203 protein-coding genes and 3 pseudogenes (1 of these 206 cut by a window edge) are annotated in these 228812 nt (G+C 65.6%); 95 read left to right on the top strand and 111 right to left on the bottom strand.

Translation table 11 applies throughout. From position 1 onward, the window contains the following. Positions 1-437: the 3' end of an aminopeptidase N gene (gene pepN / locus ACFVVC_RS09915; protein ID WP_387452065.1), read on the top strand. Its footprint begins 2200 nt before the window's first position; 437 of the gene's 2637 nt are visible here — the last part of the coding sequence; its start codon lies off the left edge, out of view; the stop codon is at positions 435-437. An 11-nt stretch (positions 438-448) separates the two neighbouring features. Here pepN and ACFVVC_RS09920 read toward each other — a convergent pair whose 3' ends face one another. The 5 genes from ACFVVC_RS09920 to ACFVVC_RS09940 all read right to left on the bottom strand — a co-directional run bounded on the left by ACFVVC_RS09920 (position 449) and on the right by ACFVVC_RS09940 (position 4471). Then, the gene (locus tag ACFVVC_RS09920) at positions 449-1543 is read right to left on the bottom strand and encodes a biotin/lipoate A/B protein ligase family protein (RefSeq protein WP_387452068.1); all 1095 of its coding nucleotides are present in this window, start codon (positions 1541-1543) and stop codon (positions 449-451) included. A 97-nt stretch (positions 1544-1640) separates the two neighbouring features. Further along, positions 1641-1898 (bottom strand): type B 50S ribosomal protein L31, encoded by a 258-nt coding sequence (locus ACFVVC_RS09925; protein ID WP_018761303.1) that lies wholly within the window; start codon positions 1896-1898, stop codon positions 1641-1643. A gap of 164 nt (positions 1899-2062) precedes the next feature. After that, positions 2063-2872, bottom strand: coding sequence for a TrmH family RNA methyltransferase (locus ACFVVC_RS09930; protein WP_387452071.1), 810 nt, complete (start codon positions 2870-2872; stop codon positions 2063-2065). Positions 2873-2879: 7 nt separating this feature from the next. Beyond that, positions 2880-3665 (bottom strand): sulfite exporter TauE/SafE family protein, encoded by a 786-nt coding sequence (locus ACFVVC_RS09935; protein WP_387452074.1) that lies wholly within the window; start codon positions 3663-3665, stop codon positions 2880-2882. 20 nt (positions 3666-3685) lie between these two features. Then, positions 3686-4471: an ABC transporter ATP-binding protein gene (locus tag ACFVVC_RS09940; RefSeq protein WP_387452077.1), complete on the bottom strand. Its 786-nt coding sequence runs from the start codon at positions 4469-4471 to the stop codon at positions 3686-3688. Positions 4472-4595: 124 nt separating this feature from the next. Here ACFVVC_RS09940 and serB point away from each other — a divergent pair, with 124 nt between their 5' ends. Then, positions 4596-5489 (top strand): phosphoserine phosphatase SerB, encoded by an 894-nt coding sequence (gene serB / locus ACFVVC_RS09945; RefSeq protein ID WP_387452080.1) that lies wholly within the window; start codon positions 4596-4598, stop codon positions 5487-5489. 73 nt (positions 5490-5562) lie between these two features. On the opposite strand, the gene ACFVVC_RS09950 is transcribed toward serB, so the two are convergent. Both ACFVVC_RS09950 and ACFVVC_RS09955 read right to left on the bottom strand, forming a co-directional pair. Beyond that, the gene (locus tag ACFVVC_RS09950) at positions 5563-6315 is read right to left on the bottom strand and encodes an SDR family oxidoreductase (protein ID WP_387452083.1); all 753 of its coding nucleotides are present in this window, start codon (positions 6313-6315) and stop codon (positions 5563-5565) included. Between the two features lie 138 nt (positions 6316-6453). After that, positions 6454-7179 (bottom strand): beta-ketoacyl-ACP reductase, encoded by a 726-nt coding sequence (locus ACFVVC_RS09955; protein WP_109044611.1) that lies wholly within the window; start codon positions 7177-7179, stop codon positions 6454-6456. Between the two features lie 152 nt (positions 7180-7331). On the opposite strand from ACFVVC_RS09955, the gene ACFVVC_RS09960 reads away from it, so the two are divergent. From ACFVVC_RS09960 to ACFVVC_RS09975, 4 genes are read left to right on the top strand one after another with little or no spacing between them, the layout of a single operon-like run. Then, a complete protein-coding gene (locus ACFVVC_RS09960; RefSeq protein WP_387452087.1) occupies positions 7332-7760 on the top strand; it encodes a DUF3099 domain-containing protein in 429 nt (142 codons plus the stop codon). Then, positions 7757-8017 (top strand): hypothetical protein, encoded by a 261-nt coding sequence (locus ACFVVC_RS09965; RefSeq protein ID WP_387452090.1) that lies wholly within the window; start codon positions 7757-7759, stop codon positions 8015-8017. Before ACFVVC_RS09960 ends, ACFVVC_RS09965 begins: the two co-directional genes overlap by 4 nt. Continuing rightward, positions 8018-8893 (top strand): SURF1 family protein, encoded by an 876-nt coding sequence (locus ACFVVC_RS09970; RefSeq protein WP_387452093.1) that lies wholly within the window; start codon positions 8018-8020, stop codon positions 8891-8893. A 2-nt stretch (positions 8894-8895) separates the two neighbouring features. Then, positions 8896-9372 carry a YbaK/EbsC family protein gene (locus ACFVVC_RS09975; protein ID WP_387452094.1) on the top strand — a complete coding sequence of 159 codons (477 nt, stop codon included), beginning with the start codon at positions 8896-8898 and terminating at the stop codon, positions 9370-9372. Here the strand turns inward: ACFVVC_RS09975 and ACFVVC_RS09980 are convergent. Then, positions 9369-10967, bottom strand: a complete 1599-nt coding sequence (locus tag ACFVVC_RS09980) for an ABC-F family ATP-binding cassette domain-containing protein (protein ID WP_387452096.1) — start codon at positions 10965-10967, stop codon at positions 9369-9371. The two genes, ACFVVC_RS09975 and ACFVVC_RS09980, sit on opposite strands and share 4 nt — an antisense overlap. A 206-nt stretch (positions 10968-11173) precedes the next feature. Between ACFVVC_RS09980 and ACFVVC_RS09985 the strand changes: the two genes are divergently transcribed. Beyond that, a complete protein-coding gene (locus ACFVVC_RS09985) occupies positions 11174-12238 on the top strand; it encodes a spore photoproduct lyase family protein (protein WP_387452099.1) in 1065 nt (354 codons plus the stop codon). Between the two features lie 27 nt (positions 12239-12265). On the opposite strand, the gene ACFVVC_RS09990 is transcribed toward ACFVVC_RS09985, so the two are convergent. Beyond that, positions 12266-13285, bottom strand: coding sequence for a DUF808 domain-containing protein (locus ACFVVC_RS09990; RefSeq protein ID WP_387452102.1), 1020 nt, complete (start codon positions 13283-13285; stop codon positions 12266-12268). A 97-nt stretch (positions 13286-13382) separates the two neighbouring features. Next, a complete protein-coding gene (locus ACFVVC_RS09995) occupies positions 13383-13820 on the bottom strand; it encodes a VOC family protein (RefSeq protein WP_387452105.1) in 438 nt (145 codons plus the stop codon). Positions 13821-13961: 141 nt separating this feature from the next. On the opposite strand from ACFVVC_RS09995, the gene ACFVVC_RS10000 reads away from it, so the two are divergent. From ACFVVC_RS10000 to ACFVVC_RS10030, 7 genes are all read left to right on the top strand, one after another. Beyond that, positions 13962-14885 carry a phosphotransferase family protein gene (locus ACFVVC_RS10000; protein WP_387452107.1) on the top strand — a complete coding sequence of 308 codons (924 nt, stop codon included), beginning with the start codon at positions 13962-13964 and terminating at the stop codon, positions 14883-14885. A gap of 255 nt (positions 14886-15140) precedes the next feature. After that, positions 15141-15608: a DUF1348 family protein gene (locus tag ACFVVC_RS10005; RefSeq protein ID WP_387452109.1), complete on the top strand. Its 468-nt coding sequence runs from the start codon at positions 15141-15143 to the stop codon at positions 15606-15608. Further along, positions 15608-16174 carry a TetR/AcrR family transcriptional regulator gene (locus ACFVVC_RS10010; protein ID WP_387452111.1) on the top strand — a complete coding sequence of 189 codons (567 nt, stop codon included), beginning with the start codon at positions 15608-15610 and terminating at the stop codon, positions 16172-16174. The genes ACFVVC_RS10005 and ACFVVC_RS10010 overlap by 1 nt, the downstream gene beginning before the upstream one ends. 519 nt (positions 16175-16693) lie before the next feature. After that, entirely contained in the window at positions 16694-17950 is a 1257-nt protein-coding gene (locus ACFVVC_RS10015) for a phosphatidylserine decarboxylase family protein (protein ID WP_387452113.1), read from the top strand. A 186-nt stretch (positions 17951-18136) separates the two neighbouring features. Continuing rightward, on the top strand, positions 18137-18781 hold the full coding sequence (locus tag ACFVVC_RS10020) for a biotin transporter BioY (protein WP_387452116.1): 645 nt from the start codon (positions 18137-18139) through the stop codon (positions 18779-18781). Between the two features lie 10 nt (positions 18782-18791). Next, the gene (locus ACFVVC_RS10025) at positions 18792-19529 is read left to right on the top strand and encodes an energy-coupling factor ABC transporter ATP-binding protein (protein ID WP_387452118.1); all 738 of its coding nucleotides are present in this window, start codon (positions 18792-18794) and stop codon (positions 19527-19529) included. Next, positions 19526-20149, top strand: coding sequence for an energy-coupling factor transporter transmembrane component T family protein (locus ACFVVC_RS10030; RefSeq protein ID WP_387452120.1), 624 nt, complete (start codon positions 19526-19528; stop codon positions 20147-20149). Before ACFVVC_RS10025 ends, ACFVVC_RS10030 begins: the two co-directional genes overlap by 4 nt. A gap of 21 nt (positions 20150-20170) precedes the next feature. On the opposite strand, the gene ACFVVC_RS10035 is transcribed toward ACFVVC_RS10030, so the two are convergent. Both ACFVVC_RS10035 and ACFVVC_RS10040 read right to left on the bottom strand, forming a co-directional pair. Beyond that, entirely contained in the window at positions 20171-21355 is a 1185-nt protein-coding gene (locus ACFVVC_RS10035) for a thiolase family protein (RefSeq protein ID WP_387452122.1), read from the bottom strand. After that, the gene (locus ACFVVC_RS10040) at positions 21345-22751 is read right to left on the bottom strand and encodes a class I adenylate-forming enzyme family protein (protein ID WP_387452124.1); all 1407 of its coding nucleotides are present in this window, start codon (positions 22749-22751) and stop codon (positions 21345-21347) included. The genes ACFVVC_RS10035 and ACFVVC_RS10040 overlap by 11 nt, the downstream gene beginning before the upstream one ends. Before the next feature lie 58 nt (positions 22752-22809). Here ACFVVC_RS10040 and ACFVVC_RS10045 point away from each other — a divergent pair, with 58 nt between their 5' ends. Continuing rightward, entirely contained in the window at positions 22810-23691 is an 882-nt protein-coding gene (locus ACFVVC_RS10045; protein ID WP_387452127.1) for a neutral zinc metallopeptidase, read from the top strand. A 134-nt stretch (positions 23692-23825) separates the two neighbouring features. Here ACFVVC_RS10045 and ACFVVC_RS10050 read toward each other — a convergent pair whose 3' ends face one another. Genes ACFVVC_RS10050 through ACFVVC_RS10075 form a run of 6 tightly spaced genes read right to left on the bottom strand, consistent with a single transcriptional unit; the run spans position 23826 to position 28881 of the window. Further along, on the bottom strand, positions 23826-24158 hold the full coding sequence (locus ACFVVC_RS10050; RefSeq protein WP_018761278.1) for a metal-sulfur cluster assembly factor: 333 nt from the start codon (positions 24156-24158) through the stop codon (positions 23826-23828). A gap of 12 nt (positions 24159-24170) precedes the next feature. Then, positions 24171-24965, bottom strand: coding sequence for a Fe-S cluster assembly ATPase SufC (gene sufC / locus ACFVVC_RS10055; RefSeq protein ID WP_387452130.1), 795 nt, complete (start codon positions 24963-24965; stop codon positions 24171-24173). Positions 24966-25009: 44 nt separating this feature from the next. Beyond that, positions 25010-25366: a non-heme iron oxygenase ferredoxin subunit gene (locus ACFVVC_RS10060; protein WP_018761276.1), complete on the bottom strand. Its 357-nt coding sequence runs from the start codon at positions 25364-25366 to the stop codon at positions 25010-25012. Between the two features lie 19 nt (positions 25367-25385). After that, a complete protein-coding gene (sufD, locus tag ACFVVC_RS10065; protein ID WP_387452134.1) occupies positions 25386-26627 on the bottom strand; it encodes a Fe-S cluster assembly protein SufD in 1242 nt (413 codons plus the stop codon). After that, on the bottom strand, positions 26627-28090 hold the full coding sequence (gene sufB, locus ACFVVC_RS10070; protein WP_387452137.1) for a Fe-S cluster assembly protein SufB: 1464 nt from the start codon (positions 28088-28090) through the stop codon (positions 26627-26629). The genes sufD and sufB overlap by 1 nt, the downstream gene beginning before the upstream one ends. Beyond that, positions 28090-28881: a metalloregulator ArsR/SmtB family transcription factor gene (locus ACFVVC_RS10075; protein ID WP_109044703.1), complete on the bottom strand. Its 792-nt coding sequence runs from the start codon at positions 28879-28881 to the stop codon at positions 28090-28092. Before ACFVVC_RS10075 ends, sufB begins: the two co-directional genes overlap by 1 nt. Before the next feature lie 180 nt (positions 28882-29061). On the opposite strand from ACFVVC_RS10075, the gene ACFVVC_RS10080 reads away from it, so the two are divergent. Genes ACFVVC_RS10080 through ACFVVC_RS10090 form a run of 3 tightly spaced genes read left to right on the top strand, consistent with a single transcriptional unit; the run spans position 29062 to position 31746 of the window. Further along, entirely contained in the window at positions 29062-30030 is a 969-nt protein-coding gene (locus tag ACFVVC_RS10080) for an ABC transporter ATP-binding protein (protein ID WP_387452140.1), read from the top strand. Beyond that, positions 30027-30794 carry an ABC transporter permease gene (locus ACFVVC_RS10085; protein ID WP_387452143.1) on the top strand — a complete coding sequence of 256 codons (768 nt, stop codon included), beginning with the start codon at positions 30027-30029 and terminating at the stop codon, positions 30792-30794. Before ACFVVC_RS10080 ends, ACFVVC_RS10085 begins: the two co-directional genes overlap by 4 nt. Positions 30795-30801: 7 nt before the next feature. Beyond that, positions 30802-31746, top strand: coding sequence for a heme A synthase (locus ACFVVC_RS10090; protein WP_387452146.1), 945 nt, complete (start codon positions 30802-30804; stop codon positions 31744-31746). A gap of 90 nt (positions 31747-31836) precedes the next feature. Here ACFVVC_RS10090 and ACFVVC_RS10095 read toward each other — a convergent pair whose 3' ends face one another. Both ACFVVC_RS10095 and ACFVVC_RS10100 read right to left on the bottom strand, forming a co-directional pair. Further along, positions 31837-34104, bottom strand: coding sequence for a SulP family inorganic anion transporter (locus tag ACFVVC_RS10095; protein WP_387452149.1), 2268 nt, complete (start codon positions 34102-34104; stop codon positions 31837-31839). A 225-nt stretch (positions 34105-34329) separates the two neighbouring features. Beyond that, entirely contained in the window at positions 34330-35289 is a 960-nt protein-coding gene (locus tag ACFVVC_RS10100) for a heme o synthase (RefSeq protein ID WP_387452151.1), read from the bottom strand. 513 nt (positions 35290-35802) lie between these two features. On the opposite strand from ACFVVC_RS10100, the gene tkt reads away from it, so the two are divergent. Genes tkt through pgl form a run of 6 tightly spaced genes read left to right on the top strand, consistent with a single transcriptional unit; the run spans position 35803 to position 44020 of the window. Then, positions 35803-37920, top strand: coding sequence for a transketolase (gene tkt / locus ACFVVC_RS10105; RefSeq protein WP_387452669.1), 2118 nt, complete (start codon positions 35803-35805; stop codon positions 37918-37920). A gap of 25 nt (positions 37921-37945) precedes the next feature. Then, positions 37946-39061 (top strand): transaldolase, encoded by a 1116-nt coding sequence (gene tal / locus ACFVVC_RS10110; protein ID WP_387452156.1) that lies wholly within the window; start codon positions 37946-37948, stop codon positions 39059-39061. Between the two features lie 6 nt (positions 39062-39067). Then, complete coding sequence (locus tag ACFVVC_RS10115) at positions 39068-40699, top strand: glucose-6-phosphate isomerase (protein ID WP_387452159.1); 1632 nt, start codon at positions 39068-39070, stop codon at positions 40697-40699. Between the two features lie 15 nt (positions 40700-40714). Then, positions 40715-42274, top strand: coding sequence for a glucose-6-phosphate dehydrogenase (gene zwf / locus ACFVVC_RS10120; RefSeq protein WP_387452162.1), 1560 nt, complete (start codon positions 40715-40717; stop codon positions 42272-42274). Next, complete coding sequence (locus ACFVVC_RS10125; RefSeq protein ID WP_387452165.1) at positions 42271-43212, top strand: glucose-6-phosphate dehydrogenase assembly protein OpcA; 942 nt, start codon at positions 42271-42273, stop codon at positions 43210-43212. Before zwf ends, ACFVVC_RS10125 begins: the two co-directional genes overlap by 4 nt. Then, positions 43202-44020: a 6-phosphogluconolactonase gene (gene pgl / locus ACFVVC_RS10130; protein WP_387452168.1), complete on the top strand. Its 819-nt coding sequence runs from the start codon at positions 43202-43204 to the stop codon at positions 44018-44020. The genes ACFVVC_RS10125 and pgl overlap by 11 nt, the downstream gene beginning before the upstream one ends. Here the strand turns inward: pgl and ACFVVC_RS10135 are convergent. From ACFVVC_RS10135 to ACFVVC_RS10215, 17 genes are all read right to left on the bottom strand, one after another. Then, positions 43973-44368: an RNA polymerase-binding protein RbpA gene (locus ACFVVC_RS10135; protein WP_387452171.1), complete on the bottom strand. Its 396-nt coding sequence runs from the start codon at positions 44366-44368 to the stop codon at positions 43973-43975. The genes pgl and ACFVVC_RS10135 overlap by 48 nt on opposite strands. 138 nt (positions 44369-44506) lie before the next feature. Further along, positions 44507-44764: a preprotein translocase subunit SecG gene (secG, locus tag ACFVVC_RS10140; protein ID WP_387452174.1), complete on the bottom strand. Its 258-nt coding sequence runs from the start codon at positions 44762-44764 to the stop codon at positions 44507-44509. 48 nt (positions 44765-44812) lie between these two features. Continuing rightward, positions 44813-45628 carry a triose-phosphate isomerase gene (gene tpiA / locus ACFVVC_RS10145; RefSeq protein WP_387452177.1) on the bottom strand — a complete coding sequence of 272 codons (816 nt, stop codon included), beginning with the start codon at positions 45626-45628 and terminating at the stop codon, positions 44813-44815. Between the two features lie 102 nt (positions 45629-45730). Then, the gene (locus tag ACFVVC_RS10150) at positions 45731-46957 is read right to left on the bottom strand and encodes a phosphoglycerate kinase (RefSeq protein WP_387452180.1); all 1227 of its coding nucleotides are present in this window, start codon (positions 46955-46957) and stop codon (positions 45731-45733) included. A gap of 10 nt (positions 46958-46967) precedes the next feature. Next, positions 46968-47978, bottom strand: coding sequence for a type I glyceraldehyde-3-phosphate dehydrogenase (gap, locus tag ACFVVC_RS10155; RefSeq protein WP_285243102.1), 1011 nt, complete (start codon positions 47976-47978; stop codon positions 46968-46970). A 259-nt stretch (positions 47979-48237) separates the two neighbouring features. Beyond that, positions 48238-48864, bottom strand: a complete 627-nt coding sequence (locus ACFVVC_RS10160; RefSeq protein ID WP_387452184.1) for a superoxide dismutase — start codon at positions 48862-48864, stop codon at positions 48238-48240. A 99-nt stretch (positions 48865-48963) separates the two neighbouring features. Then, entirely contained in the window at positions 48964-49944 is a 981-nt protein-coding gene (gene whiA / locus ACFVVC_RS10165; protein ID WP_015937022.1) for a DNA-binding protein WhiA, read from the bottom strand. A gap of 9 nt (positions 49945-49953) precedes the next feature. Beyond that, the gene (gene yvcK / locus ACFVVC_RS10170) at positions 49954-50970 is read right to left on the bottom strand and encodes a uridine diphosphate-N-acetylglucosamine-binding protein YvcK (protein ID WP_387452188.1); all 1017 of its coding nucleotides are present in this window, start codon (positions 50968-50970) and stop codon (positions 49954-49956) included. Next, positions 50970-51893 carry an RNase adapter RapZ gene (gene rapZ, locus ACFVVC_RS10175; RefSeq protein WP_387452191.1) on the bottom strand — a complete coding sequence of 308 codons (924 nt, stop codon included), beginning with the start codon at positions 51891-51893 and terminating at the stop codon, positions 50970-50972. Before rapZ ends, yvcK begins: the two co-directional genes overlap by 1 nt. A gap of 68 nt (positions 51894-51961) precedes the next feature. Next, positions 51962-53953, bottom strand: coding sequence for an excinuclease ABC subunit UvrC (gene uvrC, locus ACFVVC_RS10180; RefSeq protein WP_387452194.1), 1992 nt, complete (start codon positions 53951-53953; stop codon positions 51962-51964). Between the two features lie 44 nt (positions 53954-53997). Beyond that, positions 53998-54666 carry a lysophospholipid acyltransferase family protein gene (locus ACFVVC_RS10185; RefSeq protein WP_387452197.1) on the bottom strand — a complete coding sequence of 223 codons (669 nt, stop codon included), beginning with the start codon at positions 54664-54666 and terminating at the stop codon, positions 53998-54000. After that, positions 54653-55369 (bottom strand): HAD hydrolase-like protein, encoded by a 717-nt coding sequence (locus ACFVVC_RS10190; RefSeq protein WP_387452200.1) that lies wholly within the window; start codon positions 55367-55369, stop codon positions 54653-54655. The genes ACFVVC_RS10185 and ACFVVC_RS10190 overlap by 14 nt, the downstream gene beginning before the upstream one ends. A gap of 82 nt (positions 55370-55451) precedes the next feature. Further along, on the bottom strand, positions 55452-58376 hold the full coding sequence (gene uvrA, locus ACFVVC_RS10195) for an excinuclease ABC subunit UvrA (RefSeq protein ID WP_387452203.1): 2925 nt from the start codon (positions 58374-58376) through the stop codon (positions 55452-55454). A gap of 47 nt (positions 58377-58423) precedes the next feature. Continuing rightward, the gene (locus tag ACFVVC_RS10200) at positions 58424-58804 is read right to left on the bottom strand and encodes a GntR family transcriptional regulator (protein ID WP_387452205.1); all 381 of its coding nucleotides are present in this window, start codon (positions 58802-58804) and stop codon (positions 58424-58426) included. Further along, positions 58801-60612, bottom strand: coding sequence for an ABC transporter ATP-binding protein (locus ACFVVC_RS10205; protein WP_387452208.1), 1812 nt, complete (start codon positions 60610-60612; stop codon positions 58801-58803). The genes ACFVVC_RS10200 and ACFVVC_RS10205 overlap by 4 nt, the downstream gene beginning before the upstream one ends. Then, a complete protein-coding gene (locus tag ACFVVC_RS10210) occupies positions 60609-62396 on the bottom strand; it encodes an ABC transporter ATP-binding protein (RefSeq protein ID WP_387452211.1) in 1788 nt (595 codons plus the stop codon). The genes ACFVVC_RS10205 and ACFVVC_RS10210 overlap by 4 nt, the downstream gene beginning before the upstream one ends. Before the next feature lie 133 nt (positions 62397-62529). Then, positions 62530-63318: a trans-aconitate 2-methyltransferase gene (locus ACFVVC_RS10215; RefSeq protein WP_387452214.1), complete on the bottom strand. Its 789-nt coding sequence runs from the start codon at positions 63316-63318 to the stop codon at positions 62530-62532. A gap of 96 nt (positions 63319-63414) precedes the next feature. Here ACFVVC_RS10215 and ACFVVC_RS10220 point away from each other — a divergent pair, with 96 nt between their 5' ends. The 3 genes from ACFVVC_RS10220 to ACFVVC_RS10230 all read left to right on the top strand — a co-directional run bounded on the left by ACFVVC_RS10220 (position 63415) and on the right by ACFVVC_RS10230 (position 67845). After that, entirely contained in the window at positions 63415-65958 is a 2544-nt protein-coding gene (locus ACFVVC_RS10220; RefSeq protein WP_387452217.1) for a DEAD/DEAH box helicase, read from the top strand. Positions 65959-65984: 26 nt separating this feature from the next. Next, entirely contained in the window at positions 65985-66500 is a 516-nt protein-coding gene (locus ACFVVC_RS10225) for a GNAT family N-acetyltransferase (RefSeq protein WP_387452220.1), read from the top strand. Positions 66501-66561: 61 nt separating this feature from the next. After that, complete coding sequence (locus ACFVVC_RS10230) at positions 66562-67845, top strand: alpha/beta fold hydrolase (protein WP_387452672.1); 1284 nt, start codon at positions 66562-66564, stop codon at positions 67843-67845. Here ACFVVC_RS10230 and ACFVVC_RS10235 read toward each other — a convergent pair. Both ACFVVC_RS10235 and ACFVVC_RS10240 read right to left on the bottom strand, forming a co-directional pair. Continuing rightward, positions 67831-69174 (bottom strand): MFS transporter, encoded by a 1344-nt coding sequence (locus tag ACFVVC_RS10235; RefSeq protein ID WP_387452223.1) that lies wholly within the window; start codon positions 69172-69174, stop codon positions 67831-67833. The genes ACFVVC_RS10230 and ACFVVC_RS10235 overlap by 15 nt on opposite strands. Positions 69175-69274: 100 nt before the next feature. Then, positions 69275-70303: a TerC family protein gene (locus ACFVVC_RS10240; RefSeq protein ID WP_387452226.1), complete on the bottom strand. Its 1029-nt coding sequence runs from the start codon at positions 70301-70303 to the stop codon at positions 69275-69277. Positions 70304-70594: 291 nt separating this feature from the next. Here ACFVVC_RS10240 and ACFVVC_RS10245 point away from each other — a divergent pair, with 291 nt between their 5' ends. After that, positions 70595-71914, top strand: coding sequence for an ABC transporter substrate-binding protein (locus ACFVVC_RS10245; RefSeq protein ID WP_387452228.1), 1320 nt, complete (start codon positions 70595-70597; stop codon positions 71912-71914). A gap of 110 nt (positions 71915-72024) precedes the next feature. On the opposite strand, the gene uvrB is transcribed toward ACFVVC_RS10245, so the two are convergent. Next, positions 72025-74124 carry an excinuclease ABC subunit UvrB gene (uvrB, locus tag ACFVVC_RS10250; RefSeq protein ID WP_387452235.1) on the bottom strand — a complete coding sequence of 700 codons (2100 nt, stop codon included), beginning with the start codon at positions 74122-74124 and terminating at the stop codon, positions 72025-72027. 80 nt (positions 74125-74204) lie between these two features. After that, positions 74205-75419 (bottom strand): dephospho-CoA kinase, encoded by a 1215-nt coding sequence (gene coaE / locus ACFVVC_RS10255; RefSeq protein ID WP_387452238.1) that lies wholly within the window; start codon positions 75417-75419, stop codon positions 74205-74207. A 104-nt stretch (positions 75420-75523) separates the two neighbouring features. On the opposite strand from coaE, the gene ACFVVC_RS10260 reads away from it, so the two are divergent. After that, complete coding sequence (locus ACFVVC_RS10260) at positions 75524-76213, top strand: IMPACT family protein (protein ID WP_387452240.1); 690 nt, start codon at positions 75524-75526, stop codon at positions 76211-76213. After that, positions 76197-76697, top strand: coding sequence for a GNAT family N-acetyltransferase (locus tag ACFVVC_RS10265; protein WP_387452243.1), 501 nt, complete (start codon positions 76197-76199; stop codon positions 76695-76697). Before ACFVVC_RS10260 ends, ACFVVC_RS10265 begins: the two co-directional genes overlap by 17 nt. A 120-nt stretch (positions 76698-76817) precedes the next feature. Here ACFVVC_RS10265 and rpsA read toward each other — a convergent pair whose 3' ends face one another. From rpsA to polA, 3 genes are all read right to left on the bottom strand, one after another. Then, positions 76818-78293, bottom strand: coding sequence for a 30S ribosomal protein S1 (rpsA, locus tag ACFVVC_RS10270; RefSeq protein ID WP_018761235.1), 1476 nt, complete (start codon positions 78291-78293; stop codon positions 76818-76820). A gap of 232 nt (positions 78294-78525) precedes the next feature. Next, on the bottom strand, positions 78526-79824 hold the full coding sequence (locus ACFVVC_RS10275) for a GNAT family N-acetyltransferase (RefSeq protein WP_387452247.1): 1299 nt from the start codon (positions 79822-79824) through the stop codon (positions 78526-78528). Between the two features lie 75 nt (positions 79825-79899). Next, a complete protein-coding gene (gene polA, locus ACFVVC_RS10280) occupies positions 79900-82542 on the bottom strand; it encodes a DNA polymerase I (protein ID WP_387452675.1) in 2643 nt (880 codons plus the stop codon). 205 nt (positions 82543-82747) lie between these two features. Here polA and ACFVVC_RS10285 point away from each other — a divergent pair, with 205 nt between their 5' ends. Further along, positions 82748-83212 carry a hotdog fold thioesterase gene (locus tag ACFVVC_RS10285; RefSeq protein ID WP_387452249.1) on the top strand — a complete coding sequence of 155 codons (465 nt, stop codon included), beginning with the start codon at positions 82748-82750 and terminating at the stop codon, positions 83210-83212. Between the two features lies 1 nt (position 83213). Here the strand turns inward: ACFVVC_RS10285 and ACFVVC_RS10290 are convergent, their stop codons facing one another. The 5 genes from ACFVVC_RS10290 to ACFVVC_RS10310 all read right to left on the bottom strand — a co-directional run bounded on the left by ACFVVC_RS10290 (position 83214) and on the right by ACFVVC_RS10310 (position 86795). Further along, entirely contained in the window at positions 83214-83780 is a 567-nt protein-coding gene (locus tag ACFVVC_RS10290; RefSeq protein WP_387452251.1) for a dihydrofolate reductase family protein, read from the bottom strand. 61 nt (positions 83781-83841) lie between these two features. Continuing rightward, complete coding sequence (locus ACFVVC_RS10295) at positions 83842-84063, bottom strand: hypothetical protein (protein ID WP_387452253.1); 222 nt, start codon at positions 84061-84063, stop codon at positions 83842-83844. Next, positions 84060-85307, bottom strand: a complete 1248-nt coding sequence (locus tag ACFVVC_RS10300; RefSeq protein ID WP_387452256.1) for an anion permease — start codon at positions 85305-85307, stop codon at positions 84060-84062. Before ACFVVC_RS10300 ends, ACFVVC_RS10295 begins: the two co-directional genes overlap by 4 nt. 247 nt (positions 85308-85554) lie before the next feature. Beyond that, the gene (locus ACFVVC_RS10305) at positions 85555-86229 is read right to left on the bottom strand and encodes a hypothetical protein (RefSeq protein ID WP_387452678.1); all 675 of its coding nucleotides are present in this window, start codon (positions 86227-86229) and stop codon (positions 85555-85557) included. Between the two features lie 134 nt (positions 86230-86363). Continuing rightward, on the bottom strand, positions 86364-86795 hold the full coding sequence (locus ACFVVC_RS10310) for a VOC family protein (RefSeq protein ID WP_387452259.1): 432 nt from the start codon (positions 86793-86795) through the stop codon (positions 86364-86366). Between the two features lie 174 nt (positions 86796-86969). On the opposite strand from ACFVVC_RS10310, the gene ACFVVC_RS10315 reads away from it, so the two are divergent. Next, complete coding sequence (locus ACFVVC_RS10315) at positions 86970-87590, top strand: L-threonylcarbamoyladenylate synthase (RefSeq protein ID WP_387452261.1); 621 nt, start codon at positions 86970-86972, stop codon at positions 87588-87590. 108 nt (positions 87591-87698) lie between these two features. Here ACFVVC_RS10315 and ligD read toward each other — a convergent pair whose 3' ends face one another. Then, entirely contained in the window at positions 87699-88736 is a 1038-nt protein-coding gene (gene ligD, locus ACFVVC_RS10320) for a non-homologous end-joining DNA ligase (RefSeq protein ID WP_387452264.1), read from the bottom strand. A 68-nt stretch (positions 88737-88804) separates the two neighbouring features. On the opposite strand from ligD, the gene ACFVVC_RS10325 reads away from it, so the two are divergent. Next, a complete protein-coding gene (locus tag ACFVVC_RS10325) occupies positions 88805-89482 on the top strand; it encodes an alpha/beta family hydrolase (protein WP_387452267.1) in 678 nt (225 codons plus the stop codon). On the opposite strand, the gene ACFVVC_RS10330 is transcribed toward ACFVVC_RS10325, so the two are convergent. After that, positions 89463-92378, bottom strand: coding sequence for an AAA family ATPase (locus ACFVVC_RS10330; RefSeq protein WP_387452269.1), 2916 nt, complete (start codon positions 92376-92378; stop codon positions 89463-89465). The two genes, ACFVVC_RS10325 and ACFVVC_RS10330, sit on opposite strands and share 20 nt — an antisense overlap. Positions 92379-92535: 157 nt before the next feature. Here ACFVVC_RS10330 and ACFVVC_RS10335 point away from each other — a divergent pair, with 157 nt between their 5' ends. Next, positions 92536-92760, top strand: coding sequence for a hypothetical protein (locus tag ACFVVC_RS10335; RefSeq protein WP_387452272.1), 225 nt, complete (start codon positions 92536-92538; stop codon positions 92758-92760). A gap of 12 nt (positions 92761-92772) precedes the next feature. Here the strand turns inward: ACFVVC_RS10335 and ACFVVC_RS10340 are convergent, their stop codons facing one another. From ACFVVC_RS10340 to ACFVVC_RS10360, 5 genes are all read right to left on the bottom strand, one after another. Further along, a complete protein-coding gene (locus ACFVVC_RS10340) occupies positions 92773-92934 on the bottom strand; it encodes a hypothetical protein (protein ID WP_387452275.1) in 162 nt (53 codons plus the stop codon). Positions 92935-93087: 153 nt separating this feature from the next. Then, a complete protein-coding gene (gene hrpB, locus ACFVVC_RS10345) occupies positions 93088-95688 on the bottom strand; it encodes an ATP-dependent helicase HrpB (RefSeq protein ID WP_387452277.1) in 2601 nt (866 codons plus the stop codon). A gap of 41 nt (positions 95689-95729) precedes the next feature. Continuing rightward, positions 95730-96317, bottom strand: coding sequence for a hypothetical protein (locus ACFVVC_RS10350; RefSeq protein WP_387452279.1), 588 nt, complete (start codon positions 96315-96317; stop codon positions 95730-95732). After that, positions 96307-96609 carry a hypothetical protein gene (locus ACFVVC_RS10355; RefSeq protein ID WP_387452282.1) on the bottom strand — a complete coding sequence of 101 codons (303 nt, stop codon included), beginning with the start codon at positions 96607-96609 and terminating at the stop codon, positions 96307-96309. Before ACFVVC_RS10355 ends, ACFVVC_RS10350 begins: the two co-directional genes overlap by 11 nt. A gap of 133 nt (positions 96610-96742) precedes the next feature. Beyond that, positions 96743-97258, bottom strand: coding sequence for a flavin reductase family protein (locus ACFVVC_RS10360; RefSeq protein ID WP_387452284.1), 516 nt, complete (start codon positions 97256-97258; stop codon positions 96743-96745). Positions 97259-97604: 346 nt separating this feature from the next. Here ACFVVC_RS10360 and ACFVVC_RS10365 point away from each other — a divergent pair, with 346 nt between their 5' ends. From ACFVVC_RS10365 to ACFVVC_RS10390, 6 genes are read left to right on the top strand one after another with little or no spacing between them, the layout of a single operon-like run. Next, complete coding sequence (locus ACFVVC_RS10365; protein ID WP_387452287.1) at positions 97605-99038, top strand: FAD-binding oxidoreductase; 1434 nt, start codon at positions 97605-97607, stop codon at positions 99036-99038. Positions 99039-99068: 30 nt separating this feature from the next. Continuing rightward, entirely contained in the window at positions 99069-100712 is a 1644-nt protein-coding gene (locus tag ACFVVC_RS10370) for an ABC transporter substrate-binding protein (RefSeq protein WP_387452290.1), read from the top strand. Beyond that, positions 100709-101662: an ABC transporter permease gene (locus tag ACFVVC_RS10375; protein WP_387452293.1), complete on the top strand. Its 954-nt coding sequence runs from the start codon at positions 100709-100711 to the stop codon at positions 101660-101662. Before ACFVVC_RS10370 ends, ACFVVC_RS10375 begins: the two co-directional genes overlap by 4 nt. After that, entirely contained in the window at positions 101659-102510 is an 852-nt protein-coding gene (locus tag ACFVVC_RS10380) for an ABC transporter permease (protein WP_387452296.1), read from the top strand. The genes ACFVVC_RS10375 and ACFVVC_RS10380 overlap by 4 nt, the downstream gene beginning before the upstream one ends. Further along, on the top strand, positions 102507-104225 hold the full coding sequence (locus ACFVVC_RS10385; protein WP_387452299.1) for a dipeptide ABC transporter ATP-binding protein: 1719 nt from the start codon (positions 102507-102509) through the stop codon (positions 104223-104225). Before ACFVVC_RS10380 ends, ACFVVC_RS10385 begins: the two co-directional genes overlap by 4 nt. Further along, positions 104222-105418, top strand: a complete 1197-nt coding sequence (locus ACFVVC_RS10390; RefSeq protein ID WP_387452302.1) for a PLP-dependent aminotransferase family protein — start codon at positions 104222-104224, stop codon at positions 105416-105418. Before ACFVVC_RS10385 ends, ACFVVC_RS10390 begins: the two co-directional genes overlap by 4 nt. Before the next feature lie 67 nt (positions 105419-105485). On the opposite strand, the gene ACFVVC_RS10395 is transcribed toward ACFVVC_RS10390, so the two are convergent. After that, positions 105486-106424 (bottom strand): 5'-3' exonuclease H3TH domain-containing protein, encoded by a 939-nt coding sequence (locus ACFVVC_RS10395; RefSeq protein ID WP_387452305.1) that lies wholly within the window; start codon positions 106422-106424, stop codon positions 105486-105488. Between the two features lie 60 nt (positions 106425-106484). Further along, entirely contained in the window at positions 106485-108341 is a 1857-nt protein-coding gene (gene ribA, locus ACFVVC_RS10400; RefSeq protein ID WP_387452308.1) for a GTP cyclohydrolase II RibA, read from the bottom strand. Between the two features lie 265 nt (positions 108342-108606). Between ribA and ACFVVC_RS10405 the strand changes: the two genes are divergently transcribed. After that, the gene (locus ACFVVC_RS10405) at positions 108607-109899 is read left to right on the top strand and encodes a BNR-4 repeat-containing protein (protein WP_387452311.1); all 1293 of its coding nucleotides are present in this window, start codon (positions 108607-108609) and stop codon (positions 109897-109899) included. A 127-nt stretch (positions 109900-110026) separates the two neighbouring features. After that, entirely contained in the window at positions 110027-110956 is a 930-nt protein-coding gene (locus ACFVVC_RS10410; protein ID WP_387452313.1) for a sugar phosphate isomerase/epimerase family protein, read from the top strand. Positions 110957-111012: 56 nt separating this feature from the next. Here the strand turns inward: ACFVVC_RS10410 and ACFVVC_RS10415 are convergent, their stop codons facing one another. Then, on the bottom strand, positions 111013-111246 hold the full coding sequence (locus ACFVVC_RS10415; RefSeq protein ID WP_387452315.1) for a hypothetical protein: 234 nt from the start codon (positions 111244-111246) through the stop codon (positions 111013-111015). A 196-nt stretch (positions 111247-111442) separates the two neighbouring features. Between ACFVVC_RS10415 and ACFVVC_RS10420 the strand changes: the two genes are divergently transcribed. From ACFVVC_RS10420 to nrfD, 6 genes are all read left to right on the top strand, one after another. Continuing rightward, the gene (locus tag ACFVVC_RS10420) at positions 111443-111610 is read left to right on the top strand and encodes a hypothetical protein (protein ID WP_387452317.1); all 168 of its coding nucleotides are present in this window, start codon (positions 111443-111445) and stop codon (positions 111608-111610) included. After that, the gene (locus tag ACFVVC_RS10425; RefSeq protein ID WP_387452319.1) at positions 111607-112371 is read left to right on the top strand and encodes a cytochrome b N-terminal domain-containing protein; all 765 of its coding nucleotides are present in this window, start codon (positions 111607-111609) and stop codon (positions 112369-112371) included. Before ACFVVC_RS10420 ends, ACFVVC_RS10425 begins: the two co-directional genes overlap by 4 nt. Next, positions 112368-113321 (top strand): hypothetical protein, encoded by a 954-nt coding sequence (locus ACFVVC_RS10430; RefSeq protein ID WP_387452322.1) that lies wholly within the window; start codon positions 112368-112370, stop codon positions 113319-113321. Before ACFVVC_RS10425 ends, ACFVVC_RS10430 begins: the two co-directional genes overlap by 4 nt. Before the next feature lie 130 nt (positions 113322-113451). Next, complete coding sequence (gene fdh / locus ACFVVC_RS10435; protein ID WP_387452325.1) at positions 113452-116694, top strand: formate dehydrogenase; 3243 nt, start codon at positions 113452-113454, stop codon at positions 116692-116694. Further along, entirely contained in the window at positions 116691-117518 is an 828-nt protein-coding gene (locus tag ACFVVC_RS10440; protein ID WP_387452328.1) for a 4Fe-4S dicluster domain-containing protein, read from the top strand. The genes fdh and ACFVVC_RS10440 overlap by 4 nt, the downstream gene beginning before the upstream one ends. After that, positions 117515-118459 (top strand): NrfD/PsrC family molybdoenzyme membrane anchor subunit, encoded by a 945-nt coding sequence (gene nrfD, locus ACFVVC_RS10445; RefSeq protein WP_387452331.1) that lies wholly within the window; start codon positions 117515-117517, stop codon positions 118457-118459. Before ACFVVC_RS10440 ends, nrfD begins: the two co-directional genes overlap by 4 nt. A gap of 60 nt (positions 118460-118519) precedes the next feature. On the opposite strand, the gene ACFVVC_RS10450 is transcribed toward nrfD, so the two are convergent. From ACFVVC_RS10450 to ACFVVC_RS10470, 5 genes are all read right to left on the bottom strand, one after another. Continuing rightward, entirely contained in the window at positions 118520-120520 is a 2001-nt protein-coding gene (locus ACFVVC_RS10450) for a VWA domain-containing protein (protein WP_387452334.1), read from the bottom strand. A 14-nt stretch (positions 120521-120534) separates the two neighbouring features. Further along, complete coding sequence (locus tag ACFVVC_RS10455) at positions 120535-121923, bottom strand: sigma 54-interacting transcriptional regulator (protein ID WP_387452337.1); 1389 nt, start codon at positions 121921-121923, stop codon at positions 120535-120537. 90 nt (positions 121924-122013) lie between these two features. After that, positions 122014-122745: an SGNH/GDSL hydrolase family protein gene (locus ACFVVC_RS10460; RefSeq protein WP_387452340.1), complete on the bottom strand. Its 732-nt coding sequence runs from the start codon at positions 122743-122745 to the stop codon at positions 122014-122016. Between the two features lie 237 nt (positions 122746-122982). Beyond that, positions 122983-124029 (bottom strand): NAD(P)-dependent alcohol dehydrogenase, encoded by a 1047-nt coding sequence (locus ACFVVC_RS10465; protein WP_387452681.1) that lies wholly within the window; start codon positions 124027-124029, stop codon positions 122983-122985. Between the two features lie 44 nt (positions 124030-124073). Next, the gene (locus tag ACFVVC_RS10470; RefSeq protein ID WP_387452343.1) at positions 124074-124814 is read right to left on the bottom strand and encodes an SDR family NAD(P)-dependent oxidoreductase; all 741 of its coding nucleotides are present in this window, start codon (positions 124812-124814) and stop codon (positions 124074-124076) included. A 140-nt stretch (positions 124815-124954) separates the two neighbouring features. Here ACFVVC_RS10470 and ACFVVC_RS10475 point away from each other — a divergent pair, with 140 nt between their 5' ends. Continuing rightward, a complete protein-coding gene (locus ACFVVC_RS10475) occupies positions 124955-125572 on the top strand; it encodes a TetR family transcriptional regulator (RefSeq protein ID WP_387452346.1) in 618 nt (205 codons plus the stop codon). Between the two features lie 12 nt (positions 125573-125584). Here the strand turns inward: ACFVVC_RS10475 and ACFVVC_RS10480 are convergent, their stop codons facing one another. After that, positions 125585-126409, bottom strand: a complete 825-nt coding sequence (locus ACFVVC_RS10480) for a DUF1206 domain-containing protein (protein WP_387452349.1) — start codon at positions 126407-126409, stop codon at positions 125585-125587. A gap of 154 nt (positions 126410-126563) precedes the next feature. Beyond that, positions 126564-127736 carry a serine hydrolase domain-containing protein gene (locus tag ACFVVC_RS10485; protein ID WP_387452352.1) on the bottom strand — a complete coding sequence of 391 codons (1173 nt, stop codon included), beginning with the start codon at positions 127734-127736 and terminating at the stop codon, positions 126564-126566. Between the two features lie 90 nt (positions 127737-127826). Between ACFVVC_RS10485 and ACFVVC_RS10490 the strand changes: the two genes are divergently transcribed. Together ACFVVC_RS10490 and ACFVVC_RS10495 are read left to right on the top strand one after the other, a co-directional pair. Next, positions 127827-129359 (top strand): S8 family serine peptidase, encoded by a 1533-nt coding sequence (locus ACFVVC_RS10490; RefSeq protein WP_387452355.1) that lies wholly within the window; start codon positions 127827-127829, stop codon positions 129357-129359. 23 nt (positions 129360-129382) lie between these two features. Continuing rightward, positions 129383-130666 carry a serine/threonine protein kinase gene (locus ACFVVC_RS10495; RefSeq protein ID WP_387452357.1) on the top strand — a complete coding sequence of 428 codons (1284 nt, stop codon included), beginning with the start codon at positions 129383-129385 and terminating at the stop codon, positions 130664-130666. Positions 130667-130777: 111 nt separating this feature from the next. Here the strand turns inward: ACFVVC_RS10495 and ACFVVC_RS10500 are convergent. Both ACFVVC_RS10500 and ACFVVC_RS10505 read right to left on the bottom strand, forming a co-directional pair. Beyond that, positions 130778-131785 (bottom strand): annotated as a pseudogene (locus tag ACFVVC_RS10500) (DUF1648 domain-containing protein); the annotation flags it as partial. Next, complete coding sequence (locus tag ACFVVC_RS10505) at positions 131782-132177, bottom strand: GntR family transcriptional regulator (protein WP_387452360.1); 396 nt, start codon at positions 132175-132177, stop codon at positions 131782-131784. The pseudogene ACFVVC_RS10500 and the gene ACFVVC_RS10505, both read right to left, overlap by 4 nt. Positions 132178-132487: 310 nt before the next feature. On the opposite strand from ACFVVC_RS10505, the gene ACFVVC_RS10510 reads away from it, so the two are divergent. Continuing rightward, positions 132488-133921: a flotillin family protein gene (locus tag ACFVVC_RS10510; RefSeq protein ID WP_387452363.1), complete on the top strand. Its 1434-nt coding sequence runs from the start codon at positions 132488-132490 to the stop codon at positions 133919-133921. Positions 133922-133929: 8 nt separating this feature from the next. Further along, on the top strand, positions 133930-134172 hold the full coding sequence (locus tag ACFVVC_RS10515) for a hypothetical protein (protein ID WP_387452366.1): 243 nt from the start codon (positions 133930-133932) through the stop codon (positions 134170-134172). 25 nt (positions 134173-134197) lie between these two features. Here ACFVVC_RS10515 and ACFVVC_RS10520 read toward each other — a convergent pair whose 3' ends face one another. The 3 genes from ACFVVC_RS10520 to ACFVVC_RS10530 all read right to left on the bottom strand — a co-directional run bounded on the left by ACFVVC_RS10520 (position 134198) and on the right by ACFVVC_RS10530 (position 137029). Continuing rightward, positions 134198-135229: an aldo/keto reductase gene (locus tag ACFVVC_RS10520; RefSeq protein WP_387452368.1), complete on the bottom strand. Its 1032-nt coding sequence runs from the start codon at positions 135227-135229 to the stop codon at positions 134198-134200. 14 nt (positions 135230-135243) lie between these two features. After that, entirely contained in the window at positions 135244-136137 is an 894-nt protein-coding gene (locus tag ACFVVC_RS10525) for an SMP-30/gluconolactonase/LRE family protein (RefSeq protein WP_387452370.1), read from the bottom strand. 112 nt (positions 136138-136249) lie between these two features. Then, positions 136250-137029: an SDR family oxidoreductase gene (locus ACFVVC_RS10530; protein ID WP_387452373.1), complete on the bottom strand. Its 780-nt coding sequence runs from the start codon at positions 137027-137029 to the stop codon at positions 136250-136252. Positions 137030-137262: 233 nt separating this feature from the next. On the opposite strand from ACFVVC_RS10530, the gene ACFVVC_RS10535 reads away from it, so the two are divergent. Next, positions 137263-138729 carry an FAD-binding oxidoreductase gene (locus ACFVVC_RS10535; protein ID WP_387452375.1) on the top strand — a complete coding sequence of 489 codons (1467 nt, stop codon included), beginning with the start codon at positions 137263-137265 and terminating at the stop codon, positions 138727-138729. Positions 138730-138761: 32 nt separating this feature from the next. Here ACFVVC_RS10535 and ACFVVC_RS10540 read toward each other — a convergent pair whose 3' ends face one another. From ACFVVC_RS10540 to ACFVVC_RS10550, 3 genes are read right to left on the bottom strand one after another with little or no spacing between them, the layout of a single operon-like run. Then, on the bottom strand, positions 138762-140675 hold the full coding sequence (locus tag ACFVVC_RS10540; protein WP_387452378.1) for a DUF2264 domain-containing protein: 1914 nt from the start codon (positions 140673-140675) through the stop codon (positions 138762-138764). A gap of 53 nt (positions 140676-140728) precedes the next feature. Next, positions 140729-141874: a LacI family DNA-binding transcriptional regulator gene (locus ACFVVC_RS10545; protein WP_387452381.1), complete on the bottom strand. Its 1146-nt coding sequence runs from the start codon at positions 141872-141874 to the stop codon at positions 140729-140731. Continuing rightward, positions 141871-143880 carry a heparinase gene (locus ACFVVC_RS10550; RefSeq protein ID WP_387452384.1) on the bottom strand — a complete coding sequence of 670 codons (2010 nt, stop codon included), beginning with the start codon at positions 143878-143880 and terminating at the stop codon, positions 141871-141873. Before ACFVVC_RS10550 ends, ACFVVC_RS10545 begins: the two co-directional genes overlap by 4 nt. Positions 143881-144041: 161 nt before the next feature. Here ACFVVC_RS10550 and ACFVVC_RS10555 point away from each other — a divergent pair, with 161 nt between their 5' ends. The 6 genes and pseudogenes from ACFVVC_RS10555 to ACFVVC_RS10580 all read left to right on the top strand — a co-directional run. Beyond that, the gene (locus ACFVVC_RS10555; RefSeq protein WP_387452387.1) at positions 144042-145055 is read left to right on the top strand and encodes a hydroxyacid dehydrogenase; all 1014 of its coding nucleotides are present in this window, start codon (positions 144042-144044) and stop codon (positions 145053-145055) included. A gap of 54 nt (positions 145056-145109) precedes the next feature. Continuing rightward, complete coding sequence (locus tag ACFVVC_RS10560; RefSeq protein ID WP_387452390.1) at positions 145110-146390, top strand: ABC transporter substrate-binding protein; 1281 nt, start codon at positions 145110-145112, stop codon at positions 146388-146390. Positions 146391-146399: 9 nt separating this feature from the next. Continuing rightward, positions 146400-147338, top strand: a complete 939-nt coding sequence (locus tag ACFVVC_RS10565; RefSeq protein WP_387452393.1) for a carbohydrate ABC transporter permease — start codon at positions 146400-146402, stop codon at positions 147336-147338. Beyond that, positions 147338-148273 (top strand): carbohydrate ABC transporter permease, encoded by a 936-nt coding sequence (locus ACFVVC_RS10570; RefSeq protein ID WP_387452397.1) that lies wholly within the window; start codon positions 147338-147340, stop codon positions 148271-148273. Before ACFVVC_RS10565 ends, ACFVVC_RS10570 begins: the two co-directional genes overlap by 1 nt. Then, complete coding sequence (locus ACFVVC_RS10575) at positions 148270-149004, top strand: DUF624 domain-containing protein (RefSeq protein WP_387452400.1); 735 nt, start codon at positions 148270-148272, stop codon at positions 149002-149004. Before ACFVVC_RS10570 ends, ACFVVC_RS10575 begins: the two co-directional genes overlap by 4 nt. After that, positions 148886-149149 (top strand): annotated as a pseudogene (locus tag ACFVVC_RS10580) (beta-galactosidase); the annotation flags it as partial. The gene ACFVVC_RS10575 and the pseudogene ACFVVC_RS10580, both read left to right, overlap by 119 nt. 49 nt (positions 149150-149198) lie before the next feature. On the opposite strand, the gene ACFVVC_RS10585 reads toward ACFVVC_RS10580, so the two are convergent. Together ACFVVC_RS10585 and ACFVVC_RS10590 are read right to left on the bottom strand one after the other, a co-directional pair. Continuing rightward, on the bottom strand, positions 149199-149735 hold the full coding sequence (locus ACFVVC_RS10585; RefSeq protein ID WP_387452403.1) for a GNAT family N-acetyltransferase: 537 nt from the start codon (positions 149733-149735) through the stop codon (positions 149199-149201). Between the two features lie 74 nt (positions 149736-149809). After that, on the bottom strand, positions 149810-150562 hold the full coding sequence (locus tag ACFVVC_RS10590) for a lytic transglycosylase domain-containing protein (RefSeq protein WP_387452406.1): 753 nt from the start codon (positions 150560-150562) through the stop codon (positions 149810-149812). A 76-nt stretch (positions 150563-150638) separates the two neighbouring features. Between ACFVVC_RS10590 and ACFVVC_RS10595 the strand changes: the two genes are divergently transcribed. Further along, positions 150639-151133 carry a nucleoside kinase gene (locus ACFVVC_RS10595; RefSeq protein WP_387452409.1) on the top strand — a complete coding sequence of 165 codons (495 nt, stop codon included), beginning with the start codon at positions 150639-150641 and terminating at the stop codon, positions 151131-151133. A 129-nt stretch (positions 151134-151262) separates the two neighbouring features. Here ACFVVC_RS10595 and ACFVVC_RS10600 read toward each other — a convergent pair whose 3' ends face one another. Then, a complete protein-coding gene (locus ACFVVC_RS10600; RefSeq protein ID WP_387452412.1) occupies positions 151263-151877 on the bottom strand; it encodes a gluconokinase in 615 nt (204 codons plus the stop codon). Then, positions 151874-153280, bottom strand: coding sequence for a gluconate:H+ symporter (locus ACFVVC_RS10605; RefSeq protein WP_387452415.1), 1407 nt, complete (start codon positions 153278-153280; stop codon positions 151874-151876). Before ACFVVC_RS10605 ends, ACFVVC_RS10600 begins: the two co-directional genes overlap by 4 nt. A 154-nt stretch (positions 153281-153434) precedes the next feature. Between ACFVVC_RS10605 and ACFVVC_RS10610 the strand changes: the two genes are divergently transcribed. Beyond that, the gene (locus ACFVVC_RS10610; protein WP_387452418.1) at positions 153435-154151 is read left to right on the top strand and encodes a FadR/GntR family transcriptional regulator; all 717 of its coding nucleotides are present in this window, start codon (positions 153435-153437) and stop codon (positions 154149-154151) included. A gap of 88 nt (positions 154152-154239) precedes the next feature. On the opposite strand, the gene ACFVVC_RS10615 is transcribed toward ACFVVC_RS10610, so the two are convergent. The 6 genes from ACFVVC_RS10615 to ACFVVC_RS10640 form a co-directional block, all read right to left on the bottom strand. Next, positions 154240-155049 carry a hypothetical protein gene (locus ACFVVC_RS10615; protein ID WP_387452421.1) on the bottom strand — a complete coding sequence of 270 codons (810 nt, stop codon included), beginning with the start codon at positions 155047-155049 and terminating at the stop codon, positions 154240-154242. Positions 155050-155207: 158 nt separating this feature from the next. Further along, positions 155208-157445 (bottom strand): alpha-galactosidase, encoded by a 2238-nt coding sequence (locus ACFVVC_RS10620; RefSeq protein WP_387452424.1) that lies wholly within the window; start codon positions 157443-157445, stop codon positions 155208-155210. 8 nt (positions 157446-157453) lie between these two features. Next, positions 157454-158422 carry a family 43 glycosylhydrolase gene (locus ACFVVC_RS10625; RefSeq protein ID WP_387452427.1) on the bottom strand — a complete coding sequence of 323 codons (969 nt, stop codon included), beginning with the start codon at positions 158420-158422 and terminating at the stop codon, positions 157454-157456. A 54-nt stretch (positions 158423-158476) separates the two neighbouring features. After that, on the bottom strand, positions 158477-159361 hold the full coding sequence (locus tag ACFVVC_RS10630; RefSeq protein WP_387452430.1) for a carbohydrate ABC transporter permease: 885 nt from the start codon (positions 159359-159361) through the stop codon (positions 158477-158479). Beyond that, complete coding sequence (locus ACFVVC_RS10635; RefSeq protein WP_387452432.1) at positions 159361-160329, bottom strand: carbohydrate ABC transporter permease; 969 nt, start codon at positions 160327-160329, stop codon at positions 159361-159363. Before ACFVVC_RS10635 ends, ACFVVC_RS10630 begins: the two co-directional genes overlap by 1 nt. Before the next feature lie 76 nt (positions 160330-160405). Then, positions 160406-161761, bottom strand: coding sequence for an extracellular solute-binding protein (locus ACFVVC_RS10640; protein ID WP_387452435.1), 1356 nt, complete (start codon positions 161759-161761; stop codon positions 160406-160408). 228 nt (positions 161762-161989) lie between these two features. Here ACFVVC_RS10640 and ACFVVC_RS10645 point away from each other — a divergent pair, with 228 nt between their 5' ends. The 10 genes from ACFVVC_RS10645 to ACFVVC_RS10690 all read left to right on the top strand — a co-directional run bounded on the left by ACFVVC_RS10645 (position 161990) and on the right by ACFVVC_RS10690 (position 173013). After that, positions 161990-163000, top strand: a complete 1011-nt coding sequence (locus ACFVVC_RS10645) for a LacI family DNA-binding transcriptional regulator (protein ID WP_387452437.1) — start codon at positions 161990-161992, stop codon at positions 162998-163000. A 214-nt stretch (positions 163001-163214) separates the two neighbouring features. Further along, entirely contained in the window at positions 163215-163928 is a 714-nt protein-coding gene (locus ACFVVC_RS10650) for an SDR family oxidoreductase (protein WP_387452684.1), read from the top strand. A 127-nt stretch (positions 163929-164055) separates the two neighbouring features. Beyond that, on the top strand, positions 164056-165054 hold the full coding sequence (locus tag ACFVVC_RS10655) for an NADP-dependent oxidoreductase (RefSeq protein ID WP_387452440.1): 999 nt from the start codon (positions 164056-164058) through the stop codon (positions 165052-165054). A 47-nt stretch (positions 165055-165101) separates the two neighbouring features. Next, positions 165102-165968, top strand: coding sequence for an alpha/beta fold hydrolase (locus ACFVVC_RS10660; RefSeq protein WP_387452443.1), 867 nt, complete (start codon positions 165102-165104; stop codon positions 165966-165968). A gap of 189 nt (positions 165969-166157) precedes the next feature. After that, positions 166158-166760, top strand: a complete 603-nt coding sequence (locus ACFVVC_RS10665; protein WP_387452445.1) for a TetR/AcrR family transcriptional regulator — start codon at positions 166158-166160, stop codon at positions 166758-166760. Between the two features lie 156 nt (positions 166761-166916). After that, positions 166917-167960 carry a LacI family DNA-binding transcriptional regulator gene (locus ACFVVC_RS10670; RefSeq protein ID WP_387452448.1) on the top strand — a complete coding sequence of 348 codons (1044 nt, stop codon included), beginning with the start codon at positions 166917-166919 and terminating at the stop codon, positions 167958-167960. A gap of 292 nt (positions 167961-168252) precedes the next feature. Beyond that, the gene (locus tag ACFVVC_RS10675; protein ID WP_387452451.1) at positions 168253-169626 is read left to right on the top strand and encodes an extracellular solute-binding protein; all 1374 of its coding nucleotides are present in this window, start codon (positions 168253-168255) and stop codon (positions 169624-169626) included. Continuing rightward, positions 169623-170552 (top strand): carbohydrate ABC transporter permease, encoded by a 930-nt coding sequence (locus ACFVVC_RS10680; protein WP_387452453.1) that lies wholly within the window; start codon positions 169623-169625, stop codon positions 170550-170552. The genes ACFVVC_RS10675 and ACFVVC_RS10680 overlap by 4 nt, the downstream gene beginning before the upstream one ends. Positions 170553-170560: 8 nt before the next feature. Further along, positions 170561-171472, top strand: a complete 912-nt coding sequence (locus ACFVVC_RS10685) for a carbohydrate ABC transporter permease (RefSeq protein ID WP_387452456.1) — start codon at positions 170561-170563, stop codon at positions 171470-171472. 23 nt (positions 171473-171495) lie between these two features. After that, positions 171496-173013 (top strand): glycoside hydrolase family 32 protein, encoded by a 1518-nt coding sequence (locus tag ACFVVC_RS10690; RefSeq protein WP_387452459.1) that lies wholly within the window; start codon positions 171496-171498, stop codon positions 173011-173013. An 80-nt stretch (positions 173014-173093) separates the two neighbouring features. Here ACFVVC_RS10690 and ACFVVC_RS10695 read toward each other — a convergent pair whose 3' ends face one another. Together ACFVVC_RS10695 and ACFVVC_RS10700 are read right to left on the bottom strand one after the other, a co-directional pair. Next, on the bottom strand, positions 173094-174089 hold the full coding sequence (locus ACFVVC_RS10695) for an aldo/keto reductase family protein (RefSeq protein ID WP_387452462.1): 996 nt from the start codon (positions 174087-174089) through the stop codon (positions 173094-173096). 64 nt (positions 174090-174153) lie between these two features. Further along, positions 174154-175167 carry a LacI family DNA-binding transcriptional regulator gene (locus ACFVVC_RS10700; RefSeq protein WP_387452465.1) on the bottom strand — a complete coding sequence of 338 codons (1014 nt, stop codon included), beginning with the start codon at positions 175165-175167 and terminating at the stop codon, positions 174154-174156. 193 nt (positions 175168-175360) lie between these two features. On the opposite strand from ACFVVC_RS10700, the gene ACFVVC_RS10705 reads away from it, so the two are divergent. From ACFVVC_RS10705 to ACFVVC_RS10740, 8 genes are all read left to right on the top strand, one after another. Next, complete coding sequence (locus ACFVVC_RS10705; RefSeq protein WP_387452468.1) at positions 175361-176431, top strand: LacI family DNA-binding transcriptional regulator; 1071 nt, start codon at positions 175361-175363, stop codon at positions 176429-176431. A gap of 79 nt (positions 176432-176510) precedes the next feature. Then, entirely contained in the window at positions 176511-178178 is a 1668-nt protein-coding gene (locus ACFVVC_RS10710; protein WP_387452471.1) for an ABC transporter substrate-binding protein, read from the top strand. A gap of 135 nt (positions 178179-178313) precedes the next feature. Next, complete coding sequence (locus ACFVVC_RS10715; RefSeq protein WP_387452474.1) at positions 178314-179291, top strand: ABC transporter permease; 978 nt, start codon at positions 178314-178316, stop codon at positions 179289-179291. 9 nt (positions 179292-179300) lie between these two features. Then, the gene (locus ACFVVC_RS10720; protein WP_387452477.1) at positions 179301-180239 is read left to right on the top strand and encodes an ABC transporter permease; all 939 of its coding nucleotides are present in this window, start codon (positions 179301-179303) and stop codon (positions 180237-180239) included. Further along, positions 180236-181198 carry an ABC transporter ATP-binding protein gene (locus ACFVVC_RS10725; RefSeq protein WP_387452480.1) on the top strand — a complete coding sequence of 321 codons (963 nt, stop codon included), beginning with the start codon at positions 180236-180238 and terminating at the stop codon, positions 181196-181198. Before ACFVVC_RS10720 ends, ACFVVC_RS10725 begins: the two co-directional genes overlap by 4 nt. Further along, complete coding sequence (locus tag ACFVVC_RS10730) at positions 181195-182289, top strand: ATP-binding cassette domain-containing protein (protein ID WP_387452483.1); 1095 nt, start codon at positions 181195-181197, stop codon at positions 182287-182289. The genes ACFVVC_RS10725 and ACFVVC_RS10730 overlap by 4 nt, the downstream gene beginning before the upstream one ends. Next, positions 182286-183842 (top strand): glycoside hydrolase family 32 protein, encoded by a 1557-nt coding sequence (locus ACFVVC_RS10735; protein ID WP_387452486.1) that lies wholly within the window; start codon positions 182286-182288, stop codon positions 183840-183842. The genes ACFVVC_RS10730 and ACFVVC_RS10735 overlap by 4 nt, the downstream gene beginning before the upstream one ends. Positions 183843-184063: 221 nt before the next feature. Beyond that, positions 184064-185488 (top strand): glycoside hydrolase family 32 protein, encoded by a 1425-nt coding sequence (locus ACFVVC_RS10740; protein ID WP_387452488.1) that lies wholly within the window; start codon positions 184064-184066, stop codon positions 185486-185488. A 240-nt stretch (positions 185489-185728) separates the two neighbouring features. Here ACFVVC_RS10740 and ACFVVC_RS10745 read toward each other — a convergent pair whose 3' ends face one another. The 9 genes from ACFVVC_RS10745 to ACFVVC_RS10785 all read right to left on the bottom strand — a co-directional run bounded on the left by ACFVVC_RS10745 (position 185729) and on the right by ACFVVC_RS10785 (position 195548). Further along, the gene (locus ACFVVC_RS10745; RefSeq protein WP_387452491.1) at positions 185729-186133 is read right to left on the bottom strand and encodes a hypothetical protein; all 405 of its coding nucleotides are present in this window, start codon (positions 186131-186133) and stop codon (positions 185729-185731) included. 364 nt (positions 186134-186497) lie between these two features. Then, positions 186498-186701: a hypothetical protein gene (locus ACFVVC_RS10750; RefSeq protein WP_387452494.1), complete on the bottom strand. Its 204-nt coding sequence runs from the start codon at positions 186699-186701 to the stop codon at positions 186498-186500. A gap of 473 nt (positions 186702-187174) precedes the next feature. Beyond that, positions 187175-188554 (bottom strand): right-handed parallel beta-helix repeat-containing protein, encoded by a 1380-nt coding sequence (locus ACFVVC_RS10755; RefSeq protein WP_387452497.1) that lies wholly within the window; start codon positions 188552-188554, stop codon positions 187175-187177. A gap of 20 nt (positions 188555-188574) precedes the next feature. Further along, positions 188575-189525 carry a carbohydrate kinase gene (locus ACFVVC_RS10760; protein WP_387452500.1) on the bottom strand — a complete coding sequence of 317 codons (951 nt, stop codon included), beginning with the start codon at positions 189523-189525 and terminating at the stop codon, positions 188575-188577. A 13-nt stretch (positions 189526-189538) separates the two neighbouring features. After that, positions 189539-191119 carry a glycoside hydrolase family 32 protein gene (locus ACFVVC_RS10765; RefSeq protein ID WP_387452503.1) on the bottom strand — a complete coding sequence of 527 codons (1581 nt, stop codon included), beginning with the start codon at positions 191117-191119 and terminating at the stop codon, positions 189539-189541. Positions 191120-191158: 39 nt separating this feature from the next. After that, positions 191159-192202 (bottom strand): LacI family DNA-binding transcriptional regulator, encoded by a 1044-nt coding sequence (locus ACFVVC_RS10770; protein ID WP_387452506.1) that lies wholly within the window; start codon positions 192200-192202, stop codon positions 191159-191161. Between the two features lie 69 nt (positions 192203-192271). Beyond that, complete coding sequence (locus ACFVVC_RS10775) at positions 192272-193162, bottom strand: carbohydrate ABC transporter permease (protein WP_387452687.1); 891 nt, start codon at positions 193160-193162, stop codon at positions 192272-192274. A 137-nt stretch (positions 193163-193299) separates the two neighbouring features. After that, positions 193300-194187, bottom strand: coding sequence for a carbohydrate ABC transporter permease (locus tag ACFVVC_RS10780; RefSeq protein ID WP_387452509.1), 888 nt, complete (start codon positions 194185-194187; stop codon positions 193300-193302). An 83-nt stretch (positions 194188-194270) separates the two neighbouring features. Then, positions 194271-195548, bottom strand: a complete 1278-nt coding sequence (locus tag ACFVVC_RS10785; RefSeq protein WP_387452512.1) for an extracellular solute-binding protein — start codon at positions 195546-195548, stop codon at positions 194271-194273. 343 nt (positions 195549-195891) lie between these two features. On the opposite strand from ACFVVC_RS10785, the gene ACFVVC_RS10790 reads away from it, so the two are divergent. Both ACFVVC_RS10790 and ACFVVC_RS10795 read left to right on the top strand, forming a co-directional pair. Beyond that, positions 195892-197196: a NosD domain-containing protein gene (locus ACFVVC_RS10790; protein ID WP_387452690.1), complete on the top strand. Its 1305-nt coding sequence runs from the start codon at positions 195892-195894 to the stop codon at positions 197194-197196. A gap of 308 nt (positions 197197-197504) precedes the next feature. Further along, on the top strand, positions 197505-199172 hold the full coding sequence (locus ACFVVC_RS10795; protein ID WP_387452515.1) for a phosphodiester glycosidase family protein: 1668 nt from the start codon (positions 197505-197507) through the stop codon (positions 199170-199172). A gap of 119 nt (positions 199173-199291) precedes the next feature. Here the strand turns inward: ACFVVC_RS10795 and ACFVVC_RS10800 are convergent, their stop codons facing one another. From ACFVVC_RS10800 to ACFVVC_RS10810, 3 genes are all read right to left on the bottom strand, one after another. After that, positions 199292-200155: an NAD-dependent epimerase/dehydratase family protein gene (locus ACFVVC_RS10800; RefSeq protein ID WP_387452518.1), complete on the bottom strand. Its 864-nt coding sequence runs from the start codon at positions 200153-200155 to the stop codon at positions 199292-199294. Between the two features lie 996 nt (positions 200156-201151). Then, on the bottom strand, positions 201152-202513 hold the full coding sequence (locus tag ACFVVC_RS10805; protein WP_387452521.1) for a phenylacetate--CoA ligase family protein: 1362 nt from the start codon (positions 202511-202513) through the stop codon (positions 201152-201154). An 11-nt stretch (positions 202514-202524) separates the two neighbouring features. Then, on the bottom strand, positions 202525-204978 hold the full coding sequence (locus ACFVVC_RS10810; protein ID WP_387452524.1) for a heavy metal translocating P-type ATPase: 2454 nt from the start codon (positions 204976-204978) through the stop codon (positions 202525-202527). Positions 204979-205627: 649 nt separating this feature from the next. Here ACFVVC_RS10810 and ACFVVC_RS10815 point away from each other — a divergent pair. From ACFVVC_RS10815 to ACFVVC_RS10825, 3 genes are all read left to right on the top strand, one after another. Next, positions 205628-205966, top strand: a complete 339-nt coding sequence (locus ACFVVC_RS10815; RefSeq protein ID WP_387452527.1) for a heavy-metal-associated domain-containing protein — start codon at positions 205628-205630, stop codon at positions 205964-205966. A gap of 332 nt (positions 205967-206298) precedes the next feature. Further along, a complete protein-coding gene (locus ACFVVC_RS10820; protein WP_387452530.1) occupies positions 206299-206769 on the top strand; it encodes a DUF6153 family protein in 471 nt (156 codons plus the stop codon). Between the two features lie 140 nt (positions 206770-206909). After that, complete coding sequence (locus tag ACFVVC_RS10825; protein ID WP_387452533.1) at positions 206910-207548, top strand: DUF305 domain-containing protein; 639 nt, start codon at positions 206910-206912, stop codon at positions 207546-207548. 780 nt (positions 207549-208328) lie between these two features. Here the strand turns inward: ACFVVC_RS10825 and ACFVVC_RS10830 are convergent. The 4 genes from ACFVVC_RS10830 to ACFVVC_RS10845 all read right to left on the bottom strand — a co-directional run bounded on the left by ACFVVC_RS10830 (position 208329) and on the right by ACFVVC_RS10845 (position 210267). Continuing rightward, the gene (locus ACFVVC_RS10830) at positions 208329-208898 is read right to left on the bottom strand and encodes a sulfocyanin-like copper-binding protein (RefSeq protein WP_387452535.1); all 570 of its coding nucleotides are present in this window, start codon (positions 208896-208898) and stop codon (positions 208329-208331) included. Continuing rightward, positions 208895-209146, bottom strand: coding sequence for an SHOCT domain-containing protein (locus ACFVVC_RS10835; protein ID WP_387452538.1), 252 nt, complete (start codon positions 209144-209146; stop codon positions 208895-208897). The genes ACFVVC_RS10830 and ACFVVC_RS10835 overlap by 4 nt, the downstream gene beginning before the upstream one ends. Positions 209147-209695: 549 nt before the next feature. After that, positions 209696-210064, bottom strand: coding sequence for a type II toxin-antitoxin system death-on-curing family toxin (locus ACFVVC_RS10840; protein ID WP_387452541.1), 369 nt, complete (start codon positions 210062-210064; stop codon positions 209696-209698). After that, on the bottom strand, positions 210061-210267 hold the full coding sequence (locus tag ACFVVC_RS10845) for a ribbon-helix-helix protein, CopG family (RefSeq protein ID WP_246857429.1): 207 nt from the start codon (positions 210265-210267) through the stop codon (positions 210061-210063). Before ACFVVC_RS10845 ends, ACFVVC_RS10840 begins: the two co-directional genes overlap by 4 nt. A 365-nt stretch (positions 210268-210632) precedes the next feature. On the opposite strand from ACFVVC_RS10845, the gene ACFVVC_RS10850 reads away from it, so the two are divergent. Beyond that, positions 210633-210944, top strand: coding sequence for a 4a-hydroxytetrahydrobiopterin dehydratase (locus tag ACFVVC_RS10850; protein ID WP_387452544.1), 312 nt, complete (start codon positions 210633-210635; stop codon positions 210942-210944). 228 nt (positions 210945-211172) lie between these two features. Here the strand turns inward: ACFVVC_RS10850 and ACFVVC_RS10855 are convergent. The 6 genes and pseudogenes from ACFVVC_RS10855 to ACFVVC_RS10880 all read right to left on the bottom strand — a co-directional run bounded on the left by ACFVVC_RS10855 (position 211173) and on the right by ACFVVC_RS10880 (position 216727). After that, positions 211173-212119 (bottom strand): annotated as a pseudogene (locus ACFVVC_RS10855) (aldo/keto reductase). A gap of 27 nt (positions 212120-212146) precedes the next feature. Beyond that, positions 212147-212839, bottom strand: a complete 693-nt coding sequence (locus ACFVVC_RS10860) for an aldo/keto reductase (protein WP_387452693.1) — start codon at positions 212837-212839, stop codon at positions 212147-212149. Beyond that, complete coding sequence (locus ACFVVC_RS10865; RefSeq protein WP_387452547.1) at positions 212802-214142, bottom strand: MFS transporter; 1341 nt, start codon at positions 214140-214142, stop codon at positions 212802-212804. The genes ACFVVC_RS10860 and ACFVVC_RS10865 overlap by 38 nt, the downstream gene beginning before the upstream one ends. Continuing rightward, a complete protein-coding gene (locus ACFVVC_RS10870; RefSeq protein ID WP_387452550.1) occupies positions 214142-215266 on the bottom strand; it encodes an SDR family oxidoreductase in 1125 nt (374 codons plus the stop codon). Before ACFVVC_RS10870 ends, ACFVVC_RS10865 begins: the two co-directional genes overlap by 1 nt. Then, positions 215259-215972: an SDR family oxidoreductase gene (locus ACFVVC_RS10875; RefSeq protein ID WP_387452553.1), complete on the bottom strand. Its 714-nt coding sequence runs from the start codon at positions 215970-215972 to the stop codon at positions 215259-215261. Before ACFVVC_RS10875 ends, ACFVVC_RS10870 begins: the two co-directional genes overlap by 8 nt. 44 nt (positions 215973-216016) lie before the next feature. Next, on the bottom strand, positions 216017-216727 hold the full coding sequence (locus ACFVVC_RS10880) for a GntR family transcriptional regulator (protein WP_387452556.1): 711 nt from the start codon (positions 216725-216727) through the stop codon (positions 216017-216019). An 86-nt stretch (positions 216728-216813) separates the two neighbouring features. On the opposite strand from ACFVVC_RS10880, the gene ACFVVC_RS10885 reads away from it, so the two are divergent. The 9 genes from ACFVVC_RS10885 to ACFVVC_RS10925 all read left to right on the top strand — a co-directional run bounded on the left by ACFVVC_RS10885 (position 216814) and on the right by ACFVVC_RS10925 (position 224218). Further along, positions 216814-217218, top strand: coding sequence for a cupin domain-containing protein (locus ACFVVC_RS10885; RefSeq protein ID WP_387452696.1), 405 nt, complete (start codon positions 216814-216816; stop codon positions 217216-217218). 80 nt (positions 217219-217298) lie between these two features. After that, positions 217299-218717 (top strand): DHA2 family efflux MFS transporter permease subunit, encoded by a 1419-nt coding sequence (locus tag ACFVVC_RS10890; protein WP_387452559.1) that lies wholly within the window; start codon positions 217299-217301, stop codon positions 218715-218717. 12 nt (positions 218718-218729) lie between these two features. After that, positions 218730-219371 carry a GntR family transcriptional regulator gene (locus ACFVVC_RS10895; RefSeq protein WP_387452562.1) on the top strand — a complete coding sequence of 214 codons (642 nt, stop codon included), beginning with the start codon at positions 218730-218732 and terminating at the stop codon, positions 219369-219371. 132 nt (positions 219372-219503) lie between these two features. Beyond that, positions 219504-220376, top strand: coding sequence for a fumarylacetoacetate hydrolase family protein (locus ACFVVC_RS10900; protein WP_387452565.1), 873 nt, complete (start codon positions 219504-219506; stop codon positions 220374-220376). Continuing rightward, positions 220373-221281, top strand: coding sequence for an alpha/beta fold hydrolase (locus ACFVVC_RS10905; protein WP_387452568.1), 909 nt, complete (start codon positions 220373-220375; stop codon positions 221279-221281). Before ACFVVC_RS10900 ends, ACFVVC_RS10905 begins: the two co-directional genes overlap by 4 nt. A gap of 43 nt (positions 221282-221324) precedes the next feature. Continuing rightward, a complete protein-coding gene (locus ACFVVC_RS10910; protein ID WP_387452571.1) occupies positions 221325-222602 on the top strand; it encodes an amidohydrolase family protein in 1278 nt (425 codons plus the stop codon). Between the two features lie 185 nt (positions 222603-222787). Next, the gene (locus ACFVVC_RS10915; protein WP_387452574.1) at positions 222788-223276 is read left to right on the top strand and encodes a DUF1097 domain-containing protein; all 489 of its coding nucleotides are present in this window, start codon (positions 222788-222790) and stop codon (positions 223274-223276) included. A gap of 111 nt (positions 223277-223387) precedes the next feature. Then, the gene (locus ACFVVC_RS10920) at positions 223388-223693 is read left to right on the top strand and encodes a hypothetical protein (RefSeq protein WP_387452577.1); all 306 of its coding nucleotides are present in this window, start codon (positions 223388-223390) and stop codon (positions 223691-223693) included. A gap of 15 nt (positions 223694-223708) precedes the next feature. Next, entirely contained in the window at positions 223709-224218 is a 510-nt protein-coding gene (locus tag ACFVVC_RS10925; RefSeq protein WP_387452580.1) for a flavin reductase family protein, read from the top strand. A 312-nt stretch (positions 224219-224530) separates the two neighbouring features. Here the strand turns inward: ACFVVC_RS10925 and ACFVVC_RS10930 are convergent, their stop codons facing one another. From ACFVVC_RS10930 to ACFVVC_RS10940, 3 genes are all read right to left on the bottom strand, one after another. After that, on the bottom strand, positions 224531-224692 hold the full coding sequence (locus ACFVVC_RS10930; RefSeq protein WP_387452699.1) for a hypothetical protein: 162 nt from the start codon (positions 224690-224692) through the stop codon (positions 224531-224533). A gap of 536 nt (positions 224693-225228) precedes the next feature. Then, positions 225229-227796 carry a hypothetical protein gene (locus ACFVVC_RS10935; RefSeq protein ID WP_387452583.1) on the bottom strand — a complete coding sequence of 856 codons (2568 nt, stop codon included), beginning with the start codon at positions 227794-227796 and terminating at the stop codon, positions 225229-225231. A gap of 270 nt (positions 227797-228066) precedes the next feature. Beyond that, positions 228067-228753: an HNH endonuclease family protein gene (locus ACFVVC_RS10940; RefSeq protein WP_387452586.1), complete on the bottom strand. Its 687-nt coding sequence runs from the start codon at positions 228751-228753 to the stop codon at positions 228067-228069. Positions 228754-228812 lie beyond the last annotated feature (59 nt).

Genomic DNA, 228812 nt, shown 5'->3' on the forward strand with positions numbered 1-228812 from the left:
GCCGTACCGGCCACGCCACCGCCATGGCATCCCGCCCCGAAGCCGGCGTGAAAGCGGCGGCCTGGGACGCCGCCGTGAAGGAAAACGAGCTATCCAACCAGCTGCTGACAGCCACCATCAATGGGTTCAGCACGGCACCGGCACAGTTGCTGGATCCGTACATCGGCCCGTACTTCGATTGCCTGCGGACCGTTTGGGCTGAGCGGAGCATCGAAATCGCCAGCCGGATCGTGCGCGGGCTCTACCCGTCATCGCAGGACCTGGCCGGGGGCACGGCTCCGGAAAAGCATGCAGTGGTGCGGCGGACGGATGACTGGCTGGCGGCCAACGAGGATGCACCGCGCGCCCTGCGCCGGATCATCATCGAACAGCGAAGCCACCTGCTGCGGGCGCTCACGGCGCAGGCAGCGGGCGTTCCTTCATCGGTCGGCGGGTAACCGCCGTCAGGCTACGGGACCCGGTAGAGCCACTCCTCGGTGCCGAATTTAGCGGCCACGCGTTCCTCGGCGGCTGCCAGCTCGTGCCCGGCCAGCTGTGACGGGGCGGCCCCGTAGCGCTCACTGAACACTTCGATCATCGATTCGATGATCGCCATCCGGGCAAGGCCCGTCTGCCGGCGCAGCGGATCGACGCGTTTCTTTGCGCTGCGTGTGCCCTTGTCAGAGAGTTTTTCCTTGCCGATCCGGAGGACCTCGACCATCTTGTCGGCGTCGATGTCATAGCTCATGGTCACGTGGTGCAGCATTCCCCCGTTGGCCAGGCGTTTCTGCGCGGCGCCGCCGATCTTTCCCTGATCCGTGGCGATGTCGTTGAGGGGGACGTAGAACGCGTTGATACCGAGCTTCTCCAGCGCCGCCATGACCCAGGCGTCCAGGAACGGGTAGGAGTCGGCGAAGCTCAGCCCGTCCACCAGCGTCTGTGGCAGGTAGAGCGAGTACGTGATGCAGTTGCCGGCCTCCATGAACATCGCGCCGCCGCCGCTGATCCGCCGGACCACGTTGATGCCGTGCTTGGCCACGCCGCCGGGATCCACCTCGTTCTGGACGGACTGGAAGCTGCCGATCACCACGGAGGGTTCCTGCCAGTCCCAGAACCGGAGGGTGGGAGTCCGCTCCCCGGTGCCGACGGCCTCGGCGAGAACCTCGTCCAGGGCAACGTTGATTTCCGTCGGGAGCACCGTGGGCGCGATGACGTTCCATTGGTGATCCGTCCAGGAGGTTGCCTTGGCAAGCGCGCGGCGGACGGTCACGGCCACGGCGTCCGCGGAAAAGCCGAACAGCACGGCCCCGGCCGGCAGAGCCGCCGTGACGGCAGCGGCGAGGTCCGCGGCCGTCGTCGCCTCGGGCAGTCCGGTCAGTGCCCGGTTGATATCCTCCAGGGCTTCGTCGGGTTCGAGGAAGAAGTCGCCGCTGACGGAGACCTCCGCCAGGGCGCCGTCCTCGACGGCAAGGTCAACCACAACGAGCTTGCCGCCGGGGACCTTGTATTCGCCGTGCAGTCGCCGGGCACCGGCAGGATCAGTGGCAGTAAGGGGCTGGCTCATGCTTCCCATCCTGCCCCAGAAAACGGGCGCGCGGTTAACGCAAAACGCCCGCACCGTTTCCGGTGCGGGCGTCCTGCAAAAAGCTTGGGCGAAGGAATTACTTCTTGCCGCCGAAGCCCTTGAAGCGAGCGTTGAAGCGCTCGACGCGGCCTGCAGAGTCCATGATGCGCTGCTTGCCCGTGTAGAACGGGTGGGACTCGGAAGAGATTTCGACGTCGATGACCGGGTAGGTGTTGCCGTCTTCCCACTCGATGGTCTTGGAGGAAGACACGGTGGAGCGGGTCAGGAACTTGGTGCCGGAGGCCAAGTCGTTGAAGACAACAGCTTCGTACTTCGGGTGGGTATCAGACTTCATAATGGGACCTTTGTTCGCGCAACTGGATTTTGCCAGTTGCCAGGTATGAATGGGATGGCTGGAATCTGTCGGATCAGCCGAAGCTGAAAAAGCAGGACAACCAGCTATCCATCATAGACCAAGCGGAGGGGGCTGACGAACCGGCGCCCCCGCGAAGACGCAGGTCACCCGCGTGCGCGCAACTCCCAGAACGCCACGGCGGACGCCGCGGCCACATTGAGGGAATCCACGCCGTTGCGCATCGGGATTTTGACGGCGAGGTCGACGGCGGCCAGGGTGCCGGCGCTCATGCCTGCGCCTTCGGTGCCGAGCACCAGGGCGAGCTTGTCCGGATTGCGGGCTGCCACGGCGTCGACGTCCTCGGCGTCCGGCGTCAGCTCCAGCGCGGCGACCGTGAATCCGTGGTCCTTAAGTACTTGCAGGTCCCCGGGCCAGTCGTGCAGGCGCGCCCAGGGCACCTGGAATACGGTGCCCATGCTGACCCGCACGCTCCGGCGGTAGAGCGGATCGCCGCACCGCGGCGAGACGAGCACGGCGTCAATATCCAAGGCTGCGGCTGAGCGGAAAATCGCACCCACATTGGTGTGGTCCACAATGTCCTCCAGCACGGCCACGCGGCGTGCCCCGGCGAGGAGCTCCGGAAGGGCCACCGGGGCCGGGCGCTGCATCGCCGCCATCGCCCCCCGGTGCAGGTGGAAGCCGGTGATTTCCTCCAGCAGGGCGGCCGAGCCAATATACGCGGGAACGTCAGGGTAGGCCTGGAAGACGTCGTCAAGGTCCGCCATCCACTTCTCGGCCAGGAAGAATGAGCGCGGCGCATGGCCTGCCGCCAGGGCGCGGCGGAGGACCCGCGACGATTCGGCGATATACATCCCCTCGGCAGGCTCGCGGAGCTTGCGCAGGTGGACGTCGGTCAGCGTGGTGTAGTCGCTCACGCGCGGGTCATCGGCGGATTCGAGGTAGTGGAAGGTCACCGGGTGATTATTTCAGCAGGTTGGCGATCATGACGCCCAGTGCCACGATGCCCAGGCTGAAGATGACCGCCCGGAGGACGCGCGGCGAGAGCTTCCGGCCCACCTTCGATCCCATCAGTCCGCCGATGGTTGAACTGACGGCGATCAGCAGCACCACCAGCCAGTTGATCCGGTCAAAGGCGAAGACCAGGTAGGAGATGGCGGCCACCATGTTCACGCCGAGGACCAGGATGTTCTTCATGGCGTTGGCGTTCTGGATGGTCCCGGTGAGGAACACCCCGAGGATGCCTACCAGCAGGATTCCTTGTGCCGCGACGAAGTAGCCGCCGTACACGCCGGCCAGGTATACGAGCACCACCAGGAGGATTCCGTGGCGTTTGTCCCGTACGGCGTGCTCCGGATTGGTCTCGCGGTTGCGGACCCAGTCCTGGAGCCTGGGCTGGAAGACCACCATCAGCAGCGCCAGTACCAGGAGCACGGGTGCGACGTAGTGGAAGACCTGTTCGGGCAGGTGCAGCAGCAGCCAGGCCCCGGTGATGCCGCCAAGGACCGACGCCGGCAGGAGGCGGAGGACCTGGCGGCCCCGTCCTGCGAGCTCCCGGCGGTAGCCGAACGCACCGGCCGCAGTACCGGCCACGAGTCCCATGGCGTTGCTCATGGAGGCTACGACCGGGGCCACCCCCAGGGCGATGAGTACGGGGAAGGTGACCAGTGTCCCGGAGCCAACTACTGCGTTGATGGTGCCGGCCCACAGGCCGGCGATGAACACAATGGTGCTGCTGAAGAATTCCACAACCGTTCGGCAGGCGTGGCTTAGCGGCGGGCTGTTGCTGTGTAACGGCCTGCGTTTTCGGACACGTCCAGGCGAAGGCCGAAAGTGGTGCTCAGGTGTTCTTCGGTGAGGACCTCGGTGATGGGCCCGGCGGCCACCACGCCGCCGTCCCTGAGCAGCATGGCGTGAGTGAAGCCGGGAGGCACTTCTTCGAGGTGGTGGGTGACCAGGACCATGGCCGGAGCTGCCTCGTCGCGGGCAAGCTCGCCAAGCTTGTGGACCAGTTCTTCACGCCCGCCAAGGTCCAGGCCGGCACCCGGCTCATCCAGCAGCAGCAGCTCGGGATCGGTCATCAGGGCGCGGGCGATCTGGACGCGCTTCCGCTCCCCCTCGGACAGGGTGGCGAAGGTCCGGTTGAGCAGCGGTCCCATGCCCCAGTCGTTCAACAGCCGGAAGGCGCGCCGTTCGTCGTCGCGTTCGTACCCTTCCCGCCAGCGGCCGGTGACGCCGTACGCCGCGGTGACCACCACGTTGAGGACGTTCTCATGCTCGGGGATCTGGGTGGCCAGGGCTGCCGAGGACAGGCCGATGCGTGGCCGGAGCTCGAAGACGTCCACCCGGCCAAGGACTTCGTCAAGGATGCCTGCGGTGCCGCTGCTGGGGTGGAGCCGGGCTGCCGCAATCTGGAGGAGGGTGGTTTTGCCGGCGCCGTTGGGGCCAAGGATGACCCACCGTTCGCCCTCGTTGACCTGCCAGTCGACCTTGTCCAGCAGGGTCTTTTTACCTCGGACAACGCTGACGGAGTCCAATTCCAGAACATCACTCATAGGAATAGACACTAGGACAAAAAAGATGATGACTGATAACCGGTGTGAAGGTCCCAGGGAGCCCCGGCAGGAGGGCACGCAATGAATTCAGGGGACCCCCTTGGCGCTCGATAAGATTGCAGGCATGACTTCGAACGTGACTGCGGTCAGCTATGGCCAAAATTTGACCCCCAACGGGCTGGAGCAGCTGCGTTCCGTCCTTGCTTCACAGGGCGCCGTGGTGCTGTCGGAGACAGGACTGGGTGACGAGCGCTACCAGGTGTCCGTGGCCGAGCTCGCGCTTCCGGACGCCACGGCGGCCGGGCTCGCGGGCCTGCGGCGGGCGGTGGCGGAGGCCGCGATCGAGGGTTTTGACACCGCCCTGGTGCCGGCCGGGCTGCGTGCCGCCGAACGGAAGCTGCTGATCATGGACGTCGATTCCACCTTGATCCAGCAGGAGGTTATCGAGCTCCTGGCGGCGTACGCCGGCAAGCGGGAGGAAGTGGCCGCCGTGACCGAGGCCGCCATGCGCGGGGAACTGGATTTCGCGCAGTCCCTCCACGCCCGGGTGGCGGTCCTCGCAGGGCTGCCGGCCGACGTCGTCAATTCCGTCCGCCACGAGGTGAAACTCAGCGAAGGTGCCGCCGAACTGGTTGCCGCATTCAAGGCCGCAGGCCAGGTGGTGGCTGTGGTCTCCGGTGGCTTCAACCAGATCCTCGCGCCGATCGCAGCGGACCTTGGCCTGGACTACTGGCAGGCCAACGAACTGGAAATCGTGGACGGTGCGCTCACCGGCAAGGTGCTCGGTGCGGTGGTGGACCGGGCTGCGAAGGAGAAGTACCTGCGCGAGTGGGCCGCGGCGGAGGGCATCGCCCTCGAGCACACCGTTGCCGTAGGTGACGGCGCCAACGACCTGGACATGCTCGGCGCCGCCGGCATCGGGGTGGCGTTCAACGCCAAGCCGGCCGTCAGGGCGGTAGCGGATGCCGCAGTGAACATGCCGTACCTGGACGCCGTCCGCTACGTCGCTGGGGTCTGAGTCCCTGTTAAACCCCTGATGGGCTCCGCTTGGCGGAGCCCATCAGGGGTTTAAGGGGTGGAACAGCGGGCGGTTACTGGACGCCCTTGCCGAAGTAGTCTGCGCCGCCGGCATACTCGGTGTGGCCGGACTCGACGTCGGCCGTTGCCATACTGGCCACAACCTGGGCGAATTCCTCCACGGAGTACAGCTTCCCGGCTTCGGCGCGGCGTGCCTCGATGGCACCTGGCGTGGAGCGGTCCAGGAGCGTGGCGGTGACGGTCCCTTCGATCATGTCCCCGGAGACCACCACCAGGGAGATGCCCTTCTCCGCGAGGTTGGGGATCAGCTCCCGGAGGGCGTCCTCACCGGCGCGCTTGCTGCGGGCAACGGGCTCGTAGGCTTCCATGGTGGGAACGGTGTTGATGAAGTGGGCCTGGTGGCTGGTGACGAACACCACGCGGGAGCCTTCCCGCATGAGGGGCACGGCGGCGTTGAGCATGTTGACCTGCGCGTCGCGGTTCAGTTTGAGCGCGTAGTCCTCCCCCATCCCCGTTTCCATGCCGCCGGAGGCATTCAGGACCAGGATGTCCAGGGACCCGAAGTTTTCCATGGCCGCGCTGGCCAGCGCCTGCACGCCTTCCTGCGTGGTGAGGTCGGCACCGATGGCTACCGCCCGGCCGCCGTCAGCCTCGATTCCCTGTACCACTTTGTTGGCGCGGGGCGCCTTCTGGCGGTAATTGACGACGACGGCGGCCCCTTCCGAGGCGAGGATCTTGGCTACGTCGGCGCCGATGCCCCGCGATGATCCGGTGACGATGGCCGTCTTGTTGTCCAGCAGTCCCATACGAGCTTCCTTTGTTCGAAACATCCAAATCGTTGTGGCCTGCAGTCCATCATGCCAGCGGCTGTTCCCAATGCCTTTGTCCGACCTCGACAAATAAGCGCCACCGGCCTAGTGCACTGCAGGGCCAGGCAGGACCGGTCAGTGCCCCATGCCCAGGCCGCCGTCCACCGGGATGACGGCCCCGGAGATGTAGGCGGCTTCGTCGCTGGCGATCCAGCGGACCACGTTGGCAACCTCGGACGCTTCGGCGAAGCGGCCGGCCGGGATGCTGGCCAGGTAGTCCTTCTGGGTTGCCTCGGGGAGTTCGGCGGTCATGTCGGTGTTGATGAAACCGGGGGCCACCACGTTGGCGGTGATGCCGCGTGAACCAAGTTCGCGCGTGAGGGACCGGGCGATGCCCACCAGTCCGGCTTTGGACGCGGAGTAGTTGATCTGGCCGGGAGCGCCATACAGGCCGGACACCGAGGAGATCAGGACCACGCGGCCCTTGCGGAGCCGGATCATCCCTTTGGACGCGCGCTTGATGACGCGGAACGCGCCGGTGAGGTTGGTATCGATGACAGAGGTGAAGTCGTCCTCGCTCATGCGCAGCAGCAGGGTGTCCTTGGTGATGCCGGCGTTGGCCACCAGGACTTCCACGGGGCCGTGGGCGGCTTCCACTTCCTTGAAGGCTGCGTCCACGGAAGCCTCGTCGGTCACGTCGGCCTTGACGCCGAGGATTCCCTCCGGCAGCTGCGATTCACTGCGGTAGGTCACGGCCACTTTGTCGCCGTTGGCCAGGAATGCCTGTGCGATGGCCAGGCCGATACCGCGGTTTCCGCCGGTGATCAGGACGCTGCGGGCTGCGGAAACTGCTTCAGTCATAGAGGGCTCCGGTTTTCTGCGGCAGGCTGGGCCGCGGTTGCAGTGAGTGGTTTGGGCTGCCTCCGATCTTAGCGGCAGGCCCGGTACGGGTTTGGGCAGCACTGCCGATGGTGCGAGAATTGAGGGAAGCCTTTGGAGCGTGATTATTCACCGTGACCCTTGAAAACCATGCGGGACATTCCGCGCCCGGAGAACCGGGCCGGTTCTCCGGCGATACCGAGGTACACAGCATTACCGAAGCAGCTGGAGCGCACTCGGAGGATATGCGCCAGCGGATGATCAAGTACGCCCTGGCAATGGGCATCCGCATGGTTTGCCTGGTCATGATTTTCGTGGTGGACGGCTGGTTCAAGATCATTGCGGTGGCCGGCGCGGTGTTCCTGCCCTGGGTGGCGGTGGTCATAGCCAACGGCAATGACAAAGCAGAAGGGCACAGTGACCTGCTGATCGATTCCGCGCCACTGGCCGAGCTCGAAAGCCCGGCTCCCCCGGCCGAAGACGAAGAAGCAGGGAACGCCGTGCTTCAGGGCGAGCTGGTAACAGACGACGAGGAACAGGGAGAGGAGCGGCAGGCGCCATGAGCCTTTTCGATTTCGCAGCAGGATCGGACATGGCATCGGAGGCGGCGGCGCTCTGCTCACGGAAGGCCTGCAGGTCCGAAGCGTCCTGGCAACTCCTCTGGAACAACCCCAAGATCCACGCTCCCGAGCGGCGGAAGACCTGGCTGGCCTGCGCCGAGCACCGCGAATGGCTGGAGGACTACCTCCAGACGCGGGGACTGTGGAAGGAAACCCTTCCCTTGCAGACGGACGCGGGCCCCCTGGAGCGGGATATCTGAATGTATCGTTTCCTCTTCTCCAGCAAGTGGCTGGGCTATCTCCTGCTGGCCGCCATCTTTGCCACGGCGTGCGTCTTCCTGGGCCGCTGGCAAATGGACCGCCGCGCCGAGACCCTTGCCGAAATCAACCGGGTGGTCAACAACTACTCGGCAACGCCCATCCCTTTCTCCCAGGCGAAGGGCCAGTTCGCGCAGCTGGACCCGGCCAAGGAATGGACCCAGGTTGAGCTCAAGGGGACCTACGACGCCGCCGGTCAGCGCGTGGTGAGGAACCGGCCCCTCAACGGCCAACCGGGTTATGAGGTTGTTGTCCCGTTCCGGCTGGACAGCGGCGAAACCGTGGTGATCGACCGGGGTTGGCTGCCCATCGGAAACAAGAATCCCGGCAGTCCGGATTCGGTGCCGGCGCCCCCGGCCGGTGAGGTGACCGCCGTCGTGCGCTTGAAGCACGGCGAGCCGGAACTGCAGCGGGGGGCACCCACGGGACAGTTGGCGTCCATCGACCTGCAAACCTATGCGGCGCAACTGGGTTATCCGGTGTTCACCGGGGCGTACGGCCAGCTGGCCTCGGAAACGCCGGCTGTTGCCGATATGCCCGTTGCGTTCCCAAAACCGTCCACGGATGAGGGGACGCACCTGTCCTACTCCCTGCAGTGGTTCGCGTTCGGTGTGCTCATGTTCGTCGGCTTCGGCTATGCGGCGCGGCAGCAGGCGCGCAACGCCGCGATCGACGCCGAGGATGAGGAGGCGCCCGCCGACGGGGCCGTCCATTCCGCCGTCCCCGCCGCCCGCCGTCGGCCGGCACCAGCGCGGAAGCGCACTAAGGTGACGGCCGAGGAAGAAGAAGACGCCCTCCTGGACGCGCAGGGGTTCTGAGAATGAGCGGGTACGACGCCGGCCCGGTCGCCTTGGTGCGCTCGGCGCTGGTCGAAGCTGGGGTACCGGATACGGTGCGGACTTTTGCTGCCGGCGTCCCCACCGCCCTGGCGGCGGCGGAAGCACTGGGGTGCGACGTTGCGGCCATCACCAACAGCCTGGTTTTTGAGCTGGACGGCCTGCCCCTGCTGATCCTCGCCAGCGGGGCGGCGCGGGTGGACACGAAGCTGGTGTCCGGGCAGCTGGGTCACGGCAGGATCCGCCGGGCCTCCCCCGACTTCGTCCTGGAGCACACGGGCCAGCAGGTGGGCGGCGTGGCACCGGTGGGCCACCCTGCGCGCATCAGGACTGTCCTGGATTCAAGCCTCCAGGAACACAAAGTCCTCTGGGCCGGAGCAGGCGACCATAACTCCATGTTCAGCATCACCTATCAGCAGCTGCTCCGCATGACCGCGGCCCGGGAACTGACCGTCCGCTAGGCCAGGGTGATCAGGTCCAGGTAGTCCTCGTTCCAGAGGTCCTCCACGCCGTCCGGCAGCATGACCACGCGTTCGGGGTTGAGGGCCTCCACCGCGCCTTCGTCGTGGCTGACCAGGACGACGGCGCCCGTGTAGTTGCGCAGGGCACCCAGGATTTCGGCGCGGCTGGCGGGGTCCAGGTTGTTGGTGGGCTCATCGAGGAGGAGGACGTTGGCGCTGGAAGCCACGATGGTGGCCAGGGCCAGGCGGGTCTTCTCACCGCCGGAGAGGACGCCGGCGGGCTTGTCGACGTCGTCTCCCGAGAACAGGAACGAGCCCAGGATGCCGCGGACCTCCGCGTCTTTCATGTCCGGCGCGGAGGAACGCATGTTCTCGAGCACGGTGCGGTCGTGGTCCAGGGTTTCGTGTTCCTGGGCGTAGTAGCCCACCTTGAGCCCGTGGCCGGGGATGACCTCGCCGGTGTCCGGTGCGTCCACGCCGGCGAGCATGCGCAACAGGGTGGTCTTGCCGGCGCCGTTAAGCCCCAGGATGACCACCTTGGAGCCGCGGTCGATCGCCAGGTCCACATCGGTGAAGATTTCCAGCGAACCGTAGGATTTGCTGAGTCCGTCCGCGGTGAGCGGGGTCTTGCCGCAGGGCGACGGATCAGGGAAACGAAGCGCTGCCACCCGGTCCTGCTCGCGGACCGCTTCCAGGCCGCTGAGCAGCCGTTCGGCACGCTTGGCCATGTTCTGCGCGGCGACGGCCTTGGTGGCCTTGGCCCGCATCTTGTTGGCCTGGTCCATGAGGACCTGGGCCTTCTTTTCGGCGTTGGCGCGTTCACGCTTGCGGGCGCGCTCATCCGTTTCGCGCTGCTGGAGGTAGCGCTTCCAGTCCATGTTGTAGAAGTCGATCTGGGCGCGGTTGGCGTCCAGCAGGAACACCTTGTTGACTGTGGCTTCCAGCAGGTCCGTGTCGTGGCTGATGACGATCAGGCCGCCCTGGTGGTTCTTCAGGAAGTCACGCAGCCAGGCGATGGAGTCGGCGTCGAGGTGGTTGGTGGGCTCGTCCAGGAGCATCGTCTCGGCATCGGAGTACAGGATGCGGGCCAGCTCCACACGGCGGCGCTGTCCGCCGGAGAGCGTCTTCAGCGGCTGGTTCAGCAGGCGGTCAGGGAGGGCGAGGTTGGAACAGATCGACGCCGCTTCGGCCTCGGCCGCGTAGCCGCCGGCGGCCAGGAATTCCGATTCCAGCCGGTCGTAGCGGTTCATGGCCTTCCGCTGGACATCGGCGTCCTCGCTGGCCATCTCATCGTGCGCCTTGCGGAGTTTGCCGACGACGATATCAAGGCCACGCGCGGAAAGGATCCGGTCCCGGGCAAGCTGTTCCATATCCGGGGTCCGCGGGTCTTGGGGCAGGTAGCCGATTTCGCCGCTGCGGGTGACCTTGCCGGCCGCCGGCAGCCCCTCGCCTGCAAGGACGCGGGTCAGCGTGGTCTTGCCGGCCCCGTTCCGGCCCACCAGGCCGATCTTGTCCCCTTTGTCGATGCGGAAGTTCACCTGGTCCATGAGGAGCCGGGCGCCGGCACGCAGTTCAAGATCCTGGACAGTAATCACAGCAGGTAAGGCCTTTCACAAACAGGGATAAGCCGCGGCCCGGAGCGTCTGTGGTTGGGCGGGGCGGTAAACGGCCGGAGAACGGCACAGTCCAGTCTACCGTCCAGCGGGCCACCGCAATTTCAACGTCCGGGCCAGTGCACTATCGGCGGCACCGGCGGTGGCGTGCGGATGTCGGCTTCCCGCTCCAATGGACAGTGGGGTGCATGGAATTTGACCGTCTCCTCCAGGTCCGGCGCATCTATGCCCAGCCTGAAGCTTTGGAGCTGCCGCGTGGACAGGAGATCGTGGCACGGTGGCCGGATGCCGACGTCGTCCTGGTGGAGAACCACTGGAACATTCCGGACGTGCACGGTGACGAAACGAACGTCCCGCGCTGGTCACGGATCAAGACGGAGGCGCTGGTCCTCGGCGTGAAGAAGTCGCTGGCCGTCAAGCCCAACGGGCGTTCGGCGGACTTCATCGCACCGTCTACCGCCAACGGGTGCGCCATGGCGTGCGCCTACTGCTATGTTCCCCGCCACAAGGGCTACAGTAACCCGGTCACCGTGTTCGCGAACATCGGGCAGATCGCCGGAGCAATCGAACGGCATGCCACCCGCCAGGGGATCAAACTGGAGCCCAACCAGTGCGACCCGGAGCTCTGGGTCTATGACATCGGAGAAAACAGCGACTGCTCGGTGGACGCCCTGATCAGCGACAACGTGGAAGAACTGGTCGCGTTGTTCCGCGAACTGCCCAACGCCAAACTGTCCTTCGCCACGAAGTTCGTCAATCCCGGGATGCTCGCCTGGGACCATGGCGGCCATACCAGGATCCGCTTTTCATTGATGCCCGCGGACCTGGCGAGGTCCATCGACGTCCGCACATCAACTGTGGCTGACAGGATGGCCGCCATCAACGACTTTGTTGCAGCCGGCTACGAAGTGCACGTGAATTTCTCCCCGGTCATCATCACGGAGACCTGGCTTGCTGACTGGGAACAACTGCTGCGCCAACTCGACGCAACCCTGACCCCCGAAGCCAAAGCCCAGCTGGCGGCGGAGGTCATCTTCCTCACCCACAATGAGCAGCTGCACAACGTCAACCTTGGCTGGCACCCGCAGGCAGAGGAGGTGCTGTGGCGTCCCGGCCTGCAGGAAGCCAAGGTCTCATCGAACGGCTTTAGCAACGTCAGGTACCGCGCGCGGGCGAAGGCCGGTTACGTGCGGCAGCTCTCAACGCTCGTCGCCGACATAGCGCCGTACTGCCGGATCCGCTACGCGTTCTAGCGGAGGCTGTTGTTTGCCGCGGGGGCGTCAGCCTTGGTGATTCTCCGACTGCCGGCTGTCTGCCGCATCTTGGGCGGCCGCGTCATGACCGTCCGTGGCTTCCTTCGCCTTGCCAAACGGCAGCACTTTCATCACCGGGCCCACGACTGCCAGGACCACCAGTCCCCAGGCAAGTCCCAGCACCGCCGAGCACAAGGTGTTGACGAGCCACGCGAGGAGGCCGCCGACGGCGGGAACGGATTCCACCGGGTGCTCCAGGGCGTGGACGAGGTCGTAGGGGGCGTGCCAGCCGAGATCGTGGGCCCCCTGCAGCATGATGTGCCCGCCAACCCACAGCATGGCAATCGTGCCGACGAAGGTGATGGCCGCCAGGACCCCCGGCATTCCCCTGACGAGCAGTTCACCGATGCGCTTGGAACGTGCCGAGTCCTTGGCCATCAGGTGCAGCCCGATATCGTCCATTTTGACGATGAGGGCCACCGCGCCGTAAACCAGCACTGTGATGGCAAACGCCACCAGCACCAGGATGAACGCCCGGACCCAAATGGATTCCGTTGCGACCTCGTTCATGGAGATGACCATGATTTCGCAGGACAGGATGAAGTCGGTGGAGATGGCACCCTTGACAACCTTCGCCTCGGCATCGTGTCCGCGATCCACGGCCGGAGCTTCCCCGGCGTCGTGATGGCCGCCACGGAACTTGTGCCAGACCTTCTCCGCCCCTTCATAGCAGAGGTAGGTACCGCCAAGCATGAGGATGAAGGGGATGATCCCGGGAACGAACGCACTGATAAGCAGGAGGGCCGGGAGGATGATCAGGAGCTTGTTGCGAATCGAGCCCCAGAAAATCTTCTTGATCATTGGCAGTTCCCGTGCGGGGTCCGCACCTGAGACGTACTGCGGGGTGACGGCGGCGTCATCGATGACCACGCCCGCGGCCTTGGCTCCTGCCTTTGCGGCGCCGGCCGCGACATCGTCCACCGAGGCCGCCGCGATCCGGGCCAGCGCTGCCACGTCATCGAGCAGGGCGACGAGGCCGCCGCTCAAAGCCGGCCTCCGCGCAGCGTGTTATCGGAGCGGTGGGGATTTGGGGCGGGGTGCGTGATGGGCATGTTCGGAGTATATTGCAGGCCGCCCCGCGTTCTCAGCCCTTCTGGAGTGCCTCGGCGAACATCACAATGATGCCGCTGGGGCCACGCACATAGGAGAGTTTGTAGACGTCGCCATACGTTGCGACGCCGCGCAGCGGGTGGCAGCCGTGCCTGGCCGCTATGGCCAGGGCATCATCAATGCTGTCAACGGAGAAGGCCACACGATGCATGCCGATCTCGTTCGGCAGGGTGGGCCCGGTGGGGATTGCATCGGGATGGATGTGTTCGAAGAGTTCGAGGCGGCCGTTGCCGTCCGGCGTTTGGAGGAGGGCAATTTTGGCGTGGTTGCCGTCCAGGCCCACAGCCGTGTCTGCCCAGTCGCCGCTGACCGTGTCCCGGCCCAGGACGGTGAGGCCGAGGTCGGTGAAGAACGCGATTGTTGCTTCCAGATCGCTGACGGCGATGCCGACGTTTTCAAGTTTGATGGGCATACGGCACAGGGTACCAAGCAGGCGGTTCCGGCTAAGGTCTGATTTTGCCGGTGGCCTGCTGCGGGTTCCACTGGTGGCCGGCCGGCTGCTGTTCGCGGGGCCACAGGACCGGGCGGAACTGCCAGCTCCTAGAATGAGTGGGTGGACCTTTCGCATCTCGGCGCCCCGACCGGGCCGATGATCCGCGTGCACGGCGGCTATGCCAACCGGATGTACCGACTCGACACCGACCGTGGCTCGTTCGCGGTGAAGGAATTGAACCTCGCTGACCGCCGCCAGCCCTATCGGGTCGAGGATGTGTTCAGGTTTGAGCTGGCAGCCTTCGCTGCCGGCATTCCCATGCCAGAGCCGATCTCGGGCGGCCACTCCACGCTCGTCCACCGATGGGTCGACGGCGAGAAGGTGCCGGAAGCGCCGGTGTCGGCGGCGTTCGCGTTTGAGGTCGGTGGGATCCTGGCGCGCATCCACGTACTCGATGTCGCCTTTTCACAGGTGCCGGTCGAGGACCCGGCATCGAGGGACTGGTCCGAGCTCGCAGCACGGGCGTCGGCCACCGGACAACCGTGGGCTGACGAGCTCGCTTCTCGCGTCGGGACGTTCCTCGCGATCGCGCGTTTCGTCGACACCTGCGAACGGCCGGGCCCCGTCGTACTGACCCACCGGGACATCCAACCATGGAACCTCCTCGCCCGGGAGGGCCGGCCGGTGGTGCTCGATTGGGAGCTCTCGGGGATGCTCGACCTGTCCGGTGAGCTCGGCTCGACCGCGCTGGGCCTCGCGAAGGGACCCGGCTTCGACGACATCAAGCCCGCCATTTTCCGCTCGGTTCTCGACGGCTATGTTGCCGGCGGCGGCGCGCTGCCGGCGCCAGGTCCGAGCTGGTTTGTTTACATGATCGGCGGTTGGCTGGGGCACACGAGATGGAACATCCTCCGGTGCCTCGCCGGCGCCGAGGCTGGCACCGGTCCTGACCTCGCGCTGTCGCACGACGCGGTGCGCAACGGGCTGCGAGGCCTCCCCGACCTGTTCGGCCGGCTTCCGGAGCTCGAGGCGCTGCTGTTGTGACAGCGGCCTGCGTCGATCCTTGCTTCGCAGCGTAAGGCGCCCTCCCGGTGCCGCTCGCTGCCACAGACGATGCCCTGCATCCGGTACGGAACCCCTGACCGGATGCCGGCTCCAGCGTCGCAAAAGCAGCGCCATGCGGAAAAGGATGCGCCCCACAATTCGCCTCACCGAAGGTTGACGGCGATTGCCCACATTTTGTACCGTTTAGTACAAGTTGTACTAAACGGTACAACTAAAGTCATGAAGGAGCCCATCATGTCTCGTCCCCCCTTCCCTCCATACACAGAAGAGTCCGCCGTGCAGAAGGTCCGTGCCGCCGAGGATGGCTGGAACACCCGGGACCCCGAGCGCATTTCCCTCGCGTACAGCAAGGACAGCTGGTGGCGCAATCGCTCGACGTTCGTTCAGGGTCGCGCCGCAATCATCGAGTTCCTCTCCGACAAATGGGAGCGCGAGCTCGACTACCGGCTCATCAAAGAGCTGTGGGCCTACACCGACGACGTCATCGCAGTCCGCTTCGCGTACGAGTACCATGACTCCACGGGCCAGTGGTTCCGCGCTTACGGCAACGAGAACTGGCACTTCGACAAGGAAGGACTTATGACGCACCGTCACGCGAGCATAAACGACCTCGCCATTGACGCGTCAGAGCGTAAGTTCTTCTGGGACACGGCAGGCCCCCGGCCGGCAGATCACCCTGGCCTTAGCGAACTCGGACTCTAATGCCACGCACCCTTCTTGAACGCCCGGACGCCGTTCGCGCCCTCGCCGGTGTTTTCCGCCGGCGGGGGTTTGAGGGCAGCTCCCTGTCTGTCATCCAGCAGGAGGCCGGGATCGGTCGCGGCAGCTTGTACCATTTCTTCCCTGATGGCAAGACGGACATGGCCAGGGCGGTACTTGACCAGGTGAGGGACTGGTTCGAGGATGAGGTTTTCGCGCCCCTTCGTTCCGCGGCTGACGCCGCTGAAGCGGTTTCCGCGATGACGAAGGTGGTCGCTAACTACTTCATCTCCCGCGAGAATGTCTGCCTGTTCGCCGCCATGACGCTCGGTGAGGAGAAGGCGACGTTCGCCGGCGAGGTCAAGACATACTTCGCGGACTGGGTGGACGCATTGGCCGCGCTCCTTCAGAGCGGCGGGCTCACTCCCGGGGACGCTCGTGAGAACGCGCTCGATGCCGTTGCTGTGATCCAGGGCGGACTCATCCTTACCCGCGCCTACGGCGACGAGACTACGTTCCTTGGGGTCATGGAACGCGTCGAGCGTCGCTTACTCGCCCAGCTCAGCTGACCCCTGGACTCGCGGCCTGCCCTCGATTATCGGGGAGCCACGGTGTCCGGTAAACGATCTTACGGACACCTGCTGCCGGCCATTCGGCTCTTTCCTTTCGACCGCGAAACTGACCATTCGGACCCGGGCGCTCCGTAGCCTGGCCGTCGTAGCGGCCGGGTTCTCGCCGTACGCTCTCTTTTGGCGTTCCATCCGCTACCGCGTTTTTCAATACCCTGTGCTCAGGAATCAAGGAACATCGCCAAACGAAAGCGGTTCGGCGTCAGAAAGCCAGGGCGGCGGCTGTTTGAGTTTCCCGCGTCCAACCAGAACGGCGCTGAGGTTCTCAGAACATCATTTGGTCTGGAGGTTTAAAACGTCCACCAACGACCGTCATCGCCCACAATCCCCAGGCCATGGAACAAATTGAGCCCCCGCTGCTCCGCATAAACATTCGTGATCCGTTGTCGTTCCACAGGCCTGCAGCTCGAAGGGACAGGGCTCGCAACTTTCACAACCTACGGGAGTAGGCTCTGCGATATGACCCCTGAAACTGCATCTGAAGGTATCCGGCGTCCTGGGGGCTGGCTGCCCGGACAGGACGAACTTGAGGACTGGATTGCCGGCCACCGGGAACGAGTAGAAGCGCGCGGGGAAGACGTGCCCCTCCACCCGGTGATCGTCGAATTCCAGGAACTGATCGCCAGCGACCCGGTGGTCCGCCTCTACATGACCGAGATGATTGAACAGGTTCCGAAATCCAAGCCGTACCGGAAACGGCACCTCACAAGCGTCGACCAGATGCTGAGGCTAATCAACGAGGTCCTGACAATGGCCCCGGAGTTCAGCGAGGGCGGCATGGTCACCACCCCCCTGACAGCAATCCTGGATTGGACCATGGGAACCGAGGCCGGCTTCGCCGCGCACCGCGACCCCAGGATCGTCGCCATGTTCCGGAAGGTCCTTGGTGCTTGGTGTGTATTCCTCACCAGTCCGGACTCGCTGTACGTGCTGAACGACTCGCCCTCCGGGTGGATGTCAGAGAAGGCCCAGCGCGCCGTTGGCATACAGGACTATGAACACGATCCCCTCGCAGACCACTGGGGATTCACATCGTGGAACGACTTCTTTTCCCGCCGCCTCACCTCGACGTCCAGACCCGTTGCGGCCCCGGAAGACAGCAAGGTCATCGTCAGCGCCTGCGAATCCACCCCCTACAAGATCAGTTCCGACGTTCAACGCCAAGGGCGGTTTTGGGTGAAGAACCAGCCATACTCCCTCGATGACCTGCTCGCCCGGGACGAAGCGGTAGATCAGTTCGTCGGCGGAACGGTCTATCAGGCGTTCCTGAGCGCCCTGAACTACCACCGTTGGCATGCACCGGTCGCCGGGACAATCGTACGGGCCTACCTGAAGGACGGCACCTACTTCTCCGAAGCGGAGTCGGAAGGCGCAGACGCTATCGATTCAAGATTCTCGCAGTCCTACCTTGCCCACGTGGCGGCCCGGGCCATCATCCTCATCGAGGCCGACGACCCAGCCATCGGCCTTCTGGCCTTCGTCCCCGTGGGCATGATCGAAGTGTCCTCCTGCGTCATCGGCCAGGAAATCGTGCCGGGTCACCATGTGGATAAGGGCGATGAACTGGGGTACTTCCAGTTCGGCGGCTCAACCGAATGCCTCATCTTCCGGCCCGGCGTGATTGACCAGTTCGCGCTGGAGGCCATTCCTCAACCGCAGGATCCCAACGCACCCCTCGTCCGGGTACGGTCGAAAATAGCCACCGCAAAACCATGAAGGCCCAGGTGGACCGGACGTGGCGTGACCAGCAAGGCGGAGATCGCTTCTTAAGAGGACCCATTGTGCGCAGCCCAACGCAGCCGGCACCCGGCTTAGTAGACCCCCTACAAAATGGGCACCGTTCCACCCCGGTAACGTCGGCGGTACATTAGATTCCGCTTGTACAACCCCGACAGGACTGCCATGAGCAACACCCGCACCACCACACCGAACAGCCAACGGACAGGGCGCCGCCGCTGGAACGGAACCGACCTGGGGCTGATTGCCGTCTTCGCCGCCCTCGTCGCCGGCGCAGCACTCGTGCCGGGGCTTGCCGTGAACGGGTTCGGCGTCCCCATCACCTTCCAAACCCTGGCCGTGATGCTTACCGGCCTGGTCCTGGGACCTGCCCGCGGGCTTGCCGCCGTCGGGCTCTACACCCTCCTGGGGCTCGCCGGCATGCCCATCTTCAGCCAGGGCCGCAGCGGCCTGGGCATCCTTGCCGGCCCCTCAGCCGGCTACATCATCGCTTTCCCCATCGCGGCCGGGGTGGTGGGCTGGCTGGCCACCATCATCATCAAACGCACCACCAAGGCCCGCGCCCTCTGGTTCTTCCTCGCCGCCACGGCCACCAGCGTTGTGGTGGTCCACACCCTGGGCGTCCTGGGCATCGCCCTGAACTCCAAGGCAACCCTGGAACAGGCCTTCCTGGGCGACCTTGTCTTCTACCCCGGGGACATCATCAAGAACATCCTTGCAGCAGCCATCGCCGTCGCGCTGCACCGCGCCTTCCCGGACGTCCTGGTCCGCCGGGTGCGGCGGCAGGCCCCCACCCCTGCAAAGGCCTAGGACCCGCACCGTGCCCACCGTGACTTTCGACCAGGTAACCGTTGCGGTCGAACAAGAGGACTCCCCGCAGCCCAAGGTCCTCCTTGATGAAGTCAACCTCCGGCTGGACCAACCACGCGTGGGCGTCATTGGCGCCAACGGCTCCGGCAAGTCCACGCTGCTGCGGCTGGTCAACGGGCTGGTCCAGCCCACCACGGGCACGGTGGCGGTCGACGGCGACGATACAGCACGTGCCGTGCGGAAAGTCAGGCGGAACGTCGGCTTTGTCTTCACCGACCCGCTCTCCCAGCTGGTCATGCCCACCGGGCGGGAAGACGTGGAGCTGTCGCTGCGCCGCTCTGTGAAGAACGGAGCCGAGCGGCGCAGCCGGGCCGAGGCTGCCCTGGCGCGGCTCGGACTCCTGACGCTGGCAGACCAAAGCATCTACGAACTCTCCGGCGGCGAACGGCAGCTGATGGCCCTCGCTGCCGTCCTGGCCATCGACCCCAAGGTCCTGGTCCTGGACGAACCGTCAACCCTGTTGGACCTGCGCAACCGGGAACTTCTCCGGCGGACGCTTGCGGGCCTGGACCAGCAGATCATCATGTCCACCCACGACCTGGACCTGGCCCTGGAAATGGACCGGGTGCTGGTCATCGAACAGGGCCGCGTGGCCTTCGATGGCGCCCCGGCCGACGCCGTGGCCGCCTACCGTTCCTGGTGCATGGACGGGCTTAACAGGATCAACACCGCGACGGACACGCCATGAGGGGCCACGGATTCCTCCTGGCCAATTATGTGCCGGGGACCTCGTTCCTTCACCGGTCACCGCTGGCGCTGAAGTTTTTCCTCGTGGTTGGCTGCGGCCTGGCATCCTTCGTCATCGTGGACTGGGGCGTCTCCGCTGCGGTCCTGGCAGTTCTTTGTGGACTGTTCCTGGCGGCAGGCGCCGGGGCGAAGAGGCTCTGGGCTGCTGTCCGGCCGCTGATCCCGGTGCTCCTGGTGGTCGGGCTCTTCCAGGGGTGGCAGCTGGGTGCACCCACCGGCGCAAGGATCGTCTTGAACATCCTGGTCTGCGTCGTTGCTGCGTCCCTGCTCACCGCCACCACTCCAGTGCAGCAACTGCTCGATGGCGTCGTCCGGCTGGCACGCCCCTTCGAAAGGTTCGGCGCCGACCCTGAGCGTTTCGCCCTGACCATCGGCATCATGCTCCGCAGCATTCCGTACATCGCGGGAACATTCGCTGACGTACGCGACTCCGCTCGGGCCAGGGGCCTGGAACGCAATCCGCGGGCCCTGGTCCTGCCGGTGTTCATCACGTCCGTGGCCTATGCCCGGCAAACGGGGGACGCGCTCGCCGCCCGCGGCCTGGGCGAGGCCGAGGACTGACGGAGCACGCCGAAACCCGGCTCAGGAGCCCAGGCGCCGGTACTCCAGGAGCGCGGCCGTGCCCATCCCGCCCGCCATGCTGATCATCGCCATCGCCAGGGTGCCGTCGACGTCCGCCTTCCGTGCCTGCGCGAACAGCCGGGTCACCATGACCGCCCCGGATGCCCCGTAGGCGTGCCCCAGGGCCAACGCCCCGCCGTCCAGGTTCACTCCCGCGGGATCGATCCCCAGCTCGTCGAGGCATGCAAGCGTTTGCGAGGCGAACGCTTCGTTGAATTCCACGAGGTCCAGGTCCCCGGCCGCGACACCTGCCCCGGCCAGCACATGCCGGGCTGCACTCACGGCACCGATCCCCAGCACCCCCGGGACAACCCCGGCGGTGTGGGTACCGCGCACCAGCAGCGCGTCACGGGCGCCTAGTTCGCGTGCACGCTGCAGCGAGGTCATCACGACGGCGGACGCTGCGTCCGCGTCGAAGCACGAGTTCCCGGCGGTGACGGTGCCCCCGGCGACGAAGGCGGCAGGGAACCGCGCCATGATTGCCGGGGTGAGGCCGGCCCGCGGTCCGTCATCGGTGGCGACGGTGCCTCCCGGGGTGGGCACGGCTACGATTTCGCCCTCAAAGGTCCCGTCCCGCCTTGCTGCCAGGGCTTTCCGGTGGCTGGCCAGCGCAAACGCATCCTGCCGGTCCCGGCCGACACCATATTCCTGCGCCACCGTCTCGGCGGCCACCCCCATGTCCGGATCGCCGAAGCTGTGCGGCACAAACTGGGCGCGATGGTAGAACTCCGGACCGCCGTCGTCGTTCCGGTGCGCCCGCAACGGCGCCGTGCTGGTGCTTTCCACTCCGCCGGCAACGTATACCGGGTTGCCGCCGCCGGCCACCAGCCGAGCGGCGAGGACGATGGCGTCCAGGCCCGAACCGCACTGCCGGTCCACGGTGAGCCCCGGAACGGTGACCGGCAGCCCCGCTTCCAGCAGGGCAAGTCGGGCCACGTTTCCGCCGCCCCCCACGGCGTTGCCGATCACCACGTCGTCAACGGAGGACGGCTCCAGGGCGGCCTGGACGATCAGCTCCCGCAAGACCGGTGCCAGGAGTTCATGGGAGCGCAGGGCCCGCAAAGGCCCGTTGATCCGGCAGACCGGTGTCCGGAGGGCAGCGATGATGACCGGTTGCCGTTCCGCCGGGAGATCCTCAGCCACCAAGGTTGCGCACCCGCGGGTCCCTGGCCTTGATCCATTCCAGCAGCAGGCTGCGGCTGACCTTACCCCGGTCCGTGGTGGGGAGTTCGGGCAGGAGGTAGTACTGCAGCGGCCGTTTGTCCCTGGCCAGGATCTCCTCCAGCCCCGTCCTCAGCTGGGTAGCGGTGATTCCGCCCTGGGACGGGACCACGCCGGCCACCACACGCTGGCCGCGCAGGTCGTCCGGCATGCCGGCAGCCACCGCAGCGGCCACCCCTGGCACAGCGGCCAACGCCAGTTCAACCTCATGCGGGTAGACGTTCCGCCCGGCGGTGAGGATCATGTCCGCGCGCCGGCCCAGGATGTGCAGCTCCCCGTCCGCCAGATAGCCCTGGTCCCCCACCGTGAACCAGCTCCCGAACGAGCGCAGGGCCTCGCCGTCGTCTCCCCACAAGTAGCCATTGCTGACCATGCCGCTGCGCACGCAGATATTGCCGTAACTGCCCTCCGGCACCCCGGCGCCGGCGTCATCCCGGATGCTGACCTCGACGCCGGGAAAGGGCCGGCCAATGCCGGTCCCACCCGGCGTGCCGGCCTGCCCGGCTGCGAGTCCGAGGCCGGAGACGAAACTCAGCTCGGACGCGCCGTAGTACTCGTAAATCGTCGCGTTGGGCGCCCAGCGCCGGGCTGCTTCAAGGGTCCTGGCATCGAGTTTGGAACCGGCACAGATGATGGTCCGGATCCCCGATGCATCAACGCACCCTGTCATGCCGCGTTCACTGAGCATCCGCAGCATGGTGGGCACCAGCACCAGCCTCGTAACCCTGTCGTGCGTGATGGCCGCATGGACGTCGCCGACGTCGAACGACTCCAAGGTTTGGAACTCGGAGCCGGCATAAAGGCATTCGGCCAGGGCATACAGGTTGAGGCTGGCCGCCAGCGGGCCGGGAGCGAGGGTCACGTCGTCCTGGCGCAGGCCGAAGAACTCGATGGACGCGTCAAAGGACTGCTGCCAGGACTGCCGGGAGCGGGTGAAGGCCTTGGGCACCGAGGTGGTTCCCGAGGTGAGGCCAATGAGGAAATCGGTGTCCGGCGGCCCGTCGGCCAGGGCATCGTCCGGGGCTACCTGCGATGGAACAGCGGAGGCCTCCACCCGGCGGACAATGTCATCCTGCAGCGCGGCGGGCCAGGAAGGGTCGAGGACCGCGCATTGCCGGCTGCCGGCAACCGCCGCCGCGAACCTCACCGCGAAGTGCACGGAGTTGGCCTCGCAGAGAGTGGTCACCGACTTTGTCTCCGCCACCAGCGCTGCGGCAGCGTCCCGCAGCTCCGCCCAGTCCAGCCGGCGCCCGGCGACCACGACGGCGGTGTGGTGCGGCCGCTGCTCCGCCCAGCGCTGGATCTTGTTCAGGAAAGGCACGGACCAACTTTACCGGCCGGCACGGATTGAGCCGCCGGGCCGCGGGTATTGTGACGTTATGAGTTTCAACGACAACGCGCAGCTGGATCCGTCCCAGGTCCAGGACCGGCGGGGCATGGGCACCGGGGTCAAGGTTGGGGGCGGGATTGGCGGCGGAATAGTGCTTCTCATTGCGCTCCTGCTGGGCATCAACCCCAACCTCCTTGGCGGGTTGACCGACGGCGGGACCGCCGGACAATCCCAGGGCACCGCGCCCGCCTGTACCACCGGCGCGGACGCGGACGCCCGCCTCGACTGCCGGATCACCGGTACGGTCAACAGCCTCAACGCCTTCTGGCCCGGCTACCTGAAGAAGTACAACGTGCAGTACCCTCGTCCCGAAGCGGTAATCTTCAGCGGCGGCACCAACACCGCCTGCGGCGCCGCCACCTCGGAGGTGGGTCCGTTCTACTGCCCCACCGACACCACTGCATACTTCGACCCCGGCTTCTTCCAGGAACTCGTGGACCGGTTTGGCTCCTCCGGCGGCCCTCTGGCGCAGGAATACGTGGTGGCCCACGAGTTTGGCCACCACATCCAGAACCTGCTCGGCGACCTGGGGCGTGCCCAGCAGGATCCCCAGGGACCGGAATCCGGCTCCGTCCGGACCGAGCTGCAGGCTGACTGCTACGCGGGATTGTGGGCCAAGTACGCCTCCAGCACTCCGGACCCGGCCACCGGCCAGCCATACCTGGAGCCGCTCACCCAGCAGGATGTCAATGATGCCCTCTCGGCGGCCGCGTCCGTGGGTGACGACCGGATCCAGAAGGCCGCCACGGGACGGGTCTCCCCCGAGGGCTGGACGCACGGGTCCAGTGAGGAACGCCAGCGCTGGTTTGCCCGCGGCTACCAGTCCGGGGACATCAAGCAGTGCGACACGTTCAGCGCCGCCACCCTATAACTGGGCCCACGCCTGGGCCCCTCGGTAGCGGGGAGGGTTCCCTGGCCGAGCGAAGCGAGGTTAGGGGCCGGTGGGGACGACGACGGCGGGTCACCTTCCCCCCAGGGAAAGTGACCCGCCGTCGTCGTACTTATTTAGATGTTGAAGCCGAGGGCCCGCATCTGGTCCTTGCCGTCGTCGGTGATCCGCTCGGGACCCCATGGCGGCATCCATACCCAATTCAGGCGCCAGTCGTCCACAACGCCGTCCAGGGCCTGTCCCACCTGCTCCTCGAGTACATCGGTGAGCGGGCAGGCAGCGGTGGTCAGCGTCATGTCGATCAGCAGGGCGCCGTCGTCGTCGGAGTACTTGAGGCCGTACAGCAGACCAAGGTCCACCACGTTGACGCCAAGCTCAGGGTCGATGACGTCCTTGAGCGCCTCTTCGACGTCCTCCAGGGCCGTTCGGCCCGGCTTGATTTCGGTCATGACAAGTCCTTACTAGGCCTGTGCTGCGGCAGCAGCCGCGATGGTGGCTGCACCGGCGCCCGTGGCGTAACGGTCGTAGCCCTCTTCCTCGAGGCGGTCGGCCAGTTCGGGGCCGCCTTCCTCGACGACCTGGCCGTCCACGAACACGTGGACGAAGTCAGGCTTGATGTAGCGCAGGATGCGCGTGTAGTGGGTGATCAGCAAGGTGCCCATGTTGCCCTCGGCGTGGGCGCGGTTGACACCCTCCGAGACGATCTTGAGGGCATCGACGTCCAGGCCCGAGTCAGTCTCGTCGAGGATGGCGAACTTGGGCTTGAAGAGCTCCAGCTGCAGGATCTCCACGCGCTTCTTCTCGCCGCCGGAGAAGCCCTCGTTGACGTTGCGCTGGGCGAAGTCGGCGTCGATCCGCAGCTTCTCCATCGCGGCCTTGACGTCCTTGGTCCAGGTGCGCAGTGCCGGTGCCTGGCCGTCAATGGCGGTCTTGGCGGTGCGGAGGAAGTTGGTCATGGTGACACCGGGCACCTCCACCGGGTACTGCATGGCCAGGAACATGCCGGCGCGTGCGCGCTCGTCGACGCTCATGGAAAGGACGTCTTCGCCGTCCAGGGTGATGGTGCCGCTGGTCACGGTGTAGCGGGGGTGGCCGGCGATGGTGGATGCCAAGGTGGACTTGCCGGAGCCGTTGGGCCCCATGATGGCGTGCGTTTCACCGGTCCGGATGGTCAGGCTGACGCCCTTCAGGATCTCCTTGGTGCCCTGCTCCGTGTCAATGCTGACGTGCAGGTCCTTGATCTCAAGAGTTGACATGCTCTTCTTTCTTCTTCGTTCGTAAGTCTGGTGCTGCGGGGCGCTCAGTAGTTGTTTACTGCCGCGCCGTTCAAAACGTTGGTGACGTCCACGTAGACGTCGTCGCCATCGAGTTCGACGGCGAAGACGGGCACGGGATCGTAAGCAGGGAGCTGGAGGGGCTGGCCGCTGCGCAGGTCGAACTGGGAGCCGTGCCCCCAGCACTCGATGGCGCAGCCTTCCACGTCGCCCTCGGACAGGGAAATGTCCGCGTGCGAGCAGGTGTCGCCGATGGCGTGGATGTCGCCCATCGAGTCCCGGACGACGGCCACAGGATAGCCGTCCACCAGGATGCGCAGCGCCTGCTTGACCTTGATGTCATTGGCGCTGCACACCAGCTCGCCCTTGGGAGTCCCGTTCATGCGTTCGTGCCCGTCCGTCCTAGTAGTCGATTGCCGTGAGTTCGCGTTCCACAGCCTCGGTCAGGCGCTCTTCGAGGGCCGGAACCTTGATCTGTTGGATGATCTCGTTCAGGAATCCGCGCACCACCAGCCGGCGGGCAACATCCTCGGGGATGCCGCGCGCCATGAGGTAGAACAGGTGCTCGTCGTCGAAGCGGCCGGTGGCACTTGCGTGGCCGGCGCCTTCGATCAGGCCGGTTTCGATCTCGAGGTTCGGAACGGAGTCAGCGCGGCAGCCCTCGGTCAGGACCAGGTTCTGGTTCTTCTCGTAGGAGTCGGTGCCTTCGGCCTGCTTCTGGATGAGGACATCGCCAACCCAGACCGTGTGCGCACCCTTGCCCTGCAGCGCGCCCTTGTAAAGCACGTTGGACTTGCAGTTGGCCACGTTGTGGTCCACGAAGGAGCGGTGCTCAAGGTGCTGGCCCGCGTCGGCGAAGTAGAGGCCCAGGAGTTCGGCCTCGGCGCCTTCACCGGCGAAGCGGACGTTGGAGTTCATCCGCACGATCTTGCCGCCGAGGGAAACGGCGATGTGCTTGTAGACGGCGTCCTTGGCGACCTCGGCGTCGTGCTGGGCCAGGTGCTTGGCGTCGTCACCCCACAGCTGCAGCGATACGACGGTGAGGTGGGCGCCTTCGCGGACCAGGATCTCCACGTTGCCGTTGTGGTCGGCGGAGCCGTCGTGTTCGATGATCACCACCGCGCGGCTGTTCACCCCGGCTTCGATCACATGGTGGGAGTTGGTGCGCCGTCCCGCCCCGTTGCCGGTCAGGACGAGCCGGACGGGGGCGTCCAGTTCGGTGTTGGCCGGGATCGAGATGAGCTGGGCCTCCTCCGAGTTGGCGGAGCCGACGACGGCGGCCCGGTCGGCCGGGACCAGGGTGGCACCGCGGGGGGCCTCACCGGCGCGCAGGGTTCCCTGGCGGACAGCCTCGGGTGCCTCAACGGAGACGCCCAGGGCGCCGGCTTCTGCGACCGTGTCGGAAAGCAGGTTCGCCAGTTCGCGTACCGGGGTGAAACGCCATTCCTCTTCGCGGCCGTTCGGCAGCGCGAAATCGGCCACCTTGTGGCTGGTGAGGCGTTCGGCGCGGGAGGCCATGACCTGTACGCCATGGCTGTGGTGGCGGTCCACCTTGGAGGCAACGAGGTGTTCGCCCTCCTCAGTGAAGCCGGCGATCGACGGTGCGCCGATGCGCGCCTTTTCAGTAGTAGCTTCGGCAGTCATTAACCGACGGATCCTTCCATCTGGAGTTCGATGAGGCGGTTCAGCTCAAGGGCGTATTCCATGGGCAGTTCACGGGCGATCGGCTCAATGAAGCCGCGCACGATCATTGCCATGGCCTCGTCCTCGCGCATCCCGCGGGACATGAGGTAGAACAGCTGCTCCTCGCTGACGCGGGAGACAGTGGCCTCGTGTCCCAGCTGGACATCGTCCTCGCGGATGTCGATGTACGGGTAGGTGTCAGACCGGGAGATGGTGTCCACCAGGAGGGCATCGCAGCGCACAGTGTTGGCCGAGTGCTTGGCACCTTCCCGGACTTGGACGAGGCCGCGGTAGGCGGCGCGGCCGCCACCTCGGGCAACGGATTTGGAGATGATGGAGCTCTTGGTGTTCGGCGCGATGTGGACCATCTTCGAGCCGGTGTCCTGGTGCTGGCCTTCGCCTGCAAACGCGATGGACAGGGTTTCGCCCTTGGCGTGCTCCCCCACCAGGTAGACGGCCGGGTACTTCATGGTGACCTTGGAGCCGATGTTGCCATCGATCCATTCCATGGTGGCGCCCGCTTCGCAGATGGCGCGCTTGGTCACCAGGTTGTAGACGTTGTTGGACCAGTTCTGGATGGTGGTGTAGCGGACGCGGGCGCCCTTCTTGACGATGATCTCCACGACGGCGGAGTGCAGCGAGTCCGAGGTATAGATCGGCGCGGTGCAGCCTTCGATGTAGTGGACGTAGGAGTCTTCGTCGGCGATGATCAGCGTGCGCTCGAACTGGCCCATGTTTTCCGTATTGATGCGGAAGTAGGCCTGCAGCGGGATCTCGACGTGGACGCCCTTGGGCACGTACACGAAGGAGCCGCCGGACCAGACCGAGGTGTTCAGCGAGGCGAACTTGTTGTCACCCACCGGGATGACCGTGCCGAAGTACTCCTGGAAGATTTCCGGGTGCTCCTTCAGGGCGGTGTCGGTGTCCAGGAAGATGACACCCTGCCGTTCAAGGTCCTCGCGCAGCTGGTGGTAGACAACCTCGGACTCGTACTGGGCGGCGACGCCGGAAACGAGGCGCTGCTTTTCAGCCTCGGGGATGCCCAGCTTGTCGTACGTGTTCTTGATGTCCTCGGGCAGGTCATCCCAGGTGGCAGCCTGCTTCTCGGTGGACCGCACGAAGTACTTGATGTTGTCGAAGTCGATGCCGGACAGGTCCGCGCCCCAAGTGGGCATGGGCTTGCGGTCGAAGTACTTCAGGCCCTTGAGGCGCAGGTCGAGCATCCATTCCGGCTCGCTCTTCTTCGCCGAAATGTCCCGGACAACCTCTTCGTTGAGCCCACGGCGCGCATTGGCGCCGACGTCGTTCTTGTCAGCCCAGCCGTACTCGTAGTTGCCGATGCCGTGGAGCTCGGGATTCTTCTCCAGAATCTCCGAGATCACAGTGTTTTCGGCTACTGCTTTCTCTGATAGTTGGTCCGTCATCACGGCCTTTCTTGCTGATGGTTGATTACTTCGTCCAGGCCGGCGGGGGCTGCGGCCGGCACGGTGGCCGGTTTGGCAGGCAGCCTGCCTGTAGGAATGTGGGTGGTGCAGACGTGGCCGCCGCGGGCCAGGGTGGAGAGGCGGCGGACGTCCACTCCCACCAGTCTTGAGAAAACTTCGGTTTCGACGTCGCAGAAAACGGGGAAGCGGGCGGCGAGCTGCTGGATAGGGCAGTGCCCCTGGCAGAGCTGCACGCTGGACAGCGCGGCCGGCAGCGGCGCCTTCGCTTCGATGGCGGCGGCGGAGGCCACGAAGTTGTCACGGCTCAGCGCGGCCGAAAGTGCCGTGGCGCGGTCCCGGATGTCCGGTCCTGCTTCTTCGATCTCGGGTGCGTAGCGCCGCTCCATGTCCGCGAAGCGCTCTTCCGCAAAGGCCCGCACCGCGTCCGGACCGGCAACCTTCTGCAGCTGCTGGAGGGCCAGTGCGGCAATGTCCAGGTAGTCGTTGCCCAGGCTCGATTGGCCCTGTGAACTCAGGACGTAGCGGCGGGCGGGGCGGCCGGCACCCGCGCCGGGCTTCGCGACCCTTTTGACCTCGATGACGCCTGCACGCGAGAGGTGGTCCAGGTGCCGGCGGACAGCGGCCGGGGTGAATCCCAGCATGTCTCCGAGTTCGGCCGCGCTGACGGGTCCGTGTTCCAGGACGGCAGCGAGCACCCGGTCACGGGTACGCTCGTCGGCATCAGCCACGGGAGCAGGCCCGGCCAAGGGCACAGCAGCAGCATTGGTCATGGAATACACAACACAATCATGTCGTAATTTAGTCCACGACTCCAGTAAGGGGAGGCTGACCTTGGGTCCCGCCGGAATGTGACCGCGCGCTTCCCGTACCCGGCAGTGCCGCCCGGTGCCTTCGCCGCGGGGAGCCGCCGGCAGGACGGCACTGAATACTACATCCCGTAGAATACTGTGGTGCGATCCCCCAAGTCCCCTGTCCTGTCCATTAACGGACTCATCAAGGACGTAGGCCCCCTGTCCAGCCTGGACGGAAAGATGCTCCGGGTGGTGAGCGGCGTTTCACTCATTGCCGAGCGGGGGGAAGTGACCGCGTTGCTGGGCGCCAACGGTGCCGGCAAGACAACCACCCTCGAATGCGCCCAAGGCCTGCAGAAGCGCAGCGGCGGGAGCATCTCGCTGCTGGGCCAGGACCCGGCAGCGGCCGGGGCAGGCCTCCGCGCCCGCGTTGGCGTCATGCTCCAGGATGGCGGGCTCCCGCCGTCGGCAAGGCCCCTGCCGCTGCTGCGGCACATCGCCGGCCTTTACGCCAACCCCTGGCCGCTGGAAGACCTGGTGGGCAGGCTGGGCATCGATACCTTCAGCCGGACCGGCGTCCGCAGGCTGTCCGGCGGCCAGAAGCAGCGCCTTGCCCTGGCCGCCGCCCTGATCGGCCGCCCCGAAGTACTGTTCCTGGACGAGCCAAGCGCCGGCCTGGACCCCCAGTCCCGCCAACTGGTGTTCGACCTGATTGCCGAACTTCGCGACGGCGGCATGGGCATCATCCTCACGACACACCTGATGGACGACGCCCAGCGCCTTGCCGATTACGTCTACATCATCGACGGCGGCCGCAACGTTGCGGAGGGAACGGTCCAGGAACTGCTGCAGCGCAGCCCGGTGGCGGACCCGGGCGCCGAGCACGTCCGGACGCTGGTCTTCGAGGCGCCAGCCGGCTTGGACGTGGCCGCCGTGCTGCCTGCCGGCGTCGACGTCTCCGAAGCCCGCGCCGGGAGTTACACGGTGACCGGCACCCTGACACCGCGCCACCTGGCCGCCCTGGCGCAGTGGTGGGAAGCGAAGGGCATCATGCCGGCATCGATGAGCCTTGAGGCGCGTAGCCTTGAAGACGTCTTTTTGGACATTTCGGGAAAGGACATCCGATGAGCCCCGCAGCATTGCAGGAGCACCAGCAACCTGCTCCCCTGCTTCGCCGCGTAATGCTGCAGGGCAAGTACGAAGCACTGACGATGCTCCGGAACGGCGAGCAGTTGATCCTTGCAGTGGTGCTTCCGCTGCTGGCCCTGGTTGGCCTGACCGTGACCCCATTCCTGGACGGCATGGGCTCCAGCCGCGTGAACGTGGCGGTCCCCGGCATCCTCGCCCTCTGCGCGATGTCCACCGCCTTCACCGGCCAGGGCATCGCCACCGGGTTCGACCGCCGGTACGGTGTCCTGCGGTTCCTGTCCACCACGCCGCTGGGCCGCGGCGGCCTGATCGCCGGTAAAGTCCTCTCCGTCCTGGCCGTCCTCTGCCTGCAGGTGGTTGTGGTGGGCCTGGTGGCGCTGGCACTGGGCTGGCAGCCGACGCCGGCCGGCTGGCTTCCCGGGCTGGGGCTGCTGGCGCTTGGCGCCGCCGCCTTCACGTCACTGGGGCTGCTGGTGGCCGGAACGGTGCGGCCGGAAGCGACCCTGGCCATCACCAACCTGCTGTGGATCCTCCTGGGGGCCATGGGCGGCATCGTCATCCCGGCCGAACGGCTGCCTGCCGCAGCCCAGGCCGTCATCCACTTCCTGCCCTCCGGCGCGCTCGGCGAGTCCATGCGCGCCGCCTTCCTGGGCGGGGCCGTCAATGGCGGCGCCGCCCTCATCCTGCTGCTCTGGACGGTCATCGCCGGGGCCGCAGCCATCCGTTGGTTCAAGTGGAATTGAGATAATCGTGACCACGGCTTCCCGCCTCCCCCAGTTCGCCAGCCGCCTGGCGTCCCGGCTGCCCCGCACCGTGGACGTCCGCGTCCGCCGCCTCGCCGTCGCCTCGCTGATTGGCCAGACACTCCTGGTGGTCACCGGCGGCGCGGTCCGGCTGACGGCGTCCGGACTTGGCTGCCCCACGTGGCCGCGCTGCACCTCCGATTCGCTGGTGAACACCCCGGAAATGGGCATTCACGGTTTCATTGAATTCGGGAACAGGCTCCTGACGTTTGTCCTGGCCGCCGTTGCCGTGCTGCTGCTGGTTTACCTGTGGAACCTGCGGAAGGAACGCAAGGACCTCTTCCTGCTGGCCCTGGGCCTGCTGGCCAGCATCCCGGCGCAGGCCGTGATCGGCGGCATCACCGTGCTGACCAACCTCAACCCGTGGGTGGTGGGCCTGCACTTCCTGGTTTCCATGGCCCTGGTGGTCTTCTCCACCTTGCTGGTGAACCGCGCCTTCGGCCGCACGGGCCGTTTCCTGGCGGCCCGCCCGGCCGTCCTGCCCGCGGTCCTGCGCCCGGTGACGGCCGCCGTCGCGCTCTTCTCTGCCGTGGCCGTCATGCTCGGCGTGGTGGTGACCGGAGCCGGTCCGCACGCCGGCGACGCGGATGCGCCACGCAACAACCTCGACTGGGACCTCGTCTCGCACATCCATGCTGTGCCCGCCTACCTGGTGACCGCCGGCACGGTGGTGGCCCTCGTTTTGGTGGTGCGCCGGCGGATCTCCGGCCCGTTCCGGACCGCAGTTCTGGCCCTCCTCGGAGTGACGGTCCTGCAGGCTGTCATCGGGTTCACGCAGTACTACAACGGCATTCCCGCGTTGCTGGTGGCGGCCCACATGCTCGGTGCCGCGCTGCTTATGGCTGCATCGACGAACGCCTGGGACATCGCCCGCTCCAGCACGGCCAAGTAGGTTCGAGCACCGCCACGCAGGAGGCGCCCCGGTCCGTCTGGACCGGGGCGCCTCCCCTTCTTTTGCCGGGCCCAGGGTCAGGCGCCCGGACTAGTTGGACGCCAGGGCGCCGTCCTGCAACCTGGGCCCGAGAGCAGGGTCGAGGTCGGCAATGCCGTCCGGCGTCACTTCCAGGACCCGCGCGGTAGCGATGTCGTAGAACAGGCCAGTTGCCTGGACCTGGCCGCCGGCCAAGGCCGGTCCCGCATGCGGATGGTCGCGGAGTTTGCCCAGCTGGACGGCCACATTGACCATCGCCAACTGGTCTACTGCGCTGTACCCCGCTGCCGCAGCCTGCCTGCCCACCGGGTGGGCCGCCAGCAATTCGGCATGGCTTTGCCGGGCATGCCCCAGCCAGCGCCCGAAGGCCGGGCCCAGGGAAGCGTGGTCCGCGCCGTCCGCCTCGGCAATCAGCGCCTTCATGGCGCCGCAGTTCGAATGCCCGCAGATCACCAGCGACTTCACGCCCAGGCCGTTGACAGCGAAGGACAGAGCCGAATCGATCGAGGCATCCTGGCCCTCGTTGCACACGACGTTGCCGATATTCCGCAGGGTGAGCAGATCGCCCGGTCCACTGCTGGTGATCAGGTTGGGGTTGACGCGGGAGTCGACGCACGCCACGAACAGGCTGTCCGGATTCTGCTCCTCGGCGAGGTCGTGAACCAGCGGACGCACCTGGTCCGCGAAGCGGCGGTGATACTTGTTGATGCCCTGGAGCAGGGATTCCTTCCGGGGCGGCAGCGGCAGCTCGCTGGCCTCCCCGCGCCGGGGTGAACGGTGTGCCGCGTCCTGGAACAGGGTGTTCCCGTGCTCTTCGAGGTTCACGGCGCCGCCCGTGGCCTGGTGCTGGACCTGCCAGGCCAGCAGGGCTTCGCGGAACGAATGGTCCACGTAGTCCGCATTCAGCTCAACTACGACGTCCACGGCGGCGGGGATCGACTGAAGCGTCCCGTTCAACCGCGGCAGCGCGAAGAAGCTGCACGATCCTGCAACGGTCACCCGCCAGGCCGACGTCGGAGCGGCAGGCGGGTGCGCCTGGATCGGGGCGCGCAGGACCCGCCACAGCACGCACGCGGCGGCAAGGGCGAGCCCGATCATGACGCCCTCCAGCAGGTTCAGGAAGACGACGCACCCCAGGGTCACGGCATAGATCAGGAGGTCACCTGTCCGCAGGCTGGTACGGATATCCGCCACCTTGATCAAGCGCGCGCCAATGACCACCAGCAGGCCGGCGAGGACCGCCAGCGGGATCAGCTGGATAAGCCCGGCGAACAGCGCCGAGAAGGCCAGGACCCAGACGCCATGCAATATTGCTGACGCCCGGGTGGCCGCACCGGCTTCCACGTTGGTGGCGCTGCGGACGATTACCCCGGTAACGGGAAGGCCGCCCAGTGATCCGGAGACGATGTTTGCGGCGCCCTGGCCGACGAGTTCCTTGTTGAGGTTGGTGCGCGGGCCGGTGTGCATTTTGTCCACGGCAACGGCGGAAAGGAGGGATTCGATGCTGGCGATCAGGGCCATGGTCAGGACCGCGAAAGCGAAGGCCCGCCAGTTTCCGTCGGGAAGATGCGGCAACGCGATCGCATCGACGATCGACCCCTCGAGGGAGATCCGCTCCACCCCCGGGGCAAAGGCGACCGCCAACGCGGTACCGGCGGCTACTGCCGCCAGCGGCCCTGGCACCCGGCGGACAATGGGGGGAAGGAACCGCCAGCACAGCAGGATCACGATGACCGCCAGGCCCAGCAGGGCGGCATGCAGTTCAAGGTTGGTGATGGCGGCAGGCAGTCCTGCGAGGTTCTCAAGCGCAGAGCCCGCAGGCTCCGATCCCAGAAGCACGTGCAGCTGCTGCAGGATGATCGTGACGCCGATGCCGGCGAGCATGGCCTTGACCACCACAGGGGAAACGGCCAGGGCTGCCCGGCCGACGCGGCTGATGCCCAGCAGCAATTGCACGACGCCGGCGGCCACGGTGATGGCGCACGTCACCTGCCAGCCGAACTCCTGCACCAGGCCGGCCACGACGACGGTCAGCCCGGCGGCGGGACCACTCACCTGGAGCGGCGAGCCGCCCAGGCTGCCGGCCACAACGCCCCCGATCGCGGCGGCTATCAATCCCGCCATGATCGGGGCGCCGGAGGCCGCCGCGATGCCAAGCGAGAGCGGGAGCGCCACGAGGAACACCACCAAGGAAGCGGGGATGTCGGCGCCGAGATGGGAGGCAAATCCGGGGAGGCCGGGTTTTTTCCGGACCGGGTTCCCGTTTCCGCCCGGTGGACTATGGCCGGGCGCGGGGACGGTTGAGGGACGGGCTTCCATGGGCTGTTTCCTTTGCTTGCGGGAAGGGTCCGGTCCACCGTAAGCAGGTCGTCATGTTCAATGACAGTTAACGTGACAGATATGACAAACATGTCATATAGTTCGCCGAGGCAACGAAGCCGATGATTTACGGCCCACGCTTGCCGCGCCAACAAAGGGCGCCAACAAAGAAGGCGGCCCCCACCTTGAGATAGGGGCCGCCTGCGGCTTGGTACGGCGGTTCGGCTAGCCGCCGACCACCGCCCGGCCGATGAAGGGATCCACGGCCAGGGCGATGAAGAGCAGGGTCAGGTAGCTGATGGAACCATGGAACACCTTCATGGCGCGCTTGTCGGGGATGTCCTCCCGCTGCGCACGCGCATACAGGGCATGGGACTCATAAAGGAACCAGGCGCCCGCCAGAACGGCGGTGGCCGTGTAGACCCAGCCGGCCCCGCCTGCCGGAATCATCAGCAGCGAGCAGGCGACCATGGCCCAGGCGTAGAGGACAACCTGGACGGAAACCACCTTGGCGCCGGCGATGGCGCCAAGCATGGGGACATTGGCGTTCCGGTAGTCCTCGCCGTAGCGCATTGACAGCGGCCAGTAGTGCGGCGGGGTCCACAGGAAAATCACCATGAAGAGAATGATCGCGGGCCACTCTACCGAATTGGTCACCGCGGCCCAGGCAATCAGGACCGGGAAGCAGCCTGCGGCGCCGCCCCACACAATGTTCTGCGCGGTGCGGCGTTTCAGGATCATGGTGTAGACCACCACGTAGAAGAAGATGGCGCCGAGGCCCAGCCATGCTGACAGCGGGTTGGCGCCGAACCAGAGGATCACGATCGCTGCCGCACCCAGCAGCCACGAGAACACCAGTGCTTCGCGGGGCGTGACCTCGCCGGTCACCAGCGGCCGGTTTTCGGTGCGGTGCATCAATTTGTCGATGTCCCGGTCGATGTAGCAGTTGAATGCCCCGGCACTGCCGGCGGCGAAGGCGCCTCCCACCAGGGTGGCAAGGATCAGGCCGAGGGAGGGGAAGCCCCGCTCGGCGTAGATCATGGTGGGCAGGGTACTCACCAGGAGCAGTTCGATCACGCGGGGCTTGGTGAGGGCGAGATACGCCTTTGCCTTGCGGGCAAACCCGGCGCCGGAGGCCCGGGATGCGTTTAGCGGCGTATCTGTTGTGCTCACGGTGGCAGTCACCCGTTCTGTGTGGCAGTTGAGGCTGGCTGTGCAGCTCCGGTCGTGCGGCCCGGTCCCGGGCATGGCACGGCGAAAGGAAATTGCCATGTGCCTGCATCTGCCGGGAAACTCCGGCGGCGTTGGTGCCCACCGGTGTTGGCCTCCAAATATCATACCGCGCCGGCACCCCCGCCCAGGGCCCGCCATATGCGCAGTTGATCGCTCGCAGGCCCATTCGAGCAGATTAACTCAGGGTTCCGCCGGAGCCTTTCACAAAAGGGGAAATTGCGTCCAAAACGTGAGATTCGGGCCGCCCGGACTATGGATAAGAGCTAAGCTGTCACCAGATCAGCACGCAGCAAGAAAGCGGTGGAAAACGCATTCCCGTTTGCTGTTCGTGACTGAAAGCAAGGATCAACGTTTCGATGGTGAACGGCTGGTACACACCAAAGCGGCGCCACAGAGCGCGCCCTTAGCCGGATCCGGTGTACCACTGCCACCAGCACAGAGAGGGGCCCGGTTTTCGTGCCACATTTGGAAGAGCAAGAACTGTCATGGACCAGCCTGGACCAGCGCGCCGTGGATACCATCCGCGTGCTGGCAGCGGATGCCGTAGAGAAGGTGGGCAACGGCCACCCCGGTACGGCGATGAGCCTGGCCCCGGCCGCATACCTTCTTTTCCAGAAGCTGATGCGCCACGATCCGCGTGATCCGCACTGGCTCGGCCGCGACCGCTTCATCCTGTCCCCCGGCCACACCTCCCTTACGCTTTACATCCAGTTGTTCCTTTCCGGCTACGGGCTGGAACTGAAGGACCTGGAGGCGCTGCGCACCTGGGGTTCACTCACCCCCGGACACCCTGAGTACAAGCACACGGCCGGCGTGGAAATCACTACCGGGCCGCTGGGCCAGGGCCTTGCATCCTCCGTGGGCTTTGCCTACTCGCAGCGCCGCCAGCGCGGCCTCTTTGACGCCGATGCTCCCGCGGGCGAATCGCCGTTCGACCACACCATCTGGGTTATTGCCTCCGACGGCGACCTCCAGGAAGGCGTCACCTCCGAGGCATCCTCGCTGGCCGGCCACCAGGAGCTTGGGAACCTCGTGGTGATCTACGACGAGAACCACATTTCCATCGAGGACGACACCGACATCGCGTTCACCGAGGATGTCCTGAAGCGCTATGAGGCCTACGGCTGGCACACCCAGCGCGTGGACTGGACCCGCACGGGCGAATACAAGGAAGACGTCCAGGAGCTCTATTCGGCCCTGCTCGCCGCGAAGGCCGAAACCTCCAAGCCTTCCATCATCTCGCTGCGCACCATCATCGGCTACCCGGCACCCAAGAAGCAGAACACCGGCAAGATCCACGGCTCGGCCCTGGGCGCCGAGGAAGTCGCCGCGCTGAAGGAAGTACTGGGCTTCGACCCCGCCAAGTCCTTCGACGTGGACCAGGAAGTGCTCGAACACGCCCGCTCCGTGGTTGAGCGCGGCGCTGCCGAACACAAAGAGTGGGAAGAGTCTTTCAACGCCTGGCAGGCAGCCAACCCGGAAGGCGCAGCACTCCTGCAGCGCATCGAAGCCCGCGAACTTCCCGAGGGCATCGACGACGCCCTGCCGGTGTTCCCCGCAGGCAAAGACGTTTCCACCCGCGCCGCTTCCGGCAAGGTCCTCAATGCGCTGGGCCCGGTCCTGCCCGAACTCTGGGGCGGCTCCGCTGACCTCGCCGAGTCCAACAACACCACGATCGAGGGCTCGCCGTCCTTCGTGCCGGCCTCCAAGCAGACCGATGCGTGGTCCGGCAACCCGTACGGCCGGGTGCTGCACTTCGGCATCCGCGAGCACGCTGCCGCGTCGATCGTCAACGGCATCAGCCTGGCAGGAAACACCCGGGCGTTCTCGGGCACCTTCCTGATCTTCAGCGACTACCAGCGGCCAGCCATCCGCCTCGGCGCCCTGATGGGTGTGCCGTCCCTGTACGTCTGGACGCACGACTCCATCGGCCTGGGCGAGGACGGCCCCACCCACCAGCCCGTGGAACAGCTGGCCTCACTGCGCGCCATCGTGGGACTGGACGTGGTCCGCCCCGGCGACGCCAACGAGGTTGCTGCTGCCTGGAAGACCATGCTGGAGAACCACGCCAACCCGGCAGGCATCGTCCTGACCCGCCAGAACATCCCCACGTGGGAACGCGGTGCGGGCGACGCCGAGGGCGACACTTTCGGTTCCACGGCCGGTGTTGCGAAGGGCGGCTACGTCCTGGCCGAGGCTTCGAAAGAAGGCGCCACGGTACCGGCCGACGTGATCCTCATTGCCACCGGTTCCGAGGTCCAGCTGGCCGTCCAGGCCCGCGAAGCACTTCAGGCCGACGGCATCGCCGCCCGCGTCGTCTCCATGCCGTGCGTTGAGTGGTTCAAGAAGCAGGACGCCGCCTACCGCGAATCCGTCCTGCCCGCTGCCGTCAAGGCACGCGTCTCGGTGGAAGCCGGCCTGGCCTTGAGCTGGCGGGAATTCGTCGGCGACGCCGGCCGTTCCATCAGCCTCGAGCACTACGGCGCTTCCGCCGACTACAAGCGCCTTTTCCAGGAGTTCGGCATCACGGCTGAAGCAGTAGCTGCCGCCGCCAAGGACTCCCTCTCCAGCCTCCAGGGCTAAACCACATCTTTTAGGAGATACAGAAATGACTACTCCCACGCAGCAACTCTCCGACGCCGGAGTCTCCATCTGGCTTGACGACCTCTCCCGCGGACGCTTGGAAACGGGCACCCTCCGCAAGCTCATTGAAGAGAAGAACGTGGTTGGCGTGACCACCAACCCGTCCATCTTCCACGCAGCCATCACCTCCGGTACTGACTACGACGCCACCATCGCAGCCCAGGCCGCCGCCGGCGCCAGCGTCGAAGAAACGATCTTCGAGATCACCACCACCGACGTCGCCGACGCCTGCGACCTCTTCGCCCCGGTGGCGGCAGCCACCAAGGGCGTCGACGGCCGCGTCTCCATCGAAGTCGACCCCCGCCTGGCCTGGGACACCGCAGGCACCATCGCCGAGGCCAAGCACCTCTATCAGCGGGTCAACAAGGACAACGTCCACATCAAGATCCCGGCAACCCTGGAGGGCCTCGAAGCCATCACCGCCACCCTGGCCGAGGGCATCAGCGTCAACGTGACGCTGATCTTCTCGCTGGAGCGTTACCGCGCCGTCATCAACGCCTTCCAGTCCGGCCTGGAGCAGGCCAAGGAGAATGGCCACGACCTTGCGAAGATCCACTCCGTGGCATCGTTCTTCGTCTCCCGCGTGGACACCGAAATCGACAAGCGCCTGGACAAGATCGGCACCGAGGAAGCCAAGGCACTGAAGGGCAAGGCCGGCGTCGCCAACGCCCGCCTGGCCTACCAGGTCTACGAGGAACTCTTCTCCACCGAACGCTGGGCACTGCTTGCCGGGGCCGGAGCGCTCCCCCAGCGTCCGTTGTGGGCCTCCACCGGTGTGAAGGACCCGGCCTACCCCGACACCCTCTACGTCACCGAACTCGTCGCTCCCGGCGTCGTCAACACCATGCCGGAGAAGACCCTGGACGCCACCTTCGACCACGGCGTGGTCACCGGTGATACCGTCACCGGCACCTACGCCGAAGCAAACGCCACGCTCGACGCCCTGGAAAAGCTCGGCATCTCCTACAACGACGTCGTCGCCCTGCTTGAAACCGAAGGCCTGGACAAGTTCGTGTCCAGCTGGAAGGAACTGCTGGCCGACGTCGAAGGTGCCCTCGCCTCTGCACGGAAGGCTTCCTAACACACAATGAGCACACTCAGCTTCGACGCCACCGGCGCCGCACAGCAGGCCCTGGAACAGCACCTTCCCGCCCTGGTGGAGGACCGGATCGCCACCCGGATCTTCGCAAAAGACCACACCCTGTGGGGTACTGACGCCGAATCCGAGTCGGCTATCCGCCTCGGCTGGGTGGAGGCGGCCACCGTTTCACAGCCCTTGGTCAAGGACATCCTGGAACTCCGAGACGCCCTGCGCGCCGAGGGCGTCACCCGGATCGTGCTTTGCGGCATGGGCGGATCCTCGCTGGCCCCGGAGGTCATCGCAGGCACGGCCGGCGTCGAGCTGACGGTGCTGGACAGCACGGACCCCGACCAGGTCCGTACGGCCCTCGAGGACCGGCTGGCCGAGACCGCCATCGTGGTCTCGTCCAAGTCCGGCTCCACCCTGGAAACCGACTCCCAGCGCCGCATCTTCGAGCAGGCCTTCACCGAGGCCGGCCTGGACGCCAAGAGCCGGATCATCATCGTGACCGATCCCGGCTCCCCGCTGGACAAGTCGTCCCGCGAAACCGGGTATCGCGCAGTCTTCAATGCCGACCCCAACGTCGGCGGACGCTACTCGGCCCTGACGGCGTTCGGCCTGGTGCCTTCAGGCCTGGCCGGGGTGGATATCCAGGCTTTCCTGGATGAGGCCGAGGAAGCCGCCGAGGTCCTCAATGACGACGCCCCCGAAAACATCGGGCTTGCCCTGGGTGCGGCCCTGGGTGGCACCAGCCCGCTTCGCAACAAGATCGTCATTGCCGAAGACGGCTCCGGGATCGTTGGCTTCGCCGACTGGGCCGAGCAGCTCATCGCTGAATCGACGGGCAAGCTGGGTACGGGCATCCTGCCGGTCGTGGCAGGCCCCAACGCGCCCGAGGTGACTGCCGGCGCTGCCGATGTCCTGGTGGTACGGCTGGTAGCCGCGGATGCCGACGTCGAACTCGCCGACAACCAGGTTGCCATCGCAGGCGGCCTTGCCACCCAGATGATGGTGTGGGAGTTCGCCACCGCCGTTGCGGGCCGCCTGCTGGGCATCAACCCCTTCGACCAGCCCGACGTGGAAGCCGCCAAGGTGGCAGCCCGGGGACTGCTGGACGCCCAGCCGGAGCCAACGCCCGCCGCTTTCGTTGACGGCGCAATCGAGGTCCGGGGCGGCGACTGGCTCGGTGGCGCCACCACCGCCGCCGAGGCCGTCAAAGCTCTCCTTGGGACGCTCGCTGCCGACAGCTACCTGAGTGTCCAGGCGTACTTCGACCGCCTGGCCTTTGCCGGCCTCGAAGGAATCCGTGACGAACTCGCTGCGGCTTCCGGCCGGCCGGTGACGTTCGGCTGGGGCCCGCGGTTCCTGCATTCCACCGGGCAGTTCCACAAGGGTGGCCCCGCGATCGGCGTGTTCCTGCAGATCACCGCTGCTGCAGCTGAGGACCTCGCGATTCCGGACCGGCCGTTCAGCTTCGGCGAGCTCATTGCCGCCCAGGCTGCAGGCGACGCCCAGGTCCTGGGCCAACACGGCCGGCCCGTGCTGCGCCTCCACCTCACCGACCGTGCCGCCGGCGTGGCGCAGCTGCAGGACCTTGTCGCTGCGCTGTCCACCCGCGCATCCGCAACCGAGAGCTAAGGCGCAGAAGCAACCATGCCAGAAACTGAATACGGCAGGAAGGGCGCGGGCCGCGGGCGTAATCCGTTGCGCGATCCGCGTGACCGCCGTTTGAACCGGATCGCCGGTCCGTCGTCGCTTGTCCTCTTCGGGGTGACGGGCGACCTTGCCCGGAAAAAGCTCATGCCGGCGGTGTATGACCTCGCCAACCGCGGGTTGTTGCCTCCCAGCTTCGCGCTGGTGGGATTTGCCCGGCGTGAGTGGGACAAAGAGGATTTCGCCGCCGAGGTGAAGGCCTCCGTACAGGAGCACGCCCGCACCCCGTTCGATGAAGCGGTCTGGAACCAGCTGTCCGAGGGCATCCGGTTTGTCCAGGGAGAGTTCGACGACGACGCCGCGTTTGAGCGCCTCGGCGAGACGATCAAGGAGCTCGACGACGTCCGCGGGACCCGCGGGAACCACGCGTTCTACTTGTCGATCCCGCCCAAGGCGTTCGAACAGGTGTGCCGGCAGTTGTCCAAACATGGCCTGGCACAGGCTGACGGGGACAAGTGGCGGCGCGTGGTGATCGAGAAGCCGTTCGGTCATGACCTGGAATCGGCGCGGCAGCTTAACGACATTGTCGAGTCCGTCTTCCCGCCGGACGCCGTGTTCCGGATCGATCACTACCTGGGCAAGGAGACGGTACAGAACATCCTTGCGCTGCGTTTCGCGAACCAGTTGTTCGAACCGTTGTGGAACGCCAACTACGTGGACCACGTCCAGATCACCATGGCCGAGGACATCGGCACCGGTGGCCGGGCCGGGTATTACGACGGCGTGGGTGCGGCCCGCGACGTCATCCAGAACCACCTGCTCCAGTTGCTGGCGCTGACGGCAATGGAGGAACCGATCTCCTTCAACGCCGATGACCTGCGGGCGGAGAAGGAAAAAGTCCTCGCCGCGGTCAAGCTCCCGGAAGATCTCTCCACGCACTCTGCGCGCGGCCAGTTCAGCGGCGGCTGGCAGGGCGGCGAGCAGGTCCAGGGCTACCTGGAAGAGGAAGGCATCCCCGCGGACTCCACCACGGAGACCTACGCGGCGGTTCGGGTGGACATCCACACCCGCCGCTGGTCCGGGGTTCCGTTCTACCTGCGTGCGGGCAAACGCCTGGGCCGTCGCGTCACCGAGATCGCCGTCGTCTTCAAACGCGCCCCGAACCTCCTCTTCCGCGACCATGGCGAGGACGACTTCGGCCAGAACGCCGTGGTGATCCGGGTCCAGCCCGACGAGGGCGTGACCATCCGGTTCGGGTCCAAGGTCCCCGGCACCCAGATGGAAGTCCGCGACGTCACCATGGACTTCGGCTACGGGCACTCGTTCACCGAGTCCTCCCCGGAAGCCTACGAGCGGCTGATCCTGGACGTTCTGCTTGGTGAGCCGCCGCTGTTCCCGCGCCATCAGGAAGTGGAGCTGTCCTGGAAGATCCTTGACCCGTTCGAGGAATACTGGGCCACCCTGGCCGAACAGCCCGAACCCTACGCCCCCGGCTCCTGGGGCCCGGCCAGCGCCGATGAGCTGCTGGCCCGCGACGGACGAACCTGGAGAAGGCCATGATCGTAAACCTGCCCGATACCACCACCTCGAAGGTATCCAAGAAACTCATGTCCCTGCGCGAGCAGGGCGGGGTGATCGCCCTGGGCCGGGTCCTGACCCTCGTGGTGGTGACCAAGTCCGGGCTTGAGGAAGAGGCCATCGAGGCCGCGAACGACGCCAGCCGGGAACACCCCTGCCGGATCATCGTCCTGGCCGACGCCGGGAAAGACGCCGAAGACCGGCTCGACGCCCAGATCAGGGTGGGCGGCGACGCCGGCGCGTCCGAGGTCATCGTGCTGCGCGGCTACGGGCAGCTCGCGCACGAGTCCGAATCCCTGGTGGCCGCCCTGCTGCTCCCGGACGCCCCGATCGTGGCCTGGTGGCCGCACGGGGCTCCCGTGAACGCGTGCGAGACCTCCATCGGCGCGATCGCGCACCGCAGGATCACCGACTCGGCCAACGAACCGGATCCGCAGGCCGCCCTGGAACGGATTCACCACACCTACAAAGCCGGTGACACCGACCTCGCCTGGACCCGGCTGACCAACTGGCGGATCCAGCTCGCCGCGGCCTTGGACGAAGTCGATTCCTCCCCGGTCACGGCGGTCGCGGTCGAAGGCGCCTCGGACTCACCCTCCACCATCCTGCTCGCCGCCTGGCTCACCCTGACCCTGGACGCCCCCGTGACCATCGTCGCGGACCCCGCCGGGACAGGGATCCGCCGCGTCCGCCTCACCCGCCCCGGCGGCGACGTGCAGCTCTTCCGCCCCGGACTCTCGGTCGCCGAACTCACCCAACCAGGCCAACCCGCCCAGCGGATCACCCTCCCGCGCCGCAGCCTCAGGGACTGCCTCGCCGAGGAACTCCGCCGGCTGGACCCGGACGAAGTGTTTGGCGAAGTGATTACTATTGGACTGCCACGTACCAATCTAAGGAGCGTCCGACCCAGTGAGCGTTGACCCCAGAGTAAGCATCCATCCTGATTCGTCCGTCCTCATGGCCGCCATTGCGGCCCGCCTGATCACCAAGCTCGTTGATGTCCAGGACAAGTATGGCGAAGCCACTGTGGTGCTCACCGGGGGGACCGTGGGGATCGGCACGCTGAAGGCTGTTGCCGATTCCCCGGCGGCACCCGCCGTCGACTGGTCCAAGGTCAACTTCTGGTGGGGTGACGAACGCTTCGTGGGTACCGCGGACCCGGACCGGAACACCAAACAGGCCTTCGATGCCCTGCTCTCGCACATTCCGGTGGACCCGGAACGGATCCACTCCCCCGGTTCCGCGGACGACTTCGGTTCGGTCGAGGAGGCGGCCGAAGACTATGCGCGGCAACTCCGGGACGCGGCAGCAGCCGAACATGCGGCCGACACGTCCGATGACCGCCCGGATGAGCCGTCGCCGTTGCCCCGCCTCGACGTGGTGCTCCTCGGCGTCGGCCCTGACGCCCACATCGCGTCCCTGTTTCCTGAGCAGGGCGGCATCAGGGAAAAGACGCTCACGGTGGTGGGCGTCCGCAACTCGCCGAAGCCGCCGCCGCTGCGCATTTCCCTGACGCTCCCTGCCATTAACACGGCGTCAGAGGTCTGGATGGTAGTGGCCGGAGAAGACAAGGCCGGGGCGGTTGGACTTGCCCTTGCCGGCGCCAACCCGGTCCAGGTACCCGCCGCCGGGCCGCGCGGTACGTCCCGTACCCTGTGGCTGATCGACGAGAACGCGGCCTCACGTGTCCCGCAGCAACTCGTCCGGAAGGACGCCGCGGGCGCGTAGCTTTTCCAGCGCTCCGGCCAGGACGTCTTCCGCGTCCTGGTCGGAGCGCCGCTCTTTAACGTATTCCAGGTGGCTCTTGTATCCCTCGTCGAACGGATCAGCCAGGGCGGCCGCCTGCCCGTCACGGGAGGCGGGAGCACCACAGCGCCGGCAGTCCCAGGTCAAGGGAATCTGCTCCTCCGGCAGCTTAAGGAAAACGGGCTGGGTCTTGTGTCCCTTCGCACACCAGTAGGACACCCGGATGCGCGGGAGGGGCTGGGCGGAAGAATCGGTGGACTGCAGGCTCGATCCGGACCCTGCCGTCACCCCGGCGCGGGTCCCCCGAAAGCCCGATGCTGGATGGACCATGACATCTCCTGCCTCAAAGCGGACGGCCGGTTTCCGGCAGCTTAAACGCAACTGTGGCTGCCGGATAAACCGACAGCCACAGTTTAGATGCCCGATCCGGGCAGCGGGAGGGCCTCAGGACCCTAGTCAGCGGGATCCTTAGGAGTCGCCGACGCCGCTGAACCGCATGATCAGGCCAAGGGCGATAATCACCACGCCCCAGGTAACGCCCAACACGATCGTGAAGCGGTTGAGGTTTCGTTCGGCTACCCCGGAGGAGCTCAGGCCCGAGCTCATGCCGCCGCCGAACATGTCGGAAAGCCCGCCGCCGCGACCCTTGTGCAAGAGGATCAGCAGCGTCAGCAGGAGGCTGGTGATGCCCAGGAGGATCTGCAGGATGACATGAAGAACGTCCACGACGGCCTTTCGGAAGTTGGGATTGCGGGAGTTTGTACTGGTTCTGGACTAGTCCGTGACCAGGTGGCTCTCGAACCTGACAATATTAGCAAACTCGGCGGGATCGAGGCTGGCACCGCCCACCAGGAGACCGTCCACGTCGCGCTCCTGCAGGATCGCGGCGGCGTTGTTGGCCTTGACCGAGCCGCCGTACAGCAGGCGGGTCTTGGCGGCAACGTCGGCACCGAAGAGGTTGCCGAGCTCCGCCCGGATCGCGTCGCACATCTCCTGTGCATCCTCCGGGCCTGCGACCTCGCCGGTCCCAATCGCCCAAACGGGCTCGTAGGCGACCACCAGTTCGGCGGCCTGGTCGTTGGTGAGGCCTGCAACGCCGGCGCGCAGCTGCTGGAGGGTGTGCTCAACATGGGTTCCGGCCTGGCGGATCTCCAGGCCTTCCCCGACGCACAGGACAGGGGTGACCCCGTGCTTGAAGGCTGCCTTGACCTTGGCGTTGAGGACGTCGTCGGACTCGTTGTGGATGGTGCGGCGTTCGCTGTGGCCAACCAGTACGTAGGTGCAGCCAAGCTTGGCGAGGAACTGGCCGGAAATGTCGCCGGTGTAGGCTCCGGAGTCGAACTGGGAAAGGTCCTGGCCGCCGTAGGCGACCTGCAGATCGTCGCCCTGGACCAGAGTCTGGACGCCGCGGAGGTCCGTGAACGGCGGGAACACGGCTACCTCGACGCGGCCGTAGTCGTGCTTGGCATCGGAGAGGGTCCAAGCCAGCTTCTGCAGGAGGGTGATGCCCTGCACATGGTCCATGTTCATTTTCCAGTTGCCCGCAATGAAGGGCTTGCGGTCGAAGGCGCCGTTCGTTGACGTAGTCACGTGATCTCCATAAAAGTCTTGGTATGTGTGCGGCCGGCAGGCTGCCGCGGGCAACCTGCCGGCCGAAGGACTGTTCAGTCCGATACTTCTGTGGCAGTTCTGCTACCGGTCCAGGACACTGAGACCGGGAAGCTCCTTGCCTTCGAGGTATTCCAGGCTTGCACCGCCACCAGTGGATATGTGGCCGAACTGGTCATCTGCGAATCCCAGCGTACGCACCGCTGCGGCGGAATCGCCGCCGCCAACGACGGTGAAACCCCCGGTTTCCGTCAGCGCCTGCGCGATGGCGCGGGTACCGGCGGAGAAGGCCTCGAATTCGAAGACGCCCATGGGGCCGTTCCAGAAAACCGTGCGGGCTCCCTTGATGCGCTCGGCGAACGCGGCCGCGGTGTCCGGGCCGATATCCAGGCCAATGCCCTGGGCACCGAAGCTGCTGCTTTCGATGGCCTCGGCCGGCACCGTTGCGTACGCGGCGTCCGCGGCGAACTTCCCGGCCACCACGACGTCCGTGGGAACCACGAATTCGGTGCCCGCGTCCGCGGCCCGCTTGAGGTAGTCCTGAACCACGGGGATCTGGTCTTCCTCGAGGAGGCTGGAGCCCACCTTGTGGCCGGCCGCTGCCAGGAAGGTGAACAGCATGCCGCCGCCCACCAGGATGGTGTCGGCCTTGCCAAGGAGGTTGTCGATGACCGCGAGCTTGTCGGAGACCTTGGAGCCGCCGAGCACCACCACATACGGGCGCTGGGTGTCAGTGGTCAGCTTCCGAAGGACTTCCACCTCCGTATGGACCAGGTCGCCCTGGTACGACGGCAACCGGGTGGCGACGTCGTAGACGCTGGCGTGCTTGCGGTGGACGGCGCCAAAGGCGTCGTCCACGTAGGCGCCGTTGTCGCCGGTCAGCGCCACGAGTTCGTCGGCGAAGGCGCCGCGCTCGGCGTCGTCCTTGCTGGTCTCCCGGGAATCGAAGCGGACGTTCTCCAGGACCAGCGCTTCGCCGTCCTGCAGTGCTGCCGCAGCGCCCTTGGCGGCGTCACCAACGGTGTCAGCTGCCAGGGTGACGTTGAAGTCCGCCAGTTCGGCGAGTCGGTCCACAGCGGGACGCAGGGAATACTTGTCCTCCGGGGCGCCCTTGGGGCGTCCGAGGTGGGCTGTTACCAGCACGCGGGCACCGGCGTCCGTGAGCTTTGACAGCACTGGAAGTGAGGCCTTGATGCGGCCGTCGTCAGTGACTGTAGAGCCGTCGAGCGGCACATTCAGGTCACTTCGAACCAGAATGTACCGCCCGCGGACACCTTCAGCGATCAGTTCGTTGAGGGTGTGAGATGTCATGTGTCTAACCCTAGCCCAGCTTGGATGCCACGAGCTCCGTGAGGTCGACGAGGCGGTTTGAGTAGCCCCACTCGTTGTCATACCAGGAAACAACCTTGACCTGGTTGCCGATGACCTTGGTCAGGCCGGCGTCGAAGATGGACGACGCCGGGTCGCCAACGATGTCGGAGGAGACGATGGGCTCGTCCGTGTACGTCAGGAAGCCCTGCAGTTCCTCGGACTCCGAGGCGCGCTTGAGGGCGGCGTTGACTTCTTCCACGGTGGTCTCGCGGGAGACGGTGACGGTGAGGTCGGTGGCGGAGCCGGTGGGCACGGGGACGCGGATGGCGTAACCGTCCAGCTTGCCCTTGAGTTCAGGCAGGACAAGGCCGATTGCCTTGGCGGCGCCGGTGGAGGTGGGAACCATGTTGATGGCCGCAGCACGTGCGCGGCGCAGGTCCTTGTGCGGGCCGTCCTGCAGGTTCTGGTCCGCGGTGTAGGCGTGCACGGTGGTCATGAGTCCACGCTCGATGCCGAATTCGTCGTTGACCACCTTGGCCAGCGGGCCGAGGCAGTTGGTGGTGCAGGAGGCGTTGGAAATGATGTTGTGCGTGGCGTTGTCGTAGAGGTTGTCGTTGACGCCCATCACGATGGTGATGTCCTCGTCCGAGGCCGGAGCGGAGATCAGTACCTTCTTGGCGCCCGCATCGATGTGCTTCTGCGCGTCTGCTGCCTTGGTGAAGAACCCGGTGGATTCGATCACGATGTCCACGCCCAGTTCGCCCCAGGGAAGCTTGGCGGGATCGCGTTCCGCCAGGACCTTGACGACGTTGCCGTTGACGACGATGTTGCCGTCCTTGACCTCGATGGTCTCCTTCAGGCGCCCGCCGACAGAGTCGTACTTGAACAGGTGGGCCAGGGCTTCGGGGCTGGTGAGGTCGTTGACTGCAACGATCTCCAGGTCCGCGCCTTGTGCAAGTGCTGCGCGGAAGTAGTTGCGGCCAATGCGGCCGAAGCCGTTGATACCAATACGGGTCGTCACTTTTACAGTCTCCTTGGTGCTTTGAGAAGCACTACTAGTTGAGCGGGCGTTCAAGCCAACTAACAGATCCCGCACGCCATTGGGCAGAGATGATTTACACGGAGGGCGACCAGCCTCATTGCTGAAGGCTAACCGCCTTCCGTGACCTATCTTACGTTTAACTGGGTCCGCCCCCGCAAGTGCGGGGGCGGACCGTCCACATCCCGGCCGGTTTAAGTCAGAATGTGAAGTTTGTTACATCGATGTATAACGCAGCTCACTACGGGAGGGTGATGAGTCCCGTGGCGTTGGAGCGCGCAGCTTCGAAGCGCTGGGCGACGTCGGCCCAGTTGACGATGTTCCAGAATGCCTTGACGTAGTCGGCCTTGACGTTGACGTAGTCCAGGTAGAAAGCGTGCTCCCACATGTCCAGCATCAGCAGCGGCGTGGTGCCCAGGGCAACGTTCCCCTGCTGGTCGTACAGCTGTTCGATGACCAGGTTTCCACCGATGGGTTCGTAGGCCAGGAAGCCCCACCCCGAGCCCTGCAGGCCCAGTGCTGCGGCGCTGAACTGGGCGCGGAACGCGTCGAAGGAGCCGAAAGCGTCGTCGATGGCAGCTGCGAGCTCGCCCTCGGGCTTGTCGCCGCCGTCCGGGGACAGGTTGTTCCAGAAGACCGAGTGGTTGATGTGGCCGCCGGTGTGGAACGCGAGGTCCTTGGAGAGACGGTTGATGTTGGCGAAGTCGCCCTTTTCCCGTGCTTCGGCAAGCTGTGCCAGTGCGTTGTTGGCGCCGGTGACATAGGCTGCGTGGTGCTTGCTGTGGTGCAGCTCCATGATCCGCGCAGAGATGTGCGGCTCAAGGGCGGCGTAGTCGTACTTGAGTTCGGGCAATACGTACTCAGTCACAAAATCCTCCAATATCGTGGACACGCGGTCCGGTTGGTGACTCTCGGATTGTGCATCCGGGCGTCTGGCGCCCGGAATCTTTTTGATTCTATGGGGCGCTTACTCGTCCAGCATTTCCGGCGTCACATTGGCGTCCGTTCCGGGAATGCCCAGGTCAAGGGCGCGTTTGTCCGCCATGGCCAGGAGCCTGCGGATCCGGCCGGCAATCGCGTCCTTGGTCATTACGGGGTCGGCAAGCCGGCCCAGTTCGTCCAGGCTGGCCTGTTTGTGCGCCACCCGCAGTTCCCCGGCGTATTTCAGGTGGTCCGGAACGTCGTCGCCCAGGATCTCCAGGGCCCGGTCCACCCGGGCGCCTGCCGCTACTGCGGCCTGCGCGGAACGTCGCAGGTTGGCGTCGTCGAAGTTGGCGAGCCGGTTGGCCGTGGCACGGACTTCCTTGCGCATGCGGCGTTCTTCCCAGACCATCAGGGCGTCGTGGGCGCCCATGCGGGTCAGCAGCGCGGCGATGGTGTCGCCGTCGCGGATGACCACGCGGTCCACTCCCCTGACCTCGCGCGCCTTGGCCTGGATGTCCAGGCGCCGGGCCGCCCCGACCAGGGCGAGGGCGGATTCGGGCCCGGGGCAGGTGACCTCCAGCGAGGAGGACCGTCCGGGTTCCGTCAGTGAGCCGTGGGCCAGGAACGCCCCGCGCCATACGGCTTCGGCGTCGGCCGCCGAGCCGTTGACGACGGCGGACGGCAGCCCCCGCACGGGGCGACCCCGGCCGTCCAGGAGGCCGGTCTGCCTGGCCAGTGCTTCGCCGTCGCGGACTACACGGACCACGTAGCGGCTGGCGCGACGCAGTCCGCCGGCCGAGACCACGATGATTTCGCTCTGGTGTCCGTAGACCTCGGCGATGGCGGCGCGGAGCCGGCGCGCCGTGGACGCCAGGTCCACTTCCGCTTCGATGACAATCCGGCCGGAAATGATGTGCAGTCCCCCGGCGAACCGGAGCATGGCGGAGACTTCCGCCTTGCGCACTGATGACTTCTTGATGTCCAGACGGGACAGTTCTTCTTTGACTGATGCTGTCAGTGCCATGGCACCTTCCTAACTGTTCCCAAAAATGTCCTGGTACGCCGTCGCCAGCCGCAGTGGCTCGTGGACCGGGCGGCGTCCCGACGCCCCTACTTTACCCAAGACCACCTCCGCTCCGATCATGGCGGCGGCCTTCTCGAACTCCTGCCGGTCAGGGACTGAGGCGGGATCGGCGAGGACGACGTCAACGCTGAACTCCGGGGCGTAGCGCCGGAGGACGTGGAGATGGTCGGCGGCACTCATGCCCGACGTTTCCTTGGTATCGGTGGCAAGGTTCATGGTCAGGCAGCGCTTGGCCGGCGTGCTGCACAGCGCCTGGCGCATCTCGGGCAGCAGCAGATGCGGCAGGACGGAGGTGTACCAGGAGCCTGGACCCAGGACCACCCAGTCCGCCAGTTCGATCGCCGTCAGGGCCTCCGTGCAGGCAGGCGCCGATTTCGGCAGCAGCCGAACTTCTTCGAGCGACCCGGCAACGGCGCAGCGCGCCTGGCCGTGGATGGTCTGCAGCCCCGTTCCGCCGCCGGGGGTGGTGACGCGGACGTCGCCTTCGATCGTGAGGGGGACTGTGGACATGGGCAGCACCTGGCCACGGGCGCCCAGCAGCGCACCGGCCCACTTAAGTCCGGCGACGGCGTCGCCCAGGAGTTCCCAGAGGGTGACGATCAGGAGGTTGCCCATGGCGTGTTCGTCGAGGGAGCCGCCCGGGCCTTTTCCGGCGCGGAAGCGGTGCTGCATGACGTCGCGCCAGGTACGGCCCCAGTCGGTGTCGTCGCAGAGTGCGGACAGGGCCATGCGGAGGTCGCCGGGCGGGAGCACGCCGTACTCCTCGCGCAGGCGCCCGGAAGAGCCGCCGTCGTCCGCCACGGTGACGATCGCGGTGAGCTCGGAGGTGAGCAGGCGCAGGGCCGACAGGGAGGCTGCGAGGCCGTGTCCGCCGCCCAGTGCCACAACATTGGGCCCCTTGTCCTGGCCGGGCGAGGTTCCGCCGGCCGGTGGCACCAGGGGCAAGGCGCCGGTGAAAAGGGCCATTATTCGCGGCCCAGATCCCGGTGCGCGGTGGTCACAGTGACACGCGGGTACTGGGCGAGTTTCTTGGAGAGCTCGACGGCGACCGCGACGGAGCGGTGCTTGCCGCCGGTGCAGCCGACGGCGATGGTGGCGTAGTGCTTGTTTTCCCGCCGGTATCCCTCCAGCACGGGCTCCAGCGCAAGGACGTAGCGATCCACGAAGTTCTTGACCCCTTCCGCTTCAAGCACGTAGTCGCTGACGTCCTTGTCCAGCCCGGTCAGGGGGCGCAGCTGGGGCACCCAGTGCGGGTTGGGGATGAACCGCACGTCGGCCACGTAGTTTGCGTCCACCGGCAGGCCGTACTTGAAGCCGAAGCTCATGACATTCAGCCGCAGGGCCACGGGACCGGTTTCGCTGAACAGTTCGGTAATGGCCGTGGCGAGTCCGTGGACGTTGTAATTGGAGGTATCCAGCACGACGTCGGAGCTGTCGCGCAGTTCCTGCAGCAGCTCGCGTTCCGCGGCGATGCCGTCGAGGATGCGTCCGCCGGCCTGGAGCGGATGGGGGCGGCGGCCCTGTTCGAAGCGGCGGACCAGTACGTTGTCGCTGGCGTCGAGGAACAGGACCCGGAAGGTCACCCCGCTGGCGGCAAGGGCACCCAGCGCCGCGCGGATATCGGCGAAGAGTCCCTTGCTGCGGACGTCGATGACCACCGCGAGCCGGGGAATGGACTGGGGAGCGTGCGAGACGAGTTCGGCCAGGGTGCCAAGCATCTGCGGCGGCAGGTTCTCCACGACATACCAGCCGTGGTCCTCCAACGCGTCGGCGGCGGTGCTCCGCCCGGCGCCGGACATTCCGGTGACCACCAGCAGCTCCGCTTCGAGCGGCTTGACTGTCTCCAGCCCGTCCTGCCCGTCTTCGGATCCCGCCGTCGTGTCTGCCATGAAGTCCGCCCCGTTTCGTTGTTGAACCAAGGGCGGCCGCAGTGGCGCCGCCCCGTCACTTACCCTAGCTAAGTTTCAATGATTTCGCCGGTGGCCATGTTGATCGCCGGGACGGACACGGCCTCGGCAGTGAAGTGGTTCACGATGGCGCCGGCCAGGGCAGGTCCGATCCCCTTGGCCTCGGAGAGCTCTTCCACGGTAGCGGCCTTGACCCCCTTGACCGAGCCGAAGTGAGCCAGGAGGGCCTTCCGCTTGGACGTGCCCAGGCCCGGGACGGCGTCGAGTGCAGAGACGGTCATGGCTTTGCCGCGCTTTTGCCGGTGAAAGGTGATGGCGAAGCGGTGGGCCTCGTCACGGATCCTCTGCAGCAGGTACAGGCCCTGGGAAGTTCGGGGCAGGATCACCGGAAAATCGCTGTCCGGCAGCCATACTTCTTCCAGCCGTTTGGCCAGGCCCACCACGTAGACGTCATCGATGCCCAGGTCTGCCAGTGCGCGCGCTGCCGCGTTCACCTGCGGCTGGCCGCCGTCCACCACCACCAGGTTCGGCGGATAGGCGAACTTGGCCTTGGGCGCCGGCGTGGTGGTGTCCAGTACTGCGTCCCCGGCGACAAGGTCCTTGCCATCCCCGGCAAGGAGGGACTCATCCACCTGTGCGGACTTGTCCTGCAGGTAATGGCGGAAACGCCGGGTGAGGACGTCATGCATGGCCGCGGTGTCGTCGGAGGCGGCAGGTCCGGTGATGGAGAACTTGCGGTAATCGGACTTCTTGGGCAGGCCGTCTTCCACCACCACCATGGAGGCCACCACGTTGGTTCCCTGGACGTGGGAAACGTCGAAGCATTCGATCCGGAGCAGTGGCACGGGCAGGTCAAGGGCTTCCTGCAGTTCCTGGAGCGCCTGGGACCTGACGGTGATGTCACCGGCACGCCGGGTTTTGTGGAGCTTGAGCGCGTGCTCGGCATTTTCGCGCACGGTGGACATCAGCGCTGCCTTGTCTCCGCGCTGCGGGACGCGGATGTCCACTTTGGCCCCGCGGATGCCGCCAAGCCAGGTGGCGACGTCCTCCGCATTGCTGGGCGCGACAGGTACCAGGACCTCGCGCGGCAGCCTGCCGTGGGTCTCGCCGTCTTCGCCGTAGACCTGCTGGAGCAGGTGCTCCACGAGGTCCGGGGTGGTGAAGTCCTCCACCTTTTCCACCACCCAGCCGCGCTGCCCGCGGATCCGGCCGCCCCGGACATGGAACACCTGGACGGCGGCTTCGAGCTCGTCCTCGTGCAGGGCGAAGACGTCGGCGTCGGTGTCTTCGGACAGCACCACGGCGTTGCGTTCAAAGACTTTCCGGAGGGCTGCGATGTCGTCACGAAGACGCGCGGCGTGCTCGTAGTCCAGTTTCGCCACGGCGTCGGCCATCTGCTTTTCCAGCTTGTTGATGAACCGTTTGGCCTCGCCCCCCATGAAGGCGCAGAAGTCGTCGGCCAGCGCCCTGTGGTCGTCCGGCGAGATCCGGCCCACGCACGGTGCGGAGCATTTGTCGATGTAGCCCAACAGGCACGGCCGGCCGCTGGCTTCGGCCCGTTTGAACACGCCGGCACTGCAGCTGCGCACAGGGAAGACGCGCAGCAGGGTGTCCATGGTCTCGCGGATGGCGCCCGCGGTGTAGGGGCCGAAGTAGCGGGTCCCCTTCCGCTTGTCCCCGCGCATGACCTGCACCCTGGGATACTTTTCACCCATGGTGACGGCGAGGTAAGGGTAGGTCTTGTCGTCCCGGAACACGACGTTGAACCGGGGCTTGAATTCCTTGATCCAGGTGTACTCGAGCTGCAGCGATTCCAGTTCGCTGCCCACCACGGTCCACTCGACGCTGCTGGCGGCGTGGACCATGGCGTAGGTCTTCGGCAACAGGCCCGCAGGGTTGGCAAAGTACGAGTTCAGGCGGGACCGGAGGCTCTTCGCCTTTCCAACGTAAATGACCCGGCCGTGCGGGTCACGGAACCGGTAGACGCCCGGGTTGGTGGGGATTTCACCGGTTTTGGGCCGGTAACTTGCTGGATTTGCCACCTATCAAGTCTACTAAGGCGCGCCGGGCATCTGTGCCAGCCCGGCTACTCGGCGGACTTGCTCTGGTTGTAGCTGGTGGAACGCTCCTGGCCGCTCAGGGCAGCGATCGCGTCCATGATCCGGTCCGTGACCTCCCTGCGTGCGGGCAGGGAGTGGTCCGGGCCGGTCTTGTCGAAGTACAGCGGCTCCCCCACCTTCATGGTGAAATGCTGCGGCCTGACACCCTTCTCGCCTGCCCGCTGGAGCTTTTCGGTCCCGATGAGGCCCACCGGAATGACCGGAGCCCCGGTGGTCAGCGCGAGCCAGCCGACGCCGGTGCGTCCGCGGTACAGGATGCCGTCACGGGAGCGGGTGCCCTCGGGGTAGATTCCGATGCCGCGGCCGGACTCAAGGATGTCCAGGAGTGTCTTGAGCGCCTGGACGCTGGCCGCCTGTTCGCCCCGCTCCACCGGGATGGAGCCCACAGATTCGAAGAAGGCCTTCATGACCCTGCCCTTGACGCCTCCGGTGGTGAAGTACTCGGCTTTGGCGAAGAACGCGACCGGGCGGGGCATCAGCGCCTGCACAATCACACTGTCAAAAAATGACAGGTGGTTGGGGGCCACGATGAAGGGACCGTCGGAGGGAACATTTTCCAGGCCGACGACGGTGGGCCGGCAGGTGCCGGAGATCAGGTTCCGCGTGGTCCAGCGGACGGCATCAAACATTTCCATCGTTGCTCACCCCGCTCATGGCCGCCGTGTGGATGGCTTGGAGCCGGTCGATGACCGTGACCAGTTCCGCACCCGTGCTGACGACGGCGACAGACCCCGCCTCTTCAAGTTCGCCGTCAGGGGCGAATCCCCAGACCACGCCGATGCAGTCCAGGCCGTTGGCGATCGCCCCGGAAACGTCCTGGGCCCGGTCCCCCACCATGATGGCATGTTGGGTCTCCAGGTTCCGCAGGGCGGCGGCAATAATCTGGGTCTTGCCAAGCGGAACGCCGTCCACCGCAGCTTCGTCGTCGGCGGAGCCGTGGATGCCGTGGAAGAAGCCGTCGATGCCGTGGTGCGCCAGTACCGTGCGGGCCAGGCGCTGCGGCTTCTGGGTGGCAACGGCAACGGGCCGTCCCGCCGCTGCGAAGGATTCGAGGATTTCGCGGATTCCCGGATACAGCCGGCTCTGCGCGATTCCGGTGGACACGTAGTGTTCGCGGTACCGGCGGACCACCTCTTCGAGGCGGTCCGCCGGTACCTTGGCCACGTTGAGCAGTGAGTCGCTCAGTTTGGGGCCGATCATCGCATCCAGCAGGTCCTGGGCGGGAACAGGGAGCCCCAGACCGCGGAGGGCCGATGCAATGCCCTCTGTTATTCCACCGGCCGGGTCGACAAGAGTGCCGTCCAGGTCAAAGATCACGGGCACTGTTGTTGAAGTCACCGGGTTAGTTTCTCACGACAGCGCGAGTGCCTGAAACTCGCATTCCCGTGCGGGAATATTTCCGAAGGGATTCCGCTGCTGGTCAGCCCAGTATTTCGGCCAGGAACTTTCCCGTGTGGCTGGTGCTGGACTTGGCTACCTGCTCGGGAGTTCCCGCTGCGACGATCTGGCCGCCGCCCGAACCGCCGTCGGGCCCGAGGTCCACCAGCCAGTCCGCGCTCTTGATGACGTCGAGGTTGTGCTCGATGGTGATCACCGTGTTGCCCTTGTCCACGAGCCCCTGAAGGACCATCAGAAGCTTGCGGATGTCCTCGAAGTGCAGCCCCGTGGTGGGCTCGTCCAGGACGTAGATGCTGCGCCCGTTGGATCGCTTCTGCAGTTCAGCCGCGAGCTTGACGCGCTGCGCCTCACCGCCGGACAACGTGGTGGCGGGCTGGCCCAGCCGCACGTAGCCCAGCCCGACGTCTACCAGGGTGTTCAGGTGACGTGCGATGGGCGAGAACGCCGCGAAGAACTCGGCACCTTCCTCGATGGGCATGTTGAGGACGTCAGCGATGGTCTTGCCCTTGTAGTGGACTTCCAGCGTCTCCCGGTTGTAGCGGGCACCGTGGCACACCTCGCAGGGGACGTACACGTCCGGCAGGAAGTTCATCTCGATCTTCAGCGTGCCGTCACCCGAGCAGGCCTCGCAGCGGCCGCCCTTGACGTTGAAGGAGAACCGGCCCGGGAGGTAGCCGCGAACCTTGGCTTCGGTGGTCTCCGCGAAGAGCTTGCGGATGTTGTCGAAAACTCCCGTGTACGTCGCCGGGTTGGAACGCGGGGTGCGGCCGATGGGGCTCTGGTCCACGTGGACCACCTTGTCCAGGTGTTCGAGGCCCTGAACAGCCTTGTGCCGGCCTGCCACCTGCTTGGCACCGTTGAGCTTGTTGGCGAGCACCTTGTAGAGGATTTCGTTGACGAGCGTTGACTTTCCGGAACCGCTCACGCCGGTCACCGCGGTAAAGAGGCCCAGCGGGAACGCGGCGTCGACGTTCACGAGATTGTTCTCCCGGGCGCCCACCACTTTGATTTCGCGCTTCTTGTCGTATTTCCGGCGCTTCTTGGGCACCGCAATGGCCTTCCGGCCGGACAGGTAGTCGCCGGTCAGCGATTCCTTGTTTTCCAGCAGCTCCTTGTAGGTTCCGGAGTGGACCACCTGGCCGCCGTGTTCACCTGCGCCGGGTCCGATGTCCACGATCCAGTCAGCCACATGGATGGTGTCCTCATCATGTTCGACGACGATGAGGGTGTTTCCCATGTCGCGGAGCCGGGTGAGGGTCTCGATGAGCCGGCGGTTGTCGCGCTGGTGCAGGCCGATGGAGGGCTCGTCCAGGACATAGAGGACACCCACCAGGCCGGAGCCGATCTGGGTGGCGAGCCTGATGCGTTGCGCTTCGCCGCCGGAGAGGGTGGCTGACGGGCGCTCAAGGTTGAGGTATTCGAGGCCCACGTCCAACAGGAAGGTGAGGCGCGCCTGGATCTCCTTGAGGACCTGGTGCGCGATCTGCGCTTCACGCCCGGTCAGGACCAGGTTGTTCAGGAACTCCGCACAGTCCCGCATGGGCAGGGCCGCGACTTCGGCGATGGACTTGCCGTTGATGAGGACCGAGAGGGAGGCCGGGTTGAGGCGGGCGCCGTTGCAGGAAGGGCACGGGACCTGGCGCATGTACTCTTCGTAGCGGTCGCGGGCCCAGTCGGAATCGGTCTCGCCATGTTTGCGGTGGACGTACTGGATGGCACCCTCGAAGCCGGTGCTGTACTTGCGTTCGCGGCCGAACCGGTTACGGTACTGCACCACCACCTTGTGGTCCTTGCCGTGCAGGATGGTCTGGCGGACGTCCTTGCCCAGCTTCTCCCACGGGGTGGCCATGGAGAAGCCCACTTCCTTGGCGAGGCCTTCGAGGAGGCGGTTCCAGTATTCCGTAGTGGCGGTTCCCAGGGACCATGGTGCGATGGCGCCTTCGGACAGCGAGAGTTCCGGGTTGGGAACGATGAGTTCCTCGTCCACCTCGAGCCGGGTACCGATTCCGCTGCAGGCCGCGCAAGCACCGAAGGGGTTGTTGAAGGAGAACGAGCGGGGCTCGATCTCGTCGATGGCCAGCGGGTGTTCGTTGGGGCAGGCAAGGTTTTCGGAGAAGGCCCGGATCCGTCCGGGATCGTCGGCGTCAAGATCCACGAACTCGGCCAGGACACGGCCTTCCGCCAGGCCCAGGGCTGTCTCGATGGAGTCTGTGAGCCGCTGGCTGATGCCTTCCTTGACCACCAGGCGGTCCACCACCACCTCGATGGTGTGCTTGAACTGCTTGCCCAGCTTGGGCGGATCACTCAGCTGGACCAGGTTGCCGTCCACCCGGGCCCGGGAGTAGCCCTTGGCGCTGAGCTCCTTGAAGAGGTCAACGAACTCGCCCTTGCGGCCGCGCACCACGGGCGCCAGGACCTGGAAGCGGGTGCCGTCCGCGAGTTCAAGGAGCTGGTCGACAATCTGCTGCGGGGTCTGCTTGGATACCGGCTCACCGCACACGGGGCAGTGCGGCCTGCCGACACGTGCCCACAGCAGGCGCATGTAGTCGTAGATTTCGGTGATGGTGCCCACGGTGGACCGCGGGTTCTTGCTGGTGGACTTCTGGTCGATGGAGACCGCCGGAGACAGCCCTTCGATGAAGTCGACGTCGGGTTTGTCCACCTGGCCCAGGAACTGGCGCGCGTAGGCGGACAGCGATTCGACGTAGCGACGCTGGCCTTCGGCAAAGATGGTGTCGAACGCCAGGGACGATTTCCCGGATCCGGAGAGGCCGGTGAAGACGATCATGGCGTCACGGGGAAGGTCGAGGTCCACGTTGCGCAGGTTGTGCTCCCGCGCGCCCTTCACGATGAGCCTGGAGAGGTCCGGCCGCTGCGGGACGGCAGCGGGGGCGGCGGCGAAGGAGGTGGCGGGGGCAGAGGTTTCTTCAGCTACGGCTTTAGGCACCCCATAATGCTAATCGAAAACTTCTTCGAACATGAGCGGTTCCGCCCTCAGGGAACATCGTAGGCGGCCGCCAGCAGCTTGACGGCTTCCGCGAAGCTGGCCCCCTGCGCTTTGGCCACGTCCGCGTATGCTGCCGCCGCCGTGGCCAGGCCGCCAAGCCTCTCATCCCGCGCCGAAACCACGGTGCCGTTCCGTCCGCGGGTGGCCACAATCCCGGCGGCTTCGAGTTCCTTGTACGCCCTGGCCACGGTGTGCGGGGCGACGTCGAGCTTTTCCGCGAGGGCCCGCACGGCCGGGAGCCGGGTGCCGGGGGCCAAGGCCCCGTTGTCCGCCAGGTGGATGACCTGCAGCCGCAGTTGCTCGAACAGTGCCACGGTGCTGGCGGGGTTCGGCCGCCAGGCGCCGGGAAAGTCTGCCGGCGCGCTCACAGGCCTCCCTCCAGTACGCCGGCGCGGCCGTCACGGGCTGCGAACTGTGCGCTGTAGAGCGTGGCGTAATAGCTGTTGGCGGCCAGGAGGCTCTCGTGCGTTCCCTGTTCAACGATGCGTCCGTGGTCCATGACCAGAATTAGATCAGCGTTCCGGACCGTGGACAAACGGTGGGCGATGATGAAGCTGGTCCGGCCGTTCCGGAGCCGCTGCATCGCCTGGCGGATCAGGAGCTCGGTCCGGGAGTCCACCGAGCTGGTGGCCTCGTCCAGCACCAGCACCGAGCGTCCGGCCAGCTGTGCCCTGGCAATGGTGATGAGTTGCCGCTGTCCTTGGCTGAGCGGTTCGCCGCCGTTTTCCAGCATGGTGCCGTAGCCGTGGGGCAGGGAACGGATGAACCGGTCGGCATGGGTTGCCTCCGCTGCGGCGACGACGGCTGGATCCGAAGCGTCCGGAAGGCCATAGGCAATGTTCTCGCGGATGGTCCCGGCAAACAGCCACGCATCCTGCGGCACCACCCCGAACTGGGAGCGCAGCAGGTCCCGGGGAACGGAGGAGATGTCCTGCCCGCCAATGGAGATCCGGCCCGAGGAAGGCTCGAGGAATCGCATCAGCAGGTTCACCACGGTGCTCTTGCCGGCGCCTGTGTGGCCCACGATGGCCACTGCCTGTCCCGGTTCAACCGTGAAGGTCAGGTCGCGGACCGCGGGCACCGAACCCGGGTAGCGGTACGTGACACCCTCGAAGACGATGGGGCCCGCAACCGGCCCGGCCTGGGCCGGTACGGCCGGTTCCCGGGGGTCCTCGCCGGCATCCAGGAGCGCGAAGACCCTGGCCGCGGACGCCGCGCAGGACTGCATGACGCTGAGCAGGCCGCCAATCTGCCCCACAGGTTGGGTGAACAGCCGGCTGAACTGGATGAACGCCTGGACTCCGCCAATGGTCATGGACCCGGAAATGATCTGCAGGGCTCCCACGACTGCCACTGCGATGTAGTTGAGGTTGGACATGAGGACCATCAGCGGCTGGACCACGCCGGCGGAAAACTGGGCTTTGCGGGCCGCACGGGCCAGCTGTGCATTGCTCTGGCCGAAGACTTGCGCAGCCTGTTCCTGCCAGCCAAAAGCCTTGACCACCTCGTGGCCGCTGATGAATTCCTCCACGTGCGCGTTGAGGTCGCCGGTCTCCTTCCATTGCCTGGCGAAATGCTCCTGCGAGCGGCGCGCCACCAGCACGGTGATCCACGTTGAGACTGGAACGGTGGCAACAGCTATGGCTGCGAGCAGCGGCGAGATCCACAGCATCATGGCAAGCGAGCCGAACAGCATGAGGACGGAGACGATCAGCTGCGTCAGGACCTGGTTCAGGGCCTGGGCAATGTTGTCGATGTCGTTGGTGGCACGGCTGAGGACGTCGCCCCGGGACCGCTCCCGGAAGTAGGTGGAGGGCAGGCGGTGCAGCTTGTCCTCCACCGAGGCGCGCAGCCTGAACATGAGGCCCTGGACGGCGCGGGCCGTGAGTGCCCCTTGAATCCAGTTGAACAGTGAGGCGAGGACGTACATCCCGGCCACGACCGCCAGAAGGGTTCCGAGGCTCTGGTCCAGGCTGCCTTGGACGACGCCGTCCACCACCAGGTCCGTGGCGTCACCAAGATATTTGGGGGCGGCAACGTTGAGGCCGGCAAAGGCGCACGTGGCTCCAACGGCGCCCAGGACATGCAGCCGGAAAGGGCGCAGGAGGCCAAGGAGCCTCGCCGCGGTGGGCCCGAAGGAGTGGGCGGCCGCCACGGGTTCGCCGGACGCCGTCACAAGGGGCCGTCCAGCGCGAGCTGGGATTCGGCAATTTCCCGGTATGTCGCCGAGTCCTGCAACAACTCCGTATGCGTTCCCTGGGCGGTGAGCCGGCCGTCGTCGAGCACCAGGATGAGGTCCGCGTCCTCCACGGCGGACAGGCGTTCAGCAACGACGACCACAGTGGCAGCCGCCAGAACCTGCTCCAGCGCCAGCCTCAGCCTGGTGTCGGTGCGGTAGTCAAGGGCGGAGAAGCTGTCGTCGAAGAGATAGAGGGGCGCCTGCCGCAACAGGGCACGGGCAATACACAGCCTCTGGCGCTGCCCGCCTGACAGGCTTGCTCCGCCCTGCCCCACGGGCGTGGCAAGGCCCAGCGGGAGGTCGCGCATGAACCGCATGGTCTGAGCCGTCTCCAGGGCGGCCCACAGTTCCTCATCGGTGGCCTCGGACGCACCCATCCGCAGGTTCTCCGCAATGGTTCCGGTGAAGAGGTGGGAGTGCTGCGGCACGATCCCCATGCCTCCGCGCAAAAGGTCCAGGGGCATCTCCCGGACGTCGCGGCCGCCCACGGTGATGTGCCCTTCCGTGGGGTCGAGGAATCGGGGAATCAAGTTCAGCAGCGTCGACTTTCCGCTTCCCGTGGAGCCGACGACCGCAAGGGTGGTACCCGGCGCCGCGGTAAAGCTGATGTCCGCCAGCACCGGCGCTTCAGCTCCCGGGTAGCAGAAGCCAACCCCGTGGAACTGCAGGAGGGCAGGCCCGCCTGCCGGTTTAACCGCGTCCGTCCTTTGGCCGCCCGGCCTCGCTGGCCCATTGCCGGCGCCGGGCACATGGGCCGCAGCGTCTCGCACCGACGGTTTGGTGTCCAGGACAGCCTGGATGCGTTCGGCGCAGGCCGCGGCACGCGGCGCCGTCATGAGGACGTACATGGCCATCATGATCGCCAGCAGGATCTGCATGATGTAGGCGATGAACGCGGTCAGGGCACCGAGGTTCATCTGGCCGTCCTGGATGCGGTGGCCGCCGAACCACACCACGGCCACCGAGCTGATGTTGACCACCAGCATGATCATCGGCAGCATCCCCGCCACCAGCAGCGCAGACTGCAGGTTGTTCGCGGTCAGGCCGGCGTTGGCCCGGGCAAACCGCCGCGCCTCGTAATCCTGGCGGACGAAGGCGCGGATGACGTCCACGCCGATGATCTGTTCGCGCAGGATTCCGCCCGAACGGTCGAGCAGGTCCTGGCCCTCCCGGTAGAGCGGAATCAGGCGGCGCACGATCAGGTACATAACCAGCAGGAGCAGCGGCACGATGACGATCACCACCACAGACAGCGCCACGTCCTGCTGCACGGCCAGGACGATTCCCCCGACCCCCATGGCGGGGCCGGCAAAGAGCATGGTGAAGACAAGGACGGCGAATGCCTGGATCTGCTGGGCGTCGTTGGTTGCACGCGTGGTCAGGCTTTGGGTTCCGAACAGTGCCACATCCTGTGAGGACAACGACTGAATGCGGGCAAAGATTTCCGCCCGCAGCCGGCGCCCGATCCGCATGGCCACCACGGCCCCCAGATACCCTGCCCCGATGGCGGAAGCCGCCTGCACGACGGCAATGACTGCCATCACCACGCCCAGCCTGGAAATCACGGCCGTATCACCGGCAACGATGCCGTCGTCAATGATCGCCGCGTTCACTGTTGGCAGGAGCAGGTTGGCCGCTGCCTGGACCAACTGGAGCAGCACGATGGCCCACACCTGGGCGTGCTGTCCCTTGAGTTGCCGCCTGATGACACCGACCAGCAAAATACCCCCCGTAAATGCACTCGGTCGAAGAAGCGGGCCGGCGACTTGACCCCTAAACCACAGACCACATTGTAAGCCAGATCACTTTCCGCCGCTGTCACGCGCTGTGACTACATGGAACAAACACGAGTCATCACCCGTTTCCGCCATCCTTGCGACCGACGGCGAAGATCCGGCGGAACGGAAAAACGGTGCCGTGGGGGCCCTGCGGATAGGCGTCCCGCAGTACTGAGGCGTACTCGGTTTCGAACCGTTTGGCGTCATCCGGCGTCAGCGCGGCCAGGACGGGACGCAGGCCCGTGCCCCGAACCCATTCCAAGACCGGGTCCGGCCCCGGCAGGACCTGCTGGTAGCTGGTTTCCCACGCATCCGCGAGGTACCCGGCGTCGAGCATGATCCCAAGGTAGTCACCCGGCTCCCCCACCGACTCCCGGCCCCTCAACACCCCGCCGAGCTTGGCGGCCCACGGGGCCGATGACGCCAGCTCGCGCATCAGCGCGTGCGAGGGGGCGTCGAAATTTCCGGGGACCTGCAGGGCGAACCACGCACCCGGTCGAAGCGCCGCAAGCCATCCCCGCAGCAGGTCCTGATGGCCGGGGACCCACTGCAGTGCGGCGTTGCTGACTACGACGTCGGTGTCCGGCGAGGGCGCCCAGTCAGCGATGTCGGTTTGTTCGAACCGCAACGATGGGCGCACCTGCGCGAGGCGTGCAGCCTTGGCCAGCATTTCCGCGGAGGAGTCCACGCCTACCACTTCGGCCCCGGGCCAGCGGTCGCTGAGCGTCGCCGTCAGGTTCCCCGGACCGCAGCCCAGGTCAACCACCTTGGCAGGGTGTCCGGCAAGAATCCGGGCGGTGAGGTCGAAGAAGGGCCGGTTCCGGTAATCGCCGAATTGGACGTACTTGACGGGGTCCCATTTCATGAGGTTCTCCAGGTTCTGCTGCGCACACGGCCAGGGCGAGCCTAACCCGGCCTCGGGCGGGAGCCTCGACACGACGTGGCACTAAGGTGGAAGTCAATGAAACTCGTCGACCAGCTGAACGATCTGTCCGCCCCCAACCAGGCCTCCGCCGTCGACCCCGACGCCCTGTACACCCGGTTCGTGGAATGGACGGAGAACCGGGGGCTCTCGCTCTATCCGGCGCAGGATGAAGCGATCATGGAACTGGCCACGGGGGCGAACGTCATCCTGGCCACGCCCACCGGATCCGGTAAATCCCTGGTGGCCATCGCAGCGCACTTCCAGGCCATGGCCCAGGGCAGGCGCAGCTACTATACGGCACCTATTAAGGCCTTGGTGTCGGAGAAGTTCTTTGCGCTCTGCGACATCTTCGGCGCGGAGAACGTGGGGATGATTACCGGCGACTCCGGCGTGAACCAGGACGCGCCCATCATTTGCTGCACGGCCGAAATCCTCGCCAACATCGCCCTGCGTGAAGGCTCCGCAGCCGAACTGGGCGCGGTGATCATGGACGAGTTCCACTTTTACTCGGACCCGCAGCGCGGCTGGGCCTGGCAGGTGCCGCTGCTGGAGCTTCCGCAGGCACAGTTCCTGCTGATGTCCGCAACGCTGGGGGACGTGACCCGCTTCGAAGAAGGCCTGACGTCCTTGACGGGCCGGCCCACCACCACGGTGAGCTCGGCGGAGCGGCCCATCCCGCTGCACTACTACTACCACCAGAGCCCGGTCCACGAAACGCTGGAGGAGTTGCTGTCCACCAGGCAGGTGCCGGTCTATGTGGTGCACTTCAGCCAGCTCGAAGCGATCGACCGCGCCCAGAACCTGATGAGCATCAACGTGTGCACCCGGGAGGAAAAGGACAAGATTGCCGAGCTGATTGCCAACTTCCGGTTCGCCGCCGGATTCGGGAAGACGCTGAACAGGCTCGTGCGCCACGGGATCGGCGTGCACCACGCGGGCATGCTGCCCAAATACCGCCGGCTGGTCGAGCAGCTGGCACAGGCCGGGCTGCTGAAGGTTATCTGCGGCACGGACACGCTGGGCGTAGGCATCAACGTCCCCATCAGGACAGTGCTCCTTACCGCCCTCAGCAAATACGACGGCGTCCGCACCCGGCTGCTCAACTCACGCGAGTTCCACCAGATTGCCGGCCGTGCCGGACGGGCAGGGTACGACACCGCCGGGACCGTGGTGGTACAGGCACCCGAGCACGTCATCGAGAACGTCAAGGCGATGGCCAAGGCCACCGCCAAGTTCGGCGATGACCAGAAGAAGCTGCGCCAGGTGGTGAAGAAGAAGCCGCCCGAAGGCTTCGTCTCGTGGGGTGAGCCGACGTTCAAACGGCTGGTGGAATCCGTACCGGACCCATTGACGTCGAGTTTCACCGTCACGCACGCCATGCTGATGAACCTGATGGAGCGGCCCGGGGACCCGTTTGCCGCGGCCAGGCGGCTGCTGACCGAAAACCACGAGCCCCGGTCCTCGCAGCTGCGGTTGATGAAGAAGGCGCTGGGGATCTACCGGGAGCTGCTGGCCGCCGAGGTGGTGGAACGCATTCCGCCTGAAGAGCAGGGACCAGACGGCCGCACCGTGAGGCTGACCGTCCATCTGCAGCCGAACTTCGCCCTGAACCAGCCGCTCTCCCCCTTCGCACTTGCCGCGCTGGACCTCCTCGACCCGGAGTCGCCGTCGTACGCCTTGGACGCGGTGTCCGTGATCGAGGCGACGTTGGAGAAACCACGGCAGATCCTCTCCGCGCAGCAGAAGAAGGCCCGCGGCGAAGCGGTGGCCGCCATGAAAGCGGACGGCATCGACTACGACCAGCGGATGGCCATGCTGGACGAGGTCTCCTACCCGCAACCGCTCGCGGAGATCCTGGGCGAGGCCTTCGAGGTGTACCGGAAGGCCGCACCGTGGGTGGGCGACTTTGAGCTCGCGCCGAAGTCGGTGGTCCGCGACATGTATGAGCGCGCCATGAATTTCGGTGAATTCGTCCAGTTCTATGGCCTGGCCCGCTCCGAAGGGATCGTGCTGCGCTACCTGGCCGATGCCTTCAAGGCACTTCGCCAGACCGTGCCGCAGGACATGCTGCGGGAAGACCTTGAGGACCTGACTGCCTGGCTCGGCGAGCTGGTACGGCAGGTGGATTCCAGCCTCCTGGACGAGTGGGAGGAATTGGCCTCCGGTGCGGCGCCCACGCCGCACGACGCCCCACCGCCTCCCCCGCCGTCGTTGACCTCCAACATCCGCGCGTTCCGGGTGATGGTGCGCAACGAGATGTTCCGCCGCGTCGAACTGTTCGCCGACGAGGACGCCGCCGCGCTGGGAGGGCTCGACGCCGGATCCGGGTGGGGTGCCGAGCGCTGGGAAGACGCACTTGACGACTACTTCGACGAACACGACGACATCGGCACTGGCCCGGACGCACGGGGGCCGGGCCTGCTGATCATCACCGAGGACCGCGGCACGTGGAAAGTCCGCCAGATCTTCGACGACCCGGCAGGCAACCACGACTGGGGGATCTCGGCGGAGGTGGACCTGGCCGAGTCGGATGACACAGGGACCGCCGTGGTCAGGGTGACGGACGTGAACCGGCTCTGACGCAGGACCGGCGGTAAGCTCGAACAATGAGTGTTATCCGCCCCGCCACCCCGCACGATGTTCCCGCCATTCTCCGTATGATCCACGAATTGGCCGATTACGAGAAGGAACCCGACGCCGTCCGGAACACTCCCGAACTGCTGGAGCGGGCCTTGTTCGGCGGCAACCCCAGCGTGTTCGCGGCCATGGCCGAGAACGCCACCGGCGAAGTGCAGGGCTTCGCCTTATGGTTCCTCAACTACTCCACTTGGGAGGGCGTACACGGGATCTACCTGGAGGACCTCTACGTCCGCCCCGGAGCGCGGGGCGAGGGACACGGCAAGGCACTGCTGCAGCACTTGGCGGGGATTGCTGTCGAGAACGGCTACGCCCGGGTGGAGTGGAGCGTGCTGGACTGGAACGAGCCGTCCATCAACTTCTACCGCCGCGTCGGCGCCGTCCCCATGGACGGATGGTCAACCTTCCGGCTCACCGGCCAGGCTCTGCACCGGTTCGGCCGGGCACAGTCCAGCACTTCCGTCCCCGCTGCCGCCCGTGGCTGAGCGGCACAGCGCGGCAGTGGCCGCCAGGCATCGTGTTGGCGCCAGCCACGCCTTCCGGGGCATGCGGACCGTGGAACACTGGTTCACCGTGCCCCTGGACCACTTCGCCCCAGGCGACCTTTCGGACCCGGCGGTTGAAACCATCACCGTTTTCGCGCGTGAGTACGTCTCCGCCGCGCACAGCGAGGAGGCAGCGGCCGCACTGCCGTGGCTCCTCTTCCTCCAGGGCGGTCCAGGCGGCCGCGGCAACAGGTGGGCTTCCTTGGGCGGCTGGGGGAAGGCTGCGGCCGCGGACTTCCGCATCCTGATGCTGGACCAGAGGGGCACGGGCTTGTCCACCCCCATCGACCGGCATACGTTGCCGGCACGCGGGGACGCAGCGGAACAAGCCGCCTACCTGGAGCACTTCCGGGCCGATTCGATCGTGGCGGACGCGGAACTGATCCGTACCACCCTCGAATCAGCGCCCTGGACCATTTACGGGCAAAGCTACGGCGGTTTTTGCGCCCTGACCTACCTTTCCTTCGCTCCGGAAGGACTCCGCGAAGCACTCATCACCGGCGGCCTGGCACCTCTCGCCGGCAGCGCAGACGACGTCTACCGCGCCACCTTCGAGCGCGTCGCCGCCCGGAACGAGGAATACTTCGGCTGGTATCCCGAGGACCGGGAGAGGGTGGAACGGATCGCCCGTCATCTGCGGTCCACCACCGAGACCATGCCCGACGGCGCGCCCCTCACCGTGGAGCGGTTCCAGATGGCAGGGGCATTCCTGGGCGGCAACACACGCGTAGACAACCTCCACTATCTCCTGGAAGATGCCTTCGTGGACGCGCCCGGTGGAGACCGCCTGTCCGATGCCTTCCTGGAACAGCTCCAGGCCGTCGTCTCCCGCCGCTCCAATCCGCTGTATGCGCTGATGCACGAATCCATCTACGGCCAAGGGCACGCCACCAACTGGTCCGCGTGGCGGATGCTGGGTGAAAACCCCTGGTTCAGGCCCGACGCCCAGCCGCTGCTCCTGACCGGCGAGATGGTGTACCCGTGGTACTTCGAACAGGATCCCGCCTTGCAGCCACTCCGGGACGTGGCCGAACTGCTGGCTGCCAAGCAGGACTGGAAGCCGCTGTACGACTCCCGGGCGCTGGCCGCCAACACGGTTCCCGTGGCAGCGGCCGTGTACACCGACGACATCTATGTTGACCGGGACCTATCCCTCGGGACGGCGGGAGCGGTCCGGGGGTTGCAGGTGTGGGAGACCGCCGATTTCCATCACGACGGAATTGCCGACGACGGCGAGCGGATCTTTTCCCGCCTCCTGGGGATGGCGCGCTCAGGCAGCCGCTGACTGGCGGCCCGAGGTGCGCGCGAGAACGGCTGCCGCCAGGACGGCCGCTCCTATGGCAGCACCGATCAAGTTCAGTCCGAGATAGCCGGCGACGCCCAGGACCAGCCCCGACACCGCACCGCCTGCCGCTCCGGCAGCACCCATCAGCATGTCCGAGACGCCCTGCACCGCCACCCTGGAATCCCGCCCCACGCTTTCGGCCAGCAGGGTGGACCCGGAGATTGTTGCAGCCGACCAGCCGACGCCCAACAAGACAAGGCCTGCCGCAACATCGGGAGTGGAAGACTGTCCGAAGCCGGCCACCACCACCGCTGCGACCAGAACGGCGAAGCCAATCATGATGGTCTCGATCCGGCCAGCCTTGTCCGTCAGCCAGCCCATGACCGGCGAAAGCGCAAACATCCCGGCGATGTGCAGCGAGATGGTGAAGCCGATGATCACCAGCACGTCCCCCTCCGCGACGTGCCCGGGGTGGAACGCGGGCCCTTCCACCAGGTGCTGCAGATGCAGCGGCGTCATAGACATCACGCCCACCATCACCGCGTGGGCGGCCACGACGGCTGTCACTGCCAGGACCGCCGTCCGGGAGTCCCTGATGGCACGGAGCCCGCGGATCAGTGAGCCGCCGGCAGGAGCGGCTGCCACGCTGGCGGGGGGTGCCGGGGAACGCTCTTGGGCTGTGTTGGTTCCCGCAGCTGCGAGCCGGCGTGCCAGCAGCAGCGGGTCGGGGCGAAGCCCGGCGAACACGAGCACGACGGCAATCAGCAAGCCTGCCGCGGCGATGATGAATGGTCCGGCTACTGGCGGCAGGCCCAGCGCAGCGCCCACCACCGTACCGGGCTGGATGAGGTTGGGCCCCGTCACGGCTCCAACGGTCACTGCCCAGACCACCGCCGACAGCGCCCTCCCCCGGTTTTCCGAGGCGGCAAGGTCTACGGCAGCGAATCGCGCCTGCAGGGTGGCGGCGGTGCCGACGCCTATGCCTGCGGCACCAAGGATCAGCAGGATAAAGAGCCCGGACACAACGGCCAGAGCCATGAGCAGTGCACCTGCCAAGGCCGCCGAAAGACCCGCCACCTGGGCCGCCCTGCGCCCGCGCTGGTCGGCCAACGACGCCAGCGGAAGTGCGGCGGCCGCGGCCCCCAGCGTCATGACCGTTGCCACGGCCCCCGCCCATGCGCTTGAACCGGACAGTTGCACGGCCAGGATGGAGCCGATCGACACGGTGGCTCCCGTGCCGATGCCGCCGAAAACCTGAGCTGTGCCAAGGAGTACAACGGTGCGCCGCTGCACTTGGCGCACGCGCTCTTCCGCTGGTGTGCGGGCCATAATCCGAGCATAGTCCTGTGCCGGCGCGCGCATCAGGAGGGTTAAACGGGTAATCCCGGCCAGGCCGGGATTACCAGTTGCAATGAAGCGGCACGGGCGCTTAGTCGATGTCGCTGTGGCTCCTCCGGGCGTCTTCCTCGAGCCGCGGATCGATTTTTGCTGCCTCGGCCTTGGAGCTAAGCAGGCTGGCTACCACGGCCACGACGATGGTGCCCACGATGACGGCAAGGGACACGAAGGTGGGAATCTCAGGCGCCCACTCAATGTGGCGTCCGCCGTTGATGAACGGCAGTTCGTTCACGTGCATGGCGTGCAGGACCAGCTTGACCCCGATGAACGCCAGGATGACGGACAGTGCGTGCTTCAGGTAGATCAGCCGGTTCATGAGGCCGCCGAGCAGGAAGTACAGCTGGCGCAGGCCCATGAGGGCGAACAGGTTTGCGGTGAAGACGATGAACGGGCTCTGGGTGAGGCCGAAGATGGCGGGGATCGAGTCCACGGCGAACAGCAGGTCCGTCAGGCCGATGGTGATGAACACGATCAGCATGGGGGTAAAGACCTTCTTGCCGTTCACGGTGGTGCGCAGCTTGCCTTCGTCGAACTTCTCCGACATGGGGATGACTTTGCGGATCCGGGCGATGAGGGGGTTTTCCTTGTCCTCTTCGTCTTCGCCCTCGTCCTGGGCCTGCTTCCAGGCCGTCCACAGCAGGAATGCGCCGAAGATGTAGAACACCCAGCTGAACTGTTCAATGACAATGGCGCCAAGCAGGATGAAGATGCCGCGCAGGATGAGCGCGATGATGATCCCCACCATCAACACTTCCTGCTGGTATTTCCGCGGCACGGAGAACCTGGCCATGATGATGATGAAGACGAACAGGTTGTCGATGCTGAGGCTGTATTCCGTGACCCAGCCGGCGACGAACTGGCTGCCGAATTCAGGGCCGGTGAACGCGAACATCGCGCCGGCGAAGGCCATGGCCAACGCAACATAGAAGGCTACCCAGAGGCCGGCTTCCTTCATGGAGGGTTCATGGGGCCGGCGGACCACCAGGAAGAGGTCGGTCAGGAGGATCAGGCCGAGGATGACAAATGAGCCAACCTCGAACCACAAGGGCAAGTCGAGCACTGGGAAGCCTTTCGCAGGGTACACAAAGTGGTGTAAGTCTCTCCGGCCTGCCAGTGCACTTAGTGCTGATGCGGCGGCCCGCTACGCCCGGCGGGGCAACCATGCCCTGCGTGTTGACGATCGTAGCGCTTGGGATACTCCCCTACGTGCCTACAACTCTACCCCAGCAGCGCCATCGGATAACGGTTTCCCGGAACCATTGACCCCCGGCAAGCGCTGCTGTCATAATCACATCCAGTGAGAAAGCGGTTTCTCGCCCCATTTGTTAGACCCTCCAGAAAGTCACGGTCAATGAAGACTTCGCTTCGCACCAGCACGATGGTCAAGTCGCTCGCAGCTGCGGCCACCCTCGCCATGCTTGCCACCGGCTGCTCGCCCTCCTCATCCGGCGACAGCGGCGGGAACGTCACGGTCCGCTTCACGTGGTGGGGCAACGACCTTCGCAACAAAGAAACACAACAGGTCATCGACGCGTTCCAGGCCTCCCACCCCAACATCAAAATCCAGGCCGAGCCCGGAGTGTGGAGCAGCTACTGGGACAAACTGGCCACCACCACGGCGGCCAACGATTCCCCGGATGTGATCCAGATGGACCAGGCCTACATCGCTGAGTATGGCGGCCGGGGTGCCCTCCTGGACCTGTCCAAGCAAAGCAATATCGACACCTCCAAGATAGACCAGGACGCCCTCAACTCCGGGCAGGTCAGCGGCAAGCAGTTTGGCCTGAGCACCGGGCAGAACGCCAAGGCCGTGATGATCAATACCAAGCTGTTCCAGGACTACGGTGTTCCCATCCCGGACGACAAGACCTGGACTTGGGATGATTACGCCAAGACCGCAGCCCAGATCGCAAAGGCGGCGGCCAAAGCCGGGCAGACCAACTACGGCAGCTCCTACTCGCTGACGGACTCCGACCTGAACACGTGGGCGATGCAGCATGGCGAGTCGCTCTACTCGTCAGACGGCGGCCTCGGCTTCAAGGAGGGCACCGCCACGTCCTTCTTCCAGAACCTGCTGGACCTGCGCAACGCTGGAGCCGCCCCGCCGGCCAACATTGCCACCGAGGACGTCAGCGCCCCGGTCGAACAGACGCTGTTTGCCACCGGCAAGACTGCGATGTCGTGGTGGTGGACCAACCAGGTCAACGCGCTCCAGTCGGCGCTGAAGACCGACGTCAAGATCCTGCGCGCCCCCAGTTCCACCGGCAGCGCGAAGGACAACGGAATGTCCTACAAGCCGTCCATGTTCTGGTCCGTGTCCTCGCGCAGCAAGCATCCCAAGGAAGCTGCAGAGGTGGTCAACTACATGCTCAACAACCTGGACTCGGCCAAGACCATCCTGACCGAGCGCGGCTTCCCCACGAATTCCGAGGTCCAGACGGCAATCGACCCGCTGCTGACTCCGGCGGACAAGTCCGCGGCGGCATTCCTGAAGGACATCAAGCCTGACCTGCAGAGCGGCCCGCCGGTGCCCCCGACAGGGTCATCCGGGGTGCAGGCCCTGATTCAGCGGTACTGCACGGACGTCCTCTTCGACCGCAAGTCCCCCTCCGACGCAGCCAAGGGCCTCATGCAGGAAGCAAAGGGAATGATCGACTCCGCCAGGAAGTAATGCACCGGCACTGCTTGGCATGAACGACGGCGGGCATCTCCCCAGGGAGGTGCCCGCCGCTTTATGGGTGGAACAGCCGGATCTGCGGAAAGCCCCGCCGGGTGGACACCCTAGGCGTGGCCGGCGGCCTGCATCTGGCGCAGCTCTTTCTTCAGTTCGCTGACCTCGTCGCGGATCCGTGCGGCCACCTCGAACTGCAGCTCGGCGGCGGCACCGTGCATTTGTTCGGTGAGCTGCTCGATCAGTCCCACCAGGTCCTCGGCGGGAGCTGCGGCCAAACCATCCGCACGGACCTGATCCGCGCCCTTGGCGCCGGACTTGGCACGCTTGGCGCCCTTGGCGAGCCGGTTGTTCTTGAGCAGTTCCTCGGTATCGGCGTCTTCCTTGGCCAGCTGGTCCGTGATGTCGGCGATCTTCTTGCGCAGCGGCTGGGGATCGACGCCATGGTCTTTGTTGTAGGCCACCTGGATGGCGCGGCGGCGGTTGGTTTCGTCGATGGCGAGGGCCATGGAGTCGGTGATCCGGTCCGCGTACATGTGCACCTGGCCCGAGACGTTGCGGGCTGCGCGCCCGATGGTCTGGATCAGCGACGTGGACGAGCGCAGGAAGCCTTCCTTGTCCGCGTCCAGGATGCTGACCAAGGACACCTCGGGCAGGTCAAGGCCCTCACGGAGGAGGTTGATGCCCACCAGGACGTCGAAGGATCCCATCCGCAGCTCGCGCAGGAGCTCCACGCGGCGCAGGGTATCGACGTCAGAGTGCAGGTACTCCACCTTCACGCCGTGGCCCAGCAGGTAGTCGGTGAGGTCCTCCGCCATGCGTTTGGTCAGCGTGGTCACCAGGACGCGTTCGTCTTTCTCCACCCGGGTCTTGATCTCACCGAGGAGGTCGTCGATCTGTCCCTTGGTGGGCTTGACCACCACTTCAGGATCCACCAGCCCGGTGGGGCGGATGATCTGCTGGACGAACCCGTCCGCCTTGCCAAGTTCGTACTTGCCCGGGGTGGCCGAAAGGTAGACGGTCTGGCCCACCCGCTGGAGGAACTCGTCCCATTTCAGCGGCCGGTTGTCCATGGCGGACGGCAGGCGGAAGCCGAAGTCCACGAGGTTCCGCTTTCGGGACATGTCGCCCTCATACATGGCGCCGATCTGCGGAATGGTCACGTGGGACTCATCCACCACCAGCAGGAAGTCGTCCGGGAAGTAGTCCAGGAGGCAGTGCGGCGCGGTCCCGGGTCCGCGGCCGTCAATGTGCGCGGAGTAGTTCTCGATGCCGTTGCAGAATCCCATCTGCTGCATCATTTCGAGGTCGTACGTGGTCCGCATCCGAAGCCGCTGGGCTTCGACGAGCTTGTTTTGGCTTTCCAGCACCTTCAGCCGGTCCGCGAGCTCATCCTCGATCCGCTTGATGGCCCGCGCCATCCGCTCCGGCCCGGCCACATAGTGCGATGCCGGGAAGACGTACATCTCTTCCTCGTCGCGGATGACCTCACCGGTCAGCGGGTGGAGGGTGTGGATGTTTTCGATTTCGTCGCCGAAGAACTCGATCCGGATGGCCAGTTCCTCGTACATCGGGATGATTTCCACGGTGTCCCCGCGGACCCGGAAGGTGCCGCGGTGGAAGTCGACGTCGTTGCGCGCGTACTGCATGGAAACAAACTTGCGCAGGAGGTCGTCCCGGTTCATTTCGGCGCCCTTGCGCAGGGTGACCATACCGGAGATGTATTCCTCCGGGGTTCCCAGGCCGTAGATGCAGGACACGGTGGCCACCACGATCACATCGCGGCGGGTCAACAGCGCGTTGGTGGCGGAGTGCCGGAGCCGTTCCACTTCCTCGTTAATGGAGGAATCCTTCTCGATGAAGGTGTCCGTCTGCGCCACGTAGGCTTCGGGCTGGTAGTAGTCGTAGTAGGAGACGAAGTACTCCACCGCGTTGTTGGGCAGCAGCTCGCGGAATTCGTTGGCGAGCTGGGCGGCAAGGGTTTTGTTCTGGACCATCACCAGGGTCGGCCGCTGGACCTGCTCGATGAGCCACGCGGTGGTGGCGCTTTTGCCGGTACCGGTGGCGCCGAGGAGCACCACGTCCTTCTCCCCGTTATTGATGCGTTCGGTCAGCTCCGCGATGGCGGCCGGCTGGTCACCCGCGGGCTTGAATTCGCTGATGACTTCGAAGGGCGCTACAACACGGTTGATCTCCTGCGCAAGGCTCATGGATCTAATTTACAGCCGGGCACCGACAGTGAAGGGTCCAATCCGTTACGGGCGAACATGCCCCGGGTGGGGGTGGCAGTTCAGGACGCGTACGACGGCGGCGCCCACCCGGTTGCCTCGGCCCAGGCGGACATCAACGGCCAGGCAACATCGGTGAACCACGGCTCCTTCGCCTCGGCGTAGGATCCGGTTCCGGCGCAGTCGGCGAAGCGGCGCGCGAGGTCCGCCTTGTGCGCCTGGTAGAGCGAAAGGGCAGAAGGATCGTTCCGCAGCCAGTCCCGGAACATCAGCGCATAACGCCATCCGGCCGAGCCGGCCGGCCGCACATGCACGTTCACCGCCCGGCACGGATCCGCGTTGGCATGGAAACGCTTGAGCCATGACGCGGTGTCCGGCGTACCGGGCTTCGGCGTGTCGGATTCAATTCCCCGGACCGCCGGGTATCCGGCAGCGGCCAGGAGCGGTGCGATGGCGCTTGCCGCCTCCAGGTCAGGCACGGCCACCTGGACGTCGATGACGTCCTTGGCAGCCAGGCCAGGGACGGCGGTGGAACCGATGTGGTCCACCGCCAGGATGGCATCAGGGGCGGCCGCCCTCAGCCGCGCCGCGATCAGCGCGGCCTGCCGGGACCAGTCCCGGCTGTGCGGTGCAAGGACCGGCCCGCCGGCGCGCGACGCCCGGGTTCCGGCGGCGAGGTTGCGGGCGTAAGGCTGCAACCGTTGCTCCCAGAGCCGGTCAACCTGTTCCAAGAGTTGCTCCACGGTGCCGGAATTGTCCAGGACGACGTCGGCAGCGGCCAGGCGTTCCGGGCGCGTGGCCTGGGCCGCCATCCGTGAATGCGCCGCTTCCGCGGTCATCCCCCGCAGCGCCTGCATGCGCTGCAGCCGGACGTCATCGGGGGCGTCCACCACCACGACCAGGTGGAAGCTGCTCCCCTGCCCGGTCTCGACCAGCAGGGGAATATCCTGGACCACGACGGCGTCATCCGGGGCAGCTGCCGTCAGCTCGGCCGCGCGGGCCCGCACCAGGGGGTGGACGATGGCGTTCAGGGCGGCAAGGCGCTCCGGCTGGCCGAACACCGCTTCGCCGAGGCGCGCGCGGTCAAGCCGCCCGTCGCCGTCGAGCATGTCCGCGCCGAACTCGGCAGCGATCTGTTCCAGGCCTTGGGTCCCGGGCTCCACCACCTCCCGGGCCAGTGCATCCGCATCCACCAGGATCGCGCCGCGCTCCTTCAGCCGGGCCGCCGCCACCGATTTTCCTGAGGCGATTCCGCCCGTCAAGCCGATTTTCAACACCCTCCCACCCTACTGAACCGTCTACTAAGCCGGCGTCCGTAACGTCATGGAGTGTCCGCCGCACTCCCGGAGGCGCGGTTCGCGCCGCCGCTAGACTGGGCCGGGTGCAAGTTCAAGACAGCAGGACCACCTCCTACACCACGTTGGCGGCCGGCCGGGACCTCCGGCATGAGCTGGAAATCAAACGGTCCAGGTTCATCACCGTCCTCCGCAGGGCCGGAACGGAGGAGGACGCCCGCGAACTGGCCGCCGGGCTTCGCCGCGAGTTTCACGATGCCCGGCACCACTGCTCCGCGTTCGTCATCGGCCCGGACCGCAGCATCCAGCGCTCCAGCGACGACGGCGAGCCCGCAGGCACCGCAGGGATCCCCATGCTCGAGGCCCTGCTGAAGAGGGAAACAGCACCCGGGGTGACCGACCTCAGCGACGTCAGTGCCGTCGTCGTGCGCTATTTCGGTGGAGTGCTGCTGGGCGCGGGCGGCCTGGTCCGCGCCTACTCGGAATCTGTCTCCACGGCCCTGGAGCTGGCACCCCTGATCCGGCGCAGCAGGCTGCGGATCTGCTGCACGGCGGTGCCGCACGCCCGCGCCGGCCGGCTGGAAAACGACCTGCGCGCCGCCGGCCTGGTGATGGCGGAAACGTCCTATCAGGACCGCCTCACGGTGCTGCGCATCGCCGTACCCGACCAGGCCGATGCCATTGCGGCAGCAACAGAACGGATCCAGCAGCTGACCGCAGGGTCCGCCGCGCTGACTCCAGAAGGAACGGAGTGGGTTGATGAACGCTTTGCCTGAGGTCACCATCGTGGATGTGGACCGGGCTGTCGCGGACCAGCTGCTCGAACTGGCCAAACGTGATGCCTCCCCTGACGAAGTGGCTCCCCCGCTCGGTGGACCCGGCTGGAATCTTGAGCGCACGGCCTGGTTCTTCAGCTACCACCACGCTGCAGCCGCCGGCCTGGACGGACCCGCGGCGGAGAAATCCTGGGCCGTGTTCAGCGACGGTGATGCAGCCGGTTCCGTCCGGCTCAAACGGGAACCCCATGCGGAGGCACTTTCGGCCGAAACCGGCATTTGGTTGGGCCGGAGCTTTCGCTCCCGCGGGATCGCCCGCGCCGCCCTGGCGCTGGTCCTCGAGGAAGCCCGCAGGGCCGGCCTGCAACGCGTCACTGCCCGCACCCTGGCCGGTAACCTCAGCGCCCAGCGGCTCCTCGAGGCAGCGGGCGCCGTGCTGACGCCCGACGACGACGGAACGGTCCACGCCGTCGTCGCCCTGTGAGGGCGTGAGGCGCCGTCGCCGCAGAAACGCCAGAGACCCGCATCAACGAAAACAGGCCCCCTGCCAGAGGCAGGGGGCCTGTTCGCGTTGGTGCCGGGACGAACCCGGCACCGGTGGCAACTAGTTGCCGGTCAGCTTCTCGCGGAGAGCAGCCAGTGCCTCGTCCGAAGCCAGGGTGCCGGCACCGGTGTCGGTGGCAGCAGGCTCGGAGGAGTAGCTGGTCGCGCCGGAATCGCTGTCACCGGACGTTGCAGCTGCAGCGTCGTCGGCAGCGTGCTGGGCAACCTGCTTCTTGTGTGCTTCCCAGCGGGTCTGGGCGTCAGCGTACTGCTGCTCCCAGGCGGCGCGCTGGTTCTCGTAGCCCTCGAGCCATTCGTTGGACTCGGGGTCGAAGCCCTCGGGGTACTTGTAGTTGCCCTCTTCGTCGTACTCTGCGGCCATACCGTACAGGGCGGGATCGAATTCGGTGCTGTCGGCGTCGACGCCCTCGTTGGCCTGCTTGAGGGACAGCGAGATGCGGCGGCGCTCAAGGTCGATGTCGATGACCTTGACGAACAGCTCGTCGCCAACGGAGACAACCTGCTCGGCCAGCTCAACGTGGCGCACGGCGAGCTCGGAGATGTGGACGAGGCCTTCGATGCCGTCTTCGACGCGGACGAACGCACCGAACGGAACCAGCTTGGTGACCTTACCCGGAACAACCTGGCCGAGGGCGTGGGTGCGGGCGAAGGTCTGCCACGGATCTTCCTGCGTAGCCTTGAGCGACAGGGAGACGCGCTCGCGGTCCAGGTCGACCTCGAGAACCTCGACGGTGACTTCCTGGCCAACCTCGACAACCTCGGACGGGTGGTCGATGTGCTTCCAGGACAGCTCGGAAACGTGAACCAGGCCGTCTACGCCGCCCAGGTCCACGAAGGCACCAAAGTTGACGATGGAGGAAACAACGCCGGGACGGACCTGGCCCTTTTCCAGCTTGTTGAGGAAGGTGGAGCGGACCTCGGACTGGGTCTGCTCGAGCCATGCACGGCGGGACAGCACAACGTTGTTGCGGTTCTTGTCCAGCTCGATGATCTTGGCTTCGATCTGCTGACCGATGTACGGAGCAAGGTCGCGCACGCGGCGCATTTCGACCAGGGACGCGGGCAGGAAGCCGCGCAGACCGATGTCGAGGATAAGACCACCCTTGACAACCTCGATGACGGTACCGGTGACGACACCGTCTTCTTCCTTGACCTTCTCGATGTCGCCCCAGGCACGCTCGTACTGAGCACGCTTCTTGGAGAGGATCAGACGGCCTTCTTTGTCTTCCTTGGTGAGCACCAGGGCTTCGACCTGATCGCCAACGGAGACAACGTCTCCGGGATCAACGTCGTGCTTGATGGACAGCTCGCGGGAGGGGATGACACCTTCGGTCTTGTAACCGATGTCGAGCAGGACTTCATCGCGGTCGACCTTGACGACCGTACCTTCGACGAGGTCTCCGTCGTTGAAGTACTTGATGGTGGCGTCGACAGCTGCGAGGAAGTCCTCAGCGGTACCGATGTCGTTAATCGCGACTACGGGGGTACCGGGCTTCTCGGTGGAGGTGATGGTCATGTAGTAGGGGCTCCGTTGTGGATAGTTAGTCGGTCAGGCAAACCGGCGCGCCCGCGTTATGGAACGCAGGCGCGATTCACGGTGAATCCGAGGGATCCTCCGGGTCATCCTGATTTTGTGGATTACTTTCAATGCGGCCTGGGACCGCAAAGACGTGCACGTGGTACACGCCCGTTTATTCTAGTCGGTGCCGGCAATACGGGTCAAAGCGGCGGTGGGACCGGGACGGTACTCAGAAGTGGGTCAGGCAGTGCGTCGCCCGTTCCACCGCAAACATCTGCCGCGCCCTGAGTGCGGCCCCCGGCCGTGGCTCGCCGACGGCGCCGGCAGCCCTCAGGGTTACCGGGCACACCCCTCCGAGGAAGATCGAGGACAGCGCGGAGACCCCCAGTTCGAGATCGGCGGCTTCGGCGTCCGTGAGGCGTTCGACGCCGGCCCGGCCGCCCTCCACGGTCAGCGCAAAGATCCCCGTCGTGAGGCCGAGCGGATCTTCGACCCTGAGGACCAGCCGTCCATCCGCCGGGTAATGCCGCGCGGCGAGGGCCTGCGGAACGTCGAGGATCCTGAGCCAGAGCATGTCGCGGCTGTCCGAGGCGTCAATGCAACGCGGGTCAGCGAGGGCCCAGGCAAGGGGATCATCCACCGGCGCCTCATTCCAGGTGACCCGTTCCACGAGGTCGATGGCCGCCAAGTACTGCCACAGTTCAAGGTAGGCGTGGTCCGTGGCGGCCACAAGGTCCACCACTTCCACCGTATAGGGGGTGGTGTCCCAGCCAAGGAACTTATAGGAGACGTAGCCGTCGATGGTTGCGTCCGGGCCGTAGTGCAGCGCCACTTTGATGGCCGGATCCTCCTTGCCGTCGCGTCCCAGCGACCCCGAGGCAAGGTGCCGGTACCATTCCTGCCGGCCGAGGGACCCGGGCGTATGCCGGTGGACGCGTTCGAACACCACGGGAGCCACGTCCAGCAGGGTTTTGGGGTCCGCGACTTCCACGGCGCCTGTGGCCTGGTGCCGCAGGGCGAACCGGCCGGTGGTGTCCACCTTCACGGTGCGCTCCAGGCTTGCCACGCCGTAGCCGAACCTGCCGTAGATGCTTCCCTCCGAGGCCGTCAGCGCTGCCATGGCGATGCCGTCGTCCTTCGCTGCCTGGAGGTCTTCAGTCATCATGCGGCGCAGAAGGCCGCGGCGGCGGTGCGATGTGCGGACGGTCACGGCCGTGACCATCTGGGTTTCCAGCATGCGGCCGAAGCCAATGTTCAGGGTCTTGCGGAACGACCCGAACGTGGCAACGGGCACCTCGGCCGGCAGCGACGAGGGAGCCACGGCCCCGGACTGGTACACCCCGGTGAAGATCCGGCCATCGACCTCATAGGTGGCAAGGGACCGCTCCCGGTGTTCGGGGGTACGGGTGGACTCGTGGAAACCGAACCCTACGGCCTTGGCCCAGGTTTCGGCCTCCGCGTACCCTTCGCTGCCTTTGGACACGGCGGGAAAGCGCCGGATTTCATAGTTTCCGCTCAGATCACCCATTTAGCCGAGCCTAGCCAATAAATCCGGCGCTTGACCAGCACAAACACGCCGGCCGCCCGCTGGTCCGGCGGCAGCCTAGTGGCCGGCGTCGTACCAGCTGGGGCCGACGCCGATCTGCACTTCCAAGGGCACGCTGAGATCGGCGGCGGCTGCCATCTGCTCGGTGACCAGCTGCTCCACGGCGGCCCGCTCCCCCGCAGCCACCTCGAGGACCAGTTCGTCATGGACTTGGAGCAGAATCCTCGACTTCAGCCCCTGCACTTTGAGCTCGCCTTGTACACCGAGCATGGCGCGCTTGATGATATCCGCGGCCGAACCCTGGATCGGGCTGTTCAGGGCAATGCGTTCGGCGTTTTCGCGCAGCTGGCGGTCCGTGCTGGTGAGGTCCGGGAGGTAACGGCGGCGGCCCTCGATGGTGGCCGTATAACCGTCCACCCGGGCCTGGTCCACCACGCCCCGCAGGTAGTCGCGGACAGCGCCGAAGCGGTCGAAGTAGTCCTTCATGAGGGTGCGGGCCTCGTCGACGGAGATCTCCAGCTGCTTGGACAGGCCGAAAGAGGTCAGGCCGTAGGCCAGTCCGTAGGACATGGCCTTCACCTTGGACCGCATGGCGCTGGTGACCTGGTCCGTGGGCACGTGGAAGATGTTCGAGCCAACGAACCGGTGCAGGTCCTCGCCGTCCTTGTACGCCTGGATCAGCCCTTCGTCCCCGGACAGGTGCGCCATGATGCGCATTTCGATCTGGGAGTAGTCGGCGGACAGCAGGCATTCGTAGCCATCGCTGACCACGAAGATGCCGCGGACGCGGCGGCCTTCCTCGCTGCGGATGGGGATGTTCTGCAGGTTGGGGTTGTTCGAGGAGATGCGGCCGGTGGCGGCGACGTTCTGGGCGTAGGTGGTGTGGATGCGGCCGTCCTCGGCCACCGACTTCTTCAGCGACTCCAGCATCTGGCGCAGCTTGGCGGCCTCGCGGTGAGCCATGAGCTGGACCAGGAACTCATGCCCGGTCTTTTCCAGGAGGTTCTTCAAGGAAGCGGCGTCCGTGGTGTAGCCGGACTTGATCTTCTTGGTTTTGGGCAGCTGCAGTTCGTCGAACAGCACCGTCTGGAGCTGCTTGGGCGAGCCCAGGTTGACCTCGTGCCCGATGGCGGCAAATGCCTGTTGCTGGGCGTGGTCGATCACCCGCGCCAGATCGGCGAGCTGTTCGTCCATTTTGTCCATGTCGATCGCGATTCCGGCGAGTTCCATGTCCGCAAGGACGCGGCTGACCGGCAGCTCAAGCGTGGACAACAGTTCTTCGGCCTTGCGCTCCTTGAGTTCATCCTCGAAGAAGCGGCTGAGGGAGAGCACGACGGCGCCGGCCTGGACCAGGGCATCGGCAGCGGCGGTGTCCTCGCCGTCGAACGACAGTTCCAGCTGCCCGGCCTTCGCCGTGGCAGCGGGGATGCCCACGTTGAGGTGGTGCTGGGCCAGTTCGGCGAGCTCGTAGGTGCGCCGGTCCGGCTCGATCAGGTAGCCGGAAATGGAGGTGTCGTCCACTACGCCCTCAAGCTCCAGGCCGCGGGCAGTGAGTGCCTTAAGAGCGGCTTTGAAGCCGTGCATCACCTTGGGCGCCTCCGGGTCCCGGAGCCACTCTGCCAGGACATTGTCCGTTTCGGCATCCTGGCCCGTGAGGTCGACGTAGACGGCGGCATCGCCGCGGACGATCGCCAGCGCCGCGGCATCCTCGCCGATCCGTCCGGGCACGAGGTCGACGGCGAGGGCGGAGCGGCGGCCGGCTCCCGCGGCCAGGAACGCTGCAAGTTCCGAGGCATCCACGGGAGTGCTGTATTCCGGGGTGTCGATGCTGTCCCGTTCCGCTGCCGGGGTGTCGGCGTCGCCGTAGAGGGCGAAGAGGCGGCCGCGGATAGCCTTGAATTCGAGCTGGTCGAAGAGGTCCTCAAGGACCGCCTGGTCAGGCCGCGGCTGGTAGAGGTCATCGAGCGTGACCGGCAGGTCGAGGTCCGTGTGGAGCTGGTTCAGCCTGCGGTTGCGCTTGACGGCGTCCACATTCCCGCGCAGGGCGTCACCCACCTTGCCGCCGATGGAATCAATGTGTTCCAGGACCCCTTCGAGGCCGCCGTAGAGGTTGATCCACTTGGCCGCCGTCTTGGGCCCCACGCCGGGCACGCCGGGCAGGTTGTCCGCCGTCTCACCCACCAGGGCGGCGAGGTCCGAGTAGCGGGACGGGCTCACAAAGTACTTGGCTTCGATGGCTGCGGCGTCCATCCGTGGGATGTCGCTGACGCCCTTCTTGGGGTAGAGGACGAAGACGTTGTCCGTGATCAGCTGGAAGGCGTCCCGGTCGCCGGAAACGAGGAGGACCTCGAAGCCGGCCTTTTCCCCCATGGCGGCAAGCGTGGCGAGGATGTCGTCGGCCTCGTAACCGGGCATCTTGATGGTCTTGATCCCCCAGGCCTCCATCACCTGGCCGATAAGGTCGATCTGCCCGCTCATCTCGCGGGGTGTTTCATTCCGGCCGCCCTTGTACTCGCTGTACTCGGCCTTGCGGTGGGTGGATTCGTCCGAGACGTCGAAAGCGACGGCGATGTGGGTGGGCTGCTGTTCCTTGATCAGGTTGATCAGCATGGACGTAAACCCGTGGATGGCGTTGGTGTGCTGGCCGTTGGCGGTGGAAAATTTGTCCGCCGGAAGGGCGAAGAAAGCCCGGAAAGCCATGGAGTGCCCGTCAAGCACCAGGAGCCGCGGCTGGCCGGTGATGGGGACGACGGGGGCAACAGTGGCGGAAACCGACCCGCCGGCAGCAGGGGCAGCGTCCTGGGCTGCCGGGTCCTGGGGGGTGGAAGCGGGCTCTTCCTCCAAGACCTGGGACGGGAAAGGGGCCGGTTTGGTTGTTTCACTCACAGGTGCCAGCCTAGTTGCCATGACAGACAATTTCACGCCGGGCCCCTTCGCCGAAGAGCTGGCAGCCGCCGGAATCCCCCACCATATGCACGACTGGCTGGGCACGTTCGGCGTCGGCGCCCTGGTGGTCAAAATGGGGATCCATTTCCTGGAGATGAGCCCCGAACGGACCGTCGCCACCATGCCGGTGGAGGGCAACACGCAGGTAGCGGGAATCCTTCACGGCGGCGCCCACGTGGTGCTGGCGGAAACCCTTGGTTCGTTCGCCGCCGGAATGCATGCGGGCCCGGGCCGGCACGCCGTCGGCATCGAAGTCAACGCCACCCATCACCGCTCAATTGCGCAGGGCCTGGTCACGGGCACGTGCACGGCGATCCATTTGGGCCGCACGCTCGCCACCCATGAAGTGGTCATGACCGACGCCCGGGGGCGGCGACTGTCATCTGCCCGGATCACCAACATGCTCCGGGACAACGCCGGCTGAATCAGGCAGCATCAGGCCCTGTTGTCCCCGCTGCCAGCAGGTAGCGCAACTCAACGATCCCCCTGCCCAGGGTGCGGGAGGCAACCAGTTCCAGCGGCGGCGTCGGCCCCTTGAGCGGCAGCAGCCGCTTGCCCTCCCCCAGTACCACCGGAATCAGGGAGAGGATGATCTCATCCAGCAGGCCGGCGGCGGCAAACTGGGCGGCCAGGTTGCCGCCGCCCACCACCCAGATGTTCCGGCCTCGCGCGGACTCCCGGAAGTCAGCGATGAATTCGCCCACGTCTCCGCGGACGAACGTGACGTCGGCGCCATCGGGGGCCGTGTACTCGTGGTGCGTGAAAACATACGTTGGGGTGCCCGGGTAGGGCCAAGTGCCGGCGTCGTGCTCCTGCAGCCAGGCGTAGGTCTGCCCGCCCATGAGGATGCACCCCACGCCGGCCATGAAGGCGTCGTAGCTCTGGGCTCCGCCCTCGAAGCCGTCGAACTGCAGGAGCCAACCGAGGTCGTCCGTGGAGGTGGCGATGAATCCGTCCAGGGAAGCGGCTACGAAGTACTGGATGCGCTGCATGGGCCAAGCCTAGCCAACCCCGGCGGCGCTGCCCATGACCGGGCCCAACCGGAGGGACCCGCTACTTGGTGAAGTACGGGATGATCAGGTACAGCCCGAAGAGCACGGCCACGCCGCAGAGGGCGAAGCACATGTAGGCCACCGAGCGCTTAATTCCCGGGGATGGTTCCTGGGCGTCGGCGGCGATTGCCGTAAACCTGACGCCGAGCGAATAAAGGGTGACCACCACGGCGGCGGAAATGAGGGTGGTGCCTGCGACGGTCAGGAGTTCCAACCATTTCATCGCTGATTCTCCTTGGGGGTGTTGGCGTCAGCCTCGGCCTTGGCCTGTTCCTTCGCTTTGGCCCGGGCACGTGCCATGGCCTTTTTCTTGGCGAAGCGGACGGCCTGGCCGGCTTCCTCGACCTCGACAGCATTTTGGTGGCCCACGGAGGACTTGCGCGAGTAGAAGAACATGAACAGCACGGCGACGCTGCCTGCCACGGCGGCGATCAGCACGCCCACGGGACCGGTTTTTACCAGCAGGGCCGTCAGGGCGCCGACGATTCCCGCTGCCGGCAAGGTGAAGAGCCAGCCGAGTGCGATCTTGCCCACCATGTTCCAGCGGACGGTGGTTCCGCGGCGTCCCATTCCGGAGCCGATCACGGAGCCTGAGGCCACCTGGGTGGTGGAGAGGGCGAAGCCAAGGTGGGACGAGGCGAGGATGGCAGAGGCGGTGCTGGTCTCAGCCGCGAAGCCCTGCGCGGGCTTGACCTCCGTCAGGCCGGAGCCCATGGTGCGGATGATGCGCCAACCTCCGGCGTAGGTGCCGATCGCAATGGCCAGGGCGCAGGCCGTGATGACCCAGAGTTGCGGGCCCGAGCCGGGAGCCTGGCTCCCCGCGGCGATCAGCACCAGGGTGATGATGCCCATGGTCTTCTGCGCGTCGTTGGTGCCGTGGGCAAGGGCCACCAGGCTGGAGGTGAAGATCTGGCCGGTTCGGAACCCGCCGCGCTTCTGGGTGAGCTTGCTGCCCGTTTCGGGATCGTGGCGGGCGGTCAGCGCGTAGGCCAGCCTGGTGCAGACGTAGGCGGCAAGGCCGGCGATGACCGGGGCGAAGACGGCGGGAAGGATGACCTTCTGCAGCAGGCTCTCGAAGTTGACTGAGCTGAACCCTGCCCCGACAACGGCGGCGCCGATCAAGCCGCCGAAGAGCGCGTGCGATGAGCTGGAGGGAAGGCCCTTGAGCCAGGTGGCCATGTTCCACAAGACGGCACCCATGAGACCGGCGAAGATGATCTCCGGGGTAATCTGCACGCCGCCGGATCCTTCGCGGATGATTCCGCCCGACACCGTTTTGGCAACCTCTGTAGAGAGGAACGCGCCCACCAGGTTCAGGACGGCCGCCAAGGCCACCGCTGTCCGAGGTTTGATGGCGCCCGTTGCAATGGGTGTGGCCATGGCGTTCGCGGTGTCGTGGAACCCGTTCGTGAAGTCGAAAAATAGTGCCAGTGCTATGACCAGCGCCACCATGAAGGTGATATCCACCTGTTGCCCAATCTGCAGAGTCGACGTTCAGCAGTTTCTCCTACCAGGCTGCCTTGCACAGCATAGTTCACCAGCTGTTTGCGTGGAATGACTTGCGGCGGGGGCCGGGACCGGCGGGAAACCTTATCGATCGTACGCGTCCCCGGCATGAGGACAAAACAGTGGCCCGGCCCGGCCAACCGGGTGGCGGCCCGCTGCCGGTGGCTGCGTTTCAGTGGCATTGCGGCCGGTGCTGCAGGGCTCGGCGTCAGCCCTGGTGGAACTGCGCCGGCCGGGGCGGCGCGTCCAGTTCCGGGGCGATCTTTTCCTCGATCGCAGCGACAGTCACATCGGGCAGGACAATCAGGCCGTCGAGTTCGCGGCGGGCCCGTTTGTAGGCGGCCTGGCGTTCGGCGGGGGTGGCTGCCTGGTTCTCCGCGATCATCAGGAGTTTCCGTGCCGTGGCCAGCCGTTCGCGCTCGGGACCGCTGAACCTGCTGTCCCTGATCCGCTTGGCTTCCCGTTCCGCGACGTCGAGCGCCACCGCAAAGTTGTTGACGGCCTGCCGGTACGACTCAAACCCGCTCACCGAGGTGAGGTCCGCGGCAGATGCCGGCCGCTGGCCGTCCGCTTCCCGCTTGGCCCGCAGGAAGGCGACCGTGAGCGGCTCACGGACGTCGGTCATGAGCGGAAAATCGATGAGCTTGCCAACATCGAGTTCGTAGTCAAGCCACCGTTTGTTGGTTGCTTCGTGGGCAGCCATCAGGGCCTGCACCTCTGCCAGGGAGGCCCTCTCGGCTTCGCGCGCCTGGTTCTTCAGGCTATACAGTTCAACCCGGCGCCGGTGGCGCCGCTCGGCGGCCCGCCGCCAGCCGCCGGCCCAGCGGCCGGCGAACGCCATCAGCGGGAAAACCAGCCACCACTTGTCGGAAAGAAATTCCATGAGGGGACTCACCCCTCCATCCTCGCAGGACGAAGGGTCCGCCTCAAGGAGTTGGGCGGGGTGGATTCAGCCGGCCGTGGCGGAGACGTCAGTGGCCTGCCGTCCCCGCCACTTTGGCCCGGAGCACGCTGCGGTCAGGAAGCCTGCGTGGCTTGCGCGCCGTTGACGTTGACCAGCCAGGACACGCCGAAACGGTCGACGCACATACCGAAGACGTCGCCCCACGGCGCCTTTTCCATGGGGACGGTGACCGCGCCGCCCTCGCCGCTGAGCTTTTCGTAGTAGCCCCGGAGCTCTGCTTCGTCGTCGCCGCTGAGGGAAACGGAAATCGATGACCCCGGGTGGAATTCCATGCTGTTGGGGGTATCGGCGCCCATGAGTACCAGGCCCTGCATGGTGGTGAGCATGCCGTGCATGATCTTCTCGGCTTCGGCAGGATCGTCGCTGGCCTGGAAGTCGGCGAACGTGCTCAGTGTCAGTTCGCCGCCAAAGACGGACTGGTAGAAGTTCATTGCCTCGCGGGCGTTGTCCCGGAAGCTCAGGTAGGGATTGAGGATGGTGGGCATAGCGGGTTCTCCTTCACATGGCCGGAACGGGTGCACACACCATCCTGCCCGATCCCACGCTGGCCCGGTAGGGGATGTCTCCCCTGTTCATCCCTTGTTTGGTGGCCCGAAAAGGCAGCCCCAACGTGCCCAGGGTGATGGTGCGGTGCGCCCCCGGGAACGTAGGCTCGGGTCATGGCCAGATTCTTTGATGTTCACCCGCACGACCCCCAGCCGCGCGCCATTGCGCAGGCAGTCAAAATCATTCGCGACGGCGGCCTGATCGCCTACCCCACGGACTCCTGCTACGCCTTGGGAGCCCAGATGGGCAACAAGGAGGCCCTGGACCGGATCCGGAGCATCCGCCATCTGGATGACAAGCACCATTTCACCCTCGTGTGCCGGGATTTCGCCCAGCTGGGACAGTTCGTGAACATCGGAAACGACGTCTTCCGCAGTATCAAGGCCGTCACTCCGGGCAGCTACACGTTCATCCTCCCCGCCACCAAGGAGGTTCCGAAGCGCCTGCTCCATCCGAAGAAGAAAACGGTGGGGGTGCGGATTCCGGACAACCGCGTGGTCCAGGCATTGCTCGCCGAACTCGGTGAGCCCCTGCTCTCCAGCACGCTCCTGCTGCCGGACGAGGAGGAACCGCTGACCGTGGGCTGGGAAATCAAGGAGCGGCTGGACCACCAGGTGGATGCGGTGATCGACGCCGGTGACTGCGGGGCAGAGCCGACCACCGTGGTCGATTTCTCCAGCGGCGTGGCCGAGGTGGTCCGGCACGGCATGGGTGACGCGTCCCGCTTCGAATAGACTCTCGCCGCATTTGCGGGCCCGGGGCACTTTGGCGGCGCCGCCGTCGTAATTTCCGACGACGGCCGGCGTGTCCGTGCCAAAATGCCCCGTTTTGGAGGGCCCGGGTCAGTCGTTGTTGGCGTCAGTCGGCTTTTTCGCCCGGCTGGGCTGCACCCGGGGCGGTTCGCCCGGCATCTTGGGGTAGTCCGGTGGGAAGGGCATCTCGCCGAGGCCGTCCTTACAGTCCCGGTCCCACCACCCCAGCAAGGTGTCGATGGTGCCTGGATTGGCGTGGAAGTTGGCCCAGGGGTCGCCCACGGTCTTCAGCCGCTCCGGGACGGTCAGGACGGTGAAGTCCTTCGGATCGGCCTGCTCGAGTTCCGCCCAGGTGATGGGGCAGGACACCGGGGCGTGCGGCAGTGCGCGCGGGCTGTAGGCGCCGGCGATGGTACGGTCCCGGTTTGCTTGGTTGAAGTCCAGGAACACCCGGCGGCCCCGTTCCTCCTTCCACCAGGCGGTGGTGACTTTGTCCGGCATGCGCCGTTCAACTTCACGGGCTGCGGCGATGACGGCGTGGCGGACATCGAGGAACTCGCGGGTTGGTTCGATGGGAGCGTAGACGTGCAGGCCGCGGTTTCCGGAGGTCTTGATGAAGCCGGTGAGGCCGGCCTCGGCGAGGACGTCCTTGAGGACCAGGGCTGCGGGGACGGCGTCGCCGAAATCTGTTCCTGGCTGCGGGTCGAGGTCGATGCGAAGTTGGTCCGGGTTGTCGGTGTTTTCCGCGCGGGACGGCCAGGGGTGGAAGACCACGGTGTTCATCTGGACGGCCCAGACGGCAGCTGCCGGTTCGTCAAGGACCAGTTGGGGATGGGACCTGGCGCTGGGGTACACCACCTTGACGGACCTGACGAAGTCCGGCGTGCCTTTTGGCGGGTTCTTCGAGAAGAACATCTCGCCTTCGATGTTGTCCGAGTACCGCTGGAGGGACACGGGCCGGTCCCCATTGGCGGCAATGAATGCCTCCCCCACGTCGCAGATGTACCTGGCGAGGTCCAGCTTGGTCAGGCCCAAGTCCGGAAAGAGGACGCGGCTGGGGCTGGAAATGCGCATTTCGCGTTCGCCGTTCGGACCCTGGACAGTGATGGTGGTCTGTTCGCTCGCCATGGGGACAACGTACACCCGGGCGCGGGCGGGGACCGGCATATGCGGCTGTCCTCAGGCATGATGGATCCATGCCCCGCCCCGATCAGCAGCTCGTCATCACTGCAGGTGACGCCACGTTTTCGGCCCTCTACGCACGCCCGGAGCACCCCACCGCTACAGTGGTGGTGGCGCACGGCGCAGGGGCCGGAATGGACCACCCGTTCTTGCGTGGGTTCACGGACGCCCTGAACGGGCTGGGCCTGGCCACCCTGCGCTTCAATTTTCCGTACCGGGAGGCAGGGCGGAAGTTCCCCGACCGCCCTCCGGCTGCAATCGCCGCCTGGCGGGCCGCCTTGGACACAGCCCATGCCCGGGCGGAGGCCAGCGGCGACAGCGGCCCCGTCTGGGCGGCGGGCAAGTCGTTCGGCGGCAGGATGGCATCCATGGCCGTTGCCGACGGCATGGAAGCCAAAGGCCTGGTGTATTTGGGCTACCCGCTGCATCCTCCCGGCAAGCCCGAGAAACTCCGAGATGAGCACCTGTACGGGATCACGGCGCCGATGCTCTTCCTGCAGGGAACGCGCGACACGTTTGCCACGCCTGACATTTTGACGGACGTCGTGGCCCGGATCGGACCAACTGCCGTACTGGAGTGGGTGGAGGGCGGCGACCACTCCTTTGCGGTGGCGGGCAAAAAGCGGCCCGCAGATGAAGTGGGCGCGTCCCTGGCCCTTCCGGTGGCGGTGTTCATCGCTTCACAGGGTTGATCGTATTTACCTTGGCCAACCGGGCCAGGTCTACCCGGTTGGTGGCCCCTGTTTTCCGCAAGAGGTTGGAAATGTGGGAACTGACGGTCTTTTCGCTGATGACCAGTGCTGTCGCAATTTCCCTGTAGGTCCTGCCAGCGATCACGCATTCCAGGATGTCCAGTTCTCGGGGCGTGAGCCCGGGCAGATGTGCCCGGCTGTCGTGGTCAGGTGGCTCGACGACCGTGGGGACGCGTGCCTGTACGGCCAGTTCCTCCAGCGCTTCCTGCTCGGGGCGGGCCTGGAGTTCACCGGCCAGTGCCAGCCCGCGCCGCAGAACGGGAGCAACGCGGTACCGCCCGGATTGTCCGTGGAGCATCATCGCCTCCACAGCCCGTCGGCAGCAGTAGGCTTCCTCCCAGGGCAGGGTTCCCGCGCTGAAGGCGTCGGCAGCCCGGACCCAGGCTGATCCGTTGTCCGGCACCTGCCGGATCCTGCCCAGTTCGGCGGCATAAAGCAGCGAAAAGGCCTTGGTTTGACGGCGGTACAGGTCGCTGTGCGAGCCTGGTTCAAAGAGCCCGGCCGGAAAGCGCAGCTCCAACTGCTTGGCTTCAGCAAGAAATTCCTCCGCGGAGAGGCCGGTATCCCTGGCCTGCTGTGCCTGGTCCGCCAGTGCGCGGGCGGCCAGCGGGAGCAGCCACTCACACATGGTGGGTGCGGGTCCGGGAAGGCTGGCGACTGCAACCGCGGACTCATAGGACTTCCTGAAATGGCCGACCGAGGACTCAACTTCGGCGCGGACAGCGGCGAAATTAAGGTTCACGAATGCATTGCTGTCAATGTTGACTTCTTCCGCCCGTGCCAAGTGGGCCGCCGCTTCGGTACCCCGGCCCTGCAGAAGCGCAAGCCTGGCGGCGGTGAGCCGTCCGCTGACGTCCCCCATCGGGCCGGGATCGAGGCTCATCGCGATCCTCAATGCCGTTTGGGCACCCCGCCAGTTGCCAACGGCCAAGTAGCTGGCGGCTTCGTCAGCCGCCAGCTTAGCGACGTATGTGTGTGGGCCGCCGTGTGCGGCCAGCTCCAGCCGGCCGGCGTGAAGCAGGTCCGCGTAAAGGCAGCTCGTCCAGGCTTCCTGGGCATTCGCCAGCCAAAGTGTGGCGTGCACGTAACCCCAAAAATCACGTGCCTTGAGCGCTTCCGCGGCGGCTTCGGCTGCAAGTACTTTTGCCCGGCCGGGTTGGTTGCCAAAGACATCCACCATGGCGGCGGCGGTGAGCGCGTAGGCCAGCGCCCGTGGGTGTCCACTCCGGCGGGCTGTCTCCACTGCCCGTGCGGCTGCGGCAGCTCCACCAGGAACGCCGTTCCATTGGGATGAATGTGAGAGTTCAGCCAAAGCGAACGAGTACTGCCAACTCTCCCGCGAAGCCGCAGAGAGCCTGACCGCTTCGATGACGTCCTCCATGGCGAAGAACTGCTGGCCAGTGGAATGGCGAAGATGAACGCGGCGGACCAGGAGCTCCGCAGCGTCCAAGGGTTCGGCAGCCCTGTCCATCCCTGCCAGCAGAGCATCCACAGCCTCCAGTTCGGCCGCGAAAGCACCTGAAGCGAAGGCAGCTGACCTGATCCGCTCCCACAACTCTTGCTGCGGCCTTTCCGAACCGGACACTTGAGGGTAAATCGACGCCGCGCGCTGCAGCATGCGCAGCCTCTCGGCGGCCGAGCCGGCACCATCCTTCGGATCGGCGGCAGCGAGAGCCCAGCGGTAGGCGTCGCCGGTATTGCCGGCCCAATAATAGTGATCCGCGAGGGCGGCGGGCAGTCGCAGGTCCGGGTCCACGCTGGCCCGCAATTCATACATTGCAGCGAAAGAGCCGTGCAGGATCCTACGTTCGTCCGCGGACAGGTCCCGTTCAAGCGCCTCGGCAATCAGTGGATGGTGGAACCAGTACGCGCCGTCGGGGCCACGGTCCAGAATTCCGGCATCAACTGCAGCCTTCAGGAGCAGCGGGACTTCCTTGCTGCTCGGAAGGTGCCCAATCTCTGCGACGGCGGCCAGGTCCTGTTCCGTCACTTCCCGTCCGGCCACCGCCACGAGGCGTGTGAGGTCGCGTGCACCTTGAGGCAAACCGCGCCATGATCTGAGGACAGCCTGTTTGAGGTCCCCACTCAGGCCGCCGGGAATTTCAGCCGCGTCCGCAGGCAGGCCCTCGACAAGCAGGGCCGTGAAATAGGGGTTCCCGGCAGTCCGGGAAAACACCTCCGTCACCAGCGGCTGCCGTGGCGGTGTCCCCATGATTCCCGCAATCTGCGCCGCCGTCCCTGGCCTGTCAAGTGGGCCGAGATCCATGGTCCTGACGTTCGGCAGCCGCCGTACATCGGCAAGCCATGTCCGCAATGGATGGCTTTCGCCAAGTTCACCCGCCCGAAAGGTACAAACAATCCCCAGTCGCCGATCGGCCATTCCGGCTGCCAGATACATCAGCACGTCCAGGGTGTCCTGGTCGGCCCAGTGCAGATCATCAACCACCAGGACGACGGGCGACGTGGCGCTGATCGACGTGAGCCAGTCCTCCACAAGCAGGGGCACGTTCCCGGCTGTGCCGCCGTCCAATGCCCGGGTTAACGGCAGGCCGGGCCGGTAGAAGGGGGCGCAGCGAAGGGCTGAGCGCAATCCAAGGTAGGGTACCGTCAAGTCGCCCAACGGCAGCGCGGCTCCCTTGAGGATCACAATCCCGGGCTTCGCGGCACGACACGCAGCCTGAACCAGCGCCGTCTTGCCGACACCGGCGTCGCCGGAAATGATGGTCGTCCGAGCCGCGCCCGTCCAAAGAGCGTCCACGATATCCGTGAGCGCCGCAAGTTCCCGATCGCGCCCCACCAGGGCGGGTCCATCAGTGCATCCATCGCTGGCCACCATCACAGCTTCCCACCACCGTTGGCCAGGGCATAGGGGCCACCGGCCAGGAAATAAGGGGCCGGAGCCGGCTTCTTGAGGGTCCTTGCCGGAGGTGCCCGGCCTGAGGGCGGCGCATAGTACGAGCATCAGTTCGTACCATCAGCAGGGAGGCCGGATCATGGCTGCAACACTCGGTTCACCACGCGTCTTCGTTCGCCTGGCGGGCCTTCTTCTCCTCGTATCACTGGCCACCCCCGGGTTGGCGGCCGGGTCGGTGGGTGAGGCACCCGGACCGAGCTTTGTACCATGCGCCTTGGAGCGGATCGGCACACAGTTGGTCCGGTGCGACAATCTGACCGGCACCGGTGTTGAGGCGCCGTTCTGGATTCCCGAACAGCAGTAACGGCTGACGCTGCTAAGCGGCGTCCTCGTGCCACCAGCCTTCCCACGCAGCGGACGTGAGCTGTCCGGCAGGGAAAGCGCGCGCGGCGGATTCCTCGGACCGACCCTCGTGGCTACGGCCGCCGTCGCCGCGCCGGACATCGAGCAAGAGGTTCAGGCTGTTCAAGAGAAACATGGTTCAGTCCTTCCTGGTGGTGTATGGACAACGCCGTCCATGTAGGAAGGAGCCTAGCCAGCGGATGTTTCACCACGGCGACAAGAGGTTTCGGCTGTGTATCGGAGACCTCACGGGCCCGTTGCGGGCGCTGTGCACCGCCCGTAACCGGCCCTAAGTGCGTGGCTTGGCGCGTGCGGTCGCCGGGGCTGACCATGGATCCTCCGGCCAGGGGTGCTTGGGGTAGCGGCCGCGCATTTCGGTGCGCACCTGGGCGTACGGGCCGGACCAGAAGGAGGTCAGGTCGTCCGTGACGGCCAGGGGGCGGCGTGCCGGGGAGAGCAGGTGGAAGAGCACCGGCACCCTTCCACCGGCCAACCGCGGTGATTCGGCCAGCCCGAAGCACTCCTGGAGTTTCACCGCCACCACGGGCGCGGCGCCGTCGTCACCCGGCTCCGGGTACTCGACCCGGATCCTCGAACCACTGGGAACTTCAAGCCATTCCGGAGCGAGTTCATCAAGCCTCGCGGCCTCGGGCCAGGGAAGCAGCCCGCGGAGCGCCCCGGCCAGGTCAAGGGAATCCAGCGGCGACCCAGCGGCGAGGGCTTCCAACCCGGTCCCCAGCCACTCTTCCAGCCGCGCCAGCAGGGCCGTATCCGAGACATCCGGCCACGGCTCCCCCACCTTGCGGTGCAGGAAGGCGAGCCGGCTTCGGAAGGAGGCCGCCGCCGGCGGCCAGGAAAGGGCCGCCAGCCCGCCCGCCTGGAAAGTGGCTGCCACCGCGGTCCTGCCCTGGGCGGCAGTGGGACGCACCGGTGTCGAGGACAGCACGATCGCACCCAGCCGCTTGGTCTTGCGGGCCGTCAGGCGCCCAGCGCTGAAGTGCGTGTCCACGGTTTCGACGAGCAGGTTCGCCGCCGCCGCTTCGGCCATGGTGGCGGACAGGGGTGCTGCTGCGCGGATCACGGCACCGGTTCCGGCCGCATCCCGGCCCCCGGCCCGCGAAACGTCGGCCACGGCCAGCCATTCATGGCCTGAGAGGGTACTGCCTCCGGGGAGCCCCGCCCGGGTGCCTGATGTGAACAGGTACTGCCCGGACCCCTCGCCGCCAGGCACGCGGCGTGCCACGCGGTCGGGATAGGCGAGGGCGACGACGGCGCCAACAGCTTCGCCTTGGCCGGCCAACGCGGGGGGGACCGGGGCACGGCGGTCCGGCTGCCGGCGTGCCAGCGACGCAAGGCGTTTGGTTTCCTCGGCCCAACGCCGGCCGGCAGGTCCGGGATCGGCCCGGAGCTGTGACAGGAGGCGGGGCAGGTCCGCTCCGGGCGCGCGATGGTCCCCGGAGAGCGCAGCCACCACCTCGGCGGCCAGCCGGGTCCCGCCGGACGCGGCGCCTTCGAGCAACGCCCGGGCAAGCCGGGGATCGGCGGGTATTGCAGCGAGCAGCCTGCCCTCGGCCGTCACATGGCCGTCGTCGGCTATGGCGCCCAGCTCCCGCAGGACCTCGACGGCGTCGTCCATGGCCTGGCGGGGCGGCGCGTCCGGCAGGGGCAAGCCCTCCCCGCCGGGCGAGCCCCAGCAGGCCAGGGTCAACGCCGCACTGGTCAGGTCGGCCACGTTGATCTCCGGCGTGACGTGCGCCGGCGCGGCACCATAGGCCTGCTGGCTGTAACAGCGGACCACGGTGCCCGGGCCCTGCCGGGCGGCGCGTCCTGCGCGCTGCTCGGCGGATGCCCGGGAACACGAAACGGTGACCAGCCCGTTCATCCCGCGGCCCGCGTCGCGCCTCGGCTCCCGGGCCAGGCCGGAATCGATCACCAGCCGTACACCGGGTACCGTCAGGGAGGACTCGGCGAGGTCCGTGGAGACGATGATCCGCGCACTTTCCCCGGGGCGGCGTCCGGAGACCGCCCTGTCCTGTTCCGCCGCACCAATCTGGCCGTGCAGTTCCAGGACCTCCACGCCACGGCCCATCCTGCCGCGCAGGGCCGCGGCCACGTGCGAGACCTCCCGGGCGCCGGGAACGAACACCAGGGCGTCCACGGAGCTGCCCGCCGCAGCGTGGGCATCCGCGGCCGTGGCGGCGACCTGGTCAAGAAAGGCCCGCGTCACTCCTCCGGCGTCAAGGCGCGGCCCCTGCGCCGGGAGCCACTGCACCTCGAGCGGGTAATGCACCGACGGGCAGTCCACCACAGGCACCGGGCCGCCGGAGTTGCCCAGCAGCGCAGCGAACCGGGGCGCGTCGAGGGTGGCGGACATAGCGACGACGGCAAGGTCCCCGCGCAGCTGGCGGACCTCGGCGAGCATCCCGACCAGGAGGTCAGTTTCGAGGCCGCGTTCGTGCACCTCGTCCAGGACGACGGCGGACGTCCCGTCCAGGCCCGGGTCCGCCAACAGGCGGCGCAGGAGGATGCCGGGGGTGACGAACTCAACCCGGGTCGGCGGGCCGGCCCGGCGTTCGCCGCGTACCGTGTAGCCCACCCGGCCGGCCGCCGGGCTGCCGTCAAGTTCCGAGAGCCGCCGTGCGGCTGCCCGCGCCGCGACGCGCCGCGGCTGGGTGACCACGACGCGACCGGACCGGCCAACCAGGTTGGCCAGCAGCGGCGGAACGAGGGTGGTCTTTCCTGTTCCCGGCGGGGCCTGCACCACGGCGGCCGCATCCGGGCCCGCTTCCAGTGCCTGCCGCAGCCGGGCAAGGGAAGCCGCGAAGGCAAGGCCGGCTCCAATTGCTCGGAGATCGAAGCCGTTGTCGGGGTGGCCGGCAGGAGGAATCATGCGTCCATTCTCCCTCGATCGGCAGGATCGCTGCCTGCCGGTCAGGGCTTGCCTTGGCCTTTGGCCTTACCCTTGGCTTCCTTCGCCGTGGCCGAACGCCCGGCTCCCGGAGCGTCGGCGGCAGGCGCCGGTTCCGGCGCCGCGGTGGCCACGGCCGGTTCAGCCGGAACGCTTCCAGTGTCACTTGGAGCGCCGGACAGCTCGACGCCGGCCGGGTCAGCCCCTGGCGCTTCGGGCGCCGCCGCTGCGGCCACGTGCTCTGCGATGTCGGCCCGGACCGAGGCCAGTGCGCTTTCGATGCCGTTGTACCGCTCCGGTGAAAGCCGCCCATCCGCCGCCGCGTCGCCGAGGTCCTTCTCCAATGCCTGGAGCGCTGACAGGGCGCCGTCCATCCGGTCTTCGGCCGCCGCCTGGCTGATGCCCAGCACCCGGATCTGGAAGCCGCGCAGCAGGCCTTGGTCGGTACGCCCGGGACCGATAGAGGCAGCGCCTGCCACCAGCGAGGCCGCGACGGCGATGCACACGAGGACCAGGACACGCGTTCCGCGGCGGTGGCCGGGCCCGGTGCCCTGCGCGCCCGGCGGCACGGCGCGGTTATTGTCCGTGACGGGCCCGGCTTCAGGCCGCATGCCGGCCGCGGAGCGAAATGACGGAGGCGGCGCGCAGCGGCAGGACGGTTACGCTGGCGGGATCCGCGGGTTCCTGGACTGCTTGTGTCCTTCGCGAAGCGGAAGTTGATCGGGCCAGGACGTAGCGGGCAGCAGTGCGGATCAGTGTGGTGATGAACAAGCCGATCCCCATCCCGAGGAGCGCGTGTCCTGCCACGTAGTGCTGCACGGCTCCCGGGCCGCCCTCCGCTGCGATCGCCACGCCGCCAACGGTCAGCATCACTGACAGGGCCGTTCCTGAGATCACACCCATGGCTCCTGCTCCATCCCATTTGATCAGCACGCTTACTGGTATTGCTCAGCAAGCTTACTACTTGAGGGGATTGATTCAAGAGCACGCAATGTTGCCGGTCCGGATAACGGACCAGCCTTGGAACCGGCGCCGGTCAGCCTGCAGCTTCGAGCAGGCTTTCGGCCGGGGAGATCCCGGCGTAACGCCCCTTGAAGAACAAGAGCGGCTCAGCGTCCACCCGGGCATCCAAGTGCCGCACCGCGGCCACCACGATGGTGTGGTCGCCGCCGTCGTATTCTGCGTGCAGTTCGCAGTCGAGCCAGGCCAGGGCGTCATCCAGGACCGGATTGCCCAACGGCGACGACGTGTGGCCGACTCCGGCGAACTTGTCCGCCCCCGAGCGGGCGAACTGCCCCGCGAGGTGCTGGTGTTCAGCCGGGAGGATGTTGATGGCGAAGGCGCCGGCATTGCGCAGCACGGGCCAAGTGGTGGACGTACGCGCCGGGCTGAACGTGACGAGCGCCGGGTCCAGGGACAGGGACGCGAACGACTGGCAGGTAAAGCCTGCCGGCCCCTGTGGCGTAGAGCTCGTAATTACCGTCAATCCGCTGGCAAAGGTTCCAAAAATATCCCGAAGCCGGCGGGGAGCGAGATCTGATGTGGCGGTCATGATGTGGCCTCTCTTTGGATCGTTACCTCACCAAACCATTACCCAATTGCTTTCGACAACCGCGAACGAAATGCACTGACGCGGACCGCAATGGAGCTTCATGCCGGTACTTCCAGCGTCATAACGAGAGTTCATGACGCGCTGAATGACGTCCTTTTACTGCGCATTTATTTCTGTGTCCCGCAATTTCGATTTGTTTATCCAGGTGTCATTGGCATTCGCCGCGACGGGCCGGACCCGGCTAATTTTCCTTGGAACCTCTTCGGAAAAAGGCGGCAACCGGAATTCACATTTCCCTCCACCGCCACAAATTCCGCCCGCAACCGCCCCTGAAAGGGACCCCGGCATGACATCAGTAGAACCCGAAGCGCCAACGCGCACCATTAAGCCGTCGCGGGCAGCGAACCCCTTCGTCCTGGAACTGGCTGCCCGGTTTCCCCACATCGAGGTTCTTGCCCCGTCGCCCGGGACCCGTCCGTACGGCCACGACGCCGCAACGGCGAAGTCCGCAGGCACCGGGCACGGCGATGGGCCCGCCGTCGTCTTTCCCGCCACAGCGGAGCAGGTGCAGCAGGCTGTGCGGCTGGCCGCGGACCTTGGTGTCACGGTGGTTCCGCGGGGAGCCGGGACGGGCCTGTCCGGCGGTGCAGCCGCCGGAGCGGGCCAGGTGGTGGTGTCCACGGAACGGATGAATGCGGTCATCGAAATCTCGCCGGTCGACGAAGTCGCCGTGGTGGAGCCCGGCATCATCAACGCCGCGCTGAACACGCTCCTGGAACCGTACGGGCTGTTCTATGCCCCCGATCCAGCCAGTTTCGACATCTCGACGATCGGCGGCAACGTCGCCACCAACGCCGGCGGGCTGCGCTGCGCCAAGTACGGGGTGACCCGGGAATCGGTCCTGGCCCTCGACGTCGTCCTGGCCGACGGCAGCCTGGTCACCGTGGGGCACCGCTCCATCAAGGGCGTCACCGGGCTCGACCTGACCTCGCTGTTCGTAGGCTCCGAGGGGATCCTGGGTATCGTCGTTCGCGCCACCGTCCGGTTGCGGCCCCTCCCGGTGGCCCGCAGGACCGTCACCGCATTCTTCGACAGCACGGCCGATGGCGCCAACGGCCTCGCCGCCATCACGCTCTCCCCGGTGCGGCCTGCCGCCATCGAATTCTTCGACACCCCGAGCCTCGAAAACATCGATCGGCACTCCGGCACCGCGCTCCGCGAGCGCGGCGCCGCCCTGATCCTGATTGAACTCGACGGCTACGGCATTGCGGAACAAACGGCGGACCTGTCTGCCGCACTGGCCACTGCCGGCGGCCGGGTGACCGTGGAACCGGACAACGACGGCGCACGGCTGTGGGAATTGCGCCGCAACGGCCGCGGCCTTCCGCAGGACCAGTGGTACATCGGCGAGGACATCGCCGTCCCAAAATCCCGGCTGCCCCAGGTCTATGCCGCGTTTCCAGCGCTCGAGGACCGGTACGGGGTCCGGATTTCGGCGGTTTCCCATGCGGGCGACGGCAACCTCCATCCCCTGATCACACTCGACAAGCGTCCCGGCGACCACCCGGAACGGCCTCCACAGGCTTTGCAGGACGCCGCCACCGAACTGGTCAGGGTGGCTCTGTCCCTGGGCGGCACTGTCACCGGGGAACACGGCATCGGCAGCATCAAACAGGACTGGGCCGCCTTGGAACTGTCCGAGCGTATCCGCCAGGCACAGCACGCCATCAAATCAGCCCTCGATCCGCACGCACTGCTTAATCCCGGCAAAGCCATCTAGCCGGCCATCCCTTATCCAGGAGAACTTCCCATGAACCCCACTGAATTCCGCCGCCGCGTCTTCCTCGCCGGCCTCGCCTCCATCACCGGTTCCGCTGTCCTCACCGCATGCGGCGGAGTCGCCGCCAGCAGCACGTCCGACGCCGGCACTCCGGTCGAGGGCGGCAACATCACCTTCCTCATCCAGGGCTACGACACCGGCTGGGTCTCGAGCAAGACGTCCATTTCCAGCTACGAGGGCAACCTGTGGGGCCAGATCACCGACAAGCTGGTCTATGTCGACGAGAAAGGGCAGCTGAGCCCCTGGGTCGCCGAAAGCTGGGAGGAACTCAACGGCGCCAAGGACTTCGTGCTGCACCTCAAGGACGGCGTCACCTTCTCGGACGGCACGCCCCTGGACGCCGCCGCCGTGGTGGCCAACCTCACCGCCTGGGCCAAGGGAGCCCCGGACCGCGGCATCAGCAAGGTGGGACTCTTCCCGTCAGGCAACTTCGTCGCGGCTGCTGCAACCGATGCCAGGACTGTCAAGGTCTCCTTCTCCTCCCCCGCCCTGGGTTTCATTGCCACCCTCGCGTACCACGGCTGCATCCTCCTGTCCCCCAAGACGCTGGCGTTGCCGCTCGACGCCCAGGCGGACCTCGGCCAGGAGATCGGCAGCGGCCCTTTCGTCCTGAAGTCCTGGAAGCAGGGCGACTCCTACGTGCTGGAGAAGCGCAAGGACTACAACTGGGGGCCGGCTGCACTGGGCCACACCGGCCCCGCCCGGCTGGACACCATCACGTACAAGGTCATCAAGGACACCTCCGTCCGCACCTCAACCGTGGCCTCGGGCCAGGCCGAGGTGGCCTTCAATGTGGAACCCCAGGAAATCGAGTCCCTCAAGGCACAGGGCTTCACCGTAGGTACCCCCAAGTACCTGGGCTTCGTGGACGGCTTCCAGGTCAACACCCAGGCCTTCCCCACCAACGACCCCAGCGTCCGCAAAGCCATCCAGCACGGCATCGACCGCGGGGAGATCCGCAAAACCGTGTACACGGAGGACTGGGACGCTGCCACGACCTTCATCCAGGGAAACGTCCCCGAGGCCGGCGACTACAGCAGCTCCTTCGCATTCGATGCGGACAAGGCGAAGAAACTGCTCGACGACGCCGGCTGGAAACCTGGCCCTGACGGCTTCCGGGTGAAGGATGGCAAGGTCCTGGAATTCCCGCTCACCCCCAACCCGTACGTCCCGTCCACCAAGGCCGAGGACGAGCTCATCGCCCAGCAGCTTGGACGGATCGGCATCAAGGTCACCCTGAAGGTGGTGGACGTCGCCGGATACGCCGCAATCCAGGCCGCCCGGCCGCCGCTGTTCCAGACCTCCCGGAGCTTCGTGGACGTCGGCACCGTGGCAGGGGTCCTGACGAGCCAGAACAATGGCGAGAACTGGTTCAACGTTGGCACCGGCGACCAGAAGCTCAACGATCTGTCCACCGCCATCGCCAGCGCCTCGGACCGCGGATCCCGGAAGAAGACCGCCGGCGAGCTTCAGCAATACGTCCTCGAGCAGGGATACTTCATCCCGCTTAACCAGCTGGTCCAGCGCCTCTACCTCATTTCGCCCTCAGTCAAGGGCGTCCAGTACAACGGCCTGGCCTACGCCAATTTCTACACCGCCTGGATCGCCAAATGACCAGCGGATACGGCCGCTTCGCCCTGGCCAGGGCCGGCCAGGCGGCGGTCGTCGTGCTCCTCGCCTACGTCCTGACCTTCCTGGTCACCAGCGTCCTTCCCGGCGACGCCATCAGCAATTCGCTGCGCGACCCGCAGTCAGGACTCAGCGAGGCCGACATCCAACGGATCGTGGCCTACTACGGCCTTGACCAGCCAGTGCCGGTCCAGCTGGCGTTGTCCCTGGGCCGGTTCCTGACCGGGGAACTCGGCCTCTCCCTGCAGTCCAGCCTCCCGGTGGCCCGGATCGTGGGCGACGCCCTGCCGTCCACCCTCGCCCTGGCCGCAAGCGCACTGGCACTGGCCCTGGTGTTCGCCGTCGCCATCGCCTACGGCGCCCATTACGCACCCCGGCGGTGGGCCGGGCTGCTGCGCTCCGTCCCGTCCTTCTTCCTGTCCGTGCCCAACTTTGTGATTGGCCTGGTCCTGATCGAATTCTTCGCGTTCCGGTTGCACTCCTTCACCACCACGGACCCCAACAGCGCCACCGCCACAGTGTTCGCCGCCATAACCCTCGCCATCCCGGTCTCCGCGCCGCTCGCCGAGGTGCTGATCGCCGGCCTGGACCACGAATCCCGGCAGGAGTACGCCCTGGTTGCGCGTTCCCGGGGGCTCGCCGAAGCGCAGTTGTTCGCCCGGCACCTGGTCAAGCCCTCGGCCCTCCCGTCCGTGGCCATGATCGCGCTGCTCGTGGGTGAACTGCTCGGCGGCTCGGTTATCACAGAGACAATCTTCGGCCGCGACGGCATTGGCACGGTGGTCCAGAAGGCCGTGACCGGCGAAGACCAGCCGGTCCTGCAAGCGGTGGTGTCCCTGTCCGCCGTCGTCTTCGTGGCAGTGAACCTCGCCGCAGACCTCCTCACCCCGTTGCTTGACCCGCGGGTCAACGTCACAGAGGCAGCAAACGCATGAGCGCGAACCTGGATTTCGCCCGGCTCCGCAGCGCCACCGCGGCCCCCTTCCGCACCCGTGGAGCGGTACCGCCCACGGTGCTGCTCTCCTTCCTGGTGGTCCTGGTGGTGGTCCTGTGGTCACTGTTCCCCTCTCTGTTCACCGGGTACGGCCCTGCCGCTGGAAATACGGGCAGCAAACTCGCACCGCCCAGCCTGCAGCACTGGTTCGGGACCGACTACCTTGGCCGCGACCAGTTCGCACGGGTGGTGTACGGCACGGCGTCGTCGGTCACCAGCGCCTTGGTGGCTGTGGCCATCGGCCTGCTGGTGGGGAGCGCGATCGGCCTGGCGAGTGGTTTCCGCGGCGGCTGGCTGGATGCGACCCTTGGCCGGTTCGTGGACGTGCTGCTCGCTATCCCCGGCTTCCTGCTGGCAGTGGTGATCGTCAGTTCACTGGGCTTCCAGACCATCAACGCCGCCATCGCCACGGGAGTGTCCGCCGTCGCCGTCTTTGCCCGGCTCATGCGCGCGGAGGTGATCCGGGTCCGCCGCTCGGCGTTTGTCGAGGCCTCCTACCTGGAGGGCGGCAACCGGCTCCAGGCGCTGCTGACGCATGTCCTGCCCAACGCGTACCGTTCAGTGCTGGTCCTGGCGGTCCTGCAATTCGGCACATCGATCCTGGTGATCGCCGCCCTGGCCTTCCTGGGCTACGGTGATCCGCCCCCGGCATCGGATTGGGGCCTGCTGGTCGCCTCGGGCAAGACGTATGTCACGGCCCCCTGGCTGGTGTACGCCCCGGCCTTGGTGATCGTAGCCACTGTCCTGTCCATCAACCGCATCAGCCGCTGGCTGAGGAACACCAAATGAGCCTCCAGGGTCTCCGAGGAAAGGACACACCGGTGCAGGACAATCCGATGCCCCCGCTGCTGGCCGTCGAAGGCCTGCAGGTCGCCTACGGCAACAAGGATGTGGTCCGCGACGTCGGCTTCACCCTCGGCCGCGGCGGAAGCCTGGCCTTGATCGGCGAATCGGGGTCCGGAAAATCCACGATCGCCAAAGCGGTCCTGCGGCTGCTCCATCCGGCCGATGCCACCGTCAGCGGGAGCGTCCGGCTGCGCGGCGAGGAAGTCCTGGCCGTACCGGAGCGTTCATTCCGTCCCCTGCGCGGCCGGAAGCTCGGGTTCATCCCGCAGGATCCGGGCTCGGCGCTGAACCCGGTGCGCACTATCGGCGCCCAGGCGCACGAGGCAGCCGCCCTCACCGGGGAGCGGAACGCCACCGTACGGCGCACGGCCATCCTGGACGTCCTGGGCCAGGTGGGCCTGCAGGACCCGGCCCGCGTCTACGATTCCTACCCCCACCAGCTCTCCGGCGGGATGCTCCAACGGGTCCTCATTGCGTTGACTGTCCTTCCCCGGCCATCGCTCATCGTGGCCGACGAGCCCACGTCCGCCCTCGATGTCACCGTCCAGAAGCTCATCCTTGACCTGCTCGGGGACCTGCGCCGCGAACTGGACATCGGCCTGCTCCTCATCACCCACGACCTCGCCATCGCCGCCGAACGGGCGGACACACTGGTAGTGCTTAAAGACGGCACGGTCCAGGAACAAGGCTCGTCGGCACAGGTGTTCGCGGCGCCACGGACGGACTACGCCCGCCGCCTGCAGGCCGATGTTCCGGCACTTAACCCGGACCGCTACCGCCTCCAGCGAAGGGACAGGCAACGCACGACGCCGGACCGCCCCGTCCAGGTCGCCGTCACCGGCGTCGCCAAGAGCTTCCATGCCCGGGGGAAGGAGGTACGCGCCGTCGATGGCGTGTCCTTCGCCGTCGAACGCGGCCGCACCCACGCGCTGGTGGGCGAATCAGGCTCCGGCAAAACCACCGCGGTGCGGCTGCTGCTTGGCCTGGAAGCACCGGACACGGGAACCATCAGCGTGGGCAGCCAATCAACCGCCGGCCTGTCACGGGAGGGGCTTCGCGAGCTGCGCAGGCATCTCCAGTTGGTGTACCAAAACCCGTTCACCTCGCTCGACCCCACCTGGCGGGTGGGCAGGATCGTCCGGGAACCCCTGGACAGGTTCGGCGAGGGCAGCACGACGGAGCGCGCGGACCGCGTCCGCGACGCCCTGCAGTCCGTTGGACTTCCGGAGGACGTGGCGGACCGCAGGCCGGCCCAGCTGTCCGGCGGCCAGCGGCAGCGTGTGGCCATCGCCCGCGCACTCGTGGTCCGGCCCGACGTCGTGGTCCTGGACGAGCCGACGTCGGCACTGGACGTCAGCGTGCAGGCGGGAATCCTGGAACTCCTGGCCCGGCTCCAGCGCGACCTCGGCCTGACCTATGTCTTCGTTTCCCACGACCTTGCCCTGGTGCGGCAGGTGGCCGACACGGTATCGGTCCTGCGCCGCGGGCAGGTGGTGGAGCAAGGCACCGTGGACCAGGTCTTTGACCACCCCAGGCACCCATACACCCGGGAGCTCCTGGACGCCATCCCCGGTACGTCCGGCCTCACGATTCCTCCTGCCGCCGCGGCACCCGCCGAACGCAGCCAGACCCCGAACCCAGTAAAGGCAGCACTGTGACCGCTACCCCCACCGCCCCCGCCCGCAAACCCGCCCTGATCGCCGGCTTCACGGCGCCCCAGGGATTCGGCGATGCAACCTTGCGCGACAAGCGCCCGGACGCGATCGAGCTGCTCGGCGGGATCCCCGATCCCGGCGTGCTGCCGGCCGCCGAACTGGCCGCCGCCACTGCCCGGGTGCTCGCCAGGCCCGGCCTGCCGGCCCTGCAGTACTCCCGCACCGAAGGCATCTCCCCGCTGCGTGAGTGGGTCGCAGCGCGCGAGGGCGTCCCCGTGGATCGGATCGTCATCACCAACGGCGGCTTCCACGGCCTGTCCCTGGGCATCCAGGCGGTGGTGGAGCGCGGCGACCTCGTGGCGGTTGACAACCCCATCTTCCCGCTGTTCCTGCGCGGGCTGCAGCTCTCCGGTGCGCAGACCCTCCCGGTGACCGTAGGCTCCCACGGCATCGATGTGGACGAACTGGACGCCAGGCTCCGCCAAGGGGCCCGGCCCGCTGCCCTCTATACGGTGCCGGACTTCCACAATCCATCCCAAGGCACCCTTCCCGCAGCCGCAAGGACCAGGCTGGTGGAATTGGCGGAACACTATGGCTTCGTGATCCTTGCCGACAACCCCTACCGGGAGCTCTGGTACGCCGGGGGCCCGGAAAGCGTGGACGCCTTCAATACCTCTGAGCACGTCATCCACATCAATACCTTCACCAAGACCTTGGGCCCGGGCCTGCGGCTGGGCTGGCTGGTGGCGCCGGAGCGGCTCCTGCCGGACCTGGTGGCGCTGCGGAGCCGGCAGGATTCGCACAGTTCCACCTTGGTTCAAGCGGTCGTGGGTGAGGCGTTGACGGCGGACCCGGGGCTCTTCGATGCGACCCTGGGCCGTGCCCGCGAACTGTACCGGACACGGGCGGAGTCGCTGATCGCGGCACTGGAGCGGGAGGCGCCCGGAGCTTTCGACACCGTGCGGCCGGCCGGTGGCCTCTTCCTCTGGCCACGGCTGGCCGATGCCGCGGTGGACCCGGACCGCCTGGCGGCCGCGGCCAGCGCCGAAGGGGTCGAATACCAGCGCGGTTCGTTCTTCGCCTCGGGGCCGGGCACCGATTCCCACCGGCACCTGCGCTTTGCGTACGGCGACGTGCCTGTTCCCCGGCTGGAGGAGGCCGCGGTGCGCCTGGGCAGGGCACTGGAGCGCCTCTAACCGACCATCGTCGCCGGCCCGGACGTCCCAGCCTGTTCCGCCAAGGGTATTGCCCGGCAGGCGGTGGTCAGGCTCGCTGGTCCAGTGCGGCCAGCAGCCGGCGGACCGAGCCGCCGAGGTTCCAGTCGGCGGCCACCTGCTCCAGCTCAGCCCGCCGCCCGCCGGTCACAGGCCGCAGCTCGGCGCCCGCCTCGTCCAGGGTGGGCAACTCCAGGGTGCGGACCAGGCGCACGACAGCGGGGGCGGACTCCAGGTACTCGGCCGCGGCTTCCAGCCTGGCCCGGACCGGTCCGGACACCCCGGCGCCGGGCTCTTCCGCCGCTGCCAGCAATCGTTCCAGGGTCCCGTACTTGAGCAGCAGGGACGAAGCCGTCTTCTCACCGATCCCGGCAACGCCCGGCAGTCCATCGGAGGCGTCCCCGCGCAGGGTGGCGTAATCGGCGTACTGCTGCGGCAGGACCTTGTATTTGGCCACGACGGTTTCCTCCGTAACGACCTCGAGGTTCTTCATCCCCCGCGCTGTGTAGATCACCCGGACGTCGCGTTCGTCGTCGCATACCTGGAACAGGTCCCGATCGCCTGTGACCACGTCCACCGGAAAGGCGGCATGGCTGGCATAGGTGCCCACGACGTCGTCGGCCTCATGGTCTGCGGCACCCACAATGGCAATACCCGCGAGCTCCAGGGTCCGGCGGATCATGGGTAATTGGGCCTCCAGCCCCTCGGGGACCACCTCGATGTCCGTCCCGCCCGGTACCGCCTTCGCAACGCGGTGGGCCTTGTACGTGGGGATCAGGTCCACCCGCCACTGGGGCCGCCAGTCGTTGTCCCAGCACGCCACCAGGTGGGTGGCCTGGTAGTCGGTGGTGAGCCGCGCGATCATGTCCAGCAGGCCACGGACGGCATTTACCGGCGTACCGTCCGGCCGCCGGATGCTGTCCGGAAGGCCGTAGAAGGCACGGAAATACAGGGAGGCGGTGTCGAGCAGCATCAGGCGCTGGGGCATACCTGATCCTGACACGGATTTCCCGTCCGCGGCTGCACCGGGCAACGGACGCCGCGCCGCCTAGAAGGACGGCGTGGTGAATTCCATGCCCAGCAGGCCGCGGCCCGCCTGTTCCATGATGGGGTCGATGCCCAGGGTGGGGTGGCTCAGGAGCACGCCGACGTCGCGCTGGATGCGCTGCAGCGGATGGGACAGCCGGTGGACACTGCCGCCCGAACCGGCGACGGCGAGCCGGACCGCCTCCTGGGCAGCCTCCGCGCTGAGGGCAAGCGACAGCCGGAACGTGGCCCGCTCCCGCACGGCAGGCCCCGTGGCCGCCGGCCCGTCCCCTGGCAGCAAGGACAATGCCGCCTCCCAGTGCAGCTGGGCGGTGGCCACGAGCCCGGATGCCTTGGCGTAGCGGGTTTGCGCCGGGACATAGTCTGCCTGCCGGGTGCGGGTGCCGTTCTTTTCCTTCTGGCGCAGCAGTTGGTCCCGGAACAGCTCCAGGGCATACTCGGCGGAGCCAAGTGCCGCCGCCGGGGCCACCAGGTTCAACAGGGTGGACATCGGTGCGGAGATCAGTGGTTCCGGGTGGAGCCTGGCGCCGGGGTTATCGGGGCCGCTGAGCACCGCCCAGTCCATGACCCGGTCCGCCGGAACGAAGAGCGAGTCCGCGCGGAGGTCGTTGCTGCCGGTTCCCCTCAGCCCGTCCGTATGCCACGCGTCCACCAGTTCCAGGTCGGCGAGCGGAACCAGCGCCTGCAACCGGACACCATCGTGCTGCACCGCCAGCAAGGCCCACTCCGAGTGCATGATGCCCGAGGCGAAGCTCCAGTGCCCCGAAATCGCATATCCGCCCTGCACCTTGCGCGCCGACCCAACGGGGGCGCTGGTTGCGGCGGCGAGCGGCATCAGTCCGCCGGCGAAGACTTCGTCCTGCACCTTCCGGGGCCAGCGCGCCAGCATCCAGGCATGCTCGGCCAGGTGCCCGGCGGTCCAGGCCGTGGAGGCGCAACCCCGCGCGAGGCCCCTGACGGCTTCCCCGTAGGTCTGTGCGCCCAGGCCGTACCCGCCAACGCCTGCGGGAGCCAGGAGATGGAAGATTCCGGCGGCCCGCAGGTCCTGCATCGTCTTGTCCGGGAGGCGGCGCAACCGCTCCGTCTCCTCCGCCCTGGCACGCAGGCCCGGGACCAGGGCTTCCACGCGCCCCAGCATGTCCGCATGGCCTGGAGCATGGCCGGAACCGTCCGGGGCCGTGCGGACGACGGCGGCCTGGCCGAGCTCCAGCGTATGTCCGGTCCGGTCCCGCTTGGCGGCGAGGTAGCGGGAGTTGGCTTCGGTGAGGTGGACGCCGGTGGGGATCTTTTCGGCGGTGGCGATGCCGAATGCGGCCAGCTGCGAAGCTTTGTCGGGATTGTTGCTCAACAGCCTCACCGAGGTGGCGCCCAAAGCGTTGAGCATCTGCGCCGCCGCCGCGTAATCGCGCTCATCCTCGCCGTGCCCGAGGGCAAGGTTGGCGTCATAGGTGTCCAGGCCCTGGTCCTGCAGTGCGTACGCGTCGAGTTTTGGGTAAAGGCCAATGCCGCGGCCTTCCTGGCGGAGATAGAGCAGGAATCCCCCGGTGGCGGCAATGAGTTCAACGGCTTCCCGGAGCTGCGGTCCGCAGTCGCAGCGCTCGCTGCCAAAGACGTCACCTGTCATGCACTCGCTGTGCAGCCGGACCAGGGGCGCAGTTGCGCCGCCCAGCAGCGCCTGTTCCCAGTCGCCCAGGGCCAGCAGCAGGTGTTCCCGGCCGTCCACCAGGCCATGGAAGGTCATGACGTCGGCTGTGGCGGCGTAGCCGTCGGCGAACCGGAGCGGGACGCTGACCTGGCTGCGGACGGTGGCTGCGGGCAGGGCAGGAGAATGCGGTGCGGAATGGGCAATTGCTGTCATTGCGGGCCTCGGCGATCATCATAAAAGGTTGAAGATTAAAGTAAGAGTAGCCCGCATTAGTTAAAGCTTCAAGTGTTATGTCCGGATAAGTCGAGGACTGGCCGGACGTTCGAGTCTGACCGTTCCGGGCCACGCCCTTGACCGCCCGACCCGCGGCCCCGATACTTCCATATGGTCCAACCACACATCCCGTGACGGGTCGGTGGCCGGCGCCGTGCGGCGCGCCCACGGGTGGAACCCACCCCACAACGAGAGCAGGATTCCGATGCCCGGCATGCAAACCACCATCAATGACAACGGAGCGTGGTGCTGGTTCCAGGACGAGCGCGCCCTGGTGGATCCTGCCAGCAACACGCTGCTGGTAGGCTCCGTGGCAGCCCCCGAGGGCGCCGGCGGTGACAGCCGGGGCGGAAACATCGAGGTCGCCGTCCTCGACCTTGCCACCGGGGACAGCCAGGTCCACGTTGTCCACCGGAGGCTGGAGCCGGACGACCACAACGCCCCGGCGCTCCTCATCAGGCCTGACGGCCGTTACCTGGCGATGTACGCCAAACACAAGACGGACAACTATTCCCGCTGGCGGATCTCCACCCGGCCACACGACGCCTCCGAATGGGGCCCGGAAGAACGCTTCGACTGGACGGGGCCGGCGGACGGCCGCGGCGCCACCTACTCGAACCTGCACCGGCTCGCTGCGGAGTCCCGGGTGTACAACTTTGTCCGCGCCATCAACGATGACCCCAGCCTCATGGTGTCCGAGGATGACGGCACCACGTGGCGGTTCGGCGGAAAACTCTTTACGCGACCCAAGATTGGCTACGTCAACGGCTACACCCGCTACTGCGGAAACGGCACGGACCGCATTGACCTCATCACCACCGACCACCACCCGCGGGATTTCAACAACAGCATTTACCATGGCTACATCCGCGGCGACGCCCTGCACGACGCCCAGGGCCGGGTGGTCAGCAAGCCGCTGATCGGCTCGCCGGGGATCAACCAGGCTGCCCTGACCACACTGTTCGCGGCAGGCATGGACGTCGACGGCGACATCCTCACCCACGGCTGGACCGTGGACCTGCGCGGCCAGGGGCAGGACCTGGCCGCCATCATCAGCTGCCGTGCCAACGACGTCAACGGCCCCCTGCAGCGGGAGCAGCTGCTCGACGTCGATGATCACCGGCTGCTGTACGCCCGCTTCGACGGGACGCAGTGGAACCTGCACCCGCTGGCGGCCGCAGGCGCTGCCCTGCTGCCGCATGAACAGGACTACACGGGCCTGGGCGCGGTGGATCCGCATGACCTGAACCAGGTGTACATCTCCACTCCCATCGACCCGCGGACCGGGCAGGCCACCGGCCATTACGAAATCTACCGGGGCAGCACCCGGGACGGCGGTGCCACCTTTGGATGGGACGCGGTAACTGAAGGCTCCGCAGTGGACAATCTCCGGCCCATGGTGCCGCCAGGGGATCCATCCACCCACGCAGTCTGCTGGTTCCGTGGCAGCATGACCTCGTCCCAGGCCTATGCGACAGACGTGGTGGTCCGGTATTGATGCCAGGCGCCCGGCCCACCCAGGCGGTGACCGAGTGTGATCGAATCGCTGCCGGCCGTTGACCCTGCCGCGCCCTGTGCGCCAGGGTTGAAACGTTATGAGCGACTGCGATCAGCCAGGAAGAACGATGCGCCGCCCAGAGGAGATCCAACCAACACTGACGGTGTCTACGCTGGGGGCGCCCGGCGAAAGCCTGGAAACGGTCCTGTCCTGTCTGGCCGGACAGGGTGCACGGGGCGTGGAGCTGCGGCTCGGCCGCGGCGAGATCGCCGCCCAGGCCATGACCCGGCGCGAACGCTCCGAACTCCGGTCCAGGATCGAAGGAGCAGGCCTGGCCGTCACCGGGGTGGCCAGCTACATCAGGGTGGCGGAACCTCTTGCCGATGAGCTGGTGGTGGGAGCACTGGAAGCGGCATTGATCCTGGCCCACGATCTCGGCGCACCGGCCGTCAGGGTGTTTCCCGGTGCCCCCGCACACCCTTGCGGGTACCACCGGGTTCCCGACACCGTCCAGGCCAGGCAGGAAACCAATACCCTGGCAGCCGGTCGGCTCACCGCCGTCGCACGCCTGGCCCGTGACCTGGGAACGTACCCGGCGCTCGAAACGCACGATTCCCACCCCCGGGGCAGTGACATCGCCGCCATCCTCCACATGGTGGATGGGCCAGCAGGCGCCGTCTGGGACCTCATGCATCCGTGGCGGGTGGGCGAGACCCTCGACGAAACATGGCAGGCCCTGCACCCCTGGCTCACCGGCCCTGCGGGCAGCGTCCAGATCAAGGACGCCCGGCTGCCTGCCAGCCGGACCCCGGCCCTCATCGGCACCGGCACCCTCCCAGTCGACGCCTTTGCGGAACTGCTCCGGGACACGGGGTACGCCGGTCCCGTCTGCCTGGAGTGGGAAAAGGCGTGGCATCCCGACGCGCCGCCGCTCGACGAGGCCCTCGGATCCACGGCGCGGTGGTTCCGGCGCCACTGGCCCGCCCGGTCCGGAGCCGGCGACGCCGCCGCCCCGCCGCACCTTCCCGGCGCCAGCCTTCCCGTGGAGACATCATGACCGCCAGCCCTGACCTGAACTTCGACTACCCTCCCTGGACCTTCCGGGCAGCAGCGTCAGCCGGCAGTCGGGTCTTCGCCGTTGGCGACAGCCTCGATCCAATCCACAGCCCAGTCGGTAAGCCGGGGACCCTCGGCTGATTCTTTCTCCCACCATTTTGGATCTGTCGAGCCACCGGTGACGGCCATGATGTCCGTGAGAACAGGAGGCGGCAAGGGTTCACCGTTGGGTTCAATGAGCCAGGCGCGCGTTTCCGTACCGACCAGCGGCCACCAGGTGGTCATCTTCATCACCGCAGTATGGCATCCACCTTGCCGCACGTATACATGGCTCCCGCGGGATGAACGACGCCGGAAAGGGCGCCAGGACTGTTGAAGGACCCCGGCCACGGCTGGCCATCGCAGGTGGAGGGACGAATGACTCTATCGATGGATTTTTGGGCGTGGTGAACTCCACCGAGGGTACCTAAACAGAATCGAGGATTCCTTGGCCGGGTGGCTATTCAACGGCGCAGCCACGGTGGGCGCCGGAACCTATTTTGGCTGGGACGGCTTCACCATCCAGTCGGGGAACCTCGTGGTGATCGCAGTGATGGTCATTCTGTTCGTCCTGGCCCTCGTCCTGCCGTTTCCCGGCAGGAGGGGGCGGAAGTGAGAACCCGGGCCACGCCGTCGCCCGGTGTACCGGAGCAGCACGCGGACGATCCTACGTGGACCGGAAAGGCCCGCAGATGGTTGCTGGAGAAGCTTCCACCGGACAAGCTCCTGCCCGGCGACCAGCCGAGCTATGTAATGTCGTGGGCCTATGTCTTCGGCATGGGGGCCGTCGCTTCGCTGGTGTGGATCATCGCTTCGGGGGTGGTGCTGGGACTGAACGGTCCCCAGTGGTATCACGTGTCCTCACTCGGCGGCTTCGTCAACGGCAGCCACTTGTGGAGCGTGGAACTGTTCTTCATCTTCATGGTCGTGCACCTCTGGCTGAAGTTCTGGATGGCGGCCTGGCGGGGCGGCCGCGTCCTGACCTGGATCACCGGCATGCTCTCGTTTGTCGTGTCCATCGTGGCGGCCTTCACCGGGTATCTCCTCCAAACGAACTTCGATTCACAATGGATTGCCTTCGAAGCGAAGGACGCGCTGAACTCCGTGGGGGTCGGCGCCTGGTTCAACGTAGCCAACCTCGGACAGATTTTCGTGTGGCACATCACATTGCTGCCGTTGGCGGTGGGGGCCGTGGTGGCTCTCCACGTCCTGCTGGTCCGGGTCCACGGCGTCGTGCCGCCGCTGGAGGCCTCCGGGAATGACGCCCAGCTGCGCACCAGCGGCCCGGAGGCCGGCGGCCACCCTTCCGAGGCCCGCCGGCCGGTCGTGGCCGCCCACCCCCTGACGTCTACCGAACCCAAGGACGCACCGCTGTGACCGCCAAGGGTGCCCCCGACTCATGGCAGAAGAGGGACGACGTTGCCGGCAGGCCGTGGACAGGCCGCGTCCGGGAATATGACCTCCTCAAGGAACTCACCATCGCCGTAGTGGTAGTTGGGCTCCTGGTACTCGGCGTCTCGGCACTCTTCGGCGCACCTGATGAGCCCAGCGTCAGCCTAAAGTCCTGGGCCGCCTCGGCCCCGGCGGACTTTGTCGCAACGGCGGCCAAGGAACTGGCCGGAACATCCGATACCGCCGGATACGGGCCGCCGTACAACTCCACTCCGGACGCGTCGCAGAAAATTGGCCCGGTGGACCTCCAAAGCCTCTCGGGCGTCCGGATTCCTGTCGATACCGCCCAGGACTTCGTGATTGGCCCGCTGGAGCAGCTGCCTACGCCACCGGCCGCGCTGGCCGACTGGACAGCCGCCACTGACCAGCAACGCTCCGACTGGGCGTCCGCCTATTCCGACGCCCTCGCCGCGGCCCCCGATAACGACCCCGCCAAGGTGGCGGACGGTTCCTACGGCCCGGTCCCCGCACTCACCGGTGCGTTGGCTGACATGGCGCGGCAGGGAACCCTGGACGGCGTGCTTCAGGGTGGCGGGACCTTTTACAACATGGACTACACCCGCAGTCTCCTGTTCCTCGGAGATGGCGGCTACTTCCCTGATCTCGCGGCAAGCCAGCATCTTTCCGGGGACCAGTGGGGCGTCATGAACGAGACCGGCGATACCCCGGGACAGTCCTGGCTGTGGCTCTTCTCGCTCCTCTACCAGGTGGAACCGTTCAAGTCATCCCCCAGCGTCGACGCCTGGGCTGTGGCCACGATGATCGTGCTGACCGCGCTGCTGACTCTGCTGCCGCTCATTCCCGGCCTACGGTCGATACCGCGGAAGCTGCCGGTTCATCGCCTGATCTGGAGGGACTACTACCGGAACCGGTGAGCGTGGCGACACCGATCCAGTGGCCGCGACTTCGCCCGGTGCGGAAATGCTAAGCCCCTGTTAGCATTTTCCTCACGTGCATGTGACCCGTGCCACAGGCATGTCGATTCGACGACCAAAGGGGTGCCCCATGGTGAATCCGCTGCAATGGCCAGTGTTGCGCCAGTTGCTCGAGAACGACCCCACGGGCAGGCATCATGCCGTGAAATCGCCCGCCACCGAAAAGCTCACGCCCCGGATCGGCACCGCAGACCAGGTGGTCCCTTCCGTGTGCCCTTACTGTGCCGTTGGGTGCGCCCAGCGGGTCTACGTCAAAGACGGGAAAGTCATCCAGATCGAGGGCAATCCGGACTCCCCCATCAGCCGGGGCCGGTTGTGTCCCAAGGGCTCCGCCTCACTGCAGCTGACCACCGGGGACTCCCGCGAAAAGTACGTCCTGTACCGCCGCCCCCACGGGACTGACTGGGAACGGCTCGACCTTGAAACAGCCTTGGACATGGTGGCCCAACGCGTGGTGGACACCCGCCGGGAGACCTGGGAATGGGACTCCGGGAGCCTCCGCACCCGACGTACCATGGGCATCGCCAGCCTGGGCGGCGCCACCCTGGACAACGAAGAAAACTACCTGATCAAGAAGTTGTTCACGTCCCTGGGCGTCGTCCAGGTGGAGAACCAGGCCCGGGTCTGCCACAGCTCCACGGTGGCGGGCCTTGGCACGAGCTTCGGCCGGGGCGGCTCAACCACTTATCTCCAGGATCTCCAACGCGCAGACTGCATCCTGATCCAGGGATCAAACTTCGCCGAAGCACACCCGGTCGGATTCCAGTGGGTCATGGAAGCCAAGGAACGCGGGGCCAAAATCATCCACGTGGATCCACGGTTCTCCCGCACCAGCGCCATGGCCGATACGTTTGTTCCAATCCGCGCCGGGACGGACATCGCCTTCCTGGGCGGCCTGATCAACTGGGTCATTAGCCACGATGCCTACTTCCACGAATACGTCGTCAACTACACCAACGCCGCGACTATCCTCAGCGAGGACTTCCGCGACACCGAAGACCTTGACGGCCTCTTCTCCGGATTCAATCCGGACGATTCCTCCTATGAAACTGAAAGCTGGCAGTACGAGGGCGGCTTCGCGGCTGCATCCTCCGGTGAACGGGACGCCGACGAGCAGGAAGGCAGCAGGCTGGGTGAATCCTCGCACGCCCAGTCCCATGGTTCCGGAGGCCCCGGCGTGGCCGGGAAGTGGCACCGGGACGAGACATTGCAGGATCCACGCTGCGTGTTCCAGGTCCTGCGCCGGCACTACTCGCGGTACACCCCCGAGATGGTGGAACAGGTGTGCGGGGTACCACCGGCGTTGTTCGAGGAAGTAGCAGAGGCGCTCACCAGCAACTCCGGCCGGGACCGGACCACGGCCTTCGCCTACGCCGTGGGCTGGACGCAGCACACCACGGGGACGCAGTACATCCGTGCAGCGTCGGTTTTGCAGCTCCTGCTGGGCAACATCGGCCGCCCCGGTGGCGGGATCATGGCCCTCCGAGGGCACGCCAGCATCCAAGGCTCCAGCGACATTCCCACCCTCTTCGACCTGCTGCCCGGCTACCTGCCCATGCCGCACGCCAAGCAGCACCTGGACCTGGCCGGATACGTCGAAGCGGACTCCGCCAAGCAGGGTTTCTGGGCCAACATGTCCGCCTACACCGTGAGCCTGCTCAAGGCCTGGTGGGGGGACGCCGCCACAGCGGACAACGACTACTGCTTCGACTACCTTCCCCGGATCACCGGCAGCCACAGCACCTATGACACCGTGATGGCGCAACTGGAGGGAATCTGCAAGGGCTATTTCCTCATGGGTGAGAACCCCGCCGTGGGCTCGGCCAACACCCACCTGCAACGCGCCGGGATGGCCAACCTCGACTGGCTCGTGGTCCGCGACTTCTCACTGATCGAGAGCGCCACCTGGTGGAAGGACGGCCCGGAAATCGCCACCGGACAGATGCGTACGGAGGACATCGGCACGGAAGTCTTCTTCTTCCCCGCCGCAGCCCACACGGAAAAGGCCGGCAGCTTCACCAACACGAACCGCCTGGTCCAGTGGCGCGAGCAGGCCGTGGAGCCAGAGGCCGAGCGCCGCAGCGACCTCTGGTTCATCTGGCACCTTGGCAACCGCATCCGGACGCTGCTGGCGGACTCGCGCGACGACGTCGACCGTCCCGTCCTGGACCTGACGTGGGATTACCCCACCGTCGGCACCCAGGATGAACCGGACGCGGACGCTGTTTTCGCCGAGATCAACGGCCGCGGCGCCGACGGCAGCCCGCTCTCCGCATACACCCAACTGAAGGACGACGGCTCCACCTCATGCGGCTGCTGGATCTACTGTGGCTGCCGCGCCGACGGCGTCAACCAGGCTGCCCGGCGGAAACCCCACACCGAGCAAAGTATTTCCAGCCGCGAGTGGGGCTGGGCATGGCCGGCCAACCGCAGGGAACTGTACAACCGGGCCTCGGCCGATCCGGAGGGACGGCCGTGGAGCGAGCGGAAGAAGCTCATCTGGTGGGACGCGGACGCCGGGACATGGACCGGCGACGACGTCCCCGACTGCGAGCCCACCAAACCACCGTCCTACCGTCCCGGCGAGGACGCCACGGGCACCGACGCCCTCTCCGGGATCGACCCGTTCATCATGCAGTCCGACGGCAAGGGCTGGCTCTTCACCCCCGCCGGCCTGACCGACGGGCCGCTCCCCACACACTATGAGCCGCAGGAATCCCCCTTCGACAATGCCCTCTACGGGCAGAACCGGAACCCGGTCCGGAAACTCCTCAAACATGACGGCAACCGGTACCAACCCAGTGGCCGGGAACCGGGGGCGGAGGTGTATCCGTTCGTGCTGACCACCTACCGGCTCACGGAGCACTTCACCGCCGGGGCCATGACCCGTTGGCTGCCCTACCTTGCCGAGCTGCAGCCGGAATCGTTCTGCGAGGTGTCGCCGGAACTGGCCGCCGAGCGGGGACTGACCAACAACGGCTGGGCCACCCTGGTCTCGGCGCGCGGAGCAATCGAGGCGCGGGTCCTGGTGACCGGCCGGATGAAGCCGCTCACGGTGCAGGGCCGGACCGTGCACCAGATCGGGATGCCCTACCACTGGGGCCCCAACGGGCTCAGCCGCGGCGATGCAATGAACGAGCTCTCCTCCATCGCCATGGACCCGAACGTCCATATCCAGGAGGTCAAGGCATTGACGGTGGACATCCGTCCCGGGCGGAGGCCGCAAGGGCCGGCCTTGCCGTCGCTGGTGGCGGAATACCGTCAGCGGGCGGGCATCGATGAGCACACAGGCCAGGAAGGAATCAAGGCATGAGCGTCACCCAGTTGGGAATGCCCGCCATCGGAGCACCCGGTGAAGCGCGCAAGGGCTTCTTCACCGACACCAGCCTCTGTATCGGGTGCAAGGCCTGCGAGGTGGCCTGCAAGGAGTGGAACTCGCTGCCGGCGGACCGGCCGTTGCAACTCACCGGCGAATCTTTTGACAACACCTCCCGGCTCAGCGCGGACACGTGGCGGCACGTGGCCTTCATCGAGAAGAAGGTTCCGGCTCCGGCGGCCGGCGGAACCGAGGGCATCAAGTGGCTGATGTCCTCGGACGTCTGCAAGCATTGCACCAATGCCGCCTGCCTGGATGTGTGCCCCACGGGTGCGCTGTTCCGCACCGAACACGGCACCGTGGTGGTCCAGCAGGACATTTGCAACGGCTGCGGGTACTGCGTTTCGGCGTGCCCGTACGGCGTGATCGACCAGCGGCCCGACGACGGCCGGGCCTTCAAATGCACCATGTGCTACGACCGCCTGGGTGCCGGCGAAGAGCCTGCCTGCGCCAAGGCGTGCCCCACCCAGTCCATCCAGTATGGCGAGCTTGATGAGCTCAGGGAACGGGCCGACGCCCGCGTCGCGGAGCTCCACGAGCGGGGTGTGGACGAGGCCAGGCTCTACGGGAGGGATCCCGACGGCGGGGTAGGGGGTGACGGCGCCTTCTTCCTGCTGCTCGATGAACCAGAAACTTACGGACTGCCGCCGGACCCGGTGGTGACCACCCGGGACCTGCCTGCCATGTGGCGGCGGGCAGCGGGTGCTGCGGCCGGGCTCCTGGCGGGGACCGCCGTCGTCTTCTGGGGAGCCAGGAAGTGAGCCGCCGCCGGGAGCGTGAGGAATTCACCTCATACTACGGCCGCCCCATCCTCAAGGAACCCACGTGGGAGGCGGCGGACATCGCCGGGTACATTTTCGCCGGCGGCGTGGCGGCAGCGTCCTCAATGCTGGCGGCAGGTGCGCAGTACACCGGGCGGCCCGCCATGGAACGCCGGGCAAAACTCACGGCGCTGACCGCTATCTCGGCATCCGCAGCGGCGCTGGTGCACGATCTGGGCCGGCCGGAACGGTTCCTCAACATGCTGCGGGTAGCCAAGCCCACCTCGCCCATGAGCATGGGCTCCTGGATCCTCTCCGTGTACGGCCCGCTTGCCGGGGCGAGTGCCGCCTCCAACATCACTGGACTCTTCCCGGCTGCCGGGCGGGCCTGCGGCCTCGGCGCAGCTGTCAGCGGCTCCGCGGTGGCCACTTATACGGCCGTGCTGCTGGCCGACACCGCGGTTCCCACCTGGCATGACGCCCACGAGGTCCTGCCGTTCGTGTTTGCCGGTTCGGCCGCCGCCGCCGGCGGGGGCATCGCTGCCGCCCTGGCGCCCGTCGTGGAGGCCGGTCCTGCGCGGCGGATGGCCGTCGCGGGTGCGCTGCTGGAAACGGTTATGAGCCTGCGGATGGAACGCAGCGGCCACCTGAGCACGGAGACACTGCGGGAGGGCCGGGGTGGCACGTTGATGCGCCTGTCCAAGGCCTTCAGCATCGGCGGCGCAGTCGGTCTGGCCCTCGGCGGTCACCGCTCGCGTACCGTCAGCGTGCTGGGCGGCCTCGCCGTTGCTGCGGGTTCGGCCCTGCTGCGGTTCGGCGTCTTCGAGGCCGGAAAGGCGTCGACGCGCGACCCCAAGTACGTGGTGATCCCCCAGCGGGAGCGCCTCAACGCCGCCGAAGCCGCCAAGAGGGAAGCCGCCGGGATCGAAGCGGCCGCCTGAGCCGGCCGGCCGGGCGGAAGCAGCAGCACGGGCCGGGACGCCCTGGAGCGCGCGGCCCGGTCAGAACCAGTCGCCGTCGGCGTAGGCGCTCCGGACGTGCGCCCGGAGGTATTCCCCCACCACCGCCGCGCCAAGGTCACCGACATCGGGTGCCACCACGCGGCCATCCACGCGGCGTGCCAGCCGCTGGATGAAGCGTTCGAGGCCGGGATCGTTACCGAGCCGGAAGAAGGTGGTCTGGGCCCCTGTCCTTCCCAACCGGTCCAGCTCGGCAACGGTGGCCCTGATGGTCTCCGCGTCCGGCGGCCAGTTGAACCAGGAATCCCCGTCCGGCAACAGGTGGGCCGTCGGTTCCCCGTCCGTCACCACCAGGAGCACCGGCTGCATGGAGGGGTGCCGGCGAAAGAAGCGGCCGGCCAGCAGCAGGCCGTGGTGGAGGTTCGTGCCCTGTTCCCTCAGTGCCGGCAGGGCCGTCAGTTCGGCGATGTCCATGGACTGGGCGTACCGGCCGAAGGTGACCAGCTGCAGCCGGTCGCCGCGGAACCGGGTGGAGACCAAGTGGTGCAAGGCCAGTGCCGTGCGCTTCATGGGGACCCACCGCCCCTCCGCGGCCATGGAAAAGGAGACGTCCACCAACAACGCAACGGCGGCCTGGGTCCGGGCCTCTGTTTCGGATACCTCGATGTCCCCGACGGCGAGGCGCAGTCCGCGGGCCGGCTCGCCGCCGTCGGCCATGGTGCGGCGGATGGCGTTGGTCAAGGTGCGCGTCACGTCCCAGGGCTCGGCGTCGCCGAACTCCCACTGGCGGCTGGAGCCGGACTGTTCACCGGCGGCCCCTGCCGTCCGGGTATCCCTGTTTCCCTGCCGCCCGGACAGCTGTTTGGCGGTGTCGCGCAGCAGCGACTTGCCGAGCCGGCGCATTGCCTGCGGGGAGAGCCGGAGGTCGCCATCCGCGCCGCGGCGCAGGTAGCCGCCCTCCTGCATGGCCCGCTCGATTCCTGCAAGCGTACGGGCGCTGACGGCCGCACCCTCACCAAGTTGTCGGGCCAGCGCGTCCAGGTCCAGGTCGTCGAGCCGGGACCCGCTGTACGACTGGGACAGCTGTTCGGAGAGTTCGTCCAGTTCCGCGATGTCCTGCAGGACGCCGGTTCCGTCGCCCAGGCCGAGTCCCTCCTGGCCCTCGAACCGTTCAGATCCGTTCCAGTCCTCCCCCGGACGCAGCGCCTGCAAGGACGCGTCGAGCTCGCTGAGCTGGGCCATCAGTTCCGGCGAGCCGAACGCCTGGGCGGACAACTGCATCAATTCCGCGCGCTGTTCCGCAGACATGGACTGCAGGAGGCGCTGGGCCGCGGCGGCACGTTGCGCCAGGGCATCCACGAGTTCTTCCACCGATTGCGGATCCTCCGGGAAGAACTGGCCGTGCCTGGCCATGAACTCCTGGAAATCGGCCTCGGTGTCTTCGCCGCGGCGGTGCTTCGCCAGCAGCCCGTTGAGGTCCCGGAGCATGGCATTGACGGCCTCGCGGTCCTCATCGGTGGCGCTCTCCAGCGCCTGTTTCATGCCGGCGAACCGCTGTTCCAGGACCTCCCGGCCCAGCAGGTCCTTGATCCGGTCGTACGCTTCCTGGGCGGTTCCGGACTGCCAGTCGTAGGAGGCGAGCTCGTTGACCGCCGCGGCGGTGGACGCCGGCAGGTTCTGGAGCTGCATCTCCCGGAAGTCGCGTTCGGTGTTGTCCATCATGGCGTCCCTGGCCAACTGCTTGCGTTCCTCCAGCACGGCGGTCTCCAGGAGCTTCTTCACTTCCTCCAGGGTGCCGTCCAGCCGGTGCCGGCTGAGCAGGTCCCGCCGCCGCTCCTGCACGCGGCGGGCAAGGTCGTCCAGGCCGTCGCGGCTCCGTCCACCGCGCCGCAGGAACTCCTGCAGGGCATGCCGCGGCGAATAGCCTGCCATCACGTCCTCGGCGACGGCGTCGAGGACCTCCGCCAGGTCCACCGGCGGAGCCAGCGGGTCCGGGCCGCCGGTGTACCGGCCGTACCTGGCGGACCTCTTGTGGATGGCCATGCTGCCTCCTGTGCCTACCCGTAGATGGTTTCCTCGTCGTCGGACTCCTTGGAGATGCGCCGGCCCAAGTAGAGCCCTTCCAGGGCCAGTTCGACGGCGGCGGCCCGCTGTCCGTCGTTCGTCGCACCGAGGCGGCGGCCGATTTCGTCGTAGAGCCCGGATCCGTTCAGGGACGGGAGGTTGCCGAGGAACTCCTGTGCCGTGACTTGCTCCCCGGTGGTGACGGTCCGGTGGCCGTCCAGGGCGGACACGAGCGGTCCCATGTCCAGGCCTTGGAAGTGGGCCCTGACGGCCTCTGCGGTGGCGGTGCGGAGGAGGTGGTCCAAGATGCCTTGCTCGCGGCCTTCCTCACCCGATTCGAACTCGATCTTGCCCGTCAGGACTTCCACGGCCGGTTCAAGGTCGATGATCCGGGCGACTGCGTGGTCCTCTCCGCGGAGCCGTGCCCGGCGGAGCGCCGCCGCGGCCACGGTTTCGGCGCCGGCGATGGCGAACCTGGCCGAAACTCCGGAGGTCTGGTTGATGGCCGGGGACTCGCGCAGCGCCCGGGTGTAGCGGGCAAGGATCTCCAGGATGAAGGGCGGGACGTCTGCCACCAGCCGGCCCTCCTGCCGGATGACGGACACCTCGTCCTCAAGTTCGATCGGGTAGTGGGTCCTGATCTCGGCGCCGAAGCGGTCCTTCAGAGGGGTGATGATCCGGCCGCGGTTGGTGTAGTCCTCCGGGTTGGCGGAGGCTACTACAAGCACATCGAGCGGCAGCCGCAGCACGTACCCGCGGATCTGGATGTCGCGTTCCTCCATCACGTTCAGCATGGACACCTGGATGCGTTCGGCCAGGTCAGGGAGCTCGTTGATGGCGATGATGCCGCGGTTGGAGCGCGGAATAAGTCCGTAGTGGATGGTTTCCGGATCCCCGAGCCGTCGGCCCTCGGCTACGCGCATGGGATCGACGTCGCCGACGAGGTCCGCCACGGACGTGTCCGGCGTTGCAAGCTTCTCGACGTACCGTTCGGAGCGGTGCCGCCAGCCAATCCGCAACCGGTCCCCCTCGGCGCGTACGCGGGCCCGGGACTGTTCGGTGATCGGTTGGAAAGGGTGCTCGTTCAGTTCCGAGTCCTCAATCACCGGAGACCATTCGTCCAGCAGCCCGGCCAAGGTGCGGAGCAGGCGGGTCTTGCCCTGTCCCCGTTCTCCCAGCAGCACCAGGTCATGGCCGGCGATCAGGGCACGCTCGAGCTGGGGCAGGACCGTCCGGCTGAATCCGTAGAGGCCGGGCCACGGGTCACGCCCTTCTGCCAGGGCGGAGAGGAGATTGTCGCGGATTTCGTGCCTCAGGTCCTTGAGGACGTGTCCCGCTGCTCGGAGTTCACCAACGGTGTAGATTTCGGGGCGGTCAGTCACTCCTCTACCGTAATCCCCACCCTGTGGGTAATCGAGAGATTCCTCCAGATTCCTGGGCCGGCATGCCGGCCGCCGGTATGAGCCGGCGTGTCACTGGGGTTCCGGGCGTCCTTGCACGGCCGCGGCGGCAGCGGGCGCCGCCTGCTCAAGGTAGGCGCCGATGTGCTCCAGGAGGTAGTGCTGTCCGGCAACCGTTGGATGGTCGCCGTCGGGACCGATCAGGTCTTCGAAGTCGCTGCTGATCCAGCCCTCGGCGATGGGGTCCACGAATTCACCACCGGCACGGGCCGTGGCGGCTTTGAGCTGGCTGCTGATCTCCAGGAGCCCGGGGTCCGGATCCGTTGAGTACGACGGCGGTCCCACCACGATGATTTTGGCTTCGGGGGCGAGCGTCTCGGCCCGGTCCATCGCCGCCAGTGCGGCGTCCCCAATCTCATCGGACGCGTAGCCGAGGTCGTTCTCCGAGCCGAAGAACACCACAATGCCGGTGTTTGAATTGACGAGGTCTTCAACCTGGGTGCCAAACGTTCCGTCAAAGTCACCGGGGCTGACGTAGCCGCTGCCGTCTTCTGCCGCGTTGACCACTTCCAGGCCGGCGCCTACCGGGTCGTTGCGCATCAGCGCAGGCCAGGCTTCCTGCGGCGAGGTTCCGTGGCCGGTGCTCAAGGAGTCCCCCACCACCACCACCCGGACCGGCGGCTCGCCCGAGGCCCGGGGCTGGGTTTGTGCTGCGCTCCCCGACGTAACGGCCAGGAGGACGCCAAACGTACCGGCAGCCACGAGCCTGGCTGGATGCCCGCGCAGCGGCACGTTGTGTTGCATGGGTGCCGCCTCCTGCCAGAAATCGGGCGGCGGCTAAATCGCCGGCCGCCACCTTATTGTCGCTTGTCCATGTCCCATCGTAGGCATTCAGTGAGGATACTTTAGTGCCGGCAGGGCCAATGCGACAGATCGCACAGCAACTCCACAGGCAATTCACACCTTTTGCACGGGTGCCAGCCGGGCTGCCGGTCCCGTCCGGCGGGCCTTCACGGGCCGTCCGGGACCGGCGGCGCGTGGTCAGCCCCGGTGCGGAACAACCACCGCGCGGGCGCTCAGCTTCCCTTCCGCGAGCCGGCGGTAGGCGTCCAGCCCGTCGTCCAGGGAGAAGGTCTCGATCTCCGGCACGATCTGGCCCGCCCGGTACATATCCACCACCTCGTGGAGTTCCTCGATGGTGCCCCAGTAGGTGTTGGTGATGGTGGATTCGTAGGGCGTGTTGAAGAACGTCCATTCGTGGACTCCCCCGGCGATGCCCACAACGGTCAGCCGGCCGCCCTGGGCCATCGACCCGGTGGCGGTGGCGATCGTGGGTGTGACGCCCACGAAGTCGAAGGCCGCGTCCACGCCGCGGCCGCCGGTCAGCTCACGGATTTTGGCCACCTGGTCCGGGCCGCCGGGCACGGTGACGGCACCGGCCGCTTCGGCTTTGGCCATGGCCTCCGGCTTCATGTCCGTGGCAATGATGGTGGCGCCTGTAAGTGCAGTGAGGATCTGGACTGCGATCTGTCCCAGTCCGCCGAGTCCCACCACCAGGGCGAAGCGGCCCCCGCCGTTCAGGTGCGGAAGGGCAGTCTTGATGGCGTGGTAAGGCGTCAGGGCCGCGTCGGCCAGCGGTGCCGCGGCGATCGGATCCGCGGCACCAAGCGGGATGAGGTTGCGGACCGGGACGGTAACGTATTCGGCCATACCGCCGTCCCTTCCCAGTCCGATGCCCAGGTAGGGGTTGGTCGCCGCATTCTGGCAATAGGTGTCCTGGCCGCGGGAGCATGCCTTGCAATGGCCGCAGCCGATAGGCCCGTATACCAGGTAGGCGTCGCCGGGGTTGATGCCGTCAACGCCGGGCCCGAGCTCCTCAACCCACCCGGAGTTCTCGTGGCCAAGGATGAAGCCTTTTGACATGTTTCCCGGCACCTCGGCAGTGAAATCCTCGAAGATGCTCACATCCGAATGGCAGGCACCCGCGCCGGCCACCTTGAGCAGGACCTCGCCCGGCCCGGGAACGGGCCGGGCTACTTCCGCAAGTTCGGGAAACTGCTTCCATTCTTTGAACACGATGGCGCGCATGCTGCTGCCCTCTTCTTTCTGTTGCACTGTGATGGGTTTTTGGTTCAGCGGGCGGTGTAGCCGCCGTCGACCACCAGTTCGGAGCCGGTCATGAACGCGGCGTCGTCGCTGGCGGCGAACAGGATGACCGCCGCAACATCCTCGGGGCGGCCCAGCCGTGCCATGGGAGTGGTGTCGGTGAGGAGTTTGCGGTCGGTGTCGCCCAGGATGGGCGTGTCGATGAAGCCGGGGTGGACGGAGTTGACGCGCACACCCTCCGTGGCCCAACCCAGGGCGGTGTTCTTCGTCAGTGTCCGGACCGCGCCCTTGGCGGCCGCATAGGCCGGGGACGTGCCGAATCCGCCCACGATGCCGAACATGGAGGACACGTTCACCACGGCGCCGTTGCCGGAATCCTTTAACGCCGACGCGGCCGCCTTCTCGCCGAGGAAGACGCTGGTCTGTGTGACGGCAACCACCTTGTTGTAGGTTTCCACGCTGGTTGCTTCAATCGATTCGTTATCGCCAATCCCTGCGTTGTTCACCAGGACGTCCAGCCGGCCGAATTCGTTCAGGGCGAAGGCGACAACCGCTGCCCAGCCGGACTCGCTGGTGACGTCGAGGTGGAATGCGCGCGCACGGCCGCCGGCGTGCTCGATCCCGGCAGCCACCTCCGCGGCAGCGCCGTCCTGGATGTCCGCGACGATCACGGCACCGCCTTCGGCGGCAAACCTCTGTGCCGTGGCCCGGCCGATGCCGCTGGCGCCTCCGGTGATGATGCCGACTCGTCCGTCAAAGCGGGACATGGTGCTTCCTTTCAACCCTGGGCCGAAGGTAGAGTGGCCCGATCGACTTATCCAACAAGTGTTGGATAGTTAGAACGCTACGCCCGCAGGGGCGGTTTAGCCACCGCCGGCGGCCAACATCACCAGGGAGTGTGACCGACATGACAGCAGGACCGGATCAGGACACGGAGGTAGCGGCTGCGCGCGATCCGCGGGCAGCCCGGAGCCGTGCGCGGCTGGCCGCCGCCATCCTGGAGCTGGCAGCCGAGCACGACGCCGGGACGCTGGGGGCCGCGCAGGTCGCGGCTGCCGCTGGGGTCAACAGGTCAACGTTCTACCAACACGCTGCGTCCCCCGCCGCCTTGCTGCGGCAGGTCCTCTCCGCCGAACTGGATGCCCTGCGGGACGAGCACCTCTCCGCGTCCGGCGGCGACATCGGCCACGCCGTCGCCGCCGTCACCGCCGGGGTGGTCCGGCACGTCGACGCACACCGCAGGATCTACCGCCATGGCTTGGCCGCCGAGCCGGGAACGGCGGGGCTGCACGGGATGCTCGGCGCCCATTTCGAGGGTTCGGTCCGCCTGCTGATCGAACGCCGGGCCATCGCCGTTCCGGCACCGGGCGGCCGCGACGTCCCCCCGCCCATGGTGGCGCGGTTCATTGCCTACGGCGTGGTGGGAGCACTGGAGTCACGCCTCCTGGAGGACCAGCCCAGGCCGGCCGAGGAATTCCTGGCAGACCTGGGGCAACTGCTTCCGGACTGGTGGCCAATCGGCTGACAGGCCCGCTCCCTAGAACTTGCCGTACCGGGCCCGCGCCATGGAATACACGCCGTAGCAGATCAGGCCGGCAGCGATGGCCGCGAGCAGGAACACGCCGTAGGGTTGTGAGCCAAGTGCCTTCAGGCCGCCGTCCAGGCCCGAAGACTTGGACGGATCGGCAGTGGCGGCCGCCACAATGATCAGGACCCCGACGACGGCGAGGACCACTCCCTTGGCGATGTAGCCGACCGTGCCGAGCCACCGGACAGCGGTACGGGCATTTCCGGGATCCTGCAGGTCTTCCATGAACTTTCGGGTGAAGCCCCGGTATGCGTAGTAGACCCCGGCCGCAATGATCGCCAGGCCGACGGCGACCAGCAGCACCACTCCTGCCGGCGCTCCCATGAGCTTGGCGGTGAAGTCACTGGCCGACTGGCTGGAACTCTTGGAACCGCCCGTCGCGAACACGGCGAACGTGAAGGCCAGGAACCCGAACACCACAGCCTTTCCTGCAGCGGATCCTGCCTCTTTCAGTTTTTTCTTCGAATCGCCTTCGGCGCGCGCACCGAACACGGCTTCACCCACCATCCACAGGGCCAGGGCCGCGCAGGCAACCGCCCCTGCCCACAGGAGGATTACGCCGCCGGGTTTTGAGGCAATGGATCCGATCGCCCCGGTCTGGTCCGCTTCACCGCCTTGGCCACTGTTGACCTGCAGGGCGATGGCGCCGATCAACACGTGGACCAGGCCGATGAACACGAAGCCGGCACGGGCCAGAATGCGTAACGCCGGGCTGCGGCTGGCCGATGCCGCATCTGAAACTGCCCGGTTAGCTCCCTGCGACGCGTTGCCCATGGTCCGCCCTTCCAGCTATGTAGTTGATCCTCTGTTCCCACGCCAGCCTTCCCCGGCCCCAACGTGTCGCGGGATGCTTCAGTGTAGATCCGCCGGGACCATCCGGACAGGTCCCCGGTGTGGCCGTATGCGCGGCTGACGGGCGCGTTTGTCCTCAGCGGGCAGGCTGGCAGAGCCTGTCCAGCGCCTCGTTGAGGGTGGACTCGATCTGGCCGTTGAGCAGGTCCCGCCGGCCGGTGCTGGCTGGATCTTCAACCTCGCCGGGCATGGGCGGCGCCGTGACGGTCATCGCGGCCTGGTACCGCCCGTCGTCGCTGCTGACGGCAACGGTCTGGAAGTCCCGGAACGAGCCCTTGCCTTCCTGGCGCATGGCCGGTGAACATTGGTCCGCGAAGCGCCACAGTCCCAGTCCGAACCGGCCAAAGCCGGGGCTGGTCTTCATCTCCCGCAGCGACGCCGGCGAAACGGCACGGCCTTGGAGGAGGCCGGCCATGAAGAGGTTCAGGTCCGCCACCGTTGACACCGCGCCGGATGCCGGGGAACCGGCGACGGACGCGTCGTCAGTGGTGTCGATGCGCTCGCCGTGAAGAGTGACATAGCCGTGCAGGAGGTTTGGTGCGCGCGGGTCCGGCCGGTCCAGCGTGCTGTCCTTCAGTCCCAGTGGGGAGAACACCTGCTCCCGCATGACCTGCGTGAACGGCTTCCGGCGCAAGGCTTCCACCACGAGGCCCAAGGCAACGTAGTCAGTGGTTGAGTATTTGAACAGTCCGATGTCGGAGGCCTGCCAAGGCAGCGTCCCGGCGGCCTGCACCTGCTGCTCCAGGCTCAAGGTCCGCGACAGGGCCGGGCGGAAGTCCACGTCGCGGGGCAGCGCCGCGGCGGCGTCCGGCATCCCGGAAGTGTGGCTCAGCAGCTGGCGCAGTGTGAGCGGTCCGGGCGGCCGAAGCAGGCCCGCGAGTTCCGGGACTGCCTCGATGACCGGGTCGTCGAGGCCGATGAGGTGGTCATCCACGAGCCGAAGCACTGCGACGGCGGTCATGGCCTGGGTGACGCCGGCTATCTCCACCCTGTCCGTGGGCTGCGCCGGGTCCAGGGAGCCGAGGTCACGCACGCCAAAGGCCTGCGACCATTCGCCGCCCGGCCAGCGGACCTGGACAACGGCCGAGACGGCGCCCTGGTCCAGGAACAGCTGGATCTGCTGCACCATGGGCTCCAAGGCAGGCGGAAAAGTACCGGGCGGGAGGGAGTCGTCCGTGTAGGAGCAGCCGGAGACGGCGAGGGCCACCGCGAGCGCCGCCCGCCTCACGATGCGGTTTTTGGAGCCCACACCTCATGGTAGGGCGGCCCGCGCCTTATTGACATGCGGGGGCCGCTGCCCATAATTGGTGGCAGCACTTCAGTGAGACCGGAGAATGGCATGACGCGTTTGGTGAGCTCACTGCTGAGGCCCCGCAACAACTCAGAGCAGCGCGGACACGACCTTCTGGTCCACACCGACGCCAACGAGCGGCAGGCTGTCCTGGTGGAACTGCAGGTGGGGCACGGGACGCTGGCCACAGCCGCGGGGGCCCGGTTCGCCGGTCGCTTCAGCGATACTTTTTCGTCGGTGGAGGATCCGCCTGCTCCGCCCCTGCAGGTCTCCACCCTGTACCTGCAGTGCCGGCTCCGGCCCGACGAGCTCACCACCCTCCTGGCCGCCGATGCGGCACACGGAGTTGCGGAGCGCACCATCTACCGTGTCTGGCCCGATTACATTGTCCGCCCGCACATCGACAGGTCGGCGGCCACCGTGCAGGCCGATGCCGCCCTGCGCACGTTCGGGGCCTCGGGCCGCGGATGCGTATGGGCCGTCATCGACTCGGGCATCGACGGCACGCACCCGCATTTCCTTCCCGGCCACGCGGGAAAAGCGGACAACCTGCATGACCCCAGGGTGGCGGATCTCCACCGCGACTTCACGGTCCTCGTCACCGGTCCGGATGCCGGCGGTTCGGCTCCCCAGGAGGCAGGAGCCGTCCGCTCAGCCAAGGACCTGGTCCCGCAGGACCCGGCACCTGCGTTGGTGGACGACGTCGGACACGGGACACACGTGGCAGGGATCATCGCCGGCTCCGCTCCCCCGGCCGCCCTCATCATGATGAGCCGGTCCACGCCGGACGGGCTGCCGGAATGGACACCGCGGGAACTGGACCCCGGCCGGTCGCTGGCCGGCTTGGCCTCTGAGGCCCTGCTGGTGAGCCTGAAGGTCCTCAACAACCAGGAGCACACGCTCTCCAGCGCCGTCATCGCCGCACTGAACTACGTCAGGGCGGTCAACTCCTACGGCCGCAACATGGTGATCCACGGCGTCAACCTTTCGCTCGGCTGCGATTGGTATCCCGGTGACTTCGCCGCCGGCCAAAGCCCGCTGTGCCGGGAGATCGACCTGCTGGTGGGCTCCGGCGTGGTGGTGGTGGTCAGCGCAGGCAACGGTGGCGACGCCCGGGACGACAACGGCGACTTCTACGGCCGCCTCTCCACCATCACCGACCCGGGAAACGCAGCCAAGGCCATCACGGTCGGTTCAACGCACCGCGACCAGCCGCACGTCTTCGGGGTGTCCTACACGTCCTCCAAGGGACCCACCCTTGACGGGCGCTTGAAGCCGGACCTTGTAGCCCCCGGCGAGCGCATCACCTCGGCAGCCGCCGGGAAGAACCGCAGCCAGGTGCCGGGCTTCAAGGACGCTTCCGCCCCAACCCCCTGCTACGTCGAGGACAGCGGAACCTCGATGGCTGCCCCGCACGTCTCAGGAGCCATCGCCGCGTTCCTCTCGGCACGGCCGGAATTCATCGGCAAGCCGGAAGTCGTCAAAGACCTGTTCATGCAGAATGCGAGCTCACTGGGCCGGCACCCGTTCTTCCAGGGCAGCGGCCTGGTGGACCTGATGCGGGTCCTCAACTCGATCTAACCACCCACCAACCAGGAGCAGCCATGACCGGTCGCATCGGGAACCTCGACTACTACGAGCTGGCATTCGACGCCGACGGCAACGCCGACCCTGAATACCCTGCAGACGGTGCTGCCTTGGCCGCCGCCGTTGCGGACGGCGGCATCCGTGACATCTTCGTCCTCTCCCACGGCTGGAACAGCGATGTCCAGTCCGCGCGCAGCCTCTACCAGTGGATGTTCGGCAATCTGTCCGACCAGCTGGGACAGCGGGCGGAAGGTTGCGCCGCCGTCGGAATCATCTGGCCCTCCCTGCTCTTTCCCGAGGACCAGGCAACCGCCGCGCCGGCAGCCCCGTCCACGGGGGCCACCCTTGCGGCGCACCTGGCCCCGGCATTCCCCCGGAACGAGCAGGACCTCGGGGCGATCGGAGACTTGCTGGACCGGCAACCGGAAGATCCGCAGGAACTCGAACGCTTCCACCACCTTGCGCTCGGGCTGGTCAGCTCCCCCGTGCCGCCGCCCGAATCCGAGGACGCAAACCTGCAGGCAGCGTTGGCAGCCACCACAGCGCCTCTCCTGACCCACGCCGCTGCGCTCGCTGCCCCGTCGCAGTCGAGCGCGCAGGACATCGGGAACCCGTTCGGCATGCTGTGGAAAGGGGCGCGCGAGGTATTGCGCGCGTTCAGCTATTACGAAATGAAGAACCGGGCCGGCGTCATCGGCAGCCAGGGACTGGGCCCCTACCTCGGTTCCCTCGCGGGCCCCGGCAGCCAACCGCGCATCTACCTGATGGGACACAGCTTCGGGGCCCGCCTGGTGGCCACCGCCCTCGCCGGGCTGCCGGCGTCCGCTGCCGGCCCGGCCAGCCCCGTCAAGCTGGTGTACCTCATCCAAGGGGCCTTCTCACACTTCAGTTTCGCCTCGCCGCTGCCCACCGATGCCGCAAGGTCGGGTCTCCTGGCCTCCTGTACCGGACGGGTGGATGGGCCGTTTATCGCCACCTTCAGCAAAGCCGACCGCGCGGTGGGGACCTGGTACCCGACGGCAAGCTTCCTCCAGCGCCAGGACAACGAGGACGTCCACGACTTCATGTACCGCTGGGAGGGAATGGGCCACGACGGCTACCAACAGGCCGGGGCGACCACGGTGCCCATGCATCAGCCGGGTGAGTCCTACGGGTTCACGGCGGGCGCCTTCTACTGCCTTGACGCCAACACCGTGATCGCCCAGGACCAGAACCCGTTCGCCGGCGCCCACAGCGACATCCGGCACGCCGAGGTGCTGTGGCCGGTCGTGGACGCATTCACTGCTGCCGCCGGACATTGACGCTGCCCGGCCCTGCGGGTCGGCGCCGGGGTCCGTTCCCCCGCCAAAGCGCAGGATCACCACCAGGCTGATCAGGGCGAGTACCCCGGCAAGCAGCATCCCGGCCCTGGGGTTGCCGAAATTGAGGGTCCAGCCCAGGCCGAACCGGCGGGACACCATGAGTGCGTGGTCCTCATGGTTGACGTACAGCAGTCCGCCGCGCCAGAACCTGTCGTCGTCCCGGTGGGTCAGGCCGGTTTCCGGAGGAGTCCCGCGGGGTTCGCGGTTGTGCCGCGCGAGGACCACCATGGAAAGTCCGACGCCGGCCAGCACCGGGACCACCACGGCCAGCGCAGCCCACGGAGTCCGGGTCCCGGTCCACATCAGCAGGGACGCCCCCATCATCCCCAGCGTGATCATGCCGGCCAGGCCAAGCAAGGTCCGTGCCCCGAGCGAGGCGTATTCGCGGTGCCAGCGCGCCGAGGCATCCGGGTGTCCGGGGTCGAGGTCGGCCCGGCCGCGGAGGATGCCTGCTGCGATGGCGGACAGCAGCGCGGTGATGATCACCTGGACAATAACCAGGGAAAAGGCGGTTCCGATTGACTTCGGCGCCAGCCGGTCGGCTTGGCCGCCGGCACCGTAGTGCACGGCCAACTGACCGGGCATCGACGGATACCGGATGATCCCGGTCACCGCGGTCGCCACCGTCACTGTGGCCGGGAATGCCAACCACAGCCAGGGAAACCTGGGCGGGTCCGACCGGAGACCGGTGTCGACGGCGACGCCCTGCCGAAGGCCGCCGTACCAGTTTCCGGCGGCCTTGGCGGCACGGATTTCCTGGTTGGCCAGGAAGAAGCAGCCGTACCAGGCGCCCAGGAGCAGCAGGACAGAGACGGGCAGCAGGAACGTTGCGCCCGTTACGGCGAACGTGCCCACCCCGGCGACGGCGGTAACGACACCGCTGACGAGCACTCTCCACCGGTAGTGCCTGGACTGGGCAACCACCACCGGATCATCAACGTGGCCGTCCGGCACCCGCACTCCAAACGGCACTGTGGGGCTGGTAATGGAGGGCAGTACCAGCGCCAGCAGGAGCACCAACGCCAAAAGAACTGAACTCAGGATGATCCCGACGGTCATGGCGAATCCTTGGTCTGCGGGGTGTGGAAGGAGGCGAGCATGGTCTGGCAGGCGGCCAGGACGTCGTCGGCCGGGACTCCCCTGGCAATGGCCTCAGCCAGCAGGGTTCGGGCCCGGGCCGTCCATTCCGCATGGAACACCGGGTCCGCAGCCGCCGCAGCCGCCACCACTGCCCCGGTCTTGCGGTTGAGCCTGATCAGGCCCTGCTGCCGCAGCAGGGCGTAGGCCTTATTGACCGTATGGAAGTTGATGCCGAAATCGGCCGCCAAGGCGCGTGTGGCAGGTAGCGGGCTGCCCTCAACCAGGGCGCCCTCGGCGATACCTTCCGTGATCCGGTCCCGCAGCTGCAGATAGAGCGGTACGTCGCTGGTGAGATCAAGCGTCAGAATCATGCTGCACCTCTTTATGCCATCTGTTATAGAACAAAGAAATCCCGGCGGCAAGAGGTCCGCGGCTTACGGGGACCCGTGGCAATCCTTGCCCTTGGGCGGGTGCCGCCCTCCGCCGTCGGCCGCTCCTTTTCCGTTGCCGCAGGCAAATATCAGCCCAGCTCTGGACTCTTGGCCGGGGCCCAATCAGACTGTCTACAACAGCTGGCTGGCGCGCCGACGGCGACGGGAATTTCAACCGCGGGACATTGGACGGCTGCATTTATTGGGGCTTTACCGTGATGCCTGTTCCGCGGCATTGAAAGGATTGGTCATGCCGGATTTCACCGCATTCTTCCCGCTACTTGCCACAATTCTGGCAGTGCTTGTAGCCATCGGATTTATTTGGGTGGCAACAAAACTGATGTGGAAGGTGGCCGAACCCAACGAGGCCTTGATCATTTCCGGACTGACCCGCGGAACCCTCGAAACCCGGGCCGGAATGGACTTCAAGATCGTCACCGGCAAGGGTGCCCTGGTGCTGCCCGGCCTCCAGACCGTGCGGACACTTTCGCTCACGCTGAATGAAACCGAGCTCAAGGTGTCCTGCGTTACCTCCCAAGGCATCCAGGTGATCGTGGAAGGGGTTGTCATTTACAAAATCGGCGATGCTCCGCCTTTTATCGCCAATGCGGCCCGACGTTTCCTGGGCCAGCAACCCAAAATGGAAAGCCAGGTCTATAACGTCTTTGAGGGCCACCTGCGCTCCATTATTGGGAGCATGACCATGGAGGAGATCATCCGCGAGCGCGACAAGCTTGGTTCACAGGTCCGCAGCGCCAGCGGCGTGGAGATGGAAAAGCTGGGCCTGGTGGTGGATTCGCTCCAGATCAAGGACCTGCAGGATCCCACCGGGTACATCCAGAACATCGCCAAGCCGCACATCGCGCAGGTCAAGATGGAGGCCCGCATTGCCGAGGCCACCCGCAACCGCGAGGCCGCCGAGAAGGAGGCGGAGGCCGCCGCGCTGATCGCCGACGCGCAGAGCGTCTCGGCGATCAGGCAGTCAGTGGCGCAGGCGAACGCCGAGCGTGCCAAAGCCAACGCTGCGCAGGCCGGCCCGCTGGCTGAAGCCACGGCCCGGCAACAGGTTGTGGTGCAGGAAACCGAAGTTGCCAAGCTGGAAGCGGACCGGGAAGAGCAGAAGCTCCAGACCACCATCCGGAAGCCCGCCGACGCCAAAGCGTACGCCAAGCGCACGGACGCGGAAGGCCAAAAGGCCGCCGACATCTCCGCCGCCGAGGCCCTGGCCCGGCGCACCGAGCTTGAGGCCACGGCCAATGCCCGCCGAACGGAGCTGCAGGCCCAAGCGAACGCCAACGCCGCAGCAGCTGCCGCCGGAGCCACCAAGGTCACCGGTGAGGCCGAAGCTGCGGCCACCAAGGCCAAGGGTGACGCGGCAGCCTCGGCAATCAAGGCCAAGGCCCTGGCCGAGGCGGACGGCATCAAGGCCCGCGCCGAGGCTTTGGGAACCAACCAGGACGCCGTGATTTCGCAGCAGCTCGCCGAAAACATGCCCGCGATCATCGCCGCAGCGGCCGAGCCCTTCTCCCACGTGGGCCAGATGACGGTCCTGAACGGCGGCGAGGGTGTCAACAAGATGCTGGGCGGGATCCTGGCGCAAGTGGGTGATTACCTGCCGGCCCTCTCATCCGCGCTCCGGAAGGACGGCGGGGACAAGCGTGCGCCCAAGGCTCCGGGCGCGTAGGGCAGCCGATGCACAAAGGGGTGGACCGGAGCCTGACGGGGAAGATTGGGCGGGTGACCGGCCGCATCGGGCCGGGCACCATCGGTGAAGTCATGCTGCCGTACCTCGGCGGCATCATGGCGTTCCACGCCTACCCGTATGACAAGACAAGCGGCTTCGCGGTGGGCGAGGAAGTGCTGGTGATCTATTACGACCCGCCGCAGACGGTGTACGTGGACCAACTGCCCGAGGTGCTGAAGCACCCGGCGTAAAGGCCCACGCCCCGCCAACCCTTTCCTAGCGGCCGCCCGCCATCTTGCGGCTGCGCTGTTCTTGCGCCATCGGCCCGTACGGGTAAACACCAGCCTGCGGCAGGCTGGCCTCGGTCAGGCGGCTGACTTCATCGCTGCTGAGCCGCAGGTCGGCAGCAGCCAAGTTGTCGGCCAGCTGTTCGGTGGTGCGGGCGCCCAGGATCACCGAGGTCACCGCCGGCCGGTCCGCCAGCCAGGCCAGCGCCACCTGGGCCGGGCTTACCCCGTGGCCTGCGGCGATCTCCTCGACTGCGTCAATGACCGTCCACGTGCGGGGGTTGTCATTGCGCGCCTTCCAGGCCTCCATTCCGCGCTCGGGGTTCTCCCCGAGGCGGGTTGCACCGGCCGGACGCTGGTCCCGCTTGTACTTGCCGGACAACCAGCCGCCGCCCAACGGGGACCGCGGCAGCAGGCCGATCCCCGCGTCGAGCGCCGCGGGGACAATCTCGAATTCGATGTCCCGGACCAGCAGGCTGTACTGCGGCTGCAGGCTCACGGGCGGGTTCCAGCCCTGGCTGCGCGCCGTGTGGACGGCCTTGGTCAGTTGCCACCCGAGGAAGTTGGAGAAACCGTAGTAGGCGATCTTGCCGCGGCTCACGGCGTCCTCGAGGAAGCGCAGGGTCTCTTCCAGCGGCGTGATGGGGTCCCACGCGTGCAGCTGGTAGAGGTCGATCTGGTCCACGCCCAGCCGGCGGAGGGAATCGTCCAGGGCGCGGGTCAGGCGGCGGCGGGAGGTTCCGACGTCGTTCGGTGCCGTTCCCATGGGGAAGCGTCCCTTGGTGGCGATGACCGCTGTGTCCCGCAGCGCCGGACGCTGGGCCAGCCAGCGGCCGATGATCTCCTCCGACGTGCCGGAACTGTAGACGTCGGCGGTGTCGATGAAGTTTCCGCCCGCGGCAAAGTAGCTGTCCAGGATGGCGTGCGAATCTTCCTCGGTGGCTTCCGCGCCGAACGTCATGGTGCCGAGCGCGTAGTTGGTCACGACGGTGCCGCTGTGGCCCAGGGTTCTGTACTCCATGGATGTCCTCACGTTCAGGGGTGGGTTTGTGGAATGGTGCGGCCGGCCGCATCGCTGGTGCTGGTGCGGATCCGGTACAGGCTTGTGGTTGCGGTGAGGTAGAGGTCCCGGCCGTCCGGACCGCCAAAGCACAGGTTTGAGACCGTTTCCGGGACGTCGATGGAAGCCAGCAACTCGAAGGATGGTGAGTAGACCCTGACGGCTGGGCCTGCGGAGGTCCAGATCCTGCCCTCGACGTCGACCCGAAGTCCGTCGGCTGCGTGGCCGTCGGGCAGTTCCACTGCGACGCGGCCGGGCCCGCAGGCGGCGCCGCGAACTTCGTAGCTGACGATCCTCAGCGGCACCCCGTAGCTGGGCCCGGCGGTGTCCGCCACGTACAGGACGGTCTCATCCGGGGAGAACGCCAGCCCGTTGGGGTGCATGAGGTCGGTGATCACGGCGTCCAGGTTTCCGGACGCCGGGTCGAGCCGGAACACGTAGCAGCCTCCGTATTCCTGCTCCCCCTCGTGCCCTTCCCTGGTTCCGGGAAGAATGCCATAGGGCGGGTCGGTGAACCAGATTGAGGAGTCGCGGGCAATGACCACGTCGTTGGGCGAGTTCAGCCGGTGGCCCTTGAAGGAATCGACCAGGCTGCTCACGGTCCCGTCCCTGTCCCGTTCCACCCGGCGCCGTCCGTGGCTGCACTGCACCACGCTGCCATCGTGGTCGAGCGTGCGGCCGTTCGTGAATTCGACGTTCTGCGCGTAGTCGCGGACAGTGCCGTTGGCGGGGTCGAATTCCAGGATGCGGTTGTTGGGAATGTCGCTCCAGCGCACGGTCTGCGTCGAGGGTACCCACAGCGGCCCTTCAGCCCAGACTGTTCCCGTGTACAGGCACTCCAAGGTGCCGGTCGTCAGTCCCTCAGCCATCGGCGCACCTTCGCATAGGCACCACGATAGCCCCACGCCCCGGTGCGGCGCCTATCCCGCGCCGGGGCCGTGGATCAGGCCGGGACGCCGTGCAGCCCGGGCGGCTTCGGGGTCACCAGACCGAGTCCCCGCGCAGGACGGCGTCGCTCCCGCCGTCGATGTAAACCACCTGGCCGCACAGGTGGGTGTTTTCCTCGCCGCCGAGCCACGCCAGCAGGCGGGCGACGGCGATCGGTTCGGCGATGCCGTTCAACGGCATCGGCACCATCGCGAGGAGGGCTTCGCGGCCTTCGGCTGTTTCTATCAGGCCTGCCGTCATGGGGGTGGCAATGATGCCGGGGGCGACGGCGTTGAGCGGGATGCCTGCGCCGGCCCATTGCGGGGTGGCAGCCTGCCGCCGGACCCAGCGTGAGAGCGCCAGCTTGGTGGAGGCGTAGATGAGTCCCCCGGTGGTTTCCGGTTCCCGGCCCAGGACCTCGGCACGGGCAAGCGATGCCGCTTCATCCCCTGCCGTGAGGAGGGACACGAGATCGGGGTCGCTGGGCATCAGGGCGGCCATCGAGGAAACCAGCACTGCTCGCGGGGCCGGGGATCCGCCCAGGAGCGGGCGCAGGCCATCGAGGGTGGCGACGGTGCCGAAAAAATTCACCGCCACGGTGGCCGGCGTGGGGGTGGCCAGGCCGGCCACCGCATACACGGCGTCCACTTGCCCCGCCAGGTCCCGGACTCCCTGCACCATCGCTGTCCGCCCTGCGGGGGTGGAGAGGTCGGCGGTTACCTCAGCGCCGTGGATGTCCACGCCGATGACGCGGCCACCCCGCTGCTCCAGCAGTTCCTTGGTTGCCTTGCCGATGCCGGAGGCGGCGCCTGTGACGACTGATATCCGGGTCATGGGATCCCCTTGCGCGTTGCGGTGACCGTGTGCGGTTTCACCGTAAAGGGGGTGCTGGCGGGCAGGACAGGGTCCAACGGCCCCAACGGGGCGGACCGGTCCGATGGCTGCTCGTGCTCCCTTGACCCTGCCGGGGGCCAGGCGTATACCGAAAGAATCATCATGCTGGCCCCCGCTGGGCCCTGTATGGAGCCGGCTGCCCCTGGTCTTCGCACGAAATATCTGGAGTTGTGATGGGTAGCGAACGTTTCAACGTGCTCCGCGAACAGGTCCGCGGGCAGGTCATCGAAGAGGACGACGCCGAGTATGACGCTGCGCGCCTCGTCTACAACGGCATGATCAACCGCCGTCCGGCAGCAGTCTTGCGGGTCTCGCAGGTAGCGGACGTCCTGGCGGCCGTCCGGTTCGCCAGGGGGCTCGGGATTGAGGTCGCCGTGCGCGGCGGCGGACACAGCGCCCCGGGGTTTGGAACGGTCGACGGCGGCCTGGTCCTTGATTTCTCGGCCCGCCGCGGCGTGCGCGTGGACCCCGCGGCACGGCTGGCCCGGGTGGAGCCCGGCGCCACGTGGGCGGACTACAACCACGCCACGCACGCATTCGGCCTGGCCAGTACCGGCGGGATTATCGGTTCGACCGGCGTCGCCGGCCTCACTCTCGGCGGAGGCATCGGCTACCTCTCCCGGAAGTACGGGTTGAGCTGCGACAACCTTGCTTCAGCGGACGTCGTCCTTGCCGACGGTACCTTCGTCACGGCCAGCGATGAAGAGAATGTGGACCTCTTCTGGGCGCTGCGGGGCGGAAGCGGCAACTTCGGCGTGGTGACGTCGATGGAATTCCGGCTGCACCCGGTGGACATGGTGCACGTGGGCATCATGTTCTTCGACGCCTCGGCCGGGGCCGCAGTGGGCGCTGCCTACCGGGAGTGGATCGCCGCCGAGCCCGACGAGATGGGGGCCTTCCTGGGATTCCACCAGGGACCGCCGGTCCCGTTCCTTCCCGAGGAATGGCACGGGAAGCCGGTGGCCGTGATTGCCGGCATGTGGACGGGCGACCTTGACGCGGGACCGGCACACTGGCAGCCGATGCTTGACGCGGGAACGGTGCTTGGCAGCTTCTTCGCACCCATGCCGTATCCGGCGCTGAACATCATGTTCGACGGACTCAGCGGCGTGCCGGGCCTGCAGGGCTACTGGAAGGCTGATTTCCTGCGCACGCTCAGCGAAGAGGCGTTACGTACCGCCGTCGAGTACGCACCGGGTATTCCCAGCGTCCACTCCGCCAACCACTTCTACCCGATCGACGGGGCGGTCCAGCGGGTGGCGCCGGAGGCCACCGCTTTCGCGTACCGCGACGTTGACTTCGCACCGGTCATCGCGGCGCAGTGGCCCGACCCGGCAGAGAACGAGCGGAACATTGCCTGGGTCCGGGAATACTGGTCCGCGCTGCACGAGTTCTCCGAGCCCGGCGGCTACCTGAACTTCCAGGACGCCGACGACCAGTCCCGGATCGAGGACACCCTCGGATCGAACTATGCGCGGCTGGCCCACCTGAAGGCGAAGTACGACCCCGACAACTTCTTCCACGTGAACCAGAACATCAAGCCCGCCGCGGCAGCGGCCACGCCGGGATCGGAAGCCGTACCGCACGAGAACGCTGCGCCACCCGCGGCACATCCGGCCGAGGGCGCCGCAACGTCCTGAGGTGCAGTTGGCCCCTGTGGAAAACCCAGGACCTAAGGCCGGAGCTGCGCCCACACGGCGGTGGGGTCCACGGCGGTGCCGTCGGCAAACACGAACAGGCCATCCCGGCGGAAGTGGGCGGCGTCCAGTTCCGCGGTGAGTCCGTTCCCGCCGAGTCCGACGACGGCCGCGTAATCCCCGTCCGCCGCGGCACCGGCCGTGCCGGCCCACGGAATGGCCACATGCTCCCCCACGGGGTGCGGTGTGTCCGACCGCCAGGTGCCGGCGTCGTCAAGGTCCTGCCCCCAGTGCACGGGACGGACGATGCTGCTGAGCGTGGACCCGGCGGGGACCGGCCACCCCCCGATCAGCAGCCGTGCGCCCGCGCCGGACGCCCCGCGCACACGCACCAGGCGCAGTTCGACGGCACCGCGCGTCACCGAAACCACTGTCGCTTCCGGGCCGGGCGTGGCGGTCCCGGCCGCTCCGCTGCCATGGTCCGGACCGCCGTTGGGATCGAGGGTGATCCAGTGCGTGGCCGCACGGGAGGCGCCCACCTGCACCCCGCCGGCGCAGAACTGGCCCAGGAACTCAAAACCGGTGCGGTGCGTCAGCCGCCCGTCGGAATCAGCGAACACCACCGCGTTGTCCAGGGACTCGGGTTCCAGGTCCGGGAAGGTGGCCGTGGAGTAGCCCAGGCGGGCGTACAGCGGTGAGTCGGCCACCCGGGTTCCGGGGTTCGCGTGGTCGGTTCCATGGTTGCGGACCCGGACCACGCCGTCCTCTGCCGTGCCATCCACCTGCCAGCCCGGGGCGGCGATGAACAGCCGGGTGTCTCCGGTCTCCACCGGCAACGGCTCCTCGACGGCGGTCCACACCGGGTGTTGCGCCGGAAGGGCCAGGCCCAGCATCCCTTTGGCCGCCCAGTAGGGTGAACCGGCGCCGGAGTAGGACTGCTTCATTCCCGGGAACTCGCCGTGGAACCCAATGGTGAGCAGGCCGTCGTCGTTCATCGCCCCGCGGCCCATGAAATAGCCCAGGACACCGGACGCCGCCCGCCGCGAAACACCCGGGCTCAACCGGGTATGGCCCAGCAGCTGGCCGCTCCAGAAGGGGGCCGCTGCCGCAAAGCGGTAGATCAGGCTGCGGCCCTGGACCAGGGGCGCACCGTCGGCCCCCACCAGGTGGACGGCGTCGTCGAGGAAGTCCGCCAGCCGCCCGCCGTCCAGCGCCGCCCGCGCCTGCACCCGGGGATCCCCGGGCGCCATGAGCTGCAGCAACTGCGGATACACCTGGAAGGCCCAGCCCACATAGTGGTCGTACGCGCGCTCCGGCCCGTCGGCGAACCAGCCGTGGCCGCGGTGCAGCGAGTCGTGGACGGCCAGGCCGGCGTCGATATCCGCATCCGAAGACCTGCCGCCAACGCCGGCAAGGAAGATCTCCACCACGATCTGGAACCAGACCCAGTTGATCGGCGGATAAGTTTCGCCAATCACCGTCTCGAACCAGGCGATCAGCTGTTCCTGCACCCGGCGGGACAACGTGTCCCAGAGGAGATCGCGGGTCAGGGCCAGGCCTACGGCCAGCGATGCGGCTTCCACCTTGGCCTGGTCCAGTTCGCCCGGCGTGGGCCACCGGTCGGGGTTGGCAGGGTTGGTGCCGGCGTCGAGCCCTTGCGCGTACCAGTCCGCGAGCCAGCGGGTGCCCTCGGGGTCTCCGGCGATCCGGAAGGAGGCCAGCAGGAAAGTCCGGGCGAATGCTTCGAGCGAGTCGCTTCGGCGGCCGTAGGCGCTGGTGGCGCCCGGAAGGAACAGGTTGGCGTGGTCGTCGGTGGCGAATCTGTGCGCCGAGCGCAACAGGTGGTCCGCGTAGGCGCACCAGTGGTCACGGGTGAGGCCGGTGAAGGGCGACAATTCCCGGTCCAGCGGGGGAAGGAGAAGGGCGACGGGACGTGCAGGGACAGGCATGGGTTCCTAGGTTGAGTGGATTGCCCCGGGCCGGGCAGTGGGCGGCATCATGTTTACGGCGAGTCCAGCAGGACACCGGTGGCAGCGTGCGGCGCCCCCACGGATGAGTCACGCAGGATCAGGTCGGGATTCAATTCCACCCGGTGCACCGGCCGCACCCGGCCTTCGGCGAGCCGGGCGGCCATGAGCTGCACCGCCACCTTGCCTACATACTGCTTGGGCGGGCGGACAGCTGAAATGGCGGGTTCGCCGAGGTAGGCCACCTCGTCGTCGTATCCCACCACCGCGAGGTCCCCCGGCACGGCCAGTCCACGGTCCACGCAGTGCTGGACGAACGCGACCGCCTGGGTATCCGAATGCACCAGCATGGCGGTGGTACCGGTTGTGGCGCACAGTGCCAGCACCTGGTCGAAATGCTCTGCCCGTTCACCGTTGACCTGCTTGACCGAGTCTTCAAGGACCGCTCCCCGGACCGGAATCTTGAGTGCGGTGAGGGCCTGCTGCCAGCCCCGGACGACGTGCGGGCTGGTGGGACTGGAGGAGTCCGTCAGGCAACCGATCCGCCGGTGTCCTTCCTGCCACAGGTGCCGTACGGCCATGCCGGCGCCAAAGGCATGGTCCGTGGCCACCCACTCGAGCCGGTGCGCTGGAACCTCGGGCGGCGAGCGCCGCTCCGCCAGCACCACCGGTATGGGCAGCGCGTTGAGCCACCGCAGCAGTTCCTGCCCGTGCTCCCCGCCCATGTCCGGTGCGACGATCAGTCCGTCGATGTTCTGGGTATCCAGGAGCGCCTGGACCTGCCGCCGGTTGTCTGCCGCGTCGTAGGCGGATCCGCGGACCAGGATCCGGAGGTTCTGCACTTCCGCTTCGGCACGCGCCCCGCTGATCACCTGCGGCCAGTAGTAGTCCAGCGACGGGACCACCATGCCGATCGAATAGCTGTGGTTTGCCGGCCGGCCCGCCGCGGTGCGGTCCAGGGGGCTGGGCAGCGTGGCACCCCCGTGGACCCGTGACACCAGCCCTTCATCCGCCAGGGTGTTCACGTCGCGCCTGATGGTCAGCTCACTGACCCCGAGCCTCGCCGCAATGTCCCTGACGGTGATGGCGCCGTGGGCGCGCAGCTCCTCCAAAAGCCGTTCCCGGCGCTGCAGCGAAAACAGTGATTTTCCTTCCGCGCCGGCGGATCGTTCAGGACTCATGGTGTTGCCTCCACAGTGAGGGTGAATGCGCCTGGGGTGCCGGGCGAGGTTGGTGCGCGGAAGCGCAGGCGGGTGAGTTTCGACCCCCAGACGGCGGACAGCAGCGGGTCTTCGAGGTGCCATTCGTCTACGAGGACGACGGCGGATCCAGGCTCCCAGCGCAAGGCGGCTCCCCGCGCGGTATTCCCGGCGCGTCCGGAGTCCGTGCCGGGAATACCGGCCGGGTGGACGGCCGCGCTGCCCCCCGGACCGACGCGGACGGTGCCGGCCGCCAGGAAGGTGATGTCGACGTCGGACGCCGGCCCGTCCGGTGCTGAGGTGCGCGAGCCTCCACTGTGCGGGCCCGCGGGGAAGTCCCAGCGGTCGGCAATGATGACCCGGCCCGTGGCACGGTCCAAGGTGGACGTACGGATCCACTGGTGCGGCCGCAGCCCGTAGGCCGCCCCCAGTGCGAGTTGAAGGCCGGGCTGCTCCGCCGTGGGCAGCTCAAGGACCTCGGCGGCGAACCCGCTGCCTGTTCCCTGTTCCATGCCGAAAGGGGCAGGGACGTTGTGCCAGGTGCTTTGCATGGCGCGGATATCGTAGCGGTCCGGACCAAACGTCTTGGCGGTATAGGTGGGCTGGCCTGCGTCAACCAGCAAGGGGGTGCCGTCCACGGCAACCACCACCGATCCGACGTCGCGGTGGTTGTGGTGCTCGCCGTTGTGGCCGCCCTTGGCGGCCAGGAGCAGGCCGCGGGTGGAACCTGCTGTTTCCCGGGCGACCATGACCTGGACGGAGGGCAGGTACGTGAACGGCACCAGCGGGAAGGAGCCCTGTACGCCCTGGTGATGCTCGGACGGTGGTGCACTCCGGAACAGCGTGTGCAGGACACGGCCCAGCCCGGCGGCCGCATCCGGCGCCCCGGCGATCATCGAGGCCGCCTGCCGTGCCGCGTCATCGTCCCCCAGGCGCAGCGCCCAGCGGTGGAGCATGTCCCACGGAAGTGCCGCGGCAGCGCGTGCGGGACCATCCGCCACGTTCAGGAACCAGGTGCCGCCGACGTGCATCCGGTGCGGGAAGGCGACGAGCTCCCGGATTACCGGCAAGCCGGCACCGAGGACGCCGGCGGTGGCCTCCTCCAGCAGCGCCAGGCCCTCCAAGGCCCGCCCCGCCCCATTCCACCAATAGGCGAATCCTTCGTCGATGGCGCCGTCCGCGGGGATGGAAGCCAGGAAACGGTCCAGTCCCTCGATGCAACGGGCCAGGACCCGGGCCTGCAGGCGGGGATCGTCCACCAGGAACAGCGCGGCGGCGATGAGGTTCGAATGGATCCACGGGTTCCAGTTGTGGACATCACCGTCCAGGCCCAGCCAGTGCCAGTCGAGCCGCTCCAGGAAGGGCCGGATCACGCGCTGGTGGGTTTCCTCGCGGAGGCGCCTCCGCAGGCCGGGCGCCCGGCTGTCCAGGCCGGCACCGAGGACGTGGTCCAGCCAGGCCAGCTGGGCAGCCACCTCGCCGGCGCCCAGGTCGAGGAACGGCCGCCCCCGGTCCGGAACCACGTCCCCGGAGCAGCGGAATACGTCGTCGTGTGCCGCCCAGGACCAGGAGCTTTGCTCGCAGAGGAGGTAGGCGCCGTCCACGACATCATCAAGCCACTCGTCGGCTTCATTACGGTCGGCAGCTGTCAGGGCCATCACCACGGCTCGGGTGAGCCTCTGCTGCCGGGCGGCCACCAGGTCCTCGTAGGCGGTGCGGTTGCCGTCACGGAAGTAGCGCGCGTAGTGCGAAACCAGCGGTTGCGGCCAGGCGGTTCCGCGTTCCAGGACGGCGTGATGCTGCAGTGCCGCCAGGCTGGTGCCTGCCACAGAGCCCCAGGCTGGATCTCCTGCCGGACGGACGGTTATGCGGGCCTTTGCGCCATCGAGTGCGCGCAGCAGCTCATCCGGGCGGGCGTGCGTTCCCCAAGCCGACGCAAGGGGGGCGCCGGGCGGCGTTGCCACGGCGGGGGTCAGCGGAACTGGCATCAAAAAATCGATTCTATTGTTCGATCTTGATCGTTTAAGAACGATCTGGATTGTCTTGGTTGTTCTGTCTTGTTCATGAGTATGTACTGATTGTTAGATGTGATGCAAGACATGAACAGCGGTCCGATCCGCTCTCCAACCAATGAAGAAAGGAGGCCCGAATGTCGCGTAAACCCAAGGCCCTGCTGGTCATGAACCAGGGAACATTTGCCGACCAGTTCGATTCCGTGCGGCTCGACCGGCTGGCGGGCCTGGTGGACCTAACCGAAACTCCGTGGACCGATTCCCTGGACAACCCGGCGTTCGCCGGCCACCTGGCCGACGTCGAGATCCTGTTGACCAGCTGGGGGGTGCCCCGCCTCGATGCACCTGCCCTGGCACGGATGCCCAGCCTGCGTGCGGTGTTCCATTGTGCCGGTACCGTTCGCAGTTTCGTCACCCCGGAGCTGTGGGAACGCGGCATCCTCGTGACCAACGGGGCCGACGCCAACGCCATCCCGGTAGCCGAGTTCACTTTCGCTTCAATCGTGCTGGCCGGCAAGAAGGCCCACGTGCTCGCGAACGACGCACGGATCCACCGCGAGGACTGGGGCTATGCCACGTCGCGCGGGGAACTGGGCAACATCGGCCGGGTGATCGGCGTGATCGGGTTCTCCCGCATCGGCCGCCGGGTGGTCCGGCTGGTCCAGCAGCTGCAGGACGTGACCTGCCTGGTCAGCGACCCCCACGCGGACCCCGCGGCCGTGGCGGCCGCCGGCGGGAAGCTGGTGTCCCTGCATGAGCTGCTGCAATCTTCGGACATCGTGACGGTCCACGCCCCGGCCCTGCCGGAGACCCGCCACATGATCGGGGCCGCCGAGCTGAAGGCCATGAAGGACCACGCCACACTGATCAACACCGCGCGGGGTTCACTGGTGGACACCAGGGCCCTCGAAGCCGAGTGCGCCACAGGCCGGATCCAGGCCCTGCTGGATGTCACCGAACCCGAGCCGCTCCCGGCGGACTCGATTCTCTACGACCTTCCCAACGTGGAGATCACCCCGCACATCGCAGGCTCCCTGGGAACGGAAACCCGGAGGATGTCCGATGCAGCACTGAACGACCTTGAACGCTACCTGACCGGGCAGCAACTCGCGGCGCAAGTGGTCTCAACAGACCTCTCCCTCAGCGCCTGAACAACAACCTCACGCCGCATACGGCACACAACCAAAACCTTAAAGGAGAACGCAATGAAGCGCAGGACTTTCACCGCTATGGCGCTGGCCGTCACCGCAGGGCTCAGCCTGTCCGGATGCGCCGGGGCCGCAGGCACGGCACCGCAGGCCCAGGACGGCAAGACCACATTGACCGTATCCGTGTGGAACTACGCAGGGACACCGGAATTCAAGGCCCTCTTCGACGGCTACGAAGCCAGCCACCCCAACGTCCACATCGAACCCGTAGACATCCTCGCCGACGACTACCCGCAGAAAGTCACCACCATGCTGGCCGGCGGCGACACAACCGACGTCCTGACCATGAAGAACGTCATCGACTATGCCCGCTACGCCAACAACGGGCAGCTGCAGGAAATCAACAACGTGGTGGACACCGTAGGCAAGGACAAACTGGCAACCCTTGACGCCTTCAACATCAACGGCAAGTACTACGCAGCCCCCTACCGCCAGGACTTCTGGCTGCTCTACTACAACAAGGACCTCTTCAAGGCGGCCGGCATCGACGACCCCAAGGACCTGACCTGGGACCAGTACGCCGGGATCGCCAAGAAACTCAGCGGCACCGCCCCCGACGGCAAGAAGGTCTACGGTACCTACCAGCACATCTGGCGCTCCGTGGTGGAAGCCATCTCCGCGGCCCAGAACGGCAAGGACCAGAACAGCGGCGACTACAGCTACTTCAAGGACCAATACACCATGGCCCTTGACCTGCAGAAGAGCGGCGCCACCCTGGACTATGCAACGGCCAAGAGCCAGAAGACCAGCTACCGCACCATGTTCGAAAGCGGCCAGGCCGCCATGATGCCCATGGGCACCTGGTACATCGCCGGCCTGCTGCAGGCCAAGAAGGACGGCAAGACCAACGTCAACTGGGGCCTGGCACCCATGCCGCAGAAGGACTCCAACGGCAAAGTCACCACCTTCGGCTCCCCCACCGCCTTCGCCGTGAACAAGAACGCCACCCACTCCGACGAGGCCAGGAAGTTCATCGAGTGGGCCGCCGGCGAAGAAGGAGCCAAGGCCATCTCCAAGGTGGGCGTGGTCCCGGCCCTGCAGGACAACGCAGTGACGGACGCCTACTTCAAGCTCGATGGCATGCCCACCGATGCCCTGTCCAAGAAGGCATTCGCACCGGACAACACCGCCCTGGAAATGCCCGTCAGCGACAAGTCCGCAGCCACGGACAAGATCCTGAACCAGGAGCACGACCTCATCATGGTCGGCGAGAAGTCGGTTGCCGACGGAATCGCCGAGATGGGCAAACGTGTCAAGAGCGAAGTCCTGGGCCAGTAACAGGCAGCCATGACAACCAAAACCATCACCCCGGCCGTCGCGCCCGGACCAGCCCCGGCACCCGGCCGCGGCAACCGGAAACAGGCGCGGCGCAACACCCTGATCGGCTGGACGTTCATCCTGCCGAACTTCCTGGGATTCCTGGCCTTCACCCTCATCCCGGTGCTGGCCGCGTTCGCCCTTTCCTTCATGGAATGGTCCTCCTTCAGTGCCCCCAAATGGGTGGGGCTTGCCAACTTCCAGCGGATGCTGGCCAGCGACTCCTTCTGGGTGGCCCTGCGGAACACCGTGGTCTACGCGATCGGGCACGTGCCGCTGACCATGGCCCTGGCCCTGCTGCTGGCCATGCTCCTGAACCGCAAGCTCAAAGGCATCGGCTTCTTCCGCGTGGCCATCTTCTTCCCGTACATCACCTCCCTGGTGGCCGTCGCCGTCGTCTGGAACATGCTCTTCAGCCCGGACAACGGACCCATCAACCAGTTCCTGCACACGATTGGCATCGCCAACGCACCGGGCTGGACCTCCAGCTCGGACTGGGCGCTGCCCGCCGTCATCATCACCAGCGTCTGGCGGGACATGGGCTACTACATGGTTCTGTACCTGGCGGGCCTGCAGGCCATCCCCGCGGAACTCTACGAGGCAGCGGAGGTTGACGGCGCCAGCGCCTGGCAGCGGTTCTGGAACGTCACCATTCCGTCGCTGCGGCCCACCACATTCTTCGTGGTGGTCATGCTGACGGTTTCCAGCTTCAAAGTCTTCGACCTGATCGTGGTGATGACCACCGGCGGTCCCGGCCGCTCCACCACGGTCCTGTCCCAGCTCATCTACCAGGAGGGCATCGGCGAAGGAAAGTTCGGCTACTCGTCCGCGATCTCGCTCGTACTGTTCCTGATCGTGCTGACGGTCACCGTCCTGCAGTTCAAGATCCAACAGCGGAGGGAACGCTGATGACCAACATGGCCGAAGACCTCAAGGCCGAGTCCCGGCTCCTGGGAACCGGGCTTCCCCCGAGCACCGCCGAAGAGGACCGCCGCACCGAACGCCGCCGTTCACCGCGGGAGCAGAAAAAACGCACCACAGACCTTGTCATCTACGCCGCCCTGGTGGTCCTGGTGGTGGCACTCATGGTGCCGTTCATCTGGATGGTTTCCTCGTCGCTGAAGGAAAACAACCAGGTCTTGACGGTGCCCATCCAGTGGATTCCCAGCGAGTTCGTGTGGAGCAACTACACGGACATCTGGACCAGGATCCCCATGATGGGGTACCTGCAGAACTCGCTGTACCTGGCCGTGATCATCACCTGCCTGCAGGTGCTCACCGGATCGCTGGCAGCCTACGGCTTCTCCAAGGTCCGTTTCCCGGGCCGGGACGTCCTGTTCCTTTGCTACATCGGCACCATCGCCGTGCCCTGGCAGGCCTACATGGTGCCTCAGTACATCATGATGCAGAACCTGGGCCTGACCAACAGCTTCAACGCCCTGATCCTGCTCCAGGCGTTCGGCGCGTTCGGCGTGTTCCTGATGCGGCAGTACTACATGACCATCCCGGATGAACTGTGCGAAGCCGCCCGGATCGACGGCCTGAGCGAATACGGGATCTGGGCAAGGGTGATCCTGCCGCTGTCCAAGCCGGCGCTGGCCAGCCTGGCGCTGCTGACCTTCGTCAACACGTGGAACGACTACATGGGGCCGTTCATCTACCTCACCTCCAACCGGCTCTGGACCGTGCAACTGGGGCTGCGTTCCTTCGTAGGCCAGTTCGACGCCGAGTACGCCATGATCATGACCGGGTCCGTCATCTCGGTAATCCCCATCCTGGCCATCTTCCTGATCGGGCAGCGGTACTTCATCCAGGGCATCGCCACGAGCGGGATGAAAGGATGACCTCCGTGGCCCAGCACCAGACGCCCCGGCCGGGAGCGCCCACGCGGCGCGGCCTGGCCGGGCGCATCCCCAGCCCCGGGTTCGACGCGTTCGCCAGCATCTTCGGCTTCGTCTACACCTTCCTGGCCGGGAACGTGCTCATGGCGCTCGCCAACGCCCCGCTGGTATTGTGCCTTGCCCTGGTGGCGGACCCGGCCGCAGCGTGGCCCTTCTTCCTGGCGCTGTCAGTCACCGTCGCGCCGTCGCTCGCCGGCCTCTTCGCCTCCTTCCAGTCATTGCACGACGACGGCGCCGCGGCCAAGCCGGTGGCCTCCTTCCTGCAGGGCTACCGGCGCGGCTTCCGGCGGGCGGCCCCGCTGGGGCTCGCGGCCGTGGCGGTGCTTCTGCTCCTGGGCGTGGACCTGGCCATCGTGCAGTCCATGCCGGCCGCCGCACTCCTGGTTCCCGTGATCGTTGTGGCCGCCGCCATGGCCGCAAGCGCGGCCGTCATGGCGGTCGCCGGCGTCGTACTCCTTCCCGGCAAGGGGCTGAAAAGCCTGTTGAAGGCATCCCTCTACCTGTCCGTCCAGCGCTGGTACCTGAGCCTGGCAATGCTGGTGCTGCTGGGGATCATTGCCTCCGCGGCCCTGCTGCAGCCGGTCCTGGGCGTGGCACTGGCCCCGGCACCGCTGCTGTTCGTGGCCTGGAGCAACGCTGCCTACGCCTATTCCTCCGTCCTGCACACTCCCTAGGATTCCCTCCGCGCACACCTTTGCCATCGGCAGCCGCGACTTCCTGCCGGACGGGGAGCCGTTCCGCATCCTCTCCGGCGCCATCCACTACTTCCGCGCCCTCCCGGACCTGTGGGCAGACCGGATCCGCAAGGCGCGGCCGATGGGCCCGAACACCATCGAAACGTATGTGCCGTGGAACGGGCCGTCGCCGTTCAGAGGATGCGCTGGTACAAGCGGTGGTCCTGCCACCGGCCGGCGATCCGTAGGTATGCCCGGGCGGTGCCGTACGCCTCGAAGCCGTTCTTTTCCAGCACCCTTTGCGATGCGGTGTTGTGGACGAGCGTGGCGGCCTCAAGGCGGTGCAGGCCGAGTTGGGCCTTGGCAATGATCATGGCCGCGGCCAGCGCGGACGTCATGAGCCCTCCCCCTTGGGCGTCCTGGGCGGTCCAGTAACCCACGTGGGCGTTTTGGAAGGCGCCCCGGACGATCGAGCTCAGGTTCAGCAGGCCAACGACTGCCGTGCCTCCCACAAGGACCATGGGAAGTGCGGTGCCGTCGTCGAGGTCTTTCAGCCGCCGGGTGAGGACGTCATGCTGGCCCTGGACAGTGTAAAACTCCTCGGGCCTGACCGGTTCCCACGGTGCAAGGTAGGCGCGGTTGGCCTTGAACGCCGCGGCCAGCGGCGCGGCATCGGACAGGTGGACGGGCCGGAGCACGATGCCGTTGGCGAGTTCACAGGAGAAGTCCACGCGCCCAGACTACCCGTCGTGCGGGTGCACGAACTGCCCGGGCCGGCGCTAAAACGCGGCCCGTGCTCCCTGTGCTACGGGGCGGTGCCCGTCTTCGCGGCATAGGCAGTGGCCTGGGCGCGCACCTGCCGGATGTAGGCATCGGACTGGTTGTACGAGTAGACGGCGTCCGTCCACCCCTGCGATGTGGTCAGGTCCCGGCCGTGGCCGCACAAGTACGTCGCGGCGGTGAGGGCGGCGTCGTCCAGGTTGAACGGATCCGCCACGCCGTCTCCGTTTGCGTCCAGGCCCGCAATCTTCCAGGTGGAGGGGATGAACTGCATCGGCCCCACGGCGTGGTCCCAGCGGGCGTCACCGTCCAGGGCCCCGCCGTCCGTGTCTGGGATGGCGGCGAAGCCGGCGCCGTTGAGGCTTGGGCCCACAATGGGGCCCGTTGCCTGCCCGCCGTTGTCCAGGCTCCCGCCGCCGTAGGTTCCGTGCGCCGATTCGACGAAGCCCACAGCCGCCACCGTGTTCCAGCTGATCCCGCACCCGGGATTGGATTCGTCGGCAGTCGCGGCCGCGGCAACATACGCGCGGAGCGCGGAGGAGGGGATCCCGGTCTGCGCGGCCGCCTGCGCGAGCCAGCTACCGTCCGGGGTCCTGGTCACATTCACCGCCGTAGTCATGCCGGCGGACAATGCGTCCAGCTTCACGGCCGCCCGGGGCGGCGGCGAAAAGACCCCGCGGGCATCCGCGGCCGGCTGCCCGATGGCCCAGAACGAAAATGCCGTAATGACGCACACCAGGAAGAGGCAGAGAACCAGGTAGCGTTTGAAACGGAGCACTGACCAATCAAACCATTACCGGCCGCAGCCGGTTGACGGCTGGGTACCATCAGGCATGGGCAGAAGGAATTACCTGGTGGAAGGTGGTTCAGGCACCGGAAAGACAGCCGTATGCAACGAATTGCGGCGGCGCGGCTTCCACGCCATCAACGGCGACCGGGAGCTGGCCTACCAGGGTGATCCGGAAACCGGCGAACCCCAGGTGGGCATCATCGGCGTGGCCGCCCATCATCACCACATCTGGCGGGTGGGCGGCGTGGAAGACCTCGCCGCGGACCGCAATGAAGCGGTGACCTTTTTCTGCGGCGGCTCAAGGAACCTCGGAAAGTTCATCCACCTCTTTGACGGCGTCTTCGTCCTGGAGGTGGACCTGGAGACGCTGAAACGACGGCTTGACGGGCGGCCCGATGAGGAGTGGGGCGGGCGGCCGGCGGAACGGGCACTGATTGAGCACCTGCACAGGACACGGGAGGACGTCCCGCCTGGCGGTATCGCGATCGACGCCACCGGGCCGCTTCACGACGTCGTGGACGAGATCCTGCGGCGGATCCAAGTGCCGGGCGGGCCATGAACCTTCCGGCGATGCCGGATTAGGGATCAACAAACCGTCCACCGGCTGCTCGACAATTCCCGGACATGCAACACAAAATGCAGCGCGCCACTGGCGCGCTGCATTTTGTGTTCGGTCCTTCAGAAGGTGTTAGCCGTCGCTGCCGGCCGTGGCTGCGCCGGCGGATGAACTGCCGGGCCGGGGGTGGCCGAGGGCCGAGGAGCCAGCGGCCGGGGAAAGGCCCAATCGGCGGACGATTTCGGCTGCTTCTTCTGCAGGGGTGCGGCCTACATCAATGACGACGGTGTGTTCTTCCGGTCCCGGGGGCTCCAGCGTCGCGATCTGCGAATCCAGCAAGGTTGCCGGCATGTAGTGGTCCATGCGGCTCGTCAGGCGCCGGGCGATCTGTTCCTTGGACCCGGACAGGTGCACAAAGACGACGTTCTTTTCCCGGAGCCTGTCCCGGTAAACCTTCTTCAACGCCGAGCAGGTAATGATGCCTGGTATCCCGGCCATGGTGTGTTCGATGATCCAGGAGGCGATGGTGTCCAGCCATGGCCACCGGTCGTCATCGGTCAGTGGGATCCCGGACGCCATCTTTTCGATGTTTTCCGGGGAGTGGAGGTCGTCGCCCTCCTCGAGGTCCCAGCCAAGCTGGCCGGCGAGGATGCCTGCCACCGTGGATTTGCCGGAGCCGGACACTCCCATGATGACGAGGACAGGCTGCTGGTCCTGACCCGGTGCGGGCACTGGGTCATGCGTCATGGGATCACCACGGAAAGAATCATCACCAGGCCGAAACCGACGAGGGAAATCAGCGTCTCCATCACGGACCAGGTCTTGAAGGTCTGGCCCACGGTCAGGCCGAAGAGTTCCTTCACGAGCCAGAATCCGGCGTCGTTGACGTGGGAGAGGAACAGCGAGCCTGCACCCACTGCGAGGGCCAGCAGGCCTGCGTGCCCCGGGGACAGGGACGTGGCCAGTGGGGCGACAATGCCGGCGGCCGTAACGGTCGCCACCGTGGCCGAACCCGTGGCCAGCCGCATCGCCACGGCGATGAGGAACCCAAGGACCAGCACCGAGATGTTCGCGCCGGTAGCCCATTTCGCGACCGCGTCCCCGACGCCGGCGCCGATCAGCGTCTGCTTGAACCCGCCGCCGGCGCCGACGATGAGGATCACAGCGGCGATCGGTCCCACGGAGGCACCGATCTTGCCGCCGATCTTGTTGCCGGAGAAACCGACGGCGTAGCCGAAGGTGACCAGGGCCAGGAGCACGGCGAGGGTCATGGCGACAAGCGGTTCACCGATGAAGTCGAAGAATACGCGTGCCGCGCTCGGGTTCTTGGCATCGGGGGAAATGATGTCAACGATTGCCTTAAGGAGCATGAGCACGACAGGGAAGACGATGGTCAGCAGGGTGACGAGGAAGGACGGCTGGCGTTTCGCGTCCGGGTCGGCCTGCGTGTGTTCGGTGTCGATACCGCCGGCCAGCTTCGGGGCGTCGACGGGAACCCAGCGCGCCGCGTAGATCGCGAAAAGAGGTCCGCAGATAATGACGGTGGGAATGGCGATCAGGAGGCCGAGGGCCAGTGTGATGCCGAGGGGAGCGTTCAGGCTGGAAATGGCAACCAGGGGGCCGGGGTGCGGCGGGACCAGTCCGTGGAGCACGGACAAGCCGGCAAGGGCTGGAATCGCGACCCGCATCAGTTTCCCGCCGGACCGCTGGGCGACCAGCACGATGACCGGCAACAGGAGGACCAGGCCGATCTCGAAGAACATCGGCAGGCCGATGATCACCGCAACCAGGGCCATGGCCCACGGCAGGAGCTTCGGGGAGACCTTGCCGAGCAAGGTATCCACCACGCGGTTTGCTCCGCCGGAATCGGCAAGGAGTTTCCCCAGCATCGCGCCAAGGGCGATCAGCAGGCCCACTTCCTTCAGGGTGTTGCCCACGCCGTCTTCGAAGTTGCTGATGACCTTGTCGAAGCCGACGCCGGACGCCAGCCCGACAAAGGCCGAGCCGAGCACCAGTGACAGGAAGGGATGAAGCTTGAATTTGACGATCAGCAGCACGATGAGGGCGATGCCGATCGCGGCGACCACCACGAGCTGGGTGTCGTGGCCGTTCCAGGGCTGCGCTGCCGCAGGAAGGAGGAGGGGTGTCATTGTTTTCCTTGGGTTGGGGCGGCGCCGGGATCTGTTTGTTTTTGACCGGTCCGCCAAATATGCTGTGGATCACCGTACACACTAAATACGATTTATGGAACCCGGCGGCGCTGCCAACAGATTGGCTTGCCTCCGGCCCAAGGGGGACGCTGCGATGACTGCTCAACCAGGGACCGCTCGACATGTCAGCAGGCATTCTGCGATTGTCGAGCGGCTCGGGAGCGACATTACGTCGGGCAAGCTGGCTACCGGGCTGGTGCTCCGCTCCGAAGACATGGAGCAGCAGTATGAGGTCACGCGATCGGTGCTTCGCGAAGGCCTGCGTGTACTGGAAACACTGGGAATGGTGACGTCCCGGCGCAGCGTGGGCGTATCCATCCGCCCCCAGGCCGAGTGGAATGTTTTCGATCCACTGGTGGTCAGGTGGCGGCTGAACGGCTCCGGCAGGGCAGCCCAGCTTCGGTCGCTGACCGAGCTGCGCTCCGCCGTCGAACCGCTGGCGGCAAAACTGGCTGCCACGCGGATAGCGGCCGAGGACGGGCGCCGGCTGCTTGAACTTGCGGCGGGACTTGAAGTGACCGCCGAAGCGGGCGACCTGGCCGCCTTTCTTCCCCTCGATATCCAATTCCACGCGTTGATCCTGAAAGCGTCCGGCAACGAGATGCTGCTCAACCTCGAATCAGCGATCGGAGAGGTCCTGACGGGGCGAACCCAACACGGGCTGATGCCCGATCGGCCCGAACCCGAGCCGCTGCGCCTGCACCTCGAAGTCGCAAGGGCCGTTGTCGCCAGCGAACCAGCCGCGGCACATGCGGCCATGCAACGCATCGTGGACATCGCGGGACAGGAAATGGACGCGATTTTGGGATAGAGGCACGGGTCCCCTGAAATTCGGATTCACCACAGTGGTTCCCCTGGCTCCGAGCATGGGTGGTGGGTGGACGGCTGCGCGGAGGCGCTCAGTGATTCCTCGCCTCTTCGACGAACTCCCGGGCTATCTGCGACATCATACCGAGAGCCTCTTCCTCACTTACCGCCGCCCCTGTGTTGGATCCCATGTCGAGGGACACCGTTCCGGCAAGGACCCGGAGTCCGACAGCAATCCTGTTCCCGTCGAACGATTCTTTGGTGACGTAGGCCTCCTCCCCGATGTCCGGGCCAGGGACAACTTCGATGGTGAACCTCTGGGGCCCGGTTGCTCCGGACACCGTCTGGTCGAATGCGGCGCAGTGAGCCATCAGCTCTTGGCTGTAATCAAAGTCGGCAATGGCGAGGGTCTCCCGAGGGGCGCTTCGGACATCGAAAAGGATCGTGCCTACTCCATGGTCACCAAGGTTGAACACTTCCCCCAGGGCAAAGCCCATCGAGAGGTCCAACTGCGCCTGGTGCTGCCACGACCTATGGAATACGTTGCATTCAGCTGGATTGGTGGGACCCAGGATGGACGATGGCGATGCAGACGCCGGCGGTTGGGGCATCAAGGCGTAGGACTTGCGCACCATGGCCGTGTCCTCAGCCCTTCCGCCATGCTGCATTAACACCTTGCCGCTGATCGCCATGAGTTCCTGGTCCGTGAAGATCTTCGGCGGCGTAGCGGTGGGCTCAGCTGAGGGCGCTGCAGCGCTGGTAGGCGCCGTCTTGGCAGTGGCACTGCCGTTGGTCGGCGAAGTGTCAGCAGGCTTTTCGGATCCGCAGGCCGTGAGGATCAACAGCCCCGCAACCATGACGACGGCCGCGCCGAACGGGCCGGGACGTGAGCTGTTCTCCATCGCTTTCCTCTCGCCATCCAAAGGCTGCGCCATGACGCGCGCAACTGATGTGCCGATGCTAGGAACTGGCAGGGTGCGTCAGCAGAGGCGAAGGACCCGGCGCGCCCGACGACGGCACTCAGGTAAGTGCCGTCGTCGGGATTTTGTGTCCGGCCAGGTCAGCCGACTTTGGCCAGACGGTACAGAACCACCTGGTCGGGGTGGATTCTGGGTGACGCGACGCCCACCTTTTCCAGCGCACGGCCGGCGAACACCGCGCCCGGAAAGCCCACATCGTCCCGGACGGTTGCCCTCAGCGACGCGCGCCCGATGTGTCCTCCGGCTGACGTCGGCTGGCCCCACCATTGCGGCGGGACGAGTCCGGAGGGGGTGGGTCCGGTGAAGACCGGGGCCACTTGGTACCTCGCCTCCGGGTCGAGGCCGCGGAAGCGGAGGCGCCCGGCTGGGTCCGGGTAAAGGCTGTCCAAGGCCACTTGCGCGAAGATCGCGTTGGAGCGATCAGGACTGACAACGCCGTGCACCATCACCTTGGAATCCGGGCCATCCATGCGGATCACCTCCCCTGCGAGCAGCAGTCCGCGTTCTTGTTGGTAGAACGAGATCCACCGGCGCAGGTGGTCGAGTTCCTCGTCGCTGGCGATGGTGAGGTCCCATTCGACACCGAGGTGACCGAAGACGGCGGTACCGGCGCGGAACGCCAGGTCGTGCTGGCGGCCAGTCGTGTGGGAACGGCCGGATGCAATGTGCGAACCCATGTATTCGGGAGGCAGCAGCTGCGCGGTCCACCGGAGCATTGCCTGCCGGTCGTGGGGGTCGATGTTGTCAGACACCCACACCCGGTCTGTGTGCTCCAGAACGCCAAGGTCCACACGGGCTCCCCCTGAGGAGCACGATTCGATCTCCAGTTGGGGATGTTCCGAACGGATCTCCTCCAGCAGCGCATAGAACGCCAGCGTCTGCCGGTGCACACCTGCACGTCCATCCTCCAGCTGGCTTCCTGCCTCAATGAGGTCCCGGTTGTGGTCCCATTTGATGTAGTCCAGCGTGTATTCGGCAAGGAGCGCGAGGATCTGCTTCTTGACGTGTTCGTATGCCTCGGGGATTCCGAGGTTGAGTACCTGCTGGTTGCGTGACTCGATGGGCCAGTCGGAGCGGGCCGCCATGATCCATTCCGGATGATCGCGGGCAACATCACTGTCCGGGTTGACCATCTCGGGTTCGAACCATAGCCCGAACTGCATCCCCAGTTCATGGACGCGGTCAACCAGCGGGTGCAGTCCGGCCGGCCACACATCCGGAGAGACGACCCAGTCCCCCAATCCTGAGGTGTCGTCGCGCCTCGAACCGAACCAGCCGTCGTCGAGCACGAAACGCTCAACGCCGGCAGCAGCGGCACGTTCCGCCAGGTCGATGAGTTTCCGTTCCTCGTGGTCGAAGTACACTGCCTCCCATACGTTAAGGGTCACGGGGCGTTCGGCGGATACGGGAGATTCGCGGCTCCGCACGTGCGCGTGGAAGCGGCTGGCGACGGCGTCAAGGCCGGTCCCGTAGGAGGCGTAGACCCACGGGCTCTGATAGGTATCTTCATGGCCCAGCCGGACCTCGCCCGGAAGAAGCAGTTCTCCGCCACCGAGCAGCTGATCGCCAAAGAAGCGCTCCGCGTAGTGGCGGTGGTTTCCGCTCCATGCCGTGTGGACCGCCCAGACCTCGCCGTGGCCGAATCCGAATCCGGGAGTTCCGGCGTGCAGGATGAAGGCGCTGTCAGAGCCGGTCCGGCCCTTTCGGTTCTCACGCAGGTGCGTCCCTGTGCGCAGGGTTCCGCGCTGTGGAACCCGTTCAAAGTTGTGGCTTCCCGCGAAATCGAGCAGTTCCGTTGCCTCAGCAGGAATTGGGAAGGTCACGGAGACGTCGTCGACCGCGTACGTTTTTTCGTGCAGGTTGGTCAGCTTCGCCCGGCTGCGCATCAGCCCGCCGGGAAGCAGGTCCAACGTCAGGTCGAGGCGCAACCGTTGCGCGTCGTCGATTGCGACAACCAGCACTCGACCTGCTCCGGTGGATGCGAAACCGGTCACAGGTGCGCCATCAAGGGCCACAGTGTGGACCTCGAATTTCGGTGACCACCCAATGCCATCGAAGGATCCGCGCAGTCCTGGGCGCCCCATCCAGCCTGAGTCCTGTCCGGGCACGAGGCCGGGCCGGGGCGGGACGTCGATGGTGCTGGAACCCGTAACGGGAGTACTGGCTCCTACCATTGTTCTGGCCTCTTCGGCAGTCAGCACCGGCAGTTGTTCGCCCCAGTGCACGATAGCGGGCAATTGGCCGTCCGTGGCGTCGAGGACCACGGACACTCCAGCTGCTGTCAGGTGCAGGATCGCTCCCGGGTGGTGGGTGGGCATGGAAGTCCTCACGGGTTCTTGGGTGACGGGACGGCGGTCAGGGCTCCCCGTTCGGGATCCCAGTGCACCGGCAACGGGTCGGACACGACGCCGTCGAAAGAGCCGTCGCTGTTGGCGTCATGGCAGGCCATCATGAACCATTGGCCGGACCTGTCCTGGACGAGCTTTCCGCTATAGAGCGGCGCCGTGGTGACTATGGCGGCGGATGCGACGTCGAAGGGACCACTGAGATGGCGGGTTTCGAGGCTCCAGATGCCGCCGCCGTCGAACCCTGCGGCTTTTCCGGCGGATAGCGTATCCACGCCGCATGAGAACAACAGGATGATCCTGCCGTCCAGCACGACGGTTTGGGGAACCTCGAGGTGCCCGAATCCGGAGCCGGGCCGGCTGAGGGGTGGGCTGACTTCCCAGGAGGAGAGATCGGGTGAGACTGCGTGGCCGATGACGCCGCGGTTGTCGTCCTCACCCTCATTCGCGCGGGCAGTGATCAGCATGTGCCAGCCGTCGCCGTCCGGGTCGGCGAAGACCCAAGGGTCCCGCCAAGCCTCTTCCGGCCAGCTGCTGTCGCCGTATCGTTCGTACCAGCGGGCGTCGGGTTTAAGCACGACGGCGGGTTGTTTGGTCCAGGTGTAAAGATCCGGGGACGTCGCAACACCGATGGCCTCGATGTTGTGGGTGTCATAAAAGCGGGCGCCGGTATAGAACATCCGCCATAGCCCGTCGGGGCCCTGGACCACGCTGCCCGTCCAGGTGGAGGTTGCATCAAACGCCTCCGGATCATCTGGCTGCAGGACCACGCCGTGGGGTTCCCACGTGGCCAGGTCCCGTGAGGTGGCGTGGCCGATCCGGGCATTGCGGTGGCGCAGTGCCGGGTCGCCCAGGCTCTTGGGGGCGTGGAGGTAGTACATGTGGAACGTGTCGCCGTCGTCGGCTATCCAGAAATCCCACACCCATGAGTCTTTGAGGCTGAAGGCCAAAGTAGTGCACCTATTCTTTTCGTTGAGGTGTGCCGGTTGGGTCGACGCAGAGCGTCAGCCCTTGATGGCGGAGCTGCTGATACTGGCGACGAACCAGCGCTGGAAGATCAGGAAGACCGCCAGGACCGGGACGATAAACATCGTGCCGAAGGCAAGCACCTGGCCCCATTCGGGAGGCTGCTGGTTCTGGAAGATGCTGATCGCCAACGGCAGTGGCCGGACGGTCGGGTCTGAGACCATCAGGACTGGCCACAGGTACGACCCCCACTGGGCGAGGAAAGTCAGGATGGCCACTGTGGCGAATGCCGGCTTGGTGATCGGGACGATGACTTGGAAGAACGTCCTGAACGGCCCGGCTCCGTCCAGCCTCGCAGCCTCTTCGATTTCGGCGGGGACGTCCAGGAAGAACGTGTAGAAGAGGAAAATCGAAAACGCGTTGGCGATGAACGGGATCGCCTGGATGACGACAGTGTCCCGCTGTCCCGAAAACATGTAGTACAAGGGAAGTGCGACGGCTTCGAACGGGATGATGGTCAGGATGATCACCAGCAGGAACAGCACCTTCTTGCCGCGCCATTTCATCCTCGCGAACGAGTAGGCCGCCATGGAATTCACGATCAGGCTCCCGGCAACCACGGCCGTGGTGACGATGATCGAAACAAGCGCGAACTGGCCGAAGTGGCCGGTGGCATCTGAACTGAGATGGTCGAAAACGCCGGCGTAGTTGGCGAAGGACAGGTTGGTTGGCATGAAGCCGCTCAGGCCGCTCAGAACCTCCGCGGACGGCCGGAAGCTGCCAACAATCAGGTAATAGACGGGCAGGAAAAAGAACAGCGCGACAACAGTCAGGATCAGGTAATGGAGTGCTGTCTGCCAGCGACGGGTACGCTTCATGCTGCTGGATCGCCGGGTCGGCTCCATGGCCTTCGACATCGTCATCAGACCCCTCCCCGCTGGCGAACGGCGGCGCGTTGGATGATTGCGATCACGGTGATGATCAGCATGAAAATGACAGTCATGGCAGCGGCTTGGCCCACGTTGTTGTTATCGAATCCTGTGTTGATGATTTGCGTCATGACGGTCTCGGTGGAACCACGGTCAACGCTGCCGGACCGGCTCAGCAGGTAGACCTGGTCGAACAGCCTGAACGAAAAGATGGTGGTGATGAGTGAAACGAAGATCAGGGTGTTGCGGATGCCTGGAACAGTGACGTTAATGAACTGCTGCCATTTGCTTGCCCTGTCCAGCGATGCGGCTTCGTAGAGTTCGGCAGGAACGCCCTGCAGGGCCGCCAGGACAATGATCATTTGGAAACTTACGCTCTGCCAGATCGACATGACAACGATGGAACCGAGTGCCGTGGAGGGACTGCCGAGCCAGTCGTGGCTGGCCAAAGCGCCACCACTGACAAGCCCCAGGATGGAGTTCAGGAGCCCTTCGTCGCCGCGGGAGTAGATGAGCCGCCAGATCACTGCGGTAAGTGCCAGTGGGAAGACCAATGGCATGAAGATGAACGTCCTGAAGACCACCATGCCGCGCAGCTTGCGGTTGACCAGGACAGCCAAGCCCAAGGCCAGAACCGTTTGCACCGGAACAACAATGACGGCGAAGGTGAAGTTGTTCAGCAATGCGTGGCCGAAGGCTGCGGACAGGTCAGGATCGGCGAACAGGCGCATGTACTGTTCAAATCCTACGAACCGGGCGGGCCGCGGGCTGTTGAGCTGCACGCGGTAGAAGGACAGGACGATTGCGAGCACGAACGGCGCCACAAGGAAGATGGCAAGGCCGAGCAGTGCCGGGCTGGCGAACAGTGGACCCGCGAACCGGTGGCCGGTAAGACTGCCGGATGACTTTCGCTTGGCCGGCGCCGCTGCGGGGGCCGGGATATTTCGGGTTTCAGTGGTCATGATGGAGGCTTTCGCTGGGAGCGAGTCCGGCGGGTCCGGCCACCCTGGAGTGGGGCGGCCGGACTCCTGCGGAGGTCTATTTCTTGTATCCGTCGTTGTCGGCGAAGTTCTGGTCGATGGCACGGGCTGCGGCGCTCAAGGCTTCCTTGGCGTCCTTGCCCGCGTAGATGGCGGCTTCTGCTTTACCGACCTGGTCCGTCACGATGGGGTAGCCGGCGGTCACCGGCCGTGTGACGCTGACACACGTCTCGGTGATCTGGTCTTCGGGACCGCAGGCCTTGCTCAGCTGGTCGCCGAGCAATTCCAGCTTCTTGCCGGGACCGTAGAGGCTCGAAGCTGCCAAAGCCGTTTTGGTCGCCGGCGGAGCGCCGTTGGCGTCGGTGTAGATGCGAACGCTTTCGTCGGACATCAGGAAGTCCAGGAATTTCCCGGACGCGGCGCCGTTCTTGGTGGAAGCGCCCATGCCCCACGCGAAAGTACCCGAGGCAGTCTTGGTTCCTTTCCCGAAATTAGGCAACGGAATTGACACCAGATCGCTGCCAAGGGTCTTGTATGTGGGATAAGTCCAGTGGCCCACCCAACTCAGCGCCACCCGGCCGTTCGGGAACGCCAGGCCGTCAGCATTGGGATCCGTGTATTTTTTCCACGACGCGAACGTCGTCAGTGACTTGACGTTGGCATCGGAATCCAAAGCACCGGCTGCCTTGTTGTCCTTGAGCATCGTGCCACCACCTGACCAGATGACCGGTCCGGCAGAACAACACGTTCCCCACTCCCCAGCGAAGCCATACTGTTCAGACAAATCCAGCGGCTTTCCCCCTGGAACGACGGTAGCGAGCTTATCCAGGACCCCGGTGAACTCCTGAGCCGTCCAAGCCTTCTCCGGTGTGGTCGGGTACGCGACGCCTGCAGCATCGAGGAGTTTCTTATTGCCCCACAGGGCGAGGCCGGCATTCATCATGCCAACGCCGTACACCCCGCCGTCCACCGTGTTCTGCGCTTTGATGGAGTCCGTCTGATTGGACAGTGATTCTTGGGAGACGGAGCCCGACAAGGGTGCCATCTTGCCGTTGTACACAAAACTGGCCAGCGTGGGTCCGTCGAAGTCGAGTACATCCGGCAGGTCGCCCGGGGCTGCCGAGTTGACTGCTTTGGTGTACTGGTCCGAGGGGAACAGTTTGAGATTTACCTTGATCTTGTTCTGCGACGTTTCGAAGTTGGAGATGATCTTCTTCAACGCGTCATTCTCGGCTGCCTGGCCATCTACGGCCCAGACGTTGATCGTGCCCTCTCCGGAGCCCGCTTGGACGGAAGGGCCGGCGTTGCCGGCGCCCGGTCCCCCGCAGCCAGCCAGCGTCAATGCCGCCGCAGAAACGGCAGCCGTGGCGGCAATGATCCGTGTCCCGCGACGGGTCTTTGAAATGGTCATCATCATTGATTCCTCTGGAAAATGTGGAACTTATGGAAGCGTTTCGATGCCTGGATATCGTCAGGCGGGGCATGAGGAGGGTCACTTCTCGCTGCTGCAAATGCAGTCTACGCGGGTAGACTTTCTTCCGCAAGAGATATCTTTTTTCCCGCAAATAAGATGTATTTGGTCCTTCGTTACGGAGTCCACCCGGGTAGACTCATTGCAACAATGAGGTGAAAGGTGTTCTGGATGGCAAACATGCAGATAGGTTCCGGAAAAGTCACACGGACTGACGTTGCCCGATACGCGGGCGTCAGCACCGCCGTCGTCAGTTATGTGATCAATGGCGGACCCAAGCCGGTTGCGGCAGCCACAGCCGAACGCGTCCGGGAAGCCATCAGAGCACTCCAATATCAACCCAACGCAACCGCCCGCGCCCTGACCATGGGCTCCGCCCGTCTATTGGGGATCATTGTCCCGGACAGCACCAACCCATACTTCGCCGAACTGACGGACACCATCGCACAGGCGGCGGCCGCCCGCGGCTACGCGCTCCTCACTGCCAACTCCCGCACCGACGCGGACACTGAGCGGCGAAATACGGTCAATCTGGTATCCCGCCAGGTTGACGCGATCATTCTCGCAACCGTCCTGCCGCCCAGCGAAGTGGCAGCAATGCAGGTCCAAGGCATTCGCCGCGTGCTTATCGACCAGTCCAGCATCGTCCATGGCATACCAATCGTCAGTACCGACTTTGAGCAGGGAGGCACCATTGGCGTTAAGCATCTGATCGGACACGGGCATCAAGACATCGGCATATTGGTGGGCAGGGATATTGATCCTGCGCGCCCGGACCCGCGGCAGAATGGCTGGAAGAAGGCCCTCAACGAGGCAGGCCTGCCGGAGGGGCCGGCCGAACTCACCGACTTCACCCGCCAGGGCGGATATGAAGCAACCCGCCGCCTGCTGGCACTGCCAAAACCGCCCACCGCGATCTTCGCGAGCTCGGACCTGCTGGCCATAGGCGCGCTGCGCGCTATTCACGAAGCCAACCTGTCCATACCGGACGATATTGCAGTCGTTTCGTTTGATGGAACATCCGAATCGGAGTTCAGCTGGCCCCAGCTGACCACCGTGCGCCAGCCCATCGACCGGATTGCGGAGCGCGTGCTTGCGGCCGCCTTGTCACCGGAAGAACCCGCCGGCGGGATTGAGCTCCTCACCACCGAACTCATCGTTCGCAAGTCTTGCGGCTGCTGACCCTGGCGCCCACGTAGCTTTCCCGCAGTTTCCTTCGTTTTTTGCCCTCCTGATTCTCATGGGAATATATCCTGAGCACACTCAGTTATGAGCATGGTCACCAACGTGCGGACGCATTCGCAGGTCTTAGCGTCCGCGGCGGCCGAACTACGGCCGGACTGCGGTGATTCCCTGAAAATCGAAAGCAAAGGACTATCCCATGACCCTTCACGAAATGCACGCACTCAATGGAGCAGTCGTCCTGGTCACCGGCGCGAACGGGGGCATCGGAACCCACTTCGTCCACGGCGTCCTCGCCCGGGGCGCCAGCAAGGTTTACGCCACCGCCCGCACCCCCCGCACCTGGGAGGACGAACGGATCGTCCCACTCACCCTCGACATCACGGACCCGGCCTCAATACGGGCGGCCGTCGAGGCTGCGGGCGATGTCACAGTATTGATCAATAACGCTGGAGCCAGTGTTGCAACCCCAGGCATCCTGACCCACACGGACGCCGAGATCCGGACCAATGTGGAGACGAACTTCCTCGGCCCGCTCTTCCTCGCCCGCGCCTTCGCGCCGATCCTGGCAGCGAACGGGAAATCCGCGATCATCGATATCCACTCCGCGATGAGCTGGTACGCCGTCGGCGGCATCTACAGCGCCACCAAGGCCGCCCTCTGGTCTGCCACCAACTCGCTGCGCCTGGAGCTCGCCCCGGACGGGGTGCACGTGGTGGGAGTCCATGTCGGCTACGTCGATACGGCGATGGCCGCGCACGCCACCGACCCCAAGATGGACCCGGCCGACTTGGTCACCACGGTGTTGGATGCGGTCGAAGCGGGTGAGTACGAGGTCCTCGCCGACGAGACGTCCGTCCAGCTCAAAGCCGGACTCAGCGCCCCCATCGAGGCACTTTATCCCCAGCTTGCATCCGGGAAGCCTTAGTACCAGTTGATGCGCCGTGGCGATGGATCCAACCCATCACCACGGCGCATCTGTATCAATACTTGACATTGAAATGAGTACACTCATAATTGATTGTAGTCACCTAGACAAAAAGGAGCATCGCGGCATGCGGGCATTCGTCATCAGCAAGTACAAGGAAGCACTACACGAAGCCGAGGTTGCTGAACCCGTCGTCGGCGAACGGGACGTGCTGGTCCAGGTTCAAGCCGCCGGCTTGAACCAACTCGACGAGAAGATCCGAATTGGCGAGTTCAAGCAGATCCTTCCCTACAAACTCCAGCTGATCCTTGGCAACGACGTAGCCGGCACCGTGCTGAGCGTCGGGCCGAAGGTCACGGAGTTCAAACCCGGCGACGAGGTCTACGCCCGTCCACACCAGGACCGCATCGGGACGTTCGCCGAACGCATCGCCGTCGCGGAGGAAGACCTTGCACTCAAGCCCATGTCCGCCAGCATGGCGGAGGCAGGCTCGCTCCCCCTGGTAGCCCTGACGGCATGGCAGGCACTCGTGGAGCGCGGCCATGTCCAGCCGGGACAGAAAGTCCTCATACATGCCGGCGCAGGCGGAGTAGGTTCCATCGCCATCCAGCTTGCCAAACATCTCGGCGCGACCGTTGCTACCACAGCCAGCAACTCCAACGCCGGGTTCGTGCGGGACCTCGGTGCTGACATCGTTATCGACTACCGCACCGAGGATTTCGAGCAGCTTCTGAGCGGATACGACCTGGTGCTCGACAGCCTCGGAGGGCAGAACCTGCAGAAATCACTGCGCATCCTCAAGCCCGGCGGAAAGGCGATCGGAATTGCAGGACCGCCTGATCCGGCCTTCGCCCACGAAGCCGGCCTCAACCCTTTGCTGCGCCTGGCGATCACCGGTCTCAGCAGCAAGATTCGCAGGCAAGCCAGGAAGCTCGGCGTCAGCTATGAATTCCTCTTCATGCGCGCTGACGGAAACCAGCTGCGTCAGATCAGCAAACTGGTGGACTCTGGAGTATTGCGCCCCATCGTTGGGAAAGTGTCCCCCTTCGACAAGGCGCCGGAGGCACTGCAATCCTTGGCCGCAGGAGGCTTCCGGGGCAAGGCAGTACTCACCCTCACCAAGTGACCCCAGCCCCGCCACCCAGACCAAGAACCAGGAGAAGAACCACCGTCATGGACAACACCGACACCCCGAACGGACCCGTCGTCGCCTCATACGCTCAGGCACCAACCAGAACCATCACCGCAGGAGGCATCAGTTACGCCTACCGCGAGCTTGGGCCCAAAGGCGGCATCCCCGTCGTGTTCTTTGTTCACCTTGCGGCCACCCTTGATAACTGGGACCCCCGCATCATCGACCCCATCGCCAAGAACCGCCACGTCGTCACTTTCGACCAGCCCGGCGTCGGCGCTTCCACCGGACACGTCCCTGGCAGCATCGAAGAAATGGCCGACGACGCCTACACCTTCATCCAGGCCCTCGGGTTCAACACAATTGATGTCTTCTCCTTCTCACTGGGCGGGATGGTCGCCCAGGACCTGGTCCTCAAGCATCCCGGTCTTGTCCGCAAGCTCGTGCTGACCGGAACCGGTCCGCGCGGAGGGAAAGACATCGACAAGGTCGTCGGCACCACCTACCTGGACATCCTTCGGGCAACCCTCACCCGGTCCGATCCCAAAGAATTCCTGTTCTTCAACCGGAACGCCACCGGCAAACCCGCTGCGAAAGCCTTCGTTAAGCGCCTTCAGGAACGAACAGATGACCGTGACAAACCAATCAGCCCCCGCGCCTTCCAGACGCAGCTGAACGCAATCCGGAGGTACGGCCGGTCGGCCCCGTCCAATCTGTCCGCCATCAACCAACCAACCCTCATCGCCAACGGCGACAACGACCGCATGGTGCCCTCCGCGCTCTCCGCCGAACTTCACCAACGCATCAAAGGGTCCGAACTGATCATCTACCCCGACTCGGGCCACGGCGGTATCTTCCAGTACCACGCCAAGTTCGCACCCGCCGTCGTCGGATTCCTCTCTCCCTGACCCTGAGAATGCACGCTGGTCGCCTCACCCGGCAGGCCAGCGCTTCCACGCATCAATCATCCTGGGAAGCGCCGACCCGGCCGCCCGGGCGCATTGAGCACTGACGTACGTAAAGAGAGGCGAGATCCTCCCCCGTTTCGTCGATATACTCAATACTGAGTCCAGTCAGTTACGCCCGGAGGAACCACCATGCCCGTCACATCCCGGCCGCTCGGCAGGCGCGAGCGGAACAAGCAGGAAAAGCTGGACCGCATCACAGCCGCAGCCACAGAGCTGTTCGCTGAACACGGCGTTGAGGACGTCACCACCCAGCAGATCGCCGACAAAGCCGACATCGGCACCGGCACCCTTTTCCTTTACGCCAAATCCAAAGGCGAACTCCTCCTCCTGGTTCAAAACGCCCATTATGCCGAGGCCCTGCAACAGGGACGGGCTAACGCTGCAGCCATCGAGGATGCCCTGGACGCGGTCATGGCGATCGTGCGGCCGATCGTTGAATGCAACCGAACCCAGATCGATAACGGACGCTTCTACCTTCGGGAAATGGTCTTTGGCGACCCCACGGAGCCACACCACAGCGAAGCTCTCACCATCGTCGCCCGAACAGAGGAAGCCATCGCCGCCATACTGGCCCGCGACCAAATGGCCGACGCCGGGGCCGCAGCGACGACGGCGCGCATCGTCTCAGCGATCATGTTTGTCAGCATGGCAGCGAGTGTGAACGCCGGGCTGGACATTGAAGCACTGGTACAGGACATCAAGACACAAATCACCCTGCTGATGCCTCGCTGACACGCCCACCCTTGGGACGACCCCTGGATGTGCGTACGCTGCCGCCACCACCCTTTACGCGCTCTTCGGGAGACCGCCCCCACCGCCATCCCCCGACGCCGACCGTTTTACCCTCACACGAGTTAGGTATGCTAGGCCGAAAGCGAGGGGCAAGGTATGGGCAAACGTAAAGCGACGGCACTGGATGTGGCGCAACGGGCAGGAGTGTCCCGCAGCGCCGTATCACTGGTGCTCAACGGCAGGGCAAACGGAAACGTCACCGCTGAGCGCCAGGAGCGCGTGCTCCGCGCCGCGGCGGAGCTGGATTACACGCCGAACTCCGTCGCCCTCAGCCTTCGCAACCAGCAGACATCAACAATCGGCATCATTACGGATGACATTGTCACGAGCCCCTTCGCCGGTCGGCTCATCAGCGGCGCCTCCCGCACGGCCCTGGCCCGCGGATACATGGTCCTGGTGGTCGACACAGAACATGACACGGCCCGCGACAGCACTGCGGCGCAGCAACTAGTGCACCGGCAGGTCGACGGAATCATGTACGCCACCGGCAGCCTGCGCGAAATTACCGCACCGCCGGCGATGCTCACCCTCCCCGCCATCCTGGCCAATTGCACTGATGCCAGCTCCCGACTTCAGTCGGTCATACCGGCAGAAGTCGACGGTGGACGAGCGGCGGCACAGCTGCTGATCAACCTGGGACACCGCCGCATCACCCTGCTGACCGGAACCCTCAGCTCCCCCGCCGCTCCGCAGCGCGAACAGGGTTATCGCCAGGCCATGGAAGAGGCGGGGCTGGGCCCTGAAGAACAGCGGGTCCACGTGACCGGGTGGGATATCGACGAAGGTTACCGGGCAGCGTCCCTCGTTCTGGGCGGCAGGGCTCGGCCGACCGCAATCATTTGCGCCAACGACAGGGTTGCTACCGGAGTTCTGCTGTACGCCGCGTCCGCAGGATTGCGCGTGCCGGAGGATTTGTCTGTGGTGGGCTACGACGACCAGCAGAACCTCGCCGCGAACCTTGTTCCCGCCCTCACCACGGTGGCACTTCCGCACGCCGAAATCGGAGCGGCGGCCATGTCCCTGCTGCTGGATGCCATCGAAGGAAAAGCCCCGGCAGCAGAGCCACCGGACGCAGGAGCAATTTTCATGCCCTGCCGGATCATCCCGCGCGCGTCCACTGCGGCGGTCCCGGCGGGCTAATGAGGCGCACGGGCTCCACAACGCATGGTTGAACCATCGTGGCAGGCATGGCCTCTCCCGGCCTCCGGCGTGGGCCCGCTCTCCGCGCGTCGCACGACTGCTTACACGCGTGGGACACCCACTTTCGAACCACAAACAAACTCGTACTTGACACGTGTTAGGTCCGCTACCTACTCTACTTAACACGTGTTAGGAGAAGCCGACAATGACGTCTGAAGAGACACCCGGGAAGACCACCCCCTCATATGGGCGGCGGCCAGCAAGCCGACGTTCGCAACTCACGCGGCGTTCCATGCTGGGCCTTACCGGCCTGGCTGTTGCGGGGGCCACGGTGGGCGCCTGGCCCCGACTGACCGGGAGTGACATTCCGGGCCGCGGGAGCAAGGCCCTGAATATCGCCATCCTTGGAACGGCGGCAGATGCCGCGTCCCGCCAGGGCCTGGTTGCCGCGTTTACCGCCGCCCACCCTGATATTCCGGTCCGCTTGCAGGCGATTCAGGGCGCGGACTGGAAGGATTTCTTTTCCAAGATCCTCACCATGGCCGCCGCAGGAACACCACCGGACGTCGTCTACGTTGCCACCGAGGGCGCCCAACTGTTCGCCGACAAGCTCGCCGAGCCGCTGGATGACTATGTCCGCCGGGACGCCGGGGACATGAGCGACTACTTCGATGACGTTCATCCGAGCCTGCTGGAAGCCTTCATGTACCAAGGCAACCTCTACCAGCTTCCGCTGGACTGGAACGCGGCGAACATGTACCTGAACACCACCACCTTCGCCCAGGCCGGACTCGACCGGCCCAGGGACGACTGGACGCAGGAAGACTTCAGCGCCACCCTCCGTGCCCTGCGGAAAGCGCGCCCGGCCGACTTCACCCCCTACTACTGGACGAACCGGCTTTTCGGCGGAGTAGTGCCGTGGCTCTACGCCAACGACACCAGCTTCCTGACCGAAACCAAGGCGCCCGGTGGAGACTGGCTCTGGGACCGCTTTTACCCGGACGACCCAGCCCGGACCACCCGCGGCGGCGGCTATCAATGGCTGGCTCCCAACGCCGAAGACGGGCGGGTCATTGAAACCTTCGACTACCTGCGCGAACTCGTTGCCGAAGGCCTCGGTGTGCGTCCTGAGTCAGGGGGCGGCAACGCGCTGGTCGGCCTGTTCGGCAATAACCGCATCGGCACCACGCCGGCAGGTGGTTACTGGGCGCAGGGCCTGCACGACGCCGGCATGACCGCCGACCAGTTCGACGTCCAGTTCTTCCCCCGCTGGCGGACGCAGCGGCATCAGTTTGGTGCTGCCGGCTATGCGATCATGCGCACGGCCAGGGACAAGGACGCCGCCTGGGAATGGGTTAAGTTCTGCTCCAGCCGGGAGGCGATGCAGCTGGCCATTCCGAAGCCGAACACCACACCCACCCGCCGCTCGATGGTCAACGATTCCTTTTACGCAGGCACCGGTCCCAGGCATTGGAAGGTCTTCTACGACACCCTCGACAGGTTCCCCACCTCCGGCCCGATCCCCGCGCCGCCGCAGCAGGCCGCCGTGGAAACCGCCTTGATGAAAAACGTTTCCACCGCTGTCAGCGGCAGCTCCGCTGATGTGCGGGCCGCAATGGGGACCCTGCAACGCGACCTGGAGCTGGCTCTGAGGAGGAACTCATGACCACCACGCCTACGTCACCACGCCTAACCGTAAGGCCACCGGTAACGCGCCGCTCGTTCGTCGAGCGGTGGCTGGCCATGATTTTCCTTGCTCCCACGGTACTCGGGATGGCCCTGTTCACCTTCCTGCCGATCCTCGGCTCGCTGGTCCTGGCCTTCTTCCGTTGGGACATCATCTCGGCACCCCAGTTCGTCGGTTTCGCCAACTTCGCCTCGCTGGCCCAGGATCCCACCGTCCGCGTGTCCTTCCTTAACACCATCGTGTTCGTCGTCGTCGCAGTCATCCTTCAACTCGGCATCGCCCTTGGCCTTGCTTCAATGCTGCAGGCCAGGATGCCGTCCTGGCTGAGGGTATTCCTTCGTTCCACCTTCTTCTTTCCCCTGGTGCTGTCCGCCGCGTCGGTGTCCATCTTCATGCGGTACATGTTCAACGAACAGTTCGGCGTGGTGAACTGGCTGCTGTCCCTGGTCGGCATTCCCGCAGTGCCGTGGCTGACCAGTCCGGTGGCATCCGCAGCCGTCGTGGTGCTGGTTTATGTATGGCAGAACTTCGGGTTCTCCTTCCTCCTCTTCCTCGGCGCCCTGACCAACATTCCCAAGGAACTCCACGAGGCCGCGAACCTCGACGGCGCCACGGGCTGGAAGCAATTCAGCAATGTCACCTTCCCGCTGATCAGCCCCACCGTGCTCGTCGCCTCCGTGATGGCAATCATCAGTGCCCTGCAGGTCTTCGACCAGCCCTATGTCCTGACCAACGGGGGCCCAGGCGATTCCACGCGCACCGCCGTCATGGTCATCTTTGAATCCGCCTTTCAGCAACTGGAATTCGGCGAAGCCTCGGCCATCGGCCTGGTCCTGACGGTGCTGATCCTTGCCGTCACTGCCCTGCAATTCCGCCTCAGCCGCCGCTTCGTCTTCTACCAGTGAGGTCCCTCATGTCCAGCCAGACCCTGCACACCGGGACCGACTTGCCGTCCGGTTCCACCAGCGGAACGCCAACAACCCACAGGCCAGACCGCCGCCGACGGCGGCCCACTGCAGGCACTGTCGGCAGGTACGCCGCCTTGGCCGTGGCAGCGGCGCTGACCCTGGGACCGGTCCTGTGGACCCTGTCCACTTCCCTGCGGACGCCGTCGGAATCCTTCAACCTGCCCCCGTCCTTCCTGCCCGTCAACCCTGACTTCACCGCTTACCAAGAGGTGTTCAAGCAGATCAATGTGGCTCTCCTGGTCCTGAACAGCGCCCTGGTGACCGGGCTGATTGCACTTGGCCAGATGGCTTCCGCAACGCTGGCCGGCTACGCCTTCGCCCGGCTGGACTTCCGTGGAAAGAACGCGATCTTCTCACTGGTGCTGGCTACCATGATGGTCCCGGTGCAGGTGACGATCGTCCCGGTGTTCATGCTTGTTCGCGGGATGGGTCTGTCCGACACCCTGCTGGCCCTCATCCTGCCGGCCATTCCAACCGCCTTCGGCACCTTCCTGATGCGCCAATACTTCCTGGGCCTGCCCAACGACTTCGCGGAAGCAGCCGCCCTGGACGGTGCCGGGCCATGGCGGATCTTCCGTTCCGTCTACGTCCCCCTGGCGGTCCCCGGCATGGCAATTGTCGGGATCCTGGCCTTCAATTTCCACTGGAACGAGTTCTTCCGGCCCTTGATCCTCACCATCAGCGAACAGAACTTCACTCTCCCCCTCGGCCTGGTCACGCTCCAGGGCAACCTGGGCACCGGGAGCATATCCGTGGTCCTCGCCGGCGTGATCCTGTCCATGCTGCCCGCACTGGTCGTCTTCATCTTCGGCCAACGCACCCTCCGCGAAGGCCTCACGGCCGGCGCGAGCAAATAACACAACCTCTCAAAAGGATTCCTGTGGAGACACTTACCTCGACTCGTACGGCCGCCACTGCAGACAGCTACCGCCCGGCCCTGCACTACACCGCGAAAGACACCTGGCTCAACGACCCCAACGGCCTGATTTTTCACGACGGCCTCTACCACCTCTACTACCAGAACAACCCGCTGGGAAACACGTGGGGAAACATGTCGTGGGGTCACGCCACCTCTGCCGACCTGCTGACCTGGACCGAACACCCCGTCGCCATCGCCTGTGACGAGGACGAAGACATCTTTTCGGGCAGCGTCGTCTACGACCGTCACAACACCAGCGGTTTCGGCAGCGGCTCCGCCGCCCCGCTCGTGGCGATCTACACCAGTGCCTTCAAGACGGGTTCATTGCACGAGGGTGTCCAGGCCCAGTCGTTGGCCTACAGCCTGGACGGGGGCTACGCCTGGACAAAACACGCAGGCAACCCTGTACTCAGCCGCGGGTCCGCCGAGTTCCGCGACCCCAAGGTCTTTAGGTACGACGGCGGCACGCAGGGTTACTGGGTCATGGTCGCCGTGGAGGCCACGGACTTCCAGGTGGTCCTCTACAAATCCGAGGACCTGAAGAACTGGGAACTTCTGAGCACTTTCGGCCCCGCAAACGCCACCGGCGGCGTCTGGGAATGCCCCGATCTGTTCCCCCTCCCCGTGGACGGCGACCCGGAAAACCTCAAGTGGGTCCTCACCGTCAACCTCAACCCCGGCGGCCCCAACAACGGCTCAGCCGGCCAATACTTCATCGGAGACTTCGACGGAACCACGTTCACCTCCGCCAGCACCGTCACCGAAGGCACCCAGGACCCTGGCCGGCTGGGAGAATACCGCTGGCTGGATTGGGGCCGGGACTATTACGCCGCCGTCTCCTTTGGGGACGCCCCCGGCAACCGGCGCCTCATGGTCGGCTGGATGAACAACTGGGAATACGCCAACGACATCCCCACAGCCCCATGGCGCAGCCCCATGAGCCTGGTCCGCGAGATGTCGCTCCAGGCCAAGGCCGGGGACTTGTGCCTGGTCCAGCAGCCCGCGGGTGACTTGACTGTCCTGGCCGGCCCGGAATCGTTCTCCCTGTCTGCGGAGACGATCGACGCCGGCGTGCAGGTTCTAGCCGGTGCGGCGGGCACGGTCCAGCGCATTGACGTCAGCTTCACCCCCGGGAGCGCGGAGGAATTCGGCCTCATCCTGCGTGGTGACGGCACGAAAGGAACCCGCGTGGGCATCCGGCCCGGCCTGGCCACCTTGTTCGTGGACCGGCGCGAATCCGGGAGGACAGACTTCCACCCATCCTTCGGCTCCATCGACACCGCCCCCATTGTGGCGGCGAACGGCTGCTACCACCTCACCGTCTTCGTGGACCACTGCTCTGTTGAAGTCTTTGCCCAGGACGGCCAGGTCACCATGACCGAACTGATCTTCCCTGCCGGGACCAGCAACGAGCTCGCTGTTTTCGCCACCGGTGGCACCGCAACCATCAACAGCATGAGGGTCGCGCAGCTCGCGTAGGGCTGCACCCGGGGCGGCGCCAGGCCCCCCACCGAAGATGAACTCCGCGCACAGGTTGAGCATCAGCCCCGGCAGTACACCTAGACCCGCTCCGGGAACGACTCGACCTTGGCAGGGTCGCGCTCCACGACGTCGCCAAGGGCATCGTCGATCAGTTCAAGCGTTTCGCGTCCTAGCACGAGCCCGGCGGCTTTGACTGTGTCATCGAGCTGTTCGGGGCGGCTGGCCCCGACAATCGCGGCGGAAACGTTCGGGTTGGCCAAAACCCAGGCTACGGCCAGGGTGGCAAACGGCACGCCCAGGTCCCGGGCTATCGGCTTGAGCTTCTCCACACGCTCCAGCACCTCCGGCTGCATGAACTTGTGCCCGGTCTTCACTCCACCGTCATCATCGCCGAAGCGGCTGCCAGCCGGCGCCGTGGAAGCGCTGTATTTGCCGCTCAACACGCCTTGGGCCAACGGTGACCAGCACACCTGGGTGATTCCCAGCTCTTCGCAGGCCGGCACTACCTCGGGCTCGATGACCCGCCAGAGCATGCTGTACTGCGGCTGGCTCGAGACCAACCCGATGCCCAGGTCGGCCGCCAGCGCTGCGCCGGCCCGAATCTCCTCCACGGTCCATTCGGAGACCCCGATGTAGTGGGCTTTACCGGCATGGACGATATCCGCGAAGGCCCCCATGGTTTCCGCCAACGGGGTTTCATAGTCGTACCGATGCGCCTGGTATACGTCCACGTAGTCTGTCTTCAGGCGCCGCAGCGAACCATTGATGGATTCCATGACGTGCTTGCGGGACAGGCCGCGGTCGTTCTTGCCCGGTCCCGTGGGGAAGAACGCCTTGGTCATGATTTCCACGCCTTCGCGGCGGACTCCCTTCAGGGCCTCGCCGAGCATGGATTCGGCCTTGGTACCTGCATACGCGTCCGCGGTATCGAAGGTGGTTACGCCCAGGTCCAGCGCTTTCTGGACACATTCGGTGGCGAGGTCCTGGTCCACGGTTTCGCCGTGCGTAGCCCAATTGCCAAGAGCTATGGCACTGACATACATGCCGCTGGTGCCTAGTTTGCGGTATTCCATCAAGTTTCCTTTCACGGGGTGCCGGAGGGCCCGGCGGAATGAGGAGGATGTGGGGTGCTGGCAGTCAGGGCAGGGCGCGGGGAGGTCCTGTGGTTCCGCGCACCACCAGGCGCACCGGATGTCCCAAGGCGGCAGGGGCCCGCCCATCCAGGACGTCCAATAGGATCCGGGCCGCGCTTTGCCCTTGTTCGGCTACTTCGTGGTCCATTGTGGTCAGGTCCACGACGTCACTGAGCTCGTGGTTGTCGAATCCCAGAACCGAGAAATCCCTCGGAATGTCCAATCCTGCCTTGCGCAGGATTTTTAGGACACCGAAGGCCATCTCGTCGGAGGCGACAAAGGCCGCCGTCGGAACCTGTTCCGCAACGAGCAATCGGGACATGGCGGCCGCACCCCCGGCGACACTGTTCTCATCCAACTGTTCAAGGGTGCTGTCTTCGGGCAATCCCGCTTCGGAGAGTGCCTCCCGATAGCCCAGGAGCCGTTGCCGGGGAGGCACACCGCCGAGGTTGCTGCGTTCGTCATCGCGGATGCCAATGAACGCGATCCGTTCATGGCCGAGATTCAGCAAGTGCCTCACCGCAGCCCGCCCGGCGCTGAAATTGTCCACCGATACTGATCCGATGCCCGGCGCCTCCGCCCCCAACAGCGCCACAGCCTGGCCTTGGGAAACCAGCGATTCGAGCTCGTCCCCTGTGGGCTGCAGCGCCATGATGATGACCCCGTCGGTCCTGCCATGCAGCTGGGCGCCGGCAAAGAACCTCTCCCGCTGGGCACGGGTGGCCAGCTCAAAAAGGAGCACGTCAAAGCCGGCCTCCCGGAGGGTCCGGGCTGCTTCGCTGATGACCTTGCCGAAAAACCACTTCGCCAGGACCGGCACCACAATGCCGACCGCGCGCGTTCGGCCTGTCGCAAGCCGCGAAGCAGCGGGAGACGCAGAATAACCCAGTTCGCGGGCCGCATCCTGCACGCGCTTGCGGGTGGTAGCGGATACTCCCGGTACTGCCCGGAGAGCGCGAGAAACTGTTGATACTGAGACTCCAGCCATGGCGGCGACGGCTTCTACACTGGCTGTCATGTGACCATGCTAGGCAGATCCAAATCTTTAACGCAAGCGCTTGCAAAATGCGGGAACAGGCTGATGGACAACCATTCTGTGGAGTTTAAGGTGCACCCTTGACAGCGAACGAGTAACGCGCGTAACCTCGATCACACGCAGAAGTAACGCGCGTTACCTACCGGCAGCATCGTCCCAACCCCCGGAGCATTCAATGGCGAAGACCACTACCCCTACCCCCACCGGGGCTGCGCGGCAGCGGGGTGTCACCATGAATGATGTCGCCAGGCACGCCGGCGTTTCCCGGACAGCCGTCTCGTTCGTGCTGAGCAACCGCGAGAATGCCAGCATTTCCGAGGAGACCCGGATTCGAATCAACGAGGCCGTTCAGGCTTTGGGCTACCGCCCGAACGCCGGGGCACGGGCGCTGGCATCCCAGCGCAGTGACTGGTACGGGATCGTCACCGAAATCGTGACCGCACCGTTCGCCGTCGACATCATCAAAGGAGCCCAGGACCAGGCCTGGCTGGACCGCAAATTCCTGCTCATCGCGCCCTCCGACCAGGCCGATGCCGTAGGACCCAACCAAGGCATGGAAGATGCCGCCATTGAAAAGCTGCTGGAACAGCGAGTGGAAGGCCTGCTCTACGCAGCCACTTACCATCGGGGCGTGCACGTTCCGGAAAGCGCCAACGAGGTACCCACCGTCCTGATCAACTGCTTCGACGTGGACGGAAGGCTGCCCTCGATTGTCCCCGATGAGCACGCAGGCGGCCGCGTCGCCGTCGAACGGTTGCTCCAAGCCGGCCACCGCCGGATCGGAGTGATCAACCTGGACCCGGATATCCCGGCAGCAGTCGGACGTTTGGCAGGTGCCCGCGAAGCACTTGCCGGCGCCGGGCTTGAGCTGGACCCCGAGCTTGTGGTGCCAGGACATGCGACGGCGGATGGCGGGTACGAGGCCGCGTGCCAAATCCTGGACCGCTACCCGGAACGGGACAGGCCAACCGCGCTGTTCTGCCTCAACGACCGCATGGCGATGGGCGCTTACGACGCCATCAAAGAACGGGGCCTGACCATCCCCGGAGACATCGCCGTGATTGGCTTCGACAACCAGGAACTGATTGCGGCCTACCTCAGGCCCAAGCTGACCACGGTTGCGTTGCCGTTCGAAAAAATGGGCGCTCTGGGAGTCCAGACGCTCGCAGCCCTGACAGCAGGACAGCCGATAATTGCCGACCAGCAATTAGTCGGCTGTCCGCTGCTAGAACGCTCTTCGGTCTGACCGCGAAATCAATAGCGAAGAGCAACCCCTCCCCCAACCCCTTCACCTTGCTGATGAAGATAGGAAAGAGATACCCATCATGACACAACCCCGATTCCTGAGGGCTGCCCGAGTGACGGCAGCCGGGCTGGCGATAGGCGCACTGCTGCTGACCGGCTGTGCAGCCAACAAGACCGGCGGCACCGACGCCGCGGCGAACGCCAGCGCCTTCCTCACCATTCCGCGTGAAGACATGGGCACGTTCGTCCAGAATTTCAATCCATTTGCACCCACTGTCAACCCGATGGTCCAGCAGTCCATCTACGAGTCGTTGCTGGTCTTCAACCCGGCCAAGGGAGACACGATGCCGTGGCTCGCCACCGAATGGAAGGCCGCCGACGACGGCAAGTCCATTACCTTCACACTGCGTGATGGGGTGAAGTGGTCCGACGGTCAACCGTTCGTTGCCGACGACGTCGCCTACACCTTCGAGCTCCAGAAGAAACTTAAGGGCGGTTACGAGTACTTGGACGGCGTGACCGCAGAAGGAAACAGGGTCACGTTCAACTTCAACAAGCCTTGGTCCCCAGCCCTCTACGACGTCGGTCAGCTGAGCATCCTGCCCAAGCACATCTGGTCCGCCCTGGCCGATCCGGAAAAGGACGCCAACGCCAAGCCGGTGGGCACCGGGCCGTACACGGTGGTGGACAGCTTCCAGGCCCAGTCTTTCGTGCTGAAGAAGAACCCCAATTACTGGCAGCCCGAAAAGCAGAAGATCGCCGGCATCAAGATGCTTGCCTTTGCCGGGAATGACGGCGCCAACCTCGCCGCCGCCAACGGCGACGTGGACTGGGCTCCGCAGTACATCCCGAATATCGAAAAGACCTTCGTCTCGAAGGATAAGGACCACCGGCACTACTGGTTCCCGGCCACGGGCGCCATGATCAACTGGCAGCTCAACACCACCAAGGCGCCCTTCAACGATGTTGATGTCCGCAAGGCGCTGAGCATGGCCGTGGACCGGGACCAGGTCACCAAGATCGGCATGAGCGGCTACGCCAAGCCCGCAGACTGCACCGGACTCTCCGGCAACTACGAGACCTGGAAGAACACCCAGGTCAAGGACAACTGCACTTGGACCAAACTGGACGTCCAAAAGGCCAATGATTTGCTGGACAAGGCGGGCTACCCGAAGGGTGCGGACGGCAAACGTACGCTCAAGGACGGCAAGCCCTTCGAATTCAAGATCTCCGTGGGCGCGACTTCGTCCGACTGGCTGTCCGTAGCCAACGTGATCGCGCAGAACCTGGCAGAGGTGGGCGTAACAGCCAAGGTGGAGTCGCCGGACTGGGCGGCCGTGGTTGCCGGCTACGAGACAGGCGATTTCGACTCCGGCATCGTCTGGAGCGCCAACGACCCCAGCCCATACAAGTACTTCAACACCTCCATGGGGAGCGCAACCGTCAAGCCGGCAGGCACCAAGACGTTCGACAACTACCACCGCTTCGGCGACCCCAAAGCCGACGCCCTGCTGACGGAGTTCGCGGCAGCCACCGACCCGTCCCGGCAAAAGGACATCGCCAACAAGCTGCAGGAAGAGTACAACGACGCCGCACCGCTGGTGCCGCTGTTCTCCGGCCCGGAGTGGGGTGCCTTCAACGACACCCGCTTCACCGGCTGGCCCACCGAGGACAACCCTTACGCCACACTCTCGGTGCGCTCACCTTCCACGGTACTGGTGCTGACCACACTGGAACCGCGCAAGTAGTCCCACCGCCTCCCTGGCCGCACTCCGCTGCCAGGAAACCCGGGCGGCGTAGGCCATCACGCATCACTGCTGGCCGCCGGATCATCCGGCGGCCAGCCCCTAAACTTTCCGCAATTCCCGAAATGGAGGGAAACCGTGCGCTTCATCCTGCGCCGCCTGGGTTTCTACCTGATCGCCTTCTGGGCATCCATCACCCTGAATTTCCTGCTCCCGCGCTTCATGCCCGGGGACCCCGTCTCCCGCATGTTCGCCCGCTCCCAGGACAGAATGCAGCCGGAACAGATCGAGGCGCTGCGCAAGCTGCTCGGCGTTGACGACCGGCCTCTCTGGGAGCAGTACATCGATTACCTCCACAACATCTTCACCGGGCAAATGGGCGTCTCCATCTCACGTTTCCCCACCCCGGTCACGGAAGTCATTTCGTCCCAGATCGGTTGGACCCTCCTGCTCGGTGGAACCGCGCTGGTGATTGCCGCCGTCGTGGGCAACCTGCTGGGCATCCTGGCCGCCTGGCGGCGAGGCGGCGCGGTTGACTCAGCACTCCCCCCGCTGCTCGTGTTCATCGGCTCGTTCCCGTACTTCTGGCTGGCCATGGGCGCCCTGTACCTGTTCGGCGTGGTGCTGGGCTGGTTCCCCATCCGCCACGCCTTCACCGACGGTTTGGAGCCCGGCTTCACATGGGAGTTCATTGGCGACGTCGGCGCCCACCTGGTGCTCCCGGCGCTGACCATCGTACTGGTCTCCGTCGGCGGCTGGATGCTGGGAATGCGGAACACCATGATCGCCACCAACTCCGAGGACTACATCACCATGGCTGAGGCCAAGGGACTCCGTCCGGGCCGGATCATGCTCCGCTACGCGGCCCGCAACGCCATGCTCCCGTCGGTCACGAGCTTCGGCATGGGGCTGGGATTCGTGGTGGGCGGTGCGCTGCTCACCGAGGTGGTGTTCGCCTACCCGGGGGTCGGATACCAACTCCTCAACGCCGTCCAGGGCCTCGACTACCCGCTCATGCAGGGCCTGTTCCTGACCATCACCGCCGCCGTGCTGCTGGCCAACTTCATGGTGGACATCCTCTACGTCCGCCTCGACCCGCGCGTGCGCAGCAACTAGGGACCAAACATGACAACCGTAATACTCCAGCAGCCCGGCAAGACGGCCGGCAAAACTCCAGCCGCCCGCAAGCCCAACCGCAGCTTCGTCCACGGCCTCCTCACCAACAAAAAAGCATTGACGGGCATGGCCGTGATGCTCGCCTTCATCGCACTGGCCCTGCTCGCACCGGCACTCTTCCCCGGCGACCCGTCACGGATCACCGCCATGGCGTCCCTGGAACCATCTCCGGAGCACTGGCTGGGAACGACCGCCAAAGGACAGGACGTGCTCGCGCTGACAATCCACGGCTCCAGGAGTTCCCTGTTCGTGGGGCTGACGGTGGGCGTCGCCTCCACCTTCATCGGCATCCTGGTGGGACTTGCCTCGGCGTACTTCGGCAAGGTCATCGACGAAGCACTGTCCCTGGCAACCAACATCTTCCTGCTCCTTCCCGGCCTTCCCCTGCTGGTCATCCTTGCCGCATTCCTTCCTCCGGGCCTGGGCACAGTGATTCTTGTCCTCGTGGTCACCGGCTGGGCAGGCTCGGCACGCGTGCTGCGCTCACAGGCCCTGTCCATCCGTTCAAAGGACTTCGTGGCCGCAGCCGTAGTGTCCGGCGAACGGGCAGGGCGGATCATGTTCCGCGAAATCCTGCCCAACATGGCCTCGATCGTCATGGGCACCCTGTTGGCCTGCGTCATCTACGGCATCGGCGCACAGGCGGGCCTGGAGTTCCTGGGCCTGGGAGATGTCAGCACCGTCTCCTGGGGAAACAACCTCTTCTGGGCCGGCAACGAAGGCGCCCTGCTCACCGGCAGCTGGTGGGTGTTCGTCCCGTCGGGTGTTTGCATCGCGCTGGTCGCTTTCGCCCTTGCCCTCATCAACTACGCCGTGGACGAGGTTACCAACCCGCGGCTGCGGAAGATCAAGTCACCGAAATCCACCGAAAGGAGCGCCGCCAAATGACCGTCTCCCAAGTCTCCTTCGGCTCGCACGAGCCCGTCCTGGAGGTCAAGGACCTCAGCGTCAAGTACGTCGGCGACACCCGCTCCACCACCGCCGTCGACCGCGTTTCCTTCAGCATCGGCACCGGTGAAGTGTTCGGCCTCGCAGGAGAGTCCGGCTGCGGGAAGTCCACCATCGCCAACTCGGTCATGCGGCTCCTGAAAGAGCCCGCGAAGATCGCCGGCGGCAGCATTTCCTTTGGCGGAAAGGACGTCCTGGCCATGAGCACGGAGGAGCTGCGGCGCTTCCGCTGGCAGGACGTGGCCATGGTCTTCCAGTCGGCCATGAACTCACTCAATCCTGTGCTGACCATCGGCGAACAGATCGTGGACATCTACACCACCCACGCCGGCTATGCCCGCAAGGAATCCCTGCGGCGCGCGGGTGAACTGCTCGAGCTCGTGAGGATCGACCCGGCACGCCTGAAGTCATACCCGCACCAACTTTCGGGCGGCATGCGTCAACGCGCTGTCATAGCAATGGCCGTGGCGCTCAAGCCATCGCTGTTGATCCTGGACGAACCCACCACCGCGCTGGACGTGGTGGTGCAGCAGGAGATCATGGCGCAAATCAAGGAGCTCCAGCGCGAGCTCGGTTTCTCTGTCCTCTTCATCACGCACGACATGTCGCTCATGGTGGAACTTTCGCACCGCATGGCCGTGATGTACGGCGGCAGGATCGTGGAGACAGCGAAGGCCCAGGACGTCTACGCCAACCCCCGCCACCCTTACACCCAGGCTCTGATGGGCGCGTTCCCGCCGCTCACCGGCCCGCGTGTTCCGCTGACGGGACTGCCCGACGGCGTGAAGTTCCGGAACATTCCGGACCTCAGCGAGGCGGCACCCGGCCATTTCGTGGCTCCCGTTGGTGCCGACGCTTCCGTGACCGATTCCGCGAACCTGGCAGGAGCCGTACGATGAGCCACTCCCTAACGTCCCCGGACGCTGGTTCCACCGCCGGCACCCCCGCCCTTGAAATTCGCGGCTTGGGCAAGTCGTTCCCCATGGGCGGTTTGTTCTCCCGCGCCTCGGTCCGCGCACTGCACGGCGTGGACCTGGCGCTTGGCCGCGGCGAAATCGTGGCCCTTGTGGGGGAATCCGGTTCCGGCAAAAGCACCCTGGCCCGCTGCGTTGCCCGGCTCGAGAAGCCGAGCTCGGGAGTGATCCTGCTCGACGGCGTCGACATCCTCAAACGAGACCGTTTCCAGGCATCCCGGGCGTTCCGCTCCCAGCTGCAGATGGTCTTCCAGGACCCTTTCGGTTCCCTGAACCCGGCCCACAGGATCGAGCATTTCCTGCGCCGTTCGCTGGCGATCCACGGTAAGAGTGGCGGTTCCGAAGAGGAGACCCGGCGGCGGCTCGAGGAACTCATGACCACTGTTGGCCTGCAGGCTGACATGCTCGACTCGTATCCGCACGAGCTCTCCGGCGGTCAGCGCCAGCGCGTTGCGATTGCCCGGGCACTCGCCGTTGAACCCCAAGTCATCCTGGCCGACGAACCCACCTCCATGCTGGATGTTTCGGTCCGTATCGGCGTACTGAACCTGATGCGCAAGCTCCGCGACGAGCAGGGCATCTCCATGCTCTACATCACCCACGACCTCGCGTCCGCCCGCTACCTGGCGGACCGGACGGCCGTCATGTTCGCCGGGGAAATCGTCGAGGAAGGCGAATCCCTGGATTTGCTCGCAAACCCCGCCCACCCCTACACCCAACTCCTGGTTTCGGCTGTCCCGGACCCCGCGAGGGCAGGTTCGTATGACCCCGTCCGCCGTGCCGAACTGCGGCAAGCGGTCATGGCCTCAGCGCATTGCGCTTACGACGGCGACCCGCACCAGGCCTGCTCAGCCGAGGAACCCGTGCGCCATCAGGTTGGCGACCCCGGAAAGCGCCATTGGCTGCGCTGCCACCTCTACCAGCCGTGGACCGGCAGCGACGGCCATGCCTTGGCGGGCGAGCCCACGCAAGCCAGCTTCCCGGCGTCGAACACTCAAGAAGAGGCCTCCGCATGACTGAACTGACCCACCCGCTCGCCACCGTTCCCCAGGATGAACTGGTTGCGCGTGCCGAGGCCGATCCCCTCCGGCCGCGGTTCCACTTCGTATCACCGGCCGGGTGGCTTAACGATCCCAACGGCGTCAGCCAGTGGAACGGAACCTACCACCTCTTTTACCAGTACAACCCGGAGGGTGCTTTCCACCACCACATCCGCTGGGGCCACGCCACCAGCACCGACCTCGTCACCTGGGCGGACCGGCCTGTTGCCCTGGAACCGTCCGAGGGCCCGGACGCCGATGGCTGCTGGTCCGGGGTCTTGGTGAACGACGGCGGCACGCCCACCCTGGTGTATTCGGGGCGGTTCGAAGGGAAGGAGCTGCCCTGCATCGCCGTAGGCTCTCCGGACCTTTTGAGCTGGACGAAGAACCCCGGAAACCCCGTGATCGCAGCACCGCCGGTTGGCGTAGACATCACGGCGTACCGCGATCACTGCGTCTGGCGTGAAGGAACCAAGTGGCGGCAGCTGGTGGGTTCGGGCATTCGCCGGCGCGGCGGTACGGCGTTCCTGTACGAGTCTTCCGATCTGCGGCAATGGGACTACATCGGGCCGCTGTTGATCGGCGATACCTCGCAAGGCGATCCCGCGGACGATGACTGGACGGGGACCATGTGGGAATGCGTGGACCTGTTCCGGGCGGGGAAGGGCCCGCTGGGGTCTGTGCCTTCGGACGGCTCGCCTGACGTGCTGGTCTTCTCCGCTTGGGACGACGGCGATACCCGCCACCCGCTCTATTGGACCGGCCGGTACGCCGGGGATACGTTCGAGCCGGCGGCGCTGCACCGCCTCGATTACGGAGGCCGCTACTTCTACGCGCCGCAATCCTTTCAGGATGAGTCCGGCCGGCGTCTCATGTTCGGCTGGCTGCAGGAAGGCCGAAGTGATGCCGCGATGGTGGAGGCCGGCTGGTCAGGAGTCATGAGCCTGCCGCGAATCGTCACGGCGGCTGATGACGGTTCCCTCCGCTTCGCGCCCGTACCGGACATCAAGAAGCTGCGCCGTGACCATGTGAGCGTGCCCGGGCTGACGTTGTCCGGCACATCGGCGGCGTTGGAACTCGGCCTGTCCGGCACGCAACTCGACCTCGAACTGGATGTCCAGCTGGCGCCTGGCGCCCGGCTGCGGCTTGGTGTCCTTGGCTCCACGCACGGGAGCACCTCGGCCGGCCCCAACGAAGAAACGGTCATCGAGCTGCGCCGGGCACCTGAGGGCACCACCAACGGCACGCTCCGCCTGGACCGCACGCGAAGCAGCCTCGATCCCACCGTTGATGTGGAAGAAAAGTCCGGGCCCGTCGCCATGCCCGAAGGACGGGTGCACCTGCGTGTCATCCTGGACCGCTCCGCCGTCGAAATTTTCGCCAACGGAATCCCGTTGACAGCCCGCGTCTACCCCACCCTGGGCGGGGAGCACGTCAGCCTTGCCGCGGAAGGCACCGCACAGATACTCTCCCTCGACGCCTGGACCATGGCCGACATCGATGAGGGTCCCCGGAGCCTCTTTCCCTGACTCACTCAGGCCGCAGCATCGAAGCTGCCCAAAACAAGAAGAAGGAACTTATGGCAAATTTGCCCATGGTCTCTCGTCGTTCGCTCCTGACAGGAAGCGGTGCGGCGGCAATCAGCGGATCGCTGGCCCTTTCCGCAGGGTTGGCCGAGCCCGCCGCCGCTTTACCAACCACGGCACCCGACCCCGGATCAAAAAGCCCAATGTTCAAAGGATTACGCCGGATGCGCCCCACCTATCACTTCAGCGTCCCCGGCAACTGGAAGAACGACCCCCAACGCCCCCTCTACATTGACGGGGAATACCACTACTACTACCTGTACAACGCCGACTACCTGCAGGGCGGCGGAGGCACGTCATGGCGCCGGGCCACCACCACAGACCATGTCGCCTTCACTGACCGTGGCGTTGCCATCCCGAAGTTCAGCGATGGAAACGGTGATTGTTGGTCAGGATCCCTTGTGGTCGACGAACGGAACACCGCCGGGTTCGGCGAAGGGGCGGTGATTGCGGTTGTGACGCAGGCGCCGGAAGGATGCCAGGCCCAGTACCTCTGGTACTCGACCGACCGCGGACGGTCCTTCCAGGCCGCCGGTTCCGCCCCGGTGCTGCCAAACCCGGGTGTACCCGACTTCCGGGATCCCAAAGTGATCTGGGACGCTGACCGCGGGCGGTGGTTCATGGTGAACGGCGAGGGGCAAAAGCTTGGCTTCTACACATCCGCCGACCTGCGGTCCTGGCGGCGCGTCGGCGAGTTCGTGCGCACCGATCTGGGACTGCTCGAATGCCCCGATATCTTCCGCATGACCGCTGACGACGGCAGTTCCCACTGGATCCTCGGCACAAGCGCCAACGGCAAAGGCCGTGGCTTGCCCGCGACCTACGCGTACTGGGCAGGGGCCTTCGACGGCACATCATTCACGCCTGATCGGGCAGAGCCCGAATGGCTCGACTATGGCTATGACTTTTACGGAGCGGTCACGTATCCCCATCACGACGCGTCCGGCGCGGAAGATGAGACCCTCCGCCGGGCAATCGGGTGGGCAAACTTTTGGGACTACCCCCACAACACGCCGACCCTTGAGTCGGATGCCTACAACGGCGACGACATGATCGTTCGCGACGTCCGCCTGAAACAGGCGGGCGGCGGGTACCACCTGGTGTCCGCCCCGACCTCTGCGCTGGACAACCACGTCAAGCGAAGCCATCGTTTGGAGGACGTTGCTGTAACTGGCACCCATGACCTCGACATCCACGCATCTGCTTACGACCTGACCTGCGAGCTCGTGTGGGACCCCGCTTCCGCACCCGCCAATATCGGTTTTGAGCTCTGCCGTGCACCGGGCGGCGGCAGGCACGTCGCCGCCGGCGCATTTCTGCGAGGCCCCTTCGCGTACCTGAATCGGCGGCCAACGGTCAACCCCACCGGCGGCGAAAGCCAGACTCCTATCGACCCCTCGACAGGACGGCTCACCATCCGCATCCTCGTGGACCTTACGAGCGTGGAGATGTTCGTCGGAGACGGACGGGTGGTCCACTCACACCGCGTATTCCCCCTTGAGGGCGACGACGGAATCCGCCTTTACGCCCATGAGGGAACCGCCACATTCCGGAACTTGACCATTAAGGAAATCAAGGAAGTGCATTAGTCCAGGCCGACGGTCCGGCAGGCCTTTCTGCAGACCACGATTATGGTCCGCAGAATGGCCTGCCAGGACAAACCCGAGCTGGAAGGTGTTTTTTCATAGGAGCCACCCGCCGCCCCTCGGCTGCAAGCTTCAAGGAGCAGGGGGAAACGGGAAACTTCGAGCTTCAGTGTCCTCCTGCCGGAATCAGACAACCAGAACCCTGTGATTCATATGAATGCAGGGGCCACCCCCGGGACTGATTCAGAGCCGCCGTGGGTAGAGGGTCCGGGCCACGCCCGGGACTGTCCGGACCAGGCGCTCCAGGGCCCGTTCGGAGGCACTTCCGGGCTCTGCGTGATGAATAACCAGGATATGACCGTCGGTCCCGGCCACTGCCAGTTTTTCGTGGAAGAGCTCAAGGTCGCCCACCACCGGGTGATGCAATTGACGCTTACCCGCCACCTTCGGACGGACATCGTGGCGCCCCCACAGCCGGAGAAAGTAGGAGCTGCGCTCAGACAGCTCCATGACCAGCGCTTCCAGCTGCGGGTCCTGGACGCGCTCCCCCACGGCTGCGCGAAGTCCCGCGGTCGCGTCCTCCATGACGCGCTCCCAGTCCTGATAGAGCTCCCGTTCGGCGGGATCCAAAAACGCTGCCCGCAGCACGTTCGTGCCCGGCTCGCCGCGAGGCCGGCAACCTCCTCACGGCGAAGACCCGGAACGCGACGCCGCCAGTAGCTGCGCAGTTCGACGTCCTCCGGCCGGACAAGCCTACGGCGCGCCTGCAGGTACTCTCCGAAAGAGTTGTTCTTTGCCAGGGACCTAATCTACGCCCGGGCGGGCATCCAACGCGGAGGCGCAGAGCCGTCCTAGGCCTTGAGCGAGCGTGCGTCGGTGAAGAGGGCCCGATCATGACCGATCTCGGCCGCGAAAGCATGCCGAATCCAAAGCATGTCCAACCAGCGTGCGACCCTTTCGACGGGGAAAGTGCGGACATCGGCCACACCCCCATCTACCCCTGAATCGTGGGCTACGTGCTGGGTGCCACAACGTCCTCCAGCACTGACCTGTCGAAGAAACGGATCTCGCCAGTTGCTTCGAAGAACACCGGAACTACCGAGGTGCTCAAGTCTTTGGACGTTTCGTAGATGTCAGCCGCACCCCCGTGCTTCCTGGCAATTGTTCCAACCAGCTCGGTACCGCGAACTCGAACAGTTCGATATTTGTAGCTCATCGTGACTCCTTCGTCGACTAGGGCATTACCCTACCCCTTGGGAATCCCGCTTCGGGAGGTTGGCTCCCATGACGCAACACCATTGCTGACGGCTCGGGGAATGACCGCGGTCACGCAGGGACCACCCTTAGTCCCTGCGGTTCTGCACGCCCTGTACGACGGTCACTGCAGCAGGGAATACCGCGCGAGGGGCCGGGCACCCGGCCCCTAGTGCTGCAGGCAATCCATATTCCGGAAAGCCTGCAGCACTAGGGGGCACCAACAGGTGCTTGCTGCTCGTCTCACAGCCAATTCCGAAAGTTCGGGTTGATCTATGGATACGCCGACATCAATCCGAACGGATGCCAGTTGCTGCCAAGAGATATCCCCACATTTGGGCTTTGTGCCGCCCTGGCGGACATTCGGGCTATTGCTCCTCGCGTAGGGCTCAAGCAAGCCCACCCGGCTGTGCTGTGACGCACCTATTGTTGCCGCTACTCGGCAAGTTGCTCGGCCACAGGAGTGCTCTTCGATGACAAACCGACTGACGGTGTTGCCCTGATGGCGTTGGATACCCGGTCCGCCACCACCTCGGCTTCGGTTCCGGAGTCAAGGATCGTGTTGCGGGCGGATCCGGCGTCGACCTGGACGGCCGTAACGGCGAGGCCGCTTGCTGCGCCTGTGGTCAGCAGGGCGTCCACCTGCGCCTCAAAGCACGAGTCACTCGAGGTGGCATTGACATCAAGGGCAACCACGTGGTTATTCGAGACGAAGTTTGCGGTCCCCTCCACCAGCCGGATGATGACCGGGGTGGCGCCTGCCGGCCGGATGGTCTGCGAGTCAATGACTTCAGAGAAATGGTTGCCGATGATCGAATTGTTGCTGCCGCTGACGCAGAGCAGGCCGTGAAGGTCATCCAGCCCGTTGTCGATTCCCAGGAAAGGCGTCCAGGGCTCATGGTCGCGCAGGAAATGGTTGGTGGCAACGAGGTTCTCGGAACTGCCTTCCGCAAGGACCACCATCCCCGGGTAGAACGAATGCAGCCGGTTGTTGCTCACGCTGGACCGCGTTACCCCCTTGAGGTGCACGCTGCTCGCACCCCTGGGGAAGACGTTGTTGGCAGTGACCAACAGTCCGCCGTGGTTCTCGGCGTAGATCGAATAGCCCTTGAATCCGGCTCCCACAAGGTTGTCGGTGATCTTCGATGCCTGTCCCCAGCCACGCAGTTCGATGCAGCTGCCGCATTCGGCGATGAAGTTGTCGTGGATGGAAAGTGCGTCCGCCTTGTGGATGGTCAGTGCGTTCTCGAGGTAGACGAACCCCATGCCGTTGATGCGGAAGGAGTCGTTGGCGCTGGCAACATAGATCCCGGTCTTGCCATTGACGTAGGTGTTTTCCTTGTCCAGCTCCGAACCATCCGGCGCAAAGTGCAGCCCGTCGATGCAAAAGTTGGAAAACTCCACGGAACTGATACGGGGGCTGCCCTCCCGCTCGATGTAGAAGGCGGCGCCCGCGACTTCCGCTCCTGCTTCACCGGCGGCAATGTCGACGAGGATCCGGCTGCCTCCGGGCCACAGTTCGTGCAGGTCCGGCCACTCGTCAGCGGCAACGTTGAATCGGATGCTCGATGACGTGAAGCCATGTCCGGAACCCTGGATCTTGAGGAAGCTGACGTCGATCACCACCTGGGTCCGGAGGCGGTAGTCCCCCGGCGGCAGGTAGATGACCGCGCCCGGTTTTCCGCCGTTGTCAACATCCGTGGCGGACTGCCGTTCCTTGATGTCAGCGATGATGCTGTTGATGACTTCGCCGACGTCCTTGGCCGGGTTGCCAACGGGCCAGGCCGTCACGTCGTAATAGTTGTTGCTGGACATAGCTTCTTTCCTTGGTGTTCTCACTGGTGCGCCGGCTGCTGTTCCGGGACGTCCGACTGCAGTTCATCCAATGTTGGCGGTTGGGCACCGGGGCGGCCAACTGTGATCGCGGCGGCCTTGGAAGCCATCCGGCCCAGCGCTTCCAGCACCGACGGCGCCATGCCGTCCGTCCCGCGCATGAGGAGTCCGTAGATCAGGGCGGACATGTATGAGTCGCCCGCACCGATGGTGTCCGCCACTGCGGCTGTGACCGGGGGAACCGGCACGTGCGCGTCCCGCGTCGTCAGCATGGACCCGTCCACTCCCCTGGTGATGGCGACCAGCCCGGCGCCCAAGTCCAGGATGTGGCGTGAAATCTCCTCCAGCGGCCGCCGCGGATAGAGCCAGTGGGCGTCCTCGTCGCTGAGCTTGACCACGTCGGTGAACGGGAGGAGTTCCTCGAAGATCGTCTTGGCCTCACCGTAGCTGCCGAGCAGGGCAGGGCGGATGTTGGGGTCGTAGGTGACCAGGCAGCGCTGGTGCGACTGTTCGAGGAGTCCGCGTACTGCTGCCGCACCCGGGGCCAGGAAGGTGGCGATCGAACCGGTATGCAGGACCTTGGGGAGGGTGGCCGGCGCCGTTCGCGGAAGGTCCCACTGGATGTCGAAGTTGTACCGGGCCGAACCGTCCGATGCCAGGACTGCGGTGGCCGTAGCGGTTGTACCCTGCCGTCTGGAACCGGGCAGGAGGCGTACGCCGGCGCTTCGAAGGTGGTCTTCGATGGCGGCGGCGTAGTGGTCGTCGCCGATTGAAGTCAATAGTGCGGTGTCGACTCCCAGTCGGCCGAGCCCGTAGGCGACGTTCGCCGGCGATCCGCCCGGGTGCGCAACCGTGCCCCGGGGAGAGACGACAATGTCCACCAGGGCTTCGCCGACGACCATCACATCGATGCCCGCCGCGGGACCACTGTGAAGGTGCTGCGTTGTTGACATTCTGGACCCTTCCTTAGTCAAGTGATGAAACCGCGAGTCTCAGGACGGTGGCCCGCCCGCCCTCGGCGGACAGCCAGGTCTGCAGGTGCTCTGCTTCAGGAAAGACGAGGTCGGTCATGACCACCATGCCGCCCTGGGCAAAGACCTCCACGGAGCAATGGTCGACGACGATCTGCAGCTTGAGGACCCCATCTTCCAGGACCAGCGGGGCTGACTCGACGGAAGCGAACTTGGCGTGAAAGCCGGCGTCACCTGCGTGCCGGCGGTCAAGGCTGAGCATGGCGCGGGACGCGTCATAGCTTAGGACTGCGCCTGTGGTCCCGTCGCTGCTTCCGAGGATCCGCAACTCGAGTCGGTCAGCGCCGCCGGGGGCAAGCTCGGCTTCGATGATCTGGGCCGTTCCGGGGACCGCATCCGGCAGCCGCAGGGCTGTGCCGTTGAGCTCAAGCAACCCCGCGCTCAGCAACCGTGTGGTACGCGGGAGCTTCTCTGTTTCTCCGTGCCCAGCCAGGATCGGCTGCTGGACCAGGCGGGCTGCGCCGTGGGACGCGGTAAGGCGGAGTTCGCGGGCCAGGGTCATGGAGGACCGCCAGGGTGCTGTGGGCAGGTCGTTGGCGTAGTCCCAGTTGTTCATCCAGCCGATGATGATGCGGCGGCCGTCCGGGGCGTTGCTGAAGGACACGGAGGCGTAGCAGTCGCGTCCCCAGTCCAGCCATAGGCATTGCCGCAGCGCTGCGGCTGCGGCGGTTGCATCAAGGGAACTGACCCCGCCCGGCGCTGCAAGGGAACCTGCGTCCGGGACGAACCGGACGCCGTCGAAATGCCCCACGAAGTACTGGCCCCCGGAACCTCCTGCCACTGCGCCGGGATTGACGTTCACTATCAGGACCCACTTGGTGTTGTCCGGGTCGCCGTCCACCGCGAGCGGAAAGAGATCGGGGCACTCCCAGTCGCCCGCATCGGCGTTGGCCGGGCCGAAATCGCTCAGGAAATCCCAGGACGTGAGGTCATCCGAACGGTAGAAGACCACCTGCTGGTGATGCGCTTCGACGGCGACCATGACCCAGTAGGTTCCCTGGTCTCCGTGGTAGCGGAACACCTTGGGATCGCGGAAGTTCGCCGAATTCCTGGTGAGGACAGGGTTCCCGTCGTACTTCCGCCAGGTCATGCCGGCATCGGTGCTGTAGGCCAGCGACTGGGCCTGGATGCCGCTGTGTCCCGACGCAGCTTTGTAGGCACTGGTGTAAATGGCCACCAGGGCCGGCGCATCCGCCGTGCCAAAACCGGACGTGTTGCCGTGGTCCACCACCACGCTGCCAGAGTAGATGTCCTCCACCTCGTCGCACGCAATGGCGACGGGATGTTCGGTCCAGTGCACCAGGTCCGGGGAGGTGGCGTGGCCCCACGACATGTTGCCCCAGACGTTGCCAAACGGGTTGTTCTGGAAAAAGAGATGGTAGACGCCGTTGTGGAACACCAGGCCGTTGGGATCATTCAGCCAGGTGTCCCGTGCCGTGAAGTGGATGGCCGGACGGAACCGGGCGGTCCCGTCCGGAGGTGTTTCCGGGCGTGGAGCATCAAGGAAGGTGGACATGTTTGGTGCGGTCCTCTGGGAAGTGGAAGGGTTGGCTGCTCAGTGGCGCGGGGCCGCGATGGAATCACGGCGTACCAGCGGGCAGCCCAGGATGGTCGGATGCAGTGCCATGAGGGAAAGGTCCGTTTTCCCCTCGACGGCGTCTATCAGGTGTTCGGTGGCCCACGCGCCCATCTCGTAATGGGGCAGCGCCACGGTGGTCAGGCCAGGGTAAAGGTTGGCGGCGATGAGTTCCTGGTCGTCAAAACCCACCACGGAAAGGTCGGCGGGGATGGAAAGTCCCAGTTCCGCGGCGGCCCGGTAGGCGCCCATCGCCATCCGGTCGTTATAGCAGAAGAGCCCGGTGGGGCGGTCGCCGCGTGCCAGGATCCGCCGGGCAGCCTCGTAGCCGCCCTGAACCTCCGAGGCCGCTGCCTCCACGGGCGCTGTGCCGCCGTCGAGCCCTGCCTCCTCCAGCGCGGCCCGGAAGGCATGGAGCCGCTGCCGTGTCGCCGGGACATCGTCGGTGTTGTTGATGAAGCCCACCCGGGTGTGGCCGGCCTCAAGGAGCGCACCCATGGCCGCGCGTGCGCCACCTTCTTCGTCCGGAATCACGGCTGTGATGTTCCCGTCCGTGGCCACCGAGTCGACCAGGATGGAGGGCACGCTGCCCAGGTTTGCCGGCAGCTTCACGGTGCGGTGGTACATGGTGGCGTACAGGATCCCGTCCACCCGGCGCTCCAGGAGGGCCTCAACATCTGCCTGCCTCGATTCGAGGCTGGCAGAACCGGAGGTGTTGATGATCATCAGGTTGTACCCCCTGGCCTTCGCAGCCTCATCGGCACCCAGGATGATCCGGCCGGCGTGGGGCGTGGTAGCGATATCCTCACTCACCAGCCCGAGCATCCCCGTCCGCTGGGTCCGGAGGGCCTGCGCAAGCCGGTTGGGGCCGTAGCCCAACTGCTCTGCGACGGACCGGACCTTGTCCCTGGTTTCGGGGCTGATCCGGGCATAGGAAACCTCGTTGAGGACGTGGGAAACAGTCGTCACTGACACGCCGGCGGCTACGGCCACGTCCTTGATCCCGATGTTCCTGTTACTCATCTGCGTCCCACGTCCTTATGGTTGGTGATGCCCCTGGGGGTTACCAGTAGGCTACTCGTTGCTGGTGGTCTAGCCCTTGACGGCGCCAAGCGTCATGCCTGCCACGATCTTCCGCTGCAGCAGCAGGGTCAAAAGGATGACCGGGATGGAGTAGACGGCGGCCAGAGCCGTCATGGAGCCCCAGTCCAGGCCAAATTGGGTCTGGAAGTTCGCGATGACCACGGGCGTTGTCTGGGAACGGATGGCCGTCATCAGGAGGGCGAAAAGGAACTCGTTCCAGGAAGCCAGGAAGGCGAAGATCGCGGTGACGGCGATGCCGCCGGAAACCACCGGAATCACCACCCGCCACAACGCACCCAGCCTGCTGCACCCATCCACGGTCGCAGCCTCTTCCAGGTCTTTCGGCACCGCCTCGAAGAAGCTGGACATGAGCCAGATCGAGAGCGGCAGCGAGATGGTGGTGTGCGCGATTGACAGCGCAATGGGGGTATCGGCAAGGCCGACGGAGGCCATCATCGAGGCCAGCGGGATGCCGATCGCCACGGGGGGCACCATGCGGGTCACCAGCGCGGCCATGATGAAGATCCTGCCGCTGCGGGTCTTGTACCGTGTGATGCCGTAGGCCGCCGGCACAGACAGCACCAGGGAGAGAAGTGTGCTGATGACCGCCGTCTGGATGCTGTTGATGAACGAGGCCGGGACTCCGTTGCGGCCCAGGGCGTTGGCGTAGTTCTCCAGCGTCCACTCCCTGGGGAGGATTGTGGGCGGGACAGCGATTGTGTCGATTGGGGTCTTAAACGATGTGAACAGCAGGTACAGGAACGGGAAGCCATAAAGGATCAGCGAGGCTGCGAGCAGGATCCAGAGGATGGTCCTGGTGCTGCGCTTTCCTGCTTCGAGTCCCTCGCGGTGGACGCTCCGGCGCTTTCGGCCGGCGCCTGCCGGGGCCGGCACCGGCATGGGCCGCCCGGGTTCGAGGGCCAGGCCGCCCATGCCGGTCTTCGATGCCTGCGCGTTGCGATGTTCCACGCCTGCGGGCTGTGGCCCGGCAGGAACGATCGGCATGCTGCCGTGGTTGTTGGCGTCTGCGATGCTCATCAGGTGTCCTTTCCCGGCCGCCAGATCGTGGTGACTGCGACGAAGGCTATGGCGAGCATGGCCAACAGATAAATGGTGCCCATGGCGCTTGCCAGCCCGGGGTCGCCGAAGCGGATCATCGTCCGGTAGACGAGCAAGCTCATAGTTTCGGATGCGGACTGTGGCCCGCCGTTGGTCTGGATAAGGATGGTGTCAAAAGCCCTCGCCGCGTCGATGCCGCGGACAACGAGCGCGACAGCGATGACCGGGCGGAGGAGCGGGAGGATGATGCGGAACAGCAGCGAAGGCGCCCGGGCGCCGTCGAGCCTGGCCGCTTCGATGAGATCTCCCGGGATGTTCTGCAGTCCGGCGAAGAGGACCAGGCACATGAACGATGTTGTCAGCCAGATGTCCGGGACGGCGACGGAGAACAGCACGATGTCAGGGTTTGAGAGCCAGCCGATCTGGTTCGGGTTTTGCAGGATGCCCGCTTGGTTCAGCAGTGTGCCGAGAAGTCCGAAGTTGTCGATCATGAGGAACTTCCAGAGCAGGCCGGCCACGATCGGCGCGATCATCAAGGGGTACAGGAACAGTGTCCGCCAGACCTGGGACTTTTTGCCCAGGGTGGTGAACAGGAGCGCCATGCCCAGACCGAGGGCGAACTCGAGAGTCACGACCGTCAGGGTGTAGGCGAGCGTCCGCCAACCCGCGCTGATGAAGTCCGGGGACGTGAAGGCTCGGACGTAGTTGTCCAGGCCCACGAATTCGCGGGGGCCCCCCACAAGCGGGGAGATCTTGAAGAAGCTGTCCGAGATCAGGCGGAACAGCGGGTAGGCAACAAAAACTGCCAGGAACAGCGCCGCTGGAGTCATAAGGTACAGGGCGAAGCGGCGATCAGGGATGCGCACGGTAGTTTCTTCCACTGGTTGGGGCCGCGGCCGGCACCGCGATTGGTGGCGGTGCCACATGGTTGATGCCGGCCGCGGAGTCTTTATTTGAGGAGGGCTTGGATCTTGGTCTTGGCGTCGGCCAGCAAGGTCGCGCTGTCTCCCCCGGCGACGGCCTTTTGCAGCATCGGTACCAGCACGGTGTCGACAATCTGCTGCCACTTGGCCGTTGCCGGACGTGTTGCCGTCGCCGACGCGTTGAGTGTTTCGATCAGCGGTTTGAAACTCTCGTAGCCGGGCTGGTCCTGGTACTTCTGTAAGGCGGAGACTCGCGCCGCGAGGCCAAGGCTTGACTGGATGGCCAGGTCGTTATGGTCGAAGGCGCACTTGACGAACTTTTTCGCAGCATCGGCGTTCTTTGTTGCCTTGGGCACGGAAAGGTACCAGGGGCCGGGCACACCGGCCACGCCCGCGGAACCGCCGATCATTGGCGCCGTTCCCACTTTCCCGTATACGGGCGAGTCTTTGGGAATCTGACGGTAGGCATGAGCCCAGAACCGGGTCATGGCCGTCTTGCCTTGGTTGAAGAGGTTCTGGGCCGCGGCCCAGTCGACCTGGGCTGCCCCGGCCGGGGCGTCTTTGACGAGGCTGGTGTAGAAATCAAGCGCTTGTTTATGGGCTGGATTGTCAATGACAACGTTGTTGTTGCTGTCCACAACCATGGGTGAGCCGGCTTGCAGCACGTGGGAAAGGTACTCGGTTTCGACCCCGCCCTTGACGTCCGTTCCGTACATACCGTCTTTGGTGAAGAAGGCAGAGATGTCCTGATACTGCTGCCAGGTCTTCGGAGCCGCAAGGTCGTAGCCGTATTTCGCCTTGAAGTCGGCCTTGTTTTTGGCGTCTTCAAAGAGATCCTTGCGGTAGAGGACGATCTCGGCATTGGTCCAGGCCGGCATTCCAATGAAGTGACCATCGACGTTGGCTTCCTTGACCAGCGAAGGGAAAATATCCTTCTTCGCTTCGTCGGTGAACAGTTCGTCGATGGGCTGCAGGGCATCCTTGAAGCTTGGCAGCCAGACGGAGTCGAGTGCGGCAACATCGAAGGAAACCGTGCCGGAAGAGAACTCGCTGGAGAGGCGGTTGAACAACCCGTCGTACGGGAGTTCCACGAAGTTGACGTTTACGCCGGTGTCTTTGGCGCACTGATCGGCGATCGGCTGCAGTTCCGCATGGCCGCCTGCCTCAACCAGGACATTGATGGAGCTGCCGCCGCCTTCGGTGGCGGCAGGGCCGCCGGCACCACAGCCTGTTGCGACGAGGGCGACGGCGGTGCAAATACCGCCGATGCCCGCGATTTTGGAGATGGTCTTTCGAGAGGACATCGCTGTCGACTCCCTTTCTCTTGAACGGAGAGACTGGAAACTTGTCGGTGACAAACCGTTTTGCTAAAACGACTTGGCACTCAGGTTAGGACGCGCCTGGGAGGTGTGTCAAGAGTTAAATTCCGCCGCGTGTTGACAAAATCCGCCCGGGTGATTTTGGCGTTGACAGGATTTCCCGGCGCTAACTAGGCTCGTTGGAGCCCGACCTGATAAATCGTTTTGGCATATTTTGGCTCGGGCACTTGAAGATCCCAACGAAGCAATCTTTGACCTGCATGGAGGAAACCCAGTGGAGCTACATCAAGAAGAGAACCCCAGCGCAACCAATCCAAGTCGTCGCAGGATGCTCGGCGCCGGTGCCGCGGGTACCCTCGCAGCGGCACTGACGCTGGGGATTTCATCGACGGCCAATGCCGACGTCACGGCCAGCGGAGCACAGTCCGGCTCCTCCAACGCCTACGACGTGACCACGTGGAAGATCAAAGGCCGCCCGGAGATCACCGCCCAGTCCGATGTGGGCGCGGTCATCAATGACATCATCACCGATATCAAGGGCCGGCAATCGAAGCCGGAGGCAAAACCCGGAGGAGTCATCGTCATTCCGCCGGGCGACTATGACCTTCGCACCCAAGTGGTCGTCGACATCAGTTTCCTGACCATTACGGGCTTCGGCCACGGCTTCTTTTCCCGCAGCATCGCCGACAACGTTGACACAACCGGCTGGCTGGAGCTTCAACCAGGAGGAAGTCACATCCGCGTCCGCACGCCGGCGGCCACACCACAGGCGTTCCTGGTGCGCCGAAATGGCAATCCGCGGCTGTCCGGAATCGTCTTCAGGGATTTCTGTCTTGACGGAGTGGACTTCGTACCCGACCAGAACAGCTACCGCAACGGCCGGACCGGGATCGAAGTGGCCTCCGATAACGACTCCCTGCATGTCACGGGAATGGGATTTATCTACTTGGAGCACGCCCTCATCGTCCGCGGCGCAGACGCACTCCGCGTCCACGACAACATGATCGCTGAGTGCGGAAACTGCGTCGAATTGACGGGGGCAGGCCAAGCGACTGTCGTGAGCGATAACCTCATGGGTGCGGGGCCGGACGGGGTCACGCTCCTCGCAGAGAACCACGAGGGCCTGCTCGTCACAGGCAACAACCTCTTCCCCCGCGGCCGCAGCCTCATCGAGCTCACCGGATGCACCAGGAGTTCGGTCTCCTCGAACAGGCTCCAGGGCTTCTACCCGGGCATGCTCCGCCTGCAGAACGGCTGCAAGGAGAACCTCATCACGGCCAACCATATTCGCCGGACCAACGAGGGGTTCCCGCCGTTCATTGGGCGCGGCAACGGCCTCGACGACCTCTTCGGTGTCCTCCACGTGGCGGGAGACAACAACCTCATCTCGAACAACCTCTTCGCCTTCAACGTCCCTCCCGGCAACATCGCCCCGGCCGGCGCCCAGCCGACCCAGATCCTCATCGCCGGAGGGGATGCCAACGTTGTAGCCCTCAACCACGTGGTCAGCAACGTGGCTACCCAGCACGTGGTTCTCGACGCGTCGACCACCCACTCCAAAGTCCTCGACAGCGGCGCTTCCTCGCAGGTCACTTCGTACAGCCCCGATACCGCTGTCCGGCCGACTCCCTGATGGGCGAAAGTACGCCGGGAGCGCATCTTGAGGCACGGTTTCCGCCCCCTCAGGCGCGCTCCCGACGTACCCTTTTCCTGGATCTCACCCGTTACCTCCACCCTGGTCTTCCTCCTGTTGGCCGGCGCCGACGTTTCATGCCGGGGTTTGAGACGCATCCATTGGGGGACCTATTCGCACACGCCGGCCATCGGGAGGGAACTTCTGGTCACAGTCCCGCGAACGGCTGGTGAACACTAATCGAAGGCATGAATAACCCCGGTCTTTGGGAGCATGCTCTGAATTCACGGCCTTTAGTGTGGATAACCATGATCACCCCCAATCATCGTCACCGCCGTGCGGTTACCACCGCCCTGGCCGTGGCCCTCCCCTTCGCCTTCCTCGCCCCCGCAGGCGCCTCCACCGCGGCGCCCCCGGCCCCCGCACCCGATCAGCAGGCGGCCGCACCGGCACAGGACTCGCACCTGGACCTCGGCGCGCAGGACCAGCCCGAGACGCGGAACGTGACCACGCTGGCCCCGGGCCTGACCCGGACCACGATCACGCGCGGCGCCCCCAACCAGGACTTCTTCTGGACCGCCGAAGTCGCGGTCCCGTCCACCTCTCCCGACCCGGACGCCCCGGCCTCCGCGCTGTCCACCGAGGAACATGCGCAAAAGGTGGCCAACAAGCTCAACGCCGCCGGAGTCACCGCCCGTGTCGAGCACGTCCAGTCACCCCAGCTGGCCGACGCCGGCGGCGACCTCGGCTACCGGGTCCGTGCGGGCCAGTTCAACTCAAAGGCCGACGGCACCCCCACCGTGGACCAGATCAAAGCCGCCGGCTACAAATCCTCAGTGATCTACACCGGCTGGGACGGGGACGCCGGCACCAGCGAGAACGACCGCGGACCCTGGAATCTCCAGGTGCTCACTATCGATCCGAAGGAATTCCACGGCGACCTCACCTCCTCCTTCGGCCCCAACCTCGAAGACCGCGAAACCACAAGCCAGCTCTCGGCCGCAGCCGGGGCCCTGGCCGCCGTGAACGGCGGGTTCTTCACTATGGACCCCGCAGCAGGCGCCCCCGGTGACCCCGCCGGCGCCGCGGTCCACGATGGCAAGGTCCTCAGCGAACCCGTCGGCGACCGGCCCTCCCTCATCGTGGACAAGAACGGCACCTCCATCCAGCGACTGCACTGGCACGGCACTGTCACCGCGCACGGCTCGGCCGACCTCCCCCTGGATGGCATCGACCGGGTCCCCGGGCTCATCCGCAACTGCGGCGGCACCGACGACACCCCGACCAACCTGCCCCTGCACGACGTCACCTGCACAGACGCGGACGAGATCGTCGCCTTCACCCCTGAGTTCGGCCCCACCACCCCGGCCGGCCCCGGGCTCGAAGTCGTCCTGGACTCCCAAGGGACCGTCACCGCCGTCAACCACACGCGCGGGGCTACTGTGCCCGCCGGCGGGCAGACGGTGCAGGCGATCGGCGCCGACGTCGACAAGCTCGCCGCCGTGGCCGTCCCGGGCAAGAAGCTGGAGGTCGACGCCGATTTGCTCACCGAGAGCGGCCAGTCGCTGAAGACAACCCCTTCGACAGAAGTCGTCAACGGCGGCCCGACCCTGGTCCAGGACGGGCAGCTGGACGTCACGGCCAAGCGCGACGGCATGGTCCGGACGAACGACAGCAACAGCTTCTTCTACGGCTGGGTCCACAAGCGCAACCCACGTACCTTCGCTGGAGTGGACGCTCAGGGCCGCACCCTGCTGGTCACCGCCGACGGCCGCCAAACCACAAGCCTTGGCTTGAGCCTGAACGAAGAAGCCCACGTGGCCAAGTCGCTCGGCATGGTCAATGCGATGAACCTCGACGGCGGCGGCTCCACCACGATGGTCCAGGGCAGCCAGGTCATGAACTCCCCCTCGGACACCACCGGCGAACGCCCCGTCGGCGACGCCCTCCTCGTACTCCCGGGCCGCAAGCCATAACCCGATGCGGCTCATCCAGGGATCTGGCCTTCCCACTGCTGCCGGCGCCCGGGAGTTGAATAAACGAAGAGGCAGCGACCCGCAATGACAGGGTGTTCCGCTCCCCCTTGAGCCGCCCCTCAGTCAGTTCCGGTCGAGGGTGAGCTGGTGCGCCAGGTGTATTCGGGATCAAAGCCCAGCAGGCGCCGGGCCTTGTCGATGGAGAGCAAGGTCTCGTGTTCGCCCAGGTCCTTCGTCACTTTGACGTTGGGGTACACCTCCGCCGCCAGGCTGGCGCTGGAGCGGCTCATGACGGTGTCCGGGCTGGCGATGATGAACGCCTCGAACCCCGGCTTGCCGTTCTCCAGTGCCCGGAGCACGGCCTGCGCCCCGTCCCGGCCATCGATGTAACCCCAAAGGTTCCACTTGCGCAGCATGGCATCGGCGTCGAAGGACGGAAAAGCTTCGTAGTCTTCCGGATCCATGACGTTCGAGAACCGCAGCCCAACGATGCTCAGTTCCGGGTCCCAGCGCGTCAGCTCGATAGCCATCTGCTCCTCCAGGCGTTTCACGAGAGCGTACGTGGTTTCGGGCCGGGCCGGGTACTCCTCATCCACCGGGATATAGGGCGGGTCGACGTCGAACGGTGTTCCCAGCACCGTCTCACTGGAGGCGTACACCACCTTCTTTATCCCGGCCCGGCGGGCCGCCTGAAACACGTTATACGTGGAGAGCATGTTGTTCTCAAACGTCGCAGCGTCCGACATGAGACCCGGGGCGGGGACCGCGCCCAGATGGACGACCGCATCAAAGCCTGAGTGCCGCCGGTCCACGCCCAGGAACGCGTCCACCACTTGGCCATAGTCGCGCAGGTCCACCACCACCAGACCGGGGCTTCGCTCACCAACCCGGTCCAGGTTCAGCACCCAGTGCCCCTCTTTCGTGAGGCGCCGCACCACGTGCCGGCCCAGCTTTCCGCTTCCACCAGTCACCGCTATCTTCATCGATACTCCTCAAAATTTGTTTGCCCGCACCCACATTGAGGCTCATGGCAGGCCGCAAGGGACCACTGACCATGGCAAACGGACCAATCAACACCAAACCTAGACCGCAGACCCCGTTGCACGCGTGGCCCTCCCGGTCCTAGGACAGCCCGACCTACCCCCGTGCACCGTGAACGTAGTTTGCGGCTGGGCGGGAACTGTAAGAGACCTTGCGAGACCAACTATCACCAGGCTTCGTATGGGTGCAGCCGGAGGAGACGGCTTTGGGGAACGGGAAACGAAATGTGCCCAGCGAAGGGGCGCACCCTTCCCAAGTCCGCAACTTCGTTATAGGCCGCCCGGAGTTTCGGCCGGGCCTTCCGCGATGGCAGTCCTAGACTCTGGCCATGCACCCCTTGGCGGCAATCGGCCTGGTGTTCCTCACCGGGCTCGGCTGGATGACGACGGTCGTGACACTGCTGGTGGCCTTGGCCAGGGCCCAGGCTAGGCGCGCGCCCCAAACCGGGGCCCGTCGCAGCGCCGAGGATGAGGAGGCCCAACAATCCGAGAACATCCAGGAACGGACGGTCGTCGCCGGCGAGCTGCCCGAACTGAACCCCTCGGCAACCTCGTCTAGGCGCTGTGCCCAGCGGACCTCTCGGCGTCGTGGTTTTTTTGGCGGGTCCTGCCAGCCGGGAATCGCGTCGGGGCGGCGTGCGTCAAGCACGCACAGGCTGTCCGGGAAGTGGGGAGGGACACGTGTTTCACCGAGGCGTGATTCTTTTTAACCGCCTGCCCAATGGCTGAAATTGCCTCCACCGACGGTGCGTTCATCGTCGTCTTTGCCACACCGACGACAACGCCTGTAGAGACGGCCGTCGTCGGCGTGCTCGACATGCCATTCGTGCCGAATATTCAGTTTGCACATCAGGATCTGCAGCATGGCCTTCTCCGATCCGCGAGTCCGGCATTATCAATGATGGCCCTCACAGGTGATTCCTTGGGCGGACACGCTTGTTATTTCTGTTCAGGTAGGCCTCGTACAAAGGGCGCCTTGCCGAGGTTAGTGCGTTCGGGGCGTTCGGTAATGTGCACCTCCACCTCCGTGGCCGCTGCACCGGCTTTCTTGAGCGCTGATGCTACTGCGTTGCGGACGTTTTCTTCGGAAGCTCCGGGGGCGAGGCCGGCGAGGAGCACTCGGAGTTTGGTGGGTTCCTGAATGATTTGCCAACCGTTGTATCCGGCTTCATCGAGGATGTGGTGGAACACGTTTGGATGGATGGTGACGGTGCCCTGTTGGCCTGGCAGGCGCAGGACGTCTTCAATCCGGCCCTCGATGTCTTGGAGCACGGTGAAGGAGCGGCCGCAGGGGCACCCCCGCCCGTTGAGTTTGATGGCGTCGGACATTTCATAGCGGATGAGCGGAAGGGTCCGGGAAAACAGGACTGTGACGAGCAGTTTCGCGCCGGTTGTTCCGCTCGTGACGGGGTTTCCTGCCCGGTCCACGGGCTCGACGATGAGCAGGTCTTCGTAGACATGACGGTTCCGGTAGGTGCAGGGGGATGCGATCACTGCCGTTTCGGTGGCGGCGTAGACATCGAAGGGTTTGCTTCCCCAGGCGGCCTCCAGTTCGGCTGCTGCGTGGGGGCTGAGGACCTCGGACGCGGACATGACGCCTTGCGGTGCGATGCGCAGGCGTCCGGCACGCTGCTCGGCGGCGAGGGGTTTGAGTGCTGAGGCGTAGCCGACAAGGAGCCTGGGTTGGAACCGGTTCAGCGCAGCGACCGTCTCCTCAAGGGGGGCGGTGACGTCCAGGCGGAGGGAGGGGACGGTTCTGGAGCGAAGGGATGCTCCAACGACGGCGGACTGGTGGGTGGGGATGCGTGAGCTGACGAGGGCCATTTTCACGGGCTTGGTGACCCCGGCAGAGATCCCGGCCCAGTCGTTGGCCCGGGCGTAGGAGGCCAGGATGGTCGCCCATTCGGTGCGGTTCCAGACGAAGGTTCCGCGCCGGCCGGTGGTGCCGGCTGTTGCCGCCGCCCACCATTTGCCCCGCCAAGGCAACCCCGGATCCCCTCCGCTCTGGGAGAGGGTCCGTAGATGGTCTTCGAGGTCAGCGAGCCTCAGGTCGGGTCTGGTGACGGCCTCGTCAAAGTGCTCCATCAGGTCAGCTTTCGTGACGGGCGGCAGCTGGTCGAGTGGGGCGTTGTGCAGGCCCGCGTGGTGATGCCGGTAGAACTCGGAGCCGGCGTAGGTGGCCCGGCGGAGTTGCTGGAGGGCATGTTCCTGGTGGGCTGTGATGTGCGCGGCGTCCCAGTGGTCCCTCTGGCGCCACGCCGCGCGCAGGAACAGCAGCCGGGCGATGAGGCTTGCGTCCATGGGCGGGTTGCCTATCGGGTGCCCGCCGGGGCCAGCGGCCGGGTTTCACGGGTGGTGGTGGCTTCAGGTGTTTCCGGGCGGGGCAGCCGGAGTCGTTTGAGCAGGAGGGCGTTGACAGCGACCAGGAAGCTGGATCCGGACATTGACAGGGCTGCGATTTCGGGGCTGAGAGCGATCCCGGCGAAGGCAAAGACTCCTGCGGCGATGGGCAGCGCTATCGCGTTGTAGCCCACGGCCCAGCCCAGGTTCTGGCGCATTTTCCGGAGGGTGCCTTTGCCGATCCGCAGGGCGGTGGGCACATCGAGCGGGTCCGAGCGCATGAGGACGACGTCCGCGGTTTCAATGGCCACGTCGGTGCCGGCGCCGATCGCGATACCGAGGTCGGCCTGGGCCAGGGCCGGGGCGTCGTTGACGCCGTCACCGACCATGGCGACCTTTTTCCCGGTCTGTTGGAGTTCGGCGATTTTCGCTGATTTGTCGCCCGGGAGCACTTCGGCGATGACGGTGTCGATGCCGAGCTGGCCGGCGATCCTGCGGCCGGTGGCTTCGTTGTCGCCGGTGAGCATGACGACTTCAATTCCGGCCTCGTGGAGGGCAGTGACCGCCGCGGCGGCAGTCTCCCGCGCGGCGTCTGCCATGGCGATCACCGCAGCGGGTCTGCCGTCCACGGCAACGAGCACGGCGGTGCGTCCGGCGCCGGCGAGTTCCTCGCGAACAGGGCCAAGCGGTCCAAGGTCGATGCCTTCGTCGGCCATGAGTTTACGGTTCCCGACAAGGACCGAATGTCCGTCCACGGTCGCTCCGGCGCCGTGGCCTGGAACATTCAGGAAATCCGTCGCCGCAAGCGTGGGCACGCCCTGTGCCTGGGCATGGCGGACCACGGCAGCGGCCAGGGGGTGTTCGGATTCCTTTTCCACCGCGGCGACCAGTGCCAGCAGGGTGTTCTGGTCGATGCCTTCGACGACGACGTCGGTGACTTCCGGTTCGCCCTTGGTCAGGGTGCCGGTTTTGTCCATCACGACGGTGTCGATCCGGGCGGAGACTTCCAGGGCGGTTGCGTTCTTGAACAGGACGCCCCGTTTCGCCCCGAGCCCGGTGCCGACCATGATGGCCGTTGGGGTGGCCAGGCCGAGCGCGTCGGGGCAAGTGATGACGACGACGGTGATGGCGAACAGCATGGCCGCTTGGAGCCCGGCGCCGAGGGCGAGCCAGGCGGCAAAAGTCACGGTCCCGCCGATCAGGGCGACCAGGACGAGCCAGAACGCGGCCCGGTCCGCCAGCCGCTGGCCGGGGGCTTTGGAGTTCTGGGCTTCCTGCACGAGGGCGACGATCTGGGCCAGGGCGGTGTCGGCTCCGACCTTGGTGGCCCGGACCCGCATCGTGCCGGTGGTGTTGATGGATGCACCGATCACTTCCGATCCGATGGTCTTGGTCACCGGCAGGCTCTCGCCCGTGACCATGGATTCATCGACCTCCGACTGGCCTTCTTCGACTTTCCCGTCGACGGGGATTTTCGAGCCCGGCCGGACCAGCAGCAGGTCCCCGGCCTGGACGTCGGAGGTGGGGATCTCGATCGTCTCACCGTCGCGGATTACAACCGCGACCGGCGGAGCGAGCTCGAGAAGCGTGCGGATGGCCTCATTCGCGCCGCCGCGGGCCCTCATTTCGAACCAGTGGCCCAGCAGCACGAAGGAGGCCAGAACTGTAGCAGCTTCATAGAACACCTCGCCGCCTCCGGTGAGGGTGACCCAGACGCTGTAGAGCCATCCGGTGCCCACCGCGATTGCGACCAGGACCATCATGTCCAGGGTGCGGGCCTTCAATGCCCGGTAGGCGCCGTCGAAGAAAATCCAGGCCGAGTAGAAGATGACAGGCAGGGAAAGAATCAGGGCCATGACGTCATCGCGGAGCCCGAACGGTGTCGGGGCGGTGAAGCCGAGCATGTCCCGGCCCATCGGGGACCACAGCACCACACCGATCGACAGGACCGCTGCGACCAGGAAACGGTTGCGCATGTCCTTGACCATGTCACCCATAGTCATCCCGCCGTGGTGGCCTCCGTGCCCCATCATGTCCTGAGGAGTCCGGGCCATCTCACCGTGCATTCCCGGGCCCTGCGGGTGCGCTGTGCTCTCCGTCGTGGGCGTGGCGTGCGTCACCCCGCCGGTGTGCTGTTCTTCCATCGGGTAGCAAACGTGGTCGGGGACGGACTCGCCGCGGCAGCGGTAGCCGCAGTCCCGGACCCACCCGTAAATCTGCTCCAGCGATGTCACGGAGGGGTCAAAACTGACGGTCGCGGTTTGGGCAACGGGGTTCGCCTCAACCCCTGCAACTCCGGGCCGCTGCGAGAGGACCCGTTCGATCACCGCCTTGGATGTTGCCCAGTGCAGGCCACCGACTTCCACAACAGTGCGTTGCAATGGCCTGGGCTGGGCATCGGTGCCGGGCTTCGAGTCAGCAGACATGGTGTCGTCGTCCTTAGGTCATGATGGATCCGCCGAGGACAGCCGGGGTGGATTCACCCGCTGTCGGACCTTCACTGCGTGGGGCTTTCGCCCGGGACGTCGATTTCCGGTTAGGCCGAACATATACCCCCTAGGGGTATGCGGTCAAGGTATGCCTTTGCTGTGCGCCGGCGCGCCCAGCTGCCCTTGCAGTTCACTATCGTCCCTCACCAGCGCAGGGGTCAGAGGCTTTGGTCCCGCGTGGCGGAGGCGGCCCGGTGGCGGCGGGTCGGCTGAGCACGAGCCGGAGTGACCCGAGGAACAGCACGATACGGGCTGCGGCCAGTGGTGGGGGCGTTCCCTGGGCAGGAGCGGGGATGCGGCGGTGCCGATGACGGGCACCAGCCGGGGCCAAGCGGTCAAAAGGTCCAGGCAGGCGTGGGCGCTGGCATGGTCCGTGCCCGTCCCGTTCATCGCGCTTCCGGGTTTACCGGGCGAGTTGGCGCAGATGGCATTGCCGGATCAGTTCGACGGCTCGCCTCTAGCCCTAAATACCCCTAGGGGGTATACTCCTGATGTTGCCAGTGACGTGGTTTGTCCAGGCCCAGGCCGTCACAGCCGTTCAACCGCAACATCCCCTTTCCTATCCCTTATTTGAAGGAAAACTGACATGTGCGGAACATCGGAATCACGGACCCAACTGCCCCTGGCCTCCACGGCCCAGCAGGGCTGCGGCTGTTGCTCCCCCGCCGTTGACTCGCGCCCAGCCACTGCCGCCGAGCCGGCCGCCCAGGGGGCCAATGCCCGGTACGACGTTGAAGGGCTGACCTGCGGGCATTGTGTCCGGACCGTTGAACAGGCCGTCTCCGGGGTAGCCGGCGTCGAGTCGGCAACGGTGGACCTGGTGCCGGGCGGCACGTCCCGGCTGACCGTCACCGGCACCGCGGACCGGGAGGCGCTGGCGGAAGCCGTCAGCTCCTCCGGCTACGTCCTGGCCGGCGCGAACTAGCCCCGCGCCGGCCCTCCCGGGCGCCGGTCAGTGGCCCGGGTGATCGGTGTGGTCCGCAGTCGGCGCCGGGAAAGGTGCCACGTCACCTCGTCCGCCGCCGATGGCCGGGCCGATGACGAAAGCGGACAGGGAGAACATGGCGGCGAAGACCAGCAGACCAACTGCCGGGGCGGCCCGGCTGCCGAATCGCCGGTAGAGGCGCGGGAGCCCACGACCAGGAGGTCGGCCCGTGGTTGAAACCGAATCCGATGCAGGCACGTTGTACCGGAAGGCGCCTGCCACAAGACCGGTAACCTTGGACAAAAGCCCGTACGGAGGGAAGGAGGAACCTCATGATCGCACCTGAGCATCGCCCCGCGATGACGTTCCTCCGCCGCGCGGGTCTCTTGGGTGCCGTTCTGGCGCTCATTGCGGGTATTTTCGGCATGCACGTCTTGACGACCACGCACGCGCTGCATCCTTCCGCCATGGCTGCAGCAGGCGGCAGCGCCCATCACGGATCTTCCGGCACCAGTCACACGGAACACCTTCTGGCAGCCTCCACCCCGGACATGCCAGGGGGGCAGGCCGCGTCCCCTCAGGATGCCGTGCAGTGTTCGGACTCGGGCAACTGCACCACCATGCACGCCATGACCGCTGCCTGCACCCCGTCGGCGAAGTCCGGTTCCCTGGCCGCACCGCTGCCCGGGACATGGGTCGTCGCCAGGACCTCCATCGCAGGGGCCCTGACCGATACCGGCGCGGCATGGTCCTATCGTCCCGGGAGTCCTTCACCCGGTGAGCTCTGCATCAGCCGGACGTAAAACACCGGCCGGCGCTGTGACGCGCCCAGCGCCTTAGCAGCCCGGGCGCCGCTAGTTCGAGCCGTGCCCGGCGCATCACCAATGCACTCACCCACCACGGCGCCCCCGCGCCCGCTGATGTCTTGAAGGACCCGAAAACCATGATGAACAAGAAATTCCTCGCCCTTTCCACCACCGCCGTCGCCGCAGCACTCGCCCTGGCTGGCTGCTCCACCGGCACCGGATCGACCGCCACGTCCAGCTCCGCCGCAGCCAGCAGCTCGATGCCGGGCATGGATCACGGCAGTTCGGGAATGATGTCCAGCAGCTCACCAACCGCCTCGACCGAGCACAACGCGGCCGACACCATGTTCACCCAGGGAATGATCCCCCACCACGAACAGGCCGTCGAAATGAGCGAAATGATTCTGCAGAAGAAGGACATTCCCGCAGCAGTCACCGACCTCGCGACCAGGATCAAGGCGGCACAGGCCCCGGAAATCGACACCATGACTGGCTGGCTGAAAAGCTGGAACGAATCCGCCACGATGAGCGCCGGCCACAGCATGGACGGCATGATGGGCGACGATGACCTCAAGAAGCTCGACGTTACCCAGGGCACTGAGGCGGCCAAGCTCTTCCTGACCCAGATGATCGCCCACCACGAAGGCGCCGTCATGATGGCCAAAACTGAAACCGCCCAAGGCCAAAACGCCGACGCGATCAAGCTCAGCAAAAACATCGTGACGGCGCAGGAAGCCGAAATCCAGGAAATGAAGAACCTGCTGGCCACCCTCTAAACCAGCACACAGTCAAGGCGCCGGCCCCTCCCCCGGGGTCGGCGCCTCCGGTCGCCGAGCCCTACACTTCCTGCCCCTGTTCGTTCGGGAGTCCCCATGCCCCTGCACGCTCTAACCCGCCACCATTCAGCAGCTGCCGCCGCAACAGCCGCACTGATGCTCACGTTGTCCGCGTGCGCCCCGAAAATTGCCTCCAGACCTGCCCGTACCGGACCACCCACTGCCGCCGCGGATGTCCCTAGCTCCCACGGTCACGGCCTGAGCGTGGACCGGGAAACCGACCAGGTGCTGCTCGCCACCCACCGAATGCCTGTTCGACGTCACCAAGTCTCCCGCCACTAAAATTGGCGGCACCAACGACCTCATGGGGTTTACCGCGGCAGCGGACCACGGTGTGTTCTATGCTTCCGGGCACCCGGGCACCGGCGCCGATCTACCCAGCCCGCTGGGCCTGATCAAGTCCGTGGGCGGCGGCAAATTTGGCAATGGGTCACCACGGCACCGATCATCCAGTTCGCCGTCTTCGCCAGCGGCACCGATGTCGTCGGTATAGAACCCGACGGCACGGTCCACCAGTCGGACGACGCCGGAACTATTTGGACCCGCGCGGGCCGCATCCAGGGCCGGGTCCAGGTGATCACCGGGGTGGAAGGAGCAGACGGCAAGCGTTGGATCTGGGCTGCCACCACCGACGGTCTGGTCACCTCCACCGATGGAGGGGCGACCTTCCGCCTGGCCGACTCCGCCTGAGCCTTGCGGGTCCGGCGGTTCGTCACCGGTTCAGGTGACGGTCAGCCCGGTGTACATCCCCGCCCAGTAGTGGCCCGGGAGGTTACAGAACAGCTCGTACCGCCCGGGCGGCAGGTCAAGGCTGACCCATCCGGTCGTGGACGGCAGGATCCCTTCGCCTTCGCCTCCGGCGCAGGTAGTGGACGCCTCACCCAGGCTGCCGGCCTCGTCGACTCTTCCGTCCCCGCCTATAGGGCGGGTTCCTGTGCTCTGGGTGCCTGACAGGGGGACGACCAGCAATTCGTGTGGGACGGTGCCGTCGTTAGTGACGAGGAAGGACACCTTGCCGTGGACCACGGTGGCCCGGTCTGCAGTCAGGCGCATGCCGCCACGCATCCTCCCGCGCCCGGCCATCATGGCTCGTCCCCTATCAGTGGTGGTGACGATCACGACGGTGCCGGCGAAGGTCGGCGCCGCACAGCGGGTTGTGCCGGGATTCCCTGGCCCACCCGGATTTTTATTTCCGCCCAGCAACGCGATCCCCGTCATGGACAACGCGGCCAGCAGTACGGTCGCGACAACGCCGATCAGGATCTGGGGGCTGCGGGAGGGTGTATTCACGGCTTGCGACGGAGGGCAGCCCGGCGTTCATTAAGCTCGGTCGCGTCGATTTCGCCGCGAGCGAATCGTTCGTTCAGGATCCTCTCAGCCTCATCGTGAGCAGACCCGTAATATCCCCCGCGCCCTTGGCGTCCGCCACGGACCAGAAGAATCACCACCGTCACCACACCACCCCAGAACAGCAGCATCATCAGGGCCATAACAATCCAACCGCCCACACCCCAGTCGCCGTACCATCCGTACATCATGCGCGGACCAACCCTTCAATCGCTGCCGCCGTTGCTTCAACTTTTGCGTGGTCAACGCCTGATGCAACAGAGCCATTAGTCACGGAATCCGTAAGCCGTCCAAAGCGCCACTGGTCACTTGGCGTGGAGAAGTTCGTGCCCATCCGGCCGCAACTCCCCGGCAGATTGGTGTTGGCCTTCGGCCAACACCAACAAAACCGGAAAGAGGAACCAAAGAACCGCGCCACAGCAGGCGGAAGACCCACGAGCCAAGGTCTTGAACCCGTCACCCACACACCTGAATAGGCTCCGCGGCAGCCAGGCCCACAGCCCGCGACCCAGCCGTCAGAGGGGCGCCACCACAAGCTTTGTACACACGTTAAAGCAAAAAACCCCTCCGACGAGGGGATCTGCTGTGCCCGAGGTGGGACTCGAACTACATTCCCGCCCTTATATACAATGGGAATCCGCGAAATCATGCGGAATTCGAAGAAGTCCGGCAGCTGTACGAGGCAGTACGAGACGAAAAGTGTGAACATTGTCCACACCCCATTTTCGGGGGGTGAAGGACTACCGGGGCACCAGATGCCTGGAAATTTCGGCGGCAGAGTCCAGCAAGTCGACAGTGCCCGCGGCGACTCCAACGACGAGGTCGAAGCCTTCCTCCGTGGTGAAGCCATGCCGGTAACCGTTGACCCAGAGCAACAACACCATGAGCGTCCACGCCGTCCGTTTGTTCCCATCAATGAGTGGATGGAACCGCGCGACCGACTCCAACAAAGCGGCCGCCTTCACCGCCAGCTCCGGATAAGCATCCGCACCCATGACAGTCGTAGCCGGCCTGGCCAACGCCGAGGCCAACAACCCGACATCACAGATATGGAACCCGTACCGATCAACTACCTGCAGTGCATCCTCAATGTCCAGGTACGCCGTCACGCGTCCTCAAGGCGCTTCAGCAACTCCGCGTCATGACTCATAACAAAATCAAGCCCAGCGCTGATCTCACGCCGCCGCGCATGGCGCTGCAGAACCAGTTCTGCCCCCTGCAACAGAAGCGCGGACTTGGACGTGTGTTCCTCGGCGGCCAACTTCTCCAGCCGCCGATCGAGGTCTTCAGGGACACGGAGATTCATAGCCATGTCACCATGGTACCAAAACGGTACTGACACCTCAGCAGGCGGCACGCGCCTCCGATTCGAGTCCCGAGCTCAAGGGGCGGGAGCACCGGGATGAAGTTCGCTGCCCGAATCTTTCAGTCGGCCGGGCGCCTAAATCCGAAGGGTCCTGTCGGCTTTATCGAACGGCCGATATCGGCCTTCGAATTTGACCTTGGGATGGCTCGGAGAAGGGCGCCCCTGGGCTTTTCTCTCGCTTACCAGCGCGTGACAGGTTGTCCCTGGGCAGTGCCGAAGTTTTACCCTCAGTCGCCGGCGCCTGCCATCACCCTTGGCGAAGTGGTGCCTCAGGGGTAGCCCAGGCGGCCATCCCGAGCCATGATGGCACCATGACTGATCCCCAACGGAAGCTGTCCGCCGCCGAACTCGCCGAGACCGGGCTCACCGGCTGGCACGTGACCGGCGAGGCCCTCGCCGCCACCTTCAGGACCCGGAAGTTCTCCACCGGCCTGGAGCTCGTAAACCGCATCGGCGCCTCCGCCGAGCAGGCCAACCACCACCCCGACCTCACGCTCACCTACCCCGAGGTCGGCGTCACGCTCTCAAGCCACGATGTCGGCGGGATCACCAGCCGCGACATCGACCTCGCCCGCACCATCAGCGGCCACGCCGCGGACCTCGGGGTCGCCGCCGCGGAGTGAGTCCGCGCCGTCGGGCACAGGGCGAACGGACCATCGAGGCGCTAAGCGGCCTTTACGGAATCTTCATTATCAGCCTTTGAAATCAGACAGGGAGTGCTCGGTATAGGGCTACTTCCGGCCGATATCGTGACGGTTTCTCCCCAAGCTCTCCCAGTCCAAACTGCCCCGCCCTGCGTCTGGACGCCGGGCGGGGCCACGACCAGGCAGCGAAACGCCCCCTTTTATTTTTCAGGCCGGAATGAGGGAGGACAACTCGTCGAGGCGGTGGATTTCCAGTTCTGTGAGGGCCAGGGAGGCTGCTCCCATGAGGTCGGGCAGCTGTTCCGCGGTGCGGGCGCTGGCGATTGGGGCGGCGATATTGGGTCGGGTGAGAAGCCATGCGAGGGCTGTTGTCGCAATAGTGGTGCCTCTCTCCTGCGCGATGTCGTCGAGGACGGAGATGACCCGCAAGCCTTCGGTACTGAAGTAACTGCCTGCCATCTTTTCTCGGGGTGTGCCCACGAGGTCTTCACGGGTCCGGTACTTGCCGGTGAGGAATCCGCTGGCGAGGGACCAGTAGGGGATGACCCCGAGCCCGTTGGTGGCAGCCAGTGAAGCCAGTTCGCCCTCGAAGTCAATTCTGTGTACCAGGTTGTAGTGCGGCTGCAGGGCCACGGGACGGGCATAGCCGTTGTCGTCCGCGATCCTGATCCATTCCCTGATCCGGTCCGCGCTGTAGTTGGAGAGGCCGACGTGACGGACTTTTCCGGCGATGACGAGATCATCGAAGGCTCCGACGGTCTCCTCCAGAGGAGTGGTCTCGTCATCGAAGTGGGCATAGTAGAGGTCGATGTAGTCGGTGCCGAGGCGTCGCAGGGTGCTTCGGAGGCTGCCACGATGTTCTTTCGGGAGAGGCCGGGAAGATCGGGGTGCTGGCTGACTTTCGTTCCGATGATGACCTGGGACCTGTTGGAGCGCCGTGCCATCCAGTCTCCGATGATGGTCTCGGATTCCCCTCCGATGTTGCCCTCGGCCCAGGCCGAGTAGCTGTCTGCTGTGTCGATGAAGTTGCCGCCCTGTGTGGTGAAAGCGTCCAGAACACTGTGGGAAGTCTGTTGGTCAGAGGTCCAACCGAAAGTGTTTCCTCCCAGGGCGAGCGGGAAGATGCTGAGATCCGAATGTCCGATAGTCGTCATTTTCAAGGTCCTTTAGTAGTGGTTCTGTCAGACGGAGAGCGCGTCGATGAGCTCTATTTCGGGTGGAGCCAGGGCGAACCCGTCCAGGTCGAGGTTTTCGACGATCCGTGCGGGATTGGTTGAACGCGGGATTGTTACGATCCGCTTTTGGAGCATCCAGCGAAGGACGATCTGGGCGACGCTGACGTCATGGTCTTCGGCCAGATGAAGCAGTGTCTTGTTTTGCAGGACGGGACCGCCCTGACCCAGCGGTGACCAGGCTGTCGTGACGATGCCGCGTGCGGTATTTTCCGCGACCAGGCTCTTGCGCTGCCGTAGAGGGTTTAGTTCGATCTGGTTTACCGCGGGGGTGACGTCCGAGTGCTGGGCCAGGAGGTCAAGATCGGCGGCTTCGAAGTTTGAAACACCGATGGAGCGGACGGTTCCGCGTTCCAGGAGTTTTTCCATGGCCCGCCAGGTTTCGGCGACCAGTCGGGAGTCGGGCTGGGGCCAGTGGATGCGATAGAGGTCGATGACGTCGGCATCGAGCAGGCGGCGTGAGGTGTCGAACGCTTTCAGGGTTTGAGCGTAGCCCATGTCGGCGCGCCATACCTTGGTGGTGAGGAAGACGTCTTCGGGGGTTAGCCCTGCGTCGCGGATGCCCTGACCTACGGCCTGTTCGTTCGCGTAGAAGGTTGCGGTGTCAAAGGCGCGGTATCCGGCGCGCGCGGCGGCGGCAATATCGGCGCGGGCGGTCTGCCAGCATCCTTATCCGACCGGTGGGATGCTCGCTCCGGTATTCAGCTGGATGTTTCCTGCGGTGGTCATGCTGTGATCCTTTCTTGCCAGGGTTTGGTGTGGTGCGTTTCTGGTGCGTTGCGGACGCGAACCAGATAACGAGGGCTATGAGAACGAAGGCGCCAGCCTGCACGCCGACGAGGGGCATCCCTCCGGCGCTGAAGGCGACCGTGCCCGTGAAGGCTCCGGTCGAGCCGCCCAGGAACACGGCGAACATGAAGACCGTGTTGGCCTGGGCTGATTGGACCGGGTTCGCCGCCAGGGTCCGGGTCTGGTTAGCGGAGAGGATTGTCTGGGTGGCCCAGGTGATGACGAACATGCTCGCACCAAACATGACGGCCGACGAGAGGTCTATGATCACCGACAGCACACCCAGAAGCAGGACCAGCAAGAACACGAGACCGACCGGAAGGGGCCCGAAACGGTCAACGAAGCGGCCGCTGAACGGGGTAGCGATTCCGGCGGCAAGTCCGACTGCCCCGAAGAGGCCGGCCGAGAGGACGCTCCAGCCGAAGCCAGGTCCGGTGAGGTGCAGCACCGTGACCGTCCACAGGGAGTTGAAGGTGGCGAACACGAAGAACTGCATCAGCGCAGACTGGATCAGTTCAGGGCTCCGCCGGCTCAGCTGAAGGGTCGAGGCCAGCAGGTGTCGGTACTTGCCGCCGGCGGCGTGCAGCTCGAGCTCTGTGGCCAGGGCAGTGCGCAGGAACGGCAGCACGGCCAGGACCAGGGCGGCGAAAGACAAGACGACCCACCGCCATCCGATGGTCTGAACGAGCAGGCTTGCGATGATCCGGCCGCCGAAAATTCCGATCAGCAGGGCGCCGGCCACTGTTGCCAAGGCAGCGCCCTCCTTCCCTTTGGGGGCTAACCGGCTCGCGGCCGGGATGAGGATCTGGGCAATGTTTGCCACCAGGCCCACTGCCAGGAATCCCAAGGTGACTCCCACAATCTCGGGCAGCACCGCCGTTACCGCAAGGGCCGCGGCAAGGAGAACCGACTGAATCGTGACCTGCCGCCGGGGCTGGACGCGGTCAGCGAGGGGAACCAACAGGAAGATGCCGATGGCGTAACCGGCCTGAACGCTGGTCGCGATGACACCGGCCGCTGCCGGGGCCACGCCAAAACCAGCCGCCAGCACCGTCAGCATGGCCTGTGGCAGGTAAATAACGCTGACCGCTGTAGCTGCGGCGACCGCAAGAACGGTCAGTCTGGCGGCCCAGGACCATTCCCGCGCATTGCCCATCAGGGCACGTACCTTTCAGATGACTGGCTGCTTAGCACAACGGGCGGAATGATCCGATCGGCCTCAAGTTCACGGAAGAGTTCCAGGAACCGGTCTTCGCTGTCGAGGCAGTCGGTGAAGCCGGCCTGCCGGGCCTTAATGGTGGAGGAGACGTTGTCGAACCCGGACCGCAGCAGGAAGTCGCCGAATTCCCATCCGACCAGGTCTTCATACGGAGTCGGGACCAACGAGTGCCGGGCCACCAGCCGCTCCCAGACGTTTTTGAGCTGAGGCATCGCGTCAGCCAGGGGCACCGGCTGGGGTTCGGCGTAATCCATGCCGAGGTGACGGGCGAAGGCCGGCCACAGCTGGCGCCAACGGAACTGGTCACCGTTGGTGATGTTGAAGACTTCGCCGGCGGCCTGTGGATCCGAGCCCGCCCATACTGTGGCCCGGGCAAGCAGCCCTGCATCGGTGACCTGATAGAGGGCGTCAAAGGCGGCACTCGTGCCGGGAAATCGTAGCGGCTGGCCCAGTTCACGACAGATGCTGGCGTAGACGGCGATCACCATCAGCAGGTTCATTGGGTTGCCGACAGCGTAACCGACTACCCCTTCGGGACGAAGGATGGTCAGGTCAAAGCCGCGCTCCGCTGCGGTTTGACGCAGCAGGTCCTCCTGGTCGTAGTAAAAGTTCGGCTGCACGAGGCGCGGGTCCCGCTCCTTGGCCGGTGTGTTGAAGTAACCCAGATGCGCCCCGTAGGCCTTTCCGCCCTGATACAGGGTGACGTGACGCAGTGGGGCACCGGCGCTGTAAAGGCCGTCAAGGGTATTGCGCAGCAATCCGACGTTGGCCTCTGAAAGCTCCCGGGACGTCGGGCGCTCGGCGTAAGCGCCGAAGACCAGATGCGTTGTGTCTTCGGCCTCAGCCAGACCTGACGCGGAGGCTGCGGGATCGCTGAGATCTACCGACAAGTGGTCCCAGCCGGCGCCCTGGACGGGGCGCCGGCTGATGCCGCGAACCTGCCAGCCCTGACGTACATACTCATCGGCCGCATGCCGTCCGATCACTCCCACGGCCCCGGCAACAAGCACGCTGCCCTTCCGGCGGGGCTGGTCCGGATCCCTGAGGTGCTGCTCAGACAAGGCGGGCTCCGCCGTCAACGTGGTGGATTGTTCCGGTCGTGAAGCCGTTATCGATCAGGTGCAGGACTGTAGAGGCGAGGTCCTCGGGACGTCCGATACGGCCGGTCGGCAAGGATTTGGCCTGCTGCTCGAAGGCTGCTGCTTTTTGGTCGTCGGGGAGGTGGGACCAGCCCTCGGTGTCGGTCATGCCCGGGCTGACGGCGTTAACCCGCACGGGAGCTAGTTCGACGGCGAGAGAGCGGGTGAGGCCTTCGACGGCGGCGTTCACTGCTGTCACGGCTACCGTGCCGGGCGCGGGGCGGTCGGCGGCGACGCCGGAGAAGAAAGTGATGCTGCCGGTGTCCGGCAGCAACGGCCCGAAGACTTGGACGGCGCGGTAGTAACCCCAGAATTTTGCTTCGAAGACGTTCCGGGCGTCGTCGATGGCAAGTTCCCGGAAGGGGGCATAGGCCAGGGCGGCGGCGGAGAGGACCAGGTGGTCGATGGGGCCTGTTGCCGCAGCGGCTGCCCGGAGGCTGTCCATGTCAGTGAGGTCAATCTCAAGGCCGACGGCGCCGCCGCCAATGTCCCGGGCCGTGGCCTGCGCGCGGGTTTGCGTGCGTCCGGCAACGATGACCGCGCCACCGCGTGATGCCAGGAGTTTCGCGGTGTCGCGACCTATGCCGGAGGTTCCGCCGATGATCAGTACTGTCTGCGAGGTGCTCATGCTGATGTTCCTTTGGGTTCGGGCCGTGAAGGCAAATTGGTCAGTTACGGGGTGGTGCACAGGGCGCCGGTGGAACCCGGATCCCTGGTGACGTATGAGCAGGCATGGCTTTTCAAGAGGCGGGCCGCCGCGGCGGCTTGACCCGCTTCGAGGGCTGCCATGATTTCGGCGTGTTCTTCCACCGAGTTGGGGAAGCCCACCTGGTCGTGGGCAGCGCCTACGAGGGTGAGCATTTCGATTCCCAGGGCGTTCCAGGCCCGGGTGAGTGCATCGTTGCCGGCGCTTTCAACGATGTGGCGATGGAAGCGTGTGCTGTGGAAGCACAGCGCGATGAGATCGCCGTTTTCCTGCGCGGCCCGCATTCCATCCAGCGCGCTGGCCAAGTCCGTTGTCTTGCCCTTCAGATGACGTGCAGCCGAATGTCCGGCGATTTCCTCGAGGGCGGCCCGGACGGGGTGGGCCTGTCGCAGGTCCTCGCTGTCCAGTTCCCGAACGCGGCAGCCCTTATTGGGTTCGGACTCTACAAAGCCCATGCCCGCGAGGTCCCGCAGCGCCTCCCGCGCAGGTGTCTGGCTGGTGCCCAGGCTCCGGGCTATCTCCAGTTCTGTCAGGCGCTGGCCCGGGACGTAGGTCCCATCCACGATCCTGGCCGCGATGTGGTCGCGGACGCGGACGCGCAAGGGCGTGGCAACCAGGGGGCCGCCGGAAGAGGAGTCCGGATCCTTCACGGTGGACTCCCCCGCTGTCACTGTCATTTGTTGCTTACCTCCCTTAGATGAGCCTTACCAACCTAGATACTACATTATCGATAATAGATAATTGATTCATGACTGAAGAAAAGATTGATTCGACGCTCACTGACCGTGGCCCCGCGCCTTACGTCCTCGACATCGAGAGTGCTACAGAGGCCAACGAAGACTACAGAAGGACAATCTGGACGGGCGGCCGGCTGCAGGTCACCGTCATGGCCATCACCCCGGGGGACGACATCGGACTGGAAGTGCACCAGGACGTGGACCAGTTCCTGCGGGTTGAGAGCGGACAGGGCAAGGTCCAGATGGGCCCTGCAGCCGAGAATCTGATCCATGAATGGGACGCACGGGACGGCGATGCGATCTTTGTTCCGGCCGGAACCTGGCACAACGTCACAGCCGTGGGTGCTGTCCCCTTGAAGCTCTACTCGATCTATTCACCACCGGAACACGCGCACGGCACTGTGCAGGCGACAAAATCCGATCCCCAATAACTGACCACACATCGATACGGTCGGACGCCTGCGGCAGATCAACGACAATGCGGATCCCGATCCGAAAGGAACGCCCAGCTATGCCTGAACGAAACATTCCCCGGCTGACCGCCGTGGCCGTGACCTTGGCTGTCGTCATGGACCTGCTGGATACCACCGTGGTCTATATCGCGGTGCCCACCCTTCAGGAGGAGTTCGACGCCGGCCCCGGTCCGGTCCAATGGGTCATCACCTCCTACCTTTTGGCGATCGCGGTGTCACTGCCGATGAGTGGCTGGATCAGCCGCCGCCTGGGCCAAGGACGTGCCTTCCTGATCGCGCTGGGAATCTTCGGGACGGCCTCGGCCCTCACCGCCTTGGCATGGTCCCTGCCGGTCCTCATCGCGTTCCGGGCTCTACAGGGTCTGGGCGGAGGGTTGATCCTCCCGATCGGCATGGCCATGCTTTTCGCCGCGTTCCCCTCCGACCAGCGGGCGAAAGCCTCCGCGCTCATTTCGGTGCCGGCGGCCCTCACCCCGGTCCTGGGCCCGCTGATCGGAGGCTGGTTTGTGCAGGACATCGGCTGGCAGTGGGTCTTCTGGCTCAACGTCCCCATCGCCCTCGCCGCCATCCTGACCGGCCGGCGTTTGCCGGCCCAGCGGCCAGCCGCCCCCGCTGCCCGGTTCGACGGCGTTGGCCTTGTGCTTGTCTCGGCAGCCCTTGCGCTTTTGGTGCTCGGTCTTACCGGCGCCGAGAACGGATCCGCCGCTGCTGTGCCCCTGACCGCCATCGCCGCCGCAATGCTGCTCCTGACCGGGTTCGCCGTACGGCAGCTCCGCCGCGCAGATCCCATGCTCAATGTCCGGCTGCTCGTCAAGCGGGAGATCTGGAGCAGTAACCTCGCCTTTCTCCTGACCGCCCTGTCCTATGGGGCGCTACTGTTCCTGCTCCCGCTGTATCTCCAGGGCCAGGGCGGGATGTCCCCGCTGGACAGCGGGCTCATGACGTCCCTGCACGCCGTCGGCATCCTGCTGGCCACCCCGGTCACCACCCGATTTACCCGGCGCACGGGCCCGCGCGCGCCGCTGGCTGCAGGGTTGGCTCTCATGGCAGCGGGAGCGGGGGCACTGTCACTGACGGGCCAGGCCACGCCGGGCTGGCTGACGGCAGCCGCGATTCTGGTTGCGGGTGCGGGTTTCGGCACAACCATCGTCCCGCTGCAGACGGCTACCGTCACCGGACTGCACGGTCCGGAGCTGGCCGACGGTTCGACAATCGTGAACATGGCCCGGCAGATCGGCATGGCGGTCGGCGTAGCCGCCGCCGCTGCTGCCCTCAATGCCTTGAACGGCACCAACGGCCCCGGTTCCGGATATGCCGGCGCCTTTCTCCTCGCCGCGGCCCTGGCAGGGCTGGCCATTGTCCCCAGCCTGGCCTTCAGGGACCCCAAGCCCGCACCGCGAGATCCAGAACATGCCCCGAAACGGCCTGAACGGACGGGCGCCACGAGAGCATCATGAAAGACTGGGGAAATGGCGGTATCAGCAGCATTTGAGAACGAGAGCCTCTCGGAAAAGGTCAAGCGCACCATCGTGGACAGGGTCGTTGACGGCACCTACCCTCCCGGTATGCGCCTCGTGGAGCTCCAGCTCGCCAAAGAATTCGGCGTCAGCCAAGCGCCGGTCCGCGAGGCCCTGCGGGAGCTGTCCTCCACACGGCTGGTCGAAAACATCCCCCGCCGCGGAACCTTCGTCCGGTCCGCCTCCCAGGATGACCTCGCCGAAGTCTACTTCGTCCGCCTCGCGCTGGAGGGAACCGCCGCCTCCGCCGCATATCCGGCACTGCACGCCGACCCGGCACCGCTGCGGGAGGCCCTGGCCGGCATGCGCGAAGCCGCGGCGACGAATGACGCCCACGGTATCGCCAAGTACAGTACCGACTTCCACCGGGCTGTTGTGGTTGCGACCGGGAACCGGCTGATGCTGGAGATCTGGGATTCCCTGTATGTCGAGGCCCGCACCATGGCCACCGTCGTGCGCGGCCACGTCGACCTGCACGCAGCGGCCGAAGCCCACGTCCCGATCCTGGAAGCCTTCGAGAGCGGCACGCCGGACCTCTGCACCAAGCTCGTCATCGAACACCAGCACGAGTACTCCATCCTCCCCCAGGAATAGGCCCCTTCCTCCTCCCCGGAAGGGCCCGCACCCCATCCAAAAAGAAATTATCGATAATCGCTTGTGATGCCAGTCACGGTCATGTAGAGTCACCTCATCAATTATCGATAATCGATTCGAAGGGGAATCACTTTGAAACTCGTTACTTTCCGCCACAACGGCACCCAGCGGACCGGCGTCCTCAACGAGGACGCCTCTACGGTGACTGCAGTACCGGGCGGGCAGGACCTGCTTTCGCTCATCGACAGTTGGGACAGCGCCGCGGCCCAGCTCGCCGCCGTGACCGGGGAAGCAATCCCCGCGACCGAGATTGAGCTGCTGGCCCCGATCCCGCTCCCCCGCCGCAACATCTTCTGCGTGGGCCGCAACTACGTCGAACACGCCAAAGAGTTCGCCAACTCCGGCTATGACGCCACCGCCAGCGCCACCGCGCAACCGGAATACCCGGTGGTGTTCACCAAGGCACCTTCTACCGTCATTGGCACCAACGCCGACGTTGACCCGCACACCGGCGTCACCTCCGAACTGGACTACGAAGCCGAACTCGGCGTCATCATCGGCACGGGCGGCCGCGGCATCAGCAAGGCCGACGCTCTGGACCACGTCTGGGGCTACACGATCATCAACGACGTCACCGCCCGTGACCTGCAGAAAGACCACAAGCAGTGGTTCCTGGGCAAGAGCCTCGACACCCACTGCCCCATGGGCCCCTGGGCCGTAACCCGCGATGAAGTCGGCGACGGTCCCCTGGACCTGCTGTGCACCGTCAACGGTGAAACCCGCCAGAAGGCCACGACAGCGGACCTGATCTTCGACATCCCCACCATCATCGAAACGATCAGCGCCGGCATCACGCTCCAGCCTGGGGACATCATCGCGACCGGCACCCCGGTCGGCGTCGGCATCGGCTTCACTCCGCCGCGGTTCCTGACCAGCGGAGACGTCGTGGAGATCACCATCAGCAAGCTCGGCACGCTGCGGAACCGGATCGGAGAAGGCCGATGAGCACCGCGACCATCCCCGCAGGGCTGACAGCCGTCGGAACGAAACACCTATTTGTCGAAACCACGGGCACCGGCGATGATGTTGTCCTGGTCCACGGACTGGGCGGCACCACCAGCTTCTACGAACCCCTCGTCGCCTCACTGGCCGAACGGTTCCGCGTCACCCGCTACGACTTCGCCGGACACGGCCGCTCGCCCCGGGTCGGGGAACTTAGCCTGGAATCCCTGGCCGCTGAATTGGCCCTGGTCATCGAATCCCAGACCACGACAGGCCGCGCCCACATTGTTGCCCACTCGATGGGAACCCTCATCGTCCAGCAGCTGGCCTCAACACGTCCTGACCTGGTCCGGGAAGTCGTGCTGCTGGGCGCGGTCCGGCAACAAGCCCAGGCGGCCAAGGAAGCCACCCGGGCACGGGCGGCCCTCGTCCGCGAAAAGGGCATGGCCGCGGTGGCCGACACCGTCGCGACCGCCGCCACGGCCGATCATGCAGCGATCGGGAACCCGTTGGTGCGCCCCTTCGTGCGTGAACTGCTCCTGGGCCAGGACCCGGAAGCCTACGCGCAGGCCTGCGAAGCCCTGGCCTCAGCAACCAACCCGGACCTGGCAAGGATCCAGTCCAAGGTGCTGCTGCTGACCGGCAGCGAAGACAAAGTCAGCACCCCGGAATCGAACGAGGCCATCGCAGGGGAGCTGGGCCAGGCCGAACTCCTGGTCGCCCCGGGCACCGGCCACTGGACCGTGCCGGAAGCACCGGACTTCGTCACCGCCGCGGTCCTGGACTTCCTCACCGGCTCCACGCTCAAGCCGGAGACGAAGAAGACGTGTGCCTGCAGCAGCGCCAGCCCCGGTTGTCAGTCACGCCGCCAGCAGACCATCACCATGCAGATCCGCAAAGCCCCCTAAGAACACCTCCACCGTTCCAGCTCAAGATAAGGACAACGAAGTCATGTCGAAAACCCTCTTCACCAACGTCAACATCCTGGACAGCACCGGCGCCCAGCCATTCCTAGGGGAAGTGCTCGTCGTCGATGAGCGCATCACCGACGTCCGTCCCGGCACGGGCAACCTGCCCCGCGAAGGAGCCCGGGTCATCGACGGCCGCGGCCAGACCCTGATGTCGGGACTGTGCGACGCACACACCCACTTCACCTGGAACGACGGCGACCTCAACAGCCTGGAAACGATGAACGTCGAGGAACACCTGCTCCACACCGTCGAGTCAGCCAAGTACTACATCGACTACGGGTACACCATGTGCTTCGGCGCGGCCAGCGCCAAGAAGCGGCTCGATGTCGTCGTACGCGACGCCATCAACGCCGGCCTCATCCCAGGCCCCCGCTACCTGGCCAACGGCCAGGAAATCGCGACCACCGCAGGGGACCTCGTGCCCGGCATCACCCAGATCGCCGACGGCGTGGAGGAAATGCGCAAAGTGGTCCGTGAAACCATCGGACTGGGCGTGGACCAGATCAAACTCAGCATCTCCGGTGAGGAAATCACCGGCACCAAGGCAGCCACCGACACCTACATCACCGAAGAAGAACTCCAGGTCGCCGTCGACGAGGCGCACCGCCGGCACGTGCGCGTCTGCACCCACGCCCGCAGCCGCGACTCTGTGCTCATTTCCCTGAAAACCGGCGTCGACATGATCTACCACGCCTCCTACATTGATGACGAAGGCATGGACCTCCTCGAGGCCGCCAAGGACCGCGTCTTCGTCGCCCCTGCCATCAACTGGCTGGTCGCAACGCTCCAAGACGCCGAAGCGTTCGGCTACTCCCACGAGGCGGCCGAACAGGCCGGCTACGCCCGCGAACTCGACATCGCCGTCAAGGCAATGCAGGAGATGCGTCGCCGCGGCATCCGCGTGCTGCCCGGCGGAGACTACGGCTTCGCCTGGACGCCCCGCGGAACGTACGCCCGGGACCTGGACCACTTCGTGAAGCTCTTCGGCTACACCGAAATGGAAGCCATCATCGCTGCCACCGCCCTCGGCGGGGAACTCTTCGAAAAGCCCAACGAACTCGGCAAGGTCCTGCCCGGCTTCTACGCCGACATGATCCTCGTCGACGGCAACCCGCTCGAAGACATCACCATCCTGCAGGACATCAACAAGATCACCGCAGTGATGAAGAACGGCGAGTTCCACCGCGCACCGGTGGAACCCACGCCTGCGACTCCCGACAACGCGGACCCCGCCGACCTCGCCCTGACCCACCTCTAAAACACTCCCCGCGTAGTACGGCCCCGGCGTCCTTGCCGGGGCCGTACCGCCAGATTCACCCGCACCCGAAAGAGCTAACACCCGCTCCGCGTTCTGTGCACTTCAGCGAAGCCTGCACATGCACACTCCCTCAGCTTTCCTTTTCAAAAAGACAATGACGCCATTTTGACCCTAAGGAACTACCCATGAAGCCCCTTGTCAACATCGGAATCACCGCCGGCATCCTCGCCGGGCTCTGGACCCAATTCAGCACACCCCTGGGCCTTATAACCTGGGTCGGATTCCTCTCCTGGGCATGCTTCTTCGCAGCCGGCGGAAAACGCGCCGGACTCCTGAAAACCATCCCTGCCAACCTCTCCGGAGTCCTCTGGGGCGCCATCATCGTCTGGGGAGCGGCGAACCTCCCCATCCCCGGCGCGCTCGGCATCTCCGTCGCCATCGCAGCATTCGCCATGTGCGTCCAGGCCCGCTGGAGCCTCCTGGGCTTCATCCCCGGAGCGTTTGCCGGATGCGCCGCCTACTTTGGCACCACCTTCGACGCGGCCGGCACCTGTCTGGCCTTGATCGTCGGCGCCTGCCTTGGGTGGCTCTCCGAATACACCGCGGGGCTCCTCACCACGGCTAAAAAGGACCAGGCATCCGTCCCGGTCGCGGACACGCAACCCGTCGCCTGAACCACAGCAAGCCTGCTCGACCCGCCAACCCCTCTCAGGTGCCACCGGCCAGCTCCCCGGCGGTCGGTGGCACCTGACCCCACCCTGCCCGCCGCCACCTAAGGAACCGTGATGAACGCACCAACAGCCCGTACTGCGGCCGGGTCCTTCCCGATCGAACGCAGAACCTTCACCCCCCACCCGCCACAGTCCTTCCGGCTCGATGACTGGTTCCATCTCCCGACAACAGCAACAGTGGAAATCCGCCGAAACGGCACATACGTCAGAACCGCACGCATCGAAGATGCCACCCCCGACTCCCGAATGCTGTGGCTCGCACCCGAAGGCGTCGACTCACGCATCCTCATCGACAAACTCGACGGATACGAAGTGTGGATTGACGCCGAGCAGCTCTACTACATCCAGCAACACCGGTAACCGGAGGAGGCAGCCATGACTATCATTACCGAACGGCCCGGCACTCTCGATCCCACCCACGTGCGGGACACCATGTCCATGGTGCCCACCAGCGTCGCCGTCGTCGCCGGACAGTCTGAACTCACCGGTGACCGTGCCGCCATGATCGTCGGATCGTTCGTCTTTATCTCCCTGGACCCGTGCCTGGTCGGCTTCTTCATCGGCCACGAGTCTTCCAGCTGGCCACAACTCAACAAGGCCACCGTGCTGGGCATCAGCGCTCTTGCATCAACACAGGCGCAGTTCTGCCGCAAGCTGGGTAAAAAGGACGCGGACCGCTTCGATGACAGCTTCTGGATCCAAGGAGCATACGGTGCCCCACTGGTCGCAGGCGCAGTCGCGGCCTTGGAATGCCAAATCGAGAACGTCACGCCCATCGGGGACCACGCCTTTGTCCTGGCCAAGGTCCTGGGCCTCAACACCGGGAACGCCAAAGATCCCTTGGTCTTCCAAAACCATGAATTCGCGGGACTCCTCCCCCGCTAACGCCCTTCGCGTCCGCGCGCAGCAGCTTGAAATGCCTTCGCCTCGCACTAGGCCAGGGCACCGGACGCCGCCGGAGGGAAAGGCAGGGGCACGATGGTCCACACGATGGAAGCCGGCCTGAATGCCTCTGCCATCAGCTTCGCCGGAAACGTCAACTAAATGCCAACGACGGATCAACTAAAATGGGACGCTCCCGCGTGTGGAGCACACCCCACCCTCACAACGTCTCCTGGGTCGTCGGATGTCAGCGAAGCCGGAAGTCTTCGACCATCCGGGCGACGTGAAGGGTCAGGTATGTCACTTCGTCTTCGGTCAGGGGGTGCCCAGCCGCAGCTCGAGGACTGCCTGCAGCTTGAGGGCGGTCGCGTACGCCTCCGGGTAGGCCTCGCGGATTGCTTTGCTGAGAGTGCTGGCCCCGTCGTCCAACTGTTGGCCTGTCTGTGCGCGCACGAAGAAGTAGCGCAGGTGGGTGATGAAGCGGGCCGCACTTCAGCCGCTACGACAACCCCGGCGCCAGCAAACACAACCACGTCCGCCACCTCGAAGCACTCGGCTACACGGTCACCCTGACCCCGGCAGCCTGACCTCCATTTTCGTCACTATCCGACGCCTCCCCGCACACCCGCCGGATAACCTCACACGCGCCGACCACAGGAAGCTCACCTCATTTTCGGACTAGGAAGAATACTGGCCGGTAGTGCCTCGCTCTAAACCGGCGCCCCTGATTCTTCGCGAACCGCATAGCGCCTTAAGGCTGAAGGACTCCAAAAATACTCTGACGGATGTTCCACAGCCTCGGGGAAGAACGTAGCGGTAGAAGCCGATGTGTCGGACCCGCGCAAAAGCGCGAGAACCAAAGCCCGCTTAGGTCATTTTTAGAGAAAGCCACCTTACTGGTTTGCACGGCTGCCGACAGGGCCAGATGCCCCCTATCCCGCGCACCTCAAGCTGCCTGTCCGCCTACCCCTTCGCTAGGTCAGCGGTCAAAACATCTCCGTCAAGCCCCCAGCCTAGACAGTCATATGTTTGGCCAAGTAGGCGTTTAAATGACCAGCCCAGCGCTGCTTGACGACATCAAATTCCTCTAGCCACTGGGTCTCCACTCTTGGAAGCGGCAGGTCGATGGCTTCGAGAAACATCTCCACCGGAATCCATGCACGGCTTCTTAGCTTAACGAGGGCCGCCTCTTCTTGAAGTCTGACGAGCCGATCACGATCCCCCTGCAATAAAGCGTCACACAACTCCCCCAAGGCATACCGAAAGCCGATGGTTTCTTTGGCTGCGGCGGTCTGGTCGAGAACTCTAAGTCGCTCAAGAACAGCCAAAATAAATGCACGATCGCCTTCATTGTGCAGGACGGTGGCGAGCATAGCGCTTCGCATGGCATAGCTATGGCCGACGAGTTCAGCCTCATCTGCATATCGCTGCAGCTCTTGTGTATCCAGATCGTGAACAAAAAGCGCCCGTCGCACAAGTTTGTCGCCCAAATCCTCTAAAAGTTCTCGCTGGCGTCCTGCGTTCTGAAGTTTGGCGATCTTCTCATCAATCTCGCGGAAGTAACGTTCAGGGCGTCCGTGGGCGTATTCGGTCGTCCTGACGATCTGAGGCATCGCGTTAGTTCCCTCAGCAGCTGTCATGGCGTCGGCGAACCTACGTGCCATGCTGAGTACTAATGGTGCCTGGGCGACGTTCAGAGGGGAAGGCTCTATGGCAACCAACCGGTCAAAAACGGTCAGTGCTTCGTCCCAACGATACTGTGCCTTCAGGTTGTAACCCAGGTGGCGCCCGGCGACACAACGCAGAGGGTGGTCGGATTCGAAGACTGATTGAAGCAACTGCATGCGCTCTTCCATGGGCCGGTCGATCGCCTTACCACCAATAAAATCAAGGACACGCTGCCCGTATGTCGTCGTACTCGCGCCGGGAACCCTGAACCCCAGCCCCTGTACCGAGGGGCTGAAGACGATCGCTTTAGAAAGCCAATCGGCATAGGACGGACTCCCTGACGGATCGAGTGTCACCTCTTGTTCACATACAAGAGTGATTGCAATCCCGAGCGCATCAAGAACCTCCCGAGAATCTTGCCTCTTCTTGGCGTCATCGTGAAGTTCACGGACAGCGGCCACCGCGCGACTGGCGGCGACCTTCCAGTCCTGTTCTGACCAACCGGCCGCAACACGATGGTCCGCTGACCGTATCGCTTCTCGAACAGCGTCGTGCATGCGATGAGGAAACCGTTCGCCGTTGTAACGATCGATCATTGGACGCCCGACGGCCCGCTCAGCGCAGCCGTGGTCGACTCCCGCAGCAGCAGATATGAGATGCGTGTCGAATATGCGAAATAAGGAGGCTCCTCGGATCGCGCGCTGCTCGTCTGGAGGCACATCTTCAAGGACACGCATCACGAGTTCACCCAAAGAGCCCGAGACATCTGCCACTTCTACCTGCCGGCCATCACCGGCTCCCTTGATCGTTATTGCCACTTGCCGGGCCAGCTCCAGATACTGGGGTAAACCGGCGGAAGACCTTACAAGTTCTTCTACAACGCCATCGCTCATCGGAAGGTCAAGCTGCTCCCTCCCTCGCAGAATCACCGCCCTGGTATCAGATGGGGAAAGCCGCCCCAGCAAATGTTGCCTAGGTTCGCAATCCGTGCCAGGTACCAAATTTGGCCAAAATCGACGGCCGCGATTGGGAAGGTTGACGCGAGCCTCGTTGTACCAATCCAGCATGTCGCGCCCTGTTAGTACAAAAAGGACATTCGGCATAGCGTAGATGAGAGAGTTGAGATAGCCCTCCGATACCCGCCGCGGATCTATTGCCAAGCGTTCAGTTGTGTCCACAAAAACTGCGACAAGCGGGCACGGCGCCAGCTTTGACAGCTCCCAGGAAAGTAACTCTGCAATTTCACATGCCAAGTCCGGACGGGGTTCAGTTGGACTAGGTTCCGTGCTGCAGCGGGTAAGGAACTTTTCGAACCCCGGGTACGCGTCTATGCCGAGCCTGAGATCACGACTCCGTTGCACCTCGGCCATCAATTTGCGGACTGCGTACACTCCCAGTCCCGCCCCGGTCCCAGCCGCAGCAACCTCGAAAACCTGTCCAATGTCAGAAAGCGTGTCACGAAGAGTTCCTGTGACGACGTCAGTGAGCTCGTCGCGTCCACCGAATTTTGGGAGCGGTTCACCGGGTCGAAGTGCAGAGAGGTACGCAGCAAGAGCTAAATCAAAAACGGGCCACCGATGGGCGAGTTTCGAAACGCCGGCACGCAGAGTGATGAGTGCTGTGGCGATGTCTATCTGCCCCGCCGAGCCGTGGAGATCAATGCGCGCAGTGGCGTTGACCTGAGTGGCTGGAGGTGGACCCCACCCGTTTACCAAGGGCAGCGCACGGTTGGCCCATTTCTCCAGGCGCTCAGAAAGCGCAGTCTTGCCTATTCCGCCCAGCCCGTAATAGACCAGCACGTTTAGACGAGCATCGTCGGCATCCGTATCCGAATCCAGGTACGACCTGAAGCTTCTAAGGGCGTAGCTGAAAGCTCTGGCCTCACTCTCGCGATCAGTGAAGAGCTCGCCCACTTGCAGATCTTGCGCACGGCGGGCGGAACGCCCTGGCGGCGGTACTCTCATGACGAGAGCTTACCTTTGCACCTAGCGGGAGTCTTCTCCGAACCAGGCACAGCATGTCCCAAGGGACTACGGGTGAAGGAATGCGATGTGGTCGGGCTGAACAAGCACAGTACACGCTTTTTCGTAAGTATCACTTCAGCCGTGGCAAAGCGTGCACGTCAGGATCTTGAACCCTGAGAAAATGAACACCCACTGGCGGTCGCAATGTGGCTCAGAAGGCTACTGGCAATTGTTCAAGATGCCAGCGATAGCGTCGTGCTCAGCCTGCGTTGCCCAGAGACTGTATTTCGTTTTGACCGCCGTTTGCCGCTCGACGTATTCGCACCGGAAAGATTTGTTCGGCGGAAGCCATGTGGCGGCATCATTATCGCCTTTGGCGCTGTTTGTGGGGCCGTCGGCTGCCATGAGGTTTAGCGGGTCGTTCGCGAGTTCTTTGCGCTGATCTGCACTCAGCTGCTGGGCACCTTTCTGCCATGCGTCGCTGAGGGGAACGATGTGGTCGATCTGGATGTCCGAGCTGGTGTCCTGGCCGTGGACGAAGTTGATAGTGGTGCCCGTGTACTTGTCGGCCAGTTTGCCTGTCGCGACGACGCAGTTGTTGGTTCCGGGCTTGAACGTCTCCCCAGTCAGGTCGCGGGCGAGGATGTCATTGCGGGTGTCGCACCCGTTGTGGTCTGTGTCGGCCCAGGCGGGTCCAAACTCATCGCGGGTGTAGCCAGTCTTTGGGGCTCGCCCCTTGACCGGGATGCGCTCAAGCAGGACGAGAGCCTGGGCTGCTTCACGAGCAGAGTCACCGCCCAACGACTGACCAGCAGAGATATTTGGAGCGGTTCCCGCTACGGCATGGGCGGCAGCGTCACAACCAGCAAGAGGGCCAACCAGCAAGAACGCGGCGGCGGCGGTCAAGGCTGGGGCGATTGAGCGAATGATTTGAACGGCCCTTCCGTACGGCGAGGAGTTATTCC

Origin of the sequence: Pseudarthrobacter sp. NPDC058196, assembly GCF_042882685.1 — a bacterium.
Classification (GTDB): domain Bacteria; phylum Actinomycetota; class Actinomycetes; order Actinomycetales; family Micrococcaceae; genus Arthrobacter.

Excerpts from the sequence above, each read along its gene's own strand:
- ACFVVC_RS10520 (WP_387452368.1), bottom strand. The coding sequence starts at position 135,229 with ATGGAGTACAGAACCCTGGGCCACAGCGGCACCGTCGTGACCAACTAC.
- ACFVVC_RS10265 (WP_387452243.1), top strand. The coding sequence starts at position 76,197 with ATGAACGCTTTGCCTGAGGTCACCATCGTGGATGTGGACCGGGCTGTC.
- ACFVVC_RS10710 (WP_387452471.1), top strand. The coding sequence starts at position 176,511 with ATGACACAACCCCGATTCCTGAGGGCTGCCCGAGTGACGGCAGCCGGG.
- ACFVVC_RS10475 (WP_387452346.1), top strand. The coding sequence starts at position 124,955 with ATGACAGCAGGACCGGATCAGGACACGGAGGTAGCGGCTGCGCGCGAT.
- ACFVVC_RS09985 (WP_387452099.1), top strand. The coding sequence starts at position 11,174 with ATGGAATTTGACCGTCTCCTCCAGGTCCGGCGCATCTATGCCCAGCCT.
- ACFVVC_RS10315 (WP_387452261.1), top strand. The coding sequence starts at position 86,970 with ATGGCCAGATTCTTTGATGTTCACCCGCACGACCCCCAGCCGCGCGCC.
- ACFVVC_RS10530 (WP_387452373.1), bottom strand. The coding sequence starts at position 137,029 with ATGACCCGGATATCAGTCGTCACAGGCGCCGCCTCCGGCATCGGCAAG.
- ACFVVC_RS10030 (WP_387452120.1), top strand. The coding sequence starts at position 19,526 with ATGAGGGGCCACGGATTCCTCCTGGCCAATTATGTGCCGGGGACCTCG.
- ACFVVC_RS10915 (WP_387452574.1), top strand. The coding sequence starts at position 222,788 with ATGAAGCCCCTTGTCAACATCGGAATCACCGCCGGCATCCTCGCCGGG.
- ACFVVC_RS10600 (WP_387452412.1), bottom strand. The coding sequence starts at position 151,877 with ATGACGCATGACCCAGTGCCCGCACCGGGTCAGGACCAGCAGCCTGTC.
- ACFVVC_RS09970 (WP_387452093.1), top strand. The coding sequence starts at position 8,018 with ATGTATCGTTTCCTCTTCTCCAGCAAGTGGCTGGGCTATCTCCTGCTG.
- ACFVVC_RS10835 (WP_387452538.1), bottom strand. The coding sequence starts at position 209,146 with ATGATGTACGGATGGTACGGCGACTGGGGTGTGGGCGGTTGGATTGTT.
- sufD (WP_387452134.1), bottom strand. The coding sequence starts at position 26,627 with ATGACTGCCGAAGCTACTACTGAAAAGGCGCGCATCGGCGCACCGTCG.
- ACFVVC_RS10630 (WP_387452430.1), bottom strand. The coding sequence starts at position 159,361 with ATGACGATGTCGAAGGCCATGGAGCCGACCCGGCGATCCAGCAGCATG.
- ACFVVC_RS10810 (WP_387452524.1), bottom strand. The coding sequence starts at position 204,978 with ATGTCTGCTGACTCGAAGCCCGGCACCGATGCCCAGCCCAGGCCATTG.
- ACFVVC_RS10545 (WP_387452381.1), bottom strand. The coding sequence starts at position 141,874 with ATGAGTCCTGAACGATCCGCCGGCGCGGAAGGAAAATCACTGTTTTCG.
- sufC (WP_387452130.1), bottom strand. The coding sequence starts at position 24,965 with ATGTCAACTCTTGAGATCAAGGACCTGCACGTCAGCATTGACACGGAG.
- ACFVVC_RS10605 (WP_387452415.1), bottom strand. The coding sequence starts at position 153,280 with ATGACACCCCTCCTCCTTCCTGCGGCAGCGCAGCCCTGGAACGGCCAC.
- ACFVVC_RS10235 (WP_387452223.1), bottom strand. The coding sequence starts at position 69,174 with ATGGCCCGCACACCAGCGGAAGAGCGCGTGCGCCAAGTGCAGCGGCGC.
- ACFVVC_RS10410 (WP_387452313.1), top strand. The coding sequence starts at position 110,027 with ATGCGCCGCCCAGAGGAGATCCAACCAACACTGACGGTGTCTACGCTG.
- ACFVVC_RS10660 (WP_387452443.1), top strand. The coding sequence starts at position 165,102 with ATGGACAACACCGACACCCCGAACGGACCCGTCGTCGCCTCATACGCT.
- ACFVVC_RS10245 (WP_387452228.1), top strand. The coding sequence starts at position 70,595 with ATGAAGACTTCGCTTCGCACCAGCACGATGGTCAAGTCGCTCGCAGCT.
- ACFVVC_RS10620 (WP_387452424.1), bottom strand. The coding sequence starts at position 157,445 with ATGCCCACCCACCACCCGGGAGCGATCCTGCACCTGACAGCAGCTGGA.
- ACFVVC_RS10015 (WP_387452113.1), top strand. The coding sequence starts at position 16,694 with ATGACCCCTGAAACTGCATCTGAAGGTATCCGGCGTCCTGGGGGCTGG.
- ACFVVC_RS10010 (WP_387452111.1), top strand. The coding sequence starts at position 15,608 with ATGCCACGCACCCTTCTTGAACGCCCGGACGCCGTTCGCGCCCTCGCC.
- ACFVVC_RS10865 (WP_387452547.1), bottom strand. The coding sequence starts at position 214,142 with ATGGGCAATGCGCGGGAATGGTCCTGGGCCGCCAGACTGACCGTTCTT.
- ACFVVC_RS10395 (WP_387452305.1), bottom strand. The coding sequence starts at position 106,424 with ATGCCCCAGCGCCTGATGCTGCTCGACACCGCCTCCCTGTATTTCCGT.
- ACFVVC_RS10495 (WP_387452357.1), top strand. The coding sequence starts at position 129,383 with ATGACCGGTCGCATCGGGAACCTCGACTACTACGAGCTGGCATTCGAC.
- ACFVVC_RS10275 (WP_387452247.1), bottom strand. The coding sequence starts at position 79,824 with ATGGGTGATCTGAGCGGAAACTATGAAATCCGGCGCTTTCCCGCCGTG.
- ACFVVC_RS10875 (WP_387452553.1), bottom strand. The coding sequence starts at position 215,972 with ATGAGCACCTCGCAGACAGTACTGATCATCGGCGGAACCTCCGGCATA.
- uvrB (WP_387452235.1), bottom strand. The coding sequence starts at position 74,124 with ATGAGCCTTGCGCAGGAGATCAACCGTGTTGTAGCGCCCTTCGAAGTC.
- ACFVVC_RS10020 (WP_387452116.1), top strand. The coding sequence starts at position 18,137 with ATGAGCAACACCCGCACCACCACACCGAACAGCCAACGGACAGGGCGC.
- ACFVVC_RS10370 (WP_387452290.1), top strand. The coding sequence starts at position 99,069 with ATGAACCCCACTGAATTCCGCCGCCGCGTCTTCCTCGCCGGCCTCGCC.
- rapZ (WP_387452191.1), bottom strand. The coding sequence starts at position 51,893 with ATGGCAGACACGACGGCGGGATCCGAAGACGGGCAGGACGGGCTGGAG.
- ACFVVC_RS10135 (WP_387452171.1), bottom strand. The coding sequence starts at position 44,368 with ATGGTCCATCCAGCATCGGGCTTTCGGGGGACCCGCGCCGGGGTGACG.
- ACFVVC_RS10815 (WP_387452527.1), top strand. The coding sequence starts at position 205,628 with ATGTGCGGAACATCGGAATCACGGACCCAACTGCCCCTGGCCTCCACG.
- ACFVVC_RS10220 (WP_387452217.1), top strand. The coding sequence starts at position 63,415 with ATGAAACTCGTCGACCAGCTGAACGATCTGTCCGCCCCCAACCAGGCC.
- ACFVVC_RS10805 (WP_387452521.1), bottom strand. The coding sequence starts at position 202,513 with ATGGACGCAAGCCTCATCGCCCGGCTGCTGTTCCTGCGCGCGGCGTGG.
- ACFVVC_RS10465 (WP_387452681.1), bottom strand. The coding sequence starts at position 124,029 with ATGCGCGCCATCGTGTTCAAAGAATGGAAGCAGTTTCCCGAACTTGCG.
- ACFVVC_RS10770 (WP_387452506.1), bottom strand. The coding sequence starts at position 192,202 with ATGAGTAACAGGAACATCGGGATCAAGGACGTGGCCGTAGCCGCCGGC.
- ACFVVC_RS10685 (WP_387452456.1), top strand. The coding sequence starts at position 170,561 with ATGTCCAGCCAGACCCTGCACACCGGGACCGACTTGCCGTCCGGTTCC.
- ACFVVC_RS10045 (WP_387452127.1), top strand. The coding sequence starts at position 22,810 with ATGAGTTTCAACGACAACGCGCAGCTGGATCCGTCCCAGGTCCAGGAC.
- ACFVVC_RS10760 (WP_387452500.1), bottom strand. The coding sequence starts at position 189,525 with ATGTCAACAACGCAGCACCTTCACAGTGGTCCCGCGGCGGGCATCGAT.
- ACFVVC_RS10285 (WP_387452249.1), top strand. The coding sequence starts at position 82,748 with ATGACAGACAATTTCACGCCGGGCCCCTTCGCCGAAGAGCTGGCAGCC.
- fdh (WP_387452325.1), top strand. The coding sequence starts at position 113,452 with ATGGTGAATCCGCTGCAATGGCCAGTGTTGCGCCAGTTGCTCGAGAAC.
- ACFVVC_RS10295 (WP_387452253.1), bottom strand. The coding sequence starts at position 84,063 with ATGAAATGGTTGGAACTCCTGACCGTCGCAGGCACCACCCTCATTTCC.
- ACFVVC_RS10355 (WP_387452282.1), bottom strand. The coding sequence starts at position 96,609 with ATGGGTGTGATCTCAGGAACGGCCCTGTCAGTGATGCTGACCGTTGGC.
- ACFVVC_RS10525 (WP_387452370.1), bottom strand. The coding sequence starts at position 136,137 with ATGGCTGAGGGACTGACGACCGGCACCTTGGAGTGCCTGTACACGGGA.
- ACFVVC_RS10575 (WP_387452400.1), top strand. The coding sequence starts at position 148,270 with ATGACCTCCGTGGCCCAGCACCAGACGCCCCGGCCGGGAGCGCCCACG.
- ligD (WP_387452264.1), bottom strand. The coding sequence starts at position 88,736 with ATGGCGAGCGAACAGACCACCATCACTGTCCAGGGTCCGAACGGCGAA.
- ACFVVC_RS10635 (WP_387452432.1), bottom strand. The coding sequence starts at position 160,329 with ATGACCACTGAAACCCGAAATATCCCGGCCCCCGCAGCGGCGCCGGCC.
- ACFVVC_RS10790 (WP_387452690.1), top strand. The coding sequence starts at position 195,892 with ATGCTCGGCGCCGGTGCCGCGGGTACCCTCGCAGCGGCACTGACGCTG.
- ACFVVC_RS10670 (WP_387452448.1), top strand. The coding sequence starts at position 166,917 with ATGGGCAAACGTAAAGCGACGGCACTGGATGTGGCGCAACGGGCAGGA.
- ACFVVC_RS10305 (WP_387452678.1), bottom strand. The coding sequence starts at position 86,229 with ATGGAATTTCTTTCCGACAAGTGGTGGCTGGTTTTCCCGCTGATGGCG.
- ACFVVC_RS10550 (WP_387452384.1), bottom strand. The coding sequence starts at position 143,880 with ATGCCAGTTCCGCTGACCCCCGCCGTGGCAACGCCGCCCGGCGCCCCC.
- ACFVVC_RS10365 (WP_387452287.1), top strand. The coding sequence starts at position 97,605 with ATGACATCAGTAGAACCCGAAGCGCCAACGCGCACCATTAAGCCGTCG.
- ACFVVC_RS10415 (WP_387452315.1), bottom strand. The coding sequence starts at position 111,246 with ATGAAGATGACCACCTGGTGGCCGCTGGTCGGTACGGAAACGCGCGCC.
- ACFVVC_RS10615 (WP_387452421.1), bottom strand. The coding sequence starts at position 155,049 with ATGGAGAACAGCTCACGTCCCGGCCCGTTCGGCGCGGCCGTCGTCATG.
- ACFVVC_RS10895 (WP_387452562.1), top strand. The coding sequence starts at position 218,730 with ATGGCGGTATCAGCAGCATTTGAGAACGAGAGCCTCTCGGAAAAGGTC.
- ACFVVC_RS10535 (WP_387452375.1), top strand. The coding sequence starts at position 137,263 with ATGGGTAGCGAACGTTTCAACGTGCTCCGCGAACAGGTCCGCGGGCAG.
- ACFVVC_RS10460 (WP_387452340.1), bottom strand. The coding sequence starts at position 122,745 with ATGCAACACAACGTGCCGCTGCGCGGGCATCCAGCCAGGCTCGTGGCT.
- ACFVVC_RS10785 (WP_387452512.1), bottom strand. The coding sequence starts at position 195,548 with ATGTCCTCTCGAAAGACCATCTCCAAAATCGCGGGCATCGGCGGTATT.
- ACFVVC_RS10450 (WP_387452334.1), bottom strand. The coding sequence starts at position 120,520 with ATGGCCATCCACAAGAGGTCCGCCAGGTACGGCCGGTACACCGGCGGC.
- ACFVVC_RS10360 (WP_387452284.1), bottom strand. The coding sequence starts at position 97,258 with ATGACCGCCACATCAGATCTCGCTCCCCGCCGGCTTCGGGATATTTTT.
- ACFVVC_RS10085 (WP_387452143.1), top strand. The coding sequence starts at position 30,027 with ATGAGCCCCGCAGCATTGCAGGAGCACCAGCAACCTGCTCCCCTGCTT.
- ACFVVC_RS10645 (WP_387452437.1), top strand. The coding sequence starts at position 161,990 with ATGGCAAACATGCAGATAGGTTCCGGAAAAGTCACACGGACTGACGTT.
- ACFVVC_RS10665 (WP_387452445.1), top strand. The coding sequence starts at position 166,158 with ATGCCCGTCACATCCCGGCCGCTCGGCAGGCGCGAGCGGAACAAGCAG.
- ACFVVC_RS10470 (WP_387452343.1), bottom strand. The coding sequence starts at position 124,814 with ATGTCCCGCTTTGACGGACGAGTCGGCATCATCACCGGAGGCGCCAGC.
- ACFVVC_RS10330 (WP_387452269.1), bottom strand. The coding sequence starts at position 92,378 with ATGGTGGCCAGCGATGGATGCACTGATGGACCCGCCCTGGTGGGGCGC.
- ACFVVC_RS10675 (WP_387452451.1), top strand. The coding sequence starts at position 168,253 with ATGCTGGGCCTTACCGGCCTGGCTGTTGCGGGGGCCACGGTGGGCGCC.
- polA (WP_387452675.1), bottom strand. The coding sequence starts at position 82,542 with ATGGCTTTCCGGGCTTTCTTCGCCCTTCCGGCGGACAAATTTTCCACC.
- ACFVVC_RS10310 (WP_387452259.1), bottom strand. The coding sequence starts at position 86,795 with ATGCCCACCATCCTCAATCCCTACCTGAGCTTCCGGGACAACGCCCGC.
- ACFVVC_RS10005 (WP_387452109.1), top strand. The coding sequence starts at position 15,141 with ATGTCTCGTCCCCCCTTCCCTCCATACACAGAAGAGTCCGCCGTGCAG.
- ACFVVC_RS10740 (WP_387452488.1), top strand. The coding sequence starts at position 184,064 with ATGCGCCCCACCTATCACTTCAGCGTCCCCGGCAACTGGAAGAACGAC.
- ACFVVC_RS10325 (WP_387452267.1), top strand. The coding sequence starts at position 88,805 with ATGCCCCGCCCCGATCAGCAGCTCGTCATCACTGCAGGTGACGCCACG.
- ACFVVC_RS09955 (WP_109044611.1), bottom strand. The coding sequence starts at position 7,179 with ATGACTGAAGCAGTTTCCGCAGCCCGCAGCGTCCTGATCACCGGCGGA.
- ACFVVC_RS10905 (WP_387452568.1), top strand. The coding sequence starts at position 220,373 with ATGAGCACCGCGACCATCCCCGCAGGGCTGACAGCCGTCGGAACGAAA.
- ACFVVC_RS10150 (WP_387452180.1), bottom strand. The coding sequence starts at position 46,957 with ATGACATCTCACACCCTCAACGAACTGATCGCTGAAGGTGTCCGCGGG.
- ACFVVC_RS10290 (WP_387452251.1), bottom strand. The coding sequence starts at position 83,780 with ATGCAGCGCATCCAGTACTTCGTAGCCGCTTCCCTGGACGGATTCATC.
- ACFVVC_RS10510 (WP_387452363.1), top strand. The coding sequence starts at position 132,488 with ATGCCGGATTTCACCGCATTCTTCCCGCTACTTGCCACAATTCTGGCA.
- ACFVVC_RS10405 (WP_387452311.1), top strand. The coding sequence starts at position 108,607 with ATGCCCGGCATGCAAACCACCATCAATGACAACGGAGCGTGGTGCTGG.
- ACFVVC_RS10720 (WP_387452477.1), top strand. The coding sequence starts at position 179,301 with ATGACAACCGTAATACTCCAGCAGCCCGGCAAGACGGCCGGCAAAACT.
- ACFVVC_RS09920 (WP_387452068.1), bottom strand. The coding sequence starts at position 1,543 with ATGAGCCAGCCCCTTACTGCCACTGATCCTGCCGGTGCCCGGCGACTG.
- yvcK (WP_387452188.1), bottom strand. The coding sequence starts at position 50,970 with ATGGCCCTTTTCACCGGCGCCTTGCCCCTGGTGCCACCGGCCGGCGGA.
- ACFVVC_RS09975 (WP_387452094.1), top strand. The coding sequence starts at position 8,896 with ATGAGCGGGTACGACGCCGGCCCGGTCGCCTTGGTGCGCTCGGCGCTG.
- ACFVVC_RS10335 (WP_387452272.1), top strand. The coding sequence starts at position 92,536 with ATGGCTGCAACACTCGGTTCACCACGCGTCTTCGTTCGCCTGGCGGGC.
- ACFVVC_RS10050 (WP_018761278.1), bottom strand. The coding sequence starts at position 24,158 with ATGACCGAAATCAAGCCGGGCCGAACGGCCCTGGAGGACGTCGAAGAG.
- ACFVVC_RS10890 (WP_387452559.1), top strand. The coding sequence starts at position 217,299 with ATGCCTGAACGAAACATTCCCCGGCTGACCGCCGTGGCCGTGACCTTG.
- ACFVVC_RS10125 (WP_387452165.1), top strand. The coding sequence starts at position 42,271 with ATGATCGTAAACCTGCCCGATACCACCACCTCGAAGGTATCCAAGAAA.
- ACFVVC_RS10440 (WP_387452328.1), top strand. The coding sequence starts at position 116,691 with ATGAGCGTCACCCAGTTGGGAATGCCCGCCATCGGAGCACCCGGTGAA.
- ACFVVC_RS10910 (WP_387452571.1), top strand. The coding sequence starts at position 221,325 with ATGTCGAAAACCCTCTTCACCAACGTCAACATCCTGGACAGCACCGGC.
- ACFVVC_RS10850 (WP_387452544.1), top strand. The coding sequence starts at position 210,633 with ATGACTGATCCCCAACGGAAGCTGTCCGCCGCCGAACTCGCCGAGACC.
- ACFVVC_RS10340 (WP_387452275.1), bottom strand. The coding sequence starts at position 92,934 with ATGTTTCTCTTGAACAGCCTGAACCTCTTGCTCGATGTCCGGCGCGGC.
- ACFVVC_RS10570 (WP_387452397.1), top strand. The coding sequence starts at position 147,338 with ATGACCAACATGGCCGAAGACCTCAAGGCCGAGTCCCGGCTCCTGGGA.
- zwf (WP_387452162.1), top strand. The coding sequence starts at position 40,715 with ATGCCAGAAACTGAATACGGCAGGAAGGGCGCGGGCCGCGGGCGTAAT.
- ACFVVC_RS10735 (WP_387452486.1), top strand. The coding sequence starts at position 182,286 with ATGACTGAACTGACCCACCCGCTCGCCACCGTTCCCCAGGATGAACTG.
- ACFVVC_RS10680 (WP_387452453.1), top strand. The coding sequence starts at position 169,623 with ATGACCACCACGCCTACGTCACCACGCCTAACCGTAAGGCCACCGGTA.
- ACFVVC_RS10695 (WP_387452462.1), bottom strand. The coding sequence starts at position 174,089 with ATGGAATACCGCAAACTAGGCACCAGCGGCATGTATGTCAGTGCCATA.
- ribA (WP_387452308.1), bottom strand. The coding sequence starts at position 108,341 with ATGACAGCAATTGCCCATTCCGCACCGCATTCTCCTGCCCTGCCCGCA.
- ACFVVC_RS10845 (WP_246857429.1), bottom strand. The coding sequence starts at position 210,267 with ATGGCTATGAATCTCCGTGTCCCTGAAGACCTCGATCGGCGGCTGGAG.
- ACFVVC_RS10610 (WP_387452418.1), top strand. The coding sequence starts at position 153,435 with ATGACTGCTCAACCAGGGACCGCTCGACATGTCAGCAGGCATTCTGCG.
- ACFVVC_RS10490 (WP_387452355.1), top strand. The coding sequence starts at position 127,827 with ATGACGCGTTTGGTGAGCTCACTGCTGAGGCCCCGCAACAACTCAGAG.
- ACFVVC_RS10540 (WP_387452378.1), bottom strand. The coding sequence starts at position 140,675 with ATGCCTGTCCCTGCACGTCCCGTCGCCCTTCTCCTTCCCCCGCTGGAC.
- ACFVVC_RS10505 (WP_387452360.1), bottom strand. The coding sequence starts at position 132,177 with ATGATTCTGACGCTTGATCTCACCAGCGACGTACCGCTCTATCTGCAG.
- ACFVVC_RS10725 (WP_387452480.1), top strand. The coding sequence starts at position 180,236 with ATGACCGTCTCCCAAGTCTCCTTCGGCTCGCACGAGCCCGTCCTGGAG.
- whiA (WP_015937022.1), bottom strand. The coding sequence starts at position 49,944 with ATGGCACTGACAGCATCAGTCAAAGAAGAACTGTCCCGTCTGGACATC.
- ACFVVC_RS10115 (WP_387452159.1), top strand. The coding sequence starts at position 39,068 with ATGAGCACACTCAGCTTCGACGCCACCGGCGCCGCACAGCAGGCCCTG.
- ACFVVC_RS10880 (WP_387452556.1), bottom strand. The coding sequence starts at position 216,727 with ATGACAGTGACAGCGGGGGAGTCCACCGTGAAGGATCCGGACTCCTCT.
- ACFVVC_RS09965 (WP_387452090.1), top strand. The coding sequence starts at position 7,757 with ATGAGCCTTTTCGATTTCGCAGCAGGATCGGACATGGCATCGGAGGCG.
- ACFVVC_RS10765 (WP_387452503.1), bottom strand. The coding sequence starts at position 191,119 with ATGTCCACCTTCCTTGATGCTCCACGCCCGGAAACACCTCCGGACGGG.
- ACFVVC_RS10640 (WP_387452435.1), bottom strand. The coding sequence starts at position 161,761 with ATGATGACCATTTCAAAGACCCGTCGCGGGACACGGATCATTGCCGCC.
- ACFVVC_RS09925 (WP_018761303.1), bottom strand. The coding sequence starts at position 1,898 with ATGAAGTCTGATACCCACCCGAAGTACGAAGCTGTTGTCTTCAACGAC.
- rpsA (WP_018761235.1), bottom strand. The coding sequence starts at position 78,293 with ATGACCATCACCTCCACCGAGAAGCCCGGTACCCCCGTAGTCGCGATT.
- ACFVVC_RS10820 (WP_387452530.1), top strand. The coding sequence starts at position 206,299 with ATGATCGCACCTGAGCATCGCCCCGCGATGACGTTCCTCCGCCGCGCG.
- ACFVVC_RS10800 (WP_387452518.1), bottom strand. The coding sequence starts at position 200,155 with ATGAAGATAGCGGTGACTGGTGGAAGCGGAAAGCTGGGCCGGCACGTG.
- ACFVVC_RS10755 (WP_387452497.1), bottom strand. The coding sequence starts at position 188,554 with ATGTCCAGCAACAACTATTACGACGTGACGGCCTGGCCCGTTGGCAAC.
- ACFVVC_RS10555 (WP_387452387.1), top strand. The coding sequence starts at position 144,042 with ATGTCGCGTAAACCCAAGGCCCTGCTGGTCATGAACCAGGGAACATTT.
- serB (WP_387452080.1), top strand. The coding sequence starts at position 4,596 with ATGACTTCGAACGTGACTGCGGTCAGCTATGGCCAAAATTTGACCCCC.
- ACFVVC_RS10730 (WP_387452483.1), top strand. The coding sequence starts at position 181,195 with ATGAGCCACTCCCTAACGTCCCCGGACGCTGGTTCCACCGCCGGCACC.
- ACFVVC_RS10075 (WP_109044703.1), bottom strand. The coding sequence starts at position 28,881 with ATGACCAATGCTGCTGCTGTGCCCTTGGCCGGGCCTGCTCCCGTGGCT.
- ACFVVC_RS10375 (WP_387452293.1), top strand. The coding sequence starts at position 100,709 with ATGACCAGCGGATACGGCCGCTTCGCCCTGGCCAGGGCCGGCCAGGCG.
- ACFVVC_RS10060 (WP_018761276.1), bottom strand. The coding sequence starts at position 25,366 with ATGAACGGGACTCCCAAGGGCGAGCTGGTGTGCAGCGCCAATGACATC.
- ACFVVC_RS09940 (WP_387452077.1), bottom strand. The coding sequence starts at position 4,471 with ATGAGTGATGTTCTGGAATTGGACTCCGTCAGCGTTGTCCGAGGTAAA.
- ACFVVC_RS10380 (WP_387452296.1), top strand. The coding sequence starts at position 101,659 with ATGAGCGCGAACCTGGATTTCGCCCGGCTCCGCAGCGCCACCGCGGCC.
- ACFVVC_RS09950 (WP_387452083.1), bottom strand. The coding sequence starts at position 6,315 with ATGGGACTGCTGGACAACAAGACGGCCATCGTCACCGGATCATCGCGG.
- tal (WP_387452156.1), top strand. The coding sequence starts at position 37,946 with ATGACTACTCCCACGCAGCAACTCTCCGACGCCGGAGTCTCCATCTGG.
- ACFVVC_RS10705 (WP_387452468.1), top strand. The coding sequence starts at position 175,361 with ATGGCGAAGACCACTACCCCTACCCCCACCGGGGCTGCGCGGCAGCGG.
- ACFVVC_RS10095 (WP_387452149.1), bottom strand. The coding sequence starts at position 34,104 with ATGGAAGCCCGTCCCTCAACCGTCCCCGCGCCCGGCCATAGTCCACCG.
- ACFVVC_RS10560 (WP_387452390.1), top strand. The coding sequence starts at position 145,110 with ATGAAGCGCAGGACTTTCACCGCTATGGCGCTGGCCGTCACCGCAGGG.
- ACFVVC_RS10185 (WP_387452197.1), bottom strand. The coding sequence starts at position 54,666 with ATGGAAATGTTTGATGCCGTCCGCTGGACCACGCGGAACCTGATCTCC.
- ACFVVC_RS10215 (WP_387452214.1), bottom strand. The coding sequence starts at position 63,318 with ATGAAATGGGACCCCGTCAAGTACGTCCAATTCGGCGATTACCGGAAC.
- ACFVVC_RS10700 (WP_387452465.1), bottom strand. The coding sequence starts at position 175,167 with ATGACAGCCAGTGTAGAAGCCGTCGCCGCCATGGCTGGAGTCTCAGTA.
- sufB (WP_387452137.1), bottom strand. The coding sequence starts at position 28,090 with ATGACGGACCAACTATCAGAGAAAGCAGTAGCCGAAAACACTGTGATC.
- ACFVVC_RS10750 (WP_387452494.1), bottom strand. The coding sequence starts at position 186,701 with ATGAGCTACAAATATCGAACTGTTCGAGTTCGCGGTACCGAGCTGGTT.
- ACFVVC_RS10920 (WP_387452577.1), top strand. The coding sequence starts at position 223,388 with ATGAACGCACCAACAGCCCGTACTGCGGCCGGGTCCTTCCCGATCGAA.
- ACFVVC_RS10385 (WP_387452299.1), top strand. The coding sequence starts at position 102,507 with ATGAGCCTCCAGGGTCTCCGAGGAAAGGACACACCGGTGCAGGACAAT.
- ACFVVC_RS10515 (WP_387452366.1), top strand. The coding sequence starts at position 133,930 with ATGCACAAAGGGGTGGACCGGAGCCTGACGGGGAAGATTGGGCGGGTG.
- ACFVVC_RS10225 (WP_387452220.1), top strand. The coding sequence starts at position 65,985 with ATGAGTGTTATCCGCCCCGCCACCCCGCACGATGTTCCCGCCATTCTC.
- ACFVVC_RS10655 (WP_387452440.1), top strand. The coding sequence starts at position 164,056 with ATGCGGGCATTCGTCATCAGCAAGTACAAGGAAGCACTACACGAAGCC.
- ACFVVC_RS10565 (WP_387452393.1), top strand. The coding sequence starts at position 146,400 with ATGACAACCAAAACCATCACCCCGGCCGTCGCGCCCGGACCAGCCCCG.
- ACFVVC_RS09995 (WP_387452105.1), bottom strand. The coding sequence starts at position 13,820 with ATGCCCATCAAACTTGAAAACGTCGGCATCGCCGTCAGCGATCTGGAA.
- ACFVVC_RS10825 (WP_387452533.1), top strand. The coding sequence starts at position 206,910 with ATGATGAACAAGAAATTCCTCGCCCTTTCCACCACCGCCGTCGCCGCA.
- ACFVVC_RS10350 (WP_387452279.1), bottom strand. The coding sequence starts at position 96,317 with ATGCGGCCTGAAGCCGGGCCCGTCACGGACAATAACCGCGCCGTGCCG.
- ACFVVC_RS10795 (WP_387452515.1), top strand. The coding sequence starts at position 197,505 with ATGATCACCCCCAATCATCGTCACCGCCGTGCGGTTACCACCGCCCTG.
- ACFVVC_RS10650 (WP_387452684.1), top strand. The coding sequence starts at position 163,215 with ATGCACGCACTCAATGGAGCAGTCGTCCTGGTCACCGGCGCGAACGGG.
- ACFVVC_RS10925 (WP_387452580.1), top strand. The coding sequence starts at position 223,709 with ATGACTATCATTACCGAACGGCCCGGCACTCTCGATCCCACCCACGTG.
- ACFVVC_RS10230 (WP_387452672.1), top strand. The coding sequence starts at position 66,562 with ATGCGGACCGTGGAACACTGGTTCACCGTGCCCCTGGACCACTTCGCC.
- ACFVVC_RS10775 (WP_387452687.1), bottom strand. The coding sequence starts at position 193,162 with ATGCCGGTGCCGGCCCCGGCAGGCGCCGGCCGAAAGCGCCGGAGCGTC.
- ACFVVC_RS10480 (WP_387452349.1), bottom strand. The coding sequence starts at position 126,409 with ATGGGCAACGCGTCGCAGGGAGCTAACCGGGCAGTTTCAGATGCGGCA.
- hrpB (WP_387452277.1), bottom strand. The coding sequence starts at position 95,688 with ATGATTCCTCCTGCCGGCCACCCCGACAACGGCTTCGATCTCCGAGCA.